General features: G+C 62.1%; 211 protein-coding genes, 1 tRNA gene, 1 other RNA gene and 2 pseudogenes (2 of these 215 running past the window's edge). 66 read left to right on the top strand and 149 right to left on the bottom strand.

Translation table 11 applies throughout. The features are described 5' to 3' along the window. From ACQ4WZ_RS20750 to ACQ4WZ_RS20735, 4 genes are all read right to left on the bottom strand, one after another. On the bottom strand, positions 1-1,125 hold the 5' portion of the coding sequence (locus ACQ4WZ_RS20750; RefSeq protein WP_436574400.1) for a heparinase II/III family protein. It extends 891 nt beyond the left edge of the window; 1,125 of the gene's 2,016 nt are visible here — the first part of the coding sequence; the start codon lies at positions 1,123-1,125; the stop codon falls past the left edge of the window. Positions 1,126-1,132: 7 nt separating this feature from the next. Next, positions 1,133-3,001, bottom strand: coding sequence for an asparagine synthase (glutamine-hydrolyzing) (gene asnB, locus ACQ4WZ_RS20745; RefSeq protein WP_436574399.1), 1,869 nt, complete (start codon positions 2,999-3,001; stop codon positions 1,133-1,135). A gap of 29 nt (positions 3,002-3,030) precedes the next feature. Next, a complete protein-coding gene (locus ACQ4WZ_RS20740) occupies positions 3,031-4,110 on the bottom strand; it encodes a glycosyltransferase family 4 protein (RefSeq protein ID WP_436574467.1) in 1,080 nt (359 codons plus the stop codon). Positions 4,111-4,257: 147 nt separating this feature from the next. Beyond that, positions 4,258-5,469, bottom strand: coding sequence for a glycosyltransferase family 4 protein (locus tag ACQ4WZ_RS20735; RefSeq protein ID WP_436574398.1), 1,212 nt, complete (start codon positions 5,467-5,469; stop codon positions 4,258-4,260). A gap of 524 nt (positions 5,470-5,993) precedes the next feature. Here ACQ4WZ_RS20735 and ACQ4WZ_RS20730 point away from each other — a divergent pair. After that, a complete protein-coding gene (locus tag ACQ4WZ_RS20730; protein ID WP_436574397.1) occupies positions 5,994-6,179 on the top strand; it encodes a hypothetical protein in 186 nt (61 codons plus the stop codon). A 64-nt stretch (positions 6,180-6,243) separates the two neighbouring features. Continuing rightward, entirely contained in the window at positions 6,244-6,405 is a 162-nt protein-coding gene (locus tag ACQ4WZ_RS20725) for a hypothetical protein (protein ID WP_436574396.1), read from the top strand. Positions 6,406-6,697: 292 nt separating this feature from the next. On the opposite strand, the gene ACQ4WZ_RS20720 is transcribed toward ACQ4WZ_RS20725, so the two are convergent. The 32 genes from ACQ4WZ_RS20720 to ACQ4WZ_RS20565 form a co-directional block, all read right to left on the bottom strand. Beyond that, a complete protein-coding gene (locus ACQ4WZ_RS20720; protein ID WP_243858402.1) occupies positions 6,698-8,956 on the bottom strand; it encodes a DUF4962 domain-containing protein in 2,259 nt (752 codons plus the stop codon). Between the two features lie 787 nt (positions 8,957-9,743). After that, on the bottom strand, positions 9,744-10,433 hold the full coding sequence (locus tag ACQ4WZ_RS20715; protein ID WP_101484359.1) for a PIG-L family deacetylase: 690 nt from the start codon (positions 10,431-10,433) through the stop codon (positions 9,744-9,746). Positions 10,434-11,541: 1,108 nt separating this feature from the next. Then, positions 11,542-12,288, bottom strand: coding sequence for a glycosyltransferase family 32 protein (locus tag ACQ4WZ_RS20710; RefSeq protein WP_436574395.1), 747 nt, complete (start codon positions 12,286-12,288; stop codon positions 11,542-11,544). Further along, a complete protein-coding gene (locus tag ACQ4WZ_RS20705) occupies positions 12,285-13,553 on the bottom strand; it encodes a lipopolysaccharide biosynthesis protein (RefSeq protein ID WP_436574394.1) in 1,269 nt (422 codons plus the stop codon). The genes ACQ4WZ_RS20710 and ACQ4WZ_RS20705 overlap by 4 nt, the downstream gene beginning before the upstream one ends. Then, positions 13,554-15,152 carry a hypothetical protein gene (locus ACQ4WZ_RS20700; protein WP_436574393.1) on the bottom strand — a complete coding sequence of 533 codons (1,599 nt, stop codon included), beginning with the start codon at positions 15,150-15,152 and terminating at the stop codon, positions 13,554-13,556. A gap of 61 nt (positions 15,153-15,213) precedes the next feature. Next, the gene (epsI, locus tag ACQ4WZ_RS20695; RefSeq protein ID WP_436574392.1) at positions 15,214-15,882 is read right to left on the bottom strand and encodes an exosortase-associated protein EpsI, B-type; all 669 of its coding nucleotides are present in this window, start codon (positions 15,880-15,882) and stop codon (positions 15,214-15,216) included. Positions 15,883-15,893: 11 nt separating this feature from the next. Then, positions 15,894-16,790: an exosortase B gene (gene xrtB / locus ACQ4WZ_RS20690; protein ID WP_101484354.1), complete on the bottom strand. Its 897-nt coding sequence runs from the start codon at positions 16,788-16,790 to the stop codon at positions 15,894-15,896. After that, the gene (gene epsG, locus ACQ4WZ_RS20685; RefSeq protein WP_101484353.1) at positions 16,790-17,662 is read right to left on the bottom strand and encodes a chain length determinant protein tyrosine kinase EpsG; all 873 of its coding nucleotides are present in this window, start codon (positions 17,660-17,662) and stop codon (positions 16,790-16,792) included. Before epsG ends, xrtB begins: the two co-directional genes overlap by 1 nt. 22 nt (positions 17,663-17,684) lie before the next feature. Then, positions 17,685-19,094, bottom strand: a complete 1,410-nt coding sequence (gene epsF, locus ACQ4WZ_RS20680; RefSeq protein WP_101484352.1) for a chain length determinant protein EpsF — start codon at positions 19,092-19,094, stop codon at positions 17,685-17,687. Between the two features lie 60 nt (positions 19,095-19,154). Continuing rightward, positions 19,155-19,943: a polysaccharide export protein EpsE gene (gene epsE / locus ACQ4WZ_RS20675; protein ID WP_166674903.1), complete on the bottom strand. Its 789-nt coding sequence runs from the start codon at positions 19,941-19,943 to the stop codon at positions 19,155-19,157. 54 nt (positions 19,944-19,997) lie between these two features. Then, positions 19,998-20,990, bottom strand: a complete 993-nt coding sequence (locus tag ACQ4WZ_RS20670) for an EpsD family peptidyl-prolyl cis-trans isomerase (RefSeq protein WP_436574391.1) — start codon at positions 20,988-20,990, stop codon at positions 19,998-20,000. Between the two features lie 508 nt (positions 20,991-21,498). Further along, positions 21,499-22,881: an undecaprenyl-phosphate glucose phosphotransferase gene (locus ACQ4WZ_RS20665; protein ID WP_436574390.1), complete on the bottom strand. Its 1,383-nt coding sequence runs from the start codon at positions 22,879-22,881 to the stop codon at positions 21,499-21,501. Between the two features lie 8 nt (positions 22,882-22,889). Further along, positions 22,890-24,128: an XrtB/PEP-CTERM-associated polysaccharide biosynthesis outer membrane protein EpsL gene (epsL, locus tag ACQ4WZ_RS20660; RefSeq protein WP_243858404.1), complete on the bottom strand. Its 1,239-nt coding sequence runs from the start codon at positions 24,126-24,128 to the stop codon at positions 22,890-22,892. Positions 24,129-24,168: 40 nt separating this feature from the next. Next, positions 24,169-24,858: a CAAX prenyl protease-related protein gene (locus ACQ4WZ_RS20655; protein WP_243858406.1), complete on the bottom strand. Its 690-nt coding sequence runs from the start codon at positions 24,856-24,858 to the stop codon at positions 24,169-24,171. A 148-nt stretch (positions 24,859-25,006) separates the two neighbouring features. Beyond that, positions 25,007-26,899 carry an ATP-binding cassette domain-containing protein gene (locus tag ACQ4WZ_RS20650; protein WP_101484347.1) on the bottom strand — a complete coding sequence of 631 codons (1,893 nt, stop codon included), beginning with the start codon at positions 26,897-26,899 and terminating at the stop codon, positions 25,007-25,009. Between the two features lie 171 nt (positions 26,900-27,070). Next, a tRNA-Arg gene (locus tag ACQ4WZ_RS20645) sits at positions 27,071-27,145 on the bottom strand. 76 nt (positions 27,146-27,221) lie between these two features. Beyond that, the gene (locus ACQ4WZ_RS20640) at positions 27,222-28,289 is read right to left on the bottom strand and encodes an alginate O-acetyltransferase AlgX-related protein (protein ID WP_133993710.1); all 1,068 of its coding nucleotides are present in this window, start codon (positions 28,287-28,289) and stop codon (positions 27,222-27,224) included. Between the two features lie 8 nt (positions 28,290-28,297). Continuing rightward, entirely contained in the window at positions 28,298-29,770 is a 1,473-nt protein-coding gene (locus tag ACQ4WZ_RS20635) for an MBOAT family O-acyltransferase (RefSeq protein ID WP_101484313.1), read from the bottom strand. 231 nt (positions 29,771-30,001) lie between these two features. Beyond that, a complete protein-coding gene (locus ACQ4WZ_RS20630) occupies positions 30,002-30,754 on the bottom strand; it encodes a PEP_CTERM-anchored TLD domain-containing protein (RefSeq protein ID WP_436574389.1) in 753 nt (250 codons plus the stop codon). A 123-nt stretch (positions 30,755-30,877) separates the two neighbouring features. After that, the gene (locus tag ACQ4WZ_RS20625; RefSeq protein WP_101484909.1) at positions 30,878-31,270 is read right to left on the bottom strand and encodes a RidA family protein; all 393 of its coding nucleotides are present in this window, start codon (positions 31,268-31,270) and stop codon (positions 30,878-30,880) included. Between the two features lie 35 nt (positions 31,271-31,305). Continuing rightward, the gene (locus ACQ4WZ_RS20620) at positions 31,306-32,466 is read right to left on the bottom strand and encodes an acyl-CoA dehydrogenase family protein (protein ID WP_436574388.1); all 1,161 of its coding nucleotides are present in this window, start codon (positions 32,464-32,466) and stop codon (positions 31,306-31,308) included. Between the two features lie 4 nt (positions 32,467-32,470). Next, entirely contained in the window at positions 32,471-33,325 is an 855-nt protein-coding gene (locus ACQ4WZ_RS20615) for an enoyl-CoA hydratase family protein (RefSeq protein ID WP_133993716.1), read from the bottom strand. Between the two features lie 2 nt (positions 33,326-33,327). Then, positions 33,328-33,840: a MarR family winged helix-turn-helix transcriptional regulator gene (locus ACQ4WZ_RS20610; RefSeq protein ID WP_133993718.1), complete on the bottom strand. Its 513-nt coding sequence runs from the start codon at positions 33,838-33,840 to the stop codon at positions 33,328-33,330. 12 nt (positions 33,841-33,852) lie between these two features. Beyond that, the gene (locus ACQ4WZ_RS20605; RefSeq protein WP_436574387.1) at positions 33,853-34,653 is read right to left on the bottom strand and encodes an SDR family NAD(P)-dependent oxidoreductase; all 801 of its coding nucleotides are present in this window, start codon (positions 34,651-34,653) and stop codon (positions 33,853-33,855) included. 1 nt (position 34,654) lies between these two features. Then, positions 34,655-37,042: a bifunctional salicylyl-CoA 5-hydroxylase/oxidoreductase gene (locus tag ACQ4WZ_RS20600; protein ID WP_436574386.1), complete on the bottom strand. Its 2,388-nt coding sequence runs from the start codon at positions 37,040-37,042 to the stop codon at positions 34,655-34,657. Next, on the bottom strand, positions 37,039-38,658 hold the full coding sequence (locus ACQ4WZ_RS20595; RefSeq protein ID WP_436574385.1) for an AMP-binding protein: 1,620 nt from the start codon (positions 38,656-38,658) through the stop codon (positions 37,039-37,041). The genes ACQ4WZ_RS20600 and ACQ4WZ_RS20595 overlap by 4 nt, the downstream gene beginning before the upstream one ends. A 93-nt stretch (positions 38,659-38,751) precedes the next feature. After that, entirely contained in the window at positions 38,752-39,462 is a 711-nt protein-coding gene (locus ACQ4WZ_RS20590) for a response regulator (RefSeq protein ID WP_101484305.1), read from the bottom strand. Between the two features lie 85 nt (positions 39,463-39,547). Next, entirely contained in the window at positions 39,548-43,780 is a 4,233-nt protein-coding gene (locus ACQ4WZ_RS20585) for a hybrid sensor histidine kinase/response regulator (RefSeq protein WP_436574384.1), read from the bottom strand. 54 nt (positions 43,781-43,834) lie between these two features. After that, a complete protein-coding gene (locus tag ACQ4WZ_RS20580; protein ID WP_101484304.1) occupies positions 43,835-45,004 on the bottom strand; it encodes a patatin-like phospholipase family protein in 1,170 nt (389 codons plus the stop codon). Between the two features lie 143 nt (positions 45,005-45,147). After that, positions 45,148-46,923 (bottom strand): gamma-glutamyltransferase, encoded by a 1,776-nt coding sequence (gene ggt, locus ACQ4WZ_RS20575; RefSeq protein ID WP_133993728.1) that lies wholly within the window; start codon positions 46,921-46,923, stop codon positions 45,148-45,150. A gap of 198 nt (positions 46,924-47,121) precedes the next feature. Continuing rightward, a complete protein-coding gene (locus ACQ4WZ_RS20570; protein WP_071078915.1) occupies positions 47,122-47,880 on the bottom strand; it encodes a 3-hydroxyacyl-CoA dehydrogenase in 759 nt (252 codons plus the stop codon). A 157-nt stretch (positions 47,881-48,037) separates the two neighbouring features. Beyond that, positions 48,038-48,466, bottom strand: a complete 429-nt coding sequence (locus ACQ4WZ_RS20565; RefSeq protein ID WP_436574383.1) for a hypothetical protein — start codon at positions 48,464-48,466, stop codon at positions 48,038-48,040. Positions 48,467-48,753: 287 nt separating this feature from the next. Here ACQ4WZ_RS20565 and ACQ4WZ_RS20560 point away from each other — a divergent pair, with 287 nt between their 5' ends. Beyond that, the gene (locus ACQ4WZ_RS20560; protein WP_436574382.1) at positions 48,754-50,814 is read left to right on the top strand and encodes a TonB-dependent receptor domain-containing protein; all 2,061 of its coding nucleotides are present in this window, start codon (positions 48,754-48,756) and stop codon (positions 50,812-50,814) included. Positions 50,815-50,831: 17 nt separating this feature from the next. Here ACQ4WZ_RS20560 and ACQ4WZ_RS20555 read toward each other — a convergent pair whose 3' ends face one another. From ACQ4WZ_RS20555 to ACQ4WZ_RS20515, 9 genes are all read right to left on the bottom strand, one after another. Continuing rightward, a complete protein-coding gene (locus ACQ4WZ_RS20555; RefSeq protein ID WP_436574381.1) occupies positions 50,832-51,332 on the bottom strand; it encodes a glycine zipper family protein in 501 nt (166 codons plus the stop codon). Positions 51,333-51,348: 16 nt separating this feature from the next. Continuing rightward, positions 51,349-51,765 carry a hypothetical protein gene (locus tag ACQ4WZ_RS20550; RefSeq protein ID WP_436574380.1) on the bottom strand — a complete coding sequence of 139 codons (417 nt, stop codon included), beginning with the start codon at positions 51,763-51,765 and terminating at the stop codon, positions 51,349-51,351. A 191-nt stretch (positions 51,766-51,956) separates the two neighbouring features. Beyond that, positions 51,957-54,080, bottom strand: coding sequence for a sodium-translocating pyrophosphatase (locus ACQ4WZ_RS20545; protein ID WP_436574379.1), 2,124 nt, complete (start codon positions 54,078-54,080; stop codon positions 51,957-51,959). Positions 54,081-54,259: 179 nt separating this feature from the next. Continuing rightward, entirely contained in the window at positions 54,260-54,916 is a 657-nt protein-coding gene (gene adk, locus ACQ4WZ_RS20540) for an adenylate kinase (protein WP_101484297.1), read from the bottom strand. Positions 54,917-55,158: 242 nt separating this feature from the next. After that, positions 55,159-55,914, bottom strand: coding sequence for a 3-deoxy-manno-octulosonate cytidylyltransferase (kdsB, locus tag ACQ4WZ_RS20535; RefSeq protein WP_101484296.1), 756 nt, complete (start codon positions 55,912-55,914; stop codon positions 55,159-55,161). Between the two features lie 2 nt (positions 55,915-55,916). Next, positions 55,917-56,093 carry a Trm112 family protein gene (locus ACQ4WZ_RS20530; RefSeq protein WP_101484295.1) on the bottom strand — a complete coding sequence of 59 codons (177 nt, stop codon included), beginning with the start codon at positions 56,091-56,093 and terminating at the stop codon, positions 55,917-55,919. Next, positions 56,074-57,129, bottom strand: a complete 1,056-nt coding sequence (lpxK, locus tag ACQ4WZ_RS20525) for a tetraacyldisaccharide 4'-kinase (protein WP_436574378.1) — start codon at positions 57,127-57,129, stop codon at positions 56,074-56,076. Before lpxK ends, ACQ4WZ_RS20530 begins: the two co-directional genes overlap by 20 nt. 133 nt (positions 57,130-57,262) lie before the next feature. Next, positions 57,263-57,706 (bottom strand): ExbD/TolR family protein, encoded by a 444-nt coding sequence (locus ACQ4WZ_RS20520; protein ID WP_131687065.1) that lies wholly within the window; start codon positions 57,704-57,706, stop codon positions 57,263-57,265. Further along, a complete protein-coding gene (locus ACQ4WZ_RS20515) occupies positions 57,703-58,308 on the bottom strand; it encodes a MotA/TolQ/ExbB proton channel family protein (RefSeq protein ID WP_101484292.1) in 606 nt (201 codons plus the stop codon). The genes ACQ4WZ_RS20520 and ACQ4WZ_RS20515 overlap by 4 nt, the downstream gene beginning before the upstream one ends. Before the next feature lie 840 nt (positions 58,309-59,148). Between ACQ4WZ_RS20515 and ACQ4WZ_RS20510 the strand changes: the two genes are divergently transcribed. Next, positions 59,149-59,322 (top strand): hypothetical protein, encoded by a 174-nt coding sequence (locus ACQ4WZ_RS20510; protein WP_436574377.1) that lies wholly within the window; start codon positions 59,149-59,151, stop codon positions 59,320-59,322. Positions 59,323-59,637: 315 nt separating this feature from the next. After that, positions 59,638-60,999 carry an exodeoxyribonuclease VII large subunit gene (gene xseA / locus ACQ4WZ_RS20505; protein ID WP_133993738.1) on the top strand — a complete coding sequence of 454 codons (1,362 nt, stop codon included), beginning with the start codon at positions 59,638-59,640 and terminating at the stop codon, positions 60,997-60,999. A gap of 91 nt (positions 61,000-61,090) precedes the next feature. On the opposite strand, the gene ACQ4WZ_RS20500 is transcribed toward xseA, so the two are convergent. From ACQ4WZ_RS20500 to ACQ4WZ_RS20475, 6 genes are all read right to left on the bottom strand, one after another. Continuing rightward, entirely contained in the window at positions 61,091-63,553 is a 2,463-nt protein-coding gene (locus ACQ4WZ_RS20500) for a TonB-dependent receptor (protein WP_133993740.1), read from the bottom strand. 107 nt (positions 63,554-63,660) lie between these two features. Continuing rightward, positions 63,661-64,713, bottom strand: coding sequence for an ABC transporter ATP-binding protein (locus ACQ4WZ_RS20495; RefSeq protein ID WP_101484288.1), 1,053 nt, complete (start codon positions 64,711-64,713; stop codon positions 63,661-63,663). Position 64,714: 1 nt separating this feature from the next. Then, positions 64,715-66,082, bottom strand: coding sequence for a GH1 family beta-glucosidase (locus tag ACQ4WZ_RS20490; RefSeq protein ID WP_436574376.1), 1,368 nt, complete (start codon positions 66,080-66,082; stop codon positions 64,715-64,717). A gap of 25 nt (positions 66,083-66,107) precedes the next feature. Further along, on the bottom strand, positions 66,108-66,926 hold the full coding sequence (locus ACQ4WZ_RS20485; protein WP_101484286.1) for a carbohydrate ABC transporter permease: 819 nt from the start codon (positions 66,924-66,926) through the stop codon (positions 66,108-66,110). Beyond that, on the bottom strand, positions 66,923-67,915 hold the full coding sequence (locus ACQ4WZ_RS20480) for a carbohydrate ABC transporter permease (RefSeq protein ID WP_436574375.1): 993 nt from the start codon (positions 67,913-67,915) through the stop codon (positions 66,923-66,925). Before ACQ4WZ_RS20480 ends, ACQ4WZ_RS20485 begins: the two co-directional genes overlap by 4 nt. Positions 67,916-67,922: 7 nt before the next feature. Beyond that, complete coding sequence (locus ACQ4WZ_RS20475) at positions 67,923-69,200, bottom strand: ABC transporter substrate-binding protein (RefSeq protein WP_436574374.1); 1,278 nt, start codon at positions 69,198-69,200, stop codon at positions 67,923-67,925. A 478-nt stretch (positions 69,201-69,678) separates the two neighbouring features. On the opposite strand from ACQ4WZ_RS20475, the gene ACQ4WZ_RS20470 reads away from it, so the two are divergent. From ACQ4WZ_RS20470 to ACQ4WZ_RS20460, 3 genes are all read left to right on the top strand, one after another. Next, positions 69,679-70,698, top strand: coding sequence for a LacI family DNA-binding transcriptional regulator (locus ACQ4WZ_RS20470; RefSeq protein ID WP_436574373.1), 1,020 nt, complete (start codon positions 69,679-69,681; stop codon positions 70,696-70,698). Positions 70,699-70,909: 211 nt separating this feature from the next. After that, complete coding sequence (sodB, locus tag ACQ4WZ_RS20465; RefSeq protein WP_071078930.1) at positions 70,910-71,488, top strand: superoxide dismutase [Fe]; 579 nt, start codon at positions 70,910-70,912, stop codon at positions 71,486-71,488. Positions 71,489-71,750: 262 nt separating this feature from the next. Next, the gene (locus ACQ4WZ_RS20460; RefSeq protein ID WP_436574372.1) at positions 71,751-74,174 is read left to right on the top strand and encodes a putative bifunctional diguanylate cyclase/phosphodiesterase; all 2,424 of its coding nucleotides are present in this window, start codon (positions 71,751-71,753) and stop codon (positions 74,172-74,174) included. 60 nt (positions 74,175-74,234) lie between these two features. On the opposite strand, the gene ACQ4WZ_RS20455 is transcribed toward ACQ4WZ_RS20460, so the two are convergent. Continuing rightward, on the bottom strand, positions 74,235-75,797 hold the full coding sequence (locus ACQ4WZ_RS20455; RefSeq protein ID WP_436574371.1) for a CYTH and CHAD domain-containing protein: 1,563 nt from the start codon (positions 75,795-75,797) through the stop codon (positions 74,235-74,237). Between the two features lie 117 nt (positions 75,798-75,914). On the opposite strand from ACQ4WZ_RS20455, the gene mgrA reads away from it, so the two are divergent. Continuing rightward, complete coding sequence (mgrA, locus tag ACQ4WZ_RS20450) at positions 75,915-76,955, top strand: L-glyceraldehyde 3-phosphate reductase (RefSeq protein WP_101484281.1); 1,041 nt, start codon at positions 75,915-75,917, stop codon at positions 76,953-76,955. Positions 76,956-76,960: 5 nt separating this feature from the next. Here mgrA and ACQ4WZ_RS20445 read toward each other — a convergent pair whose 3' ends face one another. The 3 genes from ACQ4WZ_RS20445 to ACQ4WZ_RS20435 all read right to left on the bottom strand — a co-directional run bounded on the left by ACQ4WZ_RS20445 (position 76,961) and on the right by ACQ4WZ_RS20435 (position 78,301). Then, positions 76,961-77,449 carry a DUF2244 domain-containing protein gene (locus tag ACQ4WZ_RS20445; protein ID WP_436574370.1) on the bottom strand — a complete coding sequence of 163 codons (489 nt, stop codon included), beginning with the start codon at positions 77,447-77,449 and terminating at the stop codon, positions 76,961-76,963. Between the two features lie 79 nt (positions 77,450-77,528). Further along, positions 77,529-77,846, bottom strand: coding sequence for a hypothetical protein (locus ACQ4WZ_RS20440; RefSeq protein WP_101484279.1), 318 nt, complete (start codon positions 77,844-77,846; stop codon positions 77,529-77,531). A gap of 128 nt (positions 77,847-77,974) precedes the next feature. Further along, complete coding sequence (locus ACQ4WZ_RS20435; protein WP_436574369.1) at positions 77,975-78,301, bottom strand: hypothetical protein; 327 nt, start codon at positions 78,299-78,301, stop codon at positions 77,975-77,977. Positions 78,302-78,590: 289 nt separating this feature from the next. Between ACQ4WZ_RS20435 and ACQ4WZ_RS20430 the strand changes: the two genes are divergently transcribed. The 7 genes from ACQ4WZ_RS20430 to ACQ4WZ_RS20400 all read left to right on the top strand — a co-directional run bounded on the left by ACQ4WZ_RS20430 (position 78,591) and on the right by ACQ4WZ_RS20400 (position 85,245). Then, entirely contained in the window at positions 78,591-78,905 is a 315-nt protein-coding gene (locus tag ACQ4WZ_RS20430) for a DUF4148 domain-containing protein (RefSeq protein WP_166674906.1), read from the top strand. A gap of 125 nt (positions 78,906-79,030) precedes the next feature. Continuing rightward, entirely contained in the window at positions 79,031-80,443 is a 1,413-nt protein-coding gene (locus ACQ4WZ_RS20425) for an efflux transporter outer membrane subunit (RefSeq protein WP_436574368.1), read from the top strand. Between the two features lie 73 nt (positions 80,444-80,516). Then, positions 80,517-81,023: a MarR family winged helix-turn-helix transcriptional regulator gene (locus ACQ4WZ_RS20420; RefSeq protein WP_101484275.1), complete on the top strand. Its 507-nt coding sequence runs from the start codon at positions 80,517-80,519 to the stop codon at positions 81,021-81,023. A 10-nt stretch (positions 81,024-81,033) separates the two neighbouring features. Next, positions 81,034-83,181 (top strand): FUSC family protein, encoded by a 2,148-nt coding sequence (locus tag ACQ4WZ_RS20415; protein ID WP_436574367.1) that lies wholly within the window; start codon positions 81,034-81,036, stop codon positions 83,179-83,181. Further along, a complete protein-coding gene (locus ACQ4WZ_RS20410; protein ID WP_436574366.1) occupies positions 83,168-83,371 on the top strand; it encodes a DUF1656 domain-containing protein in 204 nt (67 codons plus the stop codon). The genes ACQ4WZ_RS20415 and ACQ4WZ_RS20410 overlap by 14 nt, the downstream gene beginning before the upstream one ends. A gap of 48 nt (positions 83,372-83,419) precedes the next feature. Then, positions 83,420-84,328 (top strand): efflux RND transporter periplasmic adaptor subunit, encoded by a 909-nt coding sequence (locus tag ACQ4WZ_RS20405; protein WP_133993755.1) that lies wholly within the window; start codon positions 83,420-83,422, stop codon positions 84,326-84,328. Next, on the top strand, positions 84,325-85,245 hold the full coding sequence (locus tag ACQ4WZ_RS20400; protein ID WP_101484272.1) for a LysR family transcriptional regulator: 921 nt from the start codon (positions 84,325-84,327) through the stop codon (positions 85,243-85,245). The genes ACQ4WZ_RS20405 and ACQ4WZ_RS20400 overlap by 4 nt, the downstream gene beginning before the upstream one ends. A 6-nt stretch (positions 85,246-85,251) precedes the next feature. Here ACQ4WZ_RS20400 and ACQ4WZ_RS20395 read toward each other — a convergent pair whose 3' ends face one another. The 5 genes from ACQ4WZ_RS20395 to ACQ4WZ_RS20375 form a co-directional block, all read right to left on the bottom strand. Then, positions 85,252-85,788, bottom strand: coding sequence for an ester cyclase (locus ACQ4WZ_RS20395; RefSeq protein ID WP_436574365.1), 537 nt, complete (start codon positions 85,786-85,788; stop codon positions 85,252-85,254). Between the two features lie 136 nt (positions 85,789-85,924). Then, positions 85,925-86,671 (bottom strand): SDR family oxidoreductase, encoded by a 747-nt coding sequence (locus ACQ4WZ_RS20390; RefSeq protein ID WP_101484270.1) that lies wholly within the window; start codon positions 86,669-86,671, stop codon positions 85,925-85,927. Between the two features lie 220 nt (positions 86,672-86,891). Beyond that, positions 86,892-87,116 (bottom strand): hypothetical protein, encoded by a 225-nt coding sequence (locus ACQ4WZ_RS20385; protein ID WP_101484269.1) that lies wholly within the window; start codon positions 87,114-87,116, stop codon positions 86,892-86,894. Between the two features lie 12 nt (positions 87,117-87,128). Continuing rightward, complete coding sequence (locus ACQ4WZ_RS20380; RefSeq protein ID WP_101484268.1) at positions 87,129-87,800, bottom strand: thiol:disulfide interchange protein DsbA/DsbL; 672 nt, start codon at positions 87,798-87,800, stop codon at positions 87,129-87,131. 147 nt (positions 87,801-87,947) lie between these two features. Then, entirely contained in the window at positions 87,948-89,498 is a 1,551-nt protein-coding gene (locus ACQ4WZ_RS20375) for a TonB-dependent receptor domain-containing protein (RefSeq protein WP_436574364.1), read from the bottom strand. Between the two features lie 258 nt (positions 89,499-89,756). On the opposite strand from ACQ4WZ_RS20375, the gene ACQ4WZ_RS20370 reads away from it, so the two are divergent. After that, positions 89,757-92,045: a M1 family metallopeptidase gene (locus ACQ4WZ_RS20370; RefSeq protein WP_436574363.1), complete on the top strand. Its 2,289-nt coding sequence runs from the start codon at positions 89,757-89,759 to the stop codon at positions 92,043-92,045. Beyond that, positions 92,042-92,929, top strand: coding sequence for a hypothetical protein (locus tag ACQ4WZ_RS20365; protein ID WP_436574362.1), 888 nt, complete (start codon positions 92,042-92,044; stop codon positions 92,927-92,929). The genes ACQ4WZ_RS20370 and ACQ4WZ_RS20365 overlap by 4 nt, the downstream gene beginning before the upstream one ends. Before the next feature lie 2 nt (positions 92,930-92,931). Here the strand turns inward: ACQ4WZ_RS20365 and ACQ4WZ_RS20360 are convergent, their stop codons facing one another. Next, positions 92,932-93,822: a LysR family transcriptional regulator gene (locus tag ACQ4WZ_RS20360; RefSeq protein ID WP_133993767.1), complete on the bottom strand. Its 891-nt coding sequence runs from the start codon at positions 93,820-93,822 to the stop codon at positions 92,932-92,934. 112 nt (positions 93,823-93,934) lie between these two features. Here ACQ4WZ_RS20360 and ACQ4WZ_RS20355 point away from each other — a divergent pair, with 112 nt between their 5' ends. Further along, entirely contained in the window at positions 93,935-94,750 is an 816-nt protein-coding gene (locus ACQ4WZ_RS20355) for a DODA-type extradiol aromatic ring-opening family dioxygenase (protein ID WP_133993769.1), read from the top strand. Between the two features lie 127 nt (positions 94,751-94,877). On the opposite strand, the gene ylqF is transcribed toward ACQ4WZ_RS20355, so the two are convergent. After that, entirely contained in the window at positions 94,878-95,825 is a 948-nt protein-coding gene (gene ylqF / locus ACQ4WZ_RS20350; RefSeq protein ID WP_101484263.1) for a ribosome biogenesis GTPase YlqF, read from the bottom strand. A 200-nt stretch (positions 95,826-96,025) separates the two neighbouring features. Between ylqF and ACQ4WZ_RS20345 the strand changes: the two genes are divergently transcribed. After that, positions 96,026-96,823, top strand: a complete 798-nt coding sequence (locus ACQ4WZ_RS20345) for a hypothetical protein (protein ID WP_436574361.1) — start codon at positions 96,026-96,028, stop codon at positions 96,821-96,823. A 151-nt stretch (positions 96,824-96,974) separates the two neighbouring features. Then, a complete protein-coding gene (locus ACQ4WZ_RS20340) occupies positions 96,975-97,367 on the top strand; it encodes a hypothetical protein (protein WP_436574360.1) in 393 nt (130 codons plus the stop codon). A gap of 14 nt (positions 97,368-97,381) precedes the next feature. Here the strand turns inward: ACQ4WZ_RS20340 and ACQ4WZ_RS20335 are convergent, their stop codons facing one another. After that, entirely contained in the window at positions 97,382-98,308 is a 927-nt protein-coding gene (locus ACQ4WZ_RS20335) for a histone deacetylase family protein (protein ID WP_101484260.1), read from the bottom strand. Positions 98,309-98,552: 244 nt separating this feature from the next. On the opposite strand from ACQ4WZ_RS20335, the gene ACQ4WZ_RS20330 reads away from it, so the two are divergent. The 5 genes from ACQ4WZ_RS20330 (at position 98,553) to ACQ4WZ_RS20310 (ending at position 104,396) form a co-directional block, all read left to right on the top strand. Then, positions 98,553-99,461 (top strand): AAA family ATPase, encoded by a 909-nt coding sequence (locus ACQ4WZ_RS20330; RefSeq protein WP_436574359.1) that lies wholly within the window; start codon positions 98,553-98,555, stop codon positions 99,459-99,461. Positions 99,462-99,466: 5 nt separating this feature from the next. Continuing rightward, the gene (locus ACQ4WZ_RS20325; protein ID WP_436574358.1) at positions 99,467-100,453 is read left to right on the top strand and encodes a DUF58 domain-containing protein; all 987 of its coding nucleotides are present in this window, start codon (positions 99,467-99,469) and stop codon (positions 100,451-100,453) included. After that, positions 100,450-102,471 carry a transglutaminase TgpA family protein gene (locus ACQ4WZ_RS20320; RefSeq protein ID WP_436574357.1) on the top strand — a complete coding sequence of 674 codons (2,022 nt, stop codon included), beginning with the start codon at positions 100,450-100,452 and terminating at the stop codon, positions 102,469-102,471. The genes ACQ4WZ_RS20325 and ACQ4WZ_RS20320 overlap by 4 nt, the downstream gene beginning before the upstream one ends. A gap of 8 nt (positions 102,472-102,479) precedes the next feature. Next, a complete protein-coding gene (gene mltB / locus ACQ4WZ_RS20315) occupies positions 102,480-103,625 on the top strand; it encodes a lytic murein transglycosylase B (RefSeq protein ID WP_436574356.1) in 1,146 nt (381 codons plus the stop codon). Between the two features lie 438 nt (positions 103,626-104,063). Next, positions 104,064-104,396 (top strand): hypothetical protein, encoded by a 333-nt coding sequence (locus ACQ4WZ_RS20310; RefSeq protein ID WP_101484255.1) that lies wholly within the window; start codon positions 104,064-104,066, stop codon positions 104,394-104,396. A gap of 249 nt (positions 104,397-104,645) precedes the next feature. Here the strand turns inward: ACQ4WZ_RS20310 and cysM are convergent, their stop codons facing one another. Next, the gene (cysM, locus tag ACQ4WZ_RS20305) at positions 104,646-105,548 is read right to left on the bottom strand and encodes a cysteine synthase CysM (protein WP_101484254.1); all 903 of its coding nucleotides are present in this window, start codon (positions 105,546-105,548) and stop codon (positions 104,646-104,648) included. 248 nt (positions 105,549-105,796) lie between these two features. Here cysM and ACQ4WZ_RS20300 point away from each other — a divergent pair, with 248 nt between their 5' ends. Next, positions 105,797-107,551: an FAD-dependent oxidoreductase gene (locus ACQ4WZ_RS20300; RefSeq protein WP_436574355.1), complete on the top strand. Its 1,755-nt coding sequence runs from the start codon at positions 105,797-105,799 to the stop codon at positions 107,549-107,551. Here the strand turns inward: ACQ4WZ_RS20300 and ACQ4WZ_RS20295 are convergent, their stop codons facing one another. Then, positions 107,552-108,907: a M28 family peptidase gene (locus tag ACQ4WZ_RS20295; RefSeq protein WP_436574354.1), complete on the bottom strand. Its 1,356-nt coding sequence runs from the start codon at positions 108,905-108,907 to the stop codon at positions 107,552-107,554. Between the two features lie 209 nt (positions 108,908-109,116). Between ACQ4WZ_RS20295 and ACQ4WZ_RS20290 the strand changes: the two genes are divergently transcribed. After that, on the top strand, positions 109,117-110,682 hold the full coding sequence (locus tag ACQ4WZ_RS20290) for a phospholipase D family protein (RefSeq protein ID WP_436574353.1): 1,566 nt from the start codon (positions 109,117-109,119) through the stop codon (positions 110,680-110,682). Positions 110,683-110,775: 93 nt separating this feature from the next. Here ACQ4WZ_RS20290 and ACQ4WZ_RS20285 read toward each other — a convergent pair whose 3' ends face one another. The 15 genes from ACQ4WZ_RS20285 to gyrA all read right to left on the bottom strand — a co-directional run bounded on the left by ACQ4WZ_RS20285 (position 110,776) and on the right by gyrA (position 127,881). Continuing rightward, positions 110,776-111,444, bottom strand: a complete 669-nt coding sequence (locus tag ACQ4WZ_RS20285) for a ComEA family DNA-binding protein (RefSeq protein WP_436574352.1) — start codon at positions 111,442-111,444, stop codon at positions 110,776-110,778. A gap of 175 nt (positions 111,445-111,619) precedes the next feature. Continuing rightward, positions 111,620-112,573, bottom strand: a complete 954-nt coding sequence (gene rfaE1 / locus ACQ4WZ_RS20280) for a D-glycero-beta-D-manno-heptose-7-phosphate kinase (protein WP_101484249.1) — start codon at positions 112,571-112,573, stop codon at positions 111,620-111,622. Continuing rightward, a complete protein-coding gene (locus tag ACQ4WZ_RS20275) occupies positions 112,570-113,937 on the bottom strand; it encodes a UDP-glucose dehydrogenase family protein (RefSeq protein ID WP_133993791.1) in 1,368 nt (455 codons plus the stop codon). Before ACQ4WZ_RS20275 ends, rfaE1 begins: the two co-directional genes overlap by 4 nt. An 82-nt stretch (positions 113,938-114,019) precedes the next feature. Further along, positions 114,020-115,195, bottom strand: a complete 1,176-nt coding sequence (lapB, locus tag ACQ4WZ_RS20270; protein WP_101484247.1) for a lipopolysaccharide assembly protein LapB — start codon at positions 115,193-115,195, stop codon at positions 114,020-114,022. Between the two features lie 46 nt (positions 115,196-115,241). After that, positions 115,242-115,544, bottom strand: a complete 303-nt coding sequence (locus tag ACQ4WZ_RS20265) for a LapA family protein (protein ID WP_077400759.1) — start codon at positions 115,542-115,544, stop codon at positions 115,242-115,244. A 235-nt stretch (positions 115,545-115,779) separates the two neighbouring features. Then, positions 115,780-116,085, bottom strand: a complete 306-nt coding sequence (locus ACQ4WZ_RS20260) for an integration host factor subunit beta (protein ID WP_008446215.1) — start codon at positions 116,083-116,085, stop codon at positions 115,780-115,782. Between the two features lie 17 nt (positions 116,086-116,102). Beyond that, positions 116,103-117,815, bottom strand: coding sequence for a 30S ribosomal protein S1 (gene rpsA, locus ACQ4WZ_RS20255; protein WP_071650172.1), 1,713 nt, complete (start codon positions 117,813-117,815; stop codon positions 116,103-116,105). Positions 117,816-117,930: 115 nt separating this feature from the next. Further along, entirely contained in the window at positions 117,931-118,599 is a 669-nt protein-coding gene (cmk, locus tag ACQ4WZ_RS20250; RefSeq protein WP_101484246.1) for a (d)CMP kinase, read from the bottom strand. A 16-nt stretch (positions 118,600-118,615) separates the two neighbouring features. Continuing rightward, positions 118,616-119,971 (bottom strand): 3-phosphoshikimate 1-carboxyvinyltransferase, encoded by a 1,356-nt coding sequence (gene aroA / locus ACQ4WZ_RS20245; RefSeq protein ID WP_133993793.1) that lies wholly within the window; start codon positions 119,969-119,971, stop codon positions 118,616-118,618. Positions 119,972-119,989: 18 nt separating this feature from the next. Continuing rightward, positions 119,990-120,898: a prephenate dehydrogenase gene (locus ACQ4WZ_RS20240; RefSeq protein ID WP_101484244.1), complete on the bottom strand. Its 909-nt coding sequence runs from the start codon at positions 120,896-120,898 to the stop codon at positions 119,990-119,992. A 4-nt stretch (positions 120,899-120,902) separates the two neighbouring features. Further along, positions 120,903-122,009 (bottom strand): histidinol-phosphate transaminase, encoded by a 1,107-nt coding sequence (gene hisC / locus ACQ4WZ_RS20235; protein WP_101484243.1) that lies wholly within the window; start codon positions 122,007-122,009, stop codon positions 120,903-120,905. A 128-nt stretch (positions 122,010-122,137) separates the two neighbouring features. Continuing rightward, complete coding sequence (gene pheA / locus ACQ4WZ_RS20230) at positions 122,138-123,208, bottom strand: prephenate dehydratase (protein ID WP_101484904.1); 1,071 nt, start codon at positions 123,206-123,208, stop codon at positions 122,138-122,140. A 179-nt stretch (positions 123,209-123,387) separates the two neighbouring features. Continuing rightward, positions 123,388-124,479, bottom strand: coding sequence for a 3-phosphoserine/phosphohydroxythreonine transaminase (gene serC, locus ACQ4WZ_RS20225; protein WP_133993799.1), 1,092 nt, complete (start codon positions 124,477-124,479; stop codon positions 123,388-123,390). A gap of 24 nt (positions 124,480-124,503) precedes the next feature. Further along, a complete protein-coding gene (locus ACQ4WZ_RS20220) occupies positions 124,504-125,088 on the bottom strand; it encodes a DUF2059 domain-containing protein (protein WP_133993801.1) in 585 nt (194 codons plus the stop codon). A gap of 108 nt (positions 125,089-125,196) precedes the next feature. Continuing rightward, positions 125,197-127,881, bottom strand: a complete 2,685-nt coding sequence (gyrA, locus tag ACQ4WZ_RS20215; protein ID WP_101484240.1) for a DNA gyrase subunit A — start codon at positions 127,879-127,881, stop codon at positions 125,197-125,199. Between the two features lie 264 nt (positions 127,882-128,145). On the opposite strand from gyrA, the gene ACQ4WZ_RS20210 reads away from it, so the two are divergent. The 6 genes from ACQ4WZ_RS20210 to ACQ4WZ_RS20185 all read left to right on the top strand — a co-directional run bounded on the left by ACQ4WZ_RS20210 (position 128,146) and on the right by ACQ4WZ_RS20185 (position 132,197). Continuing rightward, positions 128,146-128,373, top strand: a complete 228-nt coding sequence (locus tag ACQ4WZ_RS20210) for a hypothetical protein (protein WP_436574351.1) — start codon at positions 128,146-128,148, stop codon at positions 128,371-128,373. A gap of 164 nt (positions 128,374-128,537) precedes the next feature. Next, positions 128,538-129,248 (top strand): outer membrane protein OmpA, encoded by a 711-nt coding sequence (ompA, locus tag ACQ4WZ_RS20205; RefSeq protein ID WP_035825645.1) that lies wholly within the window; start codon positions 128,538-128,540, stop codon positions 129,246-129,248. A gap of 127 nt (positions 129,249-129,375) precedes the next feature. Next, the gene (gene ubiG, locus ACQ4WZ_RS20200) at positions 129,376-130,071 is read left to right on the top strand and encodes a bifunctional 2-polyprenyl-6-hydroxyphenol methylase/3-demethylubiquinol 3-O-methyltransferase UbiG (RefSeq protein WP_133993805.1); all 696 of its coding nucleotides are present in this window, start codon (positions 129,376-129,378) and stop codon (positions 130,069-130,071) included. Between the two features lie 68 nt (positions 130,072-130,139). Then, positions 130,140-130,844, top strand: a complete 705-nt coding sequence (locus ACQ4WZ_RS20195; protein WP_436574350.1) for an HAD family hydrolase — start codon at positions 130,140-130,142, stop codon at positions 130,842-130,844. 83 nt (positions 130,845-130,927) lie between these two features. After that, positions 130,928-131,288, top strand: a transfer-messenger RNA (tmRNA) gene (gene ssrA, locus ACQ4WZ_RS20190). 387 nt (positions 131,289-131,675) lie between these two features. Then, positions 131,676-132,197 (top strand): GNAT family N-acetyltransferase, encoded by a 522-nt coding sequence (locus tag ACQ4WZ_RS20185; protein WP_436574349.1) that lies wholly within the window; start codon positions 131,676-131,678, stop codon positions 132,195-132,197. A 197-nt stretch (positions 132,198-132,394) separates the two neighbouring features. On the opposite strand, the gene ACQ4WZ_RS20180 is transcribed toward ACQ4WZ_RS20185, so the two are convergent. Then, complete coding sequence (locus ACQ4WZ_RS20180) at positions 132,395-132,844, bottom strand: GTP pyrophosphokinase (RefSeq protein ID WP_436574348.1); 450 nt, start codon at positions 132,842-132,844, stop codon at positions 132,395-132,397. A gap of 13 nt (positions 132,845-132,857) precedes the next feature. Further along, positions 132,858-133,697, bottom strand: coding sequence for a hypothetical protein (locus ACQ4WZ_RS20175; protein ID WP_436574347.1), 840 nt, complete (start codon positions 133,695-133,697; stop codon positions 132,858-132,860). Between the two features lie 337 nt (positions 133,698-134,034). Here ACQ4WZ_RS20175 and ACQ4WZ_RS20170 point away from each other — a divergent pair, with 337 nt between their 5' ends. After that, positions 134,035-135,189: a sensor histidine kinase gene (locus ACQ4WZ_RS20170; RefSeq protein WP_436574346.1), complete on the top strand. Its 1,155-nt coding sequence runs from the start codon at positions 134,035-134,037 to the stop codon at positions 135,187-135,189. A 48-nt stretch (positions 135,190-135,237) separates the two neighbouring features. Here the strand turns inward: ACQ4WZ_RS20170 and ACQ4WZ_RS20165 are convergent, their stop codons facing one another. From ACQ4WZ_RS20165 to ACQ4WZ_RS20140, 6 genes are all read right to left on the bottom strand, one after another. After that, the gene (locus tag ACQ4WZ_RS20165; RefSeq protein WP_436574345.1) at positions 135,238-135,483 is read right to left on the bottom strand and encodes a hypothetical protein; all 246 of its coding nucleotides are present in this window, start codon (positions 135,481-135,483) and stop codon (positions 135,238-135,240) included. A gap of 124 nt (positions 135,484-135,607) precedes the next feature. Further along, positions 135,608-137,053, bottom strand: coding sequence for an ATPase domain-containing protein (locus tag ACQ4WZ_RS20160; RefSeq protein ID WP_436574344.1), 1,446 nt, complete (start codon positions 137,051-137,053; stop codon positions 135,608-135,610). After that, complete coding sequence (locus ACQ4WZ_RS20155) at positions 137,050-137,466, bottom strand: hypothetical protein (protein ID WP_101484232.1); 417 nt, start codon at positions 137,464-137,466, stop codon at positions 137,050-137,052. The genes ACQ4WZ_RS20160 and ACQ4WZ_RS20155 overlap by 4 nt, the downstream gene beginning before the upstream one ends. Positions 137,467-137,538: 72 nt before the next feature. After that, entirely contained in the window at positions 137,539-138,909 is a 1,371-nt protein-coding gene (locus tag ACQ4WZ_RS20150) for a hybrid sensor histidine kinase/response regulator (protein WP_436574343.1), read from the bottom strand. 163 nt (positions 138,910-139,072) lie between these two features. Next, positions 139,073-139,309: a hypothetical protein gene (locus ACQ4WZ_RS20145; RefSeq protein WP_101484231.1), complete on the bottom strand. Its 237-nt coding sequence runs from the start codon at positions 139,307-139,309 to the stop codon at positions 139,073-139,075. Positions 139,310-139,687: 378 nt separating this feature from the next. Next, positions 139,688-139,864, bottom strand: coding sequence for a hypothetical protein (locus ACQ4WZ_RS20140; RefSeq protein WP_436574342.1), 177 nt, complete (start codon positions 139,862-139,864; stop codon positions 139,688-139,690). 2 nt (positions 139,865-139,866) lie between these two features. On the opposite strand from ACQ4WZ_RS20140, the gene ACQ4WZ_RS20135 reads away from it, so the two are divergent. Both ACQ4WZ_RS20135 and ACQ4WZ_RS20130 read left to right on the top strand, forming a co-directional pair. Further along, entirely contained in the window at positions 139,867-140,109 is a 243-nt protein-coding gene (locus ACQ4WZ_RS20135; protein ID WP_436574341.1) for an Imm32 family immunity protein, read from the top strand. Positions 140,110-140,197: 88 nt separating this feature from the next. Then, positions 140,198-141,142: an SMP-30/gluconolactonase/LRE family protein gene (locus tag ACQ4WZ_RS20130; protein WP_436574340.1), complete on the top strand. Its 945-nt coding sequence runs from the start codon at positions 140,198-140,200 to the stop codon at positions 141,140-141,142. Positions 141,143-141,263: 121 nt separating this feature from the next. On the opposite strand, the gene ACQ4WZ_RS20125 is transcribed toward ACQ4WZ_RS20130, so the two are convergent. Continuing rightward, a complete protein-coding gene (locus tag ACQ4WZ_RS20125) occupies positions 141,264-142,331 on the bottom strand; it encodes an SDR family oxidoreductase (RefSeq protein WP_436574339.1) in 1,068 nt (355 codons plus the stop codon). Between the two features lie 97 nt (positions 142,332-142,428). On the opposite strand from ACQ4WZ_RS20125, the gene ACQ4WZ_RS20120 reads away from it, so the two are divergent. Then, the gene (locus ACQ4WZ_RS20120; RefSeq protein ID WP_101484228.1) at positions 142,429-143,334 is read left to right on the top strand and encodes a LysR family transcriptional regulator; all 906 of its coding nucleotides are present in this window, start codon (positions 142,429-142,431) and stop codon (positions 143,332-143,334) included. A gap of 3 nt (positions 143,335-143,337) precedes the next feature. Here the strand turns inward: ACQ4WZ_RS20120 and ACQ4WZ_RS20115 are convergent, their stop codons facing one another. From ACQ4WZ_RS20115 to ACQ4WZ_RS20055, 13 genes are all read right to left on the bottom strand, one after another. Next, on the bottom strand, positions 143,338-144,291 hold the full coding sequence (locus ACQ4WZ_RS20115) for an ABC transporter substrate-binding protein (protein WP_101484227.1): 954 nt from the start codon (positions 144,289-144,291) through the stop codon (positions 143,338-143,340). A gap of 60 nt (positions 144,292-144,351) precedes the next feature. Continuing rightward, positions 144,352-145,326: an ABC transporter permease gene (locus tag ACQ4WZ_RS20110; RefSeq protein WP_101484226.1), complete on the bottom strand. Its 975-nt coding sequence runs from the start codon at positions 145,324-145,326 to the stop codon at positions 144,352-144,354. A 20-nt stretch (positions 145,327-145,346) separates the two neighbouring features. Next, complete coding sequence (locus ACQ4WZ_RS20105) at positions 145,347-146,879, bottom strand: sugar ABC transporter ATP-binding protein (protein WP_436574338.1); 1,533 nt, start codon at positions 146,877-146,879, stop codon at positions 145,347-145,349. An 81-nt stretch (positions 146,880-146,960) separates the two neighbouring features. Beyond that, positions 146,961-147,827 carry a fumarylacetoacetate hydrolase family protein gene (locus ACQ4WZ_RS20100; RefSeq protein ID WP_436574337.1) on the bottom strand — a complete coding sequence of 289 codons (867 nt, stop codon included), beginning with the start codon at positions 147,825-147,827 and terminating at the stop codon, positions 146,961-146,963. Positions 147,828-147,848: 21 nt separating this feature from the next. After that, positions 147,849-148,604 (bottom strand): SDR family oxidoreductase, encoded by a 756-nt coding sequence (locus ACQ4WZ_RS20095; protein WP_133993825.1) that lies wholly within the window; start codon positions 148,602-148,604, stop codon positions 147,849-147,851. Between the two features lie 22 nt (positions 148,605-148,626). Beyond that, positions 148,627-148,956 carry an L-rhamnose mutarotase gene (locus ACQ4WZ_RS20090; RefSeq protein WP_101484222.1) on the bottom strand — a complete coding sequence of 110 codons (330 nt, stop codon included), beginning with the start codon at positions 148,954-148,956 and terminating at the stop codon, positions 148,627-148,629. Continuing rightward, positions 148,953-149,795 carry an amidohydrolase family protein gene (locus tag ACQ4WZ_RS20085; protein WP_436574336.1) on the bottom strand — a complete coding sequence of 281 codons (843 nt, stop codon included), beginning with the start codon at positions 149,793-149,795 and terminating at the stop codon, positions 148,953-148,955. The genes ACQ4WZ_RS20090 and ACQ4WZ_RS20085 overlap by 4 nt, the downstream gene beginning before the upstream one ends. Then, a complete protein-coding gene (locus ACQ4WZ_RS20080; RefSeq protein ID WP_436574335.1) occupies positions 149,792-150,811 on the bottom strand; it encodes an aldo/keto reductase in 1,020 nt (339 codons plus the stop codon). Before ACQ4WZ_RS20080 ends, ACQ4WZ_RS20085 begins: the two co-directional genes overlap by 4 nt. 20 nt (positions 150,812-150,831) lie before the next feature. Beyond that, positions 150,832-152,055 (bottom strand): UxaA family hydrolase, encoded by a 1,224-nt coding sequence (locus ACQ4WZ_RS20075; protein WP_101484220.1) that lies wholly within the window; start codon positions 152,053-152,055, stop codon positions 150,832-150,834. Beyond that, positions 152,052-152,387: a UxaA family hydrolase gene (locus tag ACQ4WZ_RS20070; RefSeq protein ID WP_436574334.1), complete on the bottom strand. Its 336-nt coding sequence runs from the start codon at positions 152,385-152,387 to the stop codon at positions 152,052-152,054. The genes ACQ4WZ_RS20075 and ACQ4WZ_RS20070 overlap by 4 nt, the downstream gene beginning before the upstream one ends. Before the next feature lie 25 nt (positions 152,388-152,412). Continuing rightward, the gene (locus ACQ4WZ_RS20065; protein WP_101484218.1) at positions 152,413-153,330 is read right to left on the bottom strand and encodes a GntR family transcriptional regulator; all 918 of its coding nucleotides are present in this window, start codon (positions 153,328-153,330) and stop codon (positions 152,413-152,415) included. Between the two features lie 114 nt (positions 153,331-153,444). Further along, positions 153,445-154,581, bottom strand: a complete 1,137-nt coding sequence (locus tag ACQ4WZ_RS20060; RefSeq protein WP_436574333.1) for a mannitol dehydrogenase family protein — start codon at positions 154,579-154,581, stop codon at positions 153,445-153,447. A 1-nt stretch (position 154,582) separates the two neighbouring features. Continuing rightward, on the bottom strand, positions 154,583-155,593 hold the full coding sequence (locus ACQ4WZ_RS20055) for a zinc-binding alcohol dehydrogenase family protein (protein WP_101484899.1): 1,011 nt from the start codon (positions 155,591-155,593) through the stop codon (positions 154,583-154,585). 340 nt (positions 155,594-155,933) lie between these two features. On the opposite strand from ACQ4WZ_RS20055, the gene ACQ4WZ_RS20050 reads away from it, so the two are divergent. Further along, complete coding sequence (locus ACQ4WZ_RS20050) at positions 155,934-156,968, top strand: MerR family transcriptional regulator (protein WP_436574332.1); 1,035 nt, start codon at positions 155,934-155,936, stop codon at positions 156,966-156,968. Between the two features lie 66 nt (positions 156,969-157,034). Beyond that, positions 157,035-158,138, top strand: a complete 1,104-nt coding sequence (locus ACQ4WZ_RS20045) for a hypothetical protein (RefSeq protein ID WP_436574331.1) — start codon at positions 157,035-157,037, stop codon at positions 158,136-158,138. Here ACQ4WZ_RS20045 and ACQ4WZ_RS20040 read toward each other — a convergent pair. Together ACQ4WZ_RS20040 and ACQ4WZ_RS20035 are read right to left on the bottom strand one after the other, a co-directional pair. Continuing rightward, positions 158,113-159,330 (bottom strand): D-amino acid dehydrogenase, encoded by a 1,218-nt coding sequence (locus ACQ4WZ_RS20040; protein WP_436574330.1) that lies wholly within the window; start codon positions 159,328-159,330, stop codon positions 158,113-158,115. The two genes, ACQ4WZ_RS20045 and ACQ4WZ_RS20040, sit on opposite strands and share 26 nt — an antisense overlap. Next, positions 159,327-159,794, bottom strand: a complete 468-nt coding sequence (locus ACQ4WZ_RS20035; protein WP_436574329.1) for a winged helix-turn-helix transcriptional regulator — start codon at positions 159,792-159,794, stop codon at positions 159,327-159,329. The genes ACQ4WZ_RS20040 and ACQ4WZ_RS20035 overlap by 4 nt, the downstream gene beginning before the upstream one ends. Before the next feature lie 91 nt (positions 159,795-159,885). Between ACQ4WZ_RS20035 and ACQ4WZ_RS20030 the strand changes: the two genes are divergently transcribed. Continuing rightward, positions 159,886-161,076, top strand: coding sequence for an MFS transporter (locus ACQ4WZ_RS20030; protein WP_436574328.1), 1,191 nt, complete (start codon positions 159,886-159,888; stop codon positions 161,074-161,076). Here ACQ4WZ_RS20030 and ACQ4WZ_RS20025 read toward each other — a convergent pair. The 4 genes from ACQ4WZ_RS20025 to ACQ4WZ_RS20010 all read right to left on the bottom strand — a co-directional run bounded on the left by ACQ4WZ_RS20025 (position 161,073) and on the right by ACQ4WZ_RS20010 (position 164,491). Beyond that, entirely contained in the window at positions 161,073-161,768 is a 696-nt protein-coding gene (locus ACQ4WZ_RS20025) for a Crp/Fnr family transcriptional regulator (RefSeq protein ID WP_034759676.1), read from the bottom strand. The two genes, ACQ4WZ_RS20030 and ACQ4WZ_RS20025, sit on opposite strands and share 4 nt — an antisense overlap. A gap of 155 nt (positions 161,769-161,923) precedes the next feature. Next, entirely contained in the window at positions 161,924-162,571 is a 648-nt protein-coding gene (locus tag ACQ4WZ_RS20020; RefSeq protein ID WP_133993847.1) for a response regulator, read from the bottom strand. Between the two features lie 38 nt (positions 162,572-162,609). After that, positions 162,610-163,842, bottom strand: coding sequence for a GAF domain-containing sensor histidine kinase (locus tag ACQ4WZ_RS20015; RefSeq protein ID WP_101484209.1), 1,233 nt, complete (start codon positions 163,840-163,842; stop codon positions 162,610-162,612). A gap of 67 nt (positions 163,843-163,909) precedes the next feature. Beyond that, positions 163,910-164,491 (bottom strand): DJ-1/PfpI family protein, encoded by a 582-nt coding sequence (locus tag ACQ4WZ_RS20010; RefSeq protein WP_101484208.1) that lies wholly within the window; start codon positions 164,489-164,491, stop codon positions 163,910-163,912. Between the two features lie 365 nt (positions 164,492-164,856). Between ACQ4WZ_RS20010 and ACQ4WZ_RS20005 the strand changes: the two are divergent. After that, positions 164,857-165,154 (top strand): annotated as a pseudogene (locus ACQ4WZ_RS20005) (antibiotic biosynthesis monooxygenase family protein). Here ACQ4WZ_RS20005 and pncB read toward each other — a convergent pair. Then, on the bottom strand, positions 165,151-166,353 hold the full coding sequence (gene pncB / locus ACQ4WZ_RS20000; RefSeq protein ID WP_133993849.1) for a nicotinate phosphoribosyltransferase: 1,203 nt from the start codon (positions 166,351-166,353) through the stop codon (positions 165,151-165,153). The pseudogene ACQ4WZ_RS20005 and the gene pncB sit on opposite strands and share 4 nt — an antisense overlap. Before the next feature lie 77 nt (positions 166,354-166,430). Further along, positions 166,431-167,294, bottom strand: a complete 864-nt coding sequence (locus ACQ4WZ_RS19995; RefSeq protein ID WP_436574327.1) for a cysteine hydrolase family protein — start codon at positions 167,292-167,294, stop codon at positions 166,431-166,433. A gap of 72 nt (positions 167,295-167,366) precedes the next feature. On the opposite strand from ACQ4WZ_RS19995, the gene ACQ4WZ_RS19990 reads away from it, so the two are divergent. Further along, positions 167,367-167,606, top strand: a complete 240-nt coding sequence (locus ACQ4WZ_RS19990) for a TIGR02450 family Trp-rich protein (protein ID WP_436574326.1) — start codon at positions 167,367-167,369, stop codon at positions 167,604-167,606. On the opposite strand, the gene ACQ4WZ_RS19985 is transcribed toward ACQ4WZ_RS19990, so the two are convergent. The 3 genes from ACQ4WZ_RS19985 to ACQ4WZ_RS19975 form a co-directional block, all read right to left on the bottom strand. Further along, the gene (locus tag ACQ4WZ_RS19985; protein WP_436574325.1) at positions 167,588-168,019 is read right to left on the bottom strand and encodes a hypothetical protein; all 432 of its coding nucleotides are present in this window, start codon (positions 168,017-168,019) and stop codon (positions 167,588-167,590) included. The two genes, ACQ4WZ_RS19990 and ACQ4WZ_RS19985, sit on opposite strands and share 19 nt — an antisense overlap. Positions 168,020-168,193: 174 nt before the next feature. Beyond that, entirely contained in the window at positions 168,194-168,739 is a 546-nt protein-coding gene (locus ACQ4WZ_RS19980) for a nuclear transport factor 2 family protein (protein WP_436574324.1), read from the bottom strand. Positions 168,740-168,841: 102 nt separating this feature from the next. Beyond that, positions 168,842-169,447 carry an FMN-dependent NADH-azoreductase gene (locus ACQ4WZ_RS19975; RefSeq protein ID WP_436574323.1) on the bottom strand — a complete coding sequence of 202 codons (606 nt, stop codon included), beginning with the start codon at positions 169,445-169,447 and terminating at the stop codon, positions 168,842-168,844. Positions 169,448-169,581: 134 nt separating this feature from the next. Between ACQ4WZ_RS19975 and ACQ4WZ_RS19970 the strand changes: the two genes are divergently transcribed. After that, positions 169,582-170,496, top strand: a complete 915-nt coding sequence (locus ACQ4WZ_RS19970) for a LysR family transcriptional regulator (protein ID WP_133993859.1) — start codon at positions 169,582-169,584, stop codon at positions 170,494-170,496. A gap of 106 nt (positions 170,497-170,602) precedes the next feature. Further along, positions 170,603-170,830 (top strand): hypothetical protein, encoded by a 228-nt coding sequence (locus tag ACQ4WZ_RS19965; protein WP_101484199.1) that lies wholly within the window; start codon positions 170,603-170,605, stop codon positions 170,828-170,830. A gap of 11 nt (positions 170,831-170,841) precedes the next feature. On the opposite strand, the gene ACQ4WZ_RS19960 is transcribed toward ACQ4WZ_RS19965, so the two are convergent. From ACQ4WZ_RS19960 to ACQ4WZ_RS19930, 7 genes are all read right to left on the bottom strand, one after another. Beyond that, on the bottom strand, positions 170,842-171,153 hold the full coding sequence (locus ACQ4WZ_RS19960; RefSeq protein ID WP_436574322.1) for a chaperone modulator CbpM: 312 nt from the start codon (positions 171,151-171,153) through the stop codon (positions 170,842-170,844). A gap of 3 nt (positions 171,154-171,156) precedes the next feature. Further along, positions 171,157-172,077: a DnaJ C-terminal domain-containing protein gene (locus ACQ4WZ_RS19955; protein WP_101484198.1), complete on the bottom strand. Its 921-nt coding sequence runs from the start codon at positions 172,075-172,077 to the stop codon at positions 171,157-171,159. A gap of 132 nt (positions 172,078-172,209) precedes the next feature. Further along, on the bottom strand, positions 172,210-172,890 hold the full coding sequence (locus ACQ4WZ_RS19950) for a beta/gamma crystallin family protein (protein ID WP_436574321.1): 681 nt from the start codon (positions 172,888-172,890) through the stop codon (positions 172,210-172,212). Between the two features lie 160 nt (positions 172,891-173,050). Next, positions 173,051-174,034, bottom strand: a complete 984-nt coding sequence (locus ACQ4WZ_RS19945; RefSeq protein ID WP_436574320.1) for a beta/gamma crystallin-related protein — start codon at positions 174,032-174,034, stop codon at positions 173,051-173,053. Positions 174,035-174,136: 102 nt separating this feature from the next. Then, positions 174,137-174,334, bottom strand: coding sequence for a beta/gamma crystallin-related protein (locus tag ACQ4WZ_RS19940; protein WP_436574319.1), 198 nt, complete (start codon positions 174,332-174,334; stop codon positions 174,137-174,139). Between the two features lie 17 nt (positions 174,335-174,351). Further along, a complete protein-coding gene (locus ACQ4WZ_RS19935) occupies positions 174,352-174,624 on the bottom strand; it encodes a beta/gamma crystallin-related protein (protein WP_436574318.1) in 273 nt (90 codons plus the stop codon). Between the two features lie 179 nt (positions 174,625-174,803). Beyond that, a complete protein-coding gene (locus ACQ4WZ_RS19930) occupies positions 174,804-175,463 on the bottom strand; it encodes a beta/gamma crystallin family protein (RefSeq protein WP_101484194.1) in 660 nt (219 codons plus the stop codon). A 189-nt stretch (positions 175,464-175,652) separates the two neighbouring features. Between ACQ4WZ_RS19930 and ACQ4WZ_RS19925 the strand changes: the two genes are divergently transcribed. The 3 genes from ACQ4WZ_RS19925 to ACQ4WZ_RS19915 all read left to right on the top strand — a co-directional run bounded on the left by ACQ4WZ_RS19925 (position 175,653) and on the right by ACQ4WZ_RS19915 (position 180,315). Next, complete coding sequence (locus tag ACQ4WZ_RS19925; RefSeq protein ID WP_436574317.1) at positions 175,653-177,047, top strand: MATE family efflux transporter; 1,395 nt, start codon at positions 175,653-175,655, stop codon at positions 177,045-177,047. Positions 177,048-177,065: 18 nt separating this feature from the next. Next, positions 177,066-177,905, top strand: coding sequence for a PhzF family phenazine biosynthesis protein (locus ACQ4WZ_RS19920; RefSeq protein WP_436574316.1), 840 nt, complete (start codon positions 177,066-177,068; stop codon positions 177,903-177,905). Positions 177,906-178,104: 199 nt separating this feature from the next. Next, complete coding sequence (locus ACQ4WZ_RS19915; protein ID WP_436574315.1) at positions 178,105-180,315, top strand: S9 family peptidase; 2,211 nt, start codon at positions 178,105-178,107, stop codon at positions 180,313-180,315. Positions 180,316-180,388: 73 nt separating this feature from the next. On the opposite strand, the gene ACQ4WZ_RS19910 is transcribed toward ACQ4WZ_RS19915, so the two are convergent. The 3 genes from ACQ4WZ_RS19910 to ACQ4WZ_RS19900 all read right to left on the bottom strand — a co-directional run bounded on the left by ACQ4WZ_RS19910 (position 180,389) and on the right by ACQ4WZ_RS19900 (position 183,511). Continuing rightward, entirely contained in the window at positions 180,389-180,574 is a 186-nt protein-coding gene (locus tag ACQ4WZ_RS19910) for a CsbD family protein (protein WP_101484190.1), read from the bottom strand. A gap of 164 nt (positions 180,575-180,738) precedes the next feature. Then, positions 180,739-181,371 carry a class I SAM-dependent methyltransferase gene (locus ACQ4WZ_RS19905; protein WP_436574466.1) on the bottom strand — a complete coding sequence of 211 codons (633 nt, stop codon included), beginning with the start codon at positions 181,369-181,371 and terminating at the stop codon, positions 180,739-180,741. Positions 181,372-181,441: 70 nt separating this feature from the next. Continuing rightward, positions 181,442-183,511, bottom strand: coding sequence for a M13 family metallopeptidase (locus tag ACQ4WZ_RS19900; protein ID WP_133993879.1), 2,070 nt, complete (start codon positions 183,509-183,511; stop codon positions 181,442-181,444). 210 nt (positions 183,512-183,721) lie between these two features. Here ACQ4WZ_RS19900 and ACQ4WZ_RS19895 point away from each other — a divergent pair, with 210 nt between their 5' ends. After that, on the top strand, positions 183,722-184,018 hold the full coding sequence (locus ACQ4WZ_RS19895) for a flagellar protein FliT (RefSeq protein WP_495542714.1): 297 nt from the start codon (positions 183,722-183,724) through the stop codon (positions 184,016-184,018). Positions 184,019-184,438: 420 nt separating this feature from the next. Here the strand turns inward: ACQ4WZ_RS19895 and ACQ4WZ_RS19890 are convergent, their stop codons facing one another. Continuing rightward, the gene (locus ACQ4WZ_RS19890; protein WP_436574313.1) at positions 184,439-185,584 is read right to left on the bottom strand and encodes a type IV pilus assembly protein FimV; all 1,146 of its coding nucleotides are present in this window, start codon (positions 185,582-185,584) and stop codon (positions 184,439-184,441) included. A 173-nt stretch (positions 185,585-185,757) separates the two neighbouring features. Here ACQ4WZ_RS19890 and fumC point away from each other — a divergent pair, with 173 nt between their 5' ends. The 3 genes from fumC (at position 185,758) to ACQ4WZ_RS19875 (ending at position 187,880) form a co-directional block, all read left to right on the top strand. Continuing rightward, on the top strand, positions 185,758-187,152 hold the full coding sequence (gene fumC, locus ACQ4WZ_RS19885; protein ID WP_436574312.1) for a class II fumarate hydratase: 1,395 nt from the start codon (positions 185,758-185,760) through the stop codon (positions 187,150-187,152). A gap of 96 nt (positions 187,153-187,248) precedes the next feature. Beyond that, positions 187,249-187,470 (top strand): RNA-binding S4 domain-containing protein, encoded by a 222-nt coding sequence (locus tag ACQ4WZ_RS19880; RefSeq protein ID WP_035825476.1) that lies wholly within the window; start codon positions 187,249-187,251, stop codon positions 187,468-187,470. Between the two features lie 125 nt (positions 187,471-187,595). Then, positions 187,596-187,880, top strand: a complete 285-nt coding sequence (locus ACQ4WZ_RS19875; RefSeq protein WP_101484186.1) for a hypothetical protein — start codon at positions 187,596-187,598, stop codon at positions 187,878-187,880. 4 nt (positions 187,881-187,884) lie between these two features. On the opposite strand, the gene bufB is transcribed toward ACQ4WZ_RS19875, so the two are convergent. The 11 genes and pseudogenes from bufB to ACQ4WZ_RS19820 form a co-directional block, all read right to left on the bottom strand. Further along, a complete protein-coding gene (gene bufB, locus ACQ4WZ_RS19870) occupies positions 187,885-189,510 on the bottom strand; it encodes an MNIO family bufferin maturase (protein ID WP_436574311.1) in 1,626 nt (541 codons plus the stop codon). 17 nt (positions 189,511-189,527) lie between these two features. Then, positions 189,528-189,830, bottom strand: coding sequence for a BufA1 family periplasmic bufferin-type metallophore (locus tag ACQ4WZ_RS19865; protein WP_436574310.1), 303 nt, complete (start codon positions 189,828-189,830; stop codon positions 189,528-189,530). A 297-nt stretch (positions 189,831-190,127) separates the two neighbouring features. After that, a complete protein-coding gene (locus tag ACQ4WZ_RS19860; RefSeq protein ID WP_034759798.1) occupies positions 190,128-190,328 on the bottom strand; it encodes a YjfB family protein in 201 nt (66 codons plus the stop codon). Positions 190,329-190,385: 57 nt separating this feature from the next. Beyond that, positions 190,386-190,910: a molybdopterin-guanine dinucleotide biosynthesis protein B gene (mobB, locus tag ACQ4WZ_RS19855; RefSeq protein WP_101484183.1), complete on the bottom strand. Its 525-nt coding sequence runs from the start codon at positions 190,908-190,910 to the stop codon at positions 190,386-190,388. A 117-nt stretch (positions 190,911-191,027) separates the two neighbouring features. Continuing rightward, positions 191,028-191,243, bottom strand: coding sequence for a hypothetical protein (locus ACQ4WZ_RS19850; protein WP_101484182.1), 216 nt, complete (start codon positions 191,241-191,243; stop codon positions 191,028-191,030). Then, positions 191,218-191,418 (bottom strand): hypothetical protein, encoded by a 201-nt coding sequence (locus ACQ4WZ_RS19845; protein ID WP_436574468.1) that lies wholly within the window; start codon positions 191,416-191,418, stop codon positions 191,218-191,220. The genes ACQ4WZ_RS19850 and ACQ4WZ_RS19845 overlap by 26 nt, the downstream gene beginning before the upstream one ends. A 29-nt stretch (positions 191,419-191,447) precedes the next feature. After that, a pseudogene (locus ACQ4WZ_RS19840) lies at positions 191,448-191,540 on the bottom strand (alkaline phosphatase family protein); the annotation flags it as partial. A gap of 157 nt (positions 191,541-191,697) precedes the next feature. Then, a complete protein-coding gene (locus tag ACQ4WZ_RS19835) occupies positions 191,698-192,369 on the bottom strand; it encodes a general secretion pathway protein GspB (protein ID WP_133993893.1) in 672 nt (223 codons plus the stop codon). Position 192,370: 1 nt separating this feature from the next. Next, positions 192,371-194,002, bottom strand: coding sequence for an ExeA family protein (locus ACQ4WZ_RS19830; RefSeq protein WP_436574309.1), 1,632 nt, complete (start codon positions 194,000-194,002; stop codon positions 192,371-192,373). Positions 194,003-194,053: 51 nt separating this feature from the next. Further along, positions 194,054-194,578 (bottom strand): hypothetical protein, encoded by a 525-nt coding sequence (locus tag ACQ4WZ_RS19825; RefSeq protein WP_101484178.1) that lies wholly within the window; start codon positions 194,576-194,578, stop codon positions 194,054-194,056. A gap of 230 nt (positions 194,579-194,808) precedes the next feature. Continuing rightward, positions 194,809-195,096, bottom strand: coding sequence for a hypothetical protein (locus tag ACQ4WZ_RS19820; RefSeq protein ID WP_034759823.1), 288 nt, complete (start codon positions 195,094-195,096; stop codon positions 194,809-194,811). A 347-nt stretch (positions 195,097-195,443) separates the two neighbouring features. On the opposite strand from ACQ4WZ_RS19820, the gene ACQ4WZ_RS19815 reads away from it, so the two are divergent. From ACQ4WZ_RS19815 to ACQ4WZ_RS19765, 11 genes are all read left to right on the top strand, one after another. Beyond that, positions 195,444-196,316: a glucosamine kinase nucleotide-binding domain-containing protein gene (locus ACQ4WZ_RS19815; protein WP_101484177.1), complete on the top strand. Its 873-nt coding sequence runs from the start codon at positions 195,444-195,446 to the stop codon at positions 196,314-196,316. Between the two features lie 2 nt (positions 196,317-196,318). Then, complete coding sequence (locus ACQ4WZ_RS19810) at positions 196,319-197,053, top strand: GntR family transcriptional regulator (RefSeq protein ID WP_099374772.1); 735 nt, start codon at positions 196,319-196,321, stop codon at positions 197,051-197,053. Beyond that, entirely contained in the window at positions 197,050-198,162 is a 1,113-nt protein-coding gene (gene nagA / locus ACQ4WZ_RS19805) for an N-acetylglucosamine-6-phosphate deacetylase (RefSeq protein ID WP_101484176.1), read from the top strand. Before ACQ4WZ_RS19810 ends, nagA begins: the two co-directional genes overlap by 4 nt. Continuing rightward, on the top strand, positions 198,152-199,165 hold the full coding sequence (locus tag ACQ4WZ_RS19800) for an SIS domain-containing protein (protein WP_101484175.1): 1,014 nt from the start codon (positions 198,152-198,154) through the stop codon (positions 199,163-199,165). The genes nagA and ACQ4WZ_RS19800 overlap by 11 nt, the downstream gene beginning before the upstream one ends. A gap of 143 nt (positions 199,166-199,308) precedes the next feature. Beyond that, positions 199,309-200,568 carry an ABC transporter substrate-binding protein gene (locus ACQ4WZ_RS19795; RefSeq protein WP_133993897.1) on the top strand — a complete coding sequence of 420 codons (1,260 nt, stop codon included), beginning with the start codon at positions 199,309-199,311 and terminating at the stop codon, positions 200,566-200,568. 7 nt (positions 200,569-200,575) lie between these two features. Continuing rightward, on the top strand, positions 200,576-201,445 hold the full coding sequence (locus ACQ4WZ_RS19790) for a carbohydrate ABC transporter permease (RefSeq protein WP_133993899.1): 870 nt from the start codon (positions 200,576-200,578) through the stop codon (positions 201,443-201,445). A 12-nt stretch (positions 201,446-201,457) separates the two neighbouring features. Further along, positions 201,458-202,294, top strand: a complete 837-nt coding sequence (locus tag ACQ4WZ_RS19785; protein WP_101484895.1) for a carbohydrate ABC transporter permease — start codon at positions 201,458-201,460, stop codon at positions 202,292-202,294. Beyond that, on the top strand, positions 202,291-203,319 hold the full coding sequence (locus tag ACQ4WZ_RS19780; protein WP_436574308.1) for a glycoside hydrolase family 3 N-terminal domain-containing protein: 1,029 nt from the start codon (positions 202,291-202,293) through the stop codon (positions 203,317-203,319). The genes ACQ4WZ_RS19785 and ACQ4WZ_RS19780 overlap by 4 nt, the downstream gene beginning before the upstream one ends. Positions 203,320-203,377: 58 nt before the next feature. Continuing rightward, positions 203,378-204,724 (top strand): MFS transporter, encoded by a 1,347-nt coding sequence (locus ACQ4WZ_RS19775; protein WP_101484171.1) that lies wholly within the window; start codon positions 203,378-203,380, stop codon positions 204,722-204,724. Positions 204,725-204,738: 14 nt separating this feature from the next. Further along, positions 204,739-205,884 (top strand): ABC transporter ATP-binding protein, encoded by a 1,146-nt coding sequence (locus tag ACQ4WZ_RS19770; protein ID WP_436574307.1) that lies wholly within the window; start codon positions 204,739-204,741, stop codon positions 205,882-205,884. Positions 205,885-206,043: 159 nt separating this feature from the next. Then, positions 206,044-207,360, top strand: coding sequence for a tetratricopeptide repeat protein (locus ACQ4WZ_RS19765; RefSeq protein WP_436574306.1), 1,317 nt, complete (start codon positions 206,044-206,046; stop codon positions 207,358-207,360). Positions 207,361-207,491: 131 nt separating this feature from the next. On the opposite strand, the gene ACQ4WZ_RS19760 is transcribed toward ACQ4WZ_RS19765, so the two are convergent. Both ACQ4WZ_RS19760 and ACQ4WZ_RS19755 read right to left on the bottom strand, forming a co-directional pair. After that, positions 207,492-208,613 carry an acyltransferase family protein gene (locus tag ACQ4WZ_RS19760; RefSeq protein ID WP_436574305.1) on the bottom strand — a complete coding sequence of 374 codons (1,122 nt, stop codon included), beginning with the start codon at positions 208,611-208,613 and terminating at the stop codon, positions 207,492-207,494. Between the two features lie 257 nt (positions 208,614-208,870). Next, on the bottom strand, positions 208,871-211,534 hold the full coding sequence (locus ACQ4WZ_RS19755; RefSeq protein WP_101484168.1) for a TonB-dependent receptor: 2,664 nt from the start codon (positions 211,532-211,534) through the stop codon (positions 208,871-208,873). Between the two features lie 388 nt (positions 211,535-211,922). Here ACQ4WZ_RS19755 and ACQ4WZ_RS19750 point away from each other — a divergent pair, with 388 nt between their 5' ends. Next, positions 211,923-212,663: a GntR family transcriptional regulator gene (locus ACQ4WZ_RS19750; RefSeq protein ID WP_035825427.1), complete on the top strand. Its 741-nt coding sequence runs from the start codon at positions 211,923-211,925 to the stop codon at positions 212,661-212,663. 193 nt (positions 212,664-212,856) lie between these two features. Here the strand turns inward: ACQ4WZ_RS19750 and ACQ4WZ_RS19745 are convergent, their stop codons facing one another. From ACQ4WZ_RS19745 to rpsP, 10 genes are all read right to left on the bottom strand, one after another. After that, positions 212,857-214,329 carry a nitrilase-related carbon-nitrogen hydrolase gene (locus ACQ4WZ_RS19745; protein ID WP_436574304.1) on the bottom strand — a complete coding sequence of 491 codons (1,473 nt, stop codon included), beginning with the start codon at positions 214,327-214,329 and terminating at the stop codon, positions 212,857-212,859. Between the two features lie 2 nt (positions 214,330-214,331). After that, positions 214,332-215,150, bottom strand: coding sequence for an AraC family transcriptional regulator (locus tag ACQ4WZ_RS19740; RefSeq protein WP_436574303.1), 819 nt, complete (start codon positions 215,148-215,150; stop codon positions 214,332-214,334). Between the two features lie 92 nt (positions 215,151-215,242). Then, entirely contained in the window at positions 215,243-215,407 is a 165-nt protein-coding gene (locus tag ACQ4WZ_RS19735; protein ID WP_436574302.1) for a CBS domain-containing protein, read from the bottom strand. A gap of 351 nt (positions 215,408-215,758) precedes the next feature. Next, positions 215,759-216,094 carry a DUF3579 domain-containing protein gene (locus ACQ4WZ_RS19730; RefSeq protein ID WP_029496213.1) on the bottom strand — a complete coding sequence of 112 codons (336 nt, stop codon included), beginning with the start codon at positions 216,092-216,094 and terminating at the stop codon, positions 215,759-215,761. Positions 216,095-216,319: 225 nt separating this feature from the next. After that, on the bottom strand, positions 216,320-217,279 hold the full coding sequence (locus tag ACQ4WZ_RS19725) for a CobD/CbiB family protein (RefSeq protein ID WP_101484165.1): 960 nt from the start codon (positions 217,277-217,279) through the stop codon (positions 216,320-216,322). Between the two features lie 97 nt (positions 217,280-217,376). Continuing rightward, entirely contained in the window at positions 217,377-218,036 is a 660-nt protein-coding gene (locus tag ACQ4WZ_RS19720; protein ID WP_436574301.1) for a CoA pyrophosphatase, read from the bottom strand. A gap of 198 nt (positions 218,037-218,234) precedes the next feature. After that, entirely contained in the window at positions 218,235-218,618 is a 384-nt protein-coding gene (gene rplS / locus ACQ4WZ_RS19715; protein ID WP_010395528.1) for a 50S ribosomal protein L19, read from the bottom strand. Positions 218,619-218,749: 131 nt separating this feature from the next. After that, positions 218,750-219,496, bottom strand: coding sequence for a tRNA (guanosine(37)-N1)-methyltransferase TrmD (gene trmD / locus ACQ4WZ_RS19710; protein ID WP_101484163.1), 747 nt, complete (start codon positions 219,494-219,496; stop codon positions 218,750-218,752). Positions 219,497-219,546: 50 nt separating this feature from the next. Beyond that, positions 219,547-220,104 carry a ribosome maturation factor RimM gene (gene rimM / locus ACQ4WZ_RS19705; protein ID WP_101484162.1) on the bottom strand — a complete coding sequence of 186 codons (558 nt, stop codon included), beginning with the start codon at positions 220,102-220,104 and terminating at the stop codon, positions 219,547-219,549. A gap of 13 nt (positions 220,105-220,117) precedes the next feature. Continuing rightward, positions 220,118-220,369, bottom strand: coding sequence for a 30S ribosomal protein S16 (rpsP, locus tag ACQ4WZ_RS19700; RefSeq protein ID WP_010395524.1), 252 nt, complete (start codon positions 220,367-220,369; stop codon positions 220,118-220,120). A 277-nt stretch (positions 220,370-220,646) separates the two neighbouring features. Here rpsP and ACQ4WZ_RS19695 point away from each other — a divergent pair, with 277 nt between their 5' ends. Together ACQ4WZ_RS19695 and ACQ4WZ_RS19690 are read left to right on the top strand one after the other, a co-directional pair. After that, positions 220,647-221,081 (top strand): NINE protein, encoded by a 435-nt coding sequence (locus ACQ4WZ_RS19695; protein ID WP_436574300.1) that lies wholly within the window; start codon positions 220,647-220,649, stop codon positions 221,079-221,081. A 136-nt stretch (positions 221,082-221,217) separates the two neighbouring features. Further along, entirely contained in the window at positions 221,218-221,844 is a 627-nt protein-coding gene (locus ACQ4WZ_RS19690) for a glycine zipper 2TM domain-containing protein (RefSeq protein ID WP_436574299.1), read from the top strand. A gap of 193 nt (positions 221,845-222,037) precedes the next feature. Here ACQ4WZ_RS19690 and ACQ4WZ_RS19685 read toward each other — a convergent pair whose 3' ends face one another. Next, positions 222,038-223,828, bottom strand: coding sequence for an acyl-CoA dehydrogenase (locus ACQ4WZ_RS19685; protein ID WP_436574298.1), 1,791 nt, complete (start codon positions 223,826-223,828; stop codon positions 222,038-222,040). 92 nt (positions 223,829-223,920) lie between these two features. Then, positions 223,921-224,582, bottom strand: the 3' portion of a protein-coding gene (locus ACQ4WZ_RS19680; protein WP_034759881.1) for an electron transfer flavoprotein subunit alpha/FixB family protein. Its footprint extends 271 nt past the window's final position; 662 of the gene's 933 nt are visible here — the last part of the coding sequence; the start codon falls outside the window, past its right edge — the gene reads right to left on this strand; the stop codon is at positions 223,921-223,923.

The raw sequence follows: 224,582 nt of genomic DNA, 5'->3' as shown, positions 1-224,582 counted from the left end.
GAAATCGGCGCGACCGAACAGGGCCGCGCCGCTGGCCAGCAGCGAGGTGTAGGGATTGGCGCCCGGGGATTTGTCCCAGTGCGCCAGCAGCGCGTCGTCTGCGTCGCCGATCATCGGCACCTCGCCCGCCACGTTCGTCATGGCGGCGATAAATTCCAGCATGGCTTCCAGGCGTTGCAGGAAAGCGGCGGAGCGGGGCCGGCCATTCGCGCGGCCCGCCAGCACGCACAGCAGCATTTCGTCGGCCACCGTGTGCTGGTAATAAATAGCTTGCTCGCGGTTCACGCCATCCGCGCCGTTTTGCTTGAGCGCCTGCGCTTCCAGCTCGCGTTCCGTTTGCGTCAGCCAGCCGGCACTTTCCGGCCAGCAAGGCCATGTGAGCGCGGCGATATGCAAGCCCGTCAATTCACCAAACAGGTGGTTGTTGGCCGATGAGTGACGCGAAAAGTGGCCGGCGATGAAGTGGCAATGCTGGTAGATGCTGTCGAGCCAGCGCTGCAGGAACGCCTGCCCTTGCGCGCCCTCAAATAGGGGGCTGTTGATGCCACCTAGCAAGTGCCACGCATGCGACCAGCTGACCAGGCGCAAGGCCAGTTCCAGCGCGCTGCTCCAGTTCGGCCCCAGCGGATACGGACACTGCTGCCACCACGATTCGAGCAAGGCTTGCGCCCCGCGCGCATGGCGCAGGTCGCCGCCCAGTCGATACGCCATCGCCAGGTCGGCCACGGCCAGGTGGCGGTTCGGTTCCCACAGGCATTTGATGTCACCCACCACCGCTTCATCGCGGTAATTGAGTGTCTTGCCAAAGCCCAGCGGCACCACGGTGCCCGTCTTCGGATCGCGGTTCCATTGCGGAGGGAAACCCAGGTCCGCATCGCGCAAGGCAAAGACGTCGAAGCGGCCCGCCAGGATGCGTTCGGCGGCCGCCTGGTGCGGCGCCGCATCAATGGGCAGTCCCAGCCATGGCGCGCCGAAACGCTGGCGCACAGCGGGTGGCGGCGCCAGCGCCAGGCCGTAACCACGCGCCTGCAGCCGTTGCTGCACCGCATCGCGCACGCGGTGCGCCACCTCGGGCGCCCCCATGGCGCGCAAGCGGTTCAGTTTCCAGGACAGATTGCTCAGCATGGGCCTCTCACAAATACTGGCGATGCCAGATTTCCAGGGTGAGCAAGCTCCACAGCAGCTTCTCGTGGTTTTGCCGCCCAGCCACGTGTTCAGCCAGCACCTGCTGCAGTGCTTGCGCATGGTAGTAGTGGCGCGTGCGCGACTCGGCGCCCGTCAGGTGCTCGTACAGATAATCCTTCATGGGCCCGCGGAACCATTCGTTGACGGGCACGCGGAAGCCCACTTTCGGCCGTTCCAGGATGGCTTGCGGCAGCAGCTGTTTCATGGCTTCGCGCAAGATCCACTTGGTGGTGCGGCCGCGCACGCGGTACTCGTCCGGCAGGCTCGATACATACGCGGCCAGTTCGTGGTCCATGAAGGGCATGCGCGCTTCCAGCGAGGCCGCCATAGTCATGCGGTCGCCCCGCTCGAGCAGATTGTCGGGCAGCCAGCTCAGCTGGTCGAAGCACAGGATGCGGCGCAAGGCGCTGTTGCCGGCGCTGCCACAGCCCAGCGAGGGGTCGCGCTGGCGCGACGGCGCCGGCATGGCCACCAGGCGCGCGCGTTCCTGGTCGGACATCATGCCGAACCAGCGCGGCATGCGTTCGTCGAACGCTTCCAGGCCCAGGTTGACGATGGCCGTCTTGGCGCGCCGGAAACGGTAGGGCAAGGCGCCGATGGCCGGCTCGATCAGGCCGTGGCGCAGCAAGCCCGGCAGCATCTGATAATTGCCCGCATAGCGCTCGTACACGTGTTTGGGGTAGCCGCCGAGGATTTCATCGGAGCCTTCCCCCGTCAAGACCATCTTGACCGTCTTGCGCGATTCTTTCGCCAGCAGGTAGATGGGAATGTCGGACGGCTCGGCCACGGGGGCGTCGCGGAAACGCACGAGGTCGGGCAGCAAGGCGATGACCTGGTCGACGGACACTTCCAGCTCATGGTGTTCCGTGGAAAATTGGCGGGCAATATCGGCCGCATACGCCAGTTCACTGAAGCCGCCCTCCTTGAAACCGACGGAAAAGGTTTTCACGGGCACGCCCGCATGGCGCGACATCAGCGCCACCACGGCGGACGAGTCGATGCCGCCGGACAAGAAAGCGCCGAAAGGCACGTCGGAAATCATGCGGATGCGCACCGATTCATCGAGCTTGTCGAGGAAAGTGGCGACGGGGTCGGCCGGCAACGGCACCGCCAAGCTGGGCCGACTGTCGGGCGGCGTGTAATACACGCGCTCGCGCAGCACGCCGTTTTCCCATGTCGCCGTGGAACCGGGCGCCAGCTTGCGGATACCCTGGAATAAAGTAGCCGGGCCCGGCACGTAGCGGTAGGCAAAATAATCCCAGATGGAGGCCTGGTCAGCCTGCGGCGCCACGTCCGGCAAGGCCAGCAGGGCCTTGATTTCCGAGCCGAAAGCCAGCTTGCCTTCGTGCTGCCACAGAAACAGGGGTTTCTTGCCGAAGGGGTCGCGCGCCATGAACAAACGCTCATGGCGCGCATCCCAGATAGCAAAAGCAAACATGCCGCGGAAGTGCTGTACGCACTCCTCGCCCCATTGCACGTAGGCATGCACGATGGTTTCCGTGTCGGAAGCCGTGCGGAAATAGTGGCCCAACGCGATCAGCTCGTCGCGCAGAGGCTGGAAGTTATAGATTTCACCATTGAAGATGATTTGTACATCACCATCTTCATTGCCCAGCGGCTGGTGCCCCGTGGCGATATCGATGATGGACAGGCGCCGGTGCAACAAGCCCAGCTGCCAAGCACCATCGGCGCTATTGGCCAGCAGCACGCCCGTGTCATCGGGGCCGCGGTGCGCGATGGCGCGCCCCATGGCGTCGAGCGCAGCCGGCATGCCGGCGACGGACGAAGGGAAAATCAAACCGGCAATACCGCACATAATGGCTCGCTTAAAAAATAGGGGACCGGCTAGAGCGCTGGCGACGCCAGCAACGCACTGTAGACGCGGCGGAAATCCTGCGCCAGCCGCTCGACCGTATAGTGGCTCTCGATGCGCTCGCGACACGCCTGTCCCATGCGCTGCAACAAGGCGCGGTCGCCATCGAGGCGCACGATGGCATCGGCTAGCGCCTGCGGATTGCGCGGCGGCACGAATACGCCATGTATGCCATCCTGCACCACATCGGGAATCGCACCCACGGGGCAAAGCAGCGCCGGCGTACGCGCCGCCATGCTTTCGAGCAATGCATACGGCAAACCCTCGTGATACGTGGGAAAGGCGAACAGGTCGGCATTGCGCCACGCCGCGTCTTTCTCCGCACCAAATTTTTGTCCCAGGAAAGTCACTGTGTCCTCCAAGCCCAAGGCCGCCACCCGCTCGCGCAGTGCCGCCTCGTCCGGACCGCTGCCAACCAGCGACAGGCTCGCCGCCACGCCGGCACCGCGCACCAACTGCATCGCCTCGATCAGTTCAAACAGTCCCTTGCTTTCCACCAGGCGGCCCACGTACACCAGAGACAACGGGCGCTGCGGCGCAAGCGGCTTGGCGCCCGCGTCCAGACCCGCATCGATGGCGTTCGGAATCACCTCCAGCGCCAGGGTTGCATCGAAGCTGCGATAGCCGCGCAATTCGCACTGCGCCAGTAGCACCACCGCATCGGGCAGGCGCAGGACGCGGCGCAGCAGGCCCGTCAACAGATGCCGGCCACCGAAAAACTCTTGCGGCAAGGCGCCGCCATGCACCTGATAAACAACCCTTTTACGCATCAGCTTGGCAATTGCCAGATACACGACATCGCGCCAATAGCTCTTGGGCTCCATCGACGTATTCAAATGCACGATCGCCGGACGCTCACGCAACAAGGCAATGAGAAACAGGACAGGGCTAAGCAAGAGGCGCCACACTTTGCCTGGCAGCGATTCCCCCCTGCCCTCGCTACCGACTTGAAAAAGCACGAAGCGAAACTCACGCGGTAACGCTGACTGCAACAGCTGATTCAAGTGAGTGCTCACCCCACTGACGGCACCCAGGGAAGGACCGAGCAACATGATAGTAGTCATATCCGGGAGTATAGTTTATTTCTTAGCAACAAGGTTGGCAAAAACACGACATTTTTCCAAAATAGTTTTATTGTTGTTTAATGACTCTACTGCGCCCATGACATAACAACCTCCCCCACAACTGTGCTAGCGCCGTCAGGGAAGCGCGGACAACAAGGTACGGTAGCGCTTGGCCAGCATGGCAGCCAGTTCGCGGTAGCTGCGCTGCGCTTCGATAAACGCTGGCCCCGTGGCGGCGCGTTTGCGCGCGGCAGCAGGATCGCCCAGGATTTCGTTCAATGCCTGCGCCAGCGCAGCGGGGTCGCTGGCGGTCAGCCAGCCGGCGCCGCTACTTTGCAGTACATGTACTTGGTCTGGCGTGTCATTCCCCACGGCTGGCATGCCAAGCGCCAGGTACTCGAGCAGCTTGGTGGGCGAACTGACGTCGTACAGCGGCCCGCGGGGGATGAATGACACGGCTGCATCGGCGGCAACCAGCAATTCCCACGCCTGCGCCGATGGCAGCCAGCCCGTGATACGCACGGCCTCGGCCAGTCCTAATTGACGCACATACTCGAGCAGCATGACTTCATCGTGTGGCGTCGGCGAATTGCCTATCAACAGCAGGCAAGCCGTCGGCGAAGTTGCGCGCATGATCGCCAGCGCGTCGATCACCCGTTCCAGCTGGCGCGACTTGTCCAGCGTACCGAGATAGGCAATCAGCGGCACATCCTCCCAGCCTTCCGGCCGGAGCGGCTGAGGCTGGGACTTGCCGAGCAGCTCCATATCAACGCCCATCGGCACCGCTGTCATGCGCTGTCCTGCAATACCCTTCGCCTGCAGCACCGCCAGCATGGCGTCACTTTGCACGAAAACGTGTTGCGCGCGCGGCAAGACCACCTTGTACAACAAGGCCTGCTCCAGCTGCCCCTTCCATAGCACCAGCCGGCTACGCCAGCCTGCGCCGCGCTGCAATTGTTCCTGCGCCCGCTCAATGCGCCCTTCGCTCATCAGGTACGACACCCAATAATAGAAGGGAATGCCCTTGCGTCGGGCGATCAGCATGGCCAGCCAGCCCAGCGGTACCATATCGCGCACCTGGATGGCATCACACTCTCCCCGTTTCGCTTCCAGCAAGGCTTTCAGGCTCAGCCACAAATAGGCCAGCTCACGACGCACCCGGCTACGCTGGTAAGCTGGTCGACGCACCGAGCGGAAGCCTTGCAGGTCGGGGGCATCGGGAGACGCCTTGCCGACCACATCGCACAGTACTTGGTGGCGGGGCAGATACTTGCCAAACAACACGCTGACATCGGCGCGGAAAGTGGGCAAGGTCTCGGGCACGAACTGCAGAATTTTTAGGAACATAGTCGATCAGAAAAATAGCCGAAAAATGCAAATAGAGGCCGAATACGGCTCACTACGACGGAAAAAACTTGCAGAATATATCACCATTCGGCAAAAAATTATCTTGATAACATCTTTTTACGTGCATATGTCGCTCGGGATGTAGTTAATGTGATAATTGCATTTTTTTGGCGAGGCGTCGATGATGCATATTTTGTTGTCGCAAGCTGGCAACTATCGCGATGGAGTCAATCATTTGCGCCAGCGCAAGTGAGCATCGTTGGGCCGGCAAACGCCGCTGCAGGGATACATAGCAAGAAATGCATTCTGAAGTCCATGTTCTCCCCACCATTGCTGCGAGCGTGCGGCCCCTGGACGCCCAGCGACCGCATCCTGGTGGTCGGCTGGCAATCGCTGCCAATACTTGCCATGATACGCTTCAGAATGTTGCCTCGTCCCAAGAAGTTACTGGTCATGGCTAGCTTCATCCATGGGCAGCGGGCTGCGCCGTATTGCAACCGGGCCGGGCAATGGCGACGCTACCCATGGGGTTTATCGCCTTTTCTCAAGGCGAAGCCCGCAATCTGCTCGACGACGTCGGCATGGATACGACAGCCGTGCATTTCCTTCGGTGGCGCCAGGCGCCCGATGGCCGGGCAGATGCGGCGGACATAGGCGGTGATGGCTTTATTGTCAGCGGCGGCTATTCCAATCGCGACGATGCACTGTGATTGAGGGCGACGCGCGATATCGATGCGCCAAACCGCATCGTCGCCTCAGCGTACAAGCAGATTGATGCTGCAGTTACCCCATGCCATGGTGCACCGGGATATTGCTGAAGGAAAATTTGAAGCACTGCTGGCGCACAGTCGGATCCTTGCCATGCACTTCAAGAGTCAAGGGGAGGCCTGCGGCCAAAGCGTGCTTCTGCGCGTGCTGCGCAACGTAGAGCGCTGATTGCGACACGCGATGAGGCGATCGTAGCCACCCTGAGTCGCGATAACGGAGGATTTGTCCCACGCAGCGACGCCTGCGCCATGCACAGCGCGCTGCTGCGTGCCTTGCAAGACGCTGATTTCAGGACCAAGCTCAGCAACCAGATTCGCCAGGCCAAGCAGCACCCGAGCATAGCAGCAGCCGGGGGAAGAAATCGAGCGGTTTCTGTTGTCAGATTGAAAAAAGCCTGCGGCACGCCGCAGGCTAATCAAGCCAGGCACTGCATGACAGTGCCTGTGTGAACGTCACTTCTTTAGTTCGGTATCGTGATCGTCTGCGCTCCCACCTTCAGAACCCTGCCCGTCTGTGTCGACGTAAGCGTCGTCTTCGGGCGCTTGCATCCCACGTCAAGCAATACGATAAATTCGGCAGACTTCGCCTTCACCGACTTGACGAATGCCCCATGGTCTTCCGTCGTCCCCTGCTTTGGCGGCGGCCCTGAGCGGACTTGATAGCCATTACTTTCAGTGCCCAGGGAGCTGATACACAGCGTGCGGTCGACTTTGCTAATCTTCACAGCAGTCGAACTCTCCTTGAGAATCGGCCCACCCGCATGCAGATTCCATTCAAACGACAGCGCCGTCGGCGCGCTCAGCTTGTCGACCACGACCACCGCATCCTGTCCGCGCACATACCATACCTTGCGCACGGCCGAACTCAGTGCGCCACCATAGGCAGGCGTCGCATCGCCGGCGGCATAGTCCAGTGTTGGCGTCGTGGAAAACGCCGTGATCTTGCCATTCATGGCCAGATTCTGCGTATTTTGATCGATGATTTGCCCAACGCCATTATTGAAAGTGATGGCGTTTTTAGCCTTGGTCTGGCGATACCATGACAGACCCAGCGGCGAATAGAAATAGTCCTGGTAACCCGATTCAATCAACAAACGGCGTCCACCGCTATCGATCACAATCGAATTCTGGTCCCCGTGGCTATGATTATAGGAACCGTAGGGACTGGACTTGAAATACACCGAGGTGCGCTTGAGGTCGGACAAATTGCTGTGCATGGCGACCCAGCCGATACTCGGATACAAGGCGGCATTTGCTGGAGGAAGCGGCGCGTCGGTAACCGTCTGGACCGGCAGCGGGTATGGCGCTTGCAACAATGTCAAATCATCTTCGTCGCCTGGTATATTCTTGGCATACCATGCGGCATTGGCCGACTTGATGCGCGACGAAAAACCTTTCAGCACAAAGTTATACATATCCTCCTCGTGCGCATCGCCAAACACATGGCCGGGCGCTCCTGGCGGCACGAACTGCATCAGGTAGCGTGAAAATCCGGCAGCCCAGGGTTTATCGAAGATATTCACGCCTGTGATTTCGGCCATCGGCTGCCACATTTGCAACATATTGTCCGCGCTGTACATGCCGTAGGCAGTGCCATTGGAAAAGCCGCCTTCCGGGCCGCTCCAGACACTGATGGAATTAACATAGGGACGGAAGGAGAAATCGAACCATTTATCAGCAGCAGGGATATCACCCATCGTCAAGGTCGAGACCAGAGCCAGAAAACCTCGTGCCTCCGTACCGTGGGAATCATACGGCTGGTAGTCGAGACGACCATCGTCGCTGGAAAGATCGGCGTACAGCGCTCCAAAGCGCGCATTGATCGACGCCATCCAGCGGGCCTTGCGTGCGCCATCCTTCGCCAATTCGGCGAACAGCAAATCCGCAGTCTTCGCCAATGCCATTGTAATGGTGTTCGATCCGATATCGTGATTGACATAGCTCGTCATGCCAGCGGGACTGAGCGCCGCCAGTTGGTCGCCTCGGGTCAGCGCTTCCTGCAGATACTTCGACTCGCCTGTGATCCGATACAGCACCGCCGCACCAAGCGCCTGATTGCTGATATCGCCCACAGACTGTGAAATTTGGTTAATGTATAAAGTCCGCGTCGCCGACGGCATGGTCGAGGTCAACGGCCATTTTGCATCCGAGGGAGCTGCCAACGCGTATTGCTGGCCAACAATCTGGCTGCTCACGTACGAACTCAGCCGAGTCAGGGCCGGGCCACGCGCTGTAATCATGGCTTGCGTCCATTTGGACCTAGGCAGAAAAGTGCTGGCCTGCTGGCGCGGACGCGCATGCGCCAGAATCCTGGCCTTGATCGTCCCCGCTTCCGGCACTTCAAACAACTGCGACGAACTGTCGATCGTAAAGCTGCGCGGCGTCGACCAGTCAACCTTGGTGCTGGGCCGCACCCGCCAGGTGTACTCACCGGCAGCAAAAGCCTTTGAAGGCAAGTAAACGTTACTGGTCGACGTAAACGTTGCGACCGTCGCGCCATTTTTTTGCACTTCCAGCGTGTAAGAGGGAGGCTTGGTTGCACTGGGATAGCGCGACCACGCAAAGGCTGGCGGGTTCTGCGCTTGTATCTGGCGATCCGCAGGCGCTGGTCGCACGACGGATAAATCTGTCGATTCTGCCCAGTCTGCCCTGCCCGGCCCGGAACATACACTCATCGTCAACGCAAGACCGACGGAAAAAAAAGACTTCTTGTGAATCATTATTGGCTCCAGCAGTAGAATAATCGGACATAAGCGGGAGTGACACAGCAACCTCATCAAGCTTGCCGGGCTGCCGTATAAAAAATACAGTGTTTCATTCTTATGCACTGTACTTAAATATCACTCCTCGTACTTCCTTTTCACAACTATACACCTGATATAAAGAAATTGCGTTACCAGAAGTCAACAAACAGCCATAAAACCAATAATAAAGCCCAAAAAAAATCTTCTCCAAGCACACCAATTACAATATATAAATACAATCATTCAAGCTGCAAAAAACATAACATTTCAAGCAAATTAATGAACCTGAAAACAATATTCATACTGGAAATATTTCTCATAATTCATCAAATTTCATTACTGAAAACCTGAATAACTCCACTGAAACAATGATTTAATTTCAATCTATTGTTAAAATATAATTCAGATACCCGCAGGAAAATTTATCAATTTTTCAAATGCAAAAAAACTAAAGGTGTTGCATACGACTGCCGCCCCCCACAGAGCTGACATATATCAATCGCCAGCAGATACAGCACAAAACGCAGTGCCATACCGCCCCCATAAACTATGGAACAATTCCCGCCATTCAATTGCAGCATCTTTGAATATTTAAAAAACAAGACCTTGGGTTCAACCAGAATATTCAAGGTTGAATACATTTCCGCATGGCCGAAGGCGAGATGTGAGGATATTGCAATCGTCTGAGACTGAGGCACACGGTGAATAGTGGCAAATTAATCTGCAGCTCCATCATCGTGGCATTTCCCGCTATAATTCTTCATCAGCGTTGTCCAACTTGCACATCTTGCTTAATATCACAAATAGGCCATTGCCGCACCAGGCCTTCGAAATCCACCCAACGGCGATAAACAGGCCCGCAATTTAATATGCCATGGGCTTGCGTCGCATAAAATTCTTCCAGAAAACTTATTTTCGCATTGATATTTTTTGCGAGAAATTTTGGCGTTTCCAACTCTTTCAAGACGGGCGGCATCAACAGAACTGAAGATGAGAAATCAACTAACTTCCTGACGCAGTGCGAAATTTGCATGTGGTGGCTATGTCCGTATTCACCTTCAGCATTATGCGTAGCAACGGTACGCCAGGTCTTCAACGACAAATAGTGAGAGATTACATATTCCAATTCGGATTCCGGCAAGGACTCATTAAAAACATCTTTAAAATCATGAATGATGCCCTTTACTCCAAATGCTCTCATTGCAAAAATAAACTCCGTGCGGCGCGCCAAATTATCGCCATTGGTCAGGCATACTACAAACGGCTTATGTTCCTTGATATAGTTATAAAAGAAAATAACATCGTCATCAGGGTGGGCGATAAAGAGAATATTCTCAAAATCAGCAACCACATCCAATGCTGGAAATTTGACCTTCCAAACCAAGGACTTTACGCGCGCATAAAATTTCCGGAATATACTTACGCGAGAGATGAAAACTATAATGGGTAACATTTTTCCTCACAACATATCGACATTTAACTTATCCACATTTGGAAATCCTGATACGATCAAGCAGAAATTCAATACAAAACACCCTTGGCGTTTTTCGTGAAGAACTTGACACCAGGGCAAAATCCAATGCAAATATACATTCAACCATCAGGCCATTCGTAAATTGATCAGCCTCGCAAACAAAAAATTCCTCACCACCGCCGCATGTCATTCACTTGCTGCCCACAACAGAATTGAAGCAGCAACAACAGCTAATAAATACAGCATGCAATGAATTGCCGCATCAATTCGAACGGGCTGCGGCACAAATGCCTGATCAAAACTCAGGATAAAGAAAATCAATGAAAGATGCGCTAAATACAACCAAAGACCATAAGCAGCCAGGAAATTGAAAAATTAAAAATGTATCACTGGAACATTTTTGGCCATGAAAAATTAATGAGACTGCAAAAAAACCATTCCATACAAATGTCCTGATAGAATCCGGCTTCATGCTGCTCCACCATTCAGGAAAGAAAAGTGCACGGCTGGCCAGCAAAGATGCGCCATCGCTGTAATGGACGGCCAGCACTTAGAGCAAGGCGATCATCCGTAAAGCGGGAAGAACGACGATACATGGTTGAGTCACTGTGTCGATGGGGTATTTGCAATAATAGTAACATATTGCTAGCATGGCATCAATAAGCGTGGCACCGATCAGACAGCCACTCATGACATCACAGGATGACAGCCTTATAGGGGCTAGAGAAGCATCAGAGCCGCACATATGCAACAGCCCTGACAAGCAGATTGTGACTACATAATCAGAAGCCGCTCATTGGCATGTCCAACAACAAGGGCCTGAGCCGCCGAGGCTGCGCAGGACATTCAGCCAGATTGGCGTACTCGACGGAATTGTTGGCAAGGGAAGTCTGGATTCACAAAGATGGAAGAGCGCTTGCCTGTCAACTGCCAGGCTCTTCCAGTCTGGATTAGGGTGATTATTCACCAAGCCATAGCAGATGCTTCCTCAGGACCCGCAACGTTATGTGCTCACGACGTCTTTCCCGAAATGGCACCGTTCTGCATGATACTAGCGCTGCCAGAAACGTAAACATTGTCAGGGACATCAGCCAACATCGGCGATACGGCTGTCGCTCTCGAACGGTGTAAAGGAAATATCCCAACGGCGCTGCAACACTGATCCTTTAAGAATTTTGAACATCAGCCGCTTGATGCGGCTATTGAACCAAGATCCCGACAGTCCGTAATGATGGATGCCAATAGTCTGCGGGGTAATGTCGCTATACATCAATTGCTTTGCGTTACGCGGATTGCTACGATCATACGGATTAAACGGGTAGAAGGTAACTGGATCAAGTTGCGTGCTGTTCCCGCCGCGATCCAACTCCACCGCTCTCTTCAGCACCATAGGCGAAGTAGCGAATAGGCGCCGCGCCACCAGTTCGCGTAAAATCAGGCTGCAGGCCGTCGCCATCACAGGATTGCCTGCTTCGCACGCCAAAAATCCAGCACCGTAGCCCTGGCCCACCTCCTCGAGCGTTTCGCGTGCCATCACGCAACCACGCAAACCCAGCACGGAATCGAGCGACGTAATCAACTCCAGGTCAGTATCAAGGTAGATGCCACCATGCTTGGACAGCACATCGAAACGTACCCAGTCTGCAACGAAGGCCCACTTCTTTTGAATAATCGCCTCCCGACAATAATCATTGTCGATGTCGGCATTATCCTCATTCCATAATTTCAACTCATATTCTGGACAATATTTCTTCCAGGATTCGATACAGCGGCGATGCAAGGTACTCATTTCGCCCCGGCCAAACCAGCAGTAGTGTATAACTTTAGGAATCATTTATACCTCAAGGGAATTTTTTTCAGCAAGACGATTATGACAGCGGCTACAAATATGACATGGATAAGAAAGGCAAGTACCGCACCAAATAATCCGAAATACACAGTCAGCAGCCACAATTTCAGCAAATAAAATATATTTGTCGTCACAGCAATGATCGTCGTTTCCCGCAATTTCCCGAGCGCCCAGTAAAACGAATGCGTGGTCACGAAAGTACCGGCGATGACAGCGGTCAAAAGAACAACGGTAAATTCCGGCAAATAATCTTGCAGCACGGGGAAGAGTCTCGGCATCCAGAGGAATTGACTCACATAACACAGGATACCGGCCACTGACGTCACGCAAAACAACATCTTCATCGTCTTGATCCACAAGCTGAATGCCGCCCTCAAATCGCCAGCATTAACGAGTTCGGCAAACGCAGGAATCGAGGCAGAATAAAATGGTGCCGTGGCCAGATTCACCAGGGAATAGATGCGCTTTAAAATACTGAAGACTCCGAGGTTGGCCCCAGGTAAGGCGAAACCAATGATGATACGATCAAGCTGCGCCACGGGCAGGTCGCAGATTGCCTGTAAGGTACTCCACTTGCCCGCTTCCATCAGGCGCCCCTGACGCAGCTTAGTCTCCGGTAGTGCTCCTTCGATCCCACATCTGCTGCGGAAAATCAGGAAGAACAGGACCAGGCAACGTAGCACTTCCGGCACCGTATACGCCAGTACCATGCTCGACAAGGTGGGGTGATAGTGCGACACGGCAAACAGTACAATCAGCTTGAACAGATTGGTCAGAAAACCGGCATACATCAGCACATTGTATTGATTGACCAGCCTGAAATAGGCATTGTGCGTGCCGATCACGGGAAAGACTGCCGCCAGGGACAGCAACAACAGATTTAAGCCGGAAAAATCCTTAACTTGAGGCAATGGCGAGAGGGCCAAGCCGCAGGCCACCAGCACCACGACCAGCATCGCCAGCAATTCATAGCGGGCGCTTTTGATGACAGCGCCGCGCAATAATGCGGCCTCGATGTTGTGGCCCGGCAGCGCTACCAACATGCCTTGCCAATACTGGAAGCCACAGATGGTAAATACCGTCAAGGCAATCGACTGCACCAGCACCAGATGGCCATACGCCTCCACGCCCGCAATAGCCAGCATCACCGGTATGGTCAGCACACTCACACCTGCGCCCGCCACATTCAGCAAGAACATCATCGAGCTATTTTTGACCAGATTGCCAAATGCCTTGTTTGCGGTACTCATTTACGCAATGACTTCGCGTAAATTCTTGCCCTTATCAGGCAGGGTTTCAGCGGCCTTGTCCACGGGGTTCGCAGGCTGGCCAAAACGGACAAACTGCACGATGCAGCCCAGACAGAAATAGCACACCAATTGCATTGCAGGTTCGTCTATCAGGGTGCGGTTATACACCAGCGTACTCACGAATAGCATCAGCATGACGGTACTCGTGTCCGCCATTGCCAAGCGTTCGGCGCTCTCCCCGCTACGCGCCACATAGCGAATGCCCAGGCGAATGCCGAGCACAAAAATGGATAAGTACGCCAAAGTTCCAAGTATCCCGACGTCCCACAGCAGCGTCGCCATACCGGTGGAGCCAATCTGCAGGGTGCGGTAACGGGCCGCGACTACACCGCGTCCAACAGTCGGGCTGACCGCGCTGGCGCCAGGTCCGGAGCCGATCAGGCGCTCCTGAATGGTGAGTGCGGGATCGTTGTACCAAAACGCCAGTGTCGCAGCACGGCTGACTTCACCGGTGACGTAATTAATGTTATTGGGGTCGACCGCATAGGCGCCCAAGGTATTCACCTTGTCTTCGGTTGTTTCAGTCTTGGTGCCCTCGCCCCAATACAGGGCGTGGTAGGTCATGAAGATGCCAGAACTGATCACCGACATCAGCGCCACAAAAACAATGAACGCCATGATATTTTTCATGACCCTGCGACGCAAGATCCAGAAGACCCCCAAAGGCAGCCACAGGAAAACCGCCTTGACCTCTCCCAGCAGAATGATCGCCAGGCCAATCACAAAGACGAACACCACCTGCCACAGGGGACTGATACCGCGTACCCAGCGCGCCAGCATATACAGCATGGCGGCGACGGTAAATAGAACCAGTACCGGACTCATATTCGCACCGAAAGAACCGACGACGCTATCCCAGCCCAGGTTGCTTATCATGAAAAAATGCTGATATACGACCAGCGGAAGTTGCATAAACGTAATGACAACCACCATCGACCACAAGAGCAGCAAGCGTTTGTCGGACCATTCGAACCAGTACATGGCAAACAGCACGCCAAACATTGGCAAGCAGAAACGCAGGGTGGAAATCAACTGCCCAGTGGTGGCGTGACCGAGAAAAATACTGAAGGCATAAAATGCCAAATATATCCACACGGCGACAATGACGCGCGTCGCGCCCTGGGAGTGGGCGCCCAGATGATCGCTCCCCAAGCGGTTCGACAAGCTCACCTCGAGAATGGCCCGGGCAAAAAACAGGGCGCTCAGCCCGCTGGCCATCCATGTTGCCAAACGCATCTCGAAAAAAAACTGGACAGCGCCTGAGATGAAAAACACAGCGAAGAAAAGGATAGGCATCAATTTTTTCGTGCTCACCAGCAGCAGGATCGGTATGAAGATCAGCGCGCCGGTCAGTACAACGGTCAGCTGTATCTCCCCAAGAGCGATAACCATGCCAAGCACGAGCGCCGTCGCCAATCCTCCAAGAATCAGCAAAAATGCGCTCAGGCCAGGCATGCCCTGTTTGGCCTTGCCTGGCCTGGCCCGTACGGCTTGCGCAGGGGTGGCGTTCAAACGCAGTTTCTGGGGGAAAAAACTCATATATATTCCATGCACGGCGTGGACGCCGGGCTCAAAAGGTGAAACGCTGTCAGAGCACCGGCTACAGCGCGGTGCCGGCAAAGTGCTGGCGCAAGTTCGCCGGCATGGCCTGCAGCAACTGTTCAACAAACGCCTGCTGCAAACGATAACCCTCTTCTGTATCGCCGCCGATACTCGATACCCGCATCAGAGTCGCGTCGGGAATCAGGCCCCGCATGGCATACGCCAGCTTGGCCTTCTTGACTGCCCACAAAGTGGGGACGGCCTGGTCGCCAACGACGACCCAATACGTGATCGGCTCAATACGACTATTGAGTGTGGCGACCATGCGGGACGCGGATATCGCACCTGCCTTGGTAGGCAACGATATCTGGGTCGTCTCGCCTACCGCAAAACCCTGTCCGCCATAGCAGCCCTCCGGGAAATGCACGGACAGATCGTCGCGCTGGTCGGTACCGTAGGCGATCGACAGCATGATGCGCTCGCCCTGCGAGTTCACATACGTGCGCGACAACGTTTCGGCATAAATTTTATTGAGTTCTGCGAGCGTGGTGGGGTTGATCACCGCAGCGATCTGGGTCGTATCTTCCTGCCAATCGCCAAACTTGGCCGGAATCGCCGTACTAAGGATGACTCGCGCACGCGTATCGGCCAGGCGCATCGTGGGCGTGACCGCTTTGGTACACAAGGCGCCGACCAGCATCATGGCCGCCATGGACCAGCTGATCATCGTACTCTTTTTCATGAAGCCACCTTTCGGGCGTGCCACAGCCGTGCCAGCCACTGCAGCAAGGAGTCCAGGCTCAAAATCAACACCAGCGCGCTAATGAATAGCACCATCCCCGCAAAACCATGCAGGAAACCCTGTCCTGCGGCATCGCCGAAATAATAAGTGACCAACGTCAATGTGACCACGCGCATCACGTTTGCGGTAAAGGAAATGGGAATAATCAGGATCGCCAGGCCTATATTGCGGATAGCCGAGGTATGACGCACCAGATTCAGATAGAACAGGCCAAGCGCTTCCAGCGTCAGCAGCGTTTGCAGACCAGCACAAGCGTCGGCTACCAGAAGCTGATACTGGCCGATCTGCAAAATCACGCCAGTGCGTGCTATCGGATAGCCGAACCAGTACAGGATATGCTCACACACATACGAGACAGCCATCTTCATTGGCAAGGTCAGCGCACTGACGACCGAGCTTGGCAGCGGAATCATGAACAACATGAAGAAGAACGGAAACCAGGCCACACGCAGCGCCTCCACGCCCAGCTTGAGCACCAGGATGGCAGCCGTGAGCATGACAAAGGAGCCAATCTCGAAGGCAAGAATCTGCTGGGAACGGCCAACAATGTAAATCAGAAGCCCGGCGACGAACAGCACCCAGCCCAACAGTGGGGCACGGTTAAATTGCGCGACGGCCAATATCCGTTCACGCTGGCGCCAGATGAGCCAGAACGCGAGCAGCAGAATAATGGGACCGTGCGCCTGTTCCTCGGTCATCCAAATGCCGGTAAACAAGCCGTAAAACGATGGCACATACAGCACTGCGAATCCGACCACGATAGGCAGCCATTCCAGCAGCAAATCGCGGCCTTGCAGGCTACTCCCCAGGTCAGGTCGAGTGCTCGTACTCATCAGAAGTCTACCAATACCGAGCCGATTACTTGCGCGCCGCTATGCAGCATCTGTTCAGTCATGGCATTGATGTCGGCGACCGGAGTGTGATTCTTGCGTGCCACCAGCAGTACGCCACCGGTGCGCGCGGCCAGGGCCAACGCATCGGAACCGAGCGAGAATGCCGCAGAGTCATACAGCACGACATCATACGTCGCTTCGAGCTCGGTGCGCAAAGTGGAAAATGCCGGGCGGCTCAACAGTTCCTGCGGATTCGGCGGCAAGGTGCCAGCGCCCAGCACGGACAGGTCGACAAACGATTCGATGCGCGTAATCACATCGCGTTCGGCCCGACCGGCCAGGATGTCCGACAAGCCCTGGCGGCCTTCCATGCCGAAAATCTCGTGCTGGCTGGGATTACGCAAGTTTGCATCGACCAGCAGCGTCTGTTCGCCCAACTGGGAAAATACCACGGCCAGGTTGGCAGCAAACAAGCTGGTGCCGTCACCATCATTGACACCGACCACCACCAGGGATTTTCGACCCAGCGCCATCCAGCGCAACATCAGCTGGCTGCGGATGGCGCGCAAGGTTTCCACCTGCGGGCTGAAAGGCTGGTAGGCGGCGATCAGCTTGTCGGAATACTTGCCCTCTCCCTGCTGCAGATAGGGATAATCAAACTGGCGCGCCAGGACTTGCTGGATATCCGCCTCAGTCACCAGCCCAAGACGCTGGGCGGCCTCGCCGAAGCGTATGCCCAACTCCTTTTGCATGCGCAGGACACGTTCGGCACTTTCAGGCGTGATCTTGCCCAAGGAAAGCAAAAGTGCACCGATGCTTGAGTCGGCAGTCCGCGGCGTCGCAGATACTAGCGGTTGCAATGCTGGATTCATATTATCCCCAATACTTAATTACTTAATTAAAACGCAAACTGCGCGGCAACAACGATTTAAATCGGTTCAGGCGCGGACGTGTCGGCGCACTCCAGTCGATCGAACCGAGCACAGGCAATTGCAACAATTCGCTCAGGTCAGCTTCCGAACGCACACGGCGGTCCAGCATTTCCGCCAGCAAGGAAAAGCCCACACCGAGCAAGCCGCCCAGGAACAGGGCCAGCAGCGTATTCAACATGACCTTTGGGCCAGCAGGCTTGATCGGTGCAACGGCAGGGTTGAGCAGGAATATATCGGATTGTTCAGACTTGCCCTCGATACTGGTCTGCGAGAAGCGCTGCGAAGCGATATCGAAGGCGCGTTGGGCGCTTTCCACATCTTTTTGCATCACGCCCATTTCGTCACGGGTACGGTTCAACTCAAGCACCTTGTTTTTTTGTGCCGTCAACGCGGCGCGCACCGAGCCTTCGCGCTGCTGCATGATGCCGGCGTTCTTGCTGACCGAATTTGACGTCACGCGCGTGCTGTCAGCCAGTTCGCTGCGCATGCGTTCGACCTCGGCGCGCAGGCTTTCGTATTGAGGATGATTGCGTCCCAGTCGCTGCCCCATCTCGGCAAGCCTCGATTCAGACGTTGCCAGGCTCAGCTTCAAGTTCTGGACCAGCGGGTTCGACGCCACATCGGGCGACTCAGAGCCCGCATTGCCTTCGGCCATGCGCTGGCGCGACGACGCCTCCATCGACAGGCCTTGCGCGGCCACCAATTGAGCGGATAGATCGTTCAAGCGGTTCGATTCCACGTCGAGGCGGTTATCCACGCTGACAATACCGTGCTCTTGCTGGTACTTCGACAAGCGGCTTTGCGCCGCTTCCAGGCTGTCACGCAACAGTTTCGTTTGCTCATTGAAATACACGGCCACCTTTTTCAATGGATCGACTTTCAGCTGAGTACTGGTTTTTTGGTACTCATCAGCAAAAGCATTGGCGATGGCCGCGACAAACTGCGGGTCGTTGCCCTTGAAGCTGATATCGACCACGCTGCTTTCGCGCGACGGCACGATTTCCAGCTTGGACAGCAACAGATCCGCCAGCCAGTCGCGCACGGTGCCCTGGCCTTCAGTCACCTCATTGAACTGGGCAATGACGGCGGGACTTTCCGCCAGCCGCAGCTGATCGACGACCTTCAGCGCCACGTTCTTGCTGCTGATAATGTCGATTTGCGTCGACATATAGCCCGGCAACAACTGCATAGGCAATGCCAGTCCGGTCACTGGATCGACGCCCTTGTAGCTGATCAACACGGACGCCGTACCCTTATAGGTCTTGGGCAGCATGAGGCTCACCACCACCGTCGCCCCGACTGTGATGAGCAAAGTGAATAGCAAGATTCGTTTGCGGACAAACAAGACGAGCAAAAACTGGTGGAAATTCATAATTAACTCTCATATCAGTAAAACAAAGCCAGTCAGGCCGGCGCGCCGGAACTATGCAGCTTAAAACAAGCTTTCTTTGACATACACGACATCATCGACCTGGATGACGTCGTCATGCTTGGCATCGAGCACTTGCATGACGCCTGCAGCATCGCGGCGCTTGATGCGCACGCCACGCTCCGTACCGCGCTGCGTCAAACCTCCGCCAACGGACAGGGCTTGCAACACAGTCATCGAGCGCTCCAGGCGGAATGCACCCGGACGCTGCACTTCGCCATAAATATAAAAACGTGGCGCACGTTCGACATACAGGATATCGTTGCCAGCCAAGTCAAAGTCGCGGGCCAGATCTGCACTGCGCATCATGTCGACGATGTCAACAGTCTCTTTGGTGGTGGTGTCAGCGCGCTTGCGTATCAGGCTAACCACATCTCCGGCGTCAGGACCTTGGCCGCCAGCCATGGCCAGAATATCGAGCAGGCTACGCTTGCCCTCGATCGGATAGCGACCAGGGCGATTTACCTGCCCCAGCACGGACACTTGCTGGCTCTGCAATGCAGTCACAATGATATTAACTTGAGCCTTGCGTAAAAAACCGCCACTTTCGAGCGCCTGGCCAAGCTTTTTCTCTGCAGCAGCAACAGACAAGCCTCCCACAGCTACTGCCCCTACCAAGGGGAAGGTAATGTTGCCGGCCTCGCTGACACGTGTTTCCAGGCCAAGATCAGGACTGCCATACACGGAAATCTTCAGCACATCACCAGCACCGAGCAATACCTCGGCGGCACCTGCCATACCAACGCTGCAGGCCATCAGTGCAGCTGCTATCCACATTGCAAGTCGTTTCATGATTTGCTCTATCCTTTTAAAAACTCTGTTGTACCCCAAAATACCTGCCTGCACTTACTTCAAACCAAGCCCGGCGCGCGCATTCACATCGCCATTATCAGCCGACGGCGCCGGTGGTGCTGCGACGGACGGTGCCGGCACCGGCACTGAAACGCCTGCCGCGGATGCGGATGCGGATGCTGACTTCTCGGTCTTGTTCAGGTATTCGATCTTGGCGCTGGCGCGCAAGCGTTTCAGCTCGGCTTGCGCGGCATCCTTGTTCCTCTTATTGAAGAGGAATTGTTCGATCTGCGGCGTCGCTTGCGCCAGCACCACCGGGCTATCCTTGATATCGGCCAGGGAAATCAATAAGGTACGTTCACCTTCGCGGACGATGAACAGCTGACCTGCCGGCATAGATGCCAGCTTGGCGCTCAATTCAGGCGCGAGATCGGCACTGGTACGCGACAGTTGCATCCGGCCAAACTTGACATGATGGGCGTCCAACCATGCCGCCACTTCTTCCAGCGACTTCGCACGATCCATCGCCGCCTTCAGATCATCATTCATGTCCGCCGTGGCGATGAGCAGTTGACGCATATCAAACTGCTTGCGCTGGCTAAAGTACTGCGGATTCTTGTTAAAGTACTCTTCCACCTCGGCCGCTGTCGGCTTGGCAATCGCACCGATGCGTTTTTGCATGTAGGCCTGGGCAATGATCAAGGCCTTGGCACGCTCAATTGCTTGCACCACTTTGGGGTCACGGTCGATTTTGTCTTTGACGGCCTCATTTTGTAATAACTGGCGGTCGATCAACGACTCCAGCAATTGCTTGCTGGCCGTCTCTTGCTGAACTGCGGGTACATTGGCATGCTGCAACTCGTCATTCAGTTGCAATACCGTAATTTCCTCACCATTGACGCTCGCCAATGCTTGGCCGACTCTTTTTTCCTTGCCGCCACAGGCAGACAATCCGACAGCGACCAATAGGACCAATGCAACACCCGACCATCGCGTATTGGCGACTGATCTGCGGAGTGTCAAACCAGAGTTGTGAAAATGATTCAAAATTACTCCTTCGATTTAGCTTCCAAAAACGCAATTAATTACCAAAAAGCAATATCCTACCGACATGGAGCATTGCCTAAAACAACACGCATCTTCAGAAATTAGTGATCTGATGCAAACAATTATCAATATAATAAAATATCATACACAAAATACAAGGAAATGGGAAATCATTTGCTTAAAAATCTACGAAGAAGGTTTTAATACAACTGTTTCTGGTGTCGACTTGTCGACAAAGTTCCCCCGAATGGACCACTTCCCAAAGTGCAATATTTTTAAGCAATAGCCTTCTGTGTACGCAATAGATCTTGCTCAGACGCAGCTGATACGCGGGTAGCCTGCAGTGGATGCAGGCAAGGAAGGGTCGGTACAAGACGCGAACCCATAACAGGCATAGGCACTAGGTCAGAGGCGGGGGCTACAGGTAATCCCGAGGATGACCTGTGTGCGCATATTTTATCGCGTATTGACTGAGCGCAAAATAAATCCCTCCCCCTCCGCCTGCCTGTCAATGTGCATTATCGCGTTTCAGCACCACCTTCACCGTCCGCATGATGATCCACAAATCGAGCCATAATGACCAGCTACGCAAGTAATCGAGGTCAAAATGAATGCGCGCCTCCATCTTGTCCAGGGTCTCCGTCTCACCGCGCAAGCCATTGACTTGCGCCCATCCAGTGATGCCAGGTTTGACTTTGTGGCGCAACATGTAGCCTTTGATCAACTTGCGGTACTGTTCGTTGTGCGCTACCGCATGCGGACGCGGCCCGACAATACTCATACGCCCTTGCAGCACGTTGATAAACTGCGGCAATTCATCAAGCGAACTCTTGCGCAGAAAAGCGCCAATGGGGGTCAGGCGCTGGTCATTCCTGGTGGCCTGCACCACCTTGTCGCCATCCTCGCTAACGGTCATTGAGCGAAATTTATACACAATAATCTCCTCGCCATACAGGCCATAACGGCGCTGGCGGAAAATCACGGGCCCCTTCGAAGTCAACTTGACGGCGATGGCGATGACCAGCATCACGGGCAGTAACATAAGCTGGATCAATAGACCCAGCACGATATCGCTACTGCGCTTGACCATGCTGTTAAAGCCCGTGAACGGCGATTCGCGGATGGCGATCACGGGCATGCCGCCCACGTTGTCGAAACGCGCCTGCATCAGATCGAAAATATAAATATCGGGCAAGAAGTACACGGACGCCGTCGTATCTTCGAGCTCATCGAGCATCTTGCGGATGCGCGGCTGGGCCGAAATCGGCTGGCTGATGAATATCATCTTGATATTATGTTCGCGCACATAGGCGGCTATATCACTCATTTTACCCAGCATGGGCTCGCGCATCCTCTCAGGCCATCGATCATCCGTTCGATCGTCGAAAAAGCCGCGCACGCTCATGAAGAGATTCGGATTGCGCTCGATGATGGTGGCAAACTTCAGGCTGGCGTCATTGGCTCCGATAATGACCACCGAGCGCACTTCGCTTTCACCATCAGGACGCAGGCTGAACTTGCGCCCCGCCAAGTGCCCTGCCAGCAACACAAATGGCGTGAGGATAAACCAGGCCAGTACCACCTGCGTATCAAAGTGATAGGTGAGGCCCGTGGCCGAGCCGAGGAAGGTCAGAATGAGCGCGGTGATCGTCCAGGCCACCAGAATATCGCGCGCATAGGCCAACATGCGCCCGCTGCGCCAGGTACGGTAAGGATCGACGTGATGGAACACCGTCGACGCAATGAAGACGGCGAGTATCATCAACACCAGCGTATAGCCGGTAAACGGCGCGCCGGACATGAGCGTCAGCAGATACAGCAGGCCCATGATGATCATCGGATCGAGGACGCGCTGAAAAAACGAGATCAGAGGTATATCATTGACAGTCATGTTGATCTTTAAAACTGTACGCTGCCATTGAAGGAAATACCCTTGGCACGATAGCCGCCGCTATCGACGATGGCGACGCCATCGCGCCGCTCGTGGAACAGGCGTACGCCAAGCTGGACTTTCGGATGTGGCGCATACGTGGCGCCAAGCGAGGCGGTACGGGTGGTGTCGCGGCCGTCACCAGGCAGAACCAGGCCGCTGACGGCAGAGAAATCGCGCCGTTCCTGGCGCAGCTGCGCATCGACGCTCACCTTCGACGTGGCCGCCCACGTGGTGCCCACGCTGGCGCCAGTGTTCAGGCTGCTCGTTACCAGCGAATTGTCGACCGAACCAAATTCGCGCCAGACGACGCCCGTGAAATTGACCTTGCCCAAAGGCTTCCAGTACACGCTCAGCCGGCCATTCGTGCCGCTGGCATCGTGCCCGGACAGCAAGCTGTTACGGTGGCGCACCCAGCCGCCCAGAAACTCCATCTGCGTGATGCCGCTGAGCTCCCAATACACGTTTGCCTTGATCTCGTCCTGGGTATAGCCATTACCGTAAATGCTGGTATCGAACGCATTGCGGTTCGGATAGTTGCCGTTCAAGTGACGTAACTGCAGGCCGATGCGGCTATTGCTGGGCGCCAGGTAGTCGACGCCAAATTCCGTCGCGTCTTCCGTCCAGTTGGAAAAAGCCTGCGAGGGCAAGTCGTACGAATAACGGTTGCGCGACAGGCCGCCGCGCACGCGCCAGCTGGGGTGGAAGCGCCAGGCGCCATTCAGGTATTCTTGGCGCTCCGTGCGCAAATTGCGCAAAGTGCTCTGAAAATCGTTGAACGGCGTCAGGCTCTGCGAATAACTGGCGCCCACATGGCCTTCGAGGTGGTTGGCGATGTGCCACTCCAGGTCGGCCAGGTAATCCTTGCCATCGTAGTCGAACTGGCTGAAGCGGTTGAAGCTCACCTTCGACCACTTGGCCTGGCCCGTCAGTATCTGGCGGCCGATGGGACGGTTGAACAGGAAGCCCGCCTGCAGCATCTTCGACGTGTCCGAGCGGGGGCCGGAAAAACCCGGCACCACATCCGGCAAGCGCATCAGGTTGTCATCGTACGAGTACGTCGCGGCAACGAAAGGCTTGATAGTGTCGCTGATATCGGCCAGCGCGGCGCCACTGGCAAAGGTGCTGGCCAGAAAGAGTGCGCCGTGCAGGCATGGGCTTGCCGAGATGGCAACGGCAACGGCTTTTTTACGTAAGGAATTCAACATGGATTTTATCTTCGAAAGATCACACAGTTGATAGGCAATACTACCAGTAAATCCAATGCCCACCAGAAATAATCCAGAGCCCCAGCACGCCGTTCGTCACGCCATGCGCGAGGATAGGCGACCACAGGGACTGGCTACGCATGTACAACAAACTATATGCAGCACCGGCCACGATGCCGGCCAGCCATAAATTATGTTCAAAGCCAAACAGCAACACGCTGATGACGAAGGCCTTGGCGCTGGCGAGGCGGGGATCAGCCCGCAAAAAATCCTGCTTGTCGATCCAGCGCAACAGGAAGGAGCGCCAGAACAACTCCTCCATCACGGGCACCACCAGCGCGGCACCGGCGATACGCAGCAGCACCAGGCTCCACTCGATACGGCCATCGTTGCGCGGATCGTAGCCATCGGGATTGCCAATGCGCATCCAGTGGGCGTCGAGATTGATCCACAACAGAAAAACAACAACACCCGCGACCAGCGCCCCGAGAATGGCACGCGCGCCCAGCGGCGTCCACATCAATTCCGAATAACTGCGGCGCCAGTACAACAACATGCCCAGCACGACGCCGATCTTGACGGCATACAGCCAGCGCAAATCCTGCGCGGCAACGCCCAGTCGACCGAGCATGTCGGCAATGAAAATGAAGGAGAGATAGGCCAGGAATGGCGCTACCCGGGGCAAGGCGGCGCGGTCAAACATCTTGCCGCGCATCGGAGGTGGAGCCACGCGCCGGACGCGATGGTCCGGAGCGCGTGTTTTTCATGACAAACATGCATACCCCGATGTAATAAATATAATTATATAATTATATCAAGCCGTATCGTTGCCGTGGCAAATATCCTGGCTTAATTACAACAAGGTATACAAAAAAGCATCAACCGTTGGCGCGCGCCTCGATCTGCTCCCATTTTTCCAACGCTTCCAGCAATTCGCCTTCGATTTCGGCCACGCGGGCGTTCAGGCGCTTGCCTTCGGCCGGCGTCTTCTTGTAAAAGTCCGGATGCGACAGCTCGGCGGCCAGCACCGATTGCTCGTCTTCCAGCTTGGCAATCAGCTTGGGCAATTCTTCCAGCTCGCGCTGTTCCTTGTAGCTGAGCTTTTTCTGCTTGGCGGCCGGTGCGGCAGCCTCGACCTTCACGGCCGGCTTGCTGGCTGGCGCCGTGGCGATCGGCAAGGTGCGCACGCGCTCCCAGTCCGTGTAGCCGCCGACGAATTCACGCCACTTGCCCTCGCCTTCGGCGACGATCACCTGCGTGACCACGTTGTCGAGGAAAGTGCGGTCATGGCTGACCAGGAAGACGGTGCCCGTGTACTCTTCCAGCAACTCTTCCAGCAATTCCAGGGTATCGATATCCAGGTCATTGGTCGGTTCATCGAGCACCAGAACGTTGGCCGGCTTCGCGAACAGGCGCGCCAGCAGCAAACGGTTGCGCTCGCCACCGGATAGCGACTTGACGGGCGAACGGGCGCGTTCCGGCGCAAACAGGAAGTCGTTCAAATAGGTCATCACGTGACGGCGCTGGCCATTGATCTCGACCCAGTCGCTGCCCGGCGCGATAGTTTCCATCAAGTTCGCTTCTTCGTTCAACTGCGTACGCATCTGGTCGAAATACGCCACTTGCAGCTTGGTACCCAGGCGAATAGTGCCCGTGTCCGACTCTTCCTGGCCCAGGATCATCTTCAGCAACGTGGTCTTGCCGGCGCCGTTGGCGCCGATCAGGCCGACCTTGTCGCCACGCAAGATGGTGGCGCTGAAATCCTTGACAATGACCTTGTCGCCGTAGATCTTCGAGACGTTTTCCAGGTCCGCCACGATCTTGCCCGAGCGTTCGCCTGCCGACACGTCCAGTTTTACCTGGCCCTGCTGGTCGCGGCGCGCATTGCGCGTCAGGCGCAGCGCTTCCAGGCGGCGCACGCGGCCTTCGTCACGCACGCGTCGCGCCTTGACGCCCTTGCGTATCCACACTTCTTCCTGCGCCAGGAACTTGTCGAACTTGGCGTTTTCCACTTCTTCGATTTCCAGCTGCTCCGCCTTGCGCGTCTGGTAAGCCGTGAAGTTGCCCGGATACGACAGCAAACGGCCGCGGTCGAGCTCGATAATGCGCGTGGCAACGTTGTCGAGGAAGGAGCGGTCATGGGTAATGAACAGTACGCTGCCCTTGAAGTCGCGCAGCAAGCCTTCCAGCCACAGGATGGAACTGAAGTCCAGATGGTTGGTGGGCTCATCGAGCAGCAGCACATCGGGCGCCGACACCAGCGCGCGCGCCAGCGCCACGCGCTTTTGCATCCCGCCCGACAGGGTTTTCATCAGCATGTCGCCCGTCAGGTTCAAACGGTCGAGCACGGTTTCCACCTTGTTCGGCAAGCTCCATGCATCGGCCGCATCGAGTTTCACCTGGATGTCGTGCATGCGCTCCATCAATTCGTCGTCATTGCCTTGGCCAAACTGGCCCGTCAATGCGTCATATTCCTTCAGCCAGGCCTGCGATTCGCCCATGCCGGAGGCGACGGCGTCGAACACGGACATGTCCGGGTCGAATTGCGGCTCCTGCTCCACATAGGCGATCTTGATGCCTTGCTGCATCACCAACAAGCCGTCATCGAGCTTGAACTTGCCCGAAATAACCTTCAAGAGCGACGATTTACCCGTGCCGTTGCGACCGATCAAGCCGACCCGCTCCGTGGTTTCCAGTGAAAATTCCGCGTGATCGAGCAGCGCGACGTGACCGAACGCAAGTTGCGCCGATGAAAGAGAAATGACAGCCATAATGAGTAAGAGTGCTCGGGCGCCGTTCCCTGCACACCGCGTGGTGTACAAAACAGCCGCCGATTAGATGAATGAAGCACGCATTGTACCGATAACTCGGACTTCAATCGCCATCGACCAGTAACTTTCGCCCGCAGGGACTCGGGCCGCCGACGCGCGCTGCGTGGAATGTGGTGTCGCCAGCAGGAATCGAACCTGCATTTAAGTCTTAGGAGGACCTTGTACTATCCATTGTACGATGGCGACACGCGCAGCGGCATTATACAGGCTAGTGCCGGCCATTAACAGTCCGGCAAGCGGGCATGTGCGTGGGGCCAGCGCCTCAGTGCCCTGCCACCTGGCGCAATGGCGCTGGCACGCCGGGCGATGCCGAAGGCAGCAAGGGCAGGATTTGCTGTGCCGCCAGCTTGTGCGCCACCGGATTCCAGTGGCCGTCCACCGGCAGGAAATCCATGCGCTCGCGTTGTTGCTCCCAATGGCGCGCGAATACGGGCTGCATGTCCACCACCTGATAGCCGTGTCGCCTTGCACTCTGGATAAAAAATGCGCGATCGCCCGCCTTCCAGTTAGGCACAGCCTTTTGCGGCGCGTACAGCATGTTCCGGTCAGCATCGACCAGGAAGATAATGCGGGTATCGCCAGCGCCGCCCAGCGCGCGCAATTGCGTCATGTAGTACTCAAGCGCGGCGGCGCGGCGCGCATCAGGCGCGCCGGCGACCGTATCCTGCGCAGCAGCAGGAGGGCTGCGGTGCCACTGGCTCATCAACCAGTCAGGAAATTTCAAGTTGTAATAGATATAGCGGGCCAGAGCCGAATAGGCAAGCAGCCGCTTGGCATTGGGCTCGACATAGGGAACATGCACCAGCTTGATATTGCTCCCCTCGCTGACAAACATGCTATGGCCCCGCTGCGCTGGCGCCAGGATATCGAGCATGTCCATCGGCTCGACAAACATCACTACCGTGCGCGGATGCAGCTGCGCACGCGTATGACGCAACACTTCCAGGGCGTCGGCAAACCCGTTGCCCGAGGCGGAAGCCGCATACACGCCGCCGCCCAGGGCCTGGTTCAGCTGGCCTTGCAGGGTTTCCGGATACTCCAGCATCAAGCTTTCAATAAAGCTGTCGCCGATGACAAGAACGGCAGCATCATCCTTGAAATCAGGCGAGTTGGTAAAGCCTTGCCGATTCGTCTTCCCATGCCGTGCATTCGCCAGGGCCCAGCCGTGCGAATACACGTATTCCTGCTGCGGCAGATATCGGGAATACGGACGCTGCTCACTGCTCTGCTCGATGCGCAAGCCGGACACCACCGGCATGCATTGCAGGAACGCTTCCAGCGCCAGTGCCGTAACCAGCACACCCAGGCCTATCGCAAATATGGAGCGCATATTATTTATCAGAAATTAAAATACAAGAATTCAGAAACGCCACGCGTCTCGCTAATTGCCAGCAAGACCAGGCACAGCATCAACATGCCCCCGAGCAAGATGCTGCCCCGGCCACTTTCCAGTTGCTGCTCTGCCGACAGGCGCAAGCCTCGCCCCAGCAACTCATACACATTCGGCATGCAGAAGACGATGGCGGCACACACGCCTAGCCACCACAGGCAGGAACTCAGTTGCATGATGCGGTTCACACCCAGCATGCTTTCCTGCATGGCGGGCGTCAGCGTGCCACCACACATGGCCTGGAGCACGTCCAGCGCAACGTCGATCGAGCTCGCGCGAAAAAACACCCAGGCCAGCACCACAGCAAAAAACGTCGCCAATGCGCCCCCGGCGCGTACCGCCAGGTTGCTGCGCTCGCCCAACAGATGGCGCAGTGCATGGTTGACGATCAGATACAAGCCGTGCAAGCCCCCCCATACCACGAAGGTCCAGTTGGCGCCGTGCCACAGTCCGCCCAGCAGCATCGTGATCAGGAGGTTGCGGTATCGCAAGAACCCGCCCTTGCGGTTCCCACCCAGGGGGATATACAGATAATCGCGCAGGAAATTGGACAGCGTGATATGCCACCTGCGCCAGAAATCGATGATCGAGGTCGCCTTGTATGGCGAGAAAAAGTTAATGGGCAAGATAATGCCGAACATATAGGACAGGCCATAGGCCATGTCGCAATACGCCGAGAAGTCAAAATACAGCTGAAAGGTATATGCCAGCGCACCGGCCCAGGCCTCCAGCATGCTCAAATGGGCATGATGAAGATCGAAGACGGGAGCGACGTAGCGTGCGATCCCATCGGCCAGAATGACTTTCTTGAACAAGCCAATCGTGAAGAATGAAAGGCCAACGATCAGGCGCCCGCGGCTAAAAACATGGGATTCGGCCTGCACGAACTGCGGCATCATCTCCTTGTGATGCAGGATGGGACCGGCGATCAGGTGGGGAAAGTAGGTGACGAACAAACCATAGCTTTCCGGTTGATAGTCCTTGACTTTGCCGGCGTGGCAATCGACCAGGTAGGCGATTTGAGTGAAGGTGAAAAACGAGATACCAATAGGCAAGGTAATGCCCAGGGGCTGGAATGGCGCCCCCGTCAGGTTGGCAACAATGCTGATCAAAAAATCAAAATACTTGAAAAACACCAGCAACGACAAATTGAAGGCGAGTCCGGCCCACAGCCAGCGCTTGGCCTCGCGCTTGCGGCCCGCCTCCTGACGGGTCGAGACAACCCGGCCAATGCTGAAATTGCAGCAGACTGAGAGCAGCAGCAGCGGCAGATAGGCGATATCCCAGTAACTATAGAATGCCAGCGAGGCCAGCAACAGGAAGATAATGGATAAGCGCAGTGAATATTTTGACAGGAGAAAATATCCCAGCAACGCCAACGGCAAGAACACCAGAAAGAACGGAAATGAATTAAATAACACGGTGCGATTCCATAAAATTGCTTATACGTAACGCTTTAGCGGCCAGTAATGGCAAGTTTATGCTGTTGACGGCAATGTTTGTTTATTATTCTCAACTTGATGACGAGACGAACTCTTGCCCGCCCGGCCTGCCGGTATGCGCAGCACGGCCGCGACCACGCGCACCGTCGCAGTCAGCCATCCCTGCGTACCATTTTCGCCACACTGCGGATCCCGTAAAAGCGCGCCGCCTTACTTGACATGCAACGTCGCAAAGGGCGCCACGCCGAATTTCCTGCGCCGCACGGCGCCTGCACCGACAAGCAACAAGCCAGCCAGCAACAGCTGCAACATCGCCGGCTCGGGCACGGCACTGATGGAAAATATCTGGATGGCACCATAGCTCACATCGTAGCCCTTCCAGATGGAGCCATCGAGCAAACTGACGCCAGTCGATGGCTGTCCAAGATAATTGTAGGTGTAAAGCAAAGAGCTGCCGCCGTTCGTCAGATCCCGCGGAACATACAAATCATGCCCATAGCCGAAGGTAGGGCCATAATCGGCATTGTTGTACGTTTGATCTTTGCCGATGCCATCGCCATTGAAGTACTGCTTCAATTGCGGCAGCATGAAACCGCTCGTCAAGTTGAACAGGAAGGCCGTGCGGGCACTATCGTCCATCGTCACATGCATGCCATCGGTGGAGCTCCAGCTTTGCGGATTATATCCACCCACCAGCCAGGTCTGCCCAGAGCTGTTGCTTGCCTCCATGACAGAAAAAGTGCGCCCCTTGCCATCGGAAGCCTTGTGAAAATCCAGCGAAGTATCACCGGCCGCCTTGGTATAAATATTATTCAAAGACAACTGCCCTTCACCGAGCCAGTTTTCCAGTTGCGTTTGGTAGGCGGGAGTGAGTAGTGACGTACCGGAATCGGCCTGGGCACCCAGACACACACAGCACATCGCCAACACCGCACATCTTGCTGCTCTGAAATTGTTCCGCATCTTGCACCTCAATTATCAATATGGTAAAACAACGCATCATTTACGATTACCAATATAACACGATAGATGGTATTTTTATATTTATAATTTAGATATCAAAGAGCAATATTTCGTGAAGGAAATTTAGTCAGGCAGCACGGCCGTCACTTCGATTTCCACTCTGGCACGATCCTCGATCAGGCCGGCCACTTGCACGGCCGTCATGGACGGGTAGTGCTTGCCTATAATTTCCCGATAAGCCACGCCGATTTGCGGATACGCCGCCACATACTCCTTCTTGTCGAGCACATACCAGTTCATGCGCACGATGTGCTCGGGCAAGGCGCCCGCCTCGGCCAGCACGGCGACGATATTCTGCAGTGCCTGGCGCACCTGCCCCGCGAAATCGTCCGTGTGAAACTGGCCCTGTGCATCCCAGCCTATCATGCCGCTGACGTACACCGTGCGTCCGCTGGCGGCCACGCCGTTCGCATAGCCGCGCGGCCTGGCCCATCCCGGTGGTTGTAAAACTTGCATATTGCTTCCCTCATTGTTCATGCCGTTCATGCCGTTCATGCGTTGGCCGCCTCGCGCAGCAATTCGCGCGCGATGATCAATTGCTGCACCTCGCTGGCGCCTTCATAGATGCGCAAGGCGCGAATTTCGCGGTACAGGCGCTCGACCGGATGCCCGCTGACTACGCCCATGCCGCCAAACATCTGCACGGCTGCGTCGATCACCTGCTGCGCTGTTTCCGTGGCCGTCAGCTTGGCCATGGCCGCTTCCTTTGTTACCTTGCGCCCCTGGTCGCGTTGCCAGGCGGCGCGGTAGGTGAGCAGCGCGGCCGCGTCGATGCCGGTGGCCATCTGCGCCAGCTTGGCCTGCGTCAGCTGGAAGTCCGCCAGGGTCTGGCCGAACATCTGGCGCTTTGTCGCGTGGCGTAGCGCTTCATCGAAGGCGCGCCGCGCAAAACCCAGGGCGGCGGCAGCCACCGACGTGCGGAACACGTCCAGTGTCGCCATCGCCACCTTGAAGCCCTGCCCCGCTTCGCCCAGGCGCTGCGACACGGGCACGCGGCAATTGGCAAAACGCAGGCGCGCCAGCGGATGCGGCGCGATCACGGCGATGCGTTCGGCGATCTCCAGTCCGGGATTGTCGGCGTCGACGATGAAGGCGCTGATGCCGCGCGCGCCCGGCGCTTCGCCCGTGCGCGCAAACACCACGTAAAAGTCGGCGATGCCGCCGTTCGAGATCCACGTCTTTTCGCCGTCGAGCACATACTCGTCGCCGTCGCGGCGCGCCGCGCACGCCATCGCCGCCACGTCGGAGCCGGCCTGCGGCTCGGACAGGGCAAAGGCGGCGATGCGCTTGCCGCCGGCCACATCGGGCAGATAGCGCGCCTTGTTCTCCGTGCTGCCGAACAGGCCGATGGCGCCCGCCCCCAGGCCCTGCATGGCAAAGGCGAAATCGGCCAGGCCGTCGTGGCGTGCCAGGGTTTCGCGCATCAGGCAAATGGCGCGCGTGTCGATCTTGCCGTCGATGCCTGTGGCATGCGCCAGCCAGCCACCCTGCCCCAGCTGCGCCACCAGCGCGCGGCAGGCCGCATCGACGTCGGCGCCATGGGCATCGCTCAGGTGCTGCGCTGCCCAGGCATCGAGATCGCGTTCAAGTTCGGCATGGCGCGCCTCGAAAAACGGCCAGTCCAGGTAAGTCGTGTCGCGTGTATTTTTCATCGTCTTAATCGCCCTCGAATTGCGGTTTTTCCTTCGCCACGAAGGCGTGATAGGCGCGGTGGAAATCGTTGGTCGCCATGCAGATAGCCTGCGCCTGCGCTTCCGCCTCGATGGCTTCGTCGACGCCCATGTTCCACTCCTGCTGCAGCATTTTTTTTGTCATGCCGTGCGCGAAGGTGGGGCCGCTGGCCAGGCCGGCGGCGAACAGCTGCGCCGCCTGCGCCAATTCTTCCGGCTCGACCAGGCGATTGAGCCAGCCCCAGCGCTCGGCCTCCGCCCCCGGCAAGGAGCGCCCCGTGTACAGCAACTCGGCGGCGCGGCCCTGGCCGATCACGCGCGGCAGCAAGGCGCAGGCGCCCATGTCGCAACCGGCCAGCCCCACGCGGGTAAACAGGAAGGCCGTCTTGCTGCGCGCCGTGCCGATGCGGATATCGGAGGCCAGCGCCAGCATGGCGCCGGCGCCAGCGCAAATGCCGTCGATGGCGGCGATGACGGGCTGCGGGCAGGCGCGCATGGCCTTCACCACATCGCCCGTCATGCGCGTAAACGCCAGCAGGCCGGGCATATCGAGTTTCGTCAGGGGGCCGATGATGTCGTGCACGTCGCCTCCCGAGCAAAAATTATCACCGCTGCCGGTGATGACCACAGCCTTGACATCGTCCGCATGCGCCAGAGCGCGGAACAGCTCACGCAACTCCGCATACGAATCGAAGGTCAGCGGATTCTTGCGCTCGGGACGGTGCAAGGTCAAGGTGGCGACGCCGGCGTCGACGGAAAACAGAAAATGCCGCGCGACGTAATGGCCTAAGCTGGCACGATTGCCTGGCAGGTCTTGCGGCTGGCCGGGTAGATGGCGCATGGTCAGTCCTTTAGGGAGATGTCATTAAGCTGCTGCTTCATCTGCGACAGCAGGTCTATCAATTGGGTTTTGTCGTCCGGCGTCACGCCCTGCAGCAGTTCGGCGATCCAGCCTTCGTGCACGCGCGCCATTTCGTCAAAGGCGCGCCGGCCCGCTGGCGTCAGCTTGACGCTGTACGAGCGGCGGTCCTTCGGATCGACCACGCGCAGCACCAGTTTTTCCTGCTCCAGCTGGTCGGTGATGCCCGTGATATTGCCGCCCGTGACCATCATGCGCTTGGACAGTTCGCCCATGCGCAAACCATCGGGAAAGCGCTCGAGCTGGGCCATCAAATCAAAGCGGGGCAAAGTGATGCCGAAACTGGCGCGCAATCGCGTGCGCACCTCGTTTTCGATTTTCACGGTACACGACAGCATGCGCAGCCACAGCTTGAGCGACTGGTGGTGGTCCTGCGTCAGGCGGCTGGCCAGGTCCAGCACCGGTTCGGCCTGCGGGAGGTCGCGTTCATTGTCCATTTTATCCATTGTCTACATGACTTCACCGCCGGCGACGGCGATCGATTGTCCATTCATGGCGGCTGACGCGGGCAGGCATAGCCAGGCCACTGCATCGGCCACTTCGCGCGCCTGTACCAGCCGCTGCTGCGGATTGGCCGCGGCCAGTTCCGCGCGCGCCGCGTCTTCGCCGCGCCCCGTCTTGCGCACGATATTCTGCACGGCCTGCGCCACCATCTCCGTTTCCGTGTAGCCGGGGCAGACGGCGTTGACGGTGACGCCGCGTGGCGCCACTTCCAGCGCCAGCGCGCGCGTCAGGCCGATCACGCCGTGCTTGGCGGCGACATAGGCGCTGACATAGCGATAGCCCTTCAGGCCCGCCGTCGACGCCACATTGACGATGCGCCCCCAGCCAGATTCCAGCATGGCCGGCATGGCGGCCTGGCAGCAGTGGAATACCCCCGTCAGGTTCACGGCCAGCATCTGCTGCCAGATGGCGGCATCGGTCTTGCCAAACGGCGCGGCGTGCGCCTGGCCCGCATTATTAATCAATATATCGATGCGGCCGAAATGCGCGGCGGCCTGCGAGAAACCCGCTTGCACGGACGCTTCCACGCTCACGTCGAGCACGCAGATGGCCACCCTGCCCGCGTGACCCGCCTCTTCCAGCTGCATGCGCGCACGCGCCAGGCGCGCGCCGTCTCGCCCGGCCAGGGTGACCCTGGCGCCCGCGTCCAGCAAGGCGCCCGCGCAGGCCAGGCCGATGCCGCTGCCGGCGCCCGTCACCAGCGCGTGCTTGTCGGCCAATGCGCCACCCTGTTGCTCCTTGTTCATGTCATCCTTCCAGCAGCCGCGCGGCCACCTGTTGCGGGGTCAGGCCCGTGTTGGCGGCGGCCAGCTGGCGCTCGCGCTGCAGATTACGCTCCAGCTGCAGCTGCGCCGGCCGGTACTGTTTCGGCCACGCTGCACCGTCGCCGCTGTAGCCGATGCGCGCCGTCTCCGTCAGGGTCCAGGCCGGGTTGGCCAGGTGCGGCCGGCCCACGGCGCACAGGTCGGCGCGCCCGGCGGCGATGATGCTGTTGGCATGGTCAGCTTCGAAGATGGAGCCAACGGCCATGCTGGCGATGCCCGCCTCGTTGCGCACGCGGTCGGCGAACGGCGCCTGGAACATGCGCCCGTACACGGGCTGTTCGAGCTTGCTGACCTGGCCTGAAGAGCAGTCGATCAGGTCGGCGCCGGCCTGCTTGAACAGGCGCGCGATGAGCACAGCATCGTCGGGCGTGATGCCACCTTCGACCCAGTCGTGGGCCGAGATGCGCACGCTCATCGGCTTGTCCTGCGGCCAGGCGGCGCGCATGGCGCGGAATACCCGCAGCGGATAACGGCAGCGGTTTTCCAGGCTGCCGCCATACTCGTCCGTGCGACGGTTCGTCAGCGGCGAGATAAAACTCGACAGCAAGTATCCATGCGCGCAATGCAGTTCCAGCCAGTCGAAACCGGCGACGGCGGCCGCCAGCGTAGCGCGCACGAAGTCCTGCTCGATGCGCGCCAGGTCGCTTTCCGTGGCCGCGCGCGCCGTTTGTGACACGCCGGCCAGGTATTGCTGTTCGGATGCCGCCAGCAGCGGCCAGTTATCTTCCCTCAAGGGCAGGTCGATACCGTCCCACATGGGCCGCGTCGAGCCTTTCGGCCCCGCGTGGCCCAGCTGCAAGGCGATCTTCGCATCGCTGCCGGTATGCACGAAATCGACGATGCGCCGCCAGGCCTGCGTATGCGCTTCGCTGTACATGCCGGGACAGGCGAGCGTGATGCGCGCGTCGGACGACACGCAGGTCATTTCGGCAAAAACCAGTCCCGCGCCGCCCATGGCGCGCGCGCCCAGGTGCATCAGATGGTAGTCGCCCGCCACGCCGTCGACGGCGCTGTACTGCGCCATCGGCGAGACGACGATGCGGTTTTTCAGCAGCACGCCGCGCAGCCTGAACGGCGTGAGCATGGGCGGCATGGCTACGTCCGGCAGCGCCACGCCGGCTTGTTCGCCCGCGCGCCGCGCCAGCCAGCGTTCATAATCGGCCACGTAATGTGGATCGCGCAGGCGCAGGTTTTCATGCGAAATGCGCTGGCTGCGCGTGAGCATGGAATAGGCGAACTGCGGCGCTTCCATGGCGCTGTAGCGCTCGACGTTCTCAAACCATTCCATGGAATTGCGCGCCGCGCTCTGGATTTTCAGCACCTCGATGGCGCGCAGCTGCTGGTAGGCAGCCAGCGCGGCATCAGTACCAGCAGCACTATCCGCATGCTGACCAAAGCAGCGCGCCAGCTCGATGGCGTCTTCCAGCGCCAGCTTGGTGCCGGAGCCAATCGAGTAATGCGCCGTGTGGGCCGCGTCGCCCATCAGCACGACGGGTACGCCATCCTGGTGATGCACCCATTGCCGGCAGACGATGCGGGGAAAGGTGATCCACTGCGCCGAGCCGCGCAAGTGCGGCGAATTGCTCAGTAAACCTTGGCCATCGAGTTCCTGGGCGAACAGCGCCTCACAAAAGGCGATGCCCTCTTCCTGGCTCATGCTGTCCAACCCCGCCGCACGCCACACGTGTTCGGGCGTTTCGACAATGAAGGTCGACGTATCGCCGTCATATTGGTAGATATGCGCCTGGAACCAGCCATATGGCGTCTGGCGGAAGGAAAACGTGAAGGCCTCGAATTTTTTCCGCGTGCCCAGCCAGACGAAGCGGCAATGGCGCTGGTCGATCTCGGGCTGGTAGCTGGCCGCATAGCGCGTGCGGATACGGCTGTTCAAGCCGTCGCTGGCGATCACCAGGTCGGCGCCGTACTGGCGCGCGATGGCCTGGTCATCCTGCGCTTCCGTCTCGAACACCAGCTGCACGCCGAGTTCCTCGCAGCGCGCCTGCAGGATATTGAGCAGGCGCTTGCGGCCGATGCCGCAAAAGCCATGCCCCCCCGAACGCACGGTCTCGCCCTTGAAGTGGATCTCGATATCGTCCCAGTGGTTAAACGCCTGCAGGATGGCGCGCGCCGTCGGCTCGTCCGCGCTGGCCAGATTGCCCAGGGTCTGGTCGGAAAACACCACGCCCCAGCCAAACGTGTCGTAAGGGCGGTTGCGCTCGATGACCGTGATGCAGTGCTCCGGGTTCTGCTTTTTCATGAGCAGGCTGAAATACAGGCCGGCGGGGCCGCCGCCGATGCAGACGATATTCATGGAGTGTCCGTGCGAAGTTTGAAGCGCTGCAGCTTGCCCGTTTCCGTGCGCGGCAGGGAAGGCAGGAAGCGGATGGCGCGCGGATATTTATAAGGAGCGATCTGCTGGCGCACGAAGTCCTGCAGTTCCGCTGCCAGCGCGTCGCTGGGTTGGAAGCCGTCCTTCAGCACCACATGCGCCTCGACGATCTGGCCACGCTCGGCATCGGCGCGCCCGACCACGCCGCATTCGGCCACGGCCGGATGACGCAGCAGCGCTTCCTCCACTTCCGGGCCGGCGATGTTGTATCCGGCCGAGACGATCATGTCGTCGCTACGCGAGCGGTAATAGAAGTAACCGTCGCCATCCATCTCGAAAGTGTCGCCCGTCAGGTTCCAGCCGTTCTGCACATACTCGCGCTGGCGCGGGTCGGACAGGTAGCGGCAACCGGTGGGGCCTTTCACGGCCAGGCGGCCCGTCACGCCGGGCGGCTGCGGCACGCCGGCGTCATCGACGATGCACGCCTGGTAGCCGGGGATGGCCTTGCCGATGGCGCCGCGGCGTATGTCCTCGCCCGTGGCGGAAATGAAGATGTGCAGCATCTCGGTGGCGCCGATGCCGTCCGTCATGGCCAGCCCCGTGGCCGCTTGCCAGGCGTCGCGCGTGGCCAGCGGCAGCGCCTCGCCGGCCGACACGGACAGGCGCAGGCTGCGCACGTCGTGCTGCGCGGCCAGGGGCGCCATCTGGCGGTAAAAGGTGGGCGCCGTGAAGCAGATCGTGGCCTGGTATGCGCCGATAGCACGCAGCAGGCCCTCGGGCGTGAGTTTTTCCAGCAGCACGGTGGCCGCGCCAAAGCGCAGGGGAAACAGCAGCAAGCCGCCCAGGCCAAAGGTGAAGGCCAGCGGCGGCGTGCCGATGAAGATATCGTCGGCGCACACCTGCAGCATGGAGCGGGGAAAGCAGTCGCAGATGGCCAGCAGGTCGCGGTGCATGTGCATGGTGCCTTTGGGCACACCCGTCGTGCCCGAGGTAAAGCTGATCAGGCAGACGTCGTCGGCCGCGGTGTCGAATGCGGCAAAGGGTACATCGTGGGCGGCCATGCGCTGTTCCAGTTCGGCGTTATCCGCGCCAAAGCACAGCATGGCCGGCAAGCCGGGCAAGCCATCGAGTTCCCCGCGCAAGCCCTGCGCGCACAGCACGGCGTTCACTTCCGCCTTGGCGATGATGGTGGACAGTTCACGCGCGCGCAGCAGCGGCATGGTGGGCACGGCGATGCATCCGGCCTTCAGCACGGCCAGCAGGCAGGCAGCCATCATGGGTGTATTTGCGCCGCGCAGCAGCACGCGGTTGCCGGGGATCAGGCGCAGGTCCGTCCGCAGCACGTGGGCAATGCGGTCGACCTGGCGCGCCAGCTGTGCGTAAGTCCAGCGCTGGCCGTCGGCAAGGATGGCGGTGCGCTCGCCGCCACCGCTGGCAACGGCCGCATCGAGCAGCGCGGCGACGCAATTGAGACGCGCCGGATACTGCAGCTCTGGCAAGGCCAGGCACAGTTGCGGCCAGAGTGCGCGCGGCGGCAGGTGCGTGCGCGCAAAGTCGTCCTGGGGAGATGCGGTGCTAGGCGAAGGGTCGCTGCTCATGCTCATCCTGGCTGGTGACGGGCGCGTGCACAAGGCCCGGAAGCAGATACTTTAAACCTAAAGTATTTTCCCGGCAAGCAGAAAACAGCAGATTCAGTCAGGGTCGTCCTGTTTCCGCAGCCGGCGCGCCTGCTGCGCCACGCTGCGCGCCAGCGCGGCCAGGGCCGCCTGTATCTGGCCGCTATCGAGCACCGCTGCCTGCAGCAGGGCCATCATGCCGGCCTCCGCGCCATGTAGACCGAGGGTGCGGCAACCGAGGTGCAGCCGTTCGAGCTGCTGGCGCGCCTGGGCCGGTTCGCCGCGCGCCAGCAAGGCGTCGACCTGTTCGCTGGCGGCGTCGATCTGTCCCTGAAAGCCCGTCAGATACGCCAGCAGGCGTTCGCTGTCGATACCCAGCCGCTGCAAGGTGTCGCGCGGCGCCTCGGCCGGCAATGCGGAGACGTCGAAGCAGGCGTCGATATGCTGGCGCACCTGCTCCGGCTGGAAGGGCTTGACGATGTAGCCGGCAGCACCGGCCTGCACTGCGTCACGCACCGTGTCCTGGTCATTGGCCGACGACACGAGCACCAGGGGCATGGCATCGAGCGCGCTGTCGGAGCGGATTTTCTGCAGCAGCTCCATGCCGGACAGGCGCGGCATGCGCAAATCGCAGAAGCAGAGCGACGGACGCAAGCCGCCTTCGAGCTGCTCCCACGCTGCCGCGCCATCCTCGGCTTCCACGATATCGTGCACGCCGCAGCTGTCGATCAGGTGCATCAATACCATGCGCGACACGACATCATCGTCAACCACCAGTACTTTCATTGCTTTCTCCATTGCCGGCAGCGTCAGGGGCCTGGCCGTCTACTTCCTAGTTTCGCCGCGCGCTCGATGGCCGGCATTGCCTATTTTACATCCCCTTGCCCGAAACGGCTATTTGCGCCAACAGTGCGCGCAATTGCGGCAAATGCAAGGCCACCTGCGTCCAGCGGCCGCCGTCCGCCGCCTCTTCCATTTCCGTGCACAGCATGTGCAGCTGCGTTTCATCGAGATAGGCGGCGCTGCCCTTCAAACCATGCAACAGGCGCCCGGCGTTGTCCTTGTCCTGCGCTGCCAGGGCGGCGTCAAGTTCACGCAGGCGTCCCTCCAGGTCGGCAACGAAGGCAACGCGGATGCGCCGTTGCAGTTCGCCGCTGCGGATGGATGGGGAAGGCGCCGCGACAGGAACTGCCGGCGCGATGCCGAACAGGGCATCGAGTTCGGCCTGCCCCCGCGCGACGCCGCGCGGCGCGTTCGACGGCATGCGCGGCAACATGAAACCGCGCTGCAGCTGGCGCTCGATGGCGCGCGCCAGCAAGCCATGCAGCGCCGCCTCGTCCACGGGTTTGCTGAGGAAATCATCCATGCCGACGCCAAGATAGCGACTGCGGTCCTCTTCGCTGGCATTCGCCGTCAGGGCCACGATCATCAGTTCCTGGTCGCGCACGGGCTGGTCCGGCCAGCCGCCCACACGGATCAAACGCGTCGCCGTGGCGCCGTCCATCTCCGGCATGCGCCCGTCCATCAGGATCAGGTCATAGCGCGTATGCACGCACGCCGCCACCGCCAGCACGCCGTTGGCGACCACGTCGACCCTGTGCCCCAGCTCTTCGAGCATGACGCGGATGATGATCTGATTGGTGGGGAAGTCTTCCGCGCACAGCACGCGCAACTGGTGACTGTGCGGCGCCAACGCCACCTGCGGCACCAGCGGCGGCGCCACGCCATCGGCCAGCGGCAGGGTGAAGGCAAAGGTACTGCCCTGCCCCGGCGTGCTGGCCACCTCGATCTCGCCCTCCATCAGTTCGACCAGCTGGCGGCAGATCGCCAGGCCCAGCCCTGTGCCGCCGTAGCGCCGCGTGGTGCTGGCGTCGGCCTGCTCGAACTTCTGGAACAGGCGCGCCATCGCGTCCGCATCGATGCCGATGCCACTGTCGCTGACGGTAAAACGGATCAGATTGACACGGCGTCCGCCCCTGCCGCTTGCCACGCCGGCTCGTTCGACGCACACGCTGACGCCGCCGCGCTGGGTGAACTTGAAGGCATTGCCGACCAGGTTGACCAGCACCTGGCGCAAGCGGGTCGGGTCCCCCACCACAAAGGGCGGCAGGTCGGGCGCAAAATCGATGGCAAAACCGATGCTGCGCGCGGCCGCCTGCTCCTCGAACAGACTGACGACCGTCTCGATCGCTGCACCGAGCGCGAAGTCGATATTTTCGATACTCAGCTTGCCCGCCTCGATCTTGGAAAAATCGAGCAAGTCATTGATGATCACCAGCAGCGACTGGGCGTTGGCCTGGCCGCGCAGGATCTGCTCCCGCGTGGCGTCGTGCAGCTGCTCGTCGCGCAGGGCAAAGCCCAGCATGCCGATCACGCCGGCCAGCGGCGTGCGCATCTCGTGGCTCATATTGGCCAAAAATTCGGACTTCTGGCGCGTCGCATCCTCGGCCTTGCGCTTGGCCTGGCGCAGGCTTTCCTCGTTTTTCGTCAGGCTGCTGTTGACTTGCGCCAGCTTTTCCGACTGGGCCAGCACTTCGATTTCCTTGCTCTGTAACTCGGAAGTGCGTTCGCCGACCAGTTTTTCCAGCTCGTTCTGCTGGCGCCGCAGGGCGCGCACGCGCTGCCGGTAGGCGCCATACACGGCGCCCAGCAGCAGCGCCGCCAACAGGGTACGGAACCACCAGGTTTTCCAGAACGGCGGCAGGATAGTGATGGCCAGCGTGGCGCCGCTCTCGTTCCACACGCCATCCTTGTTGGCCGCCTTGACGCGAAACACGTAATTGCCCGCATCGAGGTTGGTGTAGGTGGCAAAGCGCCGCCCCGCATCCGTCATGACCCAGTCTTGGTCGAATCCTTCGAGCCGGTAGGCGAACATATTGCGCTGGGGCGCAGCGAAATGCAGGGCCGCAAATTCCAGCGAAAAGACGCTTTCGCGGTTGGTCAGCACCAGCTGGCGCGTAAGGTCGATCGCCGTCTTGAGTACGTGCGCGAACTCGCCGCGGCCGATGGCCACTGGCTTGTTAAAAATCTGCAGCTCCGTGATGGCCACCAACGGTGGCACGCGGTTGTCGTGGATATCCTGCGGTACGAATGCCGTCATGCCGTTAAAACCGCCGAAATACATGGTCCCGTCCGACGCGCGCAGGGCCGCGCCATCGAAATACGAGCCTTCCACAGTGCCGTCGGCGCTGTCGTAATTGCGGAACAGGCCACTGCGCATGTCGAGCCGCGTGATGCCGCTATTCGTGCTCAGCCACAGCTGCTCGTTATCGTCGCCCAGGATGCTGGCGACGGCATCGTCTGCCATGCCATCCTTGCGCAAGAAGCGGCGAAAGCGGATTTCGCCTTTCGCGTTGACATCCATGCGGTTCAGGCCATTGGCCGTGCCCACCCACAGCACGCCGCGCTTGTCCTCATGCAGGTAGTGCACCTCGTCGTGGCTGAGGCTATGCGGGTTTTGCGGATCGTGACGGAAATGGCGAAAGTGGCCGCTGGCGCGGTCGAGCAAGTCCAGGCCGTGGAAAGAGCCTATCCACAGCCGTCCCTTGCCGTCTTCCAGCACGGGCCGCACCATGTTGTCGGACAGGCTGTTCGGATCGGCCGGATCGTGGCGGTAAGTGGTAAAAGCCCGGCTGACGGGGTCGAAGCGGTGCACGCCGCCCCGCGTCGAAACCCACAGCATGCCGCTGCGGTCGCTCATGACATTGCGGATGGTGTCGCTGTTCGGATCACCTGCGGCAAAGCGCATGGTAAAAAAACGCCCCAGTGCGGGATCGAAGCGGTGCAAGCCCGTCGAGCCGCCCACCCACAGGGTGCCGCCCGGCGCCTTGTACAGGGTGGTGACCTGCTCGTCGCGCGACATGCCGGGGGAACTGCGCAGGTCGAACAGCCGCGAGCTGCCGTCGCGCGTGTCGTACAGTTTCAAGCCGCCCTTGGTGGCCAGCCACAGCTTGCCATTGCCCGCGTCGGCCACGGCGCGCACTTTCTTGTCCGCCAGCGCGCCCACATCGCCGGGCGCCCGCGCCATGCGCGAAAAGCCGCCGCTGCCCAGGTCGACCCGGCTCACGCCGTTGTACCAGGAGCCGACCCAGAAGGTGCCGGCTCGGTCGCGGTACAGCGATGACAGCTGGTTGTCGGCGACGCTAAACTTGTCGCCCGTCTGGTGGCGGTACTGCAGGAAGGTATCGCTCCCGGGCAGCCAGCGGAACAGGCCATCGGCATTGCTGCCCAGCCAGACGGTGGCGTCAATATCCTGGTACAGGCTGGCCACGCGGATGGCGGAAAAGCCCTGTTTTTCATTCAGGCGCAGACGTGACTGCGGCGCCTGGCCGGCGCCTCCCAGGCGCCAGCGCTCGGCGCCGGCCATGGTGCCGATCCACAGGTTCTGCTGGCGGTCGACCAGCAGCGACTGGATCACGTTGTACTTCGAGCCGGGCGCCGTGTCGACGGCGAAATGCTCGAAGCGCTCGCTGCCCGGCGCCAGCATGTCCAGGCCTGTTACCGTGCCTATCCACAGGCGCTGCTGCGCGTCCAGCGCCAGCGCCTTGATTTCATTGTCGCCCAGGCTGTGCGGATTGCCTTCTTCATGGTGCCAGGTACGGAAGACGCCCGTGGCGGGATCGAAATGCTGCAAGCCGTCCGAGGTGGCGATCCAGAAGCCGCGCGCGCCATCGTCGAGAATGGCGTGAATATGCCGGTTGCCGTTGCCGCGCTTGCTCTTTTCGGCCGGGACGTAATGGATGAAGGTCTGGCTGGCGGCGTCGAAACGGTCCAGGCCATTGTCGGTGCCGACCCACAGCTGGCCCTGGCTATCGACATGCAGTTCGCCGACCCAGTTGTCGGCAAGGCTGGTCTTGTCGCCTTCGATATTCTTGTAGACGACCATGCGGTAGCCATCGTAGCGGCTCAGGCCGGACTGGCTGCCAAACCACATATAGCCCTGCCGGTCCTGGGCGATAGCCAGCACCGATTCCTGCGCCAGGCCCTGTTCAACGCTGAGCTGGTCGAAACGCAGGGTGGGCGCAGGCGCCGCCACGGTCGGGCCGCCCGGCAGCAGCAAAGACAACAGCAATACCACTTCGCAAGCACGTCGAAATACCAGCACAATCGTCCTGTCAAAAAAAACGCGAAAAACCCGCACGCCGCTCCAAGGGCCGTCTCAAGAACCAAAGAACGCCAGGACATCATCCTTGCGGGCTTGCGTATCGCGCTGTCCAAGACGGATCAACTCGTTAGTATACGTCGATTCGAACAATAAATACGATGCCAATGCCGCGCCGCGCGCTTCTGCAGCGCCGATGCCCGACAACATGGTGCGGATGGGACGCGGCAAACTGCCGATATGCCGGCTGGCGATGGCGTCGAGCCGCTCGGACGGCGCGATGACCAGCAATTCCACCGGGCGCAAGGCCGTCTTGCCCAGCAACTCGGGCGGCAGCATCGACAGGGTCAGGTTGATGCGGTTCAGGCGTTCGATGTCGACGGCCAGGCCATCGAGGAAGATCGACGACAGCGCATGGCCGGCGATCTGCGCCAGGCTGGGGTAGCGCGCCGCTTCGGACGCGGCGGGTGCCGGTTCCGTCATGCGCCCCGCCCCCACTACCAGTACCTTGTTCGCGCCAAGGTGGATGGCCGGGGAAATCGGCGCCAGCTGGCGCATCGATCCATCGCCGCAGTACTCGCGCTGGCCGCCCACGTACAGGGGCACGGCGGGGAAAATAAAAGGGATGGCGGCCGAGGCGAGCAAGTGTTCCACGCCGATCTGGTCTTGCAAGGCCAGGCGCTGCGTGCGCACCCAGGGCGCGATCTCGGCGGCCGTCTGGTAAAACGTCATGTGGCGGCTACCCGAATACGACGACGCCGTCACGGCCAGCGCATGCAGCAAGCCATCGGCCAGCGCCGCGTCCAGGCGCGGCAAGTCGAGCATGCGGTGCAGCAGGCTGACCAGCGGGGTATTGTCGAGCAGGGAATTGGGCGGCGACGCATGCCACTGGCGCAGCAGCCAGCCAAACGACAGCAGCGACAGCCAGCGCGCGCCGGAGCGGATCACGCCCAGCGAATCGGCGCGGTAGACCTGCTCGACCTGGATATGCTGCCACACGTCGAGCAGCTTTTGCACGCCTTCGCCGAAATTGTCGGCCCGGCAAGCCAGCGCCGTGGCGTTGATGGCGCCGGCCGAGGTGCCGCAAATGATGTCGAACGGATTGCGCGCCGGCGCCCAGCCCGCTTCCCACAATATTGCCGAAATTGCCTGCAGCACGCCCACCTGGTAGGCGGCACGGGCGCCCCCTCCCGTGAGTATCAAGCCTGTTTTATTTTGCATTCCCATGGCGGCAGATTAGCAGGGTCTTGATACTTTGTGGAAAAGTTTCGGGGTCAGCCCCGCTGGGGGAATACGGCCCCGCATTCCGCTTCCGCAGGAACTGCCCCCGGCTTTTGCCTTTGGGCTCAACAACAATAACAATCAAAAAATCAATCTCCCCTGACCATGCCTTCACGGCGCGGATCAGCGCCGCCGAACCAGAAATCCTTGCCATGCGCATTCAGGCGCATGATGCCCTGCAGGCCGGAATTCTGTTCGATGACGCGCACCTCGTGGCCCATGGCTTGCAGCGCCTCGACCTGGGCAGCCGGCGCGCGGCCCTTTTCCAGTTCCGTCGGGCCATTGCGGCTGCCGAAGTTCGGCAGGCTGATCGCTTGCTGCACGTTCAAGCCCCAGTCCATGGTACCCACCAGCACCTTGGCGACATAATTGATGATGGACGAGCCACCGGGCGATCCCGTCGCCAGCACCAGCTTGTGCGTCCCCTTTTCAAACACGAGGGTGGGCGACATGGCGCTGCGCGGACGCTTGCCCGCTTCGACTCTGTTGGCGATAGGGCCATCCGCATCGCGCGAATCGAAGGAGAAATCCGTCAGCTGGTTATTCAGCAAAAAGCCGTCGACCATCTGGCGCGAACCAAAGGCGTCTTCCACGCTGGTGGTCATCGACAGGCCGCCGCCGAAGGCATCCACGGCCACCAGGTGCGACGTCGACGGGCGCTGCAAGGCATTGTCCATGCCCCACGCCACCTGCATGCCGGGCGGCGTGCCGGGCAAGGCGCGGCCCATGGATTTCTCGCCGATCAGCGACGCGCGCTGCGCCAAATAGGTTTTATCGAGCATGGAGCTAATGCCGTTGCCCGGCAGCGGCACGAAGTCCGTGTCGGCCACGTAGCGGTTACGGTCAGCGTAAGCCAGGCGCCCCGCTTCCGAGAAAAGGTGAATCGCTTGCGCATCGAGCACGCCATCGACGGGCGCATACGGGCGGATATCCTTCACTTCCAGCATGCCCAGCATCTGCGCGATGGCGATGCCGCCCGACGATGGCGGCGGCATGCCGCACACGGTCCATGCCTTGTAGTCGCTGCAGACGGGCTCGCGCACTTTGGCCTGATAGCCGGCGATGTCGGTCGCCGTCAGCTTGCCCGGATTGGTCGGATGCGACGCCACCTTGGCGGCGATGTCGCGCGCGATGCGGCCCTGGTAAAAGGCGTCGGCGCCACCACGGGCAATCTCGCGCAAGGTACGCGCCAGCTGCGGGTTTTTCAGCACGTGGCCGACGGACCAGGGCTTGCCGTCCTGGTCATAGAAATACGCGGCGGCGACAGGGTCGCGCTTCAGGGCCTGGTCCCAGCTCAATAGGCCGTGGAGGCGCTGGCTGACGGGAAAGCCGCCGTGCGCCAGCTTGATGGCGGGGCCGAACAGGGTCGCCCACGGCAGCTTGCCATGCTCCTTGTGCGCCAGTTCCAGCATGCGCAGTACGCCCGGCGCGCCCACGGAACGCCCGCCCACCACGCCCGTGGCGCGCGAAACGGGACTGCCGTCGGGATTCTGGAACAGGTGTTCATCGGCGGCGGCAGGCGCCGTTTCGCGTCCGTCGAAGGCCTGCACGCCCTTGGCGGTCGAGTACAGCAGGAAAGCGCCGCCGCCGATGCCCGACGACTGCGGTTCGACCAGGGTGAGCACCAGCTGCGTGGCGATGGCCGCGTCGATGGCGCTGCCGCCCTTTTTCAGCATCTGGTAGCCGGCATCGGCGGCCAGCGGATTGGCGGCGGCGACCATGAATTTCTGCGCCGCCCAGCCCGATTTTTCCGCATACGCAGTGGCGATTTCCGGCGCCTTTTGCGGCACCTCGGCAAATACGGGACTGGCAGCGAGCGCTCCCAGCAAGGTCAGGCTCAGCGCCAGCGGCTTCAATGTGATCATGGATTCTCCGATAAAAAAAGGGCGCACAGCCGAGCAAGGCTGTACGCTCCATACGGGGGTATCCTACATCAAATGCCCGTCAAGGCACTGCCTTCGTTAGAGTGCCTGGCGATGTTCAGGGCTAGGCGCGTGGCCGAAGATAGTACGAATAGTACGGCGAGGCCATGCAACAGCGCCCTGGGCATTGCCCAGGTGCGCTTACTTTGGCTGCATACGGATGGCGCCGTCGAGGCGGATAGTTTCGCCATTGAGCATGACGTTTTCCACGATGGCTTTCACCAGTTGCGCGTACTCGCCGGGCTTGCCCAGGCGCGATGGGAAGGGCACCATCTTGCCCAGCGCATCCTGCACCTCGGCCGGCATGCCCAGCAGCATCGGCGTCTCGAAAATGCCAGGCGCCACCGTCATCACGCGGATGCCGTTGCGCGACAGGTCGCGCGCCATCGGCAGGGTCAGGCCTACCACGGCCGCCTTCGAGGAAGCGTATGCAGCCTGGCCGATCTGGCCATCGTAGGCCGCCACGGAAGCCGTGTTGATGATGATGCCGCGCTCGCCTTCAGCGGTCGCATCCTGTTTGGCCATGGCATCGGCCGCCAGGCGGCACATATTGAAGGTGCCCACCAGGTTGATATTGACGACTTTCTGGAACAGGGCCAGCGGATGCGGGCCATCCTTGCCCACGGTTTTCACGGCCGGCGCCACGCCGGCGCAGTTGACCAGGCCGCGCAATGTGCCCAGCTTGCCTGCCGCTGCCACCACGGCCATGCCATCTTCTTCCGACGTCACGTCGCACTGCACGAACACGCCGTTCAGTTCAGCGGCCAGCGCCTGGCCCGCTTCCGTCTGCACGTCGGCCAGCACGACCTTGCCGCCAGCGGCCGTCAGCATGCGCGCCGTGGCCGCGCCCAAACCCGATGCGCCGCCCGTGATGATGAATACATTGTCCTGAATCTGCATGAAATCTCCTGAGTGATAAGGGCCGTGTTCCCGGCGCCCGATGGTTGCATGGTGCATGATGCCATCATTACGTTTACGTAAACGTAATGTCGGCGACAATTGTAGCCACTTTTTGCGCGCGCTCAGCGAAAACTTGCAGCGGCAACGAATGGCAGGGCTAAAAACACTGTATGAAAGCACCATTGCGGTGGCAGATACGGCCATTGGCATCGAGCGTGGCATTGCCCGCGCCGTTGTAGCGCGCGCCGGCCGCGTCGCGGCAACCGCCTGTGTCGCAGGCACCGATGGGCTGCGGCGCGCCGGGCATGGGCACGGCCGGGCTGGGCGGCAAGGGCGGCATGGGCACGACGGGCGACGCTGTGCGCTGCACGGGCATGCGGCCGATTACTTGCGCCACAGAACGTCGCGGCTGCACGGGCGGCGCAGGACGACAAGGTTCCACCGCCAGCTTGCTGCTGTCGCGCGGGTCGAGCTGGCACATTGGCAAGGACTCGGGCAAGAACTCGGACGCCGCCTTCTCCTGTGCCCAGGCATGGCCGCCGGCGAGCAGCATGGTACAGGCCAGTGCCGATATCGTTTTTGTCATCGCCTTCATGCCGCCTCCCCCAGTAACCATCGCACTACTTTCATTATTGGCACACGCCGCGCCAGATGCCAGTCAAGATAACACTCTCACGTTTGCACCTGCCATGCGCACGCTGCAACGGTGTTTTATTTCCTTTCAGCACTTTCCTTCTTGCCAGGATGGCATTACAATAAGAACGATTCTTATTCTCATTAACTGAATTCGAGCGCATTTTATTATTTTTTATTCATTTATACCCGAGCCACCCGGAAGGCAGCCAGGAAATAACAACATCCGGAAAGTTCACCATGACCAAGCGTAGTCCCGTCTTCGCAAGACCCGTTTCCGCTCCCGCCCGCTCCATGCATTCCGCCGCCCTGCTCCTGCCCTGCCTGCTCTCGCTGGCCGTCAGCAACGCCTGGGCCGAAGGCAATGTGGCCGCCGATCCCACCATGAACACGGTGGTCGTCACCGCGTCGGGCACGGCCATCGACATCAAGGATGCGCCGGCCAGCATCAGCGTCATCACGCGCGAGGAAATCGAGCGCCAGCCCGTCTACGACCTCAACACCCTGCTGCGCCGCATCCCCGGCGTGACGGGCGGCACCAGCCCCGAAGGCGAGGCGTCGAAGATCAAGCTGCGCGGCTTGCCCGACAAATACACCTTGATCCTGGTCGACGGCAAGCGCATGGGCAGCTCGGCCGACACGGCCTACCGTCCCGACCTGGGCCGCCAGGACTTGAACTGGATCTCGCCCGACATGATCGAGCGCATCGAAGTGGTACGCGGCCCGATGTCCTCGCTGTACGGCTCGGACGCCATGGGCGGCGTGATCAACATCATCACGCGCAAGGTGCCGGGCAAGTGGAACGGTTCGGCCACGGCCAACTACACGCAGCCCCAGGACAGCGACCGCGGCACGGCGCACCAGCTGGGCGTGAACCTAGCAGGCCCCCTGTCGGACACGGTCGGCATGCGCCTGGGCGTAAGCCAGTCGCGTCAGAATCCCGATGAAAAATTCTTCGACAAAGCTGGCGCCATGGGCGGCGAACGCAACCAGACTGTCTCGGGCCAGCTGACCTGGGCGCTGGGCAAGAAACAGAACCTGTCGCTGGATGCCAGCTATGGCAGGCAGGAAGCCAGAGATTCGAGCGCGCATGATGAGAATGGCGATCCGCTGGTCTACAGCTGGGGCGCCAACAAATTGATACGCAAGAGCGTCAGCGTCGGCTACGAAGGCCGCTGGGACTTCGGCAAGACGACGGTCAACCTGTATCACAACGACTTCGATAACGAAGTCGTCGGCTCGGTAGCGAAATCCAAAGATAGCACGCTCGATGCCAGCCTGGAAAAACGGCTCGGTTGGGGCGGCATCGAGCAAATGCTGGTGATGGGCGGACAGTGGAAGCACCAGGAGCTGACGAACACGGACACCATAGGCACCGTGCCCACCGATTACCTGGGCAACACTGTGAGCGGCGCGACCCTATCGGGTACCACCTCGGCCCTGTTTGCGGAAGATCAGCTGTTCCTGCGCGACAACCTGACGGTCACAGCCGGCCTGCGCCTCGACCACCACAGCAAGTTCGGCAACCACTACAGCCCGCGCCTGTACCTGGTATACCACCCTGCCCCCGCTTGGACCATCAAGGGCGGCGTCTCGCAAGGCTTCCGCGCCCCAAGCCTGAAGGAAAACTCGCCGGCAGCAGCAACCAACTCTGGCGGACGCGGTTGCGGCAGCCTCAAACCGCTGGGCTACATCAGAGGCTCCTGCTACATGGCTGGCAATGCAGACTTGAAGCCGGAAACGAGCACGGCCGGCGAGATCGGCGTGGCGTGGGAACAGAATGGCTGGGACGTGGGCCTGACCTACTTCCACACGGATTTCAAGAACAAGATCGACTATGCGCCGCTGGGCTTTTACCAGCAGCGCTGGTGGACCAAGATGACGAATATCCAGAAGGCGCGCACCAGCGGCCTGGAAGCGACGGCCACCATCCCTCTGACGAAAAATCTGAACTGGCGCAACAACGTGACCTACATGGCGGAAGCGAAAAACCTGACCACGGGCGCCAACCTGCTGTCCACGCCGAAGCTGTCGTGGTACTCGGCGCTGGGCTGGCAAGTCAACGACCAGCTGTTCGGCGAAGTGTCGGCCCAGTACACGGGTAAGGAACTCGATGCCGGCAAGCTGGCCGACAAGGCCTACACCATCGTCGACACGGTCGTGTCGTACCAGGTCACGCCCCAGTGGACCGTGCGCGGCGGCGTGCAAAACCTGTTCAAGAAGGGACCGATGGCCGATGGACTGGTCGACTACTACGTGCCCGGACGCCGTATGTTCCTTGGCCTGACCTCGCGTTTTTAAGGCCTGGTTTTTAAGGCCTAGTAACGGGGCGGCGGCGTATCGGGCGGCGGCGTTGCGGCATTTGCCGGCACGCCGCTCAGCATCTGCCCGGCGACAGGTACCTTGTGGCCACTCGCATACATGCATTGCTGATACGCATTATCGTAGCGGCGCTGCATGCCATACGAGGAACTGTCGGCAGCGCCCGTGCCCGCCAGCGCGCCGAACAGCAGACCCGTTCCCGCTCCCACGCCGGCGCCATGGCCGCCATCGATGGCGGCACCGGCCACCGCACCCAGCACCGTGCCCAGCGCCGCGCTGCGCACGCCGCTGTCGACACTGGCCTGCTGCGCCGAACTACCGCCCAACTGGCCTTGCGCATAACCGCGGCATTGCAAGTCGTCGCCGCGGAACTGTTCGAAACTCTTGCCAGTACCGGGCAAGACCATGGCTGACGGCCCCTGCGGCAGCACCGTGCAGGCGGTCAGCAAGAAGGGCGCCAGCATGGCCGCTACCCTCCACCACACGTTCTTGTTCATGTCGGCCTCCCGCGTCTCAGCGTCCGTCCACGGGCGTCACTGCGCGCCATGGCGTCAGGCAATTTTTCACATACGGAAAATAGCCCTGCGGCCGCGCGCAGTAATACCACATCTGCGCCGTCGGTACGCCGCCCTGCTCGATATACACGGGCGGCGGCTGCACGATGAGCGTGCGGCCATACGGATAACGGTAGGGATAGCCATACCACGGGTCGCCATACCAGCCCGGCCCATAGCCGTAACCCCACGTCGATCCCACCCAGACGCCCACGTGCGAACGGCCATGGAAATGGCCGTGGCTGCCGTGGAACCCTCCATGGCCGGCATGTCCACCATGCCCGCCGGGAGCGGCCCAGGCGCCGCCCGCCACCGCCAGTCCCATTACCGCTGCCAGCGCCAGCGACGCCCAGCGGCCTGTGTTATTGCTATCCATGACATCCTCCTGCCATCCATGCCAGACTGTAAAGCTCACTCCATTATTGGCAGAGGGCGGGCACAAGCAAAGGCGCCGTAACAATTGCTCACCTTTGATACGCGAGGATATGGACGGCAGGAAAGTTTCACCGGTACAAAACGCAAACAGCCCCGCGGCGCGGGCCACGGGGCTGCAAGGATGGCGCCCTCTTATTGCGCGGGCAAGCTTTGCACGGGTGTCGCCGGTGCCAGGATGGGCGGCACGGGTGCGTGGATGGGCGCCGGCGCCTTGACGGCCAGCCAGCCCGTGGCTGGCAACAGCGGCACCAGCAGCAGGGCCACGATATTGATGATCTTGATCAAGGGGTTCACGGCAGGTCCCGCCGTGTCCTTGTACGGGTCGCCCACCGTATCGCCCGTGACGGCCGCCTTGTGCGCGTCCGAACCCTTGCCGCCGAAATGGCCATCCTCGATGTATTTCTTCGCATTGTCCCAGGCGCCGCCGCCCGTGGTCATGGAAATGGCCACGAACAGGCCCGTCACGATGGTGCCCATCAAGAGGCCACCGAGCGCCGCTGGCCCCAGCAGCATGCCCACGACGATGGGCACCACCACGGGCAGCAGGGATGGCACGATCATTTCACGGATGGCCGACGCCGTCAGCATGTCGACCGCCTTGTCGTATTCCGGCTTGGCCGTGCCCTCCATGATGCCCTTGATGTCGCGGAACTGGCGCCGCACCTCGACCACCACGGCGCCCGCCGCGCGGCCCACGGCTTCCATCGCCATGGCGCCGAACAGGTAGGGAATCAGGCCGCCGATGAACAGGCCGACGATGACCATGGGGTTCGACAGATCGAACGTAATGTGCTGCCCCACCGATTCGAGCGCATGCGTGTAGTCGGCAAACAGCACCAGCGCGGCCAGTCCGGCCGAGCCGATGGCATAGCCCTTGGTGACGGCCTTGGTGGTATTGCCCACGGCATCGAGCGGATCGGTGATGGCGCGCACGGAATCGGGCAAGCCCGACATTTCCGCGATGCCGCCCGCGTTATCGGTGATGGGGCCATACGCGTCGAGCGCGACGATGATGCCCGCCATCGACAACATGGAAGTGGCCGCAATGGCGATGCCGTACAAGCCGGCCAGCTGGTACGAGACGAGGATGGCGACGCAGACGGCCAGCACCGGATAGGCGGTGGACTTCATCGACACGCCCAGGCCGGCGATGATATTCGTGCCGTGGCCCGTCGTCGACGCTTCGGCGATGTGGCGCACGGGCTTGAAATCCGTGCCCGTGTAGTACTCGGTGATGTACACCATCAGGCCCGTGAGCACGATGCCGACGACGGTGGCGCCCATCATCTTGTAGCGCATGGCGTCGTCCGGCCACAGCAGCCACGTCACCACGGCAAAGCCGACCAAGGAGAGGCCAGCCGCCCACCACAGGCCCGTGTACAGGGCTGACATGATCTTCGCGCCCGGCCTGGTCTTCACCATCGAGCAGCCGACGATGGAAGCGAGGATGGAAACGGCGCCCAGCAGCAGCGGGTAGATGATGGCCGTGCTGCTGGCCTCGGCCATCAGCAGTGCGCCCAGCAGCATGGTGGCTATCAGGGTCACGACATAGGTTTCGAACAGGTCGGCCGCCATGCCGGCGCAATCGCCCACGTTGTCGCCCACGTTGTCGGCGATGACGGCAGGGTTGCGCGGGTCGTCCTCGGGGATGCCCGCCTCAACCTTGCCCACCAGGTCCGCGCCCACGTCGGCGCCCTTGGTGAAGATGCCGCCGCCCAGCCGCGCGAAGATGGAAATGAGCGAGGCGCCGAAGGCCAGGCCGATCAAAGGCTTGATCAAGTCGTGCTGGGTCAGGCCGGGGGCGCCCGTCGTCACCAGCAGCCAGTAAAACAGGGTCACGCCCAGCAAGCCCAGGCCAACGACCAGCATGCCGGTAATCGCCCCGCCCTTGAACGCCACGTTCAGCGCCTGGTTGATGCCCAGCGTGGCCGCCTGCGCCGTGCGCACATTGGCCCGCACCGAGACATTCATGCCGATGAAGCCGCAGGCGCCCGACAACACGGCGCCGATCAAAAAGCCCAGCGCCGTATGCAGGCCAAGCAGCGCATAGATGGCGATCAGCAGCACCACGCCGACGATGGCGATGGTGCGGTACTGGCGCGCCAGGTAGGCGGCAGCGCCCTGCTGGATGGCCAGGGCGATTTCCTGCATGCGCGCGTTGCCGGGATCCTGCCTCAGGATCCAGCTACGCGACACCAAACCGTAAATGACTGCGACCACGCCGCAGGCTACTGCAAACCACAAACTGGCTGCCATATCGTCCCCTTCTGTTTTTATCCGACGCCATTGCCAACAGCTGCAGACCGCACCGGGTAGGCACGCGCAGCCAGGAAAACACGACCTGCAAAAAACTTGAACTACGAAAACGACACGGCACCGCTGGCGAAAAGCGGGCACAAAAAAAGCGGACACTCAGGTCCGCTTTTAAAAACTGCTTAATCCGCCAGGGCGGCAAATGCGCTGTCGCGGATTTGCTCGACCGGACCGACGCCGGCAATGCGGCGGTATTTCGGCGCGCCTGGCAGACCGGACTTGGCCCAGTCATTGTAATAACCGAGCAAGACCTTGGTCTGGTTGTGGTACACGTCCAGGCGCTTCTTGACCGTTTCCGCCTTGTCGTCGTCGCGCTGGATCAGCGGTTCGCCCGTGATGTCGTCAATGCCGTCGACCTTGGGCGGATTGAATTTGACGTGGTAGACGCGGCCCGAACCCGGGTGGCTGCGACGGCCGTCCATGCGCTCGATGATCGATGCGTCAGGCACGTCGATTTCCAGCACGTAGTCGACATTGATGCCGGCATCTTTCATGGCGTCCGCTTGCGCGATGGTGCGCGGGAAGCCGTCGAACAGGTAGCCATTGGCGCAATCGGCTTCTTGCAGGCGGTTCTTGACCAGGCCGATCATGATGTCGTCCGACACGAGGCCGCCCGCATCCATGACTTTTTTCGCTGCCAGGCCCAGTTCCGTGCCTTCCTTGATCGCCGCGCGCAGCATGTCGCCCGTGGAGATTTGTGGAATGCTGTATTTTTCTTTGATGAAGTTAGCTTGGGTGCCCTTGCCGGCACCGGGTGCTCCTAAAAGTATCAGACGCATTGAAAAGTTCCTAAAAAACAGATTTTGGATGGTGGTATGTGTAATTATTTTTAGATGATGTTGCTATGGCTATCTTTCCCTACGAAACTTACCACAAAAAATCCCCGAAGCGCCAGTTTGCTATCGAATTGCTATGCCCTGATTGATCAAAGCCAGCAATTAGCGCGGCGCACGTTACAAAATGTGGTTTTTACTGCAGGCGCACAATTATATTTGCACGCCTGCCGTTTTGCGGGTAGGGCTTACAGGGCGTGATAATGCGCCTGCACGCGTTCGAGATCTTCCGGCGTGTCGACACCGGCGGCCGGGGCCGAGTCCGTGACGTGCACGGCGATGGCAACACCGTGCCATAACACGCGCAACTGCTCCAGCGCCTCGATCGCTTCCAGCGGCGATGGGGACAATTGCGGATATTCTTGCAAGAACGCATTGCTGTACGCATACAGGCCGATATGGCGCAGCGGCACGTAGCCATGCGGCAAGCAGTCTTTCGACTGCGCGAAGCCATCGCGGTGCCACGGAATCGTCGCACGCGAGAAATACAAGGCACGGCCGTTCTTGTCCAGCACCACTTTGACGACATTCGGGTTGAAAGCGTCAGCGATGTCGTGCAGCGGATGGGCGCAGGTGGCCATGGGGACGGCGGCGCTGATCTGCGCCGCACAGGCGGCAAGCAGGGACGGATCGATCAGGGGTTCGTCGCCCTGCAGGTTGACGACGACGGCGTCGAGCGGCAAATCGAGCGTGCGCGCCACTTCGGCGATGCGGTCCGTGCCCGACGGATGGTCGGCGCGCGTCATGCAAACTTCCACGCCATGCGCGGCGCAGGCGGCACGGATGCTGTCATGGTCGGTGGCGACGATGACGCGCGCGGCGCCCGACAGGGCTGCCTGCTCGGCTACGCGCACCACCATCGGCTTGCCGCCCAGGTCTGCCAGCGGCTTGCCCGGCAGGCGCGTCGAGGCCAGGCGCGCCGGGATGATGACGATGAACGCCATCGTTATTCCACTGCGTCTTGCAGGGTGCGCGCTTCGTCCGCCCACATGATGGGGATGCCATCGCGGATAGGATAGGCGAGGCGGTCGGCGCGGCAAATCAATTCCTGCGCCTTCTTGTCGAGTTCAAGCGGACCCTTGCAAACAGGGCAGACCAGGATATCAAGCAGTCGAGCGTCCACGACATTTCTCCACAATTTGTTGGGCCAGCGCGCTATCGATGCGCGCACTGACGGGGACGACCCACAGTCTCGGGTCATCTTTGAGATGTTCAATTTGCGCACATTTTACTGCATCCTTCTCGGTGATCAAGATCACATCCGTGTCGAGTGCCGCAAATGGCTGGTCGAGGAAGTCGTGATGGTCGGGCAAGGGCAGTTCCATGAAGTCCAATCCGGCCCCGCGCAGCATGGCAAAGAAACGCCGGGGATTGCCGATACCGGCCGCCGCCACGATGCGCTGGCCGCTGGCTGCCAGGGTTTCAAGCGGCATGCTTTCGCCGCGGTTCACCATGCGTTCGGCCACGCCACCGGCCAGCAGCATCTGCACCACCAGCCCGCCCTGTGGCGCGATCCTGGCCACCAGTGCCGGCCCCAGTTCGGGCGCATTGATCACCGTCACGTCGCGCCGGCGGCGCAGCGATTCGCGCAGCGGGCCGGCCGGCAGCAGCCAGCCATTGCCGGCGCCACGGCCGTCGAACAGCATAATTTCCACGTCGCGCCGCAAAGCGTAATGCTGCAAGCCGTCGTCCGTCACCAGCACGTCGACGTCCGGGTGCGCAGCCAGCAGTGCCCTTCCCGCTTGCGCGCGGTCGCGCCCCACCATCACGGGACAGCCGCCGCGCTGGAAGATCAGCAGCGGCTCGTCGCCCACCTGCTGCGGCGTGGAAGCCGTGGTGACGGCGCGCGGCAGCCGGTCGGCGCTGCCATGGCCGCGCGAAATGACGCCCGGGCGCATGCCCGCCTCGCGCAAGGCTTGCACCAGCCAGATCGTCAGCGGGGTCTTGCCAGTGCCACCAATAAAGATATTGCCAACCACGACGACGGGCACGGGCAGGCGCGCGGATTTCAGGATGTTTGCCCGGTACAGGCCGCGCCGCACGGCGCTCAGGGCGCCGAACAGCAAGGACACGGGCCACAGCGCGTACGCCAGCGGGCCACGCGTCAGCCAGGCGCGGGTCAATGTGGTTTCAAGCTTGGCGGGGGAGGATGTGGGCATGAAGGAAGACGTAAAAATAGTGTAGGTCGGATTAGCTGCGCCGTCAGGCGCAGCGTAATCCGACATGCTAGGCGGCGGCTTTGTCGGCTTACGCCGTGCCGGCTAAGCCGACCTACAGGCCGATGCCGCCTGCTTATTTGCTGCCGCCAGCCTGCGCCGCAAACGTCAGCTTTTCATAACCGGCCAGGCGCGCCGCTTCCATCACGTGGATGACCATCTGGTGCATGGCAAACTGGTCGGCGTTGACCACCACCACGGGCGTCTGCGCGGGCGCCTTGCCGCCGTTGGCGGCCTTCGCCGCGTTTTGCAGGGCATCGGCCAGACCGGCCACGTCGCGGAAGGAGACCGGTTCGCGGTTGACCGTGTAGTTGCCCTTGGCATCGATGGTGACGTCGATCTGCTGCGGCTTGTCCTTGGCTTGCTCGGCATCGGCCGTCGGCAAGGTGATCTGCAACTCCGTAAATTTGCTGTAGGTGGTGCTGACCATGAGGAAGATCAGGATCACCAGCAGCACGTCGATGAACGGGATCAGATTGATTTCGGGGTCTTCGCGCCCCTTGCCTTTGCGGAAGTTCATTGGCGGCCACTATGGACGATGTCGACGAACTTGACCGCTTGCTGCTCCATATCAATGACGAAACTGTCGACGAGGGCGCGGAAGTGGCGGTAGAAGATCAGGGCTGGCATGGCGATGGCCAAGCCGAAGCCTGTGTTATACAAGGCCACCGAGATGCCGTGGGCCAATTGTGCGGGATTCGAACCGCTGGCGTTTTGCGAACCGAAGATTTCGATCATGCCCACCACCGTACCAAACAGGCCCATCAGTGGAGCCAGGGTGGCGATGGTGCCCAGGGTCGTCAGGTAGCGTTCCAGCACGTGGGCCACGCCGCTACCGGCTTCTTCGATCGATTCCTTCATCACATCGCGCGGCGCATCGACGTTGCGCAGGGCGGCGGCCAGCACCACGCCCAGCGGCGAATTGTCTTCCAGCTTGGTCACCGTGTCCGGCGTGATCTTGCCGCTGCGATACACCTGCACCACTTCATCGAACAGCTTGCGGGGCAGGATCTTGCCACGTCGCAAGTACAGCAGGCGCTCGATGATCAGGGCCAGGGCGACGATGGAAGCGATCAACAACAGCCAGATGGGCCAGCCGGCGGCTTGAAATATAGCGAGCAAAAGAAACTCCTGGTAAAGGGAAGGCGATGGAGCGCCCGGACAGCCTGTATTGTACCGAGCGCCGGAGTCCGATTGTATGTCGGCGCAGGAATGGCGCAATGTAGCGCGTTGCCGCGCCGGCGGCAAGTGGCGCCTGCATGCGTACCTGTCCACACCGCACGGCGGGCCGGCACCACCGGCACACAGTTCTGCACACTTTGTGTGGATAAGATTGTGAGCAAGCATGAAGTCCAACACGCAAGTCATTGATTTACATGAAGATTATGCTACTGCGTAAAATACAGGCATAGCAGCTTATCGACAGTAGTCAATGTCAATAAATTAATACTTGAAGAGTTCTGCACATTTACTGTGGACAAGATTGTGCGCAAAGCCGAGGAATTGAATTAAGTCATTGATTTCAAAGGAAATTAAATCAATGCGCAAAAAAGTGGCAGCCAGCCCGACACAAGCACCAACTACACGGTCAAAGTTCTGCACACAATCTGTGGACAAGATTGTGCGCAAGCGCAAGAATAGGCGCCAAGTACATTGATTTATATCGTTTTTATTGCCCTGCATAAAAATGTAGCAAGATGTAAAAAGCAGGGGTTTTCATGCAAAAAAAAGTCGTCGAACGGCACTTTTCCACCGCCAGCGTAGTTCCGCACATAAAGTGTGGATAAGATTGTGAGCAAGCGGATCAACTCCTCACAAGAGCATTGATTTTAAAGGAGTTTTTCTTGATGCTTAAAAATTGCGCAGCACGAAGGGGTGGCCGCGCGGTGAAAAACCTGGATAAAAGGCGAAATGATTTATGCAGTTTTGCACACATTCTGTGGATAAGATTGTGAGCAAGGCATGCAACTTTATTCTATGTTATTGATTTATATGTATATTTTTATGCTGCGCAAAATTCAGGCAAGCCATGCCATGGGCGCTCCAGTGGATAAATCAGGCGCTGCGCGAGAGTTCTGCACATTTTTTGTGGATAAGATTGTGCGCAAGGCCATGCATGGCATACTAAGCTATTGATTCATATGGACTTTATTTCCGTGCGCAAAAATGTAGCAAGGCAACTTATCGGCAATTGGCGGGCCTGTCCTGCAACATTTGTCCAAGGCAAAAAGTTCCGCACACTTTCTGTGGATAACTTTGTGCGTAAGTGGCAGGGGGTACACTGATGTGCTTGATATTAAAGGTTTTTTTTCCTGTGCACGCAAATCAGGCATATAGGAATTCTGCATGAAATCAATTACTTAGAAATAGAACTTGTTGTTTTGCGCGATATATGACATAAGCATGACCTCGCCGATAATATGTGGACAGCTCCCTTCCCTCTCCCGCTTCATGATGACCGACACCCCCACTGACAGCGGCTTTGCCGCCCCACCCGTGCTGACCGTCAGCGCCCTGAACCAGGCCGTCGCGCGCCTGCTGGAACGCAGCTTCCCCTTGACCTGGATCGCCGGCGAGATTTCCAACTTCACGCGCGCCGCCTCCGGCCACTGGTACTTCACCTTGAAAGACGATGGCGCCCAGGTGCGCGCCGTGATGTTCCGCGGTCGCGCGCAATACGCGGGATTCACGCCGCGCGAAGGCGACAAGGTCGAAGTGCGCGCCCTCGTCACCCTGTATGGTGCGCGCGGCGATTACCAGATCAACGTGGAAGCCATCCGCCGCGCCGGCGTGGGCGCCCTGTATGAAGCGTTCCAGCGACTGAAGGAAAAGCTTGCTGCGCAGGGCCTGTTCGACCAGGAGCGCAAGCGCGCCATTCCCATGTTCGCGCGCAGCATCGGCATCGTCACCAGTGCGCAGGCGGCAGCCCTGCGCGACGTCTTGATCGCCCTCAAGCGCCGCGCACCGCACATCAACATCATTCTTTACCCCACGCCCGTGCAGGGACAGCAGGCACCGGAAAAAATCGCGCACGCCATCCGCACCGCGTCGCTGCGGGCCGAGTGCGACGTACTGCTGGTGTGCCGTGGTGGCGGCAGCATTGAGGATTTATGGTCGTTCAACGATGAAGCCGTGGCATACGCGATCGCCGATTGCTCCATGCCCGTGATCAGCGGCGTGGGACACGAGACCGATTTCACCATCGCCGACTTCGCGGCCGACCTGCGCGCCGCCACGCCGACGGCGGCAGCCGAACTGGCGGCCACGCCGCGCGCCGACTGGATGGCCTCCTTGCGTGCCGATGCGGCCGACCTGCGCCGCGCCATGCGCCGTAGCCTCGACGATGCCGCGCAGACCCTGGACCGCCATAGCCGCCGCCTGCTCAACCCGAAGGCGCAGTTGCAGCAGCAGCGCTTGCAGCTACTGGCCCTGTCGACAGCCATGACGCATGCGGCGCGCGCGCCCGTGAACCAGTCGCGGTATGCGCTTGAGCGCCTGCGTTCGCGCTGGGCGGCCTTGCGCCCCGACGTCACGGCACCGCGCGCGCGCCTGCTGGAAGCACAGCGCCGCGGCAGCGCGGCCATGGCGCAGCTGGTGACGCAGCGGCGCCACCGCCTCGACGGCCTGTCGGCTCAGCTGGAACTATTGAATCCCCAGCGCACTTTGGCACGCGGCTACGCCATCCTGCGCGACGAAAAGGGCGCCATCGTGCGCTCGCCGGCACAGCTGCAGGCGCGCCAGAATGTCAATGTGCGCCTGGCCGAAGGCAGCGCGCAGATCGGCATCGCCAGCGTGCAGGCCACCTTGGAATAAGCGTTAGAGTAAAAAAGGCCGGGGAAACTCCCCGGCCCAACACCTGCCCTACTGAGTGGACTGCTACTGCTACTACTCTGTCGCTACGCCATCAGAACTTCATCGACACGCGCGCGCCTACCGTGCGCGGCGCATTGTAGAAGGCGCCGTAGATCTGCTGGGTAGGCTGGCATGGCATACCCACGTCCGTGCAAATTTCATTGACGTCCAGCTTGACCGCCTTGTCCGTGGCATTCTGCACGAACGCTTCCACCGTATAGGCCTTGCTGGCCGGCTGGAAGCGCAGGCTCAGGTCCAGGGTGGTGTAGGCTTCCTGGCGCTTGACACCCGCATGGCCTGGCACGTCGCCGTTGAAGGCTCCCGCCCCCACGTACGACATGGTTTCATAGTGCACCGAGGCGCGCGGCGTGAGCTGGCCACCGGCGACATTGAAATCATGCTCGTACTGGACGGTCGTGGAAAACTTCGGCGCATGCTTCATCGTGCTGCCGCCCACGTTCACCAAAGGCGCCGTCGAACCGCAGGACTGGCCATTCGCGCGTGCCGCGTCGACGTCGCACGACATGAAATTATCGTATACGGCCTTGAGCCAGGTGGCGTTGCCCGTCAGGCGGTCGACCGACGTTGGCCGCCACACCCACTCCGCTTCCAGCCCCTTGACAGTGGCGCCGGCCGCATTGAAATTGGCCAGCACGCTGTTGACCACCTGCGATTCGAGCTTGTCCTTGTATTTCATCAGGAAAGCATCGAGGTTCAGGGTCAGCTGGCGATTCAGCAAGTCCGACTTGAAACCGATTTCATAGCTGGTCAGCTTTTCCGGCTTGGTGGTGGCGCCGCCGTCGCCGATGGCCGGCGAATGGAAGCCCGTCGTCACGGAACCGAACAGCAAGATATCGGAGCGCAGCTTGTACTCGATGCGGCCCAGCCAGGTGGCCTGGCCGTATTTCAGGTCGGCCGTATTGTCGCCAGGCGTATTGCCGCAGCTGGCCGCCGTGATAGCACCACCGGGCCCGATATTATGCGTGTTGGCCAAGCCCGTGCCGGGCGTGACAAGCTGCGCCATCTGGTCCGGGGTGAGCACGGTGGTGCCCAGCGGCGTGTTCGCGGGCCAGTTCGGGCAGGCCCAGTTCTTGCCGCCGATATCGAATTTATGGTCTTTTGTGTAGCGCGCGCCGGCCGTCAGCTTGAGCGTATCGGTCACTTGCTGGCTGACCTGGCCAAACACGGCTTTCGATTTGAGCTGGCGGTCGCCCTGGATGAAGGACATGGCCGAGGCATACTGGCCCACGGTGGGCTGCACGAAAATCACGGCGCCGTTGGCGATATCCTGCTGCACGGCCGCCTGCGAAATCTGGCTGCGGTCGATATCGAAGCGCACCTTGTTCTTTTCATTGAAGAGGAACAGGCCGGCCACCCACTGGAATGGCGCATCGTCGTCAGAACGGGCCTGCAGCTCGTGCGAATAGCTGTCGAACTGCGCCCAGTCGGTGCGGTTTTCCGATTTGAAGCCGGGGAACAGGCCCGCATCGGCATCGTTGCTGTTCTGGCGCTTGTAGCGGCTCCAGCTGCCCAGGTAAGTAAAGTCAAGCGCCTCCGTCGGCTTGTAATTGAGCTTGCCCTTGTAGGTCAAAATCGACTGGTCCAGGGTGCCCGGCGTGTCGATCAGGGCCGAACGCAGCTTCTCGCCCCCTTTCGGCTCGGCCGCCAGGTAGACGTTGCCAGCGCCCTGGTCCAGGAAGTAGTCGGCGATGAAGGTGCCGCGCAGCTGCGGCGTGATTTTCCACAGCAGTGAGGCGCGCACGCCCATCTGGTCGCCTGCGCCATACTTGGCCGTGCCAGGCATGACGTTCGAGCCGCGGCGGAAGTCCACCGTGCCGTCGTGGCTATCCTTGATGGCGGCGATGCGCAGCGCCACGTCGTCGGAAAACGGGATATTCAACATGCCCTGCGTCTGCAAATGACGGTAATCGCCCACGGTGATGCCGGCCGAACCCATGAACTTGGCCGTGCTTGGCGCGGCCGACACGAGGTTGACGGCGCCTGCCGTCGAATTGCGGCCGTTCAGCGTGCCCTGCGGTCCGCGCGCCACCTCGACGTGGGACAGGTCATACATGAGCGCTGTGGCGCCCTGAGGGCGCGGCGAGTACACACCATCGACATAAAAGGCGACGGCCGGGTCGCCCAGCTCCGTGTGGTTGGCCGACCCGACGCCGCGCATGTAGACGTGCACGCCGCCCGAATCGCCATGTTGCTCGACAACCAGGCTGGGCACCATGGTGGCCAGCGAGGCCAGATCCTTGACCTGATTGTTTTGCAGGGTGTCCTGGTTGAAGGCAGTGACGGCCAGCGGCGTCTCCTGCACGAAAGTGTTGCGGCGCGTGGCCGTGACGACGATGCGGTCCATCTGCTCGGCGGCCGGTTTTGCCACGTCCGTGGCTGCCGTGGTGCTGGACGCCTCCTGTGCCAGCGCGGCGCCGCTGCCCAGCAAGATGAACTGGGCGAAGGTCGCATGCGCCAGGCTGAGGGCGATGGTATTGCGTTTAAGCTGTTGCATTGTTGTTGTCTCCTGTACCGCTGGTTGAATGATGATCACATAGCTCTTTGGCTATTGCTGCACATTTTTTGGGTGTCAATCTGAAGTCATGTCGCCTCCGTGCGGGTTCAATGGGTCGCCACGGCGCGCCCGGCCGTGTCAAACAGAAAGGCATGGCCCTCTTCCGGCGCGAAGCCGATGGCGCTGCCCTGCGCCAGCGCGTGGCGCGCCTCGCCATGCAGCTTGATGGCCACCGCATGCCTGTCGCCATCGATGCTGCCGTCAAGCGTTGCGTGGATGATCTGCGCATCGCCCAGCTGCTCGATCAGGGTGACGGTGGCGCCGTAGCCCTCATTGCGCGGCACCAGGCGCAGGTGCTCGGGACGTATGCCGACCAGCATGCCGGCCTCGCCACCGATCTGGCTGGCCAGGGCCGGCACGGCCGCGCACGGCAAAAAATTCATGCGCAGCGCACCGATGAAGCCAGCCACGAACTGGCTCGCCGGGTGGCGGTACAGGTCCAGGGGCGCCCCCACCTGCTCCAGGTGGCCGCCGTGGAAGACGGCCACCCTGTCCCCCAGGGTCATGGCCTCGACCTGGTCATGCGTCACGTAAATCATGGTGGTGCCCAGTTCCTGGTGCAGCTTGGCCAGCTCGATGCGCGTCTGCACGCGCAGCGACGCGTCGAGGTTGGACAGCGGCTCGTCAAACAAAAACACCTTGGGCTGGCGCACGATGGAGCGGCCGATGGCAACGCGCTGGCGCTCGCCGCCGGACAGGGCCTTGGGTTTGCGGTCAAGCAGGTGCGTGATCTGCAGGATCTCCGCCACCTTGCCCACTGCCGCGCGCACTTCGGCTTCCGGCTTGCCTGCCAATTTGAGGGCAAAGCCCATGTTCTCGCGCGCCGTCATGTGTGGATACAGCGCGTAGCTCTGGAAGACCATGGCGATGCCCCGCTCGGCCGGCGCCACGTCGTTGGCCAGCAAGTCGCCGATGTGCAGCTGGCCCGCGCTGATGTCTTCGAGTCCCGCGATCATGCGCAGCAGGGTCGACTTGCCGCAGCCGGATGGTCCGACGAAAACCATGAATTCACCGTCGTGGATATCGAGGTCCAGGCCCTTGACGATTTCCGGGCCGTCGCCGTAGGTCTTGCGGATGCCGCGTAGCGAAATGGCAGCCATCTCAATGCTCCCCGACCAGGACGGCAGCGTGGGACGCGCGCTGCGCGGCGATGAAGTCGCGGTACCAGAGGGCGCTGTCCTTGAAGCTGCGCTGCTGCGTGGCGTAATCGACATACAGCATGCCGAAACGCTTGGCATAGCCAGAATTCCACTCGAAGTTATCCATCAGGCTCCAGTAGAAATAGCCGCGCACGTCGATACCCTGTGCGATCACGGCGCGCAGGGCATCGAGGTGCAGCTGCACGTACTCGATGCGCGCCTGGTCATTGATCTTGCCGTCAACGGGCTTGTCAGCCACGGCCATGCCGTTTTCCGTGATGTAGACGGGCGGCAGACGGTATTCGCGGTGCAGCCCCACCAGCAGCTCCGTCAAGCCCTGCGGATAGGTTTCCCAACCCATGTCGTTGACGCCGAGCTTGCATTCAGGCTTGCGCGGCGGCGTTTCGGCGCTCATGTAAGCGCGCGTGTAGTAATTCACGCCGAGGAAATCGATGGGCTGTTTAATATCTGTGAAATCGTTTTCAAAGATAGCTAAAGCAGAAGCGTCGACGTGTTTCAGGGCCAGCGCCGGGTAGCGGCCCTTGAAGATGGCGTCCATATACCACTGCACCGAGCGCGCATATTCGAGTTCGGCCAGCTCCCGGTCCTGGGCGCTGTCAGTGGCCGGCGTGGCCGTCCATTGATTGAGCACGATGCCCAGCTTGGCGGGTGGATTGACGGCGCGCATGGCTTGCATGGCCAGGCCGTGCGACAGCAGCAGATGGTGCGACACTTGCACGGCGGCGGCCGGGTCGGCCATGCCGGGGGCGAACTGGCCCGTGCCGTGGCCCAGCACGGCCGTGCACCACGGTTCATTGTGCGTGGCGATGCTGACGACCTTGTGGCCGAAGCGGCGCGCCACCTCGGCCGCGTAGGCGGCGAAGTGATAGCAGGTGGCGCGATTGAGCCAGCCGCCCTCGTCCTGCAAGGCTTGCGGCAAGTCCCAGTGGTACAGGGTCAGATGGGCATCGAGTCCCTTGGCAGCCAGGGCATCGAGCAGGCGCGCATAGAAATCGAAGCCCGCCTCGTTCCAGGCGCCCGAGCCGGCCGGTTGCACCCTCGACCAGGACATGGAAAAACGGTAGGCGTTCACGCCCAGGCTGGCGATCAGCTCCACGTCATCAAAGTAGCGGTGGTAATGGTCGCAGGCCACGTCGCCATTGCTGCCGTCGATGATCTTGCCATCAGCATGGCTGAAGGTATCCCAGATGGACGGGCCGCGGCCGTCGATGGCGGCGGCGCCCTCGATCTGGTAGGCGCTGGTGGCCACTCCCCAGGTGAAGGTGGCGGGAAAGTTGGTATCGGTGTCGTCGTTATGCATGGTGGTCATGTCAGTGTGAGTGGTTAAGAGAGTTCTAGCCTTTGACGGCGCCTTGCGTAAGGCCCTCGATCAGGCGCTTCGAGGCGACAAAAAACATCAGCAGCAGCGGCAGTACGGCGATGGCGGCGCCCGTCATCAGCGCGCCCCACTCCGTGTTGTTCGGCGCCTGCATGCTGCGCAGGGCCAGCGGGATCGTGTAGTTCTCGACCGAGCGCATGACGACCAGCGGCGTAATGAAATTGTTCCAGGAATTGATGAAGGTGATCAGGCCCAGGGTGCCCATGGCAGGGCCGATCAGCGGCAGCACGACACGCCAGTAGATCGCAAATTCACCGCAGCCGTCGATGCGCGCCGCCTCGATCAGGTCCCTTGGTATCGCCGTGCCGATGTACTGGCGCATCAGGAAGATACCCAGCGCGCCGGCCGCTCCCGGCACGTACAGGGCGCGCGGCTGGTCCAGCCAGCCGAGGAAATCCATCAGCATGAAGGTCGGAATCATGTTCATGAAGGACGGGATGATCATCGACGCCATCACCAGGGTGAACAGGGGCCGCTTGAAGCGGAACTCGTACATGGCAAAGGCGTAGCCGCCCAGCGAACAAAAGAACAGGGTGAGCGCAGTCGTCATCAGCGCCACGTACAGACTGATGCCGATATTGCGCCAGAACGGCAGGCGTTCCTGCAGCAGTTCCAGGTTGTGCAGCAGGGCCGTGCCGAACCAGCGCGGCGGCGGCAGGCTGTAGATCTCCGCGCTCGTGTGCGTGGCGAAGACGAACATGAAGTAGAACGGCGCGACCATGATCAGGGCGCCGATGGCCACCATGGTGTAAGCCGTCCAGCGCGTGGTGTTCATTTGGCCTCCTTGCGTTCATTACGTTCATTGCGGCTGAAGATGCGGTTATTCGCCCAGGTGGTGCTGGCGATAATCAGGAACAGCAGCCAGGAAATGGCCGACGCCGTGCCGAAGTCGCCCGAGGAAAACGCCGTCTTGTAGACGAAGATGGCCGTCGTCATCACCGATTGGCTCACGCCACTCGACTCGGCCACCAGCACGAACGGCTCCTCGAACAGCTGCAAATTGCCCATGATGGTGAGCGTGACGGCCAGGTAGATCATGGGGCGCAGCTGTGGCAAGGTGATGTACCAGAATTGCTGGCGCTTCGAGGCGCCATCGATGGTCGCCGCTTCATACAGATCCTTGGGGATCACCTGCAGCGCCGACAGATACAACACCAGGTTCCAGCCCAGGTAGCGCCAGAAGATGACGAAGGCGACGGCCGGCTTGATGAACAGAGAGCTGCCCAACCAGTCAATCGACTCAGCGGGGAACAGGGCGCCGACCAGCGGCAGGCTGGCGCACCATTGAATCAGCACATTGATCTGGCCATAGTCGCGCGAGAACAGGGTATTGAAGACCATGGCGATAGCCACGCTGGACGTGATGAACGGTAAAAAGTAAATGCCGATCACCAGGTTGCGCGAGCGCTTGAAGCTGTTGTGGATGAAGGCCGCCAGCGGAATGGCTACCAGATGCTGCGGCACGCCAGAGGCCAGCGCCAGCCACAAGGTGTTGCCCAGCGAGCGCAAAAACCACGGATCGCTCAGGGCATATTTGTAGTTATCCAGTCCCACCCACTGCATGGCTTCCACGCCGCTGGCAGCTTCCCATTGGTTGAACGACAAATAGATAGAGAACAGCAGCGGGAACAGGCTGAAAACGGCGAACAGGATGAAGAAGGGGCTGATGAAAATGTACGGCGCCCATTTTTTCCTGTCGTAGCGCTTCCTGACGGACCGCGTGGCAGCGGCGGCACCCTCGGCACAAGGCATGGTCGTATTCATGCTGCTCCTAGCGCCGCGCGCGGTGGGTGATCAGGGCCTTGGCGTCGGCCAGGGCCGTCTTGATGTCCTTGTTTTGCGCCAGCACGCTTTCCAGCTCCATGTTGACGATGTCACGCGCCACGGCGTCAAACTTGTCGACGCGGATGACGGGGATTTTCGCCGCCGTGTCGCGCGCCAGCAAGCGCGTTTTCTGCCCGCCGAAGTACGGCTGCGGCTCGTCCATCATCGGATCCGCATATGCCGCCTTCAGGGCGGGAAACGCGCCGATTTCCTTCAGCGAGTGCAGCTGGATATCCTTGTTGACGGTCATGAACTTGATGAATTCCCACGCTTGTGCCTTGTTGGCCGCCTTTTTCGGGATGCCGTAGAAGGAACCGCCATACGACGCCAGCGCGCCGGCGGGCAGGTTCACCGCGCGCCACTGGCCTTTCGACTCCGGCGCCAGCCACTTGGCCAGGTGGCCGCTGAGCCAGGAACCCATCATCTGGCTGGCCACCTTGTCGCGTTTGAAGCCCTCTGCCCATTCGCCCGTCCAGGCCACAGTGCGCGCATCGATGCCGGCGACGCGCGCCGCCTTGGCCAGTTCGAACGCTTTCACGAAGCGCGGCGAGTCGACCAGCACCTGCCCCTTGTCGCCAAAATAAATGCCTTCGCCATCTTTCAGATTGGCACGGATAACAATGTCGGCCAGGTCGCTGGCACCGGCCAGCAGATAGGTGCCGGTGGCGGCCTTGAGTTTCTTGCCGGCGGCAATGTACGACTCCCACGATTGCGTCAGGTCGGCCTCCTTGATGCCCGCCTTGTCCATCAAGTCCTTGCGGTAGAACAAGGTGCCTGGCCCCAAGTCGGCCGGCATGGCGCCCAGGGTGCCGCGCGAACTGGTCGCCTGCACGAAGGTGAACGGCACGAACAGGGCGCGGTACTGCCCTGCCCCGTAAAGCGGCTGCAGCAAATCTTCCATGCCCTTCGATTCGGCGAAGCTTCCCACATAACGGAAATCGATGGCCATCACGTCGGGAAGGCGCGCACCGGCCGCCAGCGCCGTCGTCATCGAGTTGTGGTGGTCGTCGATCTGCAGACTGACCAGCTTGACCTTCACTTGCGGGTACAGCTTTTCCCACAGGGGCAAGGCCGTCTTGACGGCGCGGTCCAGGTCGGGGAAGGAGGCGACAGTGATGGTCGCCGGGGCCAGTGTCGACACCGGCGGCGCGACGGGCGCGGCGGCCACGCCATAGACCAGGGTCAGCGCGGCCAGGGAGGCTGCGCCAAGGATGCTTGACTTCATTATTTCATCTCCGTTTATTGAGCGTCTTCTATCTTGAAAACGTTTTCACACCATACATCCATTTAACACTGCAAAGAAAATCAAGTCAACCGAAATAGTTGTCATTTTTATTGAGGGCAGCATGGCAAGCTGCACGCCGTGGCGCGGATTCTCCTATGAAAAAATGCAAAAAATCGTCATTTGAGCTGCCGTTGTTTTTTGTGAAAACGTTTTCATATGTAACTCAGATTAGCGCGTGAGCGCGTAATCCGACGCATTGTTGGCGGCAAAAGCATGGTTCCTGCGCTTTGTTGGCTGCGCTTTGTTGGCTGCGCTGTGTCGGCTTACGCCCTGCGGGCTAACCCGACCTACCCCGACCTACCCTGACCTGCCCGGACCTGCGCCGACCTGCGGTCGTCATCGGCCGTTTATGGTAATCTTTCACTGAAAAGGTTTTCAGAGCACTGACAACCAGCCATCTTGATACCCAGGAATCACCTTGAACGATAGCGCCCACGCTGCTCCCCCTTCTACCCTGCTCGACGTGGCCCGCCAGGCTGGCGTGTCGCCCAGCACTGTTTCGCGCATTCTGAACGGCACGGCCAGGGTCTCCGACGACAAGCGAGACGCCGTGCTGGCGGCCATCGCGCAGATGAAATTTGCGCCGAACCAGATGGCGCAGGGTCTGAAAAAGGGCCGCTCGATGACCATCGGCATCGTGGTGCAGGATATTTCCAGCCCCTTCTTCGACGAAAGCCTGCGCGGCGTGGACGACGGTCTGAAAGACACGGGCTATGCGTCCGTGATCGTCAGCGGGCACTGGAATGCGCAGGAAGAGGCCGACCGCATCCGCCTGCTGCTGGCGAGGAAGGTCGATGGCATCATCCTGCTGTCCGGGCGTATCTCGGACCAGAGCGTGCTCGATTTCTCGCAGCAGCGGCCCATCGTCTCGACCGGCCGCCTGCTGGCGACCAGAAGCGCCATTGGCTTCAAGCTCGACAACGAATACGGCGCCTACCTGGCCGTGCGCCACCTGGTGGAACTGGGCCACCGCCGCATCGCGTTCGTGTCCGGCCCCGCCAACAATACGGATGCAAACGAGCGCCTGACGGGCTACCAGCGCGCGCTGCGCGAGGCGGATATCGCCATCGACCCGAAGCTGATGGCGGAAGGAGATTTCCACGAGGCAAGTGGGATGCTGGCCATGAACCACCTGTTCGAGACACAACAGCAATTCAGCGCCGTCTTTGCCGCCAACGACTTGTCCGCCTATGGCGCGCGCCTGTGCCTGTACCGCAAGGGCATCCGCGTGCCCGACGACATCTCGCTCGTGGGTTTCGATGACTTGCCCGGCTCGTCCTACACGACGCCGCCGCTGACGACCATCCGCCAACCCCTGTATGACATCGGCCGCATCGCCACCGAAGCGTTACTGGGCCTGATCAATGGCGAAGCGGTGCAGGCGGCCATTCCGCCCCTGGAACTGATTGTGCGAGAAACCACGCGGCGCATCCGCTGAGGCTTGCGGCAGGGACCATTTCCTTGCGACTTAAGCTAAACGAGAATCACTACGCTACCAGCATCCGCGACGCGTGCCGGAATCTGCAGCAATGGCGCATCCGCTTTACAATAGTGGCTCGTTCAGCAAGAATGCTTGGTTCAAGCACGCAAGGCTCAACCCTCCGGCCCGGGCCGGAAGACTCCGAACACTCACCACAAAGGGACATCACATGGAACATACTCTGCCACCACTGCCGTATGAAATGGACGCTCTGGCGCCGCATATTTCGAAAGAAACCCTGGAATACCACTATGCCAAGCATCACCAGGCGTATGTCACCAACTTGAACAACCTGATCAAGGGTACCGAGTTCGAGAACCTGTCGCTGGAAGAGATCATCAAGAAATCGTCGGGCGGCATCTTCAACAATGCTGCGCAAGTATGGAACCACACCTTCTACTGGAACGGCATGAAGCCGGCCGGCGGTGGCGCTCCTACCGGTGCCGTGGCTGACGCGATCAACGCCAAATGGTCGTCGTTCGACAAGTTCAAGGAAGAATTCACCAAGTCGTGCGTGGGCAATTTCGGTTCGGGCTGGACCTGGCTGGTACAAAAAGCCGACGGCTCCGTCGACATCGTCAACACCTCGAACGCCGGCTGCCCTTTGACCACCGGCGACAAGCCACTGCTGACCTGCGACGTCTGGGAACACGCCTACTACATCGACTACCGCAACCTGCGCGCCAAGTACGTGGAAACGTTCTGGGGCCTGGTCAACTGGGAATTCGTTGCCAAGAACTTCGCGTAAGCGCGTTTCTCTTGTCAACGTCAACGAGATTTTGACATAAAAATATGACATGAAAATTGTCATATTTTCTCAAAGGAAGTTTTTACCGTAAGGTAATAACTTCCTTTTTTACATGTGAACGCATGCTTCACATCAGCGCGTAACGCAGGCCAGGTCGGACCAGGCCGGCACCGCGCACCTGCCAGGCAGATCCATCCCCCTTCTGGCACTGCGCATGCAAATGGTTGCGGGATGACAGGGCCGGAATTTACGAAATATTTACGTGCCCGACCAAGCAATTTACATTTTGCTTACGCATGCCCCGCTACACTTTCTCATTTGCAACAAAAGCATTTGGCCATCCGGGCCAAAGCAAGCCAGTGGCAACGGGCTGCCGCGCCAGAACCTCCCCCTACCTTCCATGTCCGCACCGCAGCACATCAAAAATGAACACTTTTTCCAGCAATGGCTGATCCACGCCATGGTGTTGTCGGCACTGGCCGGCTTCATCGGATTCACCCAGTACGAGGAATATCACCGGATTGATACGCAGGAACACGAGCGGCTGGCGATGCAGGCGGAAATCGTGGAAAAGAATTTAACGCCGCAATTGAAGTTGAGCAAGCGCGTGATCGACAGCATCATCGACGAACTGGCGGTCTGGCAGGCGCAAGACGATCACCTGCGGCGGGCGAATCACTCGCTCAAAGTGATCAGCGATGCGCTGATCGGCATCCGCCCCATCCTGGTCATCGGTCCTGACGGGCAGGTGGTGGCCGGCAGCGACGCCGGCTTGGCGGACGAAAACTTCAGGCGAAACGATTGCTTCCAGAAAGCCATGCGACTCGCCGATCCGCAATTGCTGCACGTTAGCGCACCGCCTGGCAACACCGCCGCTCCCGGCGCGATCAGCCTGTGCCGCCGCATCAGCGGGTTTCAGGGCGGCTTTGGCGGCATCGTCATGGTCAGCCTGGCGCCCGCCTATTTCTCCAACCTGCTCGATTCGATTCGTTATGCGCGCGATGTCCATAGCTCGATCTCACGCGAAGACGGTCAGTTGTACCTGGCTTCTACACGCCGGACTGACGCCCAGATGCCCGGGTTACCGCGCGGCGCCGACAAGCAGCGCATGGTCGCCGAGCGCCATGTGCCATCGAGCGCGTCCCTCTTCGGGACGACGCTGCGCATCGCCGTGAGCCGCGACACCGAGGTCTTGTTCGCGCCGTGGCGCCAGAGCCTGTATGCGCAAAGCGTCCTGTTCGGTTTGGTTGCCATTTTCAGCACGCTCGGGCTGCTGATCATACAAAAACGGCACCGCTTGCGGCGGGCCGAACGCAAGAAGACAGAGAAGCAAATACAGCAACTGGCCTTCTTCGATCAACTCACCAAGCTGCCCAACCGCATCTTGCTGCTGGACCGCCTGAAGCAGGCGAAGAAGGCCAGCCTGCGCAGCGGCAACCATGGCGCCGTCCTGTTCATCGATCTGGACAACTTCAAGACACTCAACGACACGCTTGGGCACGACATGGGCGACCTCCTGCTCAATCAAGTCGCGCGGCGCCTGGTCGGCTGCGTGCGCGCTGGCGACACCGTGGCCCGCCTGGGCGGCGATGAGTTCGTCGTCATGCTGACGGACCTGCATGTGAATGCGGAACAGGCGGCGGCCCAGGTCGATATCGTCGGCAACAAGATCCTGCAGGAACTGAGCCAGACCTACTGGCTCAACCAGGTCACCCACCGCAGCACCTCGAGTATCGGCGCGACGCTCTTCATGGGCAATCTGACCAGCATCGACGATCTGCTCAAGCAGGCGGACCTGGCCATGTACAAATCCAAGGCGGTGGGACGCAATGCCTTGCGCTTCTTCGATCCCGCCATGGAGGTGGCCATGCTGGAACGGGCCGCGCTGGAAACGGACTTGCGCGACGCCATTCCATGCCGCCAGTTGATACTCCACTACCAGCCCCAAATCGACCACCGTGGGGGCGTTACCGGCGTCGAAGCGCTGGTACGCTGGCAACACCCGCTGCGCGGACTGGTGCCGCCAGGCGACTTCATTGCGCTGGCCGAAGAAATCGGCGTGATCCTGCCGCTGGGACAATGGGTGCTTGAAACGGCCTGCGCACAATTGGTCGCCTGGGCCGGACATCCCGACATGCGCCATCTGAGCATTGCGGTCAATGTCAGCGTGCGCCAGTTCAACCAGGACGATTTTGTCGATCAGGTGCTGTTTGCACTGGCTTGCAGCGGCGCCGACCCACATCTTCTCAAGCTAGAGCTGACCGAGAGCCTGCTGGTGTCCGACGTTGGCGGCGTGATCGCCAAGATGTCCGCAATCAAAGCGCACGGCGTCGGTTTTTCGCTCGACGATTTTGGCACGGGCTATTCTTCCCTGGCCTATCTCAAGCGGTTGCCGCTGGACCAGTTAAAGATAGACAAGTCTTTTGTCCGCGACGTGACGCATGACCCTAGCGACGCATCGATCGCCAAAACCATCATCGCCCTGGCTCGCAGCCTGAACATCGCAGTCATTGCGGAGGGCGTCGAGACGCTGGCACAGCGTGATTTCCTGGCGCGCTACGGTTGTCGCGCCTATCAGGGATACTTCTTCAGCCGCCCTTTGACGCTCATGGACCTGGAAAAATTTGTGCAGTACCGCTCGCATGCTGCGCCATGCGACGACGATCAACGCCTTCTGCGTTCTTGAGAAGTGCCAGCAGGCGATGAGTTAAACGATGGGGACAGGCTGCAAGGGACGACAAGCTTGTCAGGCCTGCCCGATGCTGCCCTTCGACGGCAAAGGGGCGGCCGCGAAGCGCCGCCATGGCCGCGCCAGCGCCTTGCCTGCACCGCCCTGCAATTGCCCTGCCAGGTAGCCGCGCACATAGGCTGCTGGCTGCAACAGATCAGGCTGCATTTCGGCCAGCGCGCGCAGCAAGCCGTCCGCCACCTCGATATCGTTGCGCCAGCCCAGTTCGTCCTGCAAGACGGACAGTCGCTTCACGTAGTGCCGGAGCTGCCCTGCGTCATATAAGGATGCAAAAAATTCAGTGGCATAGCGGGCTTTCTTGGCCGCGATGCGCACCCGGTGGCGCGCCGGCGGCGCCAGCTTCGGCAAGTCTTTTCCCCGCTTTAACAGGCGGCGCTGATCCTTGCGCAGGGTAGCGCGGGCAAACGGGCAGATAGGCGCGTCCAGGCGCCGCACTTGACGCACGGAGCAACTGTCGCGCCAGGCGCGCGCCTGCAGCCAGCGCTGCAAACCCAGCATGCAAGCCGTGTAGCGCGCCGAGGTGACGGCCTTGGCCGCTTGCACGTGCTTGCGGCGTGCCTGCGCGTGCGCCGCCGCTACCAAGGCCGCCACCTCCGTGGCCGCCTCGCCGTCGAGCTGCGCCAGGGTATTGCCAGCCAACACGTCCCCGTCGCGCGCCTCGCCCAGCGCGCCGCCCAGCCAACCGAGTTCGCTCTTCAAGGCGTCCGGCAGCGCCAGCAGGGACTTGAACATGCCCAGCGCCGAGCGCAAACGGCGTAGTCCCACGCGCATCTGGTGCACGCTTTCCATGTCCTCGCCCGCCGCCACGCCATCCTGGTTGCCGCTCACCTGCTCCAGGCAATTGCCGGCGATGACCAGGAACACCTGCTCCACCGACATGGCCGCGTCCAGCGCCAGTGTCTGCGCCTTGACGGCGCGCAAAGGCTGCGGCGCTGCGAGGCGGTAGCCGCGTTCCGCCTTGCTCAGGTGGCCCAGCTGCAGCGGCACGTCCTGCAGCAGGGCCAGCGCGACGTCGAACAGGCTGGCCGCTTGCCCCTGTTTCAATTCCAGTTCGATCTCGCTGACGGGCACGCTGCGCACGGCCCCATCGGCACCGCTTTCAATGACACCCTGGTCCAGCACGCATTCGATCTGGTCGCCCTGCGGCGTACGCAGCTGCCATACGGTGCGTTTGATGCGGGTGGTAAACACGGGCTGCAAAGCGTCGCGGATGGCGTCCTGGCGCAGCAGCGCTCGGATGGGCTGCTTGCGGCCGATGACGGAGTCGAGCGCGGCGAGGTCCGGCTGCGGCCCGGGAACTTGCCCTTCCCATTCGTGGCGGCTGTGCAAGCCGCCGCTGACGCTGCCGCCCGCCTTCAGGGTTTGCATCCAGCGCCCGGAGACCTGGCGCACGCGCAAGCCCGCCTGGTGACGGCATAGCTGCAAATCGGGCGTATCGACATACATATCGTGCATCTGCAGCACCAGTGGCTCTCCTTGCGCAAGCTGCGCCAGCAGCGGGTGCGCGCGCAGGCGGGGCGCGTCTTGCGGCGCCAGCAACAATTTCAATTCGATTTCCATGACCGCTCCTTGCAAGATTCCTCAACGCCCATTGTAAGGCGTGCCCGGTCGCGTACAAGGCGCACGCACACCTTGATTTTGCGCGAAAATAAGCGCTTCATTCAACCAGGAGATGCCATGACCTACCACGCCGCCGAGAACCGCTACGACAGCATGCCATACCGCACCTGCGGGCGCAGCGGGCTGAAACTGCCGCTGCTGTCCCTGGGACTGTGGCACAACTTTGGCGATAGCAACAATCTGGCCTCGCAGCGCGACATGCTGCGCACGGCTTTCGACCTGGGCATCACACATTTCGACCTGGCCAACAACTACGGCCCGCCATATGGCAGCGCGGAAAGCAATTTCGGCAAGCTGCTGCGCGATGATTTTCTGCCCTACCGCGATGAACTGATCATTTCCACCAAGGCGGGCTGGGACATGTGGCCCGGTCCGTACGGCCAGGGTGGCGGATCGCGCAAATACGTGCTGGCCAGCCTGGACCAAAGTCTGCAGCGCCTGGGCCTGGACTACGTCGACATCTTTTATTCGCACCGCTACGACGCCGACACCCCGCTGGAAGAAACCATGGGCGCGCTGGCCACCGCCGTGCAGCAGGGCAAGGCGCTGTACGTGGGCCTGTCGTCGTATTCGCCGCAAAAGACGGCCGAGGCGGCCGCCCTGCTGAAAGAGTGGAAAGTGCCATGCTTGATCCACCAGCCGGCCTACAATATGCTCAACCGCTGGATCGAGGAAGACGGCTTGCTCGATACCCTGCAAGAGCAAGGCATGGGCTGCATTACGTTCACGGCACTGGCGCAGGGCTTGCTCAGCGACAAGTACCTCGATGGCGTGCCGCAAGATGCGCGCGTCAACCGCCCCGGCGGCGGCTCGCTGCTGCAAAAGCACCTGAGCGCGGAAAACCTGGCCCGCGTGCGCGCGCTGAACCAGATCGCCGCCCAGCGGGGGCAAACGCTGGCGCAGATGGCGCTGGCCTGGGTGCTGCGCGACCCAAGAGTCACCTCGACCCTGATCGGCGCGAGCAGCAGCGCGCAAATCCGCGAAAACGTGGCAGCGCTGCAGCAACTGACGTTCACGGCCGACGAGCTCGCCGCCATCGACGTGCAGGCGCGCGAAGGCCATATCAACCTGTGGGAAGGCCCGTCGCGGGCCGTGTAAGGCAGTCACGGCGGCGCTGGCGGCGACATTGGCGGTGGCAGCAGGGCCAGCAGCTCCTGCGCCACCTGCCGGCGCCGTTCAGGCGTGGCGAAGACGCCCACCGCCACATGCCGTGTAGCATCACGCATATCGTTGATGTGTATCAATTGGCGCGGCCCTTGCGGCACGGCGATGCGCGTGCACCACGGCGAAAAGTGGTGGCGCCGGCAGTGGCCGGCGCTGACCTGTTCGACGATCAGCTCGCCGTCGCGCAGGGCGATATGCTCATAGTCGCGCGCATGGCGCAGGTAATGCAGCAGGGCGATGGCCACCAGGCCCAGTTCGGCGAACGAAAAGGCGGGAATGGTCCAGAAGCCGCGCAGCGCAAAGGCGGCGGCAATCGTCAGGGAAAACAGGCATAGCAAGCCATAGGCGCACAGCAACTGGCGCGCCGTCAAGGCACTGTAGCGCGCCAGCAGCCATTGCGGCTGCTCGCGCGAATGATCGCGTGGCATGGCGCCTCCCGCCTCATCGCTCCATCGACGTATTATCGCCCTCGCGGCGGCGGCCAAGTTCCGCCGGATCGGGCCCGGCTCAGGCGCCCATGCGCACCAGCGCATGGCCCACATGCTGCCACCAGTGATCGCGCGACTTGACCTGCTTCAGGCAAGACGTGTCGATCTCTGCGGGGAACACGCGATCCTGGCAAGCCTTCGTTGCCAGGGCATAGCGCTGGTTTTCCGCCGCCGCCAGGGCCACGACCAGCCAGAACGCCAGCGCCAGCAACACCACCAGCAAACTCCAGGCCAGGTGATTGGTGTTACTTTTTTCGCCAAAAAACTCGCGTGGCCGCGTCTCGCGGTACATCAACATCAAGTCTTTTTCTTTTTCTTCCGACATCTGCGTTTGCATCCTCTGACATCCTATCCTGTGCCGGCCGGCTGGCCATGGCGGCGCGCACGCCGCCTTAACCTCATTTTACGCTGAAGGCGAAGGAGGGACAGTAATTCGTGGCGGCTATTCTCAGTCGGCCGCCCGGATCAGGGACGCGGCGCCGGCACCTGCGGCGTGCGCGGTGTGCCCTCCTCCTCTGCCGGCGGCACGGGCACCATGCGCTCCACATGATCGACGTCGATGTCGCCGCCATCGGGTGCCCCGTTGTGGGGCTCCACGCCGGCCCGATCGCCAGTGCCGGCAGCATCGCTGTCGTTATCGAGCTCTTCTGCATCCTGGCCGGGCACGCCCTGCATGTCGCTGCCGCTGTCAGAACTGTCGCTGGGCCCCAGCACGCCCTTGCCATGGCCGCTGCCCAGGACACGGTCGGGCATGACGGGCAAATTGTCCGGATCGAGTGTGCTGCCGCTCATGGCTGACTCCTCTTGATAAAAAAACCAGCTTACTCCCCTCGCCCAGCCAGCGGCGCACGCCTGCACGGCATTCTCCACGGGGGGGGGAATGCGGCGGCGCACAAATATCTTCAAAAAGTACTTCACAAATGTACTATTCATTGCTATAGTTAATTCAAGTAAGCACCTTCTCATCCAGAAACTGCTTCATCGGCGGCAAAGCGCCCACCAGCGCCTTGCCGCCGAACCGACCGGTACGTGGCGAGCCGGCCCATCCACCCAGCCATCATGCACATATTGGAGTTTTATCATGCAAGCCAAATCACTTATCGCAGCATTGTTTGCCATCACCACCGCTACCTCGGCTTTCGCACAAAGCACGGCGCCGGCCACCAGCCAGCAGCTGAGCCGCGAGCAAGTCACGGCCGAATACATCCGTGCCCGCAACGCCGGCGAAATCGCCACCAGCGAAGTCGACTATCCGAAAACACCGGCCACCGCCACCAGCAAGGTGACGCGCGAGCAAGTCATGGCCGAGTTCTACGCTGCCCGCAAGGCTGGCCTGATCCCGCAAACGGAAGCGGATTTTGATGTCGCGCAAACCACCAAGCACGTCGTGCAATAAGAAACCAGTCAGCCGGTTTCAGTCAGTAACAACTCAGTTGCGGCGCAGCACTCGGGCACTCCCGACGCTCACCGCGGCGAGCTGTCAGCAGCACCCCCAACACTATCGCCTCCCGGAGTCACTGCATGTCCCTGCACCGCCGTTTGCTTGCCGCCAGCCTGATCCTTGCCTTGAGCGCTTGCGCCGACATGGGCCATATCGCGCCGCAATCGGCCATGCTCGACGCCAACAAGCTGGCGGCCAGCAAGGCCATGGATGCCGCCGCCAGCGCCGCCATACAGTGGCCCCGCGCACAATGGTGGCAAGATTTGCATGACCCCCAATTGAACCGTTTGATGGAGCAGGCGCTGGCCGACAGCCCCACCCTGCGTGGCGCCCAGGCGCGCGTGCGCCAGGCCGAGGCGCTGGCTGGCGCGGCCGAGGACAAGACCCGCCCGCAGGCGGACGCGAATGTCTCCATCAACCGCGAACTGTATTCACAGCACGGCAGCACGCCGGCGCCCCTGGCCGGCAATTACGCCTGGCGCAACCAGGCCACCGTCACGGCTTCGTACGATCTGGACTTGTGGGGACGCAACCGCGCCGCCCTGTCCGCCGCCCTGGGCGACGTGCAGATGGCCTCGGCCGAATCGCAGATGGCCCGCCTGGCCCTGGAAACGGCGCTGGTGCGCACCTACATCCAGCTATCGTATGAATTCCAGCTGCAGGACGTGATCGAACGCAGCCTGGCGCAGCGCGCCCGCATCCTCGACATCACGCGCCAGCGCAAGGCGGCCGGCATCGGCACCGATATTGACGTGGCGCAAATCGAAACTACGCTGCCCGCAGGACGCCGCCAGCTGGAGCAGTCAGCCGAGTCGCTGGCCCTGCTGCGCAACCAGCTAGCGGCCCTGGCGGGCAAGGGGCCGGCAGCCGGCGCGGCACTCACGCGCCCCGTGCTGCGCCTGGACCAGCCGCTGGCCATCCCCGCCGCCCTGCCGGCCGACCTGATCGGTCGCCGGCCCGACATCGCCGCCCAGCGCTGGCGGGTGGAAGCGGCGGCGCACCGCATCGATGCGGCCAAGGCCGAGTTTTACCCGAACGTCAACCTGGTGGCCTTTGCCGGCTTCCAGGCCTTCGGCTTCAGCCATTTTCTCGACGCCAACTCGGACATCCGCGGCGTCTCGCCCGCGCTGAGCCTGCCCATCTTTGCCGGCGCCCGCCTGCGCGCCCAGCTGGGCAGCCAGACGGCCGTGTACGACGGTGCCGTGGAGCAGTACAACGCCACCGTCATCAACGCCATGTCGGAGGTGGCGAATGCCGTCACCAAAGCACAATCGCTGGAAAAACAGCACCAGCTGACGGTGCAGGCGCTGGCCACGGCACAGCGCGCGCGCGACCTGGCGGAAAAAGCCTACAAGGCCGGCATGAGCGACGCCATCAACATGCTCAACACGCAAGTGGCCCTGCTGGCGGAAGAGCAGCAGCAGGCGCAAAATGGAGCGCGCGAGCTGGACCTGTACGTTTCCTTGATGAATGCATTAGGAGGCGGGATCTAAGCTTGCAATCCTGGCATTGCCATGGCTCAACAAGATACAATCGGAGCTTTATTCACACATGAAGGAATATGACATGACCGCTTTTGACGCCACCTCCAAGCGGCTGCAAAACATCCGCACGCGCATGCCAGGCTTCCCCATGGAACTGATGCGCCTGTTGCGCATGACGTACCACATTCAAAAAGGCATGAAGGACTTGACCAATGCCGCGCTGAAAAAGCACGACCTGGTCGATGCCAGCTACATGGTGCTCGCCGTACTGTACGGCACGGACGACGAAACGTCGAACGCCTGCACCCTGGGCATGGCCTGCCATGAAAAACCGGCCAACCTGACACGCGTGTGCAACGACCTGGAAACGCGCGGCCTGATCCACCGCGGCACGCGCCCCGGCGACCGCCGCTCGGTGATGATTTCGCTGACCGACAAGGGCCGCACGCTGATCGAAACGGCGCTGCCCGACGTGTACCAGGAAACCTCGGCCCTGTACGAAGGGTTCACGGACGAAGAGCTGCAAGTGCTCGACAAGCTGTACATGCGCCAGTTGCGCAACCTGAACAATCTCAACAACCAGAACTGATAGCCTATCGATGACGCCAGCCACAGCAACAACATTCACGCAAGGCCCCCTGACCCGGGCGGCCCACTGGCTGGCGCTGGCGCTGCAGGACTGGCGCAAGACGGAAGGCGAACGCTGGATCTACGTCGGCAAGACCCTGATCGCCGCGTTCTGCGCCCTGTGGCTGGCCTACCGCCTGGGACTCGATTCCCCCAGCACGGCCATGACCACCACCATCATCCTGGCCCTGCCCAGCAGCGGCATGGTGCTGGAAAAAAGCTTTTACCGTTTGTGTGGCACCCTGCTGGGATGCACGGCCGCGCTGACCCTGATCGGCCTGTTCCCGCAGCAGCCGGTGCTGCTGTTCGCCGGCCTGGCCCTGTGGGTGGGCCTGTGCACGAGCGGCTCGGCCCTGCACCGCAACGCCCAGTCGTATGTGTATGTGCTGGCCGGCTACACGGCTTGCATGATCGTCTTGCCCGCCATCGAGCAGCCGATGCAGGCGTTCGCGCTGGCCGTCACGCGCGTGGCCGAAGTCGGCCTGGGCATCATCTGCTCGGCCGCCGTCTCCAGCGTGCTGCTGCCGCGTCACCAGGGCACGCAAGTGATGCGCACGGTGCAGGCGCGCTACGGCAAATTCCTCACCTTCTGCCAGGACGTGCTGCAGCAAAAACTCACGCCGGCGCAAGTGGAACTGACGCATTTGCAGTTTGCCGCCGACGTGGCGGCGCTGGAACAGGGCCGCTCGGCCGCCCTGTTCGAAGTCACCAGCAAGGTGAGCCACGTGCGCGCGCAAAACCGCAAGCTGCACGCCTTTAACGCCACCTTCATGACGGCGCTCACTACCTTCTATACTTTCCACCGCCTGTTCGACCGCCTGCAGCGCGATGGAGAGACACAAGTGATGCAAGCCTGCGCGCCCCTGTACGCCATCGTCGCCGAAGCGCTGCAAGCCACGCCTTCGCAAGACTCGCTCGACACCATGCAGCGGCATCTGCAAACGGCGCTGGCGCTGGCGCGCGCGGAGATTGACAGTGCGCACATCAACCACGCGCAGCGCATCGATTTCGACACCATGTGCGAACTGCTGGAACGCTTCGCGCGCGACATGAGCCGCTTTCACGAAGTCTATTTCAGCCTGGCGCATGACACGCCCTTGGCCATCAGCACGCCGCAGGCGTATGCGCCAAAGACGCCGCCCGCGCTGGTGATCGCCAGCGGTGCGCGTGCGGCCATCAGCCTGGCCCTCTTGGCCCTGGGCGCCTATTTCCTGGCCTGGCCCCATGCCAGCACGGCGATGTTGATGGCGGCCGTGTTCTGCGCGCTGGCCTCGTCCTCGCCGCGCCCCATCATGATGATCCGGCAAGTGCTGGCGGGCTTTCTGATCGCCATGCCGCTGTCGCTCGTGTGCGTGTACTTCGTGCTGGTGCACGGTGACGGCTTCCCCATGCTGGTGCTCAGTTTTGCGCCCTTCCTGGCCGTGGGCCTGTATTTGATGACGAATCCCGCCAAACTGGGCGTGGGCCTGGGCGTGTCGACCTTTATCACACAGATGGCACCGACCAACGTGATGCATGTCGATGGCGCCGCTTTTCTCAATACGGGCATGGCGCTGATCGTCGGCCTGATGCTGGCTGCCCTCGTGTTTGCCGTGCTGCTGCCCGAGCACACCATGGGCCACAAGGACCATATCGGCCCGGCCCTGTGGCGTGAAGCCCTGCATGCGTGCACAGCGCCCGCGCGCCGCGTGAAACACCGTTTCGACAACCGCGTGCGCGACCTGCTCAGCCAGCTCAACGCGGCGGCCGGCCCGGCGCCGGGTGTCGCCACGCGCGCCGTCGTGCGCCAGGCCCTGACCTTGCTGGAAATCGGCCACTCGGTGATCGATCTGCGCGAACTGATCGCCAGTTCCTCCGGCAACAGCGCCGCGCACGACGCCCTGCAGCGCTGCGTGGACAGCATCGCCGCCTGGCTGCGCACGCGCGGCGAAGCGCAACTGCAGGGGGCGCTGGCCGCCACCCTGCAGGCGGGCGCCGTGGTGCGGGCGGCCCAGGCTGCCAGCGGCACGGCACCGGAACAGGGCGTGCGCCTGCAGACGGCGCTGGTCGACCTGCATTCGATCTACACCTCATTACTCGACAACGTGGCGCCTGGCGCCGGAGAACATGATGCCGCGTGAATTCGCCCTGTTCGGAATTCTGATTCCTACCCTGCTACCCCTGTTCATCCTCAGCATCGGCCTGCAAACCCTGCTCGACCGCGTGCTGGGCTGGCTGGGCGTTTACCGCATGGTGTGGCATCCCTCGCTGGCGCGGCTGTGCATCTTCATCGCCATCTTCGGCGCGCTGGCTTTATCGCTGTACAAATAACGTTCAAATAAAAAAAATGTTCAATCTGATCAAGGAAAGGATGCCGACATGGTAGCCAAACTGACCCGCTATGCCATCACCCTGCTGCTCCTGGCTGCGGCCCTCTGGATAGGCAAGACTGTCTGGAACCGCTACATGGAATCGCCATGGACGCGCGACGGGCGCATCAAGGCCGATATCGTCAATATCAGCGCCGACGTGGCCGGCACTGTCACGGACGTGCTGGTGCGCGACAACCAGGTGGTGCAAAAAGGCGACGTCCTCTTCGTCGTCGACAAGGAGCGCTATGCGAGCGCGCTGGCGCAGGCCGACGCCGTGCTGGCCACGCAAAGGACGGAGCAGGGCCGCCGCGGCAAGGAAGCGCAGCGCCGCGCCAATCTCGACGCCAGCATCATCTCCACGGAAAGCCGCGAAAGCGCCGCCTTTGCCGCCAGTTCGGCCTCGTCGCAAGTACAGGCCGCGCTGGCCGCCCGCGCGCTGGCCCAATTGAACCTGGAACGCACCACCGTGCGCGCGCCCGTCAGCGGCTACGTGACCAACCTGAACGTGCACAAGGGCGATTTCGCCGCCGTCGGCGCGGCCAAGCTGGCCGTCATCGACAGCGCCTCGTACTATGTCGTCGGCTACTTCGAAGAAACCAAGCTGGGCATGCTGGCGCAGGACGACAAGGCTGAAATGAATCTGATGAGCGGCGGCACCCTGCATGGCCACATCGAGAGCATCGCGCGCGGCATCACCGACCGCGACGCCGCCACGGGCCGCGAATTGCTGGCTGACGTCAATCCCACTTTCAACTGGGTGCGCCTGGCGCAGCGCGTGCCCGTGCGCATCCACATCGACGAGCAAGACAAGAAGCAGGTCCTGGTGGCCGGCACCACCTGCACCGTGGTGATCACGCCCCATTCTGCTCCCCCTTCAAGGCCCGCACCCAAGCCTGCGGCCGCGCACCCCGCATGAGCCGCAGCGGCGGCGCCGGGCGCCTGGCAGAAATCGCCCTGTTCCTCGACGCCGCGGCGCTGGGCAGCTTTTCCGCCGCCGGCCGCAAGCAAGGCCTGTCGCCAGCCGCCGCCAGCGCCGCCATCGGGCGCCTGGAAGCCGCACTGGGCACCACCCTGTTCGAACGCACCACGCGCCAGCTGCGCCTGACGGAAGAAGGCCGGCACTACCGCCTGTACAGCGAACAGGCGCTGGACTTGCTGGCGCAGGCGGAAGACGGCTTGCACGGGGACGCCGGCGCCGTGCACGGCGTGGTGCGCATCTCGGCGCCCTCCGATATCGGCCGCCAGCTGCTGCTGCCGATGCTCGACCGCTTTGCCGCGCTGCACCCGCAGGTGCGCCAAGCGCTGACCCTGACGGACGCCACGGCGAGCCTGGTGCACGACGACATCGACCTGGCCATCCGCTACGGCGAGCTGCCCGATAGCGAGATGGTGGCGCGCCTGCTGCATCCGGGCCGGCGCGTCGTGTGCGTGGCGCCCGCGCTGGCCGCCAAGGTGGGCCAGCCGAACGTGCCGCGCGACCTGACGATGCTGCCTACTCTGGTGCTCACGGCGGGCGACGGCGCGCCGCAGGAATGGCGCTACCGAGAAGACGGCAAGCGCCACAGCCTGCGCCTGCAGGGGGCCTGGCACAGCAACGACGGCGAAATCATCCGCCGCTGGGCCGTGGCCGGCCATGGCTATGCCTACAAATCCCTGCTCGACATCGGCGACGACCTGCGCGCGGGGCGCTTGCAAACGGTGCTCGACGATTACTTTGCCGATAGCGTCCCCCTGAACCTGCTGTACCGGCGCAACCGCTTCCAGCCGCCGCGCGTCGCCCTGCTGATCGACTTCCTGCTGCAGCAGTTCGCCGCCCTGCCGGCGCAGAACTAGGCTACCTCAGGGTGGCAGCACGCCCAGCTGGCGCAGCAGGGCAAGGTTGTCTTCCAGGTGCCAGTTCTCGCTGATGCGCCCCTGCGCATTGACCTGGTACAAATCAAACGCCTGAAAATCGATGGCTTGCCCCTGTCCCTGCACGATCCCTTGCGGCGTGGGGAAGACGCCCGTAAAGCTGCCCGTGAAATGCAGGCGCAGGGTGACCCGGTCGCCCGCTACCAGCATCTCCTCGATGCCTACCTTCAAGTCCGGAACGGCGGCGTGAAACACTTGCGACGCCTTCAGCGGGCCGGCCAGCCCCTGAGGGCGGCCAGCTGGCAAGGTGCGGTCAATAAAATCGTCGGCCAGCGCCAGGCGCGCCAGGGCCGGATCGCCGCTCTGCCAGAACGCGGCGTAGCGGCGCGCCGCCAGCGCCACCGCGCCGGTGGCGCTGGCGCCGGACAGGTGGGCGGGCATGGGCAGGTTCATGGCGGCATGGACTGGCGCGGCGGCCAGCAGCGACAGGGCCAGGATGGCGGGGGAAAAAGCGGAAGCGGACATGGTAGTTCCAGGTGGGTTGATCGGTGTGCACATCGCACATCGCCATTCTGGACTCGCTTGCATTAATTGATAATTGGCCCCACGCCTGAATCAATTGCTTGCTGTAGTTGAAAATAAGTTGAAGCCGAGTTGAAAATCAGCGCCCGCCCGCCACGTCGAGGAGGCTGCCCGTCACATACGTCGCACCCGGCCCCAGCAGATACAGGATGGCGCCGGCGATTTCTTCCGGCTCGCCGCCGCGCTGCATGGGCACGCCGGACGCCAGGCGCGCCACCCGCCCAGGCTCGCCGCCAGAGGCGTGGATGTCCGTATAAATGATGCCGGGCCGCACGCCGTTGACGCGGATGCCTTCGGCCGCCACTTCCTTTGCCAGGCCGAGGGTAAGCGTATCGACAGCGCCTTTCGAGGCCGCGTAATCGATGTACTCGCCCGGGGAGCCGATGCGCGCGGCCACCGACGAGACATTCACGATACGCCCGCCCTGGCCGCCGTTCGCCGTCGACATGCGCCGCACGGCTTGCTGGCAGCACAAAAAGTAACTGATTACGTTGGTGCGCAGCACGCGTTCCAGGCGCTGCACGGAAATATCGGCCAGCCGGCATTTCTGCTCCAGCACGCCCACATTGTTGACCAGCGCCGTCAAGGTCCCCAGGCGCGCATCGACTTCGTCAAACAGGCGCGCCACGTCCGCTTCATTGCCGACATCGGCCTGCACGGCGATGGCCTCGCCGCCGCCAGCCATGATGCGCGCGCACAGTTCTTCGGCCGACCGCGCATCGCGCACATAATTGACGCAGACGGCATAGCCCTGGCGCGCCGCCAACAGGGCGGTCGCCGCGCCGATGCCGCGGCTGCTGCCAGTAATCAAGATCACTTCCTTCATCGTTCCTCCAGAATGGTTGTGGCTTCATGATACCCGCAACCAGCAGACGTAAAAAAGCCCGCACAAAGCGGGCAGTTTTCCTATCCATCCTCATCGTCACAACACCGGAGAAAATCGTAGCGAGCGGCAGTGATTTGTGGCCGAGAAGCGCAACCGTACTCTAGTACGGTGAGCATCGCCGGCCGCAAAGCGCGACGCGCAGTAGATTTTATCCGGTGTTCTATGACCTGAAATGCGTCATGGCGTAGCTCAGATGCTGCCACCAGTGCTCGCGCGACTGAACGGACGCCAGGCATTTCGCGTCGACCTCGTTCTTGAACGCGGGGTCCACGCAAGCCTTGGTGACCAGCGCATTGCGCTGGTTTTCCACGTTGACGACGGCCAGCGCCAGCCACGCCACGAGGGCGAGGGCCAATACGCACAAGGTCCAGGGCAGCTGTTTCATGACGTTCTCCGCTTACTTCTTCGCTGGCGCGGGAGCGCGCTCTTTCAGGACGCGCGCCACCAGTTCATCCATCACGCGCAGGGTCGCTGTCTGGGTCTGCGGCTCGGACTGGCCAGGACGCGACAGCTGGGCCGGCGACGTGACGAAGCGGCCATCGATGACGATGGTCGGCGCACTGTCGATCTTGCTGGCGGTGATCAGCTGCTCATTGCGTTTCAGCTTGGTCTGCACGCCGAAGGAATTGAACATATCCAGGTATTTCGCCTTGTCGATGCCGTTCTTCACCAGCAGCTCGAGGATGGCGTCATCGCGGTTCAGGCGGTTGCGCTCGACGTGGATGGCGCGGAAGATCTTGTCGTGGAACTGGTCCAGCTGGCCCATCGCCTCCAAGGTGGCATAGGCGTGCGCCTGCGGATCTTTCGGGCCATTGAAGGCCAGGTGGATGCGGCGGAAGGCGATCTTGTCGCCCTGTTTCTTGACCCAGTCGTGCATCAGCGGATCGAGCGCATAGCAATGCGGGCAGGAATACATGAAGTACTCGACCACTTCCACCTTCTTGCCCGTGTCCGTGCGCACTGGCGTCGGAAGCGTGGTAAAGCCGGTATCGGCCGCCATGGCGCCGCCGGTGGCCGCCACCAGGGTGACGGCGGCAAGCAGGGGACGCAAGAAACGCATAAAACGCATATTAATCCTTCATCATAAAGTGGTCGTGAACGGGGCGAGATTACCACTTTTTGCGGCGGGCGATGAGGCCAGGCCGGAAAAAAAGCACGTTTGCACGCTCCGTTTGCGCCTGATTAAGCCACTTTTAAGCGCCGCTGCGCCCCAGTGTCAGAAATGGTAGCGCGCCGACACGCGCAGCTGGCGCGCATCGTTGAGGTAAATGCTGGAGCGACAGCCCGGCGCATCGCCGTAATGGCGGCGGTTGGCCAGGTTGCTGCCGGCCAGTTCCAGCTCCCAGGCGCCCAGCTTGCGCACATAGCGCCCGTCCACGGTGGCGAATGCGGGCACTTGCGCCAGGCAGCTGTTGGCGAAATCGGGGCCATAGCGCAGCGCGCGCAGCCATTGCACGCCAACGTCCGCGCTGGCGCCGGCCTGCCCCGTCCAGTACAGGCGCAGGCTGGCCAGGGTCTTGGGCACGAGGGCGATATCCGGGCCATCGTAGGCGTAGTCGTCATAGCGTGCATGCACCTGGCGCAGCTCAGCGTCGAGGCGCCAGTCGCGCGCCAGCGCCATGCTGGCCTCGATGGCGATGCCATCGCGGCGCGAGGGGTCGAGGTTGCCCGCAAAGCCCAGCTGGCCCAGGCTCTGGTCGAAGACGATCTGGTTGCTGAGGCGCTCGCTGAAGACGCGCACGGAAGCGCTGCGCGCCGCGTCGCCGAAGGTGGCGCCCACTTCCGTTTCGCGCCGCAGCTGTCCCGCCAGGGGACGGTAGCCGGCGCGGGTATAGCCGTCGTCATCGATGCGGTAGCTGCGCGCGGCCTTGGCGTACACGCTCAGTTCCGGGCGCAGCTGCAAGCTGCCCTGCAAGTCCCACGCGTTCTGGTTTTCCCAGTCGCTGCCGCCGGCTGGCATGTCGGCCGGATCGAGCTGGAACTGTTCATGCCGCAGCCCCAGCAGCAAACGCGGCGCATACGCGCCACCAAAAGCCAGTTCTTCGCGCAGCAGCAGCGCACGCGAGTACTGGCGGCGCAGCCCATCGCCATCGCGGCCCGGCGCGTCGCGGCCCGAGCGCCGCTCCCACTGCATCAGGTCCAGGCCCACTTCCGTGTCCGTGCCAACGCCGCCCACCTTGCCGTAATGGCGAACGCGGGGCGCCAGTTGCCGTCGGCGGCTGCTGTACCTCGATTCGCTGCTGCCCTCCTCGCCCGCATAGTGGGCCGTGGCGCGCTTTTCCCGCTGCGACAGTTCCACGCCCAGCTCGAAATTGCCCACATAGCGCTGCACGAAGGCGCTGGCACGCCGCACTTCGTAGCGGTACAGGTCTTCCGGGCGGGCCGCCAGCAGGGCCAGGAACGGCGCCTCGGGCGCCGGATAGCGGGTGTTCTGGTTCAGCTGGTCGGCACTGAAGCCGAAGCGCCCCTGCCGCGCCTTCCATTCGGCGCCCCCATTGAAGCCATGCTGGTGAAACACGCTGCCATCGCGGTAATTGCCATTGCGCTGCCTGTCGATGGCCACATCGAGCGACATGCCATCCTGGTCGCGCGACAGAGCGCCGCGCACGCTGTGCTGGCCGCCCTGCCCCAGTTCGGCGGACAAGTCGCCATGCGTGACGCCGGCCGCGCCGCCATCCACGCTGTCCTGGGCGCACGCCGGCATGGCCAGGGCGCACAGCAGCAAGGTGCGCATGGCGATGGTCAGGGCGGGAGAGGCAGGCATCATGGCGGGAAGCTGGCTGCGCTGCCGGGAGGCGGGCGCACGGTAGCGGGGCAGAGGGATGGCAAAGCGAAACATTATACGCACGGCGCGCGGCGCCGCAAGCAGCGCTCCGGCGGTGCTTGCGGCACTCCCATATTTGATTGGTTATTTGGCATTTTTGCAGGTATATTAAGTAAAGTGCGAGGTGCGCCCGGCGATCCTGGGCGCAGCCGACTGCATTTGAAAATCAACAACAATAAGAAGTCACTGTAGGAGTCACGCATGGGAAGTCGCAGCACAACGCGCCGGGGGCCGCCAAGTCCCCGCGGCACGCGCCGCAGCATTGGTTTTTTCCCCGTCTCGGGCAAGCTCAAGGCCCTCTCCATCGCCGCCATGCTGCTGGCCGGCCTGGCCCTGCAGGCCGATCTGTTCGCCCAGCCGGGCCAGGGCAAGCCAGCCAGCGCGGCCATCGCGCTGGCGCCGGCCGCCGACGGCATTGCCCTGGCCTTGCCGCACGCGTCCGCCGTCAGCAAGCCCAGCGCCAGCAACGCCTGGGGCGGTGCGCGCACGGCTGCGCAAGCGACCCTGTCTGACCGCGTGGTCGACTACCAGATCGAAGCGACGCTCGATCCCGTCAAACACACCATCGCCGGCCAGCAGAAACTGCGCTGGCGCAATCGAAGCGCGCAAGCGGTCAGCAGCGTATATTTGCACCTCTACCTGAATGCGTTCGAAGGCGAACATTCGACCTTCTTCACCGAGAAGCGCAAGCTCGATAAGGGCTTCCGCTCGGGCGTCGAGACGCGCGACGGCGAATGGGGCTATATCGAACTGCGCAGCATGACGCAGAACGGCGCCACGGCGCCCTCGCATTTCGTCCAGCCGGACAACGGCCCGGCCACCGACCGCACGGTCGTGCGCGTCGACCTGCCGCAGCCCGTCGCGCCGGGCATGGAGACGACGCTCGACATCCGCTTCTTCGACCAGTTGCCGCGCGTCATCGCGCGCACCGGCTATTTCGGCAGCTTCCACCTGGTCGGCCAGTGGTTCCCCAAGATCGCCGTGCTGGAACTGCCCGGCGAACGGGGCGCCACCGCGCCGCGCTGGAACGCGCATGAATTCCACCTCAATTCGGAGTTCTACGCCGACTTCGGCAACTACGACGTGAAGCTGACCGTGCCCAAGGAATACACGGTGGGCGCCACGGGCGAGTTGCAGGGCGCACCGCTGGAAAAGGACGGCATGCTCACGCATCACTATGTGCAGGGCGACGTGCACGATTTCGCCTGGACGGCCGACAAGCGCAGCGCGCAGCCATTGATGGGCAACTGGAGCGGTCCCGGCAGCCCGCCGGTGGCCATCAAGGTACTGTACCCGCCCGAGTACGCGTCCAACGCGGGGCCCGCGCTGCAGGCGGCCAAGGACTCGCTCACGTATTTTTCGCGCACCCTGGGCGCGTATCCGTACAAGACCTTGACAGTGGTGATTCCGCCGTTTAATGCGGCCGAAGCGGGCGGCATGGAATACCCGACCTTCATCACCGCCTCGAGCTACGCCACGCTGCAGCCGAAGACCTTGGCCGGATTCGGCCTCGATTTCGTCACCATCCATGAATTCGGACATGGCTATTTCTACGGCATCCTGGCCTCGAACGAGTTCGAGGAACCCATCCTCGACGAAGGCTTGAACGAGTACTGGGACCAGCGCATGCTGCGCGCGCGCGGCCAGGACATCCACGCCACCACGCCCCTGCTCAAGCGCCTGGGCTTCGCGCCCTCCTTCAAGGTCTTCGAAGGCGAGCGCCTGGGTGCGCCGCGCCAGGATGCCGCCGACCCGCTGGGCCAGAATGCCTGGGACCGCCTGCAGGGCGTGGGGCCTGTCTACAGCCGCACGGCCATCACCATGCGCGACCTGGAAGCGCGCGTCGGCAGCGAGGCCATGGAACGGGGCTTCAAGGCGTATTACGAACAGTGGAAATTCCGCCACCCCAGCGTGGCCGACCTGCGCGAAGCGCTGGCCGAGGCGACGGGCCAGCGGCGCATCGTGGAACAGGTCTTCGCGCAGCAAGTCTATGCCAGCGCGAATATCGACGACCGCATCGGCAGCTTCACGAGCGAAGAGCAGACGCCGCTGGCCGGCATGGTGCTGGTGAACGGCAAGCGCGTGGAACGCACGGCCGAGGCGCTGGAAAAGGAAGAGAAAAAAGTGCGCGAGGCGTGGGACAAGGCGCACCCGGACGCCAAGCCCGGCACGGGGCCCTATCCGTATCTCACCAGCGTGGTCCTGCGCCGCCGCGGCGCACCCGTGCCGCAGGTGCTGCTGGTGAAATTTGCCGATGGCACAGCCGAACGCGTGGTGTGGGATAACGACCAGCTGTGGCAGCGCTACACCTGGAGCAAGTCCGTGAAGGCCGTCTCGGCCGAACTCGATCCCGACCGCGTGCACTACCTCGACGTCAACAAGCTCGATGACAGCCGCACCCTGAAGGCCGATACCTCGGCCGCGCGGCGCTGGAGCTTCGACCTCGCCGCCGCCTTCCAATACCTCCTTTCCCTGATTGCCATCGTATGAGCGCCACTTCCACGACACGGGCCAGCGGCCTGACCCTGACCATGCGCGCCAGCCGTGCCGCCCTGCAATGGCGCTTGCTGCTGCTGTGGCTGGGACTGCTGCTGATACCGACCGTTGTCGCCATCATTCCCCTCTGGCGCACCTTGAGCGCCAGCCTCGATCAGGCCGTGCATGCGGCGGCACTGGCGCACAAGCTAGACCTGATGACCCTGGCCGACCTGATCGCCAACACGGGACGCAACGGCGCCGCCATCAGCCAGGCCGCCATCGCCGGCATCATCCTGACCCTGTTGTTGTCGCCGCTGCTGAGCGGCCTGGTGGTGACGGCCGCGCGCGCCCCTGCGCCCGCCGGCTTCGGTCCCCTGCTGACGGGCGCCTTCAGCGAATACGGCCGCATGCTGCGCATGTTGCTATGGAGCATAGTGCCGCTGGGCGTGGCGCTGGCGATCGGCGCCGGCGCGCTGAAACTGGCTGACAAGCACGCGGCGAAAGCCATCCTGGAAGCCGATGCCGACCTGGCCCGTCATCTGGCCTTGCTGGTGACGGGCCTGCTGTTCCTGCTGGCTTGCGCCACGCTCGATGCGGGCCGCGCGGCGCTGGCCATCGACCGGCGCCGCACTTCGGCCGTCAAGGCCTGGTGGCGGGGCCTGGGCATGCTGCGCCGACGTCCGCTGGCCTGCCTGGCGATCTACCTTGTCATCACCATGCTGGGACTGGCGCTGTATGCGCTGCTGGGCGTGGCGCGCCTGAACCTGGCCGCCCCGGATCCGCTGGCCATCGTGGCTGGCCTGGTGGTGACGCTACTGGCAACGCTGGTGCTGGCGTGGATGCGCAGCGCGCGCCTGTTCGCGCTGATCGACGTCAAGCGCTCGCTCGCCTGGTGATGTTATCTCCCCAGGCGCCCTTCATCGGCCAGGAAGTCGATGAAGGTGCGCACTTTCGACGACAGGTAGCGGCGGCTCGTGTAGACGGCGTACACCTTGCCGCCCGCCAGCTTGAAATCATCGAAGAGGCGCACCAGCCGCCCCGCCGCCAGATCCGCATCCGTTTGCCACGATGGCAGCAGGGCGATGCCCATGCCGTCGAGCGCGGCCGCGTGCAGCAGGCTTTCGTTATTGCATTGCAGCACGGGCGAGAACTTCACTGTCTCATGTCCCTGCGGGCCGTCAAACGTTAATTCATTGCCGTTTGATAACAGCGAATAGCTGATCATGGCGTGCTGCGCCAGATCTTGCGGCACATGCGGATGACCGGCGCGCGCCAGGTAGGCGGGCGCGGCCACCAGGTGAAAGGCGATGCTGCCGATAGGCCGCGCGATCAGGGTCGGCGACGGCGCCTGGCTCACGCGCAGGGCCAGGTCAAAGCCCTCTTCCACCAGGTTCACCACGCGGCCGCTCAAGTCGATGTCGAACGTAACCTCCGGGTAGCGCTCGCGGTAAGCCACCAGGGTGCGCGTAAAGATGGCGTTGGCGAACCAGACAGGGGCGCTCAGGCGCAACATGCCCCGCGGCACCACCGTCGTGCGACCCACGGTTGCCTCCACCTCGTCGAGATTGTCAAGCATGTCACGGCACTGTTCAAAATACACCTTGCCGATTTCCGTCAGGCTCAGATGACGGCTGCTGCGGTTCAGCAGCCGCGCACCCAAGTGGCGCTCCAGGTGCATCACATGCTTGCTGACCATCGCCGCCGACAGATCCAGACGTACACTGGCGCGCACGAAACTGTCCAGTTCCACCACGGCGCGAAACACGCGCATGCTGCGCAAGGTATCCATGAGCACCCCATCATCAACAAAATGGAAATGATATATCAATAATTGCGATCTTGATCAACTGACCGAGCATGACTATCATCGATAGCATCAGCCATTCCCCTCAGGAGCCGCCATGCAAGAACACACTTTCCCCACCTACTTCCTGTCGCACGGCGGCGGCCCGTGGCCGTTCATGAAGGACCAGTTCGGCGACCGCTACGACGTGCTCGAAGCGTCCTTGCAAGATATCCCGCGCCAGATCGGCGCGCGCCCGAAAGCCGTGCTGGTCGTCACGGCGCACTGGGAAGGGCCGCAATTTCTCGTCTCGGCCAGCCCGCAGCCGGGCATGATCTACGATTATTCGGGCTTTCCGCCGCACACGTATCAAATCCAGTACCCGGCGCCCGGCGCGCCGGAACTGGCGGCGCAGGTGAAACAGTTGCTTGACGGAGCCGGCCATCCGGCGCGCCTGGACCACGAGCGGGGTTTCGACCACGGCACCTTCAGCGCCCTGTTCCCCATCTACCCGCAAGCAGACGTGCCGCTGGTGCAATTGTCGCTGAAACACGGCTACGACCCGCTGACGCACGTCGAGGTGGGCCGCGCGCTGGCCAGCCTGCGCCGCGAGGGCGTGCTCATCGTTGGTAGCGGCCTGTCTTACCATAACCTGCGCCAGTTCGGCCAGGCGGGCGCCGTCGCCTCGCACCGCTTCGACGCCTGGCTGCGCCAGACGATGGCCTTGCCACCAGAACAAAGGCTGCAACAGCTGCTGGCCTGGGACCAGGCGCCCGGTGCGCGCCAGGCCCATCCGCAGGAAGACCATCTGCTGCCGCTGATGGTGGCGCTCGGTGCGGCCGAGCAGGAAGCGGCGCACGTCGTGTACCACGAGGAAGATTTCTTTGGGGCGCTGGCCGTGAGCAGTTTCAGGTTTGGCAACGCAGCCCAATGAAACCCGAACGCGGAAATGCCGGGGCATGGGTCAGACCCTCAACGCCGCTAACGATTGATTCAGCGCCAACGTCATCGGGGGTCTGACCCCAGAATTTAAAAAAGCCGCTAGCTAGCGGCTTTTCTTCTTACGTGCCGCGCTTGCCGCGCGCCGCATTCTTCGCCTTTTCGGCGGCAATCGCTGCCGCTATGGCCGCTTTTTCCGCCATCTCAGCCGCGTGCTGGGCCAGCAGGGCCGCGCGCGTGTCCGGCGTTTCCAGCGAGATGCGCCCGAGGATGCCGCTGCGGTAGTCCAGCAGCAAGGTATGCGAAGCTTTCTCGAAATCGTAGTCGCCGCCCTTGATGCGGAAACCGCGCTTGGCGGCAATGCCCTCGACCACGCCGATGGCGTCGACTTCACCGACCTTGGTGCCATAGCGGGCCGCCAGCAAGTCTGGATAGCGCTTGAGCAATTCCTCGGCCAGGAACACGGCCACTTCCTCTTCGATCAGCGCGTTCGAGCCGATGGCGTGGCTGGCCGCCAGCATCAGGCCATCGCTGGGGATGGCGATCTTCGGCCACAACATGCCGGGCGTGTCGACCAGAATGGTGTTCTTGTCCAGATACAACTTTTGCTGCATCTTCGTCACGGCTGGTTCGTCGCCCACCTTGGCTACGCGCTTTTTCAGCAGCGCATTCATCAGGGTAGACTTGCCCACGTTGGGGATGCCCATGATCATGATGCGCAGCGGCTTGGTCGGCACGCCGCGGTGCGGCGCCAGCGATTTGGCCAGGTCCGGGATGCGCGCCACATCGCCCGGCTTCTTGGTCGTCATCGCATACGCGGTCACGCCTTCCTGGGCATTGAAATAGGCCACCCAGGCGGCAGTGGCAGCCGGATCGGCCAGGTCGGTCTTGTTAAGTATCTTCAGGCAAGGGCGCTGGCGGAACAGGCGCAGCTCGTCCACCATGGGATTGCAACTGGCTGCCGGCAGGCGCGCGTCCACCACTTCAATCACCAGGTCGGTATTTTCCATGGTCTCGGCCGCTTTCTTGCGGGCCGCGTTCATGTGTCCTGGGTACCATTGTATCGCCATGCTCTTGCCTTCAGTTCGTTCAGTCAATCCGCTATTTTACGTGGTTGCCGCCACGACGTCCCATTTTCCGCCGCCAGCGCCAGTCGTGCGACGAGGACGAGACAATTGGTGATAATTTAGCAGTTACTTGAATGATAATATTCGCAGTCCGTCCAGCCTGGCCGGTTTCCCTATTGCACGCTCAACCTGGCACGCGTTCCATGCAACTTCCCCGTTTTTTCCTCCTCGCCTCGCTTTGCACCTGTCTGCTGCCCGCCATGGCCCAGGAAATGGCGGCGGCGCCTGGCGACACGGCCCGCCAGGAAATGCAGCCGGTTGTCGACGTGCAAGGTACGCGCGATCCCGACCTGCGCCCCTACCGCACCATGCTCAAGGGACTCGACGCGTATGCCGACCACCAGCGCCTGGCGCCGGGCGCACCGTTGCGCTTCATGCTGTTCCCCGCCACGCCCCAGGGCAGGCTCGATGGCGTAACTCTGCACCTGTCGGCTGACAACCTGTCGATTCCCGTCCCCCTGGCGGCGGACGGCGGCTTCACATTGACGCGCGACAAGACCGCCTACGACGCGAATGCCGACCTGGTCAGCAACAAGAAGCGCGATACCCTGCGCTGGCGCGCCGACATCCACACGCCGGGCCTGCCACAGAACGTGCGCCGCCTGGGCGACTTGCGCCTGGAATGCGAAATCCGCTGGGCAGTCGAGCAGGATGACCTGCCCTTTGTCCGGCGCAAGCTGTTCCGCCTGGCGGGAGGGCCCTGCCACTCGTCGCTGATCCACGTGCCGTTTCCCGTGTTCCGCAAACTGCTGGCCGTACAGGCGCGCTCTGGCGAGCGCACGCTGGACATCCGCGTCACGGACGACCGCCAGCGCTACGTACCGCCGCTACATGACCTGAGCTGGGAGGACGACACCCTGCTGACCATCACTTACGCCGACGACGGCAACATGGCGGAAGCGCCGCCCGCAGCGCCCATGAAGGCAGCGCTGCGCCAGTGAGGCGCACCCGCGAAGTCAGGTCGAATATTTCCAATTGGATTTTTATATTTACTGAAGGAAACAAAAAAGTGTGCTCTAATATCGCCTCTTAAATGAAAAGCAATTATTTTCCGGGCTGGCTTCGGGAGATACGCGATGGGGATAGGTCGATATGATGATGGAACACACTGGCATGGCGCCAGCGGCACATGGGGAATGCAAACGTGGCAGGCCGCGCCCGGCCAAGGCGACGCCCAAGCGCGTGCCGCGCAATGGCAGCCTGTTGCAGTGGAAGAAGGAAAACCTGCAGTTACGGGGACAGGTGGCGCAACTGGAAGAGCGCCTGAAGCGCCAGAGCGCGGACAGCTATGGCTTGCAAGTGCTGTATGACCAATTGGTCAATGAAATCAAGCACCACCGCGACATGTTGCAGCTCGACAGCTTCGACGCGGACAAGTCCGCAGGCGTCTACACGCAAGCCTGGCGCCGCTTCATGGCCGGCGACGCACTCGACTACCAGACCCACCGCCACACGAATTCCCGCAGCCGTCCTAGCCTGCTGTAGTTACAGTTCACCCCTTACAGCTCCGCCAGCGCCTTCACATGCGCCGCCACGCTGCGGCCCAGCGACGACAGGTTGTAGCCCCCCTCGAGGCAGCTGACGATGCGGCCCTTGGCATACTGATTGGCCACGGCCATCATCTGCTGCGTCAGCCACGTGTAGTCGGCCTCCACCAGGCCCATGCCGCCCACGTCGTCTTCGCGGTGGGCATCGAAACCGGCGGAAATGAAAATCATCTGCGGCTGCTGCCGGTGCAGTGCCGGCAACCAGTGGTCAAGCACCAGCTGGCGCACGGCATCGCCCTTCGAGCGGGCCGGCACGGGCACGTTGACGCGCGTGTCCGTGTAGGACTCGACGTCGCTGTACGGATAAAACGGGTGCTGGAAAAAACTCACCATCAGGATGCGCGGGTCGTTCGCCACGGATTCGGCCGTACCATTGCCATGATGCACGTCAAAGTCGACGATGGCGACGCGTTCGAGCCCGCGCACGTCGAGCGCATGCTTGGCGGCAATGGCGACATTGTTGAACAGGCAGAAACCCATGGGCTCGCTGGGCCGCGCATGGTGGCCGGGCGGGCGGATCGCACAAAAGGCGTTGCTGATCTCGCCATCGATGACAGCGTCCGTGGCAGCCACGGCCGAACCTGCCGCCGCCAGCGCCGCGTCGTAACTGTGCGCGTTGAGCAAGGTATCGCCGTCGAGCGGATAGTAGTCGCCCTCGGGCGGCACATTGTCGCGCACCAGGCCGATCGCCGTGGCGCTGTGGTTGCGCTCGATGTCAGACATTTGCGCGCGCGCGCCGTCACGGTGCTCGACCAGGTCGCTGATGTGCGCGAGGATCAATTGATCGTTGATGGCCTGCAAGCGGGCCGGCGATTCAGGGTGCCAGTCGCCCATTTCATGGCGCTGGCAATCGGGATGGGTATAAATGGCTGTGCTCATGCGCTGTACTGGTTACCTCTGTCTCTGCTCTCTATCCATACCGGGAACGCACGCCGGAGTTACCGCAGAGCATTCCTGCCTGCCTGGCGCGTTCTCGCATAAAATCACTGGCTGGTCTGTGCCACCCTTACCGCGTTTGCTGTCACTCTAATCTACCACGAGCGCGCAGCGGGCGGGCGGCGCCATTTGACCTGGCCAAAGCGATTGTAAATTAAATAATCTCACGTACTGTGATAGAAATAACATGTTTTCGAAAATACACCAGGCCGCACAGCAGATCGGCGAAGTTCTCGTTGGCAAACATGTCCAGATCCGCCAGACCCTCGCCTGCGTGCTGGCGGGCGGCCACCTGCTGATCGAAGACGTGCCTGGCGTGGGCAAGACCACCTTGGCCCATGCGCTGGCCATCTCGCTGGGGCTGCAATGGAAGCGCCAGCAATTTACCAGCGACCTGCTGCCGGCCGACGTGGCCGGCATGAGCGTGTATGACCGCGGCAGCGACAGCTTCATCTTCCACCCAGGTCCCCTGTTCACGCAAGTGCTGCTGGCCGACGAGATCAACCGCGCCACGCCGAAGACGCAATCGGGCTTGCTCGAAGCGATGGAAGAGCGGCAAGTGACGCTCGATGGCGTCACCCACGCGCTGCCGCAGCCGTTTTTCGTCATCGCCACGCAAAACTGCGTGCACCAGTTGGGCACCTTCCCCCTGCCTGAATCTCAGCTCGACCGTTTTCTCATGTGCGTCACTCTGGGCTACCCCGATACGGCAGCCGAACGGGCGCTGCTGCTGGGCGCCGACCGCCGCGCCATGCTGCAAACCTTGCCGGCCGTCATGAACGCGGAAGAATTGCTGCAGGCGCAAGCGGGCCTGCGCGCCATCCACGCCTCGCCCGCCGTCGTCGACTACGTGCTGGCCCTCGTGCATGCCACCCGCGTGCCGGGCGTGTTTGCCGATGGCCTCAGCCCGCGCGCCGCGCTGGCCCTGTTGCAGGCGGCGCGCGCCTGGGCCGCCCTGGCCGGACGCGACCACGTCACGCCCGACGACGTGCAAGCCGTACTGTTACCCGTCTGCGCCCACCGCCTGCATGCGGCGCAAGGGTCCACGGACAGCCGCGCCCTGCTGCAGCACATGCTGTTGAGTATCCCCGTCTGACCGGCATGCGTTGGGGCAATATTTCATGGTTTCCCACGCGCCCCTGGCTGGGCGCGCAGCGCGTGCACATCCGCCCCTCGCGCGCGGGTCTGGCGTTTGCCGCCCTGCTGCTGGCACTGTGGATCGCCGCCGTCAATTACCGCCTGGGCCTGGGCTATGCGCTGACGTATTTCGCGGCCGCCTGCGCTATCGCCGACATGCTGTTTACCAGCCGTAACCTGGCGGGACTGTCGCTGGCGGCCACGCCAGGCGAGCCCGTGTTTGCCGGCAGCCACGCTTTTTTTACCTTGCACCTGATCAACCGCAGCACCCGCCCGCGCCATGCGATCCGCCTGGCCATCATCGGTTCGCCGCTAGCACCGAGCCTGGCCGATATCGCCGCCCACGGGGAGACGGCCGTCAGCATCGGCATGCCGGCACCGCAACGGGGCTGGTTCGATGCGCCATCCATCCTCCTGTCCGGCAGTTTTCCACTGGGCCTGTTTGTCGCCTGGTGCCATTGGCGGCCCGACGCACGCGTGCTCGTGTACCCACAGCCAGAACAGAATGCGCCACCGCTGCCCTTGCTGGCCGGCACGGTACGGCAGGCCCGGCAGCCTGGCACGCGCGGCGGAGTCGTGGAACTGGCGGGCGTGCGCGCCTACCAAGCCGGCGACCCCTTGCAGCGCCTGGCCTGGCGCCAGATCGCCCGCCATGATGGCGAGCATTTGTTCAGCAAGCACTTCCAGCCTGGTGCCGACGCGCCAACGGGCGTAGCGCACGGCACGCATGGCAACCTTATGCTCGACCACGCGGCCCTGCACGCGCTGGCGCCGGAAGCGCGCCTGTCACGCCTGGCAGCCTGGGTGCTGCAGGCGGAACGCATGGGCCTGCCGTATGGCTTGCGCCTGGGTGCGCTGACTCTGGCACCGGCCCTGGGCGCCAATCAGCGCGACGCCTGCCTGCGCGCGCTGGCCCTGCATGGCTTGCCTCAGCGACAGGAAACGCCATGATGCGCTGGCTAAGCAGCTTGCCGCGCGACAAGGCCGACATCCTGCTGCTGTTGCTGGCCGCCGCCATGGTGCTGGCACCGCATGCGCTGCACCTGCCCCCGTGGTTGTCGGTAGCGACAGCGGCACCGCTGCTGTGGCGCGCCATCATTACCGTGCGGGGCCAGCGCCAGCCGCAGCTAAGCGTGCTGGCGCCGCTGGCCCTGCTGGGCATCGCCGGCGTGTACGCCAGCTATGGCAGCGTGCTGGGACGCGATGCGGGCGTGGCCATGCTGGCCCTGATGCTGGCCTTGAAATCGCTGGAAATGCATGGCCGGCGCGACATTTTTGTCTTCGTCTTCCTCTGTTTCTTTTTGCTATTGGCCAATTTTTTCCATGCGCAAGGCATCCTCAGCGCCGCCTGGATGCTCGCGACCGTCATCGTGCTGCTGGCCGCCCTGCTCTCGGCCCAGTACGGCACGCTGCAGCCCCGAATGGCGCAAAGGCTGGGCTTGCTCGGGCGCATGCTGGCGCTGGCCATTCCCCTGGCGGCCGTGATGTTTCTTGCCGTGCCGCGCGTCGACGGCCCCCTGTGGGGCGTAGCACCAGAAGGGGCGCAGGCGCGCACGGGCTTGTCCGACAGCATGCAGCCGGGCGCGATCGCCTCGCTGGCTCTGTCGGGCGAACCCGTCTTCACGGCCCGCTTTTCCACGACGATTCCGCCGCAAGACCAGCTGTACTGGCGCGGCGTGGTGCTGGGTGACTACGACGGCGCCACATGGACGCGCCGGGGCGCCGGCCGGCATGCGCCTGCCAGCGACAGCCGCATCGACATCACCCTCGAAGGCCAGCCCAGCCAATACGAAGTGACCTTGCAAGCGAGCGGCCAGCGGCGCATTTTCGCGCTGGACCTGCCGCGCAGCATCGAACGCCTGCCCGGTAATCCGTATGTCGTGTCGTCCGCGCTGGAAGTGCTGACCATACAGCCCATTGCTTCGACCGTGCGCTACCGCGCCAGTTCCCAGTCCCGCTACCGGCTGCAGGCGGGCTTGTCTTTGACCCAGCAGCAGCCATGGCTGGCCTTGCCCGCTGGCAGCAACCCGCGCAGCGTGGCCTGGGCCCGCGCCTTGCGCGGCAGCGGCGCGCGCGCGCTGGCCCCCGCCGACGCCATCGCCGCCGTGCTTGAGTATTTCCGCCGCGCGCCATTCCGCTACACCCTGCAGCCACCGCTGCTGGGCAAGCAAGGCGTCGATGACTTCCTGTTTAGCACGCAGGCGGGCTTCTGCGAGCATTACGCGGGCAGCTTTGTCGTGCTGATGCGCGCCATGGGCATCCCAGCGCGCGTCGTCACGGGCTACCAGGGCGGCCTGCGCAACGCTGCAGACAACAGCTTGAGCGTGCGCCAGTCCGATGCCCATGCCTGGAGCGAAGTGTGGCTGGCGGGCCGGGGCTGGGTGCGGGTCGACCCCACCAGCGCCGTTGCGCCCCTGCGCACGGAGCGCAACCTGGACGCCGCCCTGCCGGCGGCCCCGTCGCCGCTGACGGCCTGGCGCGCCCTGGCCGGCCTCGATGGCGGCGCGCACGGGACGATTGCCGCGTGGCGCCAGCAATGGCAGCAAGCCGAGCACGCCTGGAGCAGCTGGGTGCTCGACACCACGCCGCAACGCCAGCGCGCCATGCTCGATAGTGTGAAAAATTTGCCGGCTAGGACCCTGGCATTCGCTTGCGCCGTGCTGGCCTTGCTGTCCGCCATGGCCGGCGTACTGGTCTGGTGGTGGCAAGCGCGGCAAGGCGATCCCCTCGAGGCCCTGTACGCACAGTTTTGCCGCCAGCAGGCGCGGCGCGGCTACAGCCGTGCGCCGCATGAAGGGCCGCACGGTTATGCTGCCCGCCTGGCCGCAGGCAAAGCCACGCCCGAAACGCATGCCGCCATCGCACAGTTTCTGGCAATCTATGCCGCGATGAAGTATGGTAATGCCAACCCATACGAACAATCCCGCGCGCGGCACAGCTTGCGCCGCCTGTTAACCCAATGCCGATGAGACGCTCCTTGTTACCGATCAAAACCTCCGCCCTGTCCCTGCTCCTCTCCCTTCCCCTGTGCCTGGCGACCGCGCACGCGGGCGAAAACAGCAATATTTCCGCAGCCGACCGCGCCCGTGCCGTGCGTGCGGCCAAGGCGCCGCCCGCCAAGGCGACGGCAAAAAAAGCACCGGCGAAATTCGACTTCGAAGGTGAGTTTGTCGACTATGCCAACTGGAAAGAAGTACGCGCCTTCCTCGATGAAATGTCCGCCAAGCACGGTTTTGACCGCGCCGAACTCGATACCCTGATCGGCAAGGTGCGCTATGTCGAGTCAACCGTGCAGTTGATGAAGCCGGCCCCGCCTGGCAAGCCGAAGAACTGGCAAGCCTACAGCGCCCGCTTCATCGAGCCGGTGCGCATCAATGCGGGCGTGAAATTCTGGGAAGAGAATGCCGAAGCGCTGGCGCGCGCCGAACGCGAATATGGCGTACCGGCCGAAATCATCGTCGGCATCATCGGCGTGGAAACCGTGTACGGCCGCAACACGGGCCGTTTCCGCGTGCTCGATGCGCTGACGACCCTGGCGTTTTCCTATCCGGAAAGCCCGACGCGCGCCGCGCGCATGGAATTCTTCAAGGGGGAACTGGAAAACGCGCTGCTGTACGCACGCAAGGATGGCATCGATCCCTTGACCCTGCTCGGCTCGTATGCGGGCGCCATCGGCCTGCCCCAGTTCATGCCCAGCAGCATCATGAAATACGCGGTGGACTTCGATGGCGATGATCACATCGACCTGCGCAATTCCACCGCCGACGCCATCGGCAGCGTGGCGCATTTCCTCGTCGAACACGGCTGGCGGCGCGATGATCCGGCCATCAGCACGTATCGTGTCACCGTCTCATCCAGCCACGCCTGGGAAAAGTTCATCGGTCAGGGCTTGCAAGCCAAGTACCGGTTGGCAGAATTGCAGGAAGCCGGCGTGAGTACCGTCTCATCCCCGCCCCAGAACTTGCTGTTCGGCTTGATCGATCTGCAAAATGGTTCAGAAGCAACTGAGTATCACTTGGCAAGCAATAACTTTTTTGCTATAACTCAGTACAACAGAAGTTATTTTTATGCCATGTCTGTCATCGACTTGGGCAAGGCCATCAGCCAAGTGCGCGCACGCTAACCGAAAGTCAGTGTAAAGTTATAATATTACTTGTAAGAAAGCGTAAGCGATGTTGAAGCGACCAGCAAACAGGTCTATGGTGGGAGCGATAACATGTGCCAGCCTCGCTCGCCAGCCTTTGTGCGGCACGGAATACAGAAATGGTTCTACACTTAACTTTTGTCAAAGTACAATTTTTGTTCTATGATAGAGCATAATAAAGAATAAATAGCTGTTGCAACAAGACAACACTTATTTTGCGCAAAGCAAGATTATCAGGCTTTCCGGTCTGAAATTGAATCCTGCTGTACAATTGTGTATATATCATGAAAAACTGTATCCCGGATCGTACCGTGTGTGAATTCGTTCCTTTTGGTAAAGAATGAACATGAACGCAGCAAGAGCGAGCTCCGAGTGTTTTTTACTTTGCAGTGCAACTACAGAAGGAACATTAACATCATGACAAACCAAGTCGGCATTGATATGAACAGCGATTCGGACTCCGACGATCTGCTCCAGTACAACCCAAACAGATTGCTCGATACCCTGATCGAAAACCTGCGCCTGAAAAATGACGCAGCGCTGTCCCGCGCGCTGGAAGTCGCGCCACCGGTCATCAGCAAAATCCGTCACCACCGCCTGCCCGTCGGCGCTTCGCTGCTGATCCGCATGCATGAAGTGAGCGACCTGAGCATTCGCGACCTGCGTTACCTGATGGGTGACCGTCGTAACAAATTCCGCATCAGCGACAAGCAATTCAAGCCAAAAGAAGGCGAAATGCCACAAGGCTGATCCTGCCAGTTTCGCAGGTTTTCCCTCCCCGCCATGGGGAGGGGGTATTTCCAGCACTTCTCAGGCCGTTCTGGCCGATATAATTTCCTACCGTATTCCCAACGCTGTATCGACGCCCAACAAAACCGTAGCGAGCGGTAGTGATTTGTGGCTAAGAAGCGCAACCGTGCTCTGCACGGGGGCGCCGAGCCGGTGAGCATCGCCGGCCGCAAAGCGCGCCGCGCAGTAGCTTCGCTTGGGCGTCCTGCATCAGGCAGGGAATACACCCGTCGACAAGTAACGGTCGCCGCGATCGCAGACGACGAACACGATGGTCGCGTTTTCCACCGTTTGCGAGATGCGCAGCGCAATTTCGCAGGCGCCGGCCGCGGAGATGCCGCAGAACAAGCCCTCTTCCGCCGCCAGGCTGCGCGCCATGCGCTCAGCCACTCCCTGACTCACGTATTCCACTTGGTCCACGCGCGACTTGTCGTAAATTTTCGGCAAGTACGCTTCCGGCCATTTGCGGATGCCGGGAATCTGCGATCCATCCTCTGGCTGAGCGCCGATGATCTGGATGGCGGGATTCTGTTCCTTCAAATAGCGCGACACGCCCATGATGGTGCCCGTCGTGCCCATGGCGCTGACGAAATGCGTGACCTGGCCATTGGTATCGCGCCAGATTTCCGGTCCCGTGCTTTCATAGTGGGCGCGCGAATTGTCTTCGTTGGCGAACTGGTCGAGGATCACGCCGCGGCCATCCTTCTGCATCTGCTCGGCCAGGTCGCGCGCATATTCCATGCCGCCCGTCTTCGGCGTCAATAAAATGTCGGCGCCGTAGGCGGCCATGCTCTGGCGGCGTTCCACGCTGAGGTTGTCTGGCATCAGGAGCAGCATCTTGTAGCCGCGCAAGGCGGCGGCCATGGCCAGCGCGATGCCCGTATTGCCGCTGGTGGCCTCGATCAGGGTATCGCCCGGCTTGATGACACCGCGCTCTTCAGCGCGCTTGAGCATGGACATGGCAGCGCGGTCCTTCACGGAGCCAGCCGGATTGTTGCCTTCCAGCTTGCCGAGGATGACGTTGTTGCGCGCAATCGCATCGGCGCCCGGCAAGCGCGTCAGTTGCACCAGCGGGGTATTGCCTATCGTATCTTCAAGTGTCTTGTAAGCCATCGTGTCTGTTTGAGTAAATTCAACAAAGACCCATTCTAATATGAGATGCTGGACGGCGTATGGCTAAAAACCGCCGCCCCGCCAGGCAGCCCACGCTGCGCCCGCCTGCGCGCCAGGCCGCATGGCGCCTGACTTTGCGCCATGCCAGGGCTGCCGCGTGCGTTGCGCCAGCGAGCCGCGCGCGCATGCGCTAGACTCGTGACGGTTAGTTATTTTAGTAATTTGCTTATTCAATCAATGGATCAGTCATGAGCAGCAGCGCACCCGAATTCATCCCCGAAACCACGCAGGACGATCCCGTCCAGGCCAGCAGCCTCGATATCCAGGGCCGCATGCACCAGATTTCCCCCGTTTTCACCGAAGCGGAACTGCGCCGCTTGCAGCGCTATGGCGCGGTCTGCCACTATGCGGACGGCGCCACCCTGTTCGAGGCGGGCAGCAGCAGCTTCGGCATGCTGGTCATCCTGGCGGGCCACGTCGCCGTCACGCGCCACGAGGGACTGGGCCGCACCTCGCTGATGCGAGAAGTCGGCCCCGGCCACTTCATCGCCGAAGTGGCGCAGCTGTCGGGCCGCCCCGCCCTCGTCAACGGCCATGCCGTGGGCGACGTGGATGTGCTCGTGATCAGCTCGGAATCCCTGCGCGCGCTGATCGTGGCGGAAGCGGAAATGGGCGAGCGCATCGTGCGCGCCCTGATCCTGCGCCGCGTGGCCTTGATCGAAGTCAATTCAGGCGGCCCCGTGCTGGTGGGGCCACGCGGCAATGGCAATCTGTTTCACCTGCAAAGTTTCCTGTCGAGCAATGGCCACCCGCACACAGTGCTCGACCCGGCCAGCGATGCGGCGGCAGCCGCGCTGGCCGAGCGCTACCAGCCAACGCAGCAGGAATGGCCGCTGGTGGTGTGTCCCGACGGCAAGGTCATGAAGAATCCCGGCAATGCGGAACTGGGACGCTGCCTGGGCATGCTGCCCGATTTGTCCGGTGACAAGATCTTCGACGTGCTGGTGGTGGGCGCCGGGCCAGCCGGTCTGGCCACGGCCGTGTATGCGGCCTCGGAAGGGCTATCGGTGCTGGCGCTGGAGCAGCGCGCCTATGGCGGCCAGGCGGGCGCCAGCGCGCGCATCGAAAATTACCTGGGTTTTCCCACCGGTATTTCCGGCCGCGCGCTGGCGGGGCGGGCCTATGTGCAGGCGCAAAAATTCGGCGTCGAAATCGCTACCCCGGCCAGCGCCGCCAACTTGCTGTGCGACAGCTGGCCCCTGCGCGTCAATCTGTGCGACGGCACCCAGGTGCGCGCCCGCACGGTGGTGCTGTCCTGCGGCGCGCGCTACCGCAGGCCATCGCTGGCCAACCTGAAAACGTATGAAGGACGGGGCGTGTACTACTGGGCCTCGCCCATCGAAGCCAAGCTGTGCAAGCAGGAAGAGATCATCCTGGTGGGCGGCGGCAATTCGGCAGGCCAAGCCGCTGTCTTTCTATCCGGCCACGCCGCCAAGGTCCACATGGTGATCCGTGGCGAAGGGCTGGCGGCCAGCATGTCGAGCTATCTGATCGAGCGCATCGCCGCCACGCCCAACATCACCCTGCACACGCACACGGAAATCATCGCCCTCGAAGGCGACGACGATGGCTTGACGGGCGCCCGCTGGCGCAACAATCAAACGGGCGAAGAGTGCGATTGCGCCTTGCGCCGCGTGTTTCTCTTCGTCGGCGCCGATCCGAACACGGACTGGCTGCACGACTGCGCCGTGGCCGTCGATGAACAGGGTTTCATCCGCACGGGCTTCGACGTCACGCGCGCCGAATGCCGCGCCCACGGCCATGCAATCTACCCGCCCGACTTGCCGGACCGTGCCGCGCTGGAAACGAGCGTGCCGGGCGTGTTCGCCATCGGTGACGTGCGCGCCGGCTCGACCAAGCGCGTGGCCGCCGCCGTGGGCGAAGGGGCGGCGGTTGTTTCGCAGATTCACGGCTTTCTTGCGCGCCTGCCAGTCGGTTCCTGATTAGCGCAACGGCATGGGGTAGTTTGCCACGCTGACATTGCCGTCGCGATCGATGGCCTGGACGCCAAAGAAATAGTTATCTTTAGACAGCTTGACCTTGGCCTCGGTGACATTACCCACGTCCTGTGCACCCTGCCACTGGTCTGCCGTGGTGGCGCGCCAGACGATGCGGTAGCCGGCCAGGTCCGGCTCCGTGTTCGGCTGCCATTGCAGCGAAGTGGCGTTCTCCAGCTGGGTCGTGCGCACCTGCACGCCGGCGGGCGCGGCGGGCGCCAAGGCCAGAGAAGCAAGCGCCGCCGCATTAACCCTTGCCACTTTCGCCACATAATCGTAGTCGACGAATTGCGGCAAATCGCCATACTGCACGCCATGCTCCACGCGCACATCCTGATGCTGGTGGGAGAAATCCTCGTGCGGTTCCGTGAAGCGCAGCGCGGCGTAGCCTTGCGCGAGGAAAGGCATATGATCGCCGCCACGCAGGTAGCGGTCGGCGCGCTGGATGACGTTGACCGTAAAGCCCGGTACGTAGCGCTCGCCCACCTGCTTCACGTGGCGCGCCAGCTGGCGCGAGATGGAATCATTTTCTCCACCCGTCGCCACCAGGGCGCGCACGCCATCGCTCATTTCTTTCACTGCAGGGATGCCCTCGGCAAACAGGCGCACCTGGCCGCCATCGACCGTGCCGTCGTCGGCGCGCGAACTGCCGATGATGTCGTTATTGAGCATGCCAGCGATGTTGAGCTTGTTCAACTTCGCCTGCTGCGCCCAATGGCCGGAACCCAATAAACCCTGTTCCTCGGCCGCCACCGCCATGAAGACGAGCGTGGCATCGAACTGGTAGCGCGCCATCACGCACGCCATCTCGATCACGGCCGCCGTACCCGATGCGTCGTCGTTGGCGCCGGGCGCGTCGCCCTGCGCATCCATCACGTCGGTGGCGCGCGAGTCGTAGTGGCCGCTGACGACATAGATGCGCCCGGCCGATTGCGGCTGCTTGCCCGGCAGGGTCGCGACCACGTTGACGATTTCCGTCGGCCTAGCTATGCGCTTCGACGCGGGCGCCACATGGCTGTCGAACGCCACCTGCAGTCGTCCGCCCGCCTGCGCGCCGCAGCGCTCCAGCTCAGTCTTGATCCAGCGCCTGGCCGCGCCGATGCCGCGCGTGTCGGACACGGTATCGGACATGGTGTGACGCGTCTGGAAACTGACCAGCTTGCGCACGTGCGCCTCAATGCGCTGCGGCGATATCTGCGCCACGACGCGCTCGATCTGCGGCTGCACCGCTTCGGCACCCGGCGCTGCCGCCACGCCCGCCGACAGCATGGCTGCCGTCACTCCCGTCAACATCCCAACCATGCCGAAGTCTCCTGATCATTAACATTGATGATTGATCATTCTCGCATTTTTGACGGCAGGCAAGGATGTTCCAGGATGAAAATCGTGCATTGCAGAAACTGCTACAATCGGCCACTACCCGTCCCGCTCAGGAAAGACACCCGCATGCGCCAGTCCCCCCTCTACACCGCACGCCGTACCAAGCGCGCGGTCCGCTGACGGTGCGCCGCATGTTCGTCAAACTGCTGCTGCTGGCCACGCTGTTTGCCCTGCTCAGCATCGCCGCCCTGTACAGCTATGGGCGCTTCGCCGAACGGTCGCTGGGCGCACCGGGAGCAGCCTTGCCCGTCGCTGCAGACGCCACCCTGCTCGACCGCGTGCTGGCGCCGCAGCTGGCGCAACGCCCGGACCAAAGCGGCACGGCCCTGATCGACGACAATCTCGAAGCGTTCGCCCTGCGCGCCCTGAGCGCGCGCGAGGCGGGCCGCAGCATCGACCTGCAGTACTACATCTGGCACAACGACGTCACGGGACGCCTGCTGGTGCGCGAACTGCTGCGCGCGGCAGACCGCGGCGTGCGCGTGCGCGTGTTGCTCGACGATATCAACGCGCGAGGCCAGGACGCCGCCATCCTCGCGCTCGACAGCCATCCGCTGATCGACGTGCGCATCTTCAATCCGGGCCGCAACCGCGATGGCATCTGGCTGCGCGCCGTGGAAATGGCCTTGCGCGCCGTCAGCCTGAACCGGCGCATGCACAACAAGGCCTGGATCGTCGACGGCAGGGTCGCCCTCGTCGGCGGGCGCAATATCGGCGATGAATACTTCGATGCCGCCGAGCAAGTCAATTTCCAGGATGCCGACTTGCTGCTGGTGGGGCCCGCCGTGCAGCAGACGAGCGACATCTTCGACCGCTTCTGGAACAGCCGCGCCGTCATCCCCATCGGCGCCTTGCATGCCGGCAAAAACGCGGGCGCTGCGGAACTGCAGGGTGTGCGCGCCCGCCTCGATGCGCTGACGGGCGAACTGGGCGCCTCGCCCTACCTGCGGCAACTGACCGATGCGGGCCAGTTGCAGGCCCACCTGGATGGCCGCCTGCGCCTGCACTGGAGCGCGCAGGTACAAGTATTGTCGGATCCGCCGGAAAAAGCTGCGCCCGTGGCCAGTTTGCAGCGCAGCGAGCACTGGCTCATGCACAGCTTGCTACCCCTGTTGACGCAGGCGCGTGAAGAAGCGCTGCTGACTTCGCCCTACTTCGTGCCCGGCCAGGCGCTGACGCAGACCCTGGCCGAGAAGGTGGCCGCCGGCGTCAAGGTCCAGGTGCTGACCAACTCGCTGGCCGCCACCGACGTTGCCCTCGTGCACGCGGGCTATGCGCGCTACCGCGAAGCACTGCTGGGCGGGGGCGTGGACCTGTTTGAATTGAAGACCCTGCACCGCAAGCGCATCAGCCTGATGGGTTCGAGCCGCGCCAGCCTGCATACCAAGACCGTGGTGGTGGATGGCCAGCGGGGCTTCGTCGGCTCCTTCAACCTCGATCCCCGCTCGGCCCAGCTGAACACGGAGATGGGCGTGCTGTTCGACGATGCCGCGCTGGCGGCCGACATGCGCACGCTGTTCCTGCACTCGACGGCTAGCGATACCAGCTATCGTGTATTCCTCGACAACGGCGCCCTGCGCTGGTCCGACGCCACCGAAGAGCCCGCCAAGGTGTGGACGCACGATCCCGAAGCGGGCTTCTGGCGCCGCATGCTGGTGTCCGTGATGCGCTGGCTGCCGATCGAGTCACAGTTGTAGGCGCATAAAAAAACCCCGCGCGGCCGGTACCACGCGGGGTTTTCTTCTCGTGCTGCGCGGCACCACCACGCAACACGCTTTACAGCAACACGCTTACTTTTTCTCGGCTTCAGCCTTCTTCGCATCAGCGGCAGCCAGCTTCGCCTCTTTCTTCGCGGCAGCGGCGGCAGCCTTCGCTTCTTTCTTGGCCGCGGCAGCTTCCTTCTTCGCTTCCGCAGCGCTCTTCACCGGCGCGGCGCCATCGGCTGCGGCGGCAGGAGCGGCAGCCTTGGCGGCGGCGGCTTCTTTCTTGGCAGCTGCAGCGGCGGCCTTGGCTTCTTTCTTCGCGGCAGCAGCTTCTTTCTTCGTTTCAGCGGCTGTCTTGGCTGGCGCCACAGCGGTGTCGGTCGCAGCAGCTGGCTTCGGTGCGGCTTCTTTCGCTGCAACTTCCTTCACAGCAGCTTCCTTTTTTGCCGGGGCAGCTTTCGCCACCGGGGCCGCTGGCGCGCCGGACTTGGCCTGGCCATTCACCTGCAAGCCCGCTTCCGACAGTTTCACGGCACTTTTCGGGCCGATGCCCTTCACGCGACTTTCGAAATCAGCCCAATCCTTGAAGGCGCCGCCCTTGGCGCGTTCATCGACGATGGCTTTCGACGTGACGGGGCCGATGCCCTTGACGCTGTCGAGTGCCGCCTGGTCCGCCTTGTTGACATCGACCTGGGCAAAGGCAAAGCCCATCGTCGCGATCAGGGTGACGATGGCCAGCAGTATTTTTTTGAACATGGGTATCTCTCCGTGGTGTGGTTTCAAGATGACTCGAACGCAAGGGAGGAACAGCGCCTTAACGGCTTTAACGGCTGGGGCGTGATACGGTTGACAAGACGGGACAGCGGAAGAAGGGGACAACCTGCGCCAGATCAAACGGCCGGCGCAGGCAAGATGTGGAATACAGCGGCGATTACTGCGGGAACAGCTCTTCGCGGGTGACGGTGGCCGTGCCCAGCTTGCCGACGACGATGCCGCCGGCCCGGTTGGCCGTACGCACAGCGTCTCCCAGGCCCATGCCGGCGCCCAGCATGGCCGCCATGGTGGCGATCACCGTATCACCCGCGCCCGAGACGTCGAATACTTCGCGCGCATCGGTAGGCATGTGCAACACCTCATCGGCCGTGTACAGGCTCATGCCCTCTTCCGAGCGGGTCAGCAGCAAGGCTTCCAGGCCCAGTTGCGCGCGCACCTGCTGCGCGCGCTCCGTCAATTGCTCTTCCGTATTCCAGTTACCGATCACGCGGCGCAATTCGGACTTGTTCGGAGTGAGTACTGACGCTCCTGCATAACGGCTGAAATCATCACCTTTCGGGTCGACCATGACGATCTTGCCGGCGGCCCTGGCAGCCTTGATCATCTCGGCCACATTCACCAGGCTGCCTTTGGCATAGTCCGACAGGATCACCACGTCGTAGTGCGGCAGCAGCGCATTGAATTGCTTGAGCTTGTCGCGCAGCACCGTATCGCTGGGTGCATCCTCGAAGTCGATACGCAGCATCTGCTGCTGGCGGCCGATCACGCGCAGCTTGATGATGGTGGAAATGGCCGCGTCGCGCTGCAGATAGCTGTGTATGCCGCCCCCCTCAAGCAGACGCTCGACCTGGCTGCCGGCCTCGTCGTCTCCGACCACGCCCAGCAGGCTCGTCTTCGCTCCCAGCGCGGCGGCGTTGCGTGCCACGTTGGCAGCGCCGCCCAGGCGCTCCTCGCGCTTCTCGATGCGCACGATGGGCACCGGTGCTTCCGGTGAAATACGGCTGACGTCGCCGAACCAGTAACGATCCAGCATCACATCGCCCACCACCAGCAGGCGCACCTGGGCCAGCGCGGCCGGCGCCGTCAAGGCTGCCACCTCGTGGGCGCTCATGCGCGTGTCAGGATCGAGCGACCGATCCCGTGGTATTCGATGCCATTCTCGGCCATGACGGCCGGCTCGAACAGGTTGCGTCCGTCAAAGATCACGGCCTGCTTCAGGCGCGCCTTGACCTGCTCGAAATCGGGACTGCGGAAGGCTTTCCATTCGGTCACGATGACCAGCGCATCGGCGTCCTGCAGCGCATCCTTCGAACTGTCGGCAAAGCGCACCCTTGCCAGTTGCTCCGGCGTCAAGTCCAGTTGCAGCACGCGGCGTGCCTCGGCCATCGCGACGGGGTCGTACACGGCCACCGTGGCGCCGCGACCGAGCAAGTCGGCCAGCAGGACGCGAGCCGACGCTTCGCGCATGTCGTCTGTATTCGGCTTGAAGGCCAGTCCCCACACGGCGAAATGCCGGCCCGTCAGATCTTCGCCGAAGCGAGTGACCACTTTGCGCCCCAGCACCTGCTTCTGCTGGTCGTTGACGGCTTCGACGGCACGCAGGATCAGCAACTCCTGCCCGTAACCGCGTGCCGTGCGCTCGAGCGCCTGCACGTCTTTCGGGAAGCAGGAACCGCCATAGCCGCAGCCCGCGTACAGGAAGCTGTGGCCGATGCGCGGGTCGGAACCGATGCCGTGGCGCACGGCCTCGATATCGACACCCACCTTATCGGCCAGGTTCGCCAGTTCATTCATGAAGGAAATACGCGTAGCCAGCATGGCGTTCGCCGCATACTTCGTGAATTCGGCCGAGCGCACATCCATCCAGTACGTGCGCTCGTGGTTGCGGTTGAACGGCGCGTACAGGATTTTCAGCAATTCGCGCGCGCGCTCGCCATCCGGTGTGGCATCGACGCCGATGACGATGCGGTCCGGTCGCATGAAGTCTTCGACGGCCGCGCCTTCCTTGAGGAATTCCGGATTCGACGCCACCGAGAACGTGGCGGCAACACCACGCGCGTCCAGTTCGCCCTGGATGGCGGCACGCACTTTTTCGGCCGTACCAACGGGCACGGTGGACTTGTCGACGATGACCTTGAAGTCCTTCATGTACTTGCCGATGCCGCGCGCGGCCGCCAGCACGTATTGCAGGTCGGCCGAGCCGTCTTCATCGGGCGGCGTGCCGACGGCGATGAATTGCATCACGCCGTGCGCGGCGGCGGCCTCGACGTCGGTGGAAAAGGTCATGCGGCCGGCGGCGCGGTTGCGCGCCACGACTTCTTCCAGCCCCGGTTCATGGATGGGGATGCCGCCGCTGTTGAGCAAGGCTACCTTCTGTGCGTCCAGGTCGAGGCAAAAAACATCGTTGCCCAGCTCCGCCAGGCAGGCGCCCGTCACGAGGCCCACATAGCCCGTGCCGATAATGGTGATTTTCATGGTTGTGCCGTATTTCTGAAATATAGGTGTTACATACGAGTACACGCCACGTTGCGCGGGGCAAGGTGGCGTGTACGATTGATCAGTTCATGACATTCAATTCTTCCGTGCGGCGTGGCGGGTAGGTTTCCCACTTGTTGCAGCCCGGGCAATGCCAGTAGAACTGGCGTGCCTTGAAGCCGCAGTGGCTGCACTGGTAGCGGGCCAGCTTCTGCGTGTAGCCATGCACGAGGTTCTTCACCATCGACAGCTCGGACCAGATGGCGGCCGGCGCATCCATCATGCGCGCCTCGAGCAGTTTGTCCAGGCCCAGCAAGGTCGGCGTGCGGCGCAGCTCGGCGCTGACCAGCTGCTTCGCCGCTTCCACGCCGTCGAGTTCGATGACAGCCTTGAAGACGACTTCGATCAGGTCGATCGACGACGCCTCTTCCAGGTAGGAGCGCAGCAGATTGACGCCTTCCTGCGCACGCCCCACCTTGGTGTAGCCATCCATCAGGCGCTGCGCCACCAGGGCCACGTGCGGCACGCTTTGCTGCTCCACGCGGCGCCAGGTGGTCAGCGCGCCTTCCACGTCGCCACGCGCCAGCAGCACGTCGCCCGTCAGGATGGTGGCGCGCACGCTCTTGCGGTCTGTCAGCAGGGCTTTTTCCAGCAGCGGCATGGCGTCGTCCGGCTTCATGTGCACCAGCGCGTCATGCGCCAGTTCGCAATAAAACTGGGCGATTTCCTTCTGGCGCGCGCCGGCGCCCGCTTCCTGCAAGCCCACGGCCGCTTCGATGGCGCGGGGCCATTCCTTTTCGCGCTGGTAAATTTCCAGCAGCGCGCGGCGCGCCTGGGCCGCATATTGCGTGTCGATCAGGCTATTGAAGGTTTCTTCGGCGCGGTCCAGCAAGCCTGCCTTCAGGTAATCCATGCCCAGCTCGTAGGCGGCGTGGCCTTGCTGTTCCACCGGCAAGTCCGGGCGCGCCAGCAGGTTCTGGTGCACGCGGATGGCGCGCTCCGTCTCGCCGCGGCGGCGGAACAGGTTGCCCAGCGCAAAGTGCATATCGGCCGATTCCGGGTCCAGCTTGACGACTTCGATGAAGGCATCGATGGCCTTGTCATGCTGTTCGTTAAGCAGAAAATTCAAGCCCTTGAAGTAATTGCGCGGCAGGCTGCGCGATTCGGACACCAGTTGATGAATGTCAACACGCGCGGCAATCCAGCCCAACGCGAAAAACACCGGGATACCCAAGAGCCACCAGAGTTCAAAATCCATGCGATTGTTTTTATTCGAGTAAGAGAGATAGGAGCGATGGCGCCGCTTACTGCGCGCTCACGCTGTCCGGTTGCGGTTGGACATTGCTGGCCACGCCAACGGTTTGCAGCGCGGCAATGGTGGTTTTTTGCTTGCTTGCTTCGCGGCGGTGACGAAACACGGTCGGCGTCAGGGCCAGGACGCCCAGGCTGGCGCCGGCGACAAAAAAGCCCAGCAGCATCAGGACCAGGGGGCCGCGAATTTCATAATTGAGGAAAACATGCAGGTCGACAACCTGCGCATTCTTCAGCGCAAAACTGAAGAACAAGACGAAAAGAACACAGCCAACGATGGTGGAGATGATTTTCATCGATACGCCCAGAAAGTACAAAAAATGCCCGTATGGCACAACCTTGGAATGCCTGGCAGAAGCGTAGCGAGCGTCAGTGATTTGTGGCCAAGAAGCGCAACCGTACTTGAGTACGGTGAGCATCGCAGGCCGCAAAGCGCGACGCGCAGTAGCTTATGTCAGGTATTCTCAGCATATTAACAAAAAAAAGCGGCATCCAAGGACGCCGCTCTTTATGTCGCCTTCCAGCAGACGATTAATCCTCGATAATCGGTTGCCCGACCATCGCGTCCACCCGCTCGCGCAACTGTTTGCCCGGTTTGAAGTGGGGTACCCGTTTTTCAGGAACCATCACCTTGTCGCCGGATTTCGGGTTGCGACCGATGCGCGGGGGCCTGCTGTTCAGGGCAAAACTGCCAAAACCGCGGATCTCGATACGCTGACCGGTCGCCAGGGCGTTGGTCATCGCATCGAGAATGGTCTTGACGGCATACTCCGCATCTTTCGCCACCAGCTGAGAATAACGCTCAGCGAGGCGGTTGATCAGCTCGGACTTTGTCATCTGCCGTATCCGCAGTCTTAGTTCTTGTTATCGAACTTAGCTTTCAACAAGGCGCCCAGGCTGGTGGTGCCCGAAGCTGCGTTGTTGTCGGTAGCTGCCATCTTCTGCATGGCTTCCTGGGTTTCAACATTGTCTTTCGCTTTGATCGACAGTTGGATACCACGGGCTTTGCGGTCGATGTTCAACACCATTGCTTCGACGGTATCGCCGACTTTCAGGTGCGTACCAGCATCTTCAACGCGGTCGCGCGAGATTTCGGAAGCGCGCAGGTAGCCTTCAACTTCTTCGGACAGTTGGATCACGGCGCCTTTAGGCTCAACCGATTTAACGGTACCGGTTACCAGCGAGCCTTTGTCGTTCATGGCTGCGAAGTTGTTGAATGGGTCACCTTCCAGTTGCTTGACGCCCAGGGAAACGCGCTCGCGCTCAACGTCGATGGCCAGAACGATGGCTTCCAGTTCGTCACCTTTCTTGAAGCGACGCACGGCTTCTTCGCCGGTTTCGGTCCAGGACAGGTCGGACAGGTGCACCAGACCGTCGATGTTGCCGGCCAGGCCGATGAACACGCCGAAGTCGGTGATCGATTTGATCGCGCCGCGGACTTTATCGCCCTTCTTGTGGGTAACGCCAAAGTCATCCCAAGGGTTGGCTTTGCACTGTTTCATACCCAGCGAGATACGACGACGCTCTTCGTCGATTTCCAGAACCATCACTTCTACTTCGTCGCCCAGTTGGACAACTTTGTTAGGAGCAACGTTTTTGTTCGTCCAGTCCATTTCGGAAACGTGTACCAGACCTTCGATACCCTGTTCCACTTCCACGAATGCGCCGTAGTCGGTCAGGTTCGTTACTTTACCGAACAGACGGGTGCTTTGTGGGTAACGACGGGACAGACCGGTCCAAGGATCGTCGCCCAGTTGTTTCACGCCCAGCGAAACACGGTTTTTCTCTTGATCGTATTTCAGGACTTTGGCGGTGATTTCCTGGCCAACCGTCAGTACTTCCGACGGGTGACGTACACGGCGCCATGCCAGGTCGGTGATGTGCAGCAAGCCATCGATACCGCCCAGATCCACGAACGCGCCGTAGTCGGTGATATTTTTGACGACGCCGGTCACGACCGTGCCTTCTTTCAGCGTTTCCATCAGTTTCTGACGCTCTTCGCCCATCGAAGCTTCGATGACGGCGCGGCGGGACAGAACCACGTTGTTACGCTTGCGGTCCAGTTTGATGACCTTGAATTCGAGGGTTTTGCCTTCGAATGGGGTGGTGTCTTTGACAGGACGGGTATCAACCAGCGAGCCCGGCAGGAATGCGCGGATGCCGTTGGTCAACACGGTCAGACCGCCTTTGACTTTACCATTGACGGTACCGACGACGATTTCGCCCGATTCCATCGCTTTTTCCAGAGCCAGCCACGAAGCCAGACGCTTGGCTTTATCGCGCGACAGGATGGTATCGCCGAAACCATTTTCCAGCGATTCGATCGCCACGGAAACGAAGTCACCAACTTTGACTTCCAGTTCGCCGTGGTCGTTCTTGAATTCTTCGACAGGGATGAATGCTTCGGATTTGAGGCCAGCGTTCACGATCACGAAATTGTGGTCGAGGCGCACGACTTCAGCGGAAATAACTTCGCCGGAGCGCATATCTTGACGCGACAACGATTCCTCGAAGAGCGCAGCAAAACTTTCCATACCGGTAGATTCGTTAGTTGTAACAGTAGACATAGGGTTCACACAAGTTAACCAGCAGAGATCGCACCATGCGACTTAAACTGGGTTAGGTTTTTGACACACCCGGACTGGCCAGGGGCCGTCACGGGCACCACATAGCAAAAAGACGCTATTTTGTTACGGCGGCATACCATTTCAACACGGTTTCAACGGCAACATCTGCCGTCATTTCCGACGTATCGAGGACATGCGCCCCTTCCGCGGGGACCAGCGGCGCAATCGCACGGTGAGTATCACGTTCGTCCCGCGCCTGCAAATCCATCAGAAGGTCTTCCATATTAGCAGAAAAACCCTTGTCTATCAATTGCTTGTAGCGCCGTTGCGCGCGCGCCTCGACGCTGGCCGTGAGGAATACCTTCAATGGGGCATGCGGAAAGATCACCGTGCCCATGTCGCGCCCGTCGGCCACCAGGCCCGGCGTCTTGCGAAAACCCAGCTGCAAGCCCACCAGCGCATGCCGAACGGTTGGCAAAACTGCAATTTTCGACGCCGTGTTGCCCACTTCTTCGGCACGGATCTGCTCGGTAACGTTTTCCTGCGCCAGCAGGATTTCGCCGCCTGCAAAATGGCAGGGCAAGTGCTCGGCCAGCTTGGCCAGCGCATGCTCGTCGCGCAAGTCCGTGCCGCGGCGCAGCGCCGTCAGGGCCGTCAGGCGGTACAGCGCGCCCGAATCCAGGTAATGAAAGCCCAGCTTGTCGGCCACGCGGTGCGCCACCGTGCCCTTGCCAGAAGCGGTGGGTCCATCGATGGCGATGACTGGAATGTTGGAGGTTGACATAGTGTTAAAAAATTAATTAAATCAAGGTATCTTTGGCAATCCCCGCGAATGCGGCGAAATACTCGGGGAAGGTCTTGGCCACGCATTTCGGGTCATTAATACGCATTTCATTGCCACGGCGCGCGGCGCCGTCCAGCGAGGCGAGCGAGAAACACATGGCCATGCGGTGGTCGTCATACGTGTCGATGGTGGCGGCAAGAATCTGTGCCGGCGGCGTCACGCGCAGGTAGTCGGCACCCTCTTCCACTTCCGCGCCCAGCTTGCGCAACTCTGTTGCCATGGCGGCCAGGCGGTCCGTTTCCTTCACCCTCCAGCTGGCGATATTGCGCAAGGTCGAAGTACCATCTGCGTACAGGGCGGCCACGGCGATAGTCATGGCCGCGTCGGGAATGTGGTTGAAATCCATGTCGACGGCTTTCAGGACGCCGTTCGAGCGGGCTTCGATCCAGTTCTCGCCCATGGTGATGGTAGCGCCCATCTGCTGCAAGGCTTCGACGAAGCGCACGTCGCCCTGGATGCTGTCGCGTCCCACGCCTTCCACGCGCACGGGACCGCCGCCGATGGCGCCGGCCGCCAGGAAATACGAGGCCGACGAAGCGTCGCCTTCGACGTGAATGGTGCCCGGGCTTTGATATTGCTGGCCCGGCTGCACGGTGAACGACTGCCAGCCGTCATGCTCGACCGTCACGCCGAAACGGCGCATCAGGTTCAGCGTAATCTCGATGTACGGCTTCGAGATCAACTCGCCCGTTACGGCGATGGTCACCGCATGGTCGCGCGCCATCAGCGGCGCCACCATCAGGAGGGCCGTCAGGAACTGGCTCGACACATTGCCGCGCACGGCGATGCGCTGGGCGTGGATGTGGCCGCGGCGGATGCGCAGCGGTGGGAAACCCTGCTCGCCCGTGTATTCAATCTGCGTGCCGACGGCGTTCAGCGCGTCGACCAGGTCGCCGATGGGGCGCTCGTGCATGCGCGACACGCCGTGCAGGGTGTAGTCGCCGCCGATGACGGCCAGCGCCGCCGTCAGCGGGCGGATCGCCGTGCCGGCGTTCCCCATGAACAGGTCGGCCTCGTGGTGCGGGAAGACGCCGCCGCAGCCTTCCACGTGGTGCACCTGGTGGGCCGTGGCCGGGTCGCCCGTCATGTCATCCTGTGTCCATTTGACGCCCAGCGAAGTCAGTGCCGTGAGCATGACAAAGGTGTCGTCGGAGGCGAGCAAGTCGATGATTTTCGTCGTGCCCTTGGCCAGCGCGGCCAGCAGCAGCACGCGGTTGGAAATGCTTTTCGAGCCGGGCAAACGCACCGTGCCTTCGGCGTGCATCACCGGTTTCAGATCGATATGGTGAGGGTAGTGCTTGGTCTGGGTCATGCTGGAATCCTTGAGTATTTATTGTGCGGGCGCGGCAGGAATTTCCGCCGTTTCAATCGCCTCGATCCATTGCTGCCGCGCGTGCTGGGCGTTCGCATACACGCCCTCGATGGCGGCGCCGTCGTTGGCCGCCAGGTGTGCGCGCAAGGTGGTCAACTGCGCCAGGTAGGCATCCAGTTCCTGCAGCAGCGCCGGCTGGTTGGCCAGGCTGATGTCGCGCCACATTTCCGGCGATGAGCCGGCGATGCGCGTAAAGTCGCGAAAGCCGCTGGCCGCGTATTGAAACAGCAGGCCCGCGTGGGACTTTTTGGCGATGTCGTCGACCAGCGCAAAGGCCAGCAAATGCGGCAGATGGCTGACGGCGGCAAACACCTTGTCATGTTCTTCGGGGCTCAAGTTGCGCAGGATGGCGCCGCAGGCACGCCACGCGGCCGCCACCCGTTCCACATCGGCGGCGCTATTTTCTGCCAGAGGCGTGAGCACCACTTTCTTGCCTTGATACAGATCGATGATGGCCGCGTCAGGCCCATTCGTCTCGCGTCCCGCGATCGGGTGGCCGGGCACGAATTGCGCCACCTTGCCACCGAGCGCTGCGCGCGCGGCCACCACTACGTCGCTTTTCGTGCTGCCCGCATCGGTGACGATGGTGCCCGGTTGCAAATGCGGCGCGATGGACGCCAGGATGGCGCCCGTCTGCGCCACGGGCGCGGCCAGCAGCACCAGGTCGGCGCCGGCAACGGCTTGCGCCATGTCGCCGCCGATCTCGTCGATGATGCCCAGCTCCAGGGCGCGCGCCATCGATGCCGGCGAGCGGCCCATGCCGACCACCTTGGTCACCGCGCCCGCATGCTTCAAGGCGCGCGCGAACGAGCCGCCGATCAGGCCTACGCCAAAGATAACTACCTTGTTCAATGCAGGCGTCGTCATATCGTCAGGCCAGCGCTTTCGTCAGCGCGGCGATGAAGATGGCGTTTTCCTGCGGCAGGCCGATGGAAATACGCAGCCATTGCGGCAAGCCGTAGCTGCCCACGGGGCGCACGATCACGCCCTGTTTCAGCAGCGCCAGGTTGACTCTGGCGCCGGCGCCGTCGTCATCGCCCACTTTCACCAGCACGAAATTGCCGTGCGACGGCACGAATTCCAGGCCCAGCTGCGTGAACGCCTCCGTAAACTGCTGGTAGCCGGCCGCATTGTTGCGCGCGCTTTGCTCCAGGAATGCCTTGTCGTTCAGGGCAGCGATGGCGGCGGCCTGCGCCAGCGAATTGACATTGAACGGCTGGCGGATGCGGTTCATCAAATCCGTCAGCACCGGCTGGGCAATGGCGAAGCCGATGCGCAGGCCGGCCAGGCCGTAAGCCTTCGACAAAGTGCGCGAGACAACCAGGTTCGGATATTGGCGCACCCAGGCCGTCGATTCGTACTGGTCGTCGGCCGACAGGAATTCGTTGTAGGCCTCATCGAGCACCACCACCACGTGCTGCGGCACCTTCTGCAGGAACGCTTCGAGCTGCGCTGCGGTCAGGAAGGTGCCGGTCGGATTGTTCGGGTTGGCGATGAAGATCAAACGCGTATCGTCGGCAATCGCCGCCGCCATGGCGTCGAGGTCATGGCCGTAAGCTTGCGCCGGCACGACGATGTGGCGCGCGCCCAGGCCTTGCGTGGCCAGCGCGTACACGGCGAACGAATACTGCGAGTACACCACGGATTGGCCATGCTGCACGAAGGCGTGCGCGGCGATTTCCAGGATGTCGTTGCTGCCGTTGCCCAGAGTGATCCAGTCTGCCGGCACGTCATAGCGCTTCGACAGCACGGCTTTCAAGTCAAAGCCGTTGGCATCCGGGTAGCGGCCCAGGTCATCGATGGCGGCGATCATTGCCTGCTTGGCCGATTCCGGCATGCCGTACGGGTTTTCATTCGATGCCAGCTTGACGATGGCTGCCTCATCGAGGCCGAATTCACGCGCGACTTCCGCGATCGGTTTGCCGCTCTGGTAAGGGGCGATGGCGCGGACGTATTCTGGACCGATATTTTTAGACATGGTGTTCTTTAAAAGTTGGTGAATGATTAGGCTGGTGGCTGTTGTTGGGTTACGCTGCGCTAACCCAAGCTACGGCTTATTGTAGGTCGGATTAGGCTGCAAGCCGTAATCCGACACCACCGTCGGCGTCACAGACTGACCGGATACGACCCCAGCACCTTGAAAAACGCCGCATTGCCTTGCAACTCGGCCAGCGCCTGAGCGACGGCAGGGTCGTGCACATGGCCCTCCACGTCGACATAGAAATAATACTCCCAGCTGCCCATGCGCGCCGGGCGCGACTCGAAGCGCGTCATCGACACGCCATGCTTCGCCAGCGGCGCCAGCAACTGGTACACGGCGCCCGCCTTGTTCGGCACGGCCAGCACCAGTGACGTCTGGTCCTTGCCCGACGGCGCCGTCTGCAAGGTCCCTACGACGGCAAAGCGCGTGCGGTTGTGCGGGTCGTCCTGGATATGGCCCTTGACCACGCCCAGCTTGTACTGCGCGCCCGCCAGTTCGCTGGCGATTGCCGCCACCGTGCCATCTTCTCCGGCCATACGGGCCGCTTCGGCGTTCGAGGCCACGGCGTGGCGCGCGATGTGGGGGTAATTCTGGTTCAGCCACACCTGGCACTGCGCCAGCGCCTGCGAATGGGCGCAGATGGACGTCACGCCGTCCATGTTGCCGCTCTTCGTCATCAGGCTGTGGTGCACGGCAATGGCGACTTCACCACTGATGATGAGGCTAGTCTGCAGCATCATGTCGAGCGTGCGGTTGACGGCGCCTTCCGAGGAATTTTCGATCGGCACCACGCCGAAGTCCGCCGTTCCCGCCTCGGCGGAGCGGAACACTTCGTCGATGGATGCGCACGGCAAGCCTTCGACGGCGCTGCCGAACTGCTGATAGACAGCCTGTTCGCTGAAGGTGCCGGCGGGGCCCAGGTAGGCGACGGTGACGCGCTTTTCCAGCGAGCGGCAGGACGACATGATTTCGCGGAAGATAGTCTGCACTTCGCGGTCGCCCATGGGGCCGGGATTGCGCTCGGCGACGCCGCGCAGCACCTGCGCTTCGCGCTCGGGGCGGAACACAGGCGCCTGCGTTTCGGCCTTCACGTGACCCACTTGCTGGGCGATTTGCGCGCGGCGGTTCAGCAGCTCGAGGATTTGCGCGTCGATCGCATCGATCTGTTCGCGCAGCGGTTTCAATTTATCGGTCATGGTTGTTTGTTTCGTCAGCTGTACTTCAATCATGGCCGCACGGCCTGCGCCGGCGGCGGGCCGGCGCGCTTATTCATGAGAATACCGGACAAAATGATCAGGGCTAGGCGTGTTGCCGCTGGCAGTACGAATGTACGACAAGGCAATGCAACAACGCCCTGGACTTTTTGGCAGGCATTCTAGCGTCCGGCAAACTCGTTCAAATAATTGACCAGGGCTTGCACGCCCTCGATCGGCATCGCGTTATAGATCGATGCACGCATGCCGCCGACGGACTTGTGGCCCTTCAGTTGCAGCAGGCCGCGCTGTTTCGCGCCGGCCAGGAATGCGTCGTTCAAGCTTTCGTCGCGCAGATAGAACGGGATGGTCATGCGCGAGCGGTATGCGGGGTCGACCCGGTTCTGGTAGAAATCATCCGCATCGAGCGCTGCGTACAGCAGCGCCGCTTTGTCAATATTACGCTGTTCCATGGCTGCCACGCCACCTTGGCGTTTGAGCCACTGGAAAACCAGGCCGGCGATATAGATGCCGTAGGTGGGCGGCGTGTTGTACATCGATTCATGTTCGGCCACGATGGTCCAGTCGAAAGCGGACGGGCAGATCGGCAGCGCCTTGCCCAGCAAATCTTCGCGCACGATGACCAGGGTCAGGCCAGCCGGGCCGATATTCTTTTGCGCTCCGCCAAAAATGACGCCATATTGCGATACGTCAATGACACGCGACAAAATGTGCGAGGACATATCGGCCACGATGGTGGTCCCTGCTGGCACATTCGGCGCTTGCTGGAATTCCACGCCATCGATGGTTTCATTCGTGCAGATGTGCAGATAGGCAGCGCCCGGCGTGAGCTTCCACTCGGAGACCGGCGGCACGCCCGTGAAACGGGCGGCCTTGGAGGACGCGGCCACATTGACGTTGGCGTACTTGGCCGCTTCCTGGATCGACTTGCCCGACCACGAGCCCGTGTGCACGAAGTCGATGGTGGCCGGCTGCTGCGCAGCCAGGCCCACCAGGTTCATGGGGATGATGGCGTTCTCGCCCAGACCACCACCCTGCAGGAACAGAATCTTGTAGTTCTCGGGTACCGCCAGCAGTTCGCGCAGGTCGGCCACCGCCTGCTTGTAGATGGAAATGAATTCGGGACCACGGTGGCTCATTTCCATCACCGACATGCCGCTGCCATGCCAGTCCTGCATTTCCGCAGCCGCCTGGGCCAGCACTTCCTTGGGCAGGACGGCGGGGCCGGCGGAGAAATTGTAGATATGGGTCACGATACGGTCCTTGGAAAAATGGAGTTATTGGGGCGACTGCGTGGCCGCCCGCATGACTTGCTCAAGCACGGCATTCACGCGGGGGATCAGCACGCGCTGGCTGATGGCCATCGACTCGGCCGACAGTTGCGGCATCGTGGCCAGCATCTTGCGTCCCAGCGGCGACTTGTAGAAGGCCGTCAGCTGCTCAACTTCCTGCACCGTGTAAAAACGCGCGTACAGGGGCACCATTTCGGCGCTCAGATCGTCGATCAGGGTCGGGTCGGCCAGTACCTGCGTCAGGGTGGCGATGGCAACGGGGATTTCCTCCTCGGCGCTGGCCAGCGCGCGCGCCTTGCGCTGCTCGTCCAGCTTCGGGTTGCTGCTGATTTGCTGCTGCGCCGACTGGCGGATCATGGCGGGCACCGATTGCAGCATCTGGTCGAAGATGCTGCGCGTAAGCTGCGGGAACTGCATCGCGTCGAGCATGCGCCGCACGGCCACTTTCATGGCGGGACTGGGCGCGGCCTGGCGGGCGGGCGTGGCTTGCGCGCTCTGGGCCAGGGCCGGCAGGGTTGCAAGGAAGGCCAGCGAAAACGCGGCGAAGAAGGTGGCGACGATTTTTCTCATGGCATGCGGGACTTTACAAAAGCGGGGGAACTACCTGGGGGTAGGCAGGCTGGCGCCGCACATGGCACGCCAATAGCAATTGGGGCTCCCGAAAGAGCCCCAATCATCTTACTCCGGCTGGGCCGGATCAACAGGATCGGCTGGTTCAGCCGCTGCCGGCGCAGCCGCGGCCTCCAGGCCCGCCTCCGTCGTCAGCTCGACTTCGTCGATATCCGTCTCGACCACGCGCTGCAGGCCGGACAGCTTGGTGCCGTCTTCCACGGCGATCAGGGTCACGCCCTGCGTCGCGCGGCCCATCTCGCGGATTTCCGACACGCGAGTGCGGATCAGGACGCCACCGGTGGTGATCAGCATGATTTCATCGCTGGTATCGACCAGGGTCGCGGCAACCACTTTACCGTTGCGCTCGCTGGTCTGGATGGCGATCATGCCCTTCGTGCCACGGCCATGGCGCGTGTACTCGGTGATCGGCGTACGCTTGCCGTAGCCGTTTTCCGTGGCCGTCAGCACCGACTGCTGCTCGTTCTCGGCCACCAGCAGGGCGATCACGTGCTGGCCCTCTTCCAGGTTCATGCCGCGCACGCCGCGCGCCGTGCGGCCCATCGGACGCACATCGTTTTCGTCGAAGCGCACTGCCTTGCCCGAATCGGAGAACAGCATCACGTCGTGCTGGCCATCGGTCAGCGCCGCGCCGATCAGGAAGTCGCCATCGTCCAGGTCGACCGCGATGATGCCGGCCTTGCGTGGGTTGCTGAAGTCCTTCAGTGGCGTTTTCTTGACGGTGCCCAGGCTGGTCGACATGAAGACGTAATGGTCTTCCGGGAACGTGCGGTTCTCGCCCGACAGCGGCAGGATCACGGTGATCTTTTCGTTGTCTTGCAGCGGGAACATGTTGACGATCGGCTTGCCGCGCGAATTGCGCGAGCCTTGCGGCACTTCCCACACCTTCAACCAGTACATGCGGCCACGATCCGAGAAGCACAGGATGTAGTCGTGCGTGTTGGCGATGAACAGCTGGTCGATCCAGTCTTCCTCTTTGGTCGCCATGGCCTGCTTGCCGCGTCCGCCGCGCTTCTGTGCGCGGTACTCGGAAATCGGCTGCGCCTTCATGTAACCGGTGTGCGACAGGGTCACGACCATGTCTTGCGGCGTAATCAGGTCTTCCGTTTCCAGGTCGGTGGCATTGAGCTCGATCTGCGAGCGGCGCACGTCCTTGTTTCCGGCGCCGTATTCGTTCTTCGCCGCCGTCATTTCATCGGTGATGATGACGGTGACGCGTTCCGGCTTGGCCAGGATGTCGAGCAAGTCGGCGATATGTTCCATCACATCCTTGTACTCGTTGACGATCTTGTCCTGCTCCAGGCCGGTCAGGCGCTGCAGGCGCATCTGCAAAATTTCCTGCGCCTGGTCGTCCGACAGCTTGTACAGGCCATCCGTCTGCATGCCGTAGTGCTTCGGCAGGTTTTCCGGACGGTAGGCATCGATGCCGCCCGGCGTCGTGCCGTCGCCCGTGCGGGCCAGCATTTCGCGCACGACGGATGAGTCCCAGGCCTTGGCCATCAGCTCGACCTTGGCGATCGGCGGCGTCGGCGCGGCCTTGATGATGGCGATGAAGTCATCGATATTGGCCAGCGCGACAGCCAGGCCTTCGAGTACGTGGCCCCGTTCGCGCGCCTTGCGCAGTTCGAACACGGTACGGCGCGTGACCACTTCGCGGCGGTGCGACAGGAAGCATTGCAACATCTGCTTGAGGTTCAGCAGCTTCGGCTGACCATCGACCAGGGCCACCATGTTCATGCCGAAGGTATCTTGCAACTGGGTCTGCTTGTACAGGTTGTTCAGCACCACTTCCGGCACTTCACCCCGTTTCAGCTCGATCACCACGCGCATACCCGACTTGTCGGATTCATCGCGGATGTCGGAAATGCCGTCGAGCTTCTTGTCGCGCACGTTCTCGGCGATGCGTTCCAGCAAGGATTTCTTGTTGACCTGGAATGGCAGCTCGTCGACGATGATGGCGATGCGGCCGCCATCCTTGCCGTATTCTTCGAAGTGGGTCTTGGCGCGCATCACCACGCGGCCGCGGCCGGTGCGATAGCCGTCGCGCACGCCCGACACGCCATAGATGATGCCGGCAGTAGGGAAATCGGGAGCGGGAATGAGCTCGATCAATTCATCGATCGTGCATTCCGGGTTGCGCAGCACGTGCAGCGCGCCATCGATGACTTCGGTAATATTGTGTGGCGGAATGTTCGTCGCCATGCCGACCGCGATACCGGACGAGCCATTGATCAGCAGGTTCGGGATCCGCGTCGGCAAGACCGTCGGTTCCTTTTCCTTGCCATCGTAGTTGGGCTGGAAGTCGACGGTATCCTTGTCGATATCGGCCAGCAGCTCACCGGCGATCTTGTCCAGGCGGCACTCGGTATAACGCATCGCCGCGGCGCCATCGCCGTCGACGGAACCGAAGTTGCCCTGGCCATCGACGAGCATGTAGCGCAGCGAAAAATCTTGCGCCATGCGCACCAGTGTGTCGTAGATCGAGGCATCGCCGTGGGGATGGTATTTACCCATGGTTTCGCCGACCACGCGGGCGCACTTGACGTAAGGGCGGTTCCACACGTTATTCATTTCATGCATCGCGAACAAGACGCGGCGGTGCACTGGCTTCAAGCCATCACGCGCATCGGGCAAGGCGCGACCGACGATCACGCTCATGGCGTAATCGAGGTAGCTCTTGCGCATCTCTTCTTCGAGGGAAATAGGAATTGTTTCTTTTGCGAATTGATCCATTGGCGGTTCGACTGATCTCAGGCTGTGGTTAACTTATCTGTTACGCAATGTATGACGCAATACTGCATATCCTAGGCGGCTGTCGTCGTGGACGCCGCACCGCGCGCTGCTGGCGCGGCCCGGCTTCCATGTCGCAGAGTGCCCGGGCAAATCGGCGGGCGGGCGGCGCGGCCGGTACCTGTACCGCAGGGGTACTTGCAGGCCATGCAGTGCCGCCGTGGGCATTTGCTCGACACTCTTAACAGTCAAGCGCACGATTTTAGCATGCGCGCCCAGCTACCTGTACAAATTGGCCATGCCGACAATATTGTCAGATTGCACCAGGGCCGTGCACGCCAGCCTGCCGATAATGCACACTGGCAATTTCAGTTCAAGACGGCTGCCCTTCAAAGTGGCAAAAAAAACGATCAATTGTTACAGATGCGTTACAAACGGGCATTTTCGTTGCGCAAAAACAACGCGCGGTCTAAAATCGGGCAAGCTTTGATTTAACCACGGCCGTGCGCCCCTGATGCGTGTGGCAAAATGACTGGGAAGTTAATTGCTAGTTTCGCAATCTGAAACGAGCGCATATGGTCTACATGATAAAATCTTGGCACGTAGCACCAGTAGCGCAGTGTTGTTCTGCGGATATCACCCCCCGAAAGGAAAAAAGAATGAATAAATTTGTAACGCTGTTTTTCGCTGCATCCGCAGTGATTGCTGGCTCGGCTTCGGCCCAAACCCCAACCTCCCCACCATTCGCGCCAGTTACCACTGACATCAAAGCACCAAGCCCAAAAAGCGCTTACGTGCAAGATGCCCGCGGCGTGATCGTGCGCGATCCATTCGGTCTGTGCTGGCGCACCGGCTACTGGACACCTGCTGACGCGGTGCCAGGTTGCGACGTGCCACTGTGCGTTGAGCCAGAAACCCTGCAAGACGGCAAATGCGTAGCTCCACCAGCGCCAGTCGTACCAGCACCTGCACCAGCACCTGTCGTTCCAGTACCAGTCGTCGTTGCTCCTACCTCGGAAAAAGTCAGCTTCGCTGCTGATGCATTCTTCGATTTCGACAAAGCTACGCTGAAGCCAGAAGGCAAAGCCAAGCTGGACGAGCTGTCCGCACAACTGGGTGGCATCAACCTGGAAGTCATCATCGCTGTGGGTCACACCGATTCCGTCGGCACCGATGCTTACAACCAAAAACTGTCGGTACGTCGTGCTGATGCTGTCAAAGCCTACCTGGTCACCAAAGGCGTTGAAAGCAACCGCGTGTACACCGAAGGCAAAGGCGAAAAACAACCTGTTGCTGATAACAAAACTGCCGAAGGCCGTGCGAAAAACCGTCGCGTGGAAATCGAAGTTGTTGGTACCCGCAACAAGTAATAGCTGATCCCCTGGACTTGCCGCAAGTCATCGCGCAAGTCAAGGACAGCATGAAAAACCCCGCCTTGGCGGGGTTTTTTTTCGTCCGTGGCTGCCCAATTGTAAAATTGCCGCTATCATTCGACCTATGAACGCCGACCCTCTTGAAATCCAAAAATTCAGTGAGCTGGCCCACCGCTGGTGGGACCCCACTTCCGAGTTTCGTCCCTTGCACGAAATTAACCCCCTGCGCCTGGAATGGATCAACGCGAAAGTGCCGCTGGCCGGCAAGCGCGTGATCGACATCGGCTGCGGAGGCGGCATCCTGGCCGAATCGATGGCCCGCAAGGGTGCCGACGTGACGGGCATCGACCTGTCCGACAAGGCCTTGAAAGTTGCCGACCTGCACAGCCTGGAATCGGGTGCCAAGGTGCGCTACAAGCTGATCGCCGCCGAAGCCATGGCCGAGGAAGAGCCGGGCCAGTACGACGTTGTGACCTGCATGGAAATGCTCGAGCACGTGCCGGACCCCGCCGCCATCGTCAAGGCCTGCGCCACCCTGGTCAAGCCGGGCGGCCACGTCTTCCTGTCGACCCTGAACCGCAACCCGAAAGCGTATCTGTTCGCCATCCTGGGCGCCGAATACATCCTGCGCCTGCTGCCGAAAGGCACGCACGATTATGACAAATTCATCACCCCGGCAGAACTGTCGCAATACACGCGCAGCGCTGGCCTGGATCTCAACAGCATGCGCGGCATGGGCTACAATCCGCTGACCAAGATTTACTCACTTAATAGCGATACCAGCGTCAATTATTTGGTGGCCTGCACCCGGTCGCTGTAACCATCACGCACAATACAAGGCGGCTGCGGCCGCCATTTTTCATTCTTACTTGACACACTTTGCCCGCCATGATTACAGACCAACTGCCAGCCCCGCGCGCCATCCTGTTCGACCTCGACGGCACCCTGGCCGACACCGCGCCCGACCTGGCAGCGGCCATCAATCTATTGCGCGCGCGCGCCGGCCTGGCGCCGACCCCGTATGACATCCTGCGCCCCACCGCCTCGGCCGGCGCGCGCGGCATGATAGGCGCGTCCTATGGCGTCCAGCCTGGCGAAAGCGGCTACGAAGCGCTGAAAGACGGCTTCCTGAACAATTACGAAGCAGCCCTGGCCGTGGAAAGCCGTTTATTCGACGGCATCCCTGCCCTGCTCGACGGCTTGCAAGCACTGGGCCTGGCCTGGGGCGTGGTCACCAACAAGGCCGCCCGCTTCACCGACCCGCTGGTGGGCCAGATCGGCCTGGGCGCCGCCGGCTGCGTGATCTCGGGCGACACCATGGCCCACCCGAAACCGCACCCCGCCCCCCTGCTGGAAGCGGCGCGCCGCCTGGACCTGGCGCCAGCAGATTGCTGGTACGTGGGCGACGACCTGCGCGACATCCAGGCCGGCCGCGCCGCCGGCATGCGCACGGTAGCCTGCGCCTGGGGCTACTGCGGCCCTGTCGAGCCGCAGCACTGGAACGCCGACCATTTGTTGGACACGCCGCAAGCCTTGCTGGAACTGGTCAGCGCGGTGGTAAAGGCGGCGCAGGCGCGGCAACTGGCGGCGTAAATCAGCCGCCGCTTGATCTGACGCGCCAACTCACGAATGCATCATGCAAGAGTGTGAACTTTGCGCTACAATGAAGGTTCTGTGGGGACGACCTGGTTTCGACGTGGGTTGCAAAGCAGCGCAGGGCATACCGAGGGCGGGCTACCTCGTAAATACAACCTGAAAAAACTTAACTGCAAACGATAACTCGTACGCACTGGCAGCTTAATCGCTGTTAGCTCTAGAACACCTCGTCCCTGGGGTGGGCCGTCAAAAGCTCTAGAGTCATTTACAGGGACTCGTCGTATGCTGGGTTACTTAGCGTCCGACTAAATAATAGGTAACTCGCTTGCCCATAACGTGCACATCCGTGCTGGCTGAGTTAAATTAAATGATAGTGCTAAGTATGTAGAACTGTCTGTAGAGTGCTTGCGGACGCGGGTTCGATTCCCGCCGTCTCCACCACTGAATAAATAAAAGGGCTTCCCCGTTTTGGCGGGGAGGCCCTTTTTATTTATTCCATGCATGCAGAGCGCGGGCATCGAATCCGCGTCCGGTACGGGCGCGGGGGTTTTGCGGGGGGACGAGCACTGCTCGTCCGATAGCCGCAAAACCGGGTTGCGCTTGCAAGCGCAACCCTCTCCGATTCGTCTGACTAGCTTTTTGCGCCGCAGGCTGTTTTTCCTCATGACAACCTCAGCCGCTCAGGCTGTGTACGAATGGCAGACCTGCCGCTCGCCAGGAAACAAGATGAGGTCCGTTCACGGCATGACTCTTGGCAACAGCTCCCCAACGGAATGATGCAATTTACAATATCATTGCATGTCGCGTTTCTGATTAAATCGAAAGAATATGATTAATATCCGTGAGGCTGAAATCACAGACCTGCGCGCTCTACAGGAAATCGGCTACCAGACCTACCGTGAGCATTTTTCGGATATTTGGTCCGCTTCCGGAATATCGGATTTCCTGGATCAAGATTTTTCTCCCAGCACGCTTGAAAACTCGCTCAATTCATTGAAGCAAGTCTGGCTTGTCGCTTCCGACGAAAGCGGAAAAGTCGTCGGTTTCGCCAAGGTCAACTTGTCAAAGCCGGCGCCTATCAGCGGCGAGGTGGGCCTGGAACTGCAGAAGATATACCTCCTCAAATCCGAGGCTGGGCGCGGTTATGGAAAGCAGCTCTTGAGCTATATTCACGATCTGGCGCTAGAGCGCAGGGAGAGCTTGATATGGTTAGATGTGCTCAAAACCAACTTAAGAGCTCGCCGTTTCTACGCGAAACAGGGTTTTCAAGAGCGCGGTGAAATCGCCTTCCAAACAGACAAAGTTGCAATTGGAATGGTAGTCATGGTCTGCCAACTGCCGATGACGTGACATATAAGCTCGCGTGCACTACGTACCGGTATGGGCATCAGAAAACAAGGCAGTGGTTCCAATGCCGGTTTATACGAATCGGCGCAGAGGCGCAATAAGAAGTATCCAGGCCAACGACAGGAGTAGCTCTGCGGCAATAGTGATTGCAGGTGCAGGGATCAGGCCATCCATTCGGATACGATCCCGACATTTCAGAATCATTGCTGCGATATTAATCGCTTAATCGCCCTCCGATACTTCTCCACCCGCTCAAGATCCTTCTGCGTCGGCGCCCCTATCCTCGACAAATCACTATTCTCAGCCAGATCAGCCAGCTTGACGGCCTTGCCGACCGGGTTCAAGGCCGCACGGGCAATGAAATCCTCATACGATTCGCCATCGATCCTGGTCACGGCACGCACGCCGTCGATGACTTCCTGGGAAAATCCTTCGCGTGCCAGGTCGTCGAAGCTGATTTTTCCTTCGCTGTCTTCCACTACATCATGCAGCACGGCGACAATCTGCTGGGCGCCGGGGGAAACGCGCAGCATGACGCGCAAGGGGTGCAGTATGTATGGCGCGCCGCCCTTGTCCGTCTGACCGGCATGGGTGGCGGCGGCAATTTCAATCGCGCGCTCCAGGGTGGCGCGTCTTGCGTGTTCACTCATGTTCACTCCTTGTTCACTCCACTTTGATTGATGTATCCGTTGCGCGCCAGCCGCGGCGTTGCAAATGGCAAACGCTGGTGCACAGCAAGGCTGGCAACAATAAATTGAGGACCGGTACGAACATCAGCAAGCACAACAGCAACCCCAGGGCAAAAATAGCCGGGCGCTGTTCGCGGCGCAACGCCGCTTGCTGTTCCGCGCCGAGTACCTCTTCAGCTGCCGCGCTGTAGATCATCTGGACATTCCAGGCAAGCAAGTACGAGATCAGCACGCACATGGCCCACAGGGGAATCAGCAGGGAAAGCAGCAGCAACAGGCGCCGCCGCCAGGCGGGGCGCGCGGCGGGTGCATCCAGGCCGGCCGGTGCTTGCCAGTTGGCATAGCGGCGCGCCGCCACGGTCTTGGCGCGCCCCAGCAACAAGCAGCGCAACGGCAAGCGTGCCGTACCGATGGCGCCGACGATAAAGACGATCACATAGAAAAAAGCAGCCAGCGCCAGCAGCGCCAGGGCGATCTGACCGATCGACAGCAGGGCCTTGGCGGCGCTGCCCAGGCTGCCGGCAATATTGCCCATCTGCGAGAGCGTGGCAGGCCCATTGGCCAGTGTCCCGACACCGTCCATCACGCCCAGGCCCAGCAAGCCGGTGACGGACACCAGTGCCAGCATGGCGCTCAGCTCGACAAAAAAACGGCCGAAGTAGCTATACACTCCCAGCCACAGCGCCACGACCGCCATGCACCACAGCGCGGAGCGCCACCACAGGCCAGCATGACGCGCGTCGCGCAGTCCCAGGCCAACGCACGTGAAGGCTTCCCGCCAGGCTAGTAGCCAGGCTTGCAATATTTGTGTCACGCTCAAGCGCATTCCGCAGTGAAGGGGCGGATACGTCGATCCGTATGTTGCCGATTGTACATGGACAAGGCTGGCACACGCGCCGCCGAGAGCAATGGTCAAACCCGCTACGCCGGCACCGCGATCAACACCTTCGTACCAGCTTGCTCTAGTTTGCGATACCGCAACTTCCGATGAAACGGAATGCGAAACAATGCCAGCGCCCCCACCGTTGGGCATAACGGAGTTGACCATGCTTGAAATTCAGCCCAGGGATAAACGCGGATTTTTCATATTGCCCCATCCCTCGCCTCAACCGCGTACACTGTCTGCTCTTCCATCATCGCATTGGTCCACCGTGAAACTATCGCGCTTTATAAGCGGCCATCTGGAGCCGATCCTGGAAGAGTGGGAACTCTTCGCCAGGTCGCTCCCCATTCCTGGAACCGCCATCTCGAAAGCGGAATTGCGCGATCATGCAAAGCAGATGCTGGAAACCATCGTGCGCGACATGGATGTCATCGAGAACGCGGCGCAGCGGAAAAAGAAATCGACCACGGGCGTATCGGAAATAACGGGCAAGGAAACGGCAGCCGCCACGCATGGTTCCCTGCGCCAGCAGATTGGCTTCACGCTGCCGCAGCTGACGGCGGAATTTCGCGCGATGCGGGCCAGCGTACTGCGTCTGTGGATGGCACAGGTGTCGGTGACGTCGAAAACGGCGACGCTGGACATCTTGCGCTTCAATGAAGCGATAGATCAGGCGCTGCAGGAATCGGCCATCCGCTACTCGCAGCAGAGCGACCGCACCCGCAACACCTTTCTCGCCATCCTCAGCCACGATCTGCGCAGTCCTCTGAGCACGATGACGATGGCCGGCGCGCTGCTGAGCAGGCCGAGCGCGAGCGCTTCTTCCACGGTGCAGATCGGCGCACGTGTTGCCCGCAGCGCGGCCGCCATGACAACCATGGTGAACGATCTGCTGGAATTTGCCAGGACACAACTGGGGGGGCGCATGCCCATTTCGCCCAGCTTGGGCGACCTGGGGGAAATCTGCAAAACGGCCGTCGAGGATGCCTCGGCCGCTCACCCGCAATGCAAATTCGACCTGAGCACCACGGGCGAGATGATCGGCGATTTCGATGCGCCCCGCCTGGCCCAGCTGTTTTCCAATTTGCTCAATAATGCTGCGCAATACCGCACCGACGACCAGCCGGTGACCATCACAGCCTGCGGCGATGCCGATACGGCCGTGGTGCAAGTGAAGAATTTCGGCCGCCAGATCCCGGAAGCGTCGCTGAAGAGCATTTTCGATCCCCTGGTACAGCTGGCCATTTCCGACGATCACAAGGCGCCAAATGCCACCAGTATCGGCTTGGGTCTGTTTATCGCGCGTGAAATCGCCAGCGCACACGGCGGCACCATCGGCGCCGAGTCGAGCCTGGAATGCGGCACGGTGTTTACCGTGCGGCTACCCAGGGTATCGCTGAACGAAGGAGCGAACGGCGGCTAGCCGCGCCCCCTCGGAAAAGACGACCGTCCCTGCCGGGGCAGGTTCGCCCTACCTGCGGCTCAAGGGCACATACTCGCCAGGCAAGCTGGCCGCTTCCAGCGCATCAGCAAAGGCCAGCAAGAACTTCGCCGGGCCATGATCCGATACTAGCAGGGAGGCGCCCTTGTGGCGCAGCAGCTTCAATACTTCCTGCTGGTGCGCCTGGTATTCCTCCGAATGGCCATAGAAGGTCTGATACATCTCCAGCGTTTCCATGGCTTTCGCGGCCAGGACGAATTCGGGTTTGTCCATCATATCTCCTCTTGATCAGCTCGGAAACACAGAAGACGCATTGATCCTCTGTGCGCACGGCCATCACCGTCCGCATGGCCGCACTTCCATCATACGCCTCTACTCATCTGTCACCAACAGCGTTTACCTAGGCCCGGTAAGGCTCACCAGACAGGATGCCCTGATACTGGCTGAGGGCGGTGCCGATCTTCATGCCCTCGGCGTCGATGTCGTAGAAGCGGATATCCTTGCTGTGGGCGCTGCCGCGCACCTTCACCACCGATACCACGCGCTTGAACTGGCCTTCGAGCTCGATGTAACGCTGCATGACGATGGCGTCGGCCAGGAAAGCGTTGCCGTAGGAACTGAAGCGCAGCATGGTGTACTGGTCTTCCAGCTCGGCCGTCATCAGCACGGACACGCCCATGTCCGTCAATGCCGCCACCAGGCGGTACAACGATTCGCGGAAATCCTCGCGGAACATGGAGGCCAGCGCCATTTCAAAGCCGGACAGCGAGTCGATCACCACGCGCTTGGCCTTCATGCGCGTGATCATGCTCAACAGGTCATGCAGGATTTCATCGAGCGACAGGTCGAGCGTGCGCGTGTTGATCACGCCGATCTGGCCGGAATCGACGAGGGTGTTCAATTGATGGCTGAGCAGCTGGTTCGGGCTTTTCTCGAAGGCGGCGATGACGCCAGGCTCGCCGCAGCGCACGCCTTCCGTGAGAAATTGCGTGGCCAGCACGGTCTTGCCGGAACCGGACGGCCCCACCAGCAGCAGCGAATAGCCGGCCGGCAAGCCGCCGCCCATCATCCGGTCGAGCTCCGGCACGCCCATCGACAGGCGTTCATTGCCGGAAATGCTGACCTTCCCCATGCCGCTTGTCTTCAGCACCGCGCGGGGAAAAATTTCCACCCCATCATCATTGATGCGGAAGGTATGCACGCCCAGGCTTTGCGCCTGTCCGCGCATCTTGACCACCTGGATCTTGCGCACCATGGCGTCGCGGTGCACGAGCTGCGACAGCCACAGGATGCCGTCGGCGACCGTAAACACGGCGCTGGACTCGGCCTCGGGCGCCAGGTATTCGCCGATCAGGAAGGTCGTGGCCAGCCAGCTGGTCATTTGCGCGCCCAGTTGCTGCACGAAATTCTGCAGGCCGGCTGGGCCCGCGTCCATGGCCTTGGCCGACTGCACCACGGAGCGGAACGAGTCGACGAAGACGAGGCTGGGCGAGAACGCCTCGACCTCTTCGGCGATGCGCGCCAGCACGCGGTCGAAATCGCCTTCCAGCAAGTCAGCCGACAGATTGACGAATTTGATCGACTGGTTGATCTTGTCCACATCGAAGAAGGGAAACTGCTGCTGATAGCGCAGCATCTTCAGCGGTGGCTCGCCCAGGACCGTGAAAAACAGCGCCTTGCGTTCCGGCGTGGCGAGGGAAAACATGATCTGGTGCGCCAGCGTCGTCTTGCCGCTGCCTGGCGTGCCCGCCACCAGATTGAAAGAAAACTCCGGTATTCCGCCGCCCAGCAGTTCGTCCAGTCCCGGCACGCCAGTTTCCAGGCGATGGATGGTGACTTTGTTCATTCGTTCGGCTCCGTTCCAGCATTATTCACAACGTCATCACCCCAGGCTTTGAGGAGGATGCTATTCGTTAAGAGTTCGCCAATTAATAAAATAAGGGTGTTAATGAAGTGCATCAACATCGCCGTGCTTGCCGCGCAGGCAGCGGTGTCCGCCTGTCCCTGCAGGCTGGCGCGCAAGGAGGTCATCGCAGCTTCCAATGCTTGCGGCGGATGGGGGGTCAACCAGCTGAACTGTTTCTCACTCTGGTGCAGACTGCGGGCATACATCGACTCCACGCCCCGCTCACCTATGATCTGATTCAATTCAGTGGCCAGTTGCTCCCAAAGGCGAATACTGACGTCTACCACCGCACCTGGGTCGCGTAACAGCGCGTGCTCTATCCTGCGCTGCCGCTGTTCATGGACTGTGGCCATAATCGGATCTTTTCTCTGCGGTTTTCGGTGCTTGGACCATATTAAAAAAAAGCATCAGGGCTCCTTCACCCATCAGCGCGGAGCCTTTGCCGTGATTATTTTCAACAAGGCGTCGATATTGATGGGTTTTACCAGGTAATGGTCAAACCCTGCCTCGCCGGCGCGGTCGTACTCGCCAAGCTGGCTGTAGCCGGATGCGGCGACAAAGCATGGCAGAGGCGGCACCAGGGCCGCGCGTGCCGCACTGATGACCTGGAAGCCATCCATGCCCGGCAAGCCGATATCGCACACGATCACATCATAGGTCGCATCGAGCGCGGCACGCAAGCCACTGGGGCCGTCATTGCGCACGTCGACATGGTGGCCGTCCTGCGTCAGCAGCAGCGCCAGCATTTCCGCCGCATCGGCATTATCTTCGATCAGCAGTACGCGGCGCGGCAATGCGCACGCCGCAGGTTCCGCCTGCATCCCCTGCGACAGCGGTGCCAGCGACGACAAGGGCAACTGCAAGACAAACTGGCTGCCAAAGCCGACCCCAGCGCTGAACACGTCCACGGTGCCGCCATGCAACTGGGTAATGATGCGCACCAGCGACAAACCGATGCCCAGGCCGCCCTGCGCCCGCTCCAGCGAGCGGAAGCCCTGGGTAAACAAATCGAAGATGAAGGGCTGGATATCGAGGGCGATGCCGGCGCCATCGTCGCTGACGGCAATTTCCACCAAATCATCTTGGCGCCTGACGACGATATCGATATGGCCAAACTCGTGCGTAAACTTGCTTGCATTGATGAGCAAGTTGGCAAACACCTGCGTCAGGCGCACCAGATCTCCTTCGATGACCAGTGCTTCCTTCGGCAAGCTCACGCTCAGCACTTGCTGGCGTAGACTGATGCTGGCCTGGCCAACTTCCACGGCACTGGCGATGATGTCGCTCAGCAGGATAGGCGCCAGTTGCAAGGTGATCTTACCGCTGCTGACGCGCGATGCATCGAGCAAGTCATCGATCAGGCGCGCCATGTGCGCCACCTGACGGCCGATCACGCCATGCACGTGCGCCAGCTGGGGATCGAGGTCGACCTTCTTGGCCAGCAAGTCATTGGCCATCGCCAGCGGCTGCAAGGGATTGCGCAACTCATGCGCCAGCATGGCCAGGAACTCCGTCTGGCGCACGGTCGTCGCTTCAGCGGAAGCTTGCATGTCCTGTGCACCAAACGTTGCCAGCACCAGGTTTTGATTGGCTTCGCGCAACTGCATGATCAACAGGCCGAAGGCGTCGGATTTATCCTTCTCCTGCACCTGCATCTTGGCCATGATCAACAATTGATTGATCGTTTCGCGCAGCAGCTTGACTTCACGACCGTGCAAGTCATGCAAATTTGGCTCGGCTGGCAACTGCTGGGCGGGCGCATCCTCAGGATCCGGCGAGAGTGCTGTGTGGTGCATGGTGACGGTGTCCGGCTTGTGGGGGCCGGCCTCAAGGACAACTCTTCGCTCCGCGGCGCTCACTCAGACATCGCCGCGCACGCCAGCTCTATTGCTGCATACGGTGTATTACTTGCTACCTGAGCACGATACTCTATTTTCCTTACGAAATGAAAGAATTAGATTACTTATCGTCAACAGTGCGCAGGGGTAGCACGTAATTGGCGAGCTGCCACCCCATGGCCAGGGCCGATTGCTCCGCCTCGTGCCGCGTGCTGCGATTTTCCAGATTGGCTTGCCGGACATCTTCAAAGCCGCACTTGCTCAGCACCAACTGTCCCTGCCAGCACCCCTCGGGCAGTTCGCAGGCGTAGGCCGAGATCAGGAACCCATTATGGGTGGTGGGATTCGCATAAGACATGATGCCTCCGTGGGATTGCCAGCGCCGCCGTGAACAAGAACCATGGCTCTTATTGAAGTATAGTCAGACTTAGTGTAACCGCAATGCGGCGCGAATCTCATTTAAATCAAATACATACGCATCAGGTCGCTTGAAGTGGGCCCGCAGGAACGCATTGACAGCATTTGGCATCCCATGCAAAAGTATGCCCCTCGATACCCTCTCCGTGCATTGCCGTATGGACCAATACCATTTCCTCGTCGGCGAATTCACCCAGGATAGTCCTTTCATTCCCGCTTCGGCCAGCGCGCAACTGTTTGCCTGGTTCGCGCAGACAGGCGAGCGCGTCGAACGCTACGGCAGCAGGCGCGGCAAGGTCGTCAAATTCTCGCAGAGAAATTACGAGAAGAATTGCGCGCGGCCACGCAAGCCCATGGCCGCTGCGAACAGCAGCATGGCCGGATCCACTGCTTCCTCTCGCACGCCGAACAGGCGGCCGCGCGCGCCGAACAGGCGGCCGCGCGCGCCGACCTGCTGGCGCACGCCATGCTGGGCTTTCACACCAACAATTGACACCCATGACGCCACATTTATCGCTGCATTGCTATCTGCAAGACCAGGCCGCCGAGCGCCCCCTGCCCTGTTCCGACGTGACCATCCACGCCGACCCGGCTACCCTGCGCTCCATTGCCCATTTTCTGCTGGCCAGCGCCGACGAGTTTGATCTGGCGCAAGAACGCGCCGGCATGCACGCGCACCTGCAGGACGCATGGGCTGGCTGGCAAGACGACTTCCCCGACCTGGTGGTGGTGGCGGCCTAGGGTGGCGGCATGGGGTGAGGCGTAGACTGGCGCCCCGACTGGCGCGCGTCGGGTAACATACGCCACCTTTGCCATACAGAGATCCTTGATGCACGATTCCCGAACCGCCCTGCCCTGGCTGCGCACCGCCGTGCTGGCCGCCGCGCTGGCCAACCTGTCCGCCTGCGCCAGCCCGCCCGCGCACGAGACGCTGTTTCTCACCACCACCTTCACGCCCGCGCATTCCTTTACCAAGGGCATAGAAGGGCCGGCCGTGGATGCGGAAGGCAATATCTACGCCGTCAACTTTGCGCGCCAGCAAACCATCGGAAAGGTCAGCCCCGGCGGCACTGGCGAGGTGTTCCTGACCCTGCCCGGCACCAGCATCGCCAACGGCATCCGCTTCGGCAGCCGTGGGCAGATGTATCTGGCCGACTACATGGAACACACGATATACCTGGTCGATCCGGGCACGCGCGCGCTCACCATCCACGCGCGCGAGCCGCGCATGACGCAGCCGAACGACATCGCCATCACGCAGGATGACGTGCTGTATGCGAGCGACCCGAACTGGAAGGAAAACACGGGGCGCGTGTGGCGCATCGCGCAGGACGGCACGGTGACCCTGGCGCTCGACACCATGGGCACGGCCAACGGCATCGAAGTGAGCCCTGACGGCAAGATGTTGTACGTGAACGAAAGCGTACAGCGCAATATCTGGATGTATGACATCGCCGCCGACGGCAGCCTGAGCGGCAAGCGCCTGCTGATCAAGTTTGACGATTTTGGCATGGATGGCATGCGCGTGGACGTTGATGGCAACCTGTACGTGACGCGCTACGGCAAGGGCACGGTGGTGAAACTGTCGCCGCAAGGGCGCATCTTGCGCGAGATCAGCGTGCCCGGCGCCAAGCCCAGCAACATCACCTTTGGCGGCCCCGATGGCCGCACGGCCTACGTGACGGAAGTGGTGCAGGGACGCCTGCTGCAATTCCGCGTCGACCGCCCGGGCCTGGAATGGCAGCGGGCGCAGGACCGGCGCAAGCCCGAATAGCATGTGGGGATGTCGGCTTACGCGCTTGCGCGCTAACCCGACCTACGCACTACCACGATGGCCCGGTAGGTCGGCATAGCCGGAACGGCGTAAGCCGACGACATGATGGGCCACGACCGGGTCAGCGCGGAATGATGCGCTGCGCCTTCAACTTCTCGAACAGATTGAAGAAGGCATCCGGCGTATCCTGGTAATCAAGAAAGCCCGCCTTGCGGCTCTTGCCCATGTCCGTCATCACTTCCATCGGCCGCCCGAGGTCGGCATCCGTATGCCACCAGGAAGCGAGGCGGCTGATGTCCGTTTCCACCAGATCATGCTGCTGCGCAATGGCACGCCATTGTGCAGGCGCATCCTGCATGCGGCCGGCCAGCGGCGCGATGGTCTCCGGCAAGTCCGCCGCTGCCACGCCGAAGTACGCTGCCAGGCGGGGCCACAGCCACTTCCAGCGGAACACGTCGCCATTGACGATATTGAAGTCCTCGTTGCGCGCGGCCGGGCTATCGGCAGCCCACGCCAGGTGGCGCGCGATCTGCCCCGCATCCGTCATGTCGGACAGGCCATGCCACTGTGCGGATGAACCGGGAAACACAAAAGGCTGGCCGCTGGCCTTGCACAGGTTCGCATACACAGCCAGGGTCAGGCCCATGTTCATGGCATTGCCCAGCGCGTAGCCGATGATGGTGTGCGGGCGGTGCACGCTCCACGTAAAGCCGTACTGGGCAGCGGCGGCGAACAAACGGTCTTCCTGCTCGTAATAGAAATTGTCGACGTCCTGGCGGCCCTGCTCTTCGCGGAACGGCGTGACGGGCACGCTCCCCTGTCCATACGCATCGAACGGTCCCAGGTAATGCTTGAGGCCCGTCACCAGCGCTACATGGCGCAAGTGGCCCTGCGGTCCCAGCGCGGCCAGCACATTGGCCACCATGGCGCCGTTGACGCGGATGTTTTCCTGCTCGTTGTCCTGGCGCGCCCAGGCCGTGAAGAAGACGTGGCTGGCATCCAGGCCCGCCAGCGCCGAGGCGACGGCGGCGCCGTCCGTCGCATCGAGCGGCAAGGCCGTGCAGCCGGCGGGGACTGGCGTGCGTCCCCGCGAGACGCCCGTCACCTGCCAGCCTTGCGCCAACAGATGGGTGGCCAGGTTGCTGCCGATGACGCCGCTGGCGCCGATAATGAGGGCGTGTTTTTGCATGAGAGAAAGCCTCCAAAAGAAAAAACCATCATATCCGCGACTGAACTTCTTATCCACGATACTATTTCACCTCATTCATGAATGAAATTCTCGAATCATGTTTTCATCGGAACATTTAAAGGGCCTCACGCCCTTCCTCGCCACGGCCGACGCGGGCAGTTTCACCAAGGCGGCCGAGCGCCTGCACCTGAGCAGTTCGGCCGTCAGCAAGAGCGTGGCGCGGCTGGAAGAACGGCTGGGCGTGCTGCTGTTCGAGCGCAGCACGCGCCGGCTCAAACTGAGCGATGCTGGGCGCGCCTACTACGCCACCTGCAAGCGCGTGCTGCAGGAACTGGCGGACGCGGAAGACGTCCTGGCTGAACACGCGACGGAACTGGCCGGCAAGGTGCGCATCGGCGTGCCCGCCTCATATGGCCGGCTGCGCGTGATGCCGGCCCTGCTGGAGCTGTGCGCGCAGTATCCGCGCTTGCAGCCGTCGATCGCCTTCAGCGACCGCTTCGTCGACCTGTTCGAGGAGCGCATCGATATCGCCGTGCGCATCGGCGCACCTGGCAACTGGCCGCAAACGCTGGGGCAGATGCCTTTGGGCGAAGAGCGCCTGATCTTTTGCGCGGCGCCCGCCTACCTGGAGCGACGCGGCACGCCGGTCACCATCGCCGATCTCGATGGCCACGACTGCATCGCCTATGGCCGGGGCGACGGCACGGCGGCGCCATGGCTGTTTGCCGGCGAGGACGGGGTGGAACGGCGCGCGGTCCGTCCACGCCTGACGGTGGGTGACGCCGAGGCGCAGACCGCCGCCGTGCTGGCTGGCCTGGGCATCGCGCAGCAGGCGACCTGGCTGGTGCAGGAACACCTGGCCAGTGGCGCCATCGTCGAAGTACTGCCTGCCTGCGCCACGCCAGGCTTGCCGCTCTCCCTGGCGTGGCCGCTGGCGCGCCAGCTCACTGCCAAGACCGGCACGCTGCTCAAGGAATTGAAGCAGCGCCTGACAATCAGCTGACGCTCAATATAGAACGTTCTTCGCTTCCGGCAGATCGACATTGGCCTTGGTGACGATCACCACGCCCGTGTTGACGAAAGGCGCGACCTTCTTTCCCTCGATCAGGCTGACGAGGGTCTTCACGCCCAGCGCGCCCATCGAGTAGGAACCCTGCACGGCGGTCGCGTACAGAGTGCCGTCCTTGACGAAGTTTTTCAGGTCTTCATTGCCGTCGAAGCCCACGGCGATCACCTTGCCAGCCTTGCCCGCCTGCGCAATGGCACGACCCATGCCCACGGCTGTCGGCTCATTGGCGCCGAAGATGCCCTTCAAGTCTGGGTTCGAGGCTAGCACGTCGGTCGTCTGGTTCAGCGCCGTGGCCATCTGCGACTGCGAGTAATACGTGCCGACGATCTGCAGCTGCGAGTTCTTTTCGATATAGCGCTTGAAGCCGCCCACCCTGCCCGTCTCGGAACCGGCGCCCGCCACATATGACATCACGGCGATCTTGCCCGTCTTGCCGACCTGGGAAATGAGGGCCTTGGCGCTTTGCTCGCCGGCCGCTTCATTGTCCGTCGACAGGAAAGACTGGTAGTAGCGCTTGCCGCTGTCGGCCACCAGCGAATCGATCAGCACAACGGGAATCTTCGCTTCCCACGCCTTCTTCAAGGCCGGCACCAGCGCGTCCGGGTCCGACGCGGCCAGCACGATGCCGGCCACTTTGCGCGTGACGGCGTTTTCCACCATGCTGACCTGGTCGGCGATGGCCGATTCCGAGGCGGGTCCCTGGAAGGTCAGGCTGTAGCCCTTGGCATCGGCGGCGCTGGCCGTGGCGCCCTTCTTGACGTTTTGCCAGTAGTTGGAATTGGTCGTCTTGACAATCACGGCGATCTCGCCCGGGGCGGAGAAGGCAGCGCTGGAGCTCAGGGCAAAGGCTGCGGTCAACAGACCGAGCGACACAGCTTTGATGGTTTTCATTGTCGTCCTCATTTAATTATAGATTTAGTAGATTGACTTCACGGCGTACTGCTTGCTGCTTCAGGCGCGGTTGCGCTTCTGATCGATCCAGACGGTCAGCAGGATGACCAGTCCGATAATGATTTGCTGGATAAAGCTCGACACTCCGTTCATATTCAGGCCGTTGCGCAGGATGCCGATGACGAAGGAACCGATGACAGTGCCGGAAATGGTGCCTATGCCGCCGATCAGCGAGGCGCCGCCGATTACGGCGCTGGCGATCGCATCGAGTTCGTACATCACGCCCTCGTTCGGCTGCGCCGTCACCAGGCGCGACATCAGCACGCAGCCCGTCAGGCCAGACAAGGCGCCGGACAATGTGTATACCAGCAGGGTGACGCGGCCCACCTTCACGCCCGACAGGCGCGCAGCTTCCGCATTCGAACCAACGGCATAGATATGCCGGCCAAAGGTGGTGCGGCTGAGCATGATGGAGACGGCCACGGCGATCACCACCATCAGCACCACCGGATACGGAATGCCAGGGAAGACGACTTCGGGGAAGGTGCCGCCCGTGTCGCGCTCGATGCGCCACAGCACGCCGTTACCGAGTTCGCCGAACGAATCGCCCAGGCCGGAAATGGCGCGCGCGCCCGTCACCTGCAACGCCAGGCCGCGCGCGATCAGCATCATGCCAAGTGTGGCGATGAAGGGCGGCAGTTTCAATTGCGTGATGCAAAAACCGTTGACAGCGCCGCACATGGCGCCCACCAAGATGCCACCCAGCATCGCGACTGGCACGGGCACGCCACTCTTGACCAGGAGCGCGGCGGCCACACCAGCCAGCGCCAGCACGGAACCGGAACTGAGGTCGATGCCGCCCGTGATGATGACGCAGGTGGCGGCAATGCCCAAGTAAGCGATCGACGTGACTTGCAAGGCCACACTCATGCCATTGCTGACGGAGAAAAAGGCGTTGCTGGTCAGGGAAAACACCAGCAGCAACAGCGACAGGCTGCCCAGCGCGGCGAATTTTTGTATCAGTTCTTTATTCATTTTTTTTTAGCTTTCTGTTTCTAATGGACTGCCACCTGGCCAAGGGTGGGACAGACTACGCGCCCCGACGCCAGCTGCATGATCTCTTCCTGCGACGATTCGCGTGTATTGACGATGCCGCTGATACGCCCTTCATGGAACACGGCCACCCGGTCGGTCATGCCCATGATCTCGGGCAGCTCGGACGTGATGAGCACCACGCCGATGCCTTCCGAAGCGAGCTTGTCGAGCAGCTGGTAGATGGCGAACTTGGCACCCACATCGATGCCGCGCGTGGGTTCATCGAAGAAGATGATTTTCGATTCGCGGTACAACCATTTGCTGATGACGATCTTTTGCTGGTTGCCGCCGGACAGGTTGCGCGCGATCTGTTTCGAGGTCGGCGTCTTGATGCCAAGCGCTGCGATGTACTGCTGCGCCACCGCCTCTTCCCTGGCGAAATCGATGAAGCCGAAACGGTTAGCCAGCCCCGCTACATTGGTCAAGGTCAGGTTGGCCGCCACCGACATGCGGATCGCCAGGCCGTGGCTCTTGCGGTCTTCCGACAGATAGGCAATGCCGTGTCCGATGGCGTCAATGGGGCTGGTGATCGTCACCGCCATGTCACCCAAGTGGATCGCGCCGCTACTGAGGGGATCGGCGCCGAAGATGGCGCGCGCCACTTCCGTGCGCCCCGCCCCCATCAGGCCGGAGAAGCCGAGTATCTCGCCGCGCCGCAAATCAAAGCTCAGCGGGCCGAAGACATCCTTGCGGTGCAAATCCTTCACGCTCAGCAGTACTTCATCAGTCGGCTTTGATACGCGGTCGGGAAATTTTTCATCCAGGGTACGGCCCACCATCTTTGCGACGATGGCATCCAGGGTGGTGGCGGCAAAATCGTCGGTGCTGACGAATTTGCCGTCGCGCAGCACCGTCACCCGGTCGATGATGTGCTGCATCTCCTCCAGGCGGTGCGAGATGTAGACCACGCTCACGCCGTTGCGTTTGAGTTCATTGATGATATCGAATAGCTGGCCCGTCTCGCTTTCCGTCAGCGAGGACGTGGGTTCGTCCATGATCAGCACTTCCGTATTGAGCGATAGCGCCTTGGCGATTTCCACCATCTGTTGCTGCGCACAGGACAGGTTCTTGACCAGTTGGCGAGGGTCGATGCGCAGTTTCAAACGGTCCAGCAGCGCCTGCGCGTCGGCATGCATTTTTTTGCGGTCGATAAAGAGGCCGCGCACCGGTTCGCGCGCTAGGAAAATATTCTCCGCCACGCTCAGGTGCGGGATCAGGTTCAATTCCTGGTGGATGATGGCGATGCCGGCCGCTTCCGCGTCCACGCTGCAGGCAAAACTGCACACCTTGCCCTTGTAGACCAGTTCTCCCTCGTCGGCCTGGTACACGCCGCTCATCACCTTCATCAGGGTGGACTTGCCAGCGCCGTTTTCGCCGCACAGCGCATGCGCCTCGCCCTTGCGCAGGCTGAAACTGACGTTGTCCAGCGCCAGCACGCCGGGAAAGCGCTTGCTGACCTTGTTCAACGACAGTATCTCTTCGGATTGCTTCATGGTGTGTCTCCTCCACTCCACTGCTATAGGCTGGCGCACCGATGTCTAGGCATCTTGGCGGCGCGCCTGTCTGTCACTTTGTTAACTGTCGATCAGTTCCGGATTCCAGGCATGCACGGTCTGACGCTGTTCACCCAGGCCTTCGATCCCCAGGCGCATGGTGTCGCCCGGCTTCAGATACACGGCCGACGGTTTCTGCCCCATGCCCACCCCTGGCGGGGTGCCGGTGCTGATGATGTCACCCGGGTACAAGGTCATGAAACGGCTGATGTAGCTGACCAGGTTGGCTACGCCGAAAACCATGGTTTTAGTATTACCGTCCTGAACGCGCTTGCCGTTGACTTCCAGCCACAGTCCCAGGTTTTGCGGGTCCGCTACTTCGTCGGCCGTCACCAGCCATGGTCCGATCGGGCCGAAGGTGTCACAACCCTTGCCCTTGTCCCACTGGCCGCCGCGTTCCAGCTGGTATTCGCGTTCGGACAGGTCATTGACGACGCAGTAGCCGGCCACGTGCGACAGCGCATCGTCTACACTCACATAGCGCGCGGTGGTGCCGATCACCACGCCCAGCTCCACTTCCCAGTCGCTTTTCTTCGAGTCCTGCGGCATCACCACCGCGTCGTTGGCGCCGATGATGGCGCTGGAGGCCTTCATGAACAACACCGGTTCCGACGGCACTGCCATCCCCGACTCGGCCGCATGATCGGCATAGTTCAGGCCTACGCACAAAAACTTGCCCACGCCCTTCCATGGCGGCGCGATGCGCCCCGGATAGTCCACCACCGGCAGGCTGCCGATATCGAGGGCCGCCAGGCTCGCCAGGCTATCCTTGCTCAGGGTCGCGCCCGTGATGTCCGGCAGTACGCCGGACAAATCGCGCACGGCGCCGTTGGCATCGATCAATGCAGGTTTTTCAGCGCCCTTGGCGCCATAACGCATCAGTTTCATGTGCTTCTCTCGTTGTAGTAATCAGTTGGACCAGCCGCCATCGATGACGTGCACCATGCCGGTGGTAAAAGCGGATTCGTCGGAGGCCAGATAGACAGCCAGGGCGGCAATTTCCGTAGCGCGGCCCACTCTGCCCATCGGCTGGCGCGCCACGAAGGCGGCCTGCACCTCAGCTATGCTCACGCCTGTCGCTGCCGCCTGGGCGGCAATGCGCTCCTTCAGCGAGGGCGACTCGATGGTGCCTGGACAGATCGCATTGCAGCGGATGCCGTGCGTGACGAAATCGGCCGCCACCGATTTTGTCATGCCCACCACGGCCGCCTTCGAGGTGCCGTAGATAAAGCGGTTCGGCGCCCCCTTCACGCTCGATGCCACGGACGACATATTGACGATGGAGCCGGCACCCCTGGCCAGCATGCCCGGCAGGACGGCGCGTATCAGCCGGTACATGGAGCGGGCGTTGATGTCGAAGGAACGATCCCAGGCAGCGTCGTCGCACTCGAGGATCGTACCGCCGTCAACGAAGCCGGCGCAGTTGAACAGGATATCGACGGGGCCGATCTCGTCGGCCAGCGCGGTGATCGCCGCGCCATCGGTCACGTCGAGCAGGCGGATGGCGCAGCCCGTCGCTTCCTTCAGCGCATCGAGCTGGGCCTGATTAATATCGGTGGCGATCACGGTAGCGCCTTCACGCACGAACGCTTCGGCCGTGGCGCGGCCGATGCCCTGGCCGGCGGCGGTGAGCAGGGCGATTTTGCCTTGTAGTCTGGCGGTCATGCTGTCTCCTTGTTTTTTAGGTCTAAGCCATGTGAAATACGTGTTCCATCATCGCCCAATGCTCGCCCTCGGCGCGTGAGGCAAGGGGCAGCTGGCATGGGGCGCAAAAGGTCCACCAGCGCTGCGTTTCCGGGTCGGCGGCGATGGCCGCCATGTCGGCGTCAAAATCCTCGCCGTGGTATTCCCAGTAGCCAAACAGCAGATTTTCCGGCTGGCGCAGGAAGATCGAATAATTGCTGACATGCGCTGCCGACAGTCTGGCCAGCACCTGCGGCCAGACGGCGGCATGCAAGGTTTTGTATTCAGCGATGCGGTCCGGCGCGATGCCGATGACCATGCCCATTCTTTTCATGGCGTTTCCTGGTTGATGCCGTAAAAGCGCAGTGCGTTGAGTCCAAAAATACCGTTTCTATCCTCTTGTCCCAGATGTGCCAGCAGCGCTACACTGGCGGCCAGCCACGCCGCATATCCGCCGGCCAAGTCCACCACTGGCCAGTCGCTGCCCCATATCACGCGCCGGGGGCCGAATACGTCCAGAACGTGCTGCACATACGGCTGCAAATCGTTCGCGCGCCAGCCAGGCCGGGCCTCCGTCACCAGCCCGGACAGCTTGCAGTGCACATTCGGCAGCGCGGCCAGTTCCGCCATGTCTTCGCGCCATGTGCCGAAGGCGGCATCGGCTATCGGCGGCTTGGCCGCATGGTCGATCACCATGGGAAGCAGCGGATAGTTGCGGGCACAACGCAGCAGCGCGGGCAAGTGGCGCGGCAGCACCAGCGCGTCCAGCCGCAGGCCTTGCGCCACCATGGCGGTCAAAGCTGGCGCCAGTGCAGGATCGGCGATCCACTGATCGTCATCCAGGTCCTGCAGCATGGGGCGCAAACCTTTCAGCTTGCCGTGCGACGCCAGGCGCGCAATCGCTACGGGTGCATCAGGCGCCATCAAGTCGGTCCAGCCCACCACGGCGCGGATAAAGCTGTCCTGTCCGGCCAGCGCCAGCATCCAGTACGTATCGTCTTCCGAAGGCAGCGATTGCACCAACACGGTTCCAGCTATGCCATGCTCGGCCAGCAGCGGCGCCAGGTCTTCCAGGGAAAAATCGCGGTGAATGGCGGCCAGCGATGGCGGCGGCCAGCTGCCGGCACGCGCGGCAAGCTGCCAGAAGTGCTGGTGGGCGTCGATGCGCATCATGCGGCCACTCCCGTAGGCAGCGGCGCGCGCGCATCAATCAGGTCCGCTTCCCGCAGCGCCAGCCACAGAGCGTCGGGCAGCGGTGTGGCGAACCAGTCCAGGTTTTGCCGTAGCTGCGCCAGGTCCTGGCCGCCCGGGATGCAGGACGCGACGGCCGGATGGGCCAGCGGAAACTGCAAGGCGGCAGCCTGCAAGGGCACGCCAAATTCGCGGCAAACGGCGTCCAGTCGCGCCACGCGCTCGAGTATCGCGCTCGGCGCATCGGCGTAATTGAATTTGCCGTTACCGGCCAGCACGCCGGAATTAAATGGACCACCCACCACGATGGCGTTGCCGCGTTCCACGCAGGCGGCCAGCAGCGGTGACAGCGAGGCCTGTTCCAGCAAGGTGTAGCGGCCGGCCAGCAGGGTGCAATCGAGGTCGAACTCCGCCATCGCCCGTAGCACGACGTCGCATTCGTTGACGCCCAGGCCCACGGCTTTCACCTGGCCGCTGGCGCGCAGCTGCTCCAGCGCGCGAAAGCCGCCACCGGCCGTCAGTTGGCGCCAGTATTGCTGATCGCGCTCGCCATGCGTAACCTTGCCGATATCGTGCACGAACAGGATGTCAATGCGCTCAAGCCCCAATCTCTGCAGGCTATCGTCGTGCGAACGCAGGACGCCGTCATATGTGTAGTCGTAATGGGGGCGGAACGGCAGCGGCGCGGCAAAGCCGTCGTCTCCGGGGCGCACGGAGGCGTCGGGCCGCATCAGCCGCCCTGCCTTGGTACTGATCACGAATTCATTGCGGGGCCGCTCGCGCAGCGCCGCGCCCAGCCGGTGTTCGGACTGGGTATAGCCATAGAACGGCGCCGTGTCGAAGAAGCGCACGCCGGCGTCCCAGGCGCCATCAAGCGTGGCGCGCGCCTGCGCGTCGCAGACGGGCTGGTACAGGCCGCCCAGCGGCGCGCAGCCCATGCCAATGCAGGGCAGCGACAAGCCGCCGCGCGGCAGGGTACGGCGTCGCGTGGTATCCATGACATCCATCGCCGTGGCCATCATGCTGCGCGCAGCGGGAAACAGCCTGGCCCCACCGCATCGAATTGTTTATAGGTCAGCACGAATTCCTGGTGACCCAGGTCTTCCGAGCGGCTCAGTTCTCCATTGGCCACGTTCAGCACGGCGGCGACAATCTCCGCGCCCACTTCCTCCAGGGTGGCTTCTCCTGTGAGTATCTTGCCGGCGTTGATATCCATGTCGTCGGCAAGACGCTCGAAGGTTTGCGGATTGGCGCACACCTTGATGACGGGCGAAATCGCCGAGCCCACCACGGAACCGCGGCCCGTGGTAAACAAGGTGATGTGGGCACCGCAGGAAATGAGTTCGACGATTTCCGCGTTGTCCGACACGTTCGGAAAACCGAAGCGCGGCTCGCCGTCCGGCACCACGTCGAGCAGGTACAGGCCGCCGCCGGCTGGCTGGTCGCCGGGTTTCAGAATGCCGACTATGGGTGAGGAACCGCTCTTGGCGTAGGCGCCCAGCGACTTTTCCTCCTGCGTGGTCAGGCCGCCATCGGCGTTCCCCGGCGAGAAGCTACCGTGCCCCATGATGGTGTAATAACGAGCGGCCTTGGCCACGGTCTCGACGATGGCATTGCCCAGGTCCGGACTGACGGCGCGCCGCTGCATGTGGTATTCGCAGCCCACCAGTTCGCCCGTCTCTTCGAAGATGCAGGGGCTGCCGGCCGCGATCAGGGTATCGAAAGCAACGCCGACGGCGGGGTTGGCGCTGATGCCGCTGGTGCTGTCGGAGCCGCCGCAGATGGTGGCGACGATCAGCTCATCTATCCCCATCGGCACGCGCTCTTGCCGCGCCAGATGCTCGAGGGCCCAGCCTATCCATTCCGTGCCGCTGCGCACGCTGGGACGCGTACCGCTGTTTTCCTGGATGGTGATCGTGTGGACCGGACGGTCGCTGTCGGCCACCGCGCTGGAAAGGCCATATTTATTAAAGCCTTCGCAGCCCAGCGACACCAGCAGCACGGCACCCACATTCGGGTGCGTCAGCAGGCGGCGCATCACCTGGTCCGCGTACTCGTTCGGGAAGCAGCCAGTAAAGCCGATCAGGTGCACGGGCTGGCCGGGAAAGGCGTTGACCATCAGGCGCGCCACGTGATGCGCGCATTCGACCATATAGGCCACCACCACGATATTGCGGATGCCCTTGCGGCCATCGGCGCGCAGGTAGCCCGACAGGGCGGGTGTCGTTACGGGAGCGTTCATGCTTGGTCGTCCTTGTCCAGGAAATGGTGGCCGTCCTGGCCCAGGGTAAACGTGGGGATGTAATCGCTTGCAAGGTTGTGCGTATGGATGTGCTCGCCGATGGCGACGGGGGCCGTGATGCTGCCGATCAGGGCGCCATAGCGCAACACCTTGTCGCCCACGGCCAGCGCGCGGCGCGCCACCTTGTGGCCGATCTGGATGTTTTGCGCCAGGGTGACTGGCTGGCCATCGATGGCCACGACGTCGCCGCAGGCCAGGGCTGTCCTGGCGATCAGGCAGTTGTCCTCGGGCGACATCAGCAGCAGGCTGGCAGGCGGGGAAGCGAGGCTCATGGCGCACCCTCCCCGGCAAAGGCTGCTAGGCGCCTGGCTGGCTCAGTTTTTCGCGCGTGCCTATCGAGGACAGCATGGTGCGGCGCGATGAATCCAGGTGCTCCTGCATGCACGCGAGCGCCTTCGGTATGTCGTGCTCCGCCAGCGCGCGCAAGATTGCCAGGTGCTCCTGCACCGCGTACTGGTTGCGGCCCTTTTCCTCGCCCTTGTCCCACTGGTAGTGATAGTGGAAGACAAACGAGACGATATCGTAGAAGCCCTGGGCGAAACGATTGTTCAGCAGGCCAATCAGGAAAGTGTGGAACTCGCGGTCCAGCGCCGGAAAGGCATTGTGGCGCGTGGCTATCCTGGCCGCCAGCTTCTCGTGCTGCTTGATCAGCCGCGCCAGTTCCGCATACGCCGGATCGCCATGCGGCAGGTGCGCAAACTGCTCCACGGCCGCCATTTCGAACATGCGCCGCATGTCCGCCAGTTCGGTGGCGAACGAGCGGTCGAACGCGCACAGGCGCCAGCCGCCGCGGGGCTTCTTTTCGATTAGGCCGAAGCGCGAAAAGCCGATCAAAAATTCGCGCACGCTGACGGTACTGGCACCCGCCTCGCGCGCCAGCTCCGCTTCCGAAAATTCCGCGCCGGGCGGCATGTCGCGCTGGTAGACGCGCTCCATCAGCACTTGCTGGATGCGCTCTGCCCCAGACTGCAATTCGGAGATATCGAAGTAGTCGCCCGGTATGGGCTTTCTCAGCAAGCGCCGGTCCGCCGGGCTGCCGATCAGCCGTCGCGTCGACAGGTAAGCGATCGCGCTGCGGATCGCCGTGCGGCTGCCCTGGCAGATGGTCGTCAGGAACTGCTCCGTCGGCAGCATCTCGCCCACTGCGACATTCTCTGCGAGAAATTGCAACAGCAGATTGGTACTGCGCTTGAAGACGGTGGCGGGTTTGGACATGGATGAATGAACGCGCTATGCCAGCGAAAAGGAAAGTGGATAAGTAGGCCATTTTAGTCGATATCGGATTGGATCGGCATGCCGAAAAAGAAACAACTGCGTTGACCGGGGCGTTCATGGCTGCGCTCCCGGCGCCAGCATGGCGCGCAGGCGCGGTTGCGCCAGGGCGGGACAGAGCTGCTGCGCCAGTGCCGCCACGGGCGCCATGCGGCGCTGGATTTTCCCGGCGTGGTGCTGGGCGATGTCGGCCAGGCGGTGCGCAAGGAAGGGGTTGCCGAAACGTTCCCTGACCTGCGCCACATAGGCCAGCGCGGCGTCACCGTGCGGCGTCCCCATGGCGGCAAACACGGGCAGCACCTCCTCCTGCCACACGGCTTCCAGCGAGGCGCGCATGCCACCATCTTCCATCGCCTCGCGCACCGTCATGCCAACCGGGCTGCCGCGCTCCATCCACAGCTGCGCCAGATAGGTATGGCCCAGGTTAAGCAGGAACAGCTTGCGCTGTTCATACTCGCGCAGACTGCCCGTCACCACCAGTTGCGGATGGCGGCACGGCAGCAGCATGCCCTCCTGCGCCTCGATGGCCCACAGCGCATAGGGCTCGGCCACCGCGCCTACCGGTTCGATCGGCTCGGAAACGATGCGGTCGACCAGGGAATTAATCCACAGGCAGCCCGTTTCCAGATAGGCGATGGCGTCTGGCGAAACCCGCCATTGCCGCGCCAGTGTCACGACCACCTGGCGCAGCACCTTCCCGTTATCGGCCACCAGTTCGCACGGAAAAATCGAGATGGGTGCGGCGCCGGCCAGGAAGCGCCCGTGCAACAGCACCAGCAGTTTGGCGGGGAAGCTGGCGGGGACGGCCGCGCCGTCGAGCATGCCGGCGTGGTCGGCGTCATCCAGCTGGTAGCCCGTGTCGCCCGTATTCGAGATAATCACGCACGCGGCCTGGGCCGCATCGCGCACCTGCCGCCAGTCGCTGCCGGCTTGCCAGGCTTGCGTGACAGCGTGGGAGCGGCGCTCTTCATCGACTGGCGCGCCATCCTGCCAGCCGCGGATGCGCACGGGATAGCCGCCGCCGCGGCGAAACGCCGCCACGCGCGCCGCGCCCTGCGCACTGTGCGTGGTCTGCACGATGGTGATATTGCCCAGCGCCTCGCCCTGGCTGGCCGCTTCGCTGACGAACAGGTCGGCGTGCGCCTGCAGGAAGCGGCTGGTGCCAAATTGAAGTATGGGGTTGGAATGCGCCATCTCAGACCTCGACGATGGCCTTGATGACGCCAGCCTCGGGCTGCATCCAGCGATCAAGCACGCCGGTAAAGTCGTCGAGCGTGGTGCGGTGGGTATTGAGCAGCGCGGTCGGCACCAGGCCTGCCTTCATGGCCGCCACCACTTCCTCGAAATCGTCGACGGTGGCGTTACGGCTACCCAGCAAGGTCGTTTCGCGCTTGTGGAATTCAGGGTCGGAAAAGGACAGGCGATCGCGCACGATGGAGACCAGCACGTAGCTGCCGCCGTGGGCGACAAAATCCAGGCCTCGCTCCATGGCGGCGATATTGCCAGTGGCGTCAAAGACCACGTCGAAAAATTCGCCGCCGGTGGCATCCGACAACTGCTCCTTGTCACCCTCGCCCAGCGCCACCGTGCGGACGATGCCCAGCGCCTCGCGGCAAAACTGCAGACGATCGGCGCGGCCATCGAGCACCGTCACCTCGGCGCCTTTCAGCGATGCGAACAGCATCACGGCCATGCCGATCGGGCCTGCACCCACCACCAGCACGCGCTTGGCTGCATCGACCGCGCCGCGCTTGACGGCATGCGCGCCGATGGCGAGAAATTCGATCATGGCCGCGTCGTCGAGCGAGATGCCTTCGGTCTTGAAGACAAAGCGCTCGGGCAGCGCCAAGTATTCGCTCATGCCGCCGTCGCGGTGCACGCCCAACACTTCGATGCGGGTGCAGCAGTTGGTCTTGCCCTGGCGGCACGCCACGCAGCTGCCGCAGGAAAGGTAGGGCATCACGTAGACCTGGTCGCCCACTGCCAGGCGCGAGCCGGCTGGCGCGCTGTCGATATGGCCGGACAATTCATGGCCCATCACGCGCGGGTAACTGAGGAAAGGCTGAGTGCCGCGGAAGATATGCATGTCGGTGCCGCAGATGCCTACGCGGCGTATGCGCAGCAGCACTTCGCCCTCGCCTGGCACGGGCACGGGGCGCTGCTCCATGCGCAAACTGCCGGGCGTATCGCAAACGATACTTTTCATCATGGTCGTCTCTCTCGCCGCCCGGATCTTGCCGGTGGCATATTATATTTAACGTACAACTCAACTGCGAAAAAAATCCGTCTGCGCGGATTATCTTTCCAGCCCGGCCAATGGCGCAACTTGCTGCGCCGCACAACGACTATTCCGTCATTCCACCTGACCCGAACCTGCTTGTTTGGCTGACGTCGTCATGCGGTTTTATAAATATACCGTACAAAAAAATGAAGGTCAACGGATTCTTTTTCCGTTTTTTTCAGGGTCCTCTGCTACATTCCTGCTTGACCCTGACGTAGCGTCAGGCGCCATCGTGGCTGCACGCACTGAAGAAAGGGAGAAGACGATGCTGTTGAAAATCGGTGAACTGGCCAGGCTCACGGGCCTCACTATCCGCACCCTGCACCACTACGACAGCATCGGCCTGCTCTCGCCTTCGGCGCGCACACCCGCTGGCTACCGCCTGTACCAGCACAGCGACATGGACCGGTTGCACCGGATCATGGCGCTGCGCAAGTTCGGGCTGTCGCTGGCCGAGATCGCCAACGCACTCGCCGGCCCGGATCTGCCCTTGAGCGCCATCGTGGCGCAGCAGATCGCCATGCTGGAGCGCCAGATCGCACAGGCATCCACCCTGCGCGCACGCCTGTGCACCTTGCAGGCGCAACTGGCGCAAGGGCAAGCCCCGGAACTGGCCGAGTGGCTCACCACGATGGAGTTAATGACCATGTACGACAAATACTTTAGTCACGAAGAACTGCAACAACTGCCGCTGCTGTCGGACGCGGCTGTGGAACAGGAATGGAAAGCACTGGTGGCAAGAGTGCGCGCCGCCAGGGACGCGGGCGCCGGCCCCGACGATGTCCAAGCACAAGCCCTGGCCACGGAGTGGATGGTCAAGCTGGTGCGCGACACGGGCGCCCACCCCGGCCTGTTCGCGCGCCTGAACGACATGCACGCGCAGGAGCCATCCATGCAAGCGACGACCAGCATCGATGCGGACTTGATGCAATTCATCATTGCCGCCTTCAATGCCTCGCGCATAGCGCTGTACCAGCCCTTCCTCGACGAACAGGAGTACGCATACCTCGTGGCCAACTATGGCAAGCGCTCTGGCGAGTGGCCGGCCCTGATCGCCGCCGTGCGCGCCGCCATGGATGCGCGCACGCCGCCCACCGCCCCGGCCGTGCTGCAACTGGCGCGGCAGTGGCTGGAGCTGTTCCGCTCCTATGCAGGCACGGACCCGGCCACGCAGCTGAAATTCCGCCAGGCGCACCAGCAGGAACCGCGTCTGATGGAAGGCAGCTTTGTCGACGGGGCCATGCTGCAATACCTGGGTGCGGCCATGACCGTGGTGGCGCTGGAGCGCCCTCGCAGTTAGTTGTCGTGCGGCACATCCAGGCAGTGGCCATGTAGAATCGGCCATCGCCAATCACCGGAAAACCCGATGCGCTGTTTTTTGCCACGTTCATTGCTTGTATGCCTGTCCCTGCCCGCCCTGAACGCCGCCATGGCGGCCGAGCCACCCGTGCAAGGGGTGTGGCAGGGCACCTTGGGCAAGGCCAATATCGTGGCCTGCTTCAACCAGCCCAGCCCCACGCAAGGGTCTGACCGCAGCGGCAATTATTACTACACGCGCTACAAGACGCCCATCATGCTGGCCAAGCCGAACGGCAAGAGCGACTGGAGCGAGTCCGATGCCAAGGGCGACACGACGGGCACGTGGTCATTGCATGTGCCGCAGGGCGGCAAGCAAAGTGACAAGCTCATCGGCACCTGGACAGCCCCGAAAAGCGGCAAGACCCTGCCGCTGGCCTTGACCCTGCTGGAAGCGGCAGGCGACCGCGACCATCCATCCTGCGCCAGCGACACCTACAACCTGGCGCTGGAAGACTTTCCCAGCACCAAGGTGAGTAAAGCCATTGCCTTCGAAGGCAAGCAATACCGCAACCTGCAAGTAGGCGACACCATCACCGTGGAATTGATGGCGCCCGGCGATGGCGTGGCGAAAATCAATACCCAACTGCGTGCCGTGCTGGCCAGGAACAAGAAAGACCTGGCCGACTTCTATGCCACGCGCCGCGAATACCTGGGCCGCAACGGCTTCACGACGGAAGACGAAGTGTATGCGGAGCCCACCTACTGGTCGCCGCGCTGGGTGACGATCAAGTTTTACCGCTGGCCGGCCGGCTATGGCGCCAATGGCATCTCCATCCGGTTCCGCACCTGGGACGTGAAAACGGGCCAGGAAACGGACGTGTGGAACTGGTTTGGCGCCAGCGCCAGCGATGGCGACGACAAGGCCGAATTGCCGGACCGCCTGCGGCAAGCCCTGTTCAAGGACGTCAAGATCGATGCCGAGTGCAAGGGCACGGATTACGACGGCCGCGGCCGCTTCCACCTGTCGCTGAAGCCGGAAGGCGTGTCCTTCTGGGAAGACTCGAACGGCAGCGGCTGCGAAAACGACTTCCTGCTGCCCTACAACAAGGTCGGCCCCTTCCTGACCGTCAAGGGCCGCGCCGCGCTCAGCGATTTGTTGCCAAAGAACTAGCCACCACCTCTGCTACCAGCTCCGCCGTGGCGGCCGCCAGGGTCCAGCCCAGGTGGCCATGGCCCGTGTTGTAGTACACACCCGGCGCCTTGCCCGCCCCCACTTTCGGCAGCATGGCCGGCAGCATGGGGCGCAAGCCCGCCCACGGGATCACCTTGCGCGTATTCACGCCAGGAAAACACTGCTCTACCCACTGCAGCAGCGGGCGAATGCGGTCGGCGCGGATATCGTAATTGATGCCATTGAATTCCGCCGTGCCCGCCACCCGCAGCCGGTCCTCGCCCAGGCGGCTGCTGACCAGCTTGGTGGCATCATCGAGCAGGCTGACCTTGGGCGCGGCCGCCTGGCTGGCTTCGTCGTCCAGCTGCACGGTGATCGAATAGCCTTTCACGGGATACACATTCACATGGTCTCCCAGCGATGCCGCCAGGGCGCGGCTGGCCGTGCCCGCGCAAATGACGACGGCGTCGAACAGGATACTGTCCTCACCCAGGCTGACACGCACCTTGCCGTGCTCGCGCGCCAGCGCCGTCACCTGTGCGCCATAGCGGCAGGCCACGCCCAGGCGGGCGCAGGCGTCGGCCAGGCCGCTGGTGAATTTGTGGATGTCGCCCGTGGAATCGCTGTCCGTGTAGTAGCCGCCGTAAAAGTCGCCGGTGAGGGTCGGTTCGATGGCGCGCATCTCCTGCGGCGTGACGGCGCGCCGCAGCAAGCCGCCCTGCGCCAGCAGGCGCGACACGCCGGCCGCCCGCTCGAAGCCGCGCCGGTCCCGGTAAATGTGCAGGATGCCGGCGCGGCGGTGATCGAAAGCGATGTTTTCTGTTTGCGCCCACGCAAACAATTGTTCGCGCGCGGCGATCGCCATGCGCGCCGTGGCGATCGTGTTGCGCTCGTAGTGCGGCATGGCGGCGAGAAATTGCGCAAACCAGCTCAGCTTGTGCCAGCCGGGAGTCGGATTGAGCAGCAGTGGTGCATCGCGCCGCGCCATCCATTTCAAGGCGTTCCATATCGTCGCCTTGTGGTTCCACACTTCCGCATGCGAGGCCGATAATTGCCCGCCATTCGCATACGATGTTTCCATGGCCGCATAGCGGTGGCGTTCGATCAGGGTGACATTGACGCCCCGTTTTGCCAGCGCGTAAGCGCTGGTGACGCCCGTGATGCCGCCGCCGATGACGGCCACGCGCTTCATGCCTTCGGCTCCACCTCAGTGACCACCTTATGCACGACGGTATCGCCCGCCTGCAAGACGCGTCCATCCTCGGCCAGCACGTCGATGCGGCGCACGGGCAAGCCTGAACCGCGCTGCAGCAGGGTGGAATGCGCCTCGCCCGCCTCGAACAGCTGCTCCTCGCTCCACTGCCGCAAACCGACGACGACGGGAAACAGCGCCAGCCCCTTTTGCGTCAGCACATATTCCTGGTAGGCCGTGCCGTCCGAGGCGGGCGCGACCGTAAAAATGCCCTCTTCCACCAGCGTATGCAGGCGGTCGGCCAGGATGTTCTTCGCCACGCCCAGGCTTTTCTGGAATTCGCCGAACCTGCGCATGCCGTCGAAGGCATCGCGCACGATCAGCAGCGACCAGCGCTCGCCGATGACGTCGAGCGCGCGCGCCACGGGACAGGGGTCGGTTTTCAGGCTTTTGCGCTTGGCCACGGGTAGTCTCCACGATTGAGTGGTTGCATTTTAAAACTTCCCCGCGTAGACTCCAACTGGTTTTAATTTGAAACCACTTATATACAACTCTATGCGCGACACAAACCCTCCCCTCACGACCGCACTTCCGCCCACCCTCGTCTGGCTGTTTGCAACGGCAGCCGGCCTCAGCGTGGCCAATGTGTATTACTCCCAGCCCTTGCTGGCTACCCTGGCGCACGAATTCGGCATGACGGACGCCGCCAGCGGCATGGTCATCACGGCCACGCAGATCGGCTGCGCGCTGGCCCTGCTGCTGCTCGTGCCCTTGGGCGACATGCTGAACCGGCGCCGTTTGACCCTGATCCAGCTGGGCCTGCTGGCCATCACCCTGGCGGCGCTGGGCTGCGCCCGCTCCACGGCCGCCCTGCTGGGCGGCATGCTGCTGGTGGGCTTGCTGGGCACGGCCATGACGCAAGGCTTGATTGCCTACGCGGCTAGCGCGGCGGCCAGCCACGAGCGGGGCCGGGTGGTGGGCATGGCGCAGGGCGGCGTGGTGATCGGCTTGCTGCTGGCGCGCACGCTGTCCGGCGTGGTGGCCGATCTCGCCGACTGGCGCGCCGTGTATTTCGTCTCGGCGGCCATGGCTTGCGCCCTGCTGTTGCTGCTGTGGCGCAAGCTGCCGCCAGCGCAGCCATCCAATCAGAAGCTGGCCTACGGCGCCCTGCTCGCCTCCATGCTGGACATGTTGATGCATAACAAGGTGTTGCGCGTGCGCGGCATGCTGGCCATGCTGATGTTTGCCGTGTTCAATATTTTCTGGAGTGCCCTGGTGCTGCCATTGACGGCGCAAGGCTATAGCCATGCGGCCATCGGCGCGTTTGGCCTGGTGGGCGTGATCGGCGCGCTGGGCGCGGCGCGTGCCGGGGCGCTGGCCGACAAGGGCCGCGCGCAATGGACGACGGGCGCGGCCCTGCTATTGCTGCTCGCTGCATGGCTGCCGCTCGGGTTTGCCGGTACGGCCCTGTGGCCCCTGATCGTCGGCATCATCGCGCTGGACCTGGCAGGGCAGGCCATCCACGTGACGAACCAGAGCCTGATTTTCAAACAGGACAGCGACGCGCACAGCCGCCTGGTGGCGTGCTACATGCTGTTTTATGCGGTGGGTAGCGGTGTGGGAGCGATTGCCGCCACCAGCGTGTATGCGCTGGCGGGCTGGCATGGGGTATGCGCGCTGGGCGCGGCGGTCAGCTTGCTCGCCCTGCTGTTCTGGCGGCTGACCTTGCCTGCTGAAAAAGCTTAGTTCAGCATGGCCGTGGCGGAGCCATGGCGGTAGGTTTTCAAGGCATCGGGCTGGATCTGGATCAGCGAACCGCTGACTTTAATCAAATGCAAGTCCGTCAACTGGTGCAGCACGCGCGACAGGGTGGCGGGCGCCAGGTTCAGGAACGATGCCAGCAGACTTTTCTTCAAGTCCAGCTTGACCTCGTTCGAACGCTGCTGGTCCGACGCCTGCAGCAGGTATTCGACCACGCGCTGGGTGGCGTTCTGCACGGAGCAGCGTTCCACGTTGCGGATAAAACCCATCAGGTGGTGCGACAGGCTGTTCATCATCTGGCGCGCGATGCGGGGCGACTGGTCCAGCAGGCGCAGCAGCGCGTGCGGCGGGATGCGCAGCAGCAGGCAGTGCTCAAGCGCTTCGGCGCAGAACGGGTACGGCTCATCGAGGAAAATCATGGCTTCGCCGAAGCTCTGGCCCGGGCGGATCAGTTCCAGTACCTTGTCGGTACCTTCCATGGAGAATACGCTCAGCTTGACGAGGCCGAAGACCACCACATAGGCGCCTTCCGCCACTTCGCCCTTGCGGAACAGCACTTTGCCTTTTTCCACTTCGACGCGCACGACATCCTGGCGCAATTGTTCTAATTGCGAAGGGGAAATATGGCGGAACAGAGCCTGGCTCGATAGCAAGCCATCGACGTTGACCTTATGCATGACACTCTCTTATTAGATTAGCGAATGACTAAGAGTGTAATGCGCAGGCACCGTCAAGGCCATACGTCAAAGGAACTAGGGTTGTCTAGGCCGGAACGCCATGCAGATCAAACAATCGCGCATTCCTCGTGGCCTATTTGCGCTTTGCTTGATTTTTATCTGCCCAGTTCGCGCTCGACCGCATACACGGCGATCTGCACGCGGCTGCTGAGCTTAAGCTTTTTGAGGATGTTTTGCACGTGGATTTTCACCGTGCTTTCGGCCACATCCAGCTGCCGCGCGATTTCCTTGTTGCTCAGCCCTTGCGCCAGGCAAGCCATGGCTTCGCGCTCGCGCGGCGTCAATTTGTCGTAGTCGGCCTGGGGCGCGTTCTGCCCCGCGCGGAACTGGGACACCAGCTTGGCCGTCATGGCGTCGGCAATCACGGATTCGCCGGCGGCGGCGCGGCAGATGGCCTGGCCCAGCTGTTCGGCTTCTATATTTTTCAGCAAGTAACCGCGTGCGCCCGCGCGCAGGGCAGCGCCCAGGTCGGCCGCGTTTTCGGACACGGTCAGCATCAGCACCACCATCTGCGGCATGTCCTGCAAGATCAGCTGCAGCGCTTCCACGCCCGTTACGCCGGGCATGTTCAAATCCATCAGTACCACGTCGGGCCGCAGCTCGGACGTCAGGCGCACGCCGTCAAGCCCGTTCGATGCCTCGCCCACCACCTGGAACAGAGGATTGCGCTGCAGCAGCAGCTTGACGCCGCTGCGCAGCAAGGTGTGGTCGTCGACCAGCAGGATTTTGATTGGAGCGTTCACGTATTTGTATCTTCTACCTGGTAGGAATGAATCTGATGTTACGCGGCCTGGCGCCGGGCTGCCGGCAAGGCCAGCGAGATCGTCGTGCCGCCGCCGGGCGTGCTGTCGATGGCAAATTGCGCACCGAGCCGCTCGGCTCTTTCCTGCATGATACGCAAGCCGATCTGCAACTCCGTTTTCTTGTCGCGCAGGTTGGCGGCGAAGCCTTCGCCATCGTCGCGCACCTGCAGCGCAAAATCGCGCCCGTTTTCCACGCGCAGCGCCACGTTGCTCGCTTGCGCGTGCTTGCGGATATTCGACAGCGCTTCCTGCACGATGAACAGGATCTGCAGCTGTTGCTCCGGCGCCAGCGGCGCGCCATTGCCGCTCATGTCCAGGGTGCCGACGACGCCCGTCTGCAGCTCGAACTTGGCCAGCACTTCGCTGAGTTTGCTTTCCAGGTCGCTGCCATGCCAGCGCGTGCGGAAATTGACCAGCAATTCACGCACATCCTGGTAGCTTTGCTCGACACCCATGCGCATCAGCGGCAGCACTTCAGCCGCCTCGTCGAGCTGGCCCCGGCGCACGGAATCGTCGAGCATCTGCACTTGCAGGCTGATGAAGTTCAAGCTTTGCGCGATGCTGTCATGCAAGCCTTCGGCCAGCAGGCTGCGTTCGCGCGCGACGGCAAATTCCTTCTCGCGCGCGATCAGGCGCTGGTTCTCGATGGCGATGCCCAGGCTCTGGCCCAGCGTCTCCAGCCAGCCCTGCTGCTGCGCATGCACGGCTTGCGGGCGCGCAAAGTGCAGCGAAAAACTGCCCACTACCTGCTCGCGCGCAAGGATGGGGAAAACGGCGATGGCGATAAAACCTTCGTCCTGGCAGCGGAAGCGCTGCAGCGCATCGACCTGGCGGAAATCGCGGATCTGGATCACGCCCTGCGCCACGGCAGCGCCACACAGGCAATCATTGTTGCGGATGCAATGTTCCTCTTCCACCATGGCGTCCGAAATGCCCTCATGCACGATGATGTGCACGGTATCGTGCTGGGGATCAAGGATGCGCACGGTGCCGCCTTCGGCTTGCGCAAACTGCATCACATGGCGCAGGAAGCCACGGCATAGCGCATCGATGGCGTGCTGGCCCGCCAGCAGGGTGGAGATCTCATGCAGGGTGGCCAACTGGCGTTCCTGCGCGGCGCTCAGGCCCGATTCGGCCTGCGCCAGGCGGCGCTGGCGCCAGCGCGAGGCTGGAAGTTGTTTGCGGGAAGGTTGACTGCGCGGCGCATGCATGAAAAACTCGAATCGATTCTAGGGAGGATAAACACCCGGCATGCTGGCACGCCGGGCAAGTGTGACGTTACAAACGGATTTCGGTGCCCAGCAGCTTGACGAACTGCGCCAGCCAGGCCGGATGCGCGGGCCAGGCCGGGGCAGTGACGAACTGGCCATCCGTGACGGCGTCCGTGACGGCGATGTCGGCATACGTGCCGCCCGCCAGTGTCACTTCCGGCGCGCAGGCGGGATAGGCGGAAATGCGCTTGCCGCGGATGACATCGGCCGCGGCCAGCAATTGCGCGCCGTGGCAGACGGCCGCGACAGGCTTGCCCGCGTCGGCAAAGTGGCGCACGGCGGCGATGACTTTCGCGTTCAGGCGCAGGTATTCGGGGGCGCGGCCGCCGGCGATCATCACGGCGTCATAGTCGGCCGGGTCGATCTCGTCGAAACTGGCGTTCAGGGTGAACAAATGCCCCGGCTTTTCCGTGTAGGTCTGGTCGCCCTCGAAATCGTGGATGGCCGTCTTGATCGTCTCGCCGCTTTTCTTGCCGGGACAGACGGCATGCACGGTATGGCCCAGCATCAGCAAGGCCTGAAACGGCACCATCGTTTCATAATCTTCTGCAAAATCGCCGGTCAAAAACAGAATTTTCTTCGCTGCCATTTAGTTCTCCTATGAAAGATTGATCCCGCATCCCTGCCTGCAGAATGCACCGCAAGGCGTATCTTAGCGCGACTTGGCAGCCATACTGGATATTTATCAAACTTTTGCGACTTGATCGAGGATTTTACAGGCTGAGGCAGAATTTTTTACAGGCTCGCAGGTCGAAGTGGGCATGGCGGTATGGCGGCATGGCGCGGCATATTCCGCCTCGTTGTCGACATCGGCACTCCACAGTAACGGGAACGGAAACGGGAATGGGCGCATGCCATCCCGCAGGCACACACGCGCTGGCGGGCTGAGGCCCTCCCCCGCGCGGCCAAACTATGGCAAGATCAAGCTTCCTTCATTCCACAGTGGAACTTGCCATGATTTTTGAAATTGCCCACATCCAGATCAAATCGGCCACGCATGACGCTTTCGAGGCGGCCGTCGCCAAAGCCGTGCCCCTGTTCCAGCGCGCGCGGCTGCGTATCGATGCGCCTGGAGCGCTCGATCGAAAACGGCGATGCCTACCGCCTGGTGGTGGGCTGGAGCACCCTGGAAGACCATACCGTGCATTTCCGCGGCAGCGACGACTTCCAGGCATGGCGCGGCCTGGTGGGCGAATTCTTTGCTGCCCCTCCCCAGGTCGAGCACATGAACACGGTGGTCGCAGGCTTCTAGACCGGTACTTGCACGGCAGGATGGTGAAACACCTGCCGAAGATAGGCAAGGAAGGTTTCATCCTTGCACAGGGTCTTGCCCGGCGAATCGGACAGTTTTGCCACCGACTGGCCATTGCAGCGCACCAGTTTCATGACGATGTTGAGCGGCGTCAAACCGACGTCGTTGGTGAGATTGGTGCCGATGCCAAAGCCCGTCATGATGCGGTCGGCGAAGTGCTGGTACAGGGCGAAGGCCTTGTCCAGGTCCAGACCGTCGGAAAACACGAGGCGCTTGGTGTTGGCGTCGATGCGCAGGGCCGCGTAGTGGGCCAGCGCCTTCTCTCCCCACTCGACGGGGTCGCCCGAATCGTGGCGCAAGCCGTCGAACAGCTTGGCGAAATACAGGTCGAAGTCGGCCAGAAAGGCGTCCATGCCCACCACGTCCGTCAGGGCGATGCCCAGGTCGCCCCGGTATTCCTGCACCCAGTCTTCCAGTGCGGCCTTTTGAAAGTCGCGCAGGCGCACGCCGAAGGACTGGAATGACTGCATGTATTCATGCGCCATCGTGCCGATCGGCACGATACCGAGCTTCTTCGCCAGGTACACATTCGACGTGCCCTTGAAATACTCAGGCACTTCATGCGCCAGGCGCTGCACCACCTCATCGTGCCAGGCGCCGGAAAAACGCCGGCGCACGCCGAAATCGGAAAACTCAAACGGATGCTTGCGCCGCGGCAGCTTGCCAAACTCCTTGACGGCCGCCACTTTCAAGCCCAGGCGGTGACGCCCTTCGCGCATGGCCACATCGAGGTCGAAGCGGCGGAAATACAGTTCATTAATGATATACAACACGAAAATCTCGAAACCCATCACGTGCACTTGCGGCCCGGCCGCATGCACGAGCAAGGTGTCGCCATCCGTGCTGACGTCGATGAACTTGCGCTGGAAGCGGAACACCGTCAAAAAGTCGACGAAATCGCTCTTCATGAAGCGCAGGGTGCGCAAATAGGCCAGCTCATCGTCGGCAAACGACATCGAGCACAGGTGGTCGAGCTGCTCTTCCAGCTCGACCTTCAGTTCGGCCAGTGGGAAGGCGGTCGCGTTGCGGCAGACAAATTCGTATTCGGTATGGGTGTTCGGATGACCGTGCAGCAATGCTTGCCACATTGTAAATTTATACAGATCGGTTTCCAGCAAACTGCGCACTATCGGGGTCATGTGTGTTTTCTCCAACTTCCTGAAGCCAGAATAGTACGCCACCGCAAGCATTTCAGCAGGGAACGCTCGACAGTGGCTCAGGCCAGCGCGTTGGACAGCAACTCGGGCAAGACCTCGGCGGACGACGCCAGGCGCGCGCCGCGCTCGTGCATGGCGGCAAGGAAGTCGCGCTGCTGCGCTGCAAAGCCCGTGACGGGACTCATGCAGTCGGTCAGCAGCACCAGTCGCGACAGGGCCGGCTTGCCTTGCTGCGCTTCCAGATAATCGGCGATGTGCTCGGTGCTGGCTTTCACGCAGTGGCTGCCCGCTTCGCCCGTGACATAGATCTGCTGCGCCGGCAGCAGGGTGGCGAGGAAATCCAGGTTGAGCTGGGTGGCCGCATCCTGGGCATCGGGCACTTCCGCCATGACGGCCGAGTAATGCTCGGTCCAGGGGTTGGAACCCTTGCTCAGCTTGGCGACCACTCGCAGCTGATCCACTTCCCAGGCGTTGTAGGCGGCGCGCACGGCCGCATGGATATTCTGGCCCCAGCTGCCGATCTCGCAATGCACGGGCCACACCATCAACTGGTAACGCCCCGCTTGCTGCAAGGCATCGAGGTAAGCCAGCGCGCGTGGCAAGGCGTCGCTGGCGGCGGGCAGGAACAGGCGGGCGCGCACCTGCTGCGCGCTGATCTGCGTAAACGGCGCGACGGGACCGCCATCGCCCGTGCGCCAGAAGGCGGGGTGGGCGATGTCATAGCGGTGGTGGGCGTCGAGGGTCACGCTGATCTGCGTCAAACCGCCGCCCCCTTCACGGATCAGCTGCGCCACGCGCAGCATGTCCTGGTGGGCGCCGGGCACGGCCAGGGCCGGTGCGGCACCTGGCGGCAGCCAGGTGGCAGGCAAGTCGCAAAAATCGTTTTGCGGGTCGATGACGAGCAGGTGCAGCTGGCGTTTCATGGCGGTCCTCGTGCGTGGCAGGAAGTTGCATCATAATGGCAACATCGCCATCATGCCAAACCAGAGGCCGCCATGAATATTCTCAATCACAATAACGTGCGTCCGAACAAATTACTCAACAGCAAATGGACGGCCGTCACGCCAGCCAACAAGGAAAAACACTTCCTCGTCATCAAGCTATGCGCAACGGACACGCCCGATGAGCCCGTCACGCACGTGGCGCTGGAAGCCGTGCATTCCGGCCGCGTGCAAATCCTGCCATGGCGCGCGCTGCAGGATGCGGCGCAATGGCATCAGGGATGGAAAACATAGCGGCGCTGGCGCCGCTCGACCAGCTTGACGGCCACCTCGCCCGCTTCCGTCATGGCGTCCGCTTCCGTTGTAAACTGGTGGTCGGCCGACACCCGGCGCTTGCGCACCAGATTCACCCGATGCATGGGGTTGGACGAGGGGGCATAGATGGCGACGTACGCGCCCCACAGCTTGCAGCCGCGCAGGCGCTCTGCCGTGTAATTCACCTCATAAAAATCAACATACTTTATCGGCACGATGTGCGCTCCAAAAATGACATGGCCGGACAGCTTGTCTCTACGGACTGACGCGGTAAAGGGTAAAACCATGCGCTCGCGATTGATCAGGATACTCAATTCAGCTCTCTTTTTATCACGCGGCACAGGAGAAAAGGGATGCATGACTACATCATCTTCATGCATGACGACAGACAAGCATCTGCTTGCACCAGCCAGGCCGGTGACAGCACACTTGTCAGGCTAACTACGTGTGCAAGCTGAAAGTATAGACGATGCGAAAAAATTATTACTGGGCAACTCCGTACTGAACGCAGCTGGCACGGCGGCAATGCGCGCACTGCCGCGCGACTGACGCGGCATGGCTGGGGCCTACTTTCCTGCCTCGGCAGCGGGATGCATGGACCAGACAACGCTGAGGATTTTCCATTCGCCATCGCGCTTGACCAATTGCCACGCTTCCACGCCATAGTTGGACAATTTTTCGCCGACGAGGAATTCATAGTCGAAGTTGACCCACGCCACATGGCGGTCCTGGGTGATCTTGACGTTGTAGAATTTTTCTTCCGTGCGCTGCGGTTCGCGCTTGATGAAATTGGCGAAACCGACGTAGCCGGCCGCCCCGACGCCGTCGAAGTGGACGTCTGTCGTGTCGCGCATCTTCTTGATGAAAGCATCGTCAGCCGGCGAGGCGAACAAAATGTTCGTGTTCAGCATCAGCGACGACAGCAGCTTGACATCCTTGGCGATCAGGGCCGCCTGGAAGTCGGCGACGACTTTTTCGATGGCGCGGATATCTTCGGGCGTGGAAGCGTGGCGGCCCACGTGAGGCGGCGCCACTGGCCCGGTTTGCGCTTGCGCAATGCCTGCCGCCAGCAGGGAACACCCGAACAATACTGCGCTTGCCAACTTGTGCATGGGGGACTTTCATGGCGAACCGTTCGCCGGCCTGGCACGGGGCGTGCCGCCGGCAAGCTTATGTCAACCATGGCAGATTGGCAATCCCCCTGAAGACCTAGTTCAGGTGGCCAGGGCCTCGATCGAGGCACGGCCCCTGGCAATCGCGCTGGCGACGGCATCCTCGCCCATGGCCACGCCTTCGGCTTGCACGAACTCGATGTCGGTAATGCCGATGAAGCCCAGCGCCGTGCGCAGATAGGTGCTCAGGTAGTCATACGCGGCACCGGGGCCTGCACTGTAGACGCCGCCGCTGGCCGTGAAAATAACAGCTTTCTTGCCCGTGGCCAGACCGACGGGGCCGGTCGCCGTGTACTGGAAAGTGCGGCCCGCGCGCGCCACGTGATCGATCCACGCCTTCAGGGTCGAAGGTACGGAAAAGTTGTACATGGGCGCGGCCAGCACCAGCACGTCGGCGGCCAGCAATTCATCGACCAGGGTATCGGACAATTGCACCGCCGCTGCTGCCTGCGCGCTGCGCTGCGCTGCCGGCGTGAAGAAGGCGCCCATCACCTCTTCCGTCAGGTGCGGCACGGGCTGCGCGGCCAGGTCGCGCTCGACGACGCTGGCCCCTTGGGCGGTCAGTTTCGCCACGAATTCGCCGGACAATTGGCGCGACAGGGAACCGCTGTTGCGCACGCTGCTATTGATGTACAAGACCTTGCTCATGAATTGCTCCTATGGATATGGATGACGGGATGGGCCACGTCGCAGCCCTTGCACACAGCATAGTTCGGGTCTACCATCGATGAAACCGTATAAATATAAATGTTTAGCATCGAAATTTTAGATAGGGAGTTCCCATGAGAGAACCGGGCCAACCTTCGCTCGACCAGTTGCGCGTGTTCGTCGCCGTCATCGACGCGGGCGGCTTCGCCCACGCGGCGCGCCAGCTGCACCGCACGCAGTCGGTGATCAGCTACACCATCGCCAACCTGGAAGAACAACTGAATGTGGTGCTGCTCGACCGCGGCAAGCGCAAGCCCACCCTGACGGATGCGGGCAAGGCCCTGCTGGCCGACGCGCGCGCAGTGGCCTTGAAGGTGGACGGCATGCGCGCGCGCGCCAAGGCCCTGGCCGGCGGGCTGGAGGCGGAAGTGTCGGTGGTGGTCGACGTCATGTTTCCCACTTGCGTGCTGGTGCGCGTCCTGGAATCGTTCCAGGCGCAGTTCCCCACCGTCGCCCTGCGGCTGCGCATTGAAGCCATGGGCGCCGTGGCGCAGCTGGTGATGGATGGCAGCTGCCACATCGGCCTCGGTGGCTGGATGACGGCCACGGCCAGCGTCTTCGAGCGCCTGGCCGTGGGCCACGTGCGACTGATTCCCGTGGCCGCGCCCAGCCACGCGCTGGCGCAGCTGGAAGGGCCGATTGCCTCCAACGTGGCGCGCGAACACGTGCAGCTGGTGCTCAGCGACCGCAGCGACCTGACGCAGGGCCAGGATTTCGGGGTGCTGGGATTGCGCAACTGGCGCCTGGGCGACCTCGGTTCCAAGCATGCCTTGTTGCGTGCGGGCCTGGGCTGGGGCAACATGCCCGAAGCGATGGTGCGCGACGACCTGGCAGAAGGCCGCCTGGTACACCTGCCGCTGGCCGTCGACAAGGGCGAGAGTTATCCGATTTACCTGATCCAGCGCGCCGACACGCCGCCCGGCCAGGCGGGCAAGTGGCTGACCGAGCGCTTTGCGGAGCAGCTGCCGCTGCTGGCGCAGGGGTTTTAGAAGCGCTCGGGGACGGGTATCATGCCTGAGCAAACCCCAAACAACTGCTGGGGTCAGACCCGTCGGGTCTGACCCCGATTTCAGACACAACCTTGAAGAGATTCACATGGCCGGCATCGACGACTTCGTCAACAAACAAAAACCTGGCGCGCGCTTCGTCATCACGGCGCAGATGCTGCGCATGACGCCGCAGCAATTCGACTCGCTAGCGCAGGAATGGATGGAAGACGGTGGCCCAGGCTTCGACGTGGCCGGCATCCCGCACCGGGTGGTCGTCGACGGGCAGTTTTATATCGCCAGGCTCACCGTGACACGCCACGGCGAGCCGGCATAAGGGCAAATGGTCTAATCGACGCCCAGCACGTGCAGACGGCGCCGCAGGCGCGCCACTTCTTCCGACAAATCGACCACCAGCCCGGCCAGTTCGGCGTTCGCATCGAACACGGATTCGATTTCGTGCAGACGGCGCGCGCGCACCAGATCCAGGCTGGTGAAGCGCCAGGCAGTCAGCTGCCCCGCTGGCGGGCCATTTTGCAGCAGCACGCCCGTCTGCACATGCTGCACCACCCAGTCCGGCTCCACGGCGCAGGCGCACGCCAGTTCCTCCAGGCTCAGGGCACGATCTTCGAGCAGTTCGCCAATTACCTTGTTTGTCATGATTTACCCTCCCAGCTTCTGGCGCGGATTGAAAGCCATCTCGCGCGCCATGGTTGCGTACAGTTCGCGCGCCTTGTCATCGTTCGCCGGCGGCAGCACCACTTCCAGCAGCAGATACAGGTCGCCCGGCTGGGCGGCGGGAATGCCGCGCCCTTTCAGGCGCAGCTTGCGCCCCGTCTGCGAATTGGGCGGCACGGTGACGGCCACCGTGCCCGATGGCGTGGGCACGGCAATTTCGCCGCCCAGCGCCGCTTCCCATGGCGTGACGGGCACCGTCTCGAACACGTCGCGCCCTTCCACCTTGTAGCGCGCATCCGTCTGGAAGCGGATTTCCAGATACAGGTCGCCGGCCGGCGCACCGCCGCTGCCCGGGTTCCCTTGCCCCTTCATGCGCAGCTGCTGGCCCTCCGTGACGCCTTTCGGTATCGTCACTTCCAGGGTGCGCTCGCGCGTCACCACATGGCCCTGCGCGTCAGCTTCGGGCATGCGCATGACGATGTGGCGCTTGGCGCCGTGATAGCTGTCGTGCAAATCGATGGTGATGGCGGCGTGGCTGTCCTCGCCCTGCATCTGGAAACTGCCGCCGGCGCGGCGGCGCCCGCCCACGTGGGCAAACAGGTCGGCAAAGAAGTCGCTGTCGTCGGCTCCCGACGATTCGTAGCCCGAACCCCAGTCTGGCGGCGGACGGAAGGGCTGGCCCTGCGCGCCCTGGTTGCGACCCAGTTCATCGTAGGCGGCGCGCTTTTCCGCGTCGCCCAGCACGCCGTAAGCTTCATTCAGGGCCTTCGTGCGCTTGTCGGCGTCCGGCTCCTTGCTCACGTCGGGGTGGTATTTGCGTACCAGCTTGCGGTAGGCCTTCTTGATCTCGGCCTCGGTCGCCGTCTTTTCGACGCCAAGCTCCTTGTAGTAGTCCTTGTATTCCACCGTGCTTGCTCCCCATGGTTGAACTGCCTATGGGAAGAGTACACGAATTGGCGGCGACATAGCGTGCGCACAATACAACAGCGCCCGCGGGACACAGGTCGCGCGGGCGCTTAAAGTGGCAGCGAAAAAAGCCTAGCGCACGCGGCGCAGCGAGGATATGCGGCGGTCGAGGCCACCGTGCAGGCGGCCGTAGCTGCCTGGCCCCATTACCACGCAGCGGCCACGGAAGTTGGCATCGACGCAGAATTCCCAGCGGCCGTAGTTGACGACGATCGATTCGGCGCGGTCGTTGAAGCCATAGCGGCTCAAGTCGCGCACTTCGCGGTCCAGGCGCACGGGCCGGCCGCGCATGCCGGCATCAGGAAACATCAGCACGGCGCCATTCATGTCGGGACGGTGTCCGCCGCCATGGCCTGGATAACCGGGATGAGGACGCTCCGGCTCCGGACGCGGAGGGCGCGGCGGATAGGGACGGTGATCGCCGCCGCCATGGCCCGGGCGGCCCACTTCGCGCACGGAAGAAACGGCGTCGTTCATGCCCGGCATGCTGTCGTAGCGGCCAGGCTGCAGCACGCGGCAGTTGCCCCGGTAATTGGCGTCCTTGCACACTTCCCAGGTGCCCGAGCGCACGATGATGCTGGAGGTCTTGTCGTTAAAGCCCATGCGCGACAGGTCGCCCATATCGGAACGCAAAGTGACCGGGCGGCCCCGGAAACCGGCGTCCTCGAACAGGGTGATTTCGCCCGCGGATGCGGCAAGGGGGACGAGGAAGGTGGCGGCGCACAGCAGCGCGGGGCGGAAAGATCGAACCATGACAACTCCAATACTGTTTACATTTTCGCCAGTGTAGTCCGGGCGGCAGGCGGCGAGTGTAACAAAGAGCAAGCAAATGTCAGCGCACGGCAGCGAATGTAAAAACCGCCCGGCGGGATCAACCCGGCAGGCGGCCTGTCAGCATGTGTGCTGGAGAAAATCAGCGCACGCGGCGCAGCGAGGAAATCTGGTTTTCCATGCCGTTCAAGCGACCGTATTCGCCCGGTCCGATCACTTCGCAGCGGCCATGGAAGTTCGAATCACTGCACACTTCCCACTGGCCCTCGTTGACGACGATGGACGAGGCGCGGTCATTGAAGTTGTAGCGCACCAGGTCTTCCGCATTGCGGTCCAGCGCCAGCGGTTCGCCGCGCATGCCCGCTTCGGGGAACAGCAGGACGGCGCCGCGCTGCTGGTACTGCGGCTGCTGGTACTGTGGATATTGCGGCTGTTCATACTGCGGCCGGTCGTATTGCTGCTGGCGCCGCGCTTCGCGCTCGTCGACCATGCGCGCCGACGAAACGCGCCCATCGAGGCCGCGTCCAAGGTCGTCGTGACGGCCGGGGCCAAAGATGCGGCACACGCCGTTATAGTTCGAATCGCTGCACAGCTGCCAGTAGCCGTTATAAACGACGATGCTGGTGGTGCGGTCGTTGAAACCGATATTGACGAAATCGTCCGTGTCGCGGTTCAGCCGCGCCGAGCCGCCATTCTGGCCTGCGCCCGAATACACTTCCAGGGTGCCGCCACGGCCATAGCCGCCGCCATGCCCCCGGTCGGGATCGCGCCCAGGGCGCCCCGGATTGTTGCCATCGCCGCGACCCGACTCGCGCACCGAACTGATGGCGTCGTTCATGCCCGGCATCGAACGGTATTCGCCCGCCCCCAGAGTACGGCAATTGCCGCGAAAACCGGCATCGGTACATACATCCCAGGTGCCCGAACGCACCAGGATGCTCGACACCTTGTCGTTGAATCCAATGCGCGACAGATCGTCCGTCGTCTCGCGCAGGTTCACTGCGCGGCCACGCAGATCAACGTCTTCGAACAGGGTAATATCGCCTGCATGGGCGGACGCATGGGCGCCCAGCGAAAGCAGCAAGGTGGCCGCGCATGCCAGCGTGTGTTTGAAAGGGCCCGTCATGATTAACTCCATTCTTCATTCTTTGGTGATGATTTGCCTGGCTGTTGCGCCAGGATGCTAGTGTAACAAATACAAGGCCACGGCAAAGGCCCGATCATGCGTTCAGTACAGGCGGCGCAGCGAGGAAATGCGCTTGTCGAGCGCCGTGTTCAGCACTTCATGCTTGCCCGGCCCCATGCGCTCGCAACTGCCGTTGAACTGCGAGTTCGTGCAAACTTCCCAGGTGCCTTCGTTGATGGCGATGGATGCGGCCTGGTCGTTGAAGTTCAGGAGTACCAGGTCACTGACGTCGCGGTTCATCTGCAGCCCCCGTCCCTTCAGTAACGCGCGGCCATACAGCACCACCAGTCCCGCGTCATTTTGCGGACGGTTCTCCTCGCGCACACTTCCCAGCTGCCCGAATCGACCTGGATGCTCGAGACGGTGTCATTGACATTGACGCGCGACAGGTCGTCCGTCGTATCGCGCAAGACCACCACCCGCCCCTTGAAATTATCATCGGTGTACAACCGGATCTCGCCGGCCTGCGCGGCAAAATGGACAAACAGCGAACTGACACACAGCGCAGCAAAGGCGAACGGGCGATTCATGGGGCGGTCTCCGGCGGCGGCAAAGCCAAGTGATCGACATGACAACTGATGTCAGTGTAGCCATCCGTAGAAAAAACGGTGTAACAAAGTATGGGAAAAGCACAATAAATTGTTACCAAAAGCAATAACAAGCCCTGCGAGAGCCGGTTATTGCCATTTGGCGTACTAACTGCCCCGCATCAGCGCACTTCGCGCACCGACGAGATGCGGTTGCTCATGCGTTCCAGGCTCGCGTACTCGCCGGGACCCAGCGTGCGGCAGCGGCCGCGGAAGCCCACGTCCTCGCACACTTCCCAGTACCCGGCGCGCACGCGCACGCTTTGCGCCGTGTCATTGAAGTCGCGTTCGCGCAAGTCGGCCGCGCCATTGCGCACGCTCAGGCTGCGGCCGACGAAGTCGTCGCGCGTGTACAAGGTCAGTTCGCCGCCCAGCGCGCGGCCCGGCAGATGGCCGCGCTCGCGGCCACGATCCCGGTGTTCATCCCAATCTCGCTCGCGCTCCCGGTCCCGCCCACGGTCCCAGCCGCCGCGCACTTCGCGCAGCGACGTGATTTTGTTGGCGCGGCCATCGAGCGAGGGATAGTCGCCCGCTTCGAGCAGGAAGCAGTCGCCGCGGAAATCGGCTTCCTCGCACGCTTCCCAGCGGCCCGAGCGCACGCGGATGCTTTGCGTCGTGTCGTTGAAACGAACGTCTTCAAGGTCTGCGACGGCGTCGCGCACGGTCTGCGAGCGGCCGTGATAATCGTCGCGCGAATACAGGGTCAGTTCGCCGGCGCCGGCCAGCTCGGCCGTCATGGCGGCGCCCAACAACAGGGCGCAGTTCAAGGCTTTCTTCAACATGGTCTTACTCCATAGTCAGGATAATGCGGTGTGACTATTTGGTCATTTTGCCAAATAGAGCGCGCAGTCTATCCGCGACTGGCCCACTTAGCTGTAACAAATGATTACCGCGCCCGGCGTCAGGAATGCCTCGGCGGACAAACACGGCGAATGCCAGTAGAATGTTGTGTTTAGTTAAGGTTGCCGCCTATGCCACACACCACCTCGTTCACCCTGCCTGCCGTCCGTACTGAAATTTCTTCGCTGTGGAAGCTGGCTTGGCCCATCCTGATCGGCCAGCTGGCCACCGTCGGCATGGGCGCGGCCGACGTGGCGATGACGGGGCATACGAACCCCGAAGAACTGGCGGCCGTGTCGCTGGGCGCGGCCATCTGGTCCATCGTGCTGGTCACCGTGAGCGGCATCATGATGGCGATCAATACCCTGGTGGCGCATGAAATCGGCGCCGCGCGCCACGCCCAGGTGCCGCACATCGTGCGCCAGTCGCTATGGAAAGCGCTGCTCGTGGGCCTGGTGGCTTGCCTGCTGACGAACATGGCGGCGCTGGTGTTCGACCACCTGATGCTCGAACCCGCCGTCGCGGCCAAGGCCAAGCTGTTCGTGCACATCATCAGCTGTGCGCTGCCGCCGTTCGCCGCATACCGCGCGCTGTACGGCTACAGCACCAGCATCAACCAGACCAAGCCCGTGATGGTCATCGCGCTGGCCGCGCTGGGCCTCAATATCCTCGTCAACTACCTGCTGATCTACGGTCACTGGGGCATGCCGAAGATGGGCGGCGTGGGCTGCGCCGTGGCCACCACCTGCTGCGTGTGGATGATGCTGCTGGCCATGCTGGTCTGGATCAGGATCGCGCCCGCCTACCAAGCCACGTATCCATTCACGCATTGGGAATGGCCGCAGCTGTCGTCCATCGGTCCCATGTTGCGCCTGGGCCTGCCCATCGGCGTGACCTACTTTGCCGAAGTGAGTGCCTTTGGCGTCATCAGCCTGCTGGTGGCGCGCTTCGGCGTGATCCAGGTGTCGGCGCACCAGATTGCCCTGAATTTCTCGTCCGTCGTCTTCATGGTGCCGCTCACTTTCGGCATCGCGCTGGTCACGCGCGTAGGCCACGCCGTGGGCGAAGCCAATCTGCGCCGCGCCCGCTTCATTTCGTGGGTGGGCGTGGCCATGTCGCTGACGGCGGCCATCGTCTCGGCCACCTTCATCACCGTCTTCCGCCACCAGATCGCGCAAGCCTATACGTCAGATCCGCAGGTGCAGGCCCTGTGCGCGCAGCTGCTGCTGTTTGCCGCCCTGTTCCAGCTGTCCGACGCCACGCAAGTGGCCACCTCCTGCGCCATCCGCGGCTACAAGGTGACGCGCCAGCCCATGCTGATCCAGCTGCTGGCCTTCTGGGGCTTCTCGCTGCCGATCGGCTATGTGCTGGGCCTCGCGCCGGCCGGTTTCCCCTGGTCGCCGGCCGAGCCGATGGCCGCTGCCGGTTTCTGGATCGGCCTGGTCACGGGCTTGACGGTGGCTGCCGTGCTGCTGACCTGGTATTTGAACCGTTTGTCGCTGCAACGCCTGCGCGCCGCCCGATAAACCAACAAGGAAACCGCCATGCCGCAACAGCGCCCCTTCCGGCAAGTCGATGTCTTCAGCACGATGCCTTTCTTGGGCAATCCGCTGGCCGTGGTACTCGATGCGAATGGCCTCGATGACGCGCAGATGCAGGCGATCGCGCGCTGGACCGGCCTGTCGGAAACCACCTTCGTGCTGGCGCCGCGCGATCCCGCCGCCGATTACCGCGTGCGGATTTTTTCGCCCGAGATGGAATTCCCGTTCGCCGGCCACCCGACCCTGGGCACGGCGCACGCCCTGCTCGATGCGGGCATGCGGCCCAAGGGCGCGCGCATCGTGCAGGAATGCGGCGTCGGCCTGGTGCAGATAGAACGCGGCGCCGGAGGCGTACTGGCGTTCCAGGCGCCGCCCTGCACCACGCGCGCGCTCGCCCCCGCGCTGCTGCCGCTGCTGCAAACGGCGCTGGACGACGCGGCGGTCGCTGGCGGCACTGTCGTCGACATGGGCATCCGCTGGCTGTGCGTGCCGCTGCCAAGCGCCGCGGCCTGCCTGGCCGTCCATGCCGACATCGCGGCCCTGACGGCATTGCTGGCCGCGTCAATGGCTGACGGACTGGCCCTCTATGGCGCGCACGGCGCCGGCGGACCGGCCGATTACGAAGTGCGTGCGCTGCTCAGCGAGCACGGCGCACTGGTTGAGGATCCCGTCACGGGCAGCGCCAACGCCTGCATCGCGCACCTGCTGGCGGGCGCCGACTACCGCGTGCGCCAGGGCACCTGCCTGCAGCGCGACGGCCGCGTATCCGTCAATTTCCGCGATGGCCACGCCTGGATAGGCGGCGCATGCCTGACCGTGATAGAAGGTACGATATTGGCCTGAACCAAGTAAAGTGCCATGGAATGGGCGGCTGTTGGATATTTTTGACGAAGGAAATACGGCCAGGAACGTCTTATTCCGTGGCCGGGGCTATCGCATAAACAGGCACGCTCTGGTATCGTCTTACGCTTAGGCAACGCTCGATCCTGCCTGCCCTGTTTGGCATGCAGCGTTATTCATTCTTCCAACTACCGAGACATCCATGCGTTTTATTCTTTGTTTTCTGGCCGCGATGGCCAGCGTTCCCGCATCGGCTGAAAAGCTGACCCTGGAACGCATCCACGCCGATCCGGCGCTGGCCGGCCCCGGCGTGCGCAACCTGAAGGTCTCGCCCGATGGCGAGCGCGTCACGTTCCTGCGCGGCCGTGCAGACAACCAGTTCCAGCTCGACCTGTGGGAATTCAAGCTCAAGGACAAGAGCACGCACCGCCTGATCGACTCCAAGGCGCTGGTGCCGAATGAAACGATTTCGCCCGAAGAGCAGGCGCGCCGCGAACGTGAGCGCACGGCCAGCCTGAACGGCATTCTCAGCTACAGCTGGTCGCCCGATGGCAAGCAGCTGCTGGTACCGCTGGCCGGCAATCTGTACCTGGTCGATGCGGCCCACCCGGACAAGGCCCGCCTGGTCGCCAAGGGCAATGTACTGGACCCGAAAATTTCGCCGAAAGGCCGCTATGTGTCGTTTGTGCGCGATCAAAACATCTTTGTGATCGACCTCAATACGAACAAGGAACGCCAGCTGACCACGGATGGCAAGGGCACGATCCACAACGGCGAAGCCGAATTCGTGGCGCAGGAAGAAATGGGCCAGCGCACTGGCTACTACTGGGCACCCGACGACAGCGCCATCGCGTATAAACGCTACGACGAAGCACCCGTGCCCGTCGTGCGACGCTTTGAAATCTTCGCCGACCGCACCGACGTCGTCGAACAGCGCTACCCTGCCGCCGGCGACCCGAACGTGCTGGTACAGCTGCTGATCGTCTCGCCGGAAACGGGTGCGCAACGCCAGGTGGACCTGGGCACGAACGCGGACATCTACCTGGTGCGCGCCGACTGGAGCGCGGACAGCAAGTCGCTGGTATACCAGCGCCAGTCGCGCGACCAGAAGACCCTCGACCTGGTCGCCGTCGATGCAGCGACGCTGGCGCAGCGCACCCTGCTGACGGAAACGGCCAAGACCTGGGTCAGCATCCATGACGACCTGCGCTTCCTCGCCAACGGCCAGTTCCTGTGGTCGTCCGAGCGCACGGGCCGCAACCATTTGTACCTGTACGACATGAGCGGCAAGCTGCTGCACCCGGTCACTTCCGGTGAATGGGGCATCGACAGCGTGCTGGCCGTGAACCAGAAAACCGGCAAAGTGTATGTGTCGTCTAACCGCGACGCGGTGATCGACAAGCAGACCTACGCTCTGGCGCTGGACGGCAGCACCGCCGACAAGCCGCAGCGCGTGACGAAAGCGGACGGCTGGCACGACACGACGTTCTCGCGCAATGGCGAAGTGTTTGTCGACACCTATTCCGACCCGGCCACGCCGCCGCAGGTAAGCATCCACCGTCCTGACGGCGCCATGGTGGGCTGGCTGGAAGAAAACGCGCTGAACGCGAGCCACCCGTACGCCAGATACAAGGCGGACCACCTGCCGACGGAGTATGGCACCCTGAAAGCCAACGATGGCCAGACCTTGTATTACTCCATCGTCAAGCCGTCGAACTTCGACGCGAGCAAGCGCTATCCCGTCTACCTGTCGACGTATGGCGGCCCGCACTCGCAGCACGTGGCTCGCCGCTGGGGCAATAACTTCGATCAGTATATGGCGCAGCAAGGCTTTGTCGTCTTCCGCCTCGATAACCGGGGCTCGTCGCGCCGCGAGCGCGCGTTCACGGACGCCATCTATCACAAGCTGGGCGCAGCCGAAGTGGCCGACCAACTGGTCGGCATCGACTGGCTGGGCAAGCAAAGCTTCGTCGACGCGAAACGCATCGGCGTGTTTGGCTGGAGCTATGGCGGCTTCATGACCCTGCGTTTGCTGTCGGCAGCTTCCGACAAGATCGCCATGGGTGTTTCGGTAGCGCCCGTGACCGACTGGTCGCTGTACGATACCCACTACACGGAGCAATTCCTCGGCATGCCGAAAGAGAACGTAGAGGGCTACAAGGACAGCACCGTGTTCGCCCACCTCGACGGCTTGAAGTCGCCGCTGCTGCTGGTGCATGGCATGGCCGACGATAACGTGCTGTTCAGCAACAGCACGCGCTTGATCGACGCGCTGGTGAACCGTGGCGTGCAGTTCGACCTGATGACGTATCCGGGCGCCAAGCACGGCATCTCGTCGCGCGCGGGCCAGCGTCACGTGTACAAGAAAATTGAAATGTTCTTCAAGCAAAACCTGGCCAATCCAGCGAAATAAGTTTGACCAGCCTCAAATAAAAAACCGCCGCCTGTCTTGCAACAGGCGGCGGTTTTTTTATCCGTACGGCAAATTACGGTTTGCGCGTGATGGTGTCGACTGCATCTTTCACATCGCCGACCTTCTTCTGCACTTTGCCTTCGACCTGGTTTGCCAGGCCCTTGGCTTGCTGTTCTTCGCTGCCGACGACTTTGCCAGCGGCTTCCTGGATTTTACCGCCGACTTCCTTCAGTTTACCTTCGACTTGATCTTTGTTCATGATGGATCCTCACTGTAGTTGGTGCATCTGTTGTCCGGCCCATCAGGGCCGGGACTGCGGCTCACACGCTGTTGCAAACTGCTTCATGCGTGTCGATGTGTCCATAGTACCCAGGGAAAATCAAAGGCTCTGTACGGTTCCTAACACAGCGCCGACATCATCGATTACGCGCCCTTGCGCCAGACAGTGGCCAGCCACGGCTGCTGTTCGCGCGGCAAGCCCGGTGGACGGTAATACTGTTCGATCAGGGTAAAACCGGCCGCCTGAACGTAGGCGGCCCACCTTGCTTCGTCGTGGTAGCTGCCATAGCGCGCGCCATTCCAGCCTTCCTGGTTCTGGCCGCGCGGATTCGAGCTGAACAGTACGCCGCCCTCCTTCAGGCACGCGTACAAAGCACGCAGCACGCCGGGCAAGACGGCGCTGGGCACGTGGAACAGCACGGCATTCGCGAACACGCCGTCGAAGTGCGCAGCGGGGAGCTCGAGGTCGACGAAATCCTGCTGCCATACGGTGCAGCCGCTGTAGGCGCGCGCCATCTCGACGAAGCGGGGGCAGCCATCGACGCCCGTGGCATGGTGGCCCATGGCCGTGAACGTCTTCAGATCGCGGCCAGGGCCGCAGCCCAGATCAAGGATCGCCAAGGGCGCGGGCCTGTCGATGGCGGCCAGCAGCGCGTTGATGTTCTGACTGACGTCGTGGTCGCGCGTGCCTTCAAAAAACTGCTCGGCACTGGCGTCGTAATGGGCCAGGGTGCGGCCCGTGATGGCGTGGATGGGGTCTTGCGGCGGGGTTGGCATCATGGCGGTCCTATCGATATGTTCCCCCATTTTACGGTGCCAGCGCGCTACGCGCTGGCACCGGCCATGACTACCAGACGCGCACGCGCTGTTCCGGCGCCAGGTACAACTGCTGCCCCGGCTTGACGTCGAAGGCCGGGTACCAGGCGTCGAGATTGCGCACGGTGGCGGCACGGTATTGCGCCGGCGCATGGCCATCCGTGAGGATTTGCTGGCGCGCCGCCGCTTCGCGCGCCTTGCTGCGCCAGCTGACGCCGTAACCCGTGAAGAATGCGCGGTCCGCGCCCGGCTGCGCCGGCTTGCCTTGCTGCGACAAGCTGAACGCGTCATGCGCGGCCGCCACGCCAGCCAGATCGGCCAGGTTTTCGCTCAGGGTCAGCTGGCCATTCACGGCCAGATCGGGAAACGGTTTATAGGCCGCGAACTGCGCCACCAGTTGCTGGGACGCCGCCTGGAAATGCGCCAGGTCGGCCGGTGTCCACCAGTCGCGCAGCTTGCCCTGAGCGTCGAACTGCGCGCCCTGGTCGTCGAAGCTGTGGCTGATCTCATGGCCGATGGTGGCGCCAATGCCGCCATAATTGGCCGCGTCGGAGGCTTGCGGGTCGAAGAAAGGCGGCTGCAGGATGGCAGCTGGGAAGTTCAGCGCATTTTGCAGCGGCAAGTTGACGGCGTTGACCAACTGCGCCGGCATGGCCCAGGCCTTGCGGTCAGGCGACTGGCCCAGCTTGGCCAGTTCCTGCTGGTAATGATACTGCTCCGCCCGCTGCACATTGCCCAGCGCGTCGCCGCGCACCACGCGCAAGCCCGCATAGCTGGCCCAGCGTTCCGGATAGCCCACGCCCACGTACAGGGTCTGGAGTTTCTCCTGCGCCTGCGCCTTGGTGGCCGGCGCCATCCAGTCCAGCTTGTCGATGCGGCGCGAGAAGGCAGCGACGATATTGCCCACCATGTCTTGCACGCGGGCTTTCGATTCAGGCGGGAAATAACGCTCCACGTACAGCTTGCCGACGGCGTCGCTGAGGGCCGCGTTCGTCGCCGCCAGCGCGCGCTTGCTGCGCGGTGACTGCTGCGGCGTGCCGCTCAGGGTGCTGCCGTAAAAGGCAAAACGCTGATCGGCGGCCGCCTTCGGCAAGGTGGTGCTGAAATGGTTAATCGCGTGGAAAGCCAGGAAATCCTTCCAGGTCGCCAGCGGCACGCTCGCCACCAGCGCCGCGCTGCCCTTCATGGCCGTCGGGTGCCAGACGATGAAATCGGTCTGCCTGCCCAGGCCTGCAGCCTGGAAGAAGGCTTTCCAGTCCAGGCCAGGCGCCTTGCTGGCGAAGTCGGCGGCGCGCCACGCGTTGTTGCCCTTGGCGACATCGGCTGACTCTTCGCGGCTGGCGTGACTGGCGGCAATTTTCTGCTCCAGCGCAAACACGCGCGCGGCGCGGGCTGGCGCATCGCTGTAACCAGCCTGCTTGAGCATGGCGGCGATATGCGCCTGGTAGCCAGTGCGCAAGCCCTGCATGCGCGCGCTGTCGTCCTGGTAGAAGGCGCGGTCGGGCAAGCCCAGCCCGCCCTGCAGCAGATAGGCCACATTGCGCGTGGTGTCGTTCAAGTCTTGCGCCACCCACAGGCCAAACAGGTTTTCCGTATAAAAATTGGTAGCATTGAGCGGATCGACATCGGCGCGCAGGCTCTCGCCCAGCGCGCGTGCCAGTCCCGCCTGGTCGCGTATGCCATCGATCTTGCTCAACAAGGGCTTGATCGGCGCCCAGCCTTTCGCTTCGATGGCCGATTCATCCATCCAGGAACGGTAAAAATCGCTGACCTGGCGTGCGGATGCATCCGCCTGCGGCGCCGCCGCCAGGCCTTCGACGAGGCCGATGATGCGCTCGTTGGTCGAGTTGGCGAGGATGGCGAACGAGCCCCAGCTGCTGCGGTCGGCGGGAATCTCCGTGCTGCGCAGCCAGTCGCCATTCACGTAGTCATAGAAGTCGTCGCCGGGCGACGCCGTGGCGGCAGCGGGGACAGCGGCGCTGGTGGCCGCTTGCTGGCCATGCGCTTGAGCCGGTACATAGGCCACGGTGGCGCCGGCCAGGGCGAGGGCGATGGCAGCCTGGACTGGAGTCCGGGACCAGGAAAAACGCAAACCGTGCATGGCGATCCTTTCGATGAAAATAAGCAAAATCATAGCCTGAGAATCATACCTTTTTCGCATGCGGAACAACGGCTCGGCGGGAGATTCCGGCAGCCAGCCACAACCATCCAAATTATTTTCACTTTTTTTTCAAAAACACCCTCAAGTTCCCGCTGAACCTGCCGCTAATCTAGACAAGCGGTAATCCATTCACTAGTTACGGGTGTGCTCATGACCTCCAACGACGTTCTCTCGATGTATGAAAATATTGCAGGAATGACCAACAAAATGGTCGTCGCCGCACGTTCGAGCGACTGGGATGGCTTGGACACCCTGGAAAACCAGTGCGCCAGCGCCGCCAGCACGACCATGACGGGCAAAGTGCCTGCCCTGGCCGGCGCTTCGCGCCAGCGCAAGATTGACTTGCTCAAGCAAATCCTGGCCAACGATCGCGAAATCCGCGCCATCACGGAACCGTGGATGACGCAACTGCCGAACGCCATGCAGGGATCGCGCGCCCGCATGTAGGTCAACATTGCCGCGCCAGAAACAACAAAAGCACCTGCGGGTGCTTTTTTTACGTCTGCCGCCGTGCCGGGGAGCGCTGCATTTGCGGCGTCCGAAAAGCAAGGAGGGGGAATTTGGAAGGCGAGCCCCAGGTATCTCCTGGCGTCGCCTCGCTGCCGGTTGCATCCGGCGTTCGCGAGCACATCGTCGGCATCGCAAACCGCTTCCAGACCCAGGCGTTTATGCAACGCTACACCTGTTTGCCGCGCCACACTATCGTTGGTGACTGCGCCAGGCTGGGACTGTTTTATCGTAGAGCAAGTCCACTGAATTAATCATATCACCATCTTTAAGAAATAGGCAACACGTTAGACAGGCACTTTCTATCCTTTTTTCAATATCTTTTTTTATATCAAATCTGGGCGCGGCCTTGCAGCAGCGTTAACGCGAGAACGGCTCCGCTTCCGCCTCGGCCGCGTCCTCTTCCAGCGCTTCCGTCAGCACCGGCACATCCTTCTTCTTGCGGCTGAACGGTTTGCGCAGCAAGACCCAGTATTTCGACGGCGTGCCCGCCCCCGCCGCTTGCCTGCGCTTGCGCACGGCATACACGACGAGCGCCGTCAGCAGCAGGAAGGACAGGGTGCCGATAAGCAGCCACATCAAACCATTGCCGCCCGCTTTCTTTTCCTTGTCGGCTGCCGGCGCCGCGTGCAGGGGCTTGGGTTTGGCATGCGGCGCTTCCGCCACAGCCGGTATGGCAGCCGGTGGAGCGGTTGGTGCGGCGACGACGGGCAGCGCCAGCGCCTTTTGCAAGGCGCCGATCTTGCCCTCCAATTCGCCGAGCTTTTCATTCAGGGCCGCGTTTTTCTGGTCCAGCGCCACGCATGCTTGCGCCTGCTCCATATTGGCCTGCGGCGCGCAGGCGGCCACGGGCGCAGTGGCGCGGCGCAACGGCGCCGGGCGCAGCGCCGGGGCAGATGGCGTGGGCGCGACGGGCGGTGGCACAAACACGCGTGCCGGACGCACCAGGCCCTCGGCGCGCGCGCGCGCCGCCAGCGCGGCGGCATCGGCCGGCGGCGCGCCGGGCATCGCGCGCGGCAGTGGCAGTGGCTGTGCCAGCGGCACAGCCACTGCCACCGGAATAGCGGGCCTGACTGGCGCACTGGCGACGGCTGGCGGTGCTGGCGGTGCCGGCGTCAGCCACAAGGTGCCCAGGCGCACGACGGCGCCGCTACCATTGCCCAATAATAAATACAGATGGACGTGGCCTGCCTGGATCGCTTGCCGGGTAGCCACGCGCACATACTGCCGCCCACCCCGCTCCAGCGGGCTGATCGTCAAGGTTTGCAGGGCCGGGTCCATGCTGATGCCACCACCCCGGTACACATCGGGCGAGGCCAGGCGCACGGCCACGCCGCTGGCCTCCTCGGGCGCCAGGGCGGTCAATTCGATCTCCGCCAGCAGGGGCTGGCCCACATGGGACAGCACCGCCATCTCGCCCAGTTCGGCCGCCATGACGGGCGCCAAGGCCAGGCTGGCGGCGGCGCACGCGATCAGGGACCAACGGGGAACAATGCTGCTTTGCATGGACTGATCGCTTTGATAACAAGATAAATAAGGGGGAACTCGTCTGTCTTTAACGGCAGGAAATCGCAAAAATATAGATGGGCAATGGCAAAAATGATGCAATACAGCATCATCCTGTGTCTTTTGGACGCCTGGAGTACACTCGATCCACCTCCATCGATGAAAGGGATGCCATGAGTAGCAGAATCGAACGCGACAGTTTCGGCCCGATCGACGTACCCGCCGACCGGCTTTGGGGAGCGCAAACGCAGCGCTCGCTTGAGCACTTCCATATCTCCACGGAAAAGATGCCGCCTGAACTGATCGCCGCCCTGGCCACCGTCAAGCGCGCGGCCGCCCACGTCAACCTGGACCTGGGATTACTGGATGGCAAGAAAGCCATCGCCATCACGCAAGCAGCCGACGAAGTACTGGCAGGCAAGCATGACGCTGAATTTCCACTGGCCGTCTGGCAGACGGGCTCTGGCACGCAAAGCAATATGAACATGAACGAAGTGCTGGCCAACCGCGGTTCCGAGCTGATCGGCGGCTTGCGGGGAGAAGAGCGCTTGCTGCATCCTAACGACGACGTCAACCTGGGCCAGTCCTCGAATGACATTTTTCCGACCGCCATCCATGTGGCGGCCGCCCTGGCCGTCGCCAATACAGTCTTGCCGCCGCTACGCCAGCTGCGCGCCACGCTCGACGCAAAAGCCACGGAGTTTGCCGACATCGTCAAGATCGGCCGCACCCATTTGCAGGATGCGACGCCGCTGACCCTGGGCCAGGAATTTTCCGGCTATGTGGCGCAGCTGGACTTTGCCGAGCACATCATCGCGGCATCGTTACCGCCGCTGCTGCAACTGGCCGCCGGCGGCACGGCCGTGGGCACGGGCTTGAATACCCACCTGGAATTTGCGGACCGCATCGCCGCGGAACTGGCGCGCCTGACGGGCCAGCCGTTCGAGACAGCCAGCAACAAGTTTGCTGCCCTGGCCGCCCATGATGCACTGGTGGCTGCCCATGGCGCGCTGAAAACCCTGGCCACGGCCCTGATGAAGATCGCCAACGACGTGCGCTGGATGGCCTCCGGCCCCCGTTCCGGCCTCGGTGAAATCACCATCCCTGAAAACGAGCCGGGCAGCTCCATCATGCCGGGCAAGGTCAATCCTACCCAGTGCGAAGCACTGACCATGCTGTGCTGCCAGGTGTTTGGCAACGATGTCGCCATCACGGTGGGCGGCGCCTCGGGCAATTTCGAACTGAACGTCTTCAAGCCCCTGATCGCGCACAACTTCCTGCAAAGCGCGCGCCTGCTGGGCGACGGCATGCGCAGCTTCGACGAGCATTGCGCACACGGCATCGCGCCGAACCGTGGTCGCATCGCCGAACTGATGGAGCGCTCCCTGATGCTGGTCACGGCGCTGGCGCCCCACATCGGCTACGACAAGGCGGCGCAAATTGCCAAGCAGGCCCAGCACGAAGGCACGACATTGAAGGAAGCGGCTCTGGCCCTGGGCTTTGTGACGGAAGAGCAATTCAGTGCATGGATCGTGCCATTGGAGATGACGCGACCCAACAAAAGTTAAAGCTCAGCCTGCATTATCCCTGGCTTCATGTAAACTATGACCTTAGTTGATGCTGTCACCAAGTGTTTAAAACACATCATTGCAATAAGGGATACAATGCAAAAAGTAAGCTTTGATTTAACATCCGAGTTCGTCGAGCTGAACCAGCTGTTGAAGCTGGTGGGCTTGTGCGACAGTGGTGGCGCTGGCAAGGTCATGGTCGATAGCGGCGTGGTGAAGGTCGATGGCAAGAAGGAATTGCGCAAGACTGCCAAGATCCGCGCCGGTCAGGTCGTCAGCGTGGGCGATATCCGTATCACGGTCGTCGCTCCTGTCTGACGCCGGCATGGGGCGCGAAAGCAGCCCCATGCGTCCAGCCAGCATGCCTGCCAGCCCGGCTGCCCGGATCAAGCTGCAACATGTCGTTATTGTCATATAAATATCGATTGCAGAAGGGAAGCGCCATGGACCATCCCGAACAAGGTACGCGCAGCCAGGAACGCCTGATCGGCGACTTGCGCCAAGTGATAGAAAACGCGGAAGAATTACTGCGTAACACAGACAAATACACTAGCAGCCTGTACCAGAGCGCGCGCGCCAGGCTGGAACTGGCCCTCGTCGCGGCCATTGCCGAACTCGCCCGCTTCGAAGAAGAGCAAGTGACGCGCATGATGGACGCCACCCTGGCCGCAAATGCCCTGTACCGCGATCAGACGGGCGAAGCGCGCGTGCTGCGGGCCTTCGAGTAGGCCATTACGCTGCAAGCACCGCATGCGCCAGCCACTGGCGCAAGTGTGCCGCCAGGTCAAATGCCGGGTCCTGCTCGAATGCCACGTCGAGCGCGGCGCCAAACGTTTTTCCTTGCTGCAAGGCCAGCAAGGCCGCGTGCGCGGCCGCATCCACTACCTGCACCTGCGGCTTCCAGCGCGGCCGACATACCAGCACCCAGCTCGCCACCTGCATATCCTGCGGAAACATCCCCTGCCCCTCACCCTCCTGATGCGCCTGCCACAAGGCCGCCACTTGCCAGTTCGATGCCAGCAAGGCGCAAGCGGGATGCAAGGTAAAACGGCGCACTTCCAGCTGATCAGGATGCAAGGCGGCCAGCGACTCGGGCGCCAGCGCCTGCGCATCGGCCGCGTAATGGGCAAGGTGCAAGGCCCATTCCAGGCGCGCCATGTCCGGCAAATAGGGGAATGCGGCCACAGGCGGGAAAGCAGCGAGAAAATCGGCGAAACGGGCACCAAACTGGTTCAAATCCGCGCTATCGGATGGCATCTTCCGGCCATACGCGCGTGCCAGGCCAGCAAAGAAATCCTCGCCTACCAGCGCCAGCACGACAGGATATGCCTGACCCAGGGTGCGGCGCCAGGTGGCGCTCACATTGCCACGATACAGTGCAAAGCGCTCCTGCACCGCCGCCCCCGCGAAGGATGGCAGGGCCGCCACGGGATCAAACAGGGCCGTGGCAAAAGCTTGCTGCTGCTGCGCCAGTGTTTCGGCGGGAGCGGCAGTGGCGGCCGGCGGCGCCGCCGCTCCCTGCCATGGCGCCTGTGGTGCATGACGCGCCAGCATGGCCTGCGCCTTGTCCGCCTCACCCAACAGGATATCCAGCGGCGGCAAATGCGTATCCCATTCGACCAGGGTGGGCACGGCGCCAAAGCGCAGCAGCGCGGCCGCATACAAGTCCCAGACGGGATCGGCGACGGCGGCGCCATGGTGGTCGATCACGGCCTGCGGCGTCAGCAGATGGCCGCCCAGGTGCAGTTCGCCCACGCTGCCCGGCGCGATGGCTTGCATGGCTAGCAGGGCATCTTCGCCGTGGTTGCACTGGTTGACATACAGGTTATTGATATCGAGCAGCAGTCCACAGCCGCTGCGACGCGCCAGCTCCGCCAGGAATTGCGCCTCGCTCATGGCATCGTCGGCAAAACGCAGGTAAGTGGATACATTCTCCAGCAAGATCGGCCTTTTCAGCACATCCTGCACCCTCCCCACTCTTGCGCACAACAAATCCAGGGCGGCACCATTCAAGGCCAGCGGCAACAGATCATTGAGTTGCTGCTGCGCCACGGCGCCCCAGCACAGGTGTTCCGACACGAGGGCCGGCTCGACGCGCTCCACCACGCCGCGCACGCGCTGCAAATGGGCCTCGGAAAAGCCCCGCGCGGAACCCAGGCCAAGGCCCACGCCATGCAGGCTGAGCGGGTAATCGTGGCGCAGGGCACACAACACATGACTATCCCAGCCCGACGGCTGCAGATAATTTTCGGTATGCACTTCCAGCCAGCCCACGCGAGGCCGGCGCGCCAGGAAGTCGCGGTAGTGCGCGGCGCGCAAGCCGACGCCGGCGCCGGCAAGCGCGGGAACTGGCGGCATGGGCAGGCTGCGGACGCTTACGGTTGGGTGGCTGGCTTGGCGGCCTTGCCGGCCTTGATGGGCTTGACGGAGCCGCCCGTCTGTTCGCACGTGCCCTTGGCAACATAGGTCCATTCCGTAGGCAAGTTGTCTGCCTCCGCCTGGCCCGCGCAGGAATGCGCGCCGTCGGACGAGGCGCAATCGTTCTGCCCTGCCTTGGCCACGCCGTAGCATTTTTCCTTGTCGCCAGGGGCGGGGCCATCGTGCGCGGCAGCATGGACGGTGGTGCCGGCACAGAGGCCCGCGAGGGCGGCGGCGATGAGAGCTTGACGTTTGTTCATGGATAATCCTCTTGCATGGGTCAAAGTAATCGGTAAGTCATCGTACATCAGCGGCAAATCATGGCACGCCGCAGACTGCACGATGGACAACGCGCGCTAATGCACATCATTTTACTGAATCGGCCGCGCCATGGCGAACCATGATCAATGAGTTCATTTGACAGGTGCGGGAAAGATGGCGGTAGGAAGGCAGGAAGGCAGGCAAGAGGGCAAACAAAAATGCCCACGCGCCGCCGTCGGCGACGGTGGTGTGGGCATGGCAATGGCGAGCGCCGGACTGGCGCCGCGGGACTGCGCTCAGGCTGTCGTGTTGATGCGGTTACCGAGGTGAGCCGGCAGGCTAGGCGCGGCCTGTATCGGTGGCAGGGCTGCCAGCAAGGCTGTGGCAGTCGAGCTTTGGATATCCTGGGCTTTTTTCAGGACAGTCAAGCCGACGGCTTGCCGCGTGCCTGTCTCCGCCATCGTAGTTGATAGTTGAGCAATGCTTCCGACGTCCATACGTTTCTCCAATGAGGTTCTACCCTTGTTAACGGATGCTGCCGGCAAACCTTTAGCTTATTTTTCCAGCCTGTGCAGCAACCATGCCAGCACGTGCTCGCGTACATTCAAGTCCAGCCATTGCACGCCCTCGCGCAGGTCGGCCGGCGCCGGGCTGTCGGAGGCGACGGCGATCACATGCGGATCATGCGGATACAGGGGCGCCTGCCCCACTTCCGGGCGGAACACTTCCAGCTTGGGGATGGGGTCCGTCTTGAAACCCTCCACCAGGGTCAGGTCCGCCGGCCCCATGCGGCCCAATTGCTGCGCCAGGCTAGGCTCGGGTGCGCCGCGCAGCTCATGCACGATGGCAAAACGATACGGCGACGCCACCAGCACTTCGGCCGCACCGGCCAGGCGCAAGCGGGCGCTGTCTTTTTGCGGCGGCTCCAGCGCCAAGTCATGGTGGCTGTGCTTGACCAGGTTGACGCGCAAGCCCCGCGCCGCCAGTTCCTTCACCACAAATTCCAGCAGGGTCGTCTTGCCGCTACCGGAACGGCCGATCACCCCCAGTACCGGGTGGGTGGGCATCGCATCGTGCATGGTCACTCCTTGATTGAGAAGGAATGATTATACGCAGCCCCACCGGCGCCAGCGCCTGTCGCGAGCGCGTGCGGATTTTCCGCCACTCCCGGCATTAGCGGGAGCCAGCTTGCCACCCTACCGCCAGCACCGGCCCGCCGGCCGGGGCGCTGTCTTGCCATGCGCCGCCTGCGCATTCCTGGCCGGGCGCGCCACATGCCGCTGTGCGGCGATCACACCCGCTTCGGCCTCCGATTGCACGGGCACGGGGGCAACGGCAGCCAGCTCGCCCGCCAGCGCCAGCGGGGCGAAGTCCTGCGCCAGGAAATCATTGCCCGGGCAAATCGTCCCCATTGCAGTAACCGAGCACCAGATCGATGTCGGAATCACCCGGATGCGTTTGCCCATAGTCGTCGATGAAGCCGCCGTTATTGTTTTGCAATTGCTGCGCCACCGACAGGCCCGTATGCGACGGGTCTTGCTGCGGAGCGAAGGCCGTGCGCCGCACATGGTGCACGGGGTAAGCCACGCCCGCATGCACATTGGCATGGCTGGCCCGGCGCGCCCGCCTTCCAGGCTCAGGTAGCCGAGGATGTGGTCGAACGAGCGATTTTCCATCGTCAGCACGACGATATGATCGATACGCGCCATCTTTCCCAAGCCAGCCGCGTCAAGAACACTCTCACCAGCAGTGGTGGCAGCAATCATGGCAGCTCCCCGACCGCGCAAACGGTCGCAGCGACCCTGGTTCGAGCAGGCCAAGCCAGTTTGGTTCAGTCATAGCGGCCCGGCCCTGATGCGCAACAAGTCAATACGGCACGCGGTAGCGGTAGCCCTTGAAACTGAAGATGGCAGCCTTCGGCTGTAATTTCTCCAGCACCAGGCCCGGCGCCAGCTCCTCGCCCTCGTGGCGCAGGACCTTGTCGATCAGCAACAGACGGTCAGCCGGATTCTTTGAATAGATATAGCCGCCGATGACGATGGCGGGGATTTGCCGCTGTATCGGCTCGGGCAGGTCGCGCATGCCAGCCACCGTTTCCTCTACGGCGGGCGTGGGCGGCGCCGCAGGCGCGGGGGCCGCAACGGGCGGCGGCACGGTTTGACCGGGCATCTCCTGCTTCGGTTCCGCCACAGGCCTGGCATGGTGCACGGGTGCGGCAATGGCCGCTGGCGGCACGGAGGCCACCACAGGCGCGGGCGCAGGAGCCGCTGGCAGGGCAGCCACGGGCGCGGGCACAGCCTGGGCCAGCACGGCAGGGACGACAGGCGCAGCCGCGCCCGCCCGCCAAGGCTGCCACAGCAGCAACGCGGCAGCCACGGCAACGCCCACGCCGCCCAGCGCCAGCCAGACGGGTGCGCGCCGCGCAGCAGAGGACGCGGCGGCATCGTGCAGCTGCACTTGCGGTGCGTGAATCGAGGGCAACTCGCCCAGTTGGCGCTCGGCCTGCGATTTTTTTAGTGCTTCTAGTATGTAAGACATCTTATTTCCCCGCCACCATCGCCGTCGCAGCGGGTGCTGCCACGGCAGAAGCTGCGCTGCTCAGGCGCGGCTCCGCATTGTCACCCAGTTGCATCAGGCGTATATACGTTTTCGGACCCGCCAGGCCATCGGCCCGCAGGTTCTGGCTCTGCTGGAAAGCACGCAGCTGGCCTTGCATTTCGGCATCGAGCGGCAGGTTGGCGGCCGGTGCCGGCAAACCCCGCTGTTGCGCCAGGCGCTGCGCCAGCCAGTCCACGTCGGCGCCACGCCCCCCCAGCGGCACTTCGTCTCGCCAATTGCGCGGGGCGCGCCAGAAGGTAGTGAAACTGCCATCGCTGCGCTGCGCCAGCTGGGCCAGGGGCAGGCCTTGCTGTTTGCCATCGAGCATCAGCGTGGCGGTCTCGCCCTGCAGCCGGGTCAGCAGCGCCAGCTTTTCAACTCCTTGCCCATCGCGCAAGGCCAGCATGGCTGGACGGTCCAGCACGCGCAGTTCGGCGATGCCGCCCCGGCTGTGCAGGCAGCGCAGCCCGGCGCGCGCACCCGCCTGGCAAGCATCGCCGGCCGGCAACTGCTCGCCCCACAGGGCGGCCAGCTGGCGCAGCACGGCGTTGCGGTCCGGCACGCTGACGGGCGCGGACGCGGCCACCGCTGCGGACGCCGCCGGCACGGATGCGGCCAGGGCTGGCGCCACGGCCGCCGGGGCGGGCACGCCAGCGCGCGGCATAAACTGCCAGGCCAGCGCGGCCGTCACCACGGCGCCGGCCAGCACGCCGCCAGCCACATGTGGCCAGCGCAAGCCCCGTCCGGCCGCCGGCCTACCCTCTTCCGCAAACACTTCCTCGGCGGCACGGCGCAATATCTGGCGCGTCACCTGCGGCTGGTTTTCCACGTAGGCGCCCAGCAGCGCGCGGTCGCACAGCAGGTTGATGCGGCGCGGCACGCCGTGGCTCATGGCATGGATCTGCGCCATCAAACGTGGGGCGAACGGCGTCTGCGCCGTGCTGCCGGCCACGGCCAGGCGGTGGCGGATATAGCTGGCCGTTTCCTCGGCTGTCAGCGAACCCAGGTGATAACGGGCAATGACGCGCTGCGCCAGCTGTTCCAGCTCGGGACGGGCCAGCATGGCGCGCAATTCCGGCTGGCCGATGAGTATAATCTGCAGCAGCTTGCGCTCGCTCGTCTCCAGGTTCGTCAGCAAACGCAATTGTTCGAGCACGGCGGCGGAGAGGTTTTGCGCTTCGTCGATGATCAGCACATTGTTCTTGCCCTGCGCATGGCTGGCCAGCAGGTGCGCATTGATGGCGTCGACATAGCCTTTCACGCTGGCCACACCGGGCGCCAAGGCGATGCGGAATTCCTCGCAGATCGACAGCAACAATTCTTCGACGGACAGTTTCGGATTGAAAATGTAGGCGAGCTGGCAATTTTCCGGAATCTGCTCCATGAAACAGCGGCACACGGTAGTCTTGCCGGCGCCGATTTCTCCCGTCAGCAGCACGAAGCCGCCGCCGCTGCCCACGCCATACAGCAGGTGCGCCAGTGCTTCGCGGTGACGTTCGCTCATGAACAGGTAGCGGGGATCGGGGGCGATCGAGAACGGCGATTGCTTGAGCTGGAAATAATGCGTGTACATGGAGACCCTGCGGATGAAACAATCAAAATGCGCGGCGGCAAGCCGGTACCCTCATCGGGTGCGGGCGGGCGGCAACGGTTTGTATTTGGCGCAATACACTTTCGCCTTGCTACGGAAGTAGACGATTTTACTGCCGGGCACGGAACCACGGACAGGAAAGGCGGAATTGTCGAGTTTATTGAAACGCAGACCAGAGGCGCTGCGGATGGCCGGTTCCAGCTTTTCCGGCGTCGAATCGGCCACCACGCCCATGAAGACAAGGGGGCTGGTGTCGTCGCTGACGATCACGTCGGTAATGCTCGCGCCCCACAGGGTGGCGTCCGTGCGGAACCAGTAGGCGCCGCCTTCATGCTTGTAGGCAGGACCGAAAGCCGTCAGCAAATAGGCATAGAAGGCCTTGTTGTCGATCTGGTCGATGCACAGCACGGCATTGCCCACCACTTGCCCGAAGGTGGACGGCGGCGCCTTTTGCTGCGCCAGCACGCCGGACACGGGAACACCGAAGGCCAGCAGGGCGAACGCCGCCAGCACGGCCGGCGCACGCCACGGGCGCGTCAATGAACGGCGCACGCGCATGATCAGCGCTTGCGCTCTTCTTTCTTGACCTTCTTGGCTTCCTTCTTTTCCTTCATGCTCTTGGCCGGTTCCTTCTTGGCTTCTTTCTTGCTGTCCTGTGCCTTGCTCATCATCTACTCCATACTTGGGCGGAAATGCCTGGGCCATTATGACACTCCCCCATGAAAATGCCACCCGAAAAGCAAAACGGCCGCACAAGGCGGCCGTTCCAGTCACGCGCGCATCTCAGCCTAGTGCAGGCACAGGCGGCGGCGCGTCTTCTCGATCAACGCCGCATCGTAGGGATACAGGTTCTCGATAAAGAACAATTCCGTTTCCGCCTCGTCTTCCAGGCACATTTCGATCATGACCGGGCCATCGCTTTCGCGGCCCAGGAAATCCTTCGGCCAGCGGTTCTTGCGGTGCGTGCGCATCATTTCCATGCCCAGCGCGGCCAGCGGCGCCGACACGCCGGCGGCCAGCGCCTCTTGCTGCCAGTCGTCCCAGTACTCGCTCTTTGCTGCCTTGTCGTTCATCATGCTCTTCCAACTCAGGTGTAAAAGGCGGACTTTACTCTTCATGGCGCGCCTTGCCAAGCATGCATACAAGCAATAGCGCAAAACCAGACATAGACCACTCGGTAAAAATTGGCATTGTACAAGGCCAATTTCAATACCATTCACGATACATAAAAAATCCTTTATTAACAGCAACTTGCAATCGCCTCCTCGGGTACGGTGCGGCATCGCGCAAGGCATTTATTAATACCACTTAAATACCTGTTGACAAGCCATCGAGGCGACAATATAGTGCCTTCAGCTTTTTCTCCGCCCGACAAATAAAAAAACGAGACAGGCGCAATCAACCACATGCGGGGCTGCACAACATGATCGAATACATAATCGGCGTCGACGGCGGGGGCAGCGGCACCCGCGTACGCCTGGCGCGCCTTGATAACCAGGAACTGGCACAGGGACAAAGCGGCCCATCCGGCCTGGGACTGGGCATCGAACGGGCCTGGACGTCCGTGGCGCATGCCGTCACGCTGGCCTTCCGCGCCGCCGGCCTGGAACAGCCGTCCCTGCAGCGCATGGCTATCGGCCTCGGTCTGGCCGGCGTGCACAACAAACAGTGGGCTGCCAGCTTTGTCGAACACAATCCCGGCTATGCCGCCGTCGCACTGGAATCGGATGCCCTGACCACCTTACTGGGCGCCCACGCGGGCCAGCCGGGCGTCATCGTTGCCATCGGCACCGGCAGCGTGGGCGAAGTGCTGCACGCCGATGGCAGCCGTCACGAAGTGGGCGGCTGGGGTTTTCCTTCCGGCGACGAAGCAGGTGGCGCCTGGATCGGCATGCGCGCCGTCAACCACGCGCAGCAGGTGGTCGATGGGCGCGTACCCGGCAGCACCTTCGCCACGGCCATCATCGACGCCTGCGGTGGCCAGCGCGACGCCATGCAGGTGTGGCTGGCCGCCGCCAGCCAGACCACTTTCGCGCAACTGGCGCGGCTGGTACTCGAACACGCGGCCAGCAATGCCGTGGCACATGGCATCCTGAACGAAGCGGGCCGGCAGATCGCCCTCATCGCCAGGGCGCTGGACCCGGCCGGCACCTTGCCCGTGGCCCTGTGCGGCGGCCTGGCGGCGCCCTTGTCAAGCTACCTGCCGGCGGCACTGTTGCAACTGGTCGTGCCGGCACAGGGCGACTCGGCCGCAGGCGGCCTGCGCCTGATACGCAAGCACTTGCAGGAGCAATGACCATGCTGGCCAAACTGTCCGCCTTCAAACCCAATCCCGCCAGCGACACGCCGCTCTACATGCAGCTGGCGAACATGCTGTCGGACGGTATCGCCAGCGGCGACTGGCGCGCCAACCAGGCCTTGCCCTCGGAGCGCGTGCTGTCGGAGATCCTGGAAATCTCGCGCGTGACGGCGCGCAAGGCCATCGACATGCTGTGCGACCGGGGCATGCTGACGCGCAAGCGCGGCTCGGGCACCTACATCACGCCCAAGCTGGAACAGCCGCTGTCGCGCCTGACGAGCTTTTCGGAAGAATTGCGCCAGCGGGGCTTTACGGCCGGTTCGCGCTGGCTGCAGCGCGATATCGGCGCGGCCGCGCCGCTGGAACTGCTGTCGCTGGGCCTGTCGCCGCACATGCCGGTGGCGCGTTTGCGCCGCCTGCGCACGGCCGATGAAGTGGTGATGGCGATCGAAACGACCACCATCCCCGCGCTGTACATGCCGGACCCGCAACAGGTGACCGATTCGCTGTACGGCTACCTGGAGTCGCGCGGCACCATCCCGATGCGCGCGCTGCAGCATATCCGCGCCGTCAACGCCACGGCGGAACAGGCCAAGCTGGCCAATATCAAGACGGGTGAAGCCATGCTGCACATCACCCGTGTCAGTTATCTCGACAACGGCGCAGCGGTGGAACTGACCCACTCGTATTGCCGCAGTGATTATTATGAATTCGTAGCGGAGTCGCGCAGATGAGCAGCACTATCAAAGGCAATATCCTTACCCCCGGCGGCTGGATCCACGGCGCCATCGCCTTCGGCGAGCGCGTCGACAGCATCACGGGCGATTCCCTCCACCCGTCGAGCAATAGCGATGATTACATCCTGCCCGGCTTCATCGACCTGCATGTGCATGGCGGCGCCGGCAAGGACATCATGGAAGGCGGCGAAGCCGTCTACACCATCGCCGCCATCCATGCGCGCCACGGCACCACCAGCCTGCTGGCCACCACCATGACGGCGCCACCGGAAGATATCGACATGGCCTTGACGGCCATCGGCATCGCAGCCAACAACCGCCGCCCGAACACGGCGCGCGTGCTGGGCGCCCACCTGGAGGGCCCATACATCAATTCGGGCAAGCTCGGGGCGCAGCCCAACTACGCGCGCGCCGCCACGCTGGCCGAAATCGAACGCCTGCAAACCCTGGCCAAACTGCGCGTCATCACCGTGGCGCCGGAAATCGCCGGTCACCTGGACCTGGTGCGCGCCCTGGCTGACGCCGGCGTGCGCGTGCAGATCGGCCACACGCTCGGTTCCTATGAAGATGGCGTGGCAGCGCTGGAGCATGGCGCCATGGGCTTCACGCACCTGTTCAACGCCATGAGCGGCCTGCATCACCGCGAGCCGGGCATGGTCGGCGCCGCCCTGGCGCACGCCGAATACGCCGAACTGATCCCCGACCTGCTGCACGTGCATCCGGGCGCCATCAAGGTGGCCCTGCGCGCCATTCCGCGCCTGTACTGCGTCACCGATTCGACCGCCGCCACCGGCATGCCGGACGGCGAATATATGCTGGGCCGACACGCCGTGCAGAAATGCATGGGCGGCGTGCGCCTGCCCGACGGCACCCTGGCGGGCAGCACCCTGACCCTGGACCAGGCGCTGCGCAATCTGGTGGGACTGGGACTGGACCTGGCCGACGCGTCCAAGCGCGTGTCGACCAACGCCGCCGATTACCTGGGCCTGGAAGAACGCGGCCGGCTGGCCCCCGGCACTTACGCCGATCTGGTGGTACTCGATCGCGATCTCAAACTCAAAGCTGTGTATATAGAAGGAGAAATCTGTGACCTCAATGATGCTTAAAGAAGCCATTTCCGCCGCCGAATGCGTCGCCCTGCAACTGGACAGCGACACGGAACGCTACGCGGAACTGGGCCGCAAATTGAGGAGCACCTCGTTCTCGACCGCGCTGACCATCGCGCGCGGCAGCTCGGACCACGCCTGCAACTACGTCGCCTACCTGATCATGGCACGCCTGGGCCGTGTCGTCGCGTCGCTGCCGATGTCGCTGGTCACCCTGAACAAGTCGCCGCTGGTGACGCGTGATACCTTGGCCATTTCGATCTCGCAATCGGGCCAGAGTCCCGACGTGGTCGAGCCGATCCGCTACTTCCGCGACGGCGGCGCCACCACCGTGGCCCTCGTCAACGATATCGAGTCGCCGCTGGCGCACGCCGCCGAGTGGGCCATGCCCCTGCGCGCGGGCAAGGAACAAAGCGTCGCCGCGACGAAAAGCTTCATCACCAGCCTGGTCGCCGGCGCGCGCATGGTGGCACAGTGGCAGAACGACCCCGAGCTGCAGGCAGGCCTGGAAGCGCTGCCCGAAGCGCTGCTTGAAGCGACCCGCGTGGACTGGTCGCCCGCCATCGACGTGCTGGCCCCGGCCCGCAACATCATGGTCGTGGGGCGCGGCATCAGCTTCCCCGTGGCGCTGGAAGCCGCACTGAAATTCAAGGAAACATCGGCCCTGCAGGCGGAAGCCTTCAGCGGCGCAGAAATCAAGCATGGCCCGATGGCCCTGATCGAAGACGGCTACCCACTGCTGATTTTTGCCACGCGCGGCCCGACCCAGGCCGGCCTGCTGCAATTGGCCACGGAAATGCGCGGCCGCGGCGCCAAGGTCTTGCTGGCGGCCCCCGCCGACGTGGCCGAACGCGACCTGACCCTGCCCGTGGCCGCCACGCCGGATCTCGATCCGATCGTCGCCATCCAGTCCTTCTACGTGATGGCGGCCAAGTTGTCGGCGGCGCGCGGCATGGACCCGGATGCGCCGCGCCACCTGAGCAAGGTCACCAAGACCAACTAAGCAGTATGTAAGCAGTATCCGGCAGCTGCGCCCCCGGCACGGGGCGCGGCTGCCGGCAGCAGTACCCGAATATAAGAGACGGCAAGGGCATGTACCCGCGCCGCGGACTCATGGACATTGGAGCGCCACGCTCCAGGATAAAAATGACGATCAAGAGACTGTTGGCAGTGTTTGCCTGCGCGGGCCTGCTCGCGCCACAGGCATGGGCTGCCGAGAAAATCGAATTCTGGACCTTCAGCATGAAGCCCAAGTTCACGCCGTATTTCAATGCGGTGGTGGCGCGCTATGAGGCGCAGAATCCCGATGTCAAGATCGAATGGATCGACTTCCCGTGGGACGTCATCCAGACCAAGCTGGTCACGCGCATCGTGGCCGGCACGCCGCCCGCGCTGGTCAGCCTGAACGTGCCCTGGGCCGACGAATATGCGCGCGACGGCTTGCTCACGCCCGTCGATGGCCTGATCGCGGAGGCGCGCGCCAGCTACATTCCCAGCGCCCTGGACGACTTGCGCTTCAAGGGCCGCACTTACGGCTTCCCCATGTACAGCAATGTCGCGGTGATCGCCTTCAATACCGCCATTTTCAAGCAAGCGGGCCTCACGCGCGGCCCCGCCAGCCTCGACGAACAGCTGGCGTTCGCGCGCCAGATCGCGCAACGCACGGGCAAGGCCGGCATTGCCCCTGCCCTGTCGAAGATCGACGGCCTGTTCATGCAGCAGGGCCTGGCCGTCATTACCGACAACCGCGCCGTCTTCAATTCGCCGCAGCACGTGGCGCTGGTGCAGAAACTGGCCGACACGTACAAAGTCGGCGGCCTGCTGAAAGAGAGCCTGTTCGCCGAAGATAACTTCCCGGCCGTGATCGACGCCTACAAGGGCGGCCGCCTGGGCATGCTGCTGGCGCCGCCGACGGCCATGCAGCGCATCCGCGGCGATGCGAAAGACATCTACGCCATCACCGACGTGGCGCCAGCGCCGCTGGGCCCCACCGGCATTGCCGACGGCGGCTGGCTGGTGCACTTCGCGATTCCGAAAGGCGTACCGGCGCGCCTGCTGCCCTCGGTGGGCAAGTTCGCCCGCTTCCTGACGAACGACGACAACCAGCTGGCCTTCGCGCGCCAGGCCAGCGTCTTCCCCACCACCGTCAAGGCGGCGGCCGACCCGTTTTTCCTCGCCACGCCGAAGAACGCAGGCGCCGCCGAGAAGGCGGTGACCGCTGGCGCCCTGTCGATGGGCCACTCGCGCACCCTGTACGTGGCCGGCATCGACGACTACGACGAACTGCGCCGCTCGCTGGTGAAAGCCGTCGAGGCGGGCGTGACGGGCAAGCAGGATGTCAAGCAGGCGCTGGACCAGGCCGTCGCCATCTGGAACCGCAAGCTGGCCACCCTGCCGCGCCACTGAGGACACCATGAAACTCGCCCATCGCCACACCCTGCAAGCCTGGCTATTCCTCGCCCCGGCACTGCTGCTGCTGGCCGCCTTTTCCTTCTGGCCCGTCGGCTACGGCTCCGTGCTGGCGTTCACCGATTACAGCCTGATACGCGAAACGCGCTTCGTCGGCCTCGATAACTTCCGCTACATCTTCAACAACGAGATGTTCGTCTCTGGCCTGAAAAACTCGCTGCTGTTCCTGCTGATGGTGCCCTTCGTGCAGGTAGGCGCCATCGTGCTGGCCGTGCTGGTGAACAACCGCCTGCCCGGCATCCGTTTGTTCCGCGCCGCCTTCTACGTGCCCGTGGTGACCACCGTTTCCGTGGTCGGCATCATGTGGGGCTTCATGTTCCACGAACAGGGCGCGCTCAATTACGTGATGATGACCCTGAAACTCGTGAACGCCCCCGTGGGCTGGCTGACGAACGACAGCCTGGCCCTGTTTGCCGTCATGTTCGTGACCCTGTGGCGCGGCCTGGGCTGGTACATGGTGATGTACCTGGCGGCGCTGCAAGCTATCCCGTCGGACATGCAGGAAGCGGCCATGCTCGATGGCGCGAACCGCTGGCAGCGCTTCTGGAAGATCACCGTACCGATGCTGCGCCCGACCATCATGCTGTGCTCCATCCTGTCCGTGCTGGCGGCCCTGAAAGCCTACCAGGAAGTCGACGTGCTGACCCAGGGCGGGCCGATGAATTCCACCTTCACGGCGCTGTACTACGCCTACGACCAGGGCCTCAAACACTTGAAACTGCCGCGCGCACTGGCCGCCAGTTTCGTCGTCTCGCTGTTCTGCATAGCCATCGCCCTGCTTTGCCTGCGCTATTTGAAACCCAAGCACCGCTGACAGGCAATGACCATGACAACCCGTTCCCGCCCCCTGAAAACGCGCCTGCAAATGCTGGGCCACTATGCCGTGCTGTGCGCGATCGCCGTCGTCTGCGTCTTCCCGTTCTGGTGGACCCTGGTGACAGCCATATCCACGGAGGGCAATATCTTCGCCTTCCCGCCCACCTTCTGGCCAAAGGCGCCGTCCTTCGACAACTTCATCGAAGTGTTCCAGGCCATCCCCATCTGGTCGTTTTTCAAGAACTCGGTGCTGATCGCCGTATTCACCGTGTTCTGGAAACTGCTGCTGTGCTCTTTGGCCGCGTATCCGCTGGCGCGCCTGAAATTTCGTGGCCGCAAGCTGGTGTTCGGCCTGATCCTTGCCACCCTGGTGCTGCCGTCGGAAGTCAATTTCCTCGTCAACTTCATCACTATCACGCAAATGAGCCTGGTCGACACCTACACGGGCGTGATCCTGCCCAACGTGGTGACGGCCGTGGCCATTTTGCTGCTCAAGCAAGCGTTCGAGGAAGTGCCGCAAGACCTGATCGACGCGGCGCGGGTCGATGGCGCCAGCGAGTGGGTGATCTTCAGCCGCATCATGCTGCCCCTGATTACGCCATGGCTGGCCACCGTCGGCATCCTGACGGCCGTCGAATCGTGGAATGAATATATCTGGCCCTCCATCGTCATGAGCAAGCCCGATGAATTCCCCCTCTCGGTGGGCGTGCTGTATTTGCGCGGCACCTTCGGCAGCAGCACCCGCGTGATCGCCGCCGGCACCCTGATCACCATCGTGCCGACCCTGCTCGCCTTTCTGTTTACCCAGCGCTTCTTCATGCGCGGCATGGACGGCGCGGTCAAATGAGCGCCACCATCGCCACCGACCTGCGCCGCCTCGCCGGGCAGTTGCTGATGACGGGCATGCCCGGTACCGAACTCGATGCGGCAGGCGCGCAATGGCTGCAGGCCAACGGCGTGCGCGCCGTGTGTCTGCGCGCGGCCAATCTGCGCGATGCGGCGCAGCTGGCCCGCTTGAGCACGGACTTGCGGCGCGCCCTGGGTCCGCAGGTCCTGATCGCCATCGACCCGGCCGGCATCCCCCCGGCATACCCGGCCTGGCTGCCGCAGCCACCGGGCGCCATGGACCTGTGCGCCCATGGTGACGCGGAGCAGGCCAACGGCACGGGCGCGGCGACGGCGCGCGGCTTGCGCGCACTGGGTATCAACTGGCTGCTGGCCCCCATGATCAATCTCGTCACCGGTGCCGGACAGGCGCCTGGCGCGGCGCAGGCCTTTGGGGGAGATCCGGAACAAGCCGCCGCCATGGCGCAAGCCTGGACGGCGGGTTGCCAGGCCGAGGGCGTGGCGTGCTGCGCGCGGCTGTACCTGCCGCAGCACGGCGCCGGCGGCCAGTTCCCCAGCGTCGGCAAGACCCGCTCTCAACTGGAAGAACACGATTTCGTGCCGTTTCGCCAGGCCGCCACGCAGACGGCCTCGATGATGAGTGCGCACGTGGTGTATCCGGCCCTCGACGCACACCAGCCCGCCAGCCTGTCGCACGCGGTGATGCATGGCTTGCTGCGCCAGCAGTGGGGCTACGGCGGCGTGCTGCTCACGCCCGGCATCGACGCGCAGGGCGGGCATGTCGGCGCGCGCGCCCTGGCCGCCGGCGCCGACATGGCCCTGCTGGCCGATGCCACGCAGCTGCCGGCCGCACTGGACGACGTCAGCGCCGCGCTGGCGTCGGGCGCCTTGCCGCTGCAGGCCGTGGGAACGCGGCTGCAGCGCCTGGCGGCCATGGCCGCACGCTACCCGGCCGGCGCCGGCGTGTACGCGCAGGAGGCGGCTGACCGCATCATCATGGCAGAGGCCAGGCGGCGCTGCCAGTGACCGCCGCCTTCGCACCGAACGCAATACCCGACTTTCAAGACGACCCGAGGAAGCATCCATGAACGAGAAAAGCATCAGCAGCAACAGTAGCAAGGGCGGCGTCCGCAGCCCGATTTCCTGGGTGCCCACCTTGTACTTCGCCCAGGGCTTGCCGTTCTACGCCGTGGCCCTGGTGGCCGGCCTGATGTTCAAGAGCATGGGCGTGCCGAACGACCAGATCGCCCGCTGGACGGGCCTGATCGGCTTTGCCTGGGTCTTCAAGTCGCTGTGGAGCCCTTTCCTGGAGCTGGCATCGAGCAAGAAGACGATGGTGGTGCTGTTCCAGTTCCTTGGCGGCCTGAGCCTGGGCCTGATCGCACTGGCGCTGCAAACGCCGCTGTGGTTTGCCGCCTGCATCGCCGTGCTGTTCGTCGCCGCGCTGGCGTCGTCCACGCACGACATCGTCTGCGACGGCCTGTATATCGCCAGCCTGTCGGACAAGCAGCAGGCGGCCTACGCGGGCTGGCAAGGCGCCTTTTTCAACGCCGGCAAATTCATCTCGCTGGGCGGCCTGGTGATCCTGGCCGGCTACCTGGAGAAAAAAATCGGCATCAAGCCCGCCTGGTCGGTCATCTTCCTGATCATCGGCGCCATGATGCTGTCGCTGGCCACGTATCACCTGTGGGCCCTGCCGCAGGTGCGCAACTCGGCCGTGGCCGACAAGAGCGTGGCCGGCATCAGCCGCACCTTGTGGGACGTGCTGGTGGACTTCCTGAAAAAGCCCGGCATCTGGGGCATGATAGCCTTCATCATCCTGTTTCGCGCCGGCGAGGCGCAAGTGCAGACCATCGGCCCTCTGTTCCTGCGCGAAGCGCGCGAACTGGGCGGCCTGGGCCTGTCGACGACGGAAGTGGGCGCCGTATACGGCACGGCCGGCACGGTCGCCTTTTTGCTGGGCAGCATAGGCGGCGGCTACTTCACTTCGTGGCTGGGCCTGAAACGCGCCATGTTCTTCCTGATCCTGGCCATGAACTTGCCGAACCTGGTGTTCTATTACCTGAGCCACAGCATGCCCACCGACCTGACCCTGATCACGGCCGCGCTCAGCGTGGAAATGTTCGGCTATGGCTTCGGCTTCGTCGGCCTGATCCTGTTCATGATGCAGGTGGTTTCCGTCGGCAAATACCAGACGGCCCACTATGCGTTCGCCACAGGGGTGATGCAGCTGGGTTTCGTGCTGTTCAAGATGATCAGCGGCGACATCCAGACGGCGCTCGGCTACAAGACCTTTTTCCTGTGGGTGCTGGTGTCGGCCCTGCCCGTCCTGATCCTGTCGCGCTTCATGCGCATCGGCGCCAAGGCCGATGCCGGCAAACCCGACCTGAACAAGGCCGATTCCCCCCAGGCGCCAGCCAGCGCCAACTAGGACAGAACCACCACATGGCACATATCGTCTTAAAGAATATCGTCAAGCTGTACGACGACAAGCATCCCGTCATCCACGGTATCGACCTCGCTATCGGCGACGGCGAATTCATCGTCTTCGTGGGGCCTTCAGGTTGCGGCAAATCAACCCTGCTGCGCATGATCGCCGGGCTGGAAGACATCACGGACGGCGAGCTGCACATCGACGGCCGGCTGGCCAACGATATCGCGCCGGCCGAGCGGGGCCTGGCCATGGTCTTCCAGAGCTACGCCCTGTATCCGCACATGACGGTGTTCGAGAACATGGCTTTCGCCCTCTCCCTGGCCGGACATAAAAAGGCCGAGGTGCGCGCCGCCGTCGAGCGCGCGGCCGAGATCCTGCAGATCACGCCTTTGCTCAAGCGCAAACCGAAGGACTTGTCGGGCGGCCAGCGCCAGCGCGTGGCCATCGGCCGCGCCATCGTGCGCAAGCCCAAGGTATTCCTGTTCGACGAACCGCTGTCGAACCTCGACGCCTCGCTGCGCGTGCAGATGCGCGTGGAAATTTCACGCCTGCACCAGGAACTGAAGACCACCATGATCTACGTCACGCACGACCAGGTCGAGGCCATGACCTTGGGCGAGCGCATCGTGGTGTTCAACGGCGGGCGCATCGAGCAGGTGGGCAGTCCGCACGAGCTGTACAACCATCCCGGCAACCTGTTCGTGGCCGGCTTCCTGGGCGCGCCCAAGATGAACTTTATCGCCTGCGAGGCCGTCGCGGCGAGCCCCGGCACGGTGGCCGTGCGCCTGCCTGGCGGCGCCGTGGTCGAGGTCGAGGCGCACGGCGACGCCGTGGCGCCGGGCCAGCAGCTGACCCTGGGCGTGCGCGCCGAGCATGTCAGCCTGCGCGAGCATGACGATGCGGACAGCCATGCGGGAAACAACGTGCTCGACGCGGCCGTCAGCCATGTCGAATACCTGGGCGACGTGGCCATCGTTTACGCCAGCATGCCGGGCGTGGCGGAGATGCTCGCCGTCAAGCTGCCGGCCGAGGATGGCTTGCGCCGGGCGGGCGACGCCATGCGCCTGCATCTGCCGCCGCAGCGCTGCCTGCTGTTCGATGCCGCAGGGCAAGCACTGGCGCGCACGTTTGCCGCACCCGCTCAGCCGTTTATGTGACAATAGCCGCTGTTTATCATGCTGCCGCCCTTGGACTTATACGGGCGGAATGGCAGAATGTGTGTTTTTTAAGATTCCCTGCCCCTTTGCGATGCCGCTGCGCGATGCTGCGGCAGCCAGTGCCGGTGCGTATTTTTGTTATTGATTGAAGGATTGACCATGTCCCAATTCCGTCTTGCCCGTCTCAGCCTGATCCTGGCCGCCATCGGCCTGAACGTCCTGCCAGCCCTGTCGCACGCGCAGGATGCCAAGCCAGCCGCTGCCGCCGGTGCGCCCGCCGCCGCCCCGGCCGACACGGTGCGTCCTGAAGTGTTCAAACTGCTCGATCCAACCGCAGTGAAGACCTCGATGGACGCAAAAAACTACGCCGACGTGCAAAGCCGCATCGACCAGGTAGCGGCCATTCCCGCCCTGACGCCCTACGAATTGTTCGTACTGAACCGCCTGCGCGTGGCGCTGGCGTCGACCACCAACAATGCGGCTATGGCCATGACGGCGCTGGAAGCAGTGATCGAATCGGGCAAGCTGGACAAGAAAGCCCAGGGCGACTTCATCCAGGCACTGGCCAACTACCACTACAACGCCAAGGATTACCCGAACGCCATCAAATGGTTCACCCGTTACCAGACGGAAACAGGCGACGTGAGCAGCGTGCGTCCCTACATCATCCGCGCCTATTACTTCAGCAACGATTTCGCGCGCGCGAAACAGGAACTGATGGCCGACCTGACGGCCAAGCAGCAAGCAGGCAAGACGCCGACCCTTGAGGAACTGCAATTGCTGGCCAATACGGGCTCGAAAAGCAAGGATCCGGCCACCTACCTGGTCGCCATGGAAAACCTCGTGCGCTACTACCCGTCGGACGACTACTGGACCGACCTGCTGGGCCGTCTGCAGGGCAAGGCCGGCTATTCGGACCGCTTCGCGCTGGACGTGCTGCGCCTGCAATTCAAGGCCGTAGGCACCATGCCGCCACAAGATTACAGCGACATGGCTGAAATCGCCTTGCAGAACGCCTTCCCGACGGAAGCGAAAAAAGTCCTCGACGCGGGCTTTGCAAAGGGCGTGCTGGGCACGGGTGCGAATGCCGCCAAGCACAAAAAACTGCGCGACCAGGCCGCCAAGGCCGCTGCCGACGATGCGAAAAACATCGCCAGCGGCGAAGCCCCGGCCATGAAGAGCAAGGATGGCACGGGCTTGATCAACCTGGGCTACGCTTTCGTGACGATGGACCAGTTCGACAAAGGTATCGACCTGATCCAGAAGGGCATCGCCAAGGGCGGCCTGAAGCGTGCTGAAGACGCCAAACTGCGCCTCGGCTATTCCTACGCCATGGCGGGCAAGAAAGACGACGCCATCAAGGTCCTGGAAACGGTCAAGGGCGGCGACGGCGTGGGCGACCTGGCCCGCTACTGGATCCTGTGGCTGAACCGTCCTGCCACGGCAGCGGCGGCGCCGGCAGCAGCGGCACAGTAATTCCTCCCCCTCAAGCATGCGCAAAGCGGTTCCCGGCTCAGGCCGGGGCTGCTTTTTTTTCGACCTTGCCTCCGTCCAGCGAACGGTGGGCATCGCTGCCCTGTCGACGCGGCGCAGCTTGATGTGGCGTGTCAGACCTTGATGTAGATCTTGCGCTTGTCCATGCCGCAGGCAATCAGCCAGCACAGCAGCATGAAGCTGATGGCAAACAGCAGCGAGCCTAGCCGCGCCGGCGCCCAGCCCGTAAACCACTGCTGGTACACCCACTGGTAGAGCTTACCGCCGCCGATGCGCACGGTAAATGCGATGATCACCAGCACTTCCGACAGCAGGTAGATGAATAGCGTGTTCTTGCCGAAGACTTCAAAGAAATAGGTCCAGCCCCTCATTTGACGCACGTCAATGATGAACATCAGCAGCGCCAGCAGCAGCAAATCCAGGCCGATGCCCAGCATCACATAAGAGCTGGTCCACAGTTTCTTGTTGATCGGAAACACCTCATTCCAGCACAGGGCCACGGCCATGCAAATGACGCCGGCCAGCAGCAGTTGAACCAGGCGGGAGCGCAGCTGCGTCGGCGCCGTCTGGCGCAGCAAGCTGCCCGCCAGGTAGCCGGCAATCACGTTGACAATGGAGGGCAAGGTGCCGAGGATACCTTCCGGATCGAAGGCGATGCCTTCGCCGTGGTACAGGTGGCTGTCGCCCAGCAAGATCAGATCCAGCTTGGCCGGCGCGTTGCCGTGCAAGCTGTAGTCGCCAAAGCATGCCAGGATGACCCAGTAGCCCAGCAAGGCGCAGGCGCTAAAGACCAGCGCGCCCCGTGTCTTCCAGTAATGCAGGATCAGGGCGGCGGCCAGGTAGCACACGGCGATGCGCTGCAGCACGCCGGGAATGCGCGTGTGAGACAGCGGCGACCAGGCGAACTGGCCCGCGTCGTCGATCTTGAAGAAGGGGAACCAATACAGCAGGAAGCCCAATAAAAAGATCAGCGCACTACGCTTGCATAGCTTGGCCAGCACGGCGCCATGCCCCAGGTGCTCATATTTCCCCAGCGCAAAGGCCAGCGCATTGCCGACGACAAACAAAAAGCTGGGGAAGACCAGGTCCGTGAGGGTGAATCCATGCCACTCGGCATGCAGGAACGGCGCATACACGCTGCCCCAGTCGCCGGGCGTATTGACGACGATCATCAGGGCCACGGTCAGGCCGCGCAGGACGTCGAGGGCGAGGTAGCGTTGAGATGCAATAGTCATGATCAAACAATTCCAAATGAGAAAAACCGCCTTCCTGCTTGCGGCAAGGAGGCGGCAGAAAACCTTACGCCGCCGGCTACCAACTTAGCGGGCGCAAGTCATGCTGGCGACCGGCGGGGACAGCCCTGGCGTAAAAAAGACAGAAACGGCCCTGCCGGTGAGCGCAAAAAAAAAAGCAAGCCCCTGAAGCAGGAACTTGCTTGAAAGACCGAGGAAGACCTGGCCTGATGCGGGCGCATCAGGCCTGATCGTCTTGCTTACAGCTTGCCGCGCAAGCCCAGGTAGAAGGTACGGCCATTGCTGTAGAACGCGCGTGGCTGATCGCGGTTTTCAGCGTACATCTTGATGGTCGTGTTCGTCAGGTTAAGCGCATCGAACGTGACCGTGAAGTGTTCGTTGATCTTGTAATTGAGCGAACCGGCCAGGCCGCCCGCACCTTCGACGTGCTGGCTGGCGCCACGGTCCACACCCGCCTTGTAGGACGAACGGTAGTTGTAGGCCAGGCGTGCGCTGAGGGCATTGGCTTCGTAGAAGGCCGTCAGGTTGTACGTGTTGCGCGATGCATTGACCAGCTCGTCACCATTGTCGAGCTTGCCGTCGGCATAGGTGTAGTTGGCCAGGATGCCGAAATCGCCGAACAGCGGTTGCTGATAGCTCAATTCCACGCCCTTGTTCTTGCCGCTGGTGTTGAAGGGCGACGTGATCAGGTACACGGCATTGGCATTGCGCTTGCTGTTGAAGTAAGTGGCGCTGGTGGTACCGTTCGACACGACCGATTTCAAGTCCATGTAGAACAGGCCCGCCGAAACGGCCGACCTCGGCGCGAAATACCATTCGGCGCTGACTTCGGCGTTATCCGACTTGACCGGGTTCAGCTTCACGTTGCCGCCTGCACCGCTCAATGCATCGTCGTTCAGCGACACGGAGCCGCCCAGCGCGCTGTAGTCAGGACGGGCGATGGTGCGTGCGATGGCCGCGCGGACCACTACGTCATTGCGCACATCGAATTTGATGTTGGCGCTAGGCAGGAAGTCATTGTAGCTGCGCTCGTACAGGTGCTGCGAGTACGGACCCCAGTCGGAACCGGTGATCGGGCCGCCGGCCTGGTTGACCAGCGTCGACTGCTCGGTGTGCACGGCGCGCAGGCCGAAGTTACCGCTCCAGTTGTCGCCCGTCAGGTTGGCCATGGCATAGACTGCCGAGGTTTTTTCCTGCAGCTTGAATTCGTCCGTCCAGTTGTGGCGACGCACGTAGTCGAACAGGCGGTTGCCGTTGGCCGCGCCCCAGGCGCCCAGTGCCGCGCCGTCGTACTTGAAGTAGTTGCTCGACAGGTTGCCGCCCAGGTTGCTGGCGAAGTCGCTCGGGTACATCGTGCCATTCCAGACGGGGCCCGGATTGGAGAAGCCCAGTGCGCCCGGACGGGTTTCAAACGGATGCTCGGCAGCGCGCTTGTGGTCGGTCAGACGGCCGCCGAACTTGATCGAGTCCCAGATGCCCGAGGACAGGCGCAGTTCGGCGTCGATCTGGGCATATTTTTCCTGGTCGACGGAACGCGATTCGCCACCGCCCGCCCATGCCGTCGAACCTGGCTTGGTGGTGGTGCCACCTGGATAGGACACGTTGGCCGGGCTCATGCCGTTCAACTGGTACACCATGCCGCCATCGACGTTATTCTGGTAGTACACATCGTCGCGGTCATAGCCCACGCCGTGGGTTTTGCCCAGCTTGCCGCTCAGGGTCAGGTCCTTGGTGGCGCGGTACTTGAAGTTGAAATCGAGGTAGTACGATTCGCCGCCTGCGTCAGGACGGTAGATATTGTCGACCTCGCCCGAGTTGGTGGCAAACGTGGCAGCCGTCAGGGTACCGCTCTTGACCGTGTAGTTGGTCGGTACCTGGTTGGCGCTGTTGATCGAGTTCGCCGGTGCGGCCAGCCAGTTGGTATTTTGATGTGGCGCCTTCAGCTGCGAATAGAAGCCGTTCACATCCAGGGTCAAGTCCTTGTTCGGCTTGAGTTCGATGTCGAACGCGCCGCCTTCGCGGGTTTTCTTTTGTTCGAACAGGCTCGCGCCGATAAAGGTCGGCACTTTCACGCCAGCCAGTTCAGGATGGGCCAGCGCTGCGGCACTGTTGGCCAGGATCGGTGTGTAGCCGAGGATTTCCTGGCCATCGCGACGCACGGTCGATTTTTGCGAGAAACCCTGCACCATGATGCCCAGGGTGTTCGTGTCGTTTTTCCAGTTCACCAGGCCGGAGAACTGCGGATCGGTCTTGCCCGCCAAGTCATTATGGAAGGCCTGGATCGAACCCTCGGCCGTGATCTGATTCTTGAATTCCAGCGGACGGCGGGTAATCACGTCGATCACACCCGAGACGCCGCCTTCGGGCAGGTCGGCCGTGGCGCTCTTGTGCACGACGACGGAACTTACCAGCTCCGATGGCAGCAAGGAAAAGCTGCTGCTGCGGCCGACGTTGCCGCCGAACTGGTTCAAGACGAACCAGTCGCCGGTGCTGATGGCGTGGCCATTGAACAGGGTTTGCTGGAAACTCGGGCTGGTGCCGCGCAGGCTGACGCGGTCGTTTTCGCCGAAGCCGCCTTCGCCACCGGCAGACGATTGGGTATTCACACCTGGCAGGCGCTGGATCGCGTCAGCCACGTTACGGTCTGGCATCTTGCCGATATCTTCGGCGGTGACCACTTCCACCACGGAATCCGCATTACGTTTTTGCTTCAGCGATTTTTCCAGCGAAGCACGCACGCCGGTCACCGTCACTACGGTGGGTACGTCGTCGGCGGGTGCTTCCTGCGCCTGCGCCGAAAAGGCCAGACCAGCGACCATCACGGCAACGGCCGTAGCGATCGGCGTACGGCTACGCGATCCGGATTTCACGACGGCAGCTGCAGGTGTCAAATTGCGTTTCATGTACTCCCCCTTGATTTAGGCTCCAGGATTGGAACCTTTTCATTTTTAACGTAGGTCTTCTTTCCAGCCCGCCCTATCTCGCCAGCATGCTGCAGACCCTTCGGCACAACCACTTACAAAACCAATTCAACGCCAATATACTACTATCCAATACCAGAACACTACCAGTTGCAACTTTTTTTTTATAACGTTGTTTGAATCACACAGACCACTTCAGCTAAATCAATCTGTAGCCCGTATGGGTAGCCTAAATACCGGCGAAGCCAGGCATAAATTGCTGGACTGATAATTCAAATTGGTTTTATAACGGCCTTTTTTGGTATTATCCAGCGACACAAAACAGATACAGAGCGCGTCTGCAACGCGCCGTAACGGAGACCCTCAGCGTATGACAACCCTGGCTCACATCATGCAAGGCCTGGGGCAGACGAGTAGCCTGCCCCTGTACCAGCAACTGCAGCGCGCGCTGCGCGAAGCGATCGACAAGCGCATCCTCGGCCCCGAGGAAGCCCTGCCAGCCGAGCGCCAACTGGCCAGCGACCTGTCCGTCTCTCGCATCACCGTGCGCAAGGCCATCGATGGCCTGGTCAACGAGGGCTTGCTGGTGCGCCGGCCCGGCTCGGGCAATTTCATCAATACGCGCATCGAGAAGAATTTTGCCAAGCTGACCTCGTTTTCCGAGGACATGCGCGCGCGCGGACGCACGCCACGCAGCGTGTGGCTCAAGCGGGCAGAAGGCACCGTCACGCCGGAAGAGGCCTTGCGCCTGCGGCTGTCGCCGGGCGCGCCCGTGTACCGCTTCCACCGTATCCGCTATGCGGACGAGATACCGATGTGCCTGGAATACGCGACCATCGTCGCCAGCTGCCTGCCGGCGCTCGACGCCGTCGACGTGTCCATGTACGACGCGCTGGAACAGGCGGGCAACCGGCCCGTGCGCGCCTTGCAGCGCCTCAGTGCCTTGTTGTTGACGGGGGAACAGGCCAGCCTGCTGCAGGCGGAGGAAGGCGACGCGGGCCTGTCGGTGGAAAGGCTGGGTTTTTTACGCGATGGCCGCGCCGTGGAATTTTGCCGCTCCTACTTCCGCGGCGATATGTATGACTTCGTGGCAGAATTAAGTACCAATTAATACCAGATGCCCGAATTTCTCAATACCAGATAACACCACTTATTGCAGTGCAATATACATGCCGTCAACGCGTAGATATATGCAAGGCAATGGTGAAGTAATCGGTGGCGATTATGTGGCAGCCCCGGAGATAATATTAAAAAAGGCGGCGCAATGCAGTTTTGCGCATTGCAGCAAAGCGTGGCCTTAACTGTCAGGAAGCGGGCGCGGCGCGGCGGCCCAGGCATGGCAGAACCAGGCACAGCGCCACGCACAGCCAGCCGAACAGCGGCCCCAGCCATCCTGCCCAGGTGGCCACAGGCGTGTGCGCCGGCAGGGGCGCCAGCAAGGTGCTGCCCGGCATGGCACTGCTGGTCCGCTCCGCCAGCACCCGTCCATACGCATCGCTGACCGTCAGTACGCCCTCGCGCGCCGCGCGCAGCACTGCATAGCCGTTTTCCACGCCCCGCACCACAGTCATGCGCGCGCCCATCCAGGCATCCAACTGGAAATCCCAGGCCGGCACCAGCATCGTTTGCGCCCCGGCCGCGCCGTACGCTTGCCCCAAGGGCGCGAAATGCATGTCCTTGCAGATGGCCAGGCCCATGGCCAGATCCGCCACCGGCTGCACGGCATAGGCGCTGCCAGCAAGAAAATCGCGCTCGGGCGGCGCCAGATGATGTTTCTGGTAGCTGACGAGCGCGGCGCCATCGGGAGAAAACAGCCAGGCCAGGTTGCGCCGGCCGGCAGTGTCTTGCACGCCGATGCCCAGAATGATCCACGCGCCCGTGTTGCGCGCCAGCGCATGGAAACGCTGCCGCACGGCATCCGCCTGCGCCGGCGCCAGCACGGCTATCTTTTCCGGCAACAGCACCAGCCTGGCGCCCTGCCCGGCCAGCGCTTCGACGTGATGCGCGTACTGGTCCCAGACGGCTTGCGCGCGCGCCGGCGGCGTGGCCGGGCCGATAAAGTCATCGATGGCCACCAGCCCCGCCAGCGGCCCGACTGATGCCGTCCCGCCTGCTGCCAACGCGCCCTGCACGCGCCAGGCGCCAGCCGCGCACGCGGCGAGCAGCAACAGCGCGGTCGCGCCCGCCGCTGGCGCATACGCGCGCCCACCGGCCAGAAGCAAGGCCAGTGCCGAGGGCGCCAGGCACAGCAAAAACAGCAGGCCAGGCACGCCCGCCAGAGCCGCCACTTGCAGCACGTCAAGGTTATCGGCTTGCGAATACGCCAGGCTGCCCCAGTTGCCATCGGGCAGAAAAGCCGCCATCAGGGTGTCGATGGCGACCCACAGCACGGGATACGCCAGCACTGTCCAGCCGGAACGGTAGCGCAGTACGAGGCGCCGCGCAGCCAGCACCACCAGCAGCCACAGCAGTACCTTGAAGAGCATCACGGCCAGCACGGCCGGCAAGGGCATGAGCAGGCGGAAATAAACAAGGTTGGATGAGAGTCCCAGCATGGCGGCCAGGAACGTCATCCAGGCTGCATCGCGGTGGGACGAACGCAGGGCCAGCCATAGCACGGGCAGCGGCGCGCACCAGGCGAGCCAGGCCAGCGGCTGCGGCCCCAGCACCCAGTACAGGGGCAGGCCCGCCGCCAGCGCGGCGGCGGCTTGCGACAGGCGCCGGCGCAGCGCGGTGCCGCCGGCAAACAGGGTCGGTGCAGACAAGCTTGGGAACATGCTCAGGCTTTCAAGGGGAGCCAGATTTCCACGCCGCCGATGCCGCTGGCAGGATCGAAATGCTGGTCGTAGCGTTCAAAATCGGGCGCGTCGGCCACTTCCAGCCCCGACTGGGGCAGCCAATCGTTCCACACCGTGCGCCAGGTGGCGCGAATGGTGGAAATATGCCCGCGGTGGTGAAACACGGCATAGCGCTGCGGCGCGATGCGCAGCCGCGTCCAGCCGTCGGGGGACCGGGAAAAGTCGCTCACCGGCATGGCGCACAGGTAGTCGAAATTGCCCGCATCGTCATTGTTGCAGCACACGCCATACACCAGCTGGCCGGGCACCACATGGGGCAGGAAGCGCTGCCACAGGGCGGGAATGCCGGCAGATGTTTCCGCGCGATAACGTTCAACGAGGCCCGCCAGCAGCAAGGCGGGAGCCTGCTCGAAACGGGGCGCCTCCAGGGGCACGCCCGGCGCCACATCCATTTTGATGGCCCCCACCAGCGCGAGCTTGCCCACGTGGCGTTGCTCCCGCACCCGTTCCGGCGTGATCTGGAACTGTTCGCGGAAAGCTCGCGTAAATGCTTCATGGGAACTGTAGCCCGACTCCAGGGCAACGGAAAGAATATCTTGCGCGCCCTGCGCCAGCACGAGGGCGGCCTCGCTGAGCCGGCGCGCCCGCACATAGCGCATCACGGAGTGGCCCGTGGCCAGGCCAAACGTGCGCGTCAGGTGGCAGGGCGAGGCGCCGCTCACGTGGGCGATATCGCCGAGCGAGATATTGTCCGCGTAATGCGATTCGATATACCAGAGTGCCTTGGCCAGATAGTGCATGAACGCTTCCCGTTGAACGAGCAGCGACTGTAGCATTTTCGGGTGAAGGGGATTTGACTGAAATTGCGCAATGCGGGACAGCTAGCCGGCTCCTACTTTCGCAAGTGCTTTTCATGCACCTGCTGGCCGCTGCTGATGCGTGCCAGCCCGGCCATCTGCTGGGCCAGGAAGGCCAGCAGGTCGTCGATGCTGAGAATGCCGGAAAGGCCGACCAGGGTATTGACCACGAGCAGGCGGCGGATGCCGTTGACGCGCATGTGTTCGATGATGCCTCAGGCGTCTTTGTCTTCGCCGGCGGTGAGCAGTTGCGCGCTCCACCAGCCGGCTGGCAGGGTCCAGGTCCTGGGCTGACGATGCTGCGGTCGGTGAGGATGCCGACGGGCAGGCGCTCGCCGTTCGGCTGTTCGGCTGTTCGGCCACGATGAGGTCGCCCGCGTGTGCTGGCGGATCAGCAGCCGCTGCTTGCACGCTCGTGTCACGCTGGCAATGGATGGTGTGCAGGCTGCAGATTTCGCCAGTACGCATGTCGCCGCTGCGTTTGAGGCAGATTGTCCATGCTGCGCCGTCCCGCCGTGGCGGGCTTTGCGCCATATCAAGTGAAACGCGTCTTACTTTTCTTCGGGAGGCGGCAGGAAGCAGGCTTCGACGATTTGCAGGTCGTTATCCTTGGCGAACTCGCGCACGAAGTGAAACGCCATCGGCTCGATCTCGCGCAGCTTGGTGTTGACCACCACCGACTTGACGCCATTGACGACGGTCGGGCGCACGTAGGGCGAATACTGGAGGTGCGCATTGCGCCCGCCACCTTCGGGATTGAAACAGGACATCACTCCGCAAAGGCGCTCGGCCCAATCGCTGGGTCGGAATTGCTTGCCATTGCTGGTGAGACCAAGGATGAAGAACTCGTCTGAGAGTTCCCCTGTTTTTTGAGATAACTCGGCCATGTGGCTTGTCGGGACTGGATTGCGTGAATGGCCCCGGCGGGTAAGCCGGGCTGGTAATTCAACTACGTTTGCTGCGGTAAGCCAGTATTATATCTTATAGAAGACTTGGGTTCTACCTCGATCTGCCTTGCGGATGCAAACAGGGGCTGGCACGCGTAACGCGCCAACCCCTATTTTAACCTTGTTCCACGCGCCAGGCGCATGGATGGCGCGTGTGCGCGCGTATCACCCGAGGAAAACGGCGCCCGACATCAACAGCAGCAGCAGCATCCACAGCAGCAAGGCGCGCCAGACCAGGCCCACCGTGCTCTGCAAGGCGCGCGCGCCCGGCTCTTCGCCGGGCAGGATATCGCTTTCGCTGTCGCTGTCATCGACGGCCATGTCGGGGGTCACCAGCACACGGGCTGCCGTTTCCGCTGGCGTTCCCAGGCGTACACCCATGGCGCCACCGCCGGCCGTCAGGATGATGCCGATAGCCTCGTCCTGCCAGCGCTGGGCGAAATTGCGCCAGGCATAGATGGCATCCTCGAAATTGCCAACCACGGCAAATGCCACGGCCGTCAGGCGCACGGGAATCCAGTCGATCCAGTAAAAGGCGCGCGCGGCGAACTGGCCGAAGGCTTCATTGCGCATGTGCTCTGGCTCGTTCCAGGCACGCGCCAGGTATTCGGCCACGCGGTACATCACGGCGCAGGCAGGACCCAGCGGCATCAGGAACCAGAAGAACACGCCAAATACATTGCGATGCGTGGTGATCAGGGCTTTTTCCACTGCAATGCGGGCGATTTCACTCGCTTCCATGCCCACCGTGTCGAGCTTGGTCCAGTCGGCCAGCAAGGTGCGGGCAGTGGCTTCGTCGCCGGCGCTCAGGGCCAGCTGGATGGACGTAAAGTAGTGGCTGTAATGGCGGAAGCCCAAGGTCAGGTACACGATGAGGACGTTCCAGGCAAAAGCCAGCAGGGTCAGCTGATAATGCTGCAAGAGCCAGTAAATGCCTGCCGTCGGCACCATCAGCACGCCGATCATGAGGAACCAGCCCATACGGCCATGGTTGGCATGGCCGGCATTGAACCAGGTCTCCATGCGCATTGCCAGGCTCTTGATTTCGGCGTAGATCGGATTGTCCGCGCGCAAAGGTTTGAGCTGCTCGATCAGCAATGCGCAAAGTATGGAGAGAAATGTCATCAAACGTCCTTTTTGTCTTTTTCAGCAATACCGCAATGCCCGCTACGATAGCGCAGTGCAGTGCTGGAATCAAACTTATTACGTGCGGGGCACCATTTTACGCGCGCAAGAGGTGAAACAGATTGCGCAGCATGCCAGCCGTGGCGCCCCAAATGTAGAAGTGCTCGTACGGCATGGCATAGAACGAGCGCCGCCCGCCGGGCAATTCCACCGACAGGCGCTGATGGTTGAGGCCATCCATCAGGAAGGCCAGCGGCACTTCGAAGATTTCCGCCACCTCGGACGGGTCGGCGCGCAGTTCGAACGGCGACGTCACCAGGCCCACCACGGGCGTCACCTGGTAGCCGGTGCCCGTCAGGTAGTCGGGCAAGCAGCCCAGCACTTCTATGTGCTCGCGCGCCAGGCCCACTTCTTCCTGCGTTTCGCGCAAGGCCGTGGCCACGGGCGAGTCATCGAACGGCTCGCTGCGTCCGCCGGGAAAGCTGACCTGGCCCGCATGGCTGCTCAGGTGCTCCGTGCGCAGGGTCAGCAAGATGGTCAAGCCCTGCGGACGCTGCACCAGGGGAATGAGCACAGCCGCGCGCACGGGCACGGCGCGCACGGACAAAAAATCCTGGGTAATCTCGGGCTGCCAGTCGGGCTGTTCGGCCAGGCGCTGGCGCAGCCAGTCCGGCGTCAGGCGCACGGCGTCCAGCGCCGCCTCACCGGCGATCGAATCGATGGCTAGTTGCTTGGGATCAAATGCAATAGTGGCCATTGCCCCTCCCTCATGATTAAAGCCACCTGGCAAAACCGTCGCGAGCGGAAGGAAGAGGTGGCCGAGACGCGCAACCGTACTCTGGTACGGTGAGCATCGCAGGCTACCTATGCCGACGCGCAGCAGCTTAGGCCAGGTGTCACCATAAAAAAAGGGGCACCATCAGAGGCACCCCTTTTCCCAACGCAGACGCTGATATTACGCGCTTGCTTTCGCCACAACGCGGCGATTTGGCAATTTTTCTTTGATACGCGCCGATTTACCCGAACGCTCACGCAGATAGTACAGCTTGGCGCGGCGAACATCACCACGGCGTTTCACTTCGATCGAAGCGATCAGCGGCGAGTACAGTTGGAACGTACGCTCAACGCCTTCGCCGGACGAGATCTTACGAACGATGAAGTTCGAGTTCAGGCCACGGTTACGACGGGAGATAACGACGCCTTCGTAAGCCTGGGCGCGCTTGCGCGTACCTTCGACTACGTTGACGCTGACGATAACGGTATCGCCTGGTGCGAATTCAGGAATGGTTTTACCCAGACGAGCAATTTCTTCCTGCTCTAATTGTTGAATCAAGTCCATTTTTATAACTCCGAAAACCATCATGCCGGCGCACTGTGGATAGCAAGTATCCGCCCGGTAGAGGATGGGTAACACAATTTGGGCAACATGCCCGGCACTACTGGCCACGCTGCCGGCCGTCCGGAGACGGCTTACAGGCTGGCCAAGAATTTTTCGTCGGTCTTGCTGAGCAAGCCGGCGGCACGTGCACTGACCAGCAGGTCAGGCCGCTTTGTCGCGGTCGCTTCCAGCATGCGCTGGCGGCGCCACTTGACGATCTCGGCATGATTGCCACCCATCAGGACGGGCGGCACGGTCATGCCTTCATATGTTTCCGGCCGCGTGTAGTGCGGCGAATCGAGCAAGCCATTGACGAAGCTATCCTCGATGGCCGATGCCTCGGTGTTCAAGACACCCGGCAACAGGCGGATCACCGCATCCATCAGCGCCATGGCAGGCAATTCACCGCCCGACAAGACAAAGTCGCCGACGCTGATTTCTTCGTCGACGCAGCGGTCCAGCAAACGCTGGTCCACGGCTTCATAGCGGCCACACAGGATCACCAAACCAGGTTCGGCTTTCAGCTGCGTGACGCGCTCGTGCGTCAACGGACGGCCTTGCGGCGACATGAACACCACGCGGGGCGCCGCCAGGCCTAATGCGCTCTGGCGTTGCTTCGCGGCGTTAATTGTCGCTTCGAGGGGACGGGCCATCATCACCATGCCGGGGCCGCCGCCATACGGGCGGTCATCCACGGTACGGTGATTGTCGGTCGTGAAATCGCGGGGATTCCACAGCGACAAGCCACATTTACCCTGCTCGAAGGCGCGCCGGGTCACACCCGACTGCGTCAGCGCGGCAAACATTTCCGGGAACAGGGTCACGACATCAAATTGCATCGCTCACCATCCTGCAAAGTTTGCCCGGCGCAAAATTATGCGCAGGCGGTTTAATAATCGATGCCCCAGTCAACCGTGATCTTGTTGGCAGCCTTGTCAACGTTAATGACAAATTGGCCGACAAACGGGATCAGGCGCTCAGGCGCCATTTCAACGGTCTCATCGGCAGTGGCGACAGGAGTGACGCGCAAGATCGACTGCGGACCATTGCTCATCATGTCGTGCACTGTGCCGAGGCACTCGCCTTGCAAATTCTCAACTGTCAGTCCGATCAAATCGGACCAATAAAATTCATCGGCCGTCAGCGTCGGGAAATGGCTACGCGGAATTTGCACAGAGACGCCTTTCAGAGCTTCTGCGGCATCCCGCCCGACCACACCCACCAGCTGGGCCACGACGTCGCCGCCGTGTAACTTCGCTTGCCTGACTTGAACATCATGCAAGGTCGGTTTATCAAACCACCAGGTTTTGACGCTTAATAATGCATCCGCGTCGTCGGAGAAAGGAGTGATCCTGACCCCGCCAGCAATGCCATAAGCACCGGAGACATAGCCTACCTGTACCAGGTCATCGGGGACTTTCACCCCGGATGCAGTCTTGACCGTCAAACCAGTGATCTAATTAAGCTGCTGCTTTGTTGTTGCTGGCAACCAGGCGAGCAACGGTTGGCGACAATTGTGCGCCAACGCCTTGCCAGTAGGCCAGACGGTCTGCGGTGATACGCAGTGGAACTTCGCCACCTTGCGCCATCGGGTTGTAAAAACCGATACGCTCAATGAAGCGACCATCGCGGCGATTGCGCGAATCAGTAGCGACGATGTTGAAGAACGGGCGCTTCTTGGCGCCTCCACGAGCTAAACGAATAACGACCATAATATTTCCAAAAAGTGTGCTGAGGCGGAAAAAGCCGCAAATTATAGCGCGCTTTACCGCCAGGCAGCAAGCGTTATGATGACGGGCGTGTAATTTGGGCTAATCAAACATTATGACCAGTCATGGCCGAAGACGCAATAGGCGTCTGCGCCTATCGTGCCGGCCATGGCTTGAATTCAAGCTAAATCATTGTATAAAAGCCACAGGAAAGTGCTATCGTTGTGCGAGACAATGACCGATACTGGCAATCTTTACCGATGAGCAACTCTGGAGTCCCATGACCACCACTACCATTTTGCAACAGTCGCACAAGAACAAGGCATACACCGCCTTGCTAGCCTTCCTGCTGGGCATGCTTGGCGCGCACCGCTTCTACCTGCATGGCACCAAGGACCGCTGGGGCTGGCTACACCTGGCCGCCCTGCCCGCCACCCTGCTGCTGCACCAGTTGCTTCCCGAGTCCGACTGGTTTTACCAGATATTGCCACTGACCCTGTCCGCCCTGTGCGGCTTCCTGGAAGCGCTGGTACTGGGCCTGATGCCGGACGACAAATGGGATGCGCGCTACAACGCCGCCTCCGGCCGCCTGTCGGACACGGGCTGGCCCCTGGCCGTGGTGCTGGTCGCTACCTTGATGCTAGGCGCAGGCGTGCTGATCGCCACCATGGCGCGCCTGTTCGACTTGCTGTACACAGGCGGCGCCTACGGTTAATTTCCGTATGGAAATGGCATTATTTCCAGCGCCCCGCACGCACATGTAAGTGTTGGTAAGCAATCATGATTTTCCTCTATACTGCATTCACAATGCCGGCATTACTGGCACATTTAACACCCCCTAGGAGAAGATCATGATTAGTCGCCCACTCATCCTCGCAGTGGCCATCACGGCCCTGTTCAGCACATCCGCCTTCGCGCAAAACCTGTCGCCGAAGGCGCAATACGCCTACGACACAAAGCAAGCCAGCACGCGCTATGCGGACGACAAGAAATTGTGCGCAGAAGAAACCAGCTCGAAAGCCCGCATGCAATGCCTGCGCGACGCCAAGGGCGAATACGACCAGGCCATCATCAACGCCAAGGTCGCGCAAAAAGCAGGCAATTCCTACGCCAGCCAGCCATCCAAGCAGCCCCAGCATCAAATCTGCGCCGATTGCGGCAAGGTGCTGGCAGTCAACGTCACTGAAAAAGCGGGGGAAGGCGGCGCCCTGGGCATGATCGGCGGCGGCGTGGCCGGCGCCCTGCTGGGCCGCCAGGTCGGCGGCGGACGCGGCAAGGACCTGGCCACCCTGGCTGGCGCCGCCGGCGGCGCCTACGCAGGCAAGCAAGTCGAAGGCCAGATGAAGAATGCCAAGACCTGGACCGTGACCGTGCAATACGAAACGGGCGCCAAGGCCGACTTCGCGTTTGACCAGGATCCAGGCCTGGCGGCTGGCGACCTCGTGCGCAATTCGGGCAACGGCATCGCCCGCCGTTAAGAGCGCAGAGTAAATCTGGGGTCAGACCCGGCGGGTCTGACCCCGGCACTTACGTTTGGGGTTAAAAAAGCGCTGGAGAGTGATCTCCAGCGCTTTTTTCATTCAACCTGCCTTCAGCAAACTGCTGGGGTCAGACCCTCGCCAACGCTAACATCGAAGCTCGGCGTTAGCGAACGAGGGGGTCTGACCCAGGTTAAAACTGCTCTTCCGACAGCGCCATCACACCGGCACTGCCGTCGATGATGGTGGCGCGCAGTCCTGGCGCTTGCGACAGGATGTGGTCGGCAAAGAAGCGCGCCGTGGCGATTTTTGCCTTGTAGAACGAGGCGTCGCCGCTGCCTTCTCCCAGCCTTTGCTGCGCCACCACGGCCGCGCGCGCCATTTGCCAGCCGCCCAGCACGATGCCGGCCAGCTTCAGGTAGGGCACGCTGCCCGCGAACACGGCCTTGATGTCCGTCTTCATGTTCGCCACCACATACTCGACCACCGCTTCCAGGGCCGCGCTGCCTTCGGCCAGGTGGCGCTGCATGGCCTGGAAGTCGGCGCCACTCAGCTCACCCAACTGGGCTTCCGTGGCGCGCACCTGGGCGATGATGGCTTTCGCGACGGCGCCGCCGTCGCGCACCGTCTTGCGGCCCACGAGGTCGTTCGCCTGGATGGCCGTCGTGCCTTCGTAAATGGTGAGAATCTTGGCGTCGCGGTAATGCTGGGCGGCGCCTGTTTCCTCGATGAAGCCCATGCCGCCATGCACTTGCACGCCGTCGCGCGTGACATCCTGCGACATTTCCGTCGACCAGCCCTTGATGACGGGCACCAGGTATTCATAGGTCGCCAGGCTTTCCGCGCGTACTTCCGCCTCCGGATGGTGATGCGCCACGTCGCTGATGGCCGCACCCACGTAGGCCAGCGCGCGCGCCGCCTCCGTCTGCGAGCGCATCGACATCAGCATGCGTCGCACGTCCGGGTGGTGGATGATGGAGACGGGGCCCGTGGACCCCGCCAGGTCGCGCGACTGTACACGGTCCTTGGCAAACGCCACGGCTTGCTGGTAGGCGCGTTCGGCCAGGCCGATGCCTTGCAAGCCCACGCCGAAGCGGGCCGCGTTCATCATGATGAACATGTATTCGAGGCCGCGGTTTTCCTCGCCCACCAGGGTGCCGATGGCGCCGCCGTGGTCGCCGAACTGCAATACCGCCGTGGGGCTGGCCTTGATGCCCAGCTTGTGCTCGATCGAAACGCATTGGGCGTCATTGCGCGCGCCCAGGCTGCCATCGGCATTGACGAGGAATTTAGGCACGATAAACAGCGAAATACCTTTCACGCCAGCGGGCGCGTCCGGCGTGCGGGCCAGCACCAGGTGGACGATGTTTTCCGCCATGTCGTGCTCGCCATAGGTGATGAAAATCTTCGTGCCGAACACTTTATACGTGCCATCGCCCTGCGGCACGGCGCGCGTGCGCACGGCGGCCAGGTCGGAACCCGCTTGCGGCTCCGTCAGATTCATGGTGCCCGTCCACTTGCCCGACACCAGGTTTTCAAGATACGTGGCTTTTTGCTCGTCGCTGCCAGCCGTCAGCAAGGCTTCGATGGCGCCATCGGACAGCAGGGCCACCAGGGCGAACGAGATGCTGGCCGCGTTGAGCATTTCAATGCACGGCGTGGCTAGCAGCTTGGGCAAGCCCTGGCCGCCAAACTCCGTCGGATGCTGCACGCCCTGCCAGCCCGCTTCACCATAGGCCTTGAAGGCTTCCTTGAAGCCCTTCGAGGTGGTGACTTGACCGTCATGCCAGAAACTCGGCTCCTTGTCGCTGGGCCAGTTCAGGGGCGCCACCACGCCGCCGCAGAATTTGGCGTTCTCTTCCAGCACAGCCTCGGCCGTGTCGGGCGTGGCGTCTTCGCAGCCCGGCAAAGTGTGGATTTCGGCCAGGCCGGCCAGCTCGTTCATGACGAACAACATGTCTTTCAGCGGGGCTTGATAGCTCATCTTCTTTTCTCCAAGAAAAAAGCCACGCGCGGCTCGCCGTGTGGGGCGGGCCGGCGTGGCTTTGTCAGTAACAAAACCGGGACGGGTTGAAATTAACCCAGTTCCTTGACCAGTTGCGGCACGATCTCGAACAGATCGCCCACGATGCCGTAGTCGGCCACGGCAAAGATCGGCGCTTCCGGATCCTTGTTGATGGCAACGATGGTTTTCGAATCTTTCATGCCGGCCAGATGCTGGATCGCGCCCGAGATACCGACGGCGATGTACAGCGATGGCGCGACGATCTTGCCCGTCTGGCCCACTTGCCAGTCGTTCGGCACGAAGCCGGCGTCGACGGCGGCGCGCGAAGCACCCATGGCAGCGCCCAGCTTGTCGGCCAGTGGCTCCAGGATGTGGAAGTTCTCGGCCGAACCCATGCCACGGCCACCCGACACGATGATTTTCGCGGCGGTCAGTTCAGGACGGTCGGACTTGGCCAGTTCGCGGCCCACGAAGGCCGATTTGCCGGCGTCGGCAACGGCGGCGACGGTTTCGGTGGCAGCCGAACCGCCGGTGGCGGCAGCGGCGTCGAAACCGGTGGTGCGCACGGTGATGACCTTGATCTTGTCGCCAGATTGCACGGTGGCAATCGCGTTACCGGCGTAGATCGGGCGCTCGAAGGTGTCAGGCGAGTCGACCTTGGTAATTTCCGAAATTTGCGCCACGTCCAGCTTGGCGGCCACGCGCGGCAGGATGTTCTTGCCGTAGGCGGTGG

The organism is Janthinobacterium darwini (assembly GCF_051380905.1).
Classification (GTDB): Bacteria; Pseudomonadota; Gammaproteobacteria; order Burkholderiales; family Burkholderiaceae_D; genus Janthinobacterium.
This window is presented reverse-complemented; position numbering and strand designations above follow the sequence as displayed.

What these genes read in the sequence shown, in the direction of transcription:
- pncB (WP_133993849.1), bottom strand. Translation starts at nt 166,353, where the DNA reads ATGACCCCGATAGTGCGCAGTTTGCTGGAAACCGATCTGTATAAATTT.
- ACQ4WZ_RS19830 (WP_436574309.1), bottom strand. Translation starts at nt 194,002, where the DNA reads ATGTACACGCATTATTTCCAGCTCAAGCAATCGCCGTTCTCGATCGCC.
- ACQ4WZ_RS19940 (WP_436574319.1), bottom strand. Translation starts at nt 174,334, where the DNA reads ATGAACCGCGACGTCAGTGACCTGGTACTCCTGAACTTCAACGACCAG.
- epsG (WP_101484353.1), bottom strand. Translation starts at nt 17,662, where the DNA reads ATGAATCCAGCATTGCAACCGCTAGTATCTGCGACGCCGCGGACTGCC.
- ACQ4WZ_RS20735 (WP_436574398.1), bottom strand. Translation starts at nt 5,469, where the DNA reads ATGTTCCTAAAAATTCTGCAGTTCGTGCCCGAGACCTTGCCCACTTTC.
- ACQ4WZ_RS19905 (WP_436574466.1), bottom strand. Translation starts at nt 181,371, where the DNA reads ATGCCAACCCCGCCGCAAGACCCCATCCACGCCATCACGGGCCGCACC.
- ACQ4WZ_RS20650 (WP_101484347.1), bottom strand. Translation starts at nt 26,899, where the DNA reads ATGGCTGTCATTTCTCTTTCATCGGCGCAACTTGCGTTCGGTCACGTC.
- ACQ4WZ_RS19730 (WP_029496213.1), bottom strand. Translation starts at nt 216,094, where the DNA reads ATGGCCGAGTTATCTCAAAAAACAGGGGAACTCTCAGACGAGTTCTTC.
- ACQ4WZ_RS20115 (WP_101484227.1), bottom strand. Translation starts at nt 144,291, where the DNA reads ATGAAAACCATCAAAGCTGTGTCGCTCGGTCTGTTGACCGCAGCCTTT.
- ACQ4WZ_RS19795 (WP_133993897.1), top strand. Translation starts at nt 199,309, where the DNA reads ATGACGATCAAGAGACTGTTGGCAGTGTTTGCCTGCGCGGGCCTGCTC.
- ACQ4WZ_RS20180 (WP_436574348.1), bottom strand. Translation starts at nt 132,844, where the DNA reads ATGAGTGAACACGCAAGACGCGCCACCCTGGAGCGCGCGATTGAAATT.
- ACQ4WZ_RS19760 (WP_436574305.1), bottom strand. Translation starts at nt 208,613, where the DNA reads ATGACTATTGCATCTCAACGCTACCTCGCCCTCGACGTCCTGCGCGGC.
- ACQ4WZ_RS20395 (WP_436574365.1), bottom strand. Translation starts at nt 85,788, where the DNA reads ATGTCCGCTTCCGCTTTTTCCCCCGCCATCCTGGCCCTGTCGCTGCTG.
- ACQ4WZ_RS19935 (WP_436574318.1), bottom strand. Translation starts at nt 174,624, where the DNA reads ATGAATCGCCCGTTCGCCTTTGCTGCGCTGTGTGTCAGTTCGCTGTTT.
- ACQ4WZ_RS19685 (WP_436574298.1), bottom strand. Translation starts at nt 223,828, where the DNA reads ATGAGCTATCAAGCCCCGCTGAAAGACATGTTGTTCGTCATGAACGAG.
- ACQ4WZ_RS20440 (WP_101484279.1), bottom strand. Translation starts at nt 77,846, where the DNA reads ATGCAAACGCAGATGTCGGAAGAAAAAGAAAAAGACTTGATGTTGATG.
- ACQ4WZ_RS19725 (WP_101484165.1), bottom strand. Translation starts at nt 217,279, where the DNA reads ATGACATTTCTCTCCATACTTTGCGCATTGCTGATCGAGCAGCTCAAA.
- ACQ4WZ_RS19815 (WP_101484177.1), top strand. Translation starts at nt 195,444, where the DNA reads ATGATCGAATACATAATCGGCGTCGACGGCGGGGGCAGCGGCACCCGC.
- ACQ4WZ_RS19880 (WP_035825476.1), top strand. Translation starts at nt 187,249, where the DNA reads ATGCAAAAAGTAAGCTTTGATTTAACATCCGAGTTCGTCGAGCTGAAC.
- ACQ4WZ_RS19910 (WP_101484190.1), bottom strand. Translation starts at nt 180,574, where the DNA reads ATGAACAAAGATCAAGTCGAAGGTAAACTGAAGGAAGTCGGCGGTAAA.
- sodB (WP_071078930.1), top strand. Translation starts at nt 70,910, where the DNA reads ATGGAACATACTCTGCCACCACTGCCGTATGAAATGGACGCTCTGGCG.
- ACQ4WZ_RS19875 (WP_101484186.1), top strand. Translation starts at nt 187,596, where the DNA reads ATGGACCATCCCGAACAAGGTACGCGCAGCCAGGAACGCCTGATCGGC.
- ACQ4WZ_RS20100 (WP_436574337.1), bottom strand. Translation starts at nt 147,827, where the DNA reads ATGAAACTGATGCGTTATGGCGCCAAGGGCGCTGAAAAACCTGCATTG.
- ACQ4WZ_RS20485 (WP_101484286.1), bottom strand. Translation starts at nt 66,926, where the DNA reads ATGAACACCACGCGCTGGACGGCTTACACCATGGTGGCCATCGGCGCC.
- fumC (WP_436574312.1), top strand. Translation starts at nt 185,758, where the DNA reads ATGAGTAGCAGAATCGAACGCGACAGTTTCGGCCCGATCGACGTACCC.
- aroA (WP_133993793.1), bottom strand. Translation starts at nt 119,971, where the DNA reads ATGACCCAGACCAAGCACTACCCTCACCATATCGATCTGAAACCGGTG.
- ACQ4WZ_RS19895 (WP_495542714.1), top strand. Translation starts at nt 183,722, where the DNA reads ATGACCTCCAACGACGTTCTCTCGATGTATGAAAATATTGCAGGAATG.
- ACQ4WZ_RS20725 (WP_436574396.1), top strand. Translation starts at nt 6,244, where the DNA reads ATGCTGCAGTTACCCCATGCCATGGTGCACCGGGATATTGCTGAAGGA.
- ggt (WP_133993728.1), bottom strand. Translation starts at nt 46,923, where the DNA reads ATGATCACATTGAAGCCGCTGGCGCTGAGCCTGACCTTGCTGGGAGCG.
- ACQ4WZ_RS20710 (WP_436574395.1), bottom strand. Translation starts at nt 12,288, where the DNA reads ATGATTCCTAAAGTTATACACTACTGCTGGTTTGGCCGGGGCGAAATG.
- ACQ4WZ_RS20340 (WP_436574360.1), top strand. Translation starts at nt 96,975, where the DNA reads ATGATGATGGAACACACTGGCATGGCGCCAGCGGCACATGGGGAATGC.
- ACQ4WZ_RS19775 (WP_101484171.1), top strand. Translation starts at nt 203,378, where the DNA reads ATGAACGAGAAAAGCATCAGCAGCAACAGTAGCAAGGGCGGCGTCCGC.
- ACQ4WZ_RS19980 (WP_436574324.1), bottom strand. Translation starts at nt 168,739, where the DNA reads ATGCACAAGTTGGCAAGCGCAGTATTGTTCGGGTGTTCCCTGCTGGCG.
- ACQ4WZ_RS20580 (WP_101484304.1), bottom strand. Translation starts at nt 45,004, where the DNA reads ATGGGAATGCAAAATAAAACAGGCTTGATACTCACGGGAGGGGGCGCC.
- ACQ4WZ_RS20150 (WP_436574343.1), bottom strand. Translation starts at nt 138,909, where the DNA reads ATGCACCACACAGCACTCTCGCCGGATCCTGAGGATGCGCCCGCCCAG.
- mobB (WP_101484183.1), bottom strand. Translation starts at nt 190,910, where the DNA reads ATGCACGATGCGATGCCCACCCACCCGGTACTGGGGGTGATCGGCCGT.
- ACQ4WZ_RS20345 (WP_436574361.1), top strand. Translation starts at nt 96,026, where the DNA reads ATGCAACTTCCCCGTTTTTTCCTCCTCGCCTCGCTTTGCACCTGTCTG.
- ACQ4WZ_RS19690 (WP_436574299.1), top strand. Translation starts at nt 221,218, where the DNA reads ATGATTAGTCGCCCACTCATCCTCGCAGTGGCCATCACGGCCCTGTTC.
- ACQ4WZ_RS20665 (WP_436574390.1), bottom strand. Translation starts at nt 22,881, where the DNA reads ATGACTGTCAATGATATACCTCTGATCTCGTTTTTTCAGCGCGTCCTC.
- ACQ4WZ_RS19945 (WP_436574320.1), bottom strand. Translation starts at nt 174,034, where the DNA reads ATGACGGGCCCTTTCAAACACACGCTGGCATGCGCGGCCACCTTGCTG.
- ACQ4WZ_RS20330 (WP_436574359.1), top strand. Translation starts at nt 98,553, where the DNA reads ATGTTTTCGAAAATACACCAGGCCGCACAGCAGATCGGCGAAGTTCTC.
- ACQ4WZ_RS20410 (WP_436574366.1), top strand. Translation starts at nt 83,168, where the DNA reads ATGATGCCGCGTGAATTCGCCCTGTTCGGAATTCTGATTCCTACCCTG.
- gyrA (WP_101484240.1), bottom strand. Translation starts at nt 127,881, where the DNA reads ATGGATCAATTCGCAAAAGAAACAATTCCTATTTCCCTCGAAGAAGAG.
- ACQ4WZ_RS19785 (WP_101484895.1), top strand. Translation starts at nt 201,458, where the DNA reads ATGACAACCCGTTCCCGCCCCCTGAAAACGCGCCTGCAAATGCTGGGC.
- ACQ4WZ_RS20605 (WP_436574387.1), bottom strand. Translation starts at nt 34,653, where the DNA reads ATGAACAAGGAGCAACAGGGTGGCGCATTGGCCGACAAGCACGCGCTG.
- ACQ4WZ_RS20025 (WP_034759676.1), bottom strand. Translation starts at nt 161,768, where the DNA reads ATGCATAAGGTCAACGTCGATGGCTTGCTATCGAGCCAGGCTCTGTTC.
- ACQ4WZ_RS19900 (WP_133993879.1), bottom strand. Translation starts at nt 183,511, where the DNA reads ATGCACGGTTTGCGTTTTTCCTGGTCCCGGACTCCAGTCCAGGCTGCC.
- ACQ4WZ_RS19835 (WP_133993893.1), bottom strand. Translation starts at nt 192,369, where the DNA reads ATGTCTTACATACTAGAAGCACTAAAAAAATCGCAGGCCGAGCGCCAA.
- lapB (WP_101484247.1), bottom strand. Translation starts at nt 115,195, where the DNA reads ATGGATTTTGAACTCTGGTGGCTCTTGGGTATCCCGGTGTTTTTCGCG.
- ACQ4WZ_RS20295 (WP_436574354.1), bottom strand. Translation starts at nt 108,907, where the DNA reads ATGGTTGGGATGTTGACGGGAGTGACGGCAGCCATGCTGTCGGCGGGC.
- ACQ4WZ_RS20060 (WP_436574333.1), bottom strand. Translation starts at nt 154,581, where the DNA reads ATGGCGCATTCCAACCCCATACTTCAATTTGGCACCAGCCGCTTCCTG.
- ACQ4WZ_RS20095 (WP_133993825.1), bottom strand. Translation starts at nt 148,604, where the DNA reads ATGACCGCCAGACTACAAGGCAAAATCGCCCTGCTCACCGCCGCCGGC.
- ACQ4WZ_RS20050 (WP_436574332.1), top strand. Translation starts at nt 155,934, where the DNA reads ATGCTGTTGAAAATCGGTGAACTGGCCAGGCTCACGGGCCTCACTATC.
- ACQ4WZ_RS20030 (WP_436574328.1), top strand. Translation starts at nt 159,886, where the DNA reads ATGCGCGACACAAACCCTCCCCTCACGACCGCACTTCCGCCCACCCTC.
- ACQ4WZ_RS20040 (WP_436574330.1), bottom strand. Translation starts at nt 159,330, where the DNA reads ATGAAGCGCGTGGCCGTCATCGGCGGCGGCATCACGGGCGTCACCAGC.
- nagA (WP_101484176.1), top strand. Translation starts at nt 197,050, where the DNA reads ATGAGCAGCACTATCAAAGGCAATATCCTTACCCCCGGCGGCTGGATC.
- epsE (WP_166674903.1), bottom strand. Translation starts at nt 19,943, where the DNA reads ATGAAACGACTTGCAATGTGGATAGCAGCTGCACTGATGGCCTGCAGC.
- ACQ4WZ_RS20520 (WP_131687065.1), bottom strand. Translation starts at nt 57,706, where the DNA reads ATGAACTTCCGCAAAGGCAAGGGGCGCGAAGACCCCGAAATCAATCTG.
- ACQ4WZ_RS20625 (WP_101484909.1), bottom strand. Translation starts at nt 31,270, where the DNA reads ATGCAAGTTTTACAACCACCGGGATGGGCCAGGCCGCGCGGCTATGCG.
- ACQ4WZ_RS20240 (WP_101484244.1), bottom strand. Translation starts at nt 120,898, where the DNA reads ATGACGACGCCTGCATTGAACAAGGTAGTTATCTTTGGCGTAGGCCTG.
- ACQ4WZ_RS20480 (WP_436574375.1), bottom strand. Translation starts at nt 67,915, where the DNA reads ATGAATACGACCATGCCTTGTGCCGAGGGTGCCGCCGCTGCCACGCGG.
- ACQ4WZ_RS20105 (WP_436574338.1), bottom strand. Translation starts at nt 146,879, where the DNA reads ATGAAGCAATCCGAAGAGATACTGTCGTTGAACAAGGTCAGCAAGCGC.
- ACQ4WZ_RS19960 (WP_436574322.1), bottom strand. Translation starts at nt 171,153, where the DNA reads ATGACAAACAAGGTAATTGGCGAACTGCTCGAAGATCGTGCCCTGAGC.
- ACQ4WZ_RS20110 (WP_101484226.1), bottom strand. Translation starts at nt 145,326, where the DNA reads ATGAATAAAGAACTGATACAAAAATTCGCCGCGCTGGGCAGCCTGTCG.
- ACQ4WZ_RS20400 (WP_101484272.1), top strand. Translation starts at nt 84,325, where the DNA reads ATGAGCCGCAGCGGCGGCGCCGGGCGCCTGGCAGAAATCGCCCTGTTC.
- ACQ4WZ_RS20045 (WP_436574331.1), top strand. Translation starts at nt 157,035, where the DNA reads ATGCGCTGTTTTTTGCCACGTTCATTGCTTGTATGCCTGTCCCTGCCC.
- ACQ4WZ_RS19920 (WP_436574316.1), top strand. Translation starts at nt 177,066, where the DNA reads ATGCCGCAACAGCGCCCCTTCCGGCAAGTCGATGTCTTCAGCACGATG.
- ACQ4WZ_RS20220 (WP_133993801.1), bottom strand. Translation starts at nt 125,088, where the DNA reads ATGAGAAAAATCGTCGCCACCTTCTTCGCCGCGTTTTCGCTGGCCTTC.
- ACQ4WZ_RS20490 (WP_436574376.1), bottom strand. Translation starts at nt 66,082, where the DNA reads ATGACCACCATGCATAACGACGACACCGATACCAACTTTCCCGCCACC.
- ACQ4WZ_RS20565 (WP_436574383.1), bottom strand. Translation starts at nt 48,466, where the DNA reads ATGACAAAAACGATATCGGCACTGGCCTGTACCATGCTGCTCGCCGGC.
- ACQ4WZ_RS20210 (WP_436574351.1), top strand. Translation starts at nt 128,146, where the DNA reads ATGCGCGCCCAGCTACCTGTACAAATTGGCCATGCCGACAATATTGTC.
- ACQ4WZ_RS19890 (WP_436574313.1), bottom strand. Translation starts at nt 185,584, where the DNA reads ATGCAAAGCAGCATTGTTCCCCGTTGGTCCCTGATCGCGTGCGCCGCC.
- epsI (WP_436574392.1), bottom strand. Translation starts at nt 15,882, where the DNA reads ATGATCAGCTGGTCCATGGCGGCCATGATGCTGGTCGGCGCCTTGTGT.
- ACQ4WZ_RS20165 (WP_436574345.1), bottom strand. Translation starts at nt 135,483, where the DNA reads ATGATGGACAAACCCGAATTCGTCCTGGCCGCGAAAGCCATGGAAACG.
- ACQ4WZ_RS20130 (WP_436574340.1), top strand. Translation starts at nt 140,198, where the DNA reads ATGCACGATTCCCGAACCGCCCTGCCCTGGCTGCGCACCGCCGTGCTG.
- ACQ4WZ_RS20425 (WP_436574368.1), top strand. Translation starts at nt 79,031, where the DNA reads ATGTCCCTGCACCGCCGTTTGCTTGCCGCCAGCCTGATCCTTGCCTTG.
- ACQ4WZ_RS19765 (WP_436574306.1), top strand. Translation starts at nt 206,044, where the DNA reads ATGTCCCAATTCCGTCTTGCCCGTCTCAGCCTGATCCTGGCCGCCATC.
- ylqF (WP_101484263.1), bottom strand. Translation starts at nt 95,825, where the DNA reads ATGGCGATACAATGGTACCCAGGACACATGAACGCGGCCCGCAAGAAA.
- ACQ4WZ_RS20070 (WP_436574334.1), bottom strand. Translation starts at nt 152,387, where the DNA reads ATGAGCCTCGCTTCCCCGCCTGCCAGCCTGCTGCTGATGTCGCCCGAG.
- ACQ4WZ_RS20015 (WP_101484209.1), bottom strand. Translation starts at nt 163,842, where the DNA reads ATGCATGCGCCGCGCAGTCAACCTTCCCGCAAACAACTTCCAGCCTCG.
- ACQ4WZ_RS20715 (WP_101484359.1), bottom strand. Translation starts at nt 10,433, where the DNA reads ATGTTACCCATTATAGTTTTCATCTCTCGCGTAAGTATATTCCGGAAA.
- ACQ4WZ_RS19720 (WP_436574301.1), bottom strand. Translation starts at nt 218,036, where the DNA reads ATGGCCACTATTGCATTTGATCCCAAGCAACTAGCCATCGATTCGATC.
- xseA (WP_133993738.1), top strand. Translation starts at nt 59,638, where the DNA reads ATGATGACCGACACCCCCACTGACAGCGGCTTTGCCGCCCCACCCGTG.
- ACQ4WZ_RS20360 (WP_133993767.1), bottom strand. Translation starts at nt 93,822, where the DNA reads ATGGATACCTTGCGCAGCATGCGCGTGTTTCGCGCCGTGGTGGAACTG.
- ACQ4WZ_RS20380 (WP_101484268.1), bottom strand. Translation starts at nt 87,800, where the DNA reads ATGCGTTTTATGCGTTTCTTGCGTCCCCTGCTTGCCGCCGTCACCCTG.
- ACQ4WZ_RS19810 (WP_099374772.1), top strand. Translation starts at nt 196,319, where the DNA reads ATGCTGGCCAAACTGTCCGCCTTCAAACCCAATCCCGCCAGCGACACG.
- ACQ4WZ_RS20090 (WP_101484222.1), bottom strand. Translation starts at nt 148,956, where the DNA reads ATGAAAAGAATGGGCATGGTCATCGGCATCGCGCCGGACCGCATCGCT.
- ACQ4WZ_RS20590 (WP_101484305.1), bottom strand. Translation starts at nt 39,462, where the DNA reads ATGAAAGTACTGGTGGTTGACGATGATGTCGTGTCGCGCATGGTATTG.
- ACQ4WZ_RS20300 (WP_436574355.1), top strand. Translation starts at nt 105,797, where the DNA reads ATGAGCAGCAGCGCACCCGAATTCATCCCCGAAACCACGCAGGACGAT.
- ACQ4WZ_RS20120 (WP_101484228.1), top strand. Translation starts at nt 142,429, where the DNA reads ATGTTTTCATCGGAACATTTAAAGGGCCTCACGCCCTTCCTCGCCACG.
- ACQ4WZ_RS20370 (WP_436574363.1), top strand. Translation starts at nt 89,757, where the DNA reads ATGGGAAGTCGCAGCACAACGCGCCGGGGGCCGCCAAGTCCCCGCGGC.
- ACQ4WZ_RS20080 (WP_436574335.1), bottom strand. Translation starts at nt 150,811, where the DNA reads ATGGATACCACGCGACGCCGTACCCTGCCGCGCGGCGGCTTGTCGCTG.
- ACQ4WZ_RS19990 (WP_436574326.1), top strand. Translation starts at nt 167,367, where the DNA reads ATGAATATTCTCAATCACAATAACGTGCGTCCGAACAAATTACTCAAC.
- ACQ4WZ_RS20275 (WP_133993791.1), bottom strand. Translation starts at nt 113,937, where the DNA reads ATGAAAATCACCATTATCGGCACGGGCTATGTGGGCCTCGTGACGGGC.
- ACQ4WZ_RS19965 (WP_101484199.1), top strand. Translation starts at nt 170,603, where the DNA reads ATGGCCGGCATCGACGACTTCGTCAACAAACAAAAACCTGGCGCGCGC.
- ACQ4WZ_RS19925 (WP_436574317.1), top strand. Translation starts at nt 175,653, where the DNA reads ATGCCACACACCACCTCGTTCACCCTGCCTGCCGTCCGTACTGAAATT.
- rfaE1 (WP_101484249.1), bottom strand. Translation starts at nt 112,573, where the DNA reads ATGAGCGCCCACGAGGTGGCAGCCTTGACGGCGCCGGCCGCGCTGGCC.
- ACQ4WZ_RS20355 (WP_133993769.1), top strand. Translation starts at nt 93,935, where the DNA reads ATGCAAGAACACACTTTCCCCACCTACTTCCTGTCGCACGGCGGCGGC.
- kdsB (WP_101484296.1), bottom strand. Translation starts at nt 55,914, where the DNA reads ATGGCGTTCATCGTCATCATCCCGGCGCGCCTGGCCTCGACGCGCCTG.
- ACQ4WZ_RS20435 (WP_436574369.1), bottom strand. Translation starts at nt 78,301, where the DNA reads ATGAGCGGCAGCACACTCGATCCGGACAATTTGCCCGTCATGCCCGAC.
- ACQ4WZ_RS20720 (WP_243858402.1), bottom strand. Translation starts at nt 8,956, where the DNA reads ATGATTCACAAGAAGTCTTTTTTTTCCGTCGGTCTTGCGTTGACGATG.
- ACQ4WZ_RS20620 (WP_436574388.1), bottom strand. Translation starts at nt 32,466, where the DNA reads ATGAAAAATACACGCGACACGACTTACCTGGACTGGCCGTTTTTCGAG.
- cmk (WP_101484246.1), bottom strand. Translation starts at nt 118,599, where the DNA reads ATGTCAACCTCCAACATTCCAGTCATCGCCATCGATGGACCCACCGCT.
- ACQ4WZ_RS20365 (WP_436574362.1), top strand. Translation starts at nt 92,042, where the DNA reads ATGAGCGCCACTTCCACGACACGGGCCAGCGGCCTGACCCTGACCATG.
- ACQ4WZ_RS19780 (WP_436574308.1), top strand. Translation starts at nt 202,291, where the DNA reads ATGAGCGCCACCATCGCCACCGACCTGCGCCGCCTCGCCGGGCAGTTG.
- ACQ4WZ_RS20430 (WP_166674906.1), top strand. Translation starts at nt 78,591, where the DNA reads ATGCAAGCCAAATCACTTATCGCAGCATTGTTTGCCATCACCACCGCT.
- trmD (WP_101484163.1), bottom strand. Translation starts at nt 219,496, where the DNA reads ATGCAATTTGATGTCGTGACCCTGTTCCCGGAAATGTTTGCCGCGCTG.
- ACQ4WZ_RS20125 (WP_436574339.1), bottom strand. Translation starts at nt 142,331, where the DNA reads ATGCAAAAACACGCCCTCATTATCGGCGCCAGCGGCGTCATCGGCAGC.
- ACQ4WZ_RS20595 (WP_436574385.1), bottom strand. Translation starts at nt 38,658, where the DNA reads ATGAGCAGCGACCCTTCGCCTAGCACCGCATCTCCCCAGGACGACTTT.
- ACQ4WZ_RS20325 (WP_436574358.1), top strand. Translation starts at nt 99,467, where the DNA reads ATGCGTTGGGGCAATATTTCATGGTTTCCCACGCGCCCCTGGCTGGGC.
- bufB (WP_436574311.1), bottom strand. Translation starts at nt 189,510, where the DNA reads ATGCCGCCAGTTCCCGCGCTTGCCGGCGCCGGCGTCGGCTTGCGCGCC.
- rpsP (WP_010395524.1), bottom strand. Translation starts at nt 220,369, where the DNA reads ATGGTCGTTATTCGTTTAGCTCGTGGAGGCGCCAAGAAGCGCCCGTTC.
- ACQ4WZ_RS19740 (WP_436574303.1), bottom strand. Translation starts at nt 215,150, where the DNA reads ATGCACTATCTGGCCAAGGCACTCTGGTATATCGAATCGCATTACGCG.
- ACQ4WZ_RS20385 (WP_101484269.1), bottom strand. Translation starts at nt 87,116, where the DNA reads ATGAAACAGCTGCCCTGGACCTTGTGCGTATTGGCCCTCGCCCTCGTG.
- ACQ4WZ_RS20310 (WP_101484255.1), top strand. Translation starts at nt 104,064, where the DNA reads ATGACAAACCAAGTCGGCATTGATATGAACAGCGATTCGGACTCCGAC.
- ompA (WP_035825645.1), top strand. Translation starts at nt 128,538, where the DNA reads ATGAATAAATTTGTAACGCTGTTTTTCGCTGCATCCGCAGTGATTGCT.
- ACQ4WZ_RS20500 (WP_133993740.1), bottom strand. Translation starts at nt 63,553, where the DNA reads ATGCAACAGCTTAAACGCAATACCATCGCCCTCAGCCTGGCGCATGCG.
- ACQ4WZ_RS19860 (WP_034759798.1), bottom strand. Translation starts at nt 190,328, where the DNA reads ATGGACGTCGGAAGCATTGCTCAACTATCAACTACGATGGCGGAGACA.
- asnB (WP_436574399.1), bottom strand. Translation starts at nt 3,001, where the DNA reads ATGTGCGGTATTGCCGGTTTGATTTTCCCTTCGTCCGTCGCCGGCATG.
- hisC (WP_101484243.1), bottom strand. Translation starts at nt 122,009, where the DNA reads ATGTCTAAAAATATCGGTCCAGAATACGTCCGCGCCATCGCCCCTTAC.
- ACQ4WZ_RS20545 (WP_436574379.1), bottom strand. Translation starts at nt 54,080, where the DNA reads ATGGCAGCCAGTTTGTGGTTTGCAGTAGCCTGCGGCGTGGTCGCAGTC.
- ACQ4WZ_RS20405 (WP_133993755.1), top strand. Translation starts at nt 83,420, where the DNA reads ATGGTAGCCAAACTGACCCGCTATGCCATCACCCTGCTGCTCCTGGCT.
- ACQ4WZ_RS20065 (WP_101484218.1), bottom strand. Translation starts at nt 153,330, where the DNA reads ATGTCCAAACCCGCCACCGTCTTCAAGCGCAGTACCAATCTGCTGTTG.
- ACQ4WZ_RS20445 (WP_436574370.1), bottom strand. Translation starts at nt 77,449, where the DNA reads ATGCCACGCGATCATTCGCGCGAGCAGCCGCAATGGCTGCTGGCGCGC.
- adk (WP_101484297.1), bottom strand. Translation starts at nt 54,916, where the DNA reads ATGCGTCTGATACTTTTAGGAGCACCCGGTGCCGGCAAGGGCACCCAA.
- ACQ4WZ_RS19735 (WP_436574302.1), bottom strand. Translation starts at nt 215,407, where the DNA reads ATGCGCGTCAACGGCATCCGCCGCCTGCTCGTGGTCAATACCCTGGTC.
- ACQ4WZ_RS20145 (WP_101484231.1), bottom strand. Translation starts at nt 139,309, where the DNA reads ATGTCTTATGCGAATCCCACCACCCATAATGGGTTCCTGATCTCGGCC.
- ACQ4WZ_RS20420 (WP_101484275.1), top strand. Translation starts at nt 80,517, where the DNA reads ATGACCGCTTTTGACGCCACCTCCAAGCGGCTGCAAAACATCCGCACG.
- ACQ4WZ_RS20390 (WP_101484270.1), bottom strand. Translation starts at nt 86,671, where the DNA reads ATGAAGGAAGTGATCTTGATTACTGGCAGCAGCCGCGGCATCGGCGCG.
- ACQ4WZ_RS19695 (WP_436574300.1), top strand. Translation starts at nt 220,647, where the DNA reads ATGACCACCACTACCATTTTGCAACAGTCGCACAAGAACAAGGCATAC.
- epsL (WP_243858404.1), bottom strand. Translation starts at nt 24,128, where the DNA reads ATGTTGAATTCCTTACGTAAAAAAGCCGTTGCCGTTGCCATCTCGGCA.
- ACQ4WZ_RS20320 (WP_436574357.1), top strand. Translation starts at nt 100,450, where the DNA reads ATGATGCGCTGGCTAAGCAGCTTGCCGCGCGACAAGGCCGACATCCTG.
- ACQ4WZ_RS20055 (WP_101484899.1), bottom strand. Translation starts at nt 155,593, where the DNA reads ATGAAAAGTATCGTTTGCGATACGCCCGGCAGTTTGCGCATGGAGCAG.
- ACQ4WZ_RS20335 (WP_101484260.1), bottom strand. Translation starts at nt 98,308, where the DNA reads ATGAGCACAGCCATTTATACCCATCCCGATTGCCAGCGCCATGAAATG.
- ACQ4WZ_RS19865 (WP_436574310.1), bottom strand. Translation starts at nt 189,830, where the DNA reads ATGAACAAACGTCAAGCTCTCATCGCCGCCGCCCTCGCGGGCCTCTGT.
- ACQ4WZ_RS20285 (WP_436574352.1), bottom strand. Translation starts at nt 111,444, where the DNA reads ATGTTCAAAAAAATACTGCTGGCCATCGTCACCCTGATCGCGACGATG.
- ACQ4WZ_RS19970 (WP_133993859.1), top strand. Translation starts at nt 169,582, where the DNA reads ATGAGAGAACCGGGCCAACCTTCGCTCGACCAGTTGCGCGTGTTCGTC.
- ACQ4WZ_RS20705 (WP_436574394.1), bottom strand. Translation starts at nt 13,553, where the DNA reads ATGAGTACCGCAAACAAGGCATTTGGCAATCTGGTCAAAAATAGCTCG.
- ACQ4WZ_RS20160 (WP_436574344.1), bottom strand. Translation starts at nt 137,053, where the DNA reads ATGAACAAAGTCACCATCCATCGCCTGGAAACTGGCGTGCCGGGACTG.
- ACQ4WZ_RS20555 (WP_436574381.1), bottom strand. Translation starts at nt 51,332, where the DNA reads ATGAACAAGAACGTGTGGTGGAGGGTAGCGGCCATGCTGGCGCCCTTC.
- ACQ4WZ_RS20010 (WP_101484208.1), bottom strand. Translation starts at nt 164,491, where the DNA reads ATGGCAGCGAAGAAAATTCTGTTTTTGACCGGCGATTTTGCAGAAGAT.
- ACQ4WZ_RS19770 (WP_436574307.1), top strand. Translation starts at nt 204,739, where the DNA reads ATGGCACATATCGTCTTAAAGAATATCGTCAAGCTGTACGACGACAAG.
- ACQ4WZ_RS20265 (WP_077400759.1), bottom strand. Translation starts at nt 115,544, where the DNA reads ATGAAAATCATCTCCACCATCGTTGGCTGTGTTCTTTTCGTCTTGTTC.
- ACQ4WZ_RS20475 (WP_436574374.1), bottom strand. Translation starts at nt 69,200, where the DNA reads ATGAAGTCAAGCATCCTTGGCGCAGCCTCCCTGGCCGCGCTGACCCTG.
- cysM (WP_101484254.1), bottom strand. Translation starts at nt 105,548, where the DNA reads ATGGCTTACAAGACACTTGAAGATACGATAGGCAATACCCCGCTGGTG.
- ACQ4WZ_RS20415 (WP_436574367.1), top strand. Translation starts at nt 81,034, where the DNA reads ATGACGCCAGCCACAGCAACAACATTCACGCAAGGCCCCCTGACCCGG.
- ACQ4WZ_RS20700 (WP_436574393.1), bottom strand. Translation starts at nt 15,152, where the DNA reads ATGAGTTTTTTCCCCCAGAAACTGCGTTTGAACGCCACCCCTGCGCAA.
- ACQ4WZ_RS20600 (WP_436574386.1), bottom strand. Translation starts at nt 37,042, where the DNA reads ATGAATATCGTCTGCATCGGCGGCGGCCCCGCCGGCCTGTATTTCAGC.
- ubiG (WP_133993805.1), top strand. Translation starts at nt 129,376, where the DNA reads ATGAACGCCGACCCTCTTGAAATCCAAAAATTCAGTGAGCTGGCCCAC.
- ACQ4WZ_RS19745 (WP_436574304.1), bottom strand. Translation starts at nt 214,329, where the DNA reads ATGTTCCCAAGCTTGTCTGCACCGACCCTGTTTGCCGGCGGCACCGCG.
- ACQ4WZ_RS20640 (WP_133993710.1), bottom strand. Translation starts at nt 28,289, where the DNA reads ATGCGCTCCATATTTGCGATAGGCCTGGGTGTGCTGGTTACGGCACTG.
- ACQ4WZ_RS20495 (WP_101484288.1), bottom strand. Translation starts at nt 64,713, where the DNA reads ATGGCTGCCATTTCGCTACGCGGCATCCGCAAGACCTACGGCGACGGC.
- ACQ4WZ_RS20290 (WP_436574353.1), top strand. Translation starts at nt 109,117, where the DNA reads ATGTTCGTCAAACTGCTGCTGCTGGCCACGCTGTTTGCCCTGCTCAGC.
- ACQ4WZ_RS20185 (WP_436574349.1), top strand. Translation starts at nt 131,676, where the DNA reads ATGATTAATATCCGTGAGGCTGAAATCACAGACCTGCGCGCTCTACAG.
- ACQ4WZ_RS20455 (WP_436574371.1), bottom strand. Translation starts at nt 75,797, where the DNA reads ATGGAAATCGAATTGAAATTGTTGCTGGCGCCGCAAGACGCGCCCCGC.
- ACQ4WZ_RS20155 (WP_101484232.1), bottom strand. Translation starts at nt 137,466, where the DNA reads ATGGCCACAGTCCATGAACAGCGGCAGCGCAGGATAGAGCACGCGCTG.
- rplS (WP_010395528.1), bottom strand. Translation starts at nt 218,618, where the DNA reads ATGGACTTGATTCAACAATTAGAGCAGGAAGAAATTGCTCGTCTGGGT.
- ACQ4WZ_RS19995 (WP_436574327.1), bottom strand. Translation starts at nt 167,294, where the DNA reads ATGAAACGCCAGCTGCACCTGCTCGTCATCGACCCGCAAAACGATTTT.
- ACQ4WZ_RS19790 (WP_133993899.1), top strand. Translation starts at nt 200,576, where the DNA reads ATGAAACTCGCCCATCGCCACACCCTGCAAGCCTGGCTATTCCTCGCC.
- ACQ4WZ_RS20075 (WP_101484220.1), bottom strand. Translation starts at nt 152,055, where the DNA reads ATGAACGCTCCCGTAACGACACCCGCCCTGTCGGGCTACCTGCGCGCC.
- ACQ4WZ_RS19975 (WP_436574323.1), bottom strand. Translation starts at nt 169,447, where the DNA reads ATGAGCAAGGTCTTGTACATCAATAGCAGCGTGCGCAACAGCGGTTCC.
- ACQ4WZ_RS20510 (WP_436574377.1), top strand. Translation starts at nt 59,149, where the DNA reads ATGCAACTTTATTCTATGTTATTGATTTATATGTATATTTTTATGCTG.
- ACQ4WZ_RS19850 (WP_101484182.1), bottom strand. Translation starts at nt 191,243, where the DNA reads ATGGGGACGATTTGCCCGGGCAATGATTTCCTGGCGCAGGACTTCGCC.
- ACQ4WZ_RS20610 (WP_133993718.1), bottom strand. Translation starts at nt 33,840, where the DNA reads ATGGACAATGAACGCGACCTCCCGCAGGCCGAACCGGTGCTGGACCTG.
- mgrA (WP_101484281.1), top strand. Translation starts at nt 75,915, where the DNA reads ATGACCTACCACGCCGCCGAGAACCGCTACGACAGCATGCCATACCGC.
- ACQ4WZ_RS19800 (WP_101484175.1), top strand. Translation starts at nt 198,152, where the DNA reads ATGATGCTTAAAGAAGCCATTTCCGCCGCCGAATGCGTCGCCCTGCAA.
- ACQ4WZ_RS20615 (WP_133993716.1), bottom strand. Translation starts at nt 33,325, where the DNA reads ATGCGCCATCTACCCGGCCAGCCGCAAGACCTGCCAGGCAATCGTGCC.
- xrtB (WP_101484354.1), bottom strand. Translation starts at nt 16,790, where the DNA reads ATGAGTACGAGCACTCGACCTGACCTGGGGAGTAGCCTGCAAGGCCGC.
- ACQ4WZ_RS20135 (WP_436574341.1), top strand. Translation starts at nt 139,867, where the DNA reads ATGACGCCACATTTATCGCTGCATTGCTATCTGCAAGACCAGGCCGCC.
- ACQ4WZ_RS19820 (WP_034759823.1), bottom strand. Translation starts at nt 195,096, where the DNA reads ATGATGAACGACAAGGCAGCAAAGAGCGAGTACTGGGACGACTGGCAG.
- ACQ4WZ_RS20260 (WP_008446215.1), bottom strand. Translation starts at nt 116,085, where the DNA reads ATGACAAAGTCCGAGCTGATCAACCGCCTCGCTGAGCGTTATTCTCAG.
- epsF (WP_101484352.1), bottom strand. Translation starts at nt 19,094, where the DNA reads ATGAATTTCCACCAGTTTTTGCTCGTCTTGTTTGTCCGCAAACGAATC.
- ACQ4WZ_RS19930 (WP_101484194.1), bottom strand. Translation starts at nt 175,463, where the DNA reads ATGTTGAAGAAAGCCTTGAACTGCGCCCTGTTGTTGGGCGCCGCCATG.
- ACQ4WZ_RS20740 (WP_436574467.1), bottom strand. Translation starts at nt 4,110, where the DNA reads ATGTTGCTCGGTCCTTCCCTGGGTGCCGTCAGTGGGGTGAGCACTCAC.
- ACQ4WZ_RS20570 (WP_071078915.1), bottom strand. Translation starts at nt 47,880, where the DNA reads ATGCAGATTCAGGACAATGTATTCATCATCACGGGCGGCGCATCGGGT.
- ACQ4WZ_RS20630 (WP_436574389.1), bottom strand. Translation starts at nt 30,754, where the DNA reads ATGCGGAACAATTTCAGAGCAGCAAGATGTGCGGTGTTGGCGATGTGC.
- ACQ4WZ_RS19915 (WP_436574315.1), top strand. Translation starts at nt 178,105, where the DNA reads ATGCGTTTTATTCTTTGTTTTCTGGCCGCGATGGCCAGCGTTCCCGCA.
- ACQ4WZ_RS19825 (WP_101484178.1), bottom strand. Translation starts at nt 194,578, where the DNA reads ATGCGCGTGCGCCGTTCATTGACGCGCCCGTGGCGTGCGCCGGCCGTG.
- ACQ4WZ_RS19755 (WP_101484168.1), bottom strand. Translation starts at nt 211,534, where the DNA reads ATGAAACGCAATTTGACACCTGCAGCTGCCGTCGTGAAATCCGGATCG.
- lpxK (WP_436574378.1), bottom strand. Translation starts at nt 57,129, where the DNA reads ATGCCCACATCCTCCCCCGCCAAGCTTGAAACCACATTGACCCGCGCC.
- ACQ4WZ_RS20375 (WP_436574364.1), bottom strand. Translation starts at nt 89,498, where the DNA reads ATGATGCCTGCCTCTCCCGCCCTGACCATCGCCATGCGCACCTTGCTG.
- ACQ4WZ_RS19750 (WP_035825427.1), top strand. Translation starts at nt 211,923, where the DNA reads ATGACAACCCTGGCTCACATCATGCAAGGCCTGGGGCAGACGAGTAGC.
- rpsA (WP_071650172.1), bottom strand. Translation starts at nt 117,815, where the DNA reads ATGTCTACTGTTACAACTAACGAATCTACCGGTATGGAAAGTTTTGCT.
- ACQ4WZ_RS20195 (WP_436574350.1), top strand. Translation starts at nt 130,140, where the DNA reads ATGATTACAGACCAACTGCCAGCCCCGCGCGCCATCCTGTTCGACCTC.
- ACQ4WZ_RS20730 (WP_436574397.1), top strand. Translation starts at nt 5,994, where the DNA reads ATGGGGTTTATCGCCTTTTCTCAAGGCGAAGCCCGCAATCTGCTCGAC.
- ACQ4WZ_RS19950 (WP_436574321.1), bottom strand. Translation starts at nt 172,890, where the DNA reads ATGGTTCGATCTTTCCGCCCCGCGCTGCTGTGCGCCGCCACCTTCCTC.
- ACQ4WZ_RS20085 (WP_436574336.1), bottom strand. Translation starts at nt 149,795, where the DNA reads ATGATGCGCATCGACGCCCACCAGCACTTCTGGCAGCTTGCCGCGCGT.
- ACQ4WZ_RS20560 (WP_436574382.1), top strand. Translation starts at nt 48,754, where the DNA reads ATGACCAAGCGTAGTCCCGTCTTCGCAAGACCCGTTTCCGCTCCCGCC.
- pheA (WP_101484904.1), bottom strand. Translation starts at nt 123,208, where the DNA reads ATGACCGATAAATTGAAACCGCTGCGCGAACAGATCGATGCGATCGAC.
- ACQ4WZ_RS20550 (WP_436574380.1), bottom strand. Translation starts at nt 51,765, where the DNA reads ATGGATAGCAATAACACAGGCCGCTGGGCGTCGCTGGCGCTGGCAGCG.